This is a genomic window from Dietzia sp. ANT_WB102, from assembly GCF_008369165.1.
Taxonomy (GTDB): domain Bacteria; phylum Actinomycetota; class Actinomycetes; order Mycobacteriales; family Mycobacteriaceae; genus Dietzia.
This window is the reverse complement of record NZ_VOBA01000001.1, coordinates 455,451-683,837: the sequence shown is the minus strand read 5'-3', so window position 1 is coordinate 683,837 and position 228,387 is coordinate 455,451. Positions and strand designations below refer to the sequence as shown.

Sequence of the window (228,387 nt, the reverse complement as noted above, 5' to 3'; positions counted from 1 at the left end):
AACGTCGCGTTCGACCCGGCCGGCGGGTTGTGGGTGTCCACCGACGGCAACGCCCTCGGCTTCAACGACGGCCTCTATTCGGTGGCCACCGAGGGCCCGGACCGCGGAAGGACCACGCTCTTCCTCACCGTCCCGGTCGGGGCCGAGACGTGCGGCCCGCTGGTGTTCGAGAACCGGGTGATCGTCAACGTCCAGCACCCCGGCGAGAAGGACGGTGCGTCGATCGAGAACCCGGCCTCGCACTGGCCCGACGGCGGGACCTCGCAGCCGCGGCCGTCGACGGTGGTCGCGTGGCGGAACGGCTTCTCCGGGGGCACCGGCCCCCTCGGTTCGGGGTCACTCGGCTCCGGCTCCCTGACGACGGGCCGGTTCGGATCCTGACGGCCCGGGGGCCGGGTCGTCAGGCCCGACTCCCGACCCCCGTGTACGCCAGGCCGCGCTCGGCGCAGGCGGCGATCGAGGCCGCGACTCCTTCCGGGTCGTCCGACATCGGGACGTGCCCATCGGCGCTGATCTCCACCCTCGCCTGCGGGAACAGGCGCGTGGCGAGAGCGACCTGCCGCACAGGCAGAACCAGGTCGAACCGTCCCCACCGGATCGTGATCGGCAGGTTCTCGTCAACGGGTGCGGAGAAGAGGAACGCGCGGCGGTCGGCGCGATCGAGCACGGTGTTCGAGACGATCGCCTCACTGTCGATGGCCGCAGCCTCCGCGGGATACCGCCATGGTCGGGCGCAGAACACGGCCATCATCACCGCGCGCCCGGCGGCGCGCTCGGTGAGCACGGGCACGTGCCGACCTAGTCCTCGGGCCGCCCGGCGCAGACTCCGGAAGACGGCGACCGTGTAGCGCCACTCGGCCTGCGAGCGGAAGAACCCGGCGGGCGAGAGCGCGGTCACGCTACTGGCCAACCCACGTGCGCCCAGCTCGAGCGCGAGGAAGCCGCCGAGGGAGTTGCCCGCGATGTGCGGGCGCTCCCCGGCCGGGACGACCTCCTCGAGAAGGGTCACCAATTCCGCGACGACGTGGTCGAGCACGTCGCCGGTATCCGGCAGGTCCGCGGACCTCCCGTGTCCGGGCAGGTCCACGACCACCACTCGGAACCGGTCGGAGAGCAGCGGCACCACCGGGTCCCAGGCGTGCGCCCGGTGGCACACACCGTGGAGCAGCACGATGGTGGGGCCGGTCCCGGTGATCTGGTGATACAAAACCATGCGAGAAGTGTCCACCACCGGCGGAGGTGACGCCCCACAACTTGAGAAGTTGGGCCTAGATTCGGTGCCGCGAGGCCTCCGGGGGGAGGCCGGTGTCAAGGGGGCAGGGGTCATGGAGACGACGACGAGTGATCCGGTGGCACGGGAGAGCGCGCCCGCTCTGGGGCTCGCCGAACAGTTCCGCCCCATCCTGTTGCGCCTTGACCTGCTGGTCCGGCGGCAGAGCACCCAGTACGCGTTGAGCAGGGCACAGACCTCCATCCTGCACACTCTGGCCTGTCACGGGCAGCTGCGGATGTCTGACCTCGCCCGCCTCGAGAACGTCCGGGTGCCGACCACCAGCAACTCGGTGAGCGTTATCGAGGCCATGGGCTATGTCGAGCGTGCACCGGATCCTTCCGACCGCCGTGGGGTCTGTGTCCGCCTCACGGACCTGGGCCGCACCCGCATCGAGCAGGTTCTGGCCGATCGCGACCGCGACTTCGCCGAGCGGATGTCGCACCTGTCCCCCGAGCACCTCGACCTGCTCTCGTCGGCGGTGCCCGCCCTCACCGCCCTGCTCGACGCGTTCGACGGCGACCCGATCGGTCATCCCGTCTAGCCTCGGGGCATGAGCACAGTTCTGATCACGGGCGCCTCCCGCGGGATCGGGGCGGCCACCGCCCGCGCGTTGTCCGCCCACCACGACCTGGTCCTGGTGGGACGGGACGCCGAGGCACTGCGGGCGGTGACCGCTGACTGCGCCTCTGCCCGGGTGGTGGAGGCCGACCTCACCACCGCCGACGGAGTTGCCAGGGCCGCCGACGGAATCGGCCTGCTCGACGGCCTCGTCCACTGTGCCGGGGTCGCCGACCTCGGCCGGATCGACCAGTCCGACGCGGGGCAATGGCGCCGCGCGTTCGAGGTCAACGTGCTGGCCGTGGTCGAGCTGACCCGGGCACTGCTCCCGGCACTTCGCGCGGCGCGAGGCCACGTCGTCGTCGTCAACTCCGGCGCGGGGACCACCGCCAAGCCCGGCTGGGGGTCCTACAGCGCCTCGAAGTTCGCACTCCGCGCCGTGACCGACACACTCCGCGGCGAGGAACCCGAACTGCGCGTCACCTCGATCCACCCCGGCCGCGTCGACACCGACATGCAGCGCGCGATCGTCGCCGACGAGGGCGGGACCTACGACCCGACCGCCTTCCTCCGCCCCGAATCAGTGGCGACCGCCGTCCGGCACGCGCTGGACTCCACCCCGGATTCGCACCCCACGGAGGTCGTCCTGCGGCCGCGCCCGCACTGATAGACCCAATCGGCTGAGAGGAACCGCGATCCGCGCGCCGTATCGCCGAGCGTGTCGTAACGTCGATCACATTATGGCCAGCCCGGATCCCCCCCTGCGCATCACCGTGATCGGTGCGGGCGTGGTCGGCTGCTATCTGGGCGGCCGGCTCGCCAGTCACGCCGACGTGACCCTGGTCGGGCGCGACCAGGTCATCGACCCGATCCGGTCGGTCGGCCTGACCGTGGAATCCGGCGACGGCGAGCGGGATCGCCTCCACATCCCCGCCGACGCCCTCACCCTGGCCACCTCCCCCCACGCGGTCCGCCGGTCAGACGTCGTGCTGGTATGCACCAAAGCCGGCCAGACCGCTGCCGCCACCGCCGAGTTCAGACCGTATCTGCGCCCTGACACTCTGGTCGTGGGCCTGCAGAACGGCCTGCACTCGGCCGACCTCATCCGCGAGTTGCTCGACACGACCACGGTGATCCCCGGCGTCGTCCCGTTCAACGTCGCCCGTACCGGACCGGCCACCTACCGGCGCACGTCCACCGGGGTGATCCGGCTGGCCGAAAACCCGCTGGCGATCCCGCTCATCCGTGCCATGACGGCGGCCGGGTTGCAGGTGCGGTCGACGGACGACATTCAGGCCGTCCTGCACGGCAAGGTACTGCTCAACCTCAACAACGCCGTCCAGGCGCTGTCCGGTTTGCCGCTGCGGGCCGAACTGCTGGACCGGGACCTGCGGCGTTGCGTAGCCCTGTGTCAGACCGAGGCCAACCGGGTGTTCACCGCGGCCGGGGTGGTGCCGCGGGTTCCGCTCGCCGTGCCCCCCACCGCGTTACCGGTGGTGATGCGCCTGCCCACCCCACTGTTCCGCCGCCTCGCCCGCGCCGTGATACGGGTCGACGCCGACGGCACGTCGTCCATGAACGACGACCTCATGCGCGGCCGGCCCACCGAGATCGACGTCCTGCAGGGCAAGGTCGTGAAGATGGCCCGCCTGCTCGGACAGGAGGCTCCCGCCTGCGCCAGGATCGTCGAGCTCGTGCACGAAGCCGAGGAGGCGGGCGAGGACCGCCGGTTGTGGACGGGTCGAGAGCTACTCACGGAGCTGAAGCGGGCCCGGCGCCGAGCCCGCCGGCTGGCCAGGTTGCAGTAGATCACCGGCCAACCGACCTGACAATCAGTCCTCGTAACCAATCGAGAACGCGGCCTCGAGGTCGTGCTTGGACTGCGTCCGGAACGCGATGTGGGTCTCGGTGTCCAGCACCCCGGGGACCTTGTTGAGACGGTCGGAGACGATGTCGGCGATTTCCTCGTTGCGCCGGGCACGCACCAGCACGATGAGGTCGATCGTGCCGGTGACCGAGTACACCTCGGAGACACCGTCGATCTCGGCGATGGCCCCGGCGACCTCCGGGATCCGCGCCGTCTCGGCGTGGACGAAGACGATTGCGGTGATCATGGCCTCAAGGCTAATGGAGCGGGCGAACGGTGCGCGCCCTGATCCCGGGCCAGTTCCTCCACGATGGACCCGATCGACGATCAGCTCATGTTCTCCGGGGTCCAGTAGGCGCGCATCGAGGCGACCTTGCCCTGCTCGTCGTGGGTCATGAGGTCCCACACGTTGATGGTGGCCTTGGCGCCCTCGCCGAAGTGGGTGGTGATCTCGAAGTTGAACAGCAGGTCGTTGCCGCACACGCGCGCTTCGAGCACCTCGCCGTCGATCTTCATCGCCACGACGGAGGAGTAGAACTCGCGGATGGCCGCCTTGCCCTCGTGGACGGTGCCGTTGCCGACCGGGTCCTCGACGGTGGCGTCCTCCGCGTAGAGGGCCATCACGGCCTCGAGGTCGCCGGCGGTCAGTGCCGCGATGTAGGAGTCGGCGGTGGAACGGATCTGTTCGGGTGAGGCGCTCAAGGCGGTGGCCCTTTCGGTGACGACGACGAGGTGCACCCCGAGCCTAGAACGTGTTCTCGTGGTCTGGGTCGGACCGGGCGGAACAATCGCCTCGTTCGTGACTTGCATCACTCGGTTCACATGTTTACGCTCCCTGTCACCACCTGGAGCAGGTGTGACCGGCCCGGAAGCGGGGGTACGCCATGTCCACACAGCAGAGCTCTCCACGACCCTCCGAGGAGGAGTCGTTCCACACTGGCCGGGTGGTGATCATCTCGATGGTCGCCGCACTCGGCGGCTTCCTCTTCGGCTTCGACACCGCAGTCATCAACGGCGCGGTGGACGCCGTCCAGGGGACGTTCGAGATGAACGCCGGCCTGACCGGCTTCGTCGTCTCATCAGCCCTGCTCGGCTGCATCGCGGGCGCGTATCTCGCCGGGCGTCTGGCCGATCGGTGGGGCCGCACCCGCGTGATGATCCTCGCGGCGGTCCTGTTCGCGCTCAGCGCGCTCGGATCCGGGTTCGCGTTCGGCCCCTGGGACCTCATCGTCTGGCGCATCGTCGGCGGTCTCGGGGTGGGGGCCGCCTCCGTGATCGCCCCGGCCTACATCGCCGAGGTCGCCCCGCCCGCTATCCGCGGCCGCCTGGGGTCGCTGCAGCAACTGGCGATCGTCTCCGGCATCTTTGTCGCCCTGCTCTCGGATGCGTGGCTGGCAGGCGTGGCGGGCGGCGCGATCGAGCAGCTGTGGCTGGGAGCGGCGGCGTGGCGGTGGATGTTCTGGGCGGAGGTGATCCCCGCAGCGACCTACGGAGTGCTCGCGCTGACGATCCCCGAATCTCCCCGCTACCTCGTGGGCCAAGGGTTGGTCGACCGGGCACGCGAGGTCCTGCGGTCCATCCAACGGGGCGGGGTCGATAACCGGATCCGCGAGATCAGCGCGACGGTCAGCGCCGACCAAAAGCGGTCATGGCGCGACCTCGTGAAGCCGGGCGGGGTCAACCTGCTGCCCATCGTGTGGATCGGCATCATCCTGTCGGTCTTCCAGCAGGCCGTGGGCATCAACGTGATCTTCTACTACTCCACCTCGCTGTGGCAGTCGGTCGGTTTCACCGAGGCGGACGCGCTCACCCAGACCGTCATCACGTCCATCACGAACATTGTGGTGACGATCGTGGCGATCTCGCTCATCGACCGGATCGGTCGACGCAAGCTTCTCATCACCGGCTCCCTGGGCATGACGATCTCGCTGGCCGTCATGTCCGTGATGTTCAGCACCGCCACCATGGGACCGGGCGCCGACGGCGAGCTCGCCCCGCAGCTCGGTGACACTCAGGGGCTGACTGCGCTCATCGCCGCCAACGCCTTCGTCGTGTTCTTCGGCATGTCCTGGGGCCCGGCGGTGTGGGTGCTGCTCGGCGAGATGTTCAACAACCGCATCCGTTCCGCGGCGCTGGGACTCGCTGCGGCCGCGCAGTGGCTGGCGAACTTCGTCGTGTCCACGGCGTTCCCGCCGATGGCCGAATTCAGCTTGACGTTCACCTACGGCTTCTACGCCGTCTCCGCACTGCTGTCCCTACTGTTCGTGGCCAAGTTCATCCCGGAGACGACCGGACGCTCGCTCGAGGACATGTAGGTGGCGGGGTCGTCGTGAGCACCGGACAGCCCGAGACGGTCACCCAGTGCGCCACCTGCGGTGTCGAGCGCGCGGAGCCACTGCCACAGGTGTGCCCGATCTGCTCCGACGAACGCCAGTTCGTGCCTGCGGGCGGCCAGCGCTGGACCACTCCCGAGCAGGCCCGGGAGCAGGGCGCGTGGATTGAGTTCGACGAGCGCGAGACGGGTGTCATCAGCCTGGTTCACAGGCACTGTCCGGGGATCGGACAACGGCCCGCTCTCCTCCGCACCGACCACGGAAATGTGCTGGTCGAGGCACCCAATTACATCAGCGAGGACGCGGTCGCCGCGGTGCGCGGGTGGGGCGGGATCGCCGCCATCATCGCCTCACACCCGCACATGTACGGTGTGCAGTCCCTGTGGTCGGAGGCGTTCGACGACTGCCCGGTCTACGTCTCCGCTCCGGACGAGCACTGGCTGGGTCTGCGCCCTCGCCACACAGTGGTGTGGGGCGGGGGGCATGGCGGCGACGGAGTGGAGATCGTGCCCGGGGTGCACGCATCGCAGCCCGGTGGACACTTCCCCGGCAGTGCGGTCGTCCACTGGACAGCCCCGGACGGCAAGGGGGTGCTCTTCACCGGCGACACCATCGGGACCGTCGCCGCCGAGGGGTGGGTGACGTTCATGCGGTCCTTCCCCAACTGGATGCCACTGTCGGGGGCGGTGGTCCGCCGGATCGCGGCCCACGTGGCGCGCTACGACTTCGATCGTCTCTACGGCAACTTCGGCGGGTGCGTCCCCCGTGACGCGCGAGCCGCCGTCGAGCGCTCGGCGACGCGGTACGCGGACTGGGTCGAGGGCAGGCACGACCACCTGACCTGAGTGGACCGCGACCTCGGGCGGTCACCCGCCCGAGGTCGCCATCGTCATCCGAGTGCGGCGTATCAGTGGGCCGCGTTCACGAGCGAGTACTTGCGGCCACGCTCCTCGCGTTCCCACCTCACCCCGTCGGCACCCTTGGCCTTGAGCTCCCGCTTGAGGACCTTGTTGGTGGCGGTGCGGGGCATCGTGTCCACCACGTTGACGTAACGAGGCCACTGCTTGGTGCCCAGGTCGGGCTGCGCCTCGAGGAACTCCCCGAACGCGTCCGGGTCGAGCGGACCGTGCAGGACCAGCGCGACCGCCACCTGATCGCCGGCGGACTTGTCGGGAACCGCGTAGACCGCGGCCTCCGCGATGGCCGGGTTGCGCAGCAGAATGCGCTCGATCGGCGCAGCGGCGATGTTCTCCCCGTCCACCCGCAGCCAGTCGGAGGTCCGTCCGGCGAAGTAGACGAAGCCCTTGGAATCGCGGTAGGCGAGGTCTCCGCTCCAGTACTTCCCGTCGCGCATCCGCTCCTGCTCCGCTTCGGGGTTCTTGTAGTACCCGACGAACGAGCCCGCACCGGTGATGTTGGCGAACTCGCCGATCGCCTCGTCCGGGTTGAGCAGGGCGCCGGTCTCGTCGAACTCGGCGTCCGGCGTCTCCTCCCCGGTCGCGGGGTTGAGGACCTTGGTGTCGTCGAACGGCAGTCCGAGGCTTCCCTTGGGCATGTCGGGGACGCGCGAGACGATAACAGCCCCCTCCGTGGAGGAGTAGGTGTCCACGACGTCGCATCCGAACCGCTCGGCGAACAGGTCGATGTCCTTGTCGTTCGCCTCGTTGCCGAACACCAGCTTCAGCGGGTTGTCCGCGTCGTCCGGCTGCTGCGGTGTGGACATGACATAGGACAGCGGCTTGCCCACGTAGTTCGCGTAGGTTGCGCCGTACTTGCGGACGTCGGCCAGGAACCGGGACGCGCTGAACCGGTTGGCCAGCGCCATCGTGCCGCCGATCGCCAGCATCGGCGCCCAGCCCGCCATGATCCCGTTGGAGTGGAACATCGGCATCGAGAGGTATCCGATGGTCTCAGCGGTGAGACCAAACCGGGTCGTGAGGTAGACCGACGGGCCGGCGACCTTCTCGTGGGTGACCTTCACGGCCTTGGGGGCGCCGGTGGTTCCGGAGGTAAAGATCAGCATGAACAGCGAGTCGCCGGTGACCGACACGTCGGGGACCTCAGCCGACTTCTCTGCCTCGAGCGCATTACGCCACGTGTCACCCGAGCTACGCAGCGCGGTCACCGAGGTTCCCGTCTCCGCGAGCTGGTCCGCGTACGCATCGTCGACCAGGACCACCTGGCAGTCGCTGTGCTCGATATCGGCGCGCAGGGAATCACCACGGCGGGTGGGGTTGAGCCCCACGATCACCTTGCCCGACAGCGCCGCGGCGCCGAGGAGGAACACATACTCCGGCGTGTTCTCCATGAGCACCCCGATGTGAGGGGGCTTGTCGGCGTCCATATAGGCGTCCAGTGCGGCGGAGCGAGTCACCGACTCCCTGAACACCTCCGCCCAGGTCCATCGGCGATCGCCGGCGAGAACCGCGGTCGAGTTGTCGTCGGCGCGGGCCAACATGAGGTCGCGCAGGGTCAGTACGGATTCGAGTCGGCTCGTCTCCATGGGGGCTTCATACGCCATCGTTTTTCTCCTTCTAGTGGTTAGGCAGGGCGGTCGCCGTGCCGGTTCGTTATGTCCGCGTTCGGTGCCGGTCCGGCGTCCGCCCCTGGCTCAGCCGCGGTCGGAAGCCGGCCGGTACCGCAGGAGGGTGATGTCGCGGTCGGGATAGTCGCAGAAGACAGGCTCAACCCGCATGCCGATGCTCAGATCCTCTGGGTCCACGTCGACCATCTCGGTGCTCAGGCGTGGGCCTTCATCCCACTCGACGACGGCCAGGATCTGCGGCAGCGAATCGGCCCACGGTGGAGCGGTGGGTCGCTCGGCGACCGTGTAGGTGTAGAGCGTTCCCTTGCCCTCGATCTCGCGCCACTCGAGGTCATCCGCCAGCGTGCCCGGTGCGAGCACCCGCGGGTAGAAGACATACTGCTCCGACGACGGGGAGTACTGGATGCGGATCCGGTGCTCACGCAGGCTGTCCCAGAACGGCGCGGTGACCGGGGTGGGCTCGGGGAACGGCTTGTCCATGGTGCTCATGTTCACTCTCCCTGCAGGATCAAGGCGACCTGCTCGCTCATGATGCCGCCGTTGCCGGTGACGAACGCCGTATTGCAGTCCTTGACCTGCGCCTCGCCCGCTCGACCCATCAACTGCCGGGCGCCGTCGACCACGTGGTGCATGCCGCCGGCCATTCCGGCCTGGCCGTAGGACAGCTGGCCGCCCGCGGTGTTGAGCGGGAAGTCGCCGCGGTACGTCAGGTCCCGCTGTTTGACCCACTCCATGCCGGTGCCCTTCTCGCAGAAGCCGGCATCCTCCAGGCTCATGAGCACGGTGATGGTGTAGCAGTCGTAGATCGACGCCATGTCGATGTCGGAGCGCTCCACGCCGGCCATCTCGAAGGCCGTGTCGGCGGCCTGCTTGATGGGCGTACGCACCATGTCCTCGGCGTAGGTCGGGGTCTTGAACGAGATCCGCTCGCCGAAGCCCTTCACCCACACCGGGCGGTTCTTGGACTTGCGGGCTACGTCGGCGTTGGCGACGATCACGCCCGCTCCGCCCTGCACCCGCATGACCACGTCGAGCATCCGGATGGGGTCGGCGATCATCGGACTGTTCATCACGTCGTCGAGCGTGATCGGCTTACCGTGGAAAACCGCGCCCGGGGTGGCCAGCGCGTTGGTCCGCTGGTCCACGGCGATCTTCGCGGTGGATTCCGGGTCGTAGCCGAACTCGGCGGCATAGCGCCGGGCGATCTGGGCGTACGGGGCGTTCTGCCCAAGGTTGCCGTAGGGGATCTCGAACTCGGCCTGGGGGGAGCCGAAGTTGTTGCTCGAGGCGCCGAAGTAGCCCGGGTCCTTGGGCGGGCGCTGCTGCGAGCGGGGCAGCATGTACGACCCGGGGACGATCACGAGCACCGCGTCAGCGATTCCGAGTTCCACCGCGGCGGCTGCGCGCCAGACCATGCCGGCCGCGGTGGCGCCGCCGAGATCCACGCGCTCACCGAAGTTGAGCGGCACGCCCAGGTACTCCGCGAGGGTGGCCGGGACGAACATGTCAGATTCGGCCAGTCCGTGCGCGACGAGTCCGTCGATCTGCGACGCGTCGATGCCGGCGTCGTCGATCGCCATCTTGGACAGCGTCGCCCACTGCTCGATCGTGAACTGTTCCGGGCGCGTCTGCTTGCGCTGCGAGGGCAGCTCGCAGAATCCGATGATTGCGGCGTCACCGCGCAGGCCGCTCACTCCTGGGCCTCCGTCCGACGCGGCAGGGCGACCGTCGCGGTACCCGGCATGAGCAGTTCTCCCTCGCGCTCTCCGCGGATCTCGAGGTCCACCAGCGCCTGGCCGTCCTCCTCGCGGGTACCGGTGACGGTGCCGACGAAGTCGAGCTGGTCACCAGCAAAGGCGACCGCCCGGTTCTGGGCCGAGTAGGTGACGAGCCTGCCGGAGCCGCCCATCCAGTCGGTCACCGCACGCGCGAGTAGCGCTGCCTGCAGTGGGCCCTGGACCAGCGGTCCCTGGTAGCCCTCGACGTCGACCGCCCAGGTCTTGTCGTAGTGGATCCGGTGCGCGTTGTACGTGGCGGCGCTGAACAGGAACATCTGCGTCTCGTCTACGGACGTTCTCAACGGGGTGATCGTGTCACCGACGTTGACGTCCTCGAAGTACACCTGGTTCGCCATCGCGTTCTCCCTCAACTCGTGTCCTTCCGTCATGGCCGCGCGATCATCGACGTGGTCGCCTCGGCGACCAGTTCACGACGCTGGTTGATGTATTCCGTCTTCCAGGTGACGAGGACGAAGCGACCCGAACGACCCTGCTTCTCGACGATCGACTCGACCCGCCGCTCGGAGGTGATCACGTCGCCGTCGTAACACGGGCGCAGAAAGGTCGTGCTCTCCCCGCCCGCCATCCGCTTGGGCGCGTCCGGGAACTGCAGGTTCCCCGACGCCGCGCCCGAGGATCCGTCCTCGCGCAGGGTGTCCAGGGGTGTCACCCCGAGGATCGCGTACTGCACGTAGAGCGGCGGGCAGATCACGTCCGCGTAGCCGTGCTCACGGGCGTAGTCGGCGTCGAAGTACAACGGGTTGTCCTCGCGAACCGACACGGCCCACCGTTGCCAGTCGCGCTTCACCACAGCGCCGGTCGCGGTGGCCACGACGGTTCCTATCGTCGCCTTGGCCTCATCTGGGATGAGTGAACCCTCTTGTTCTGACATCGAATGTCCGCCTTACTGTCTCGTCATCATTGTCGTTACACCGACCGGGATTTCCCGGCTGATCACGCGATCTGGTGGTCGGTGACCAGACCGCGTTGGACCAGGTCGTCGTACTTCTGCTCGGAATAACCGAGCACCTGTCGGTACACGTACTCGTTGTCTTCACCGAAGCCCGGCAGCGGTCGGCCGAACGCGAGGTCGAAGCCCTCGGCGCGCCACGGGTGACCGGGGTAGCGATGCGTCCCCACCGAAGGGTGGCTGCGCTCGCGGAACCAGCCCCGGGCGGCGAGGTGTGGGTCGGACAGTAGCCTGTCCTCGCTCATCACCTCACCGGCCGGAACACCGATTCCCTGGAACTCTCGGACGGCCTGCTCGGCCGGGCGGGCCAGGCACCAGCCGGCGAGCACCGCCCGGATGGCGGCGGAGTTCTCGGCGCGCAGGGCGGCCGTCTCCCCCATCCCCGCCAGCCCGTCGGGATCAACCAGGTCGGCCAGGGTGGCCCAGTCCCGGTCGTCGCGGACCGAGAGCGCCAGCCAGCGGTCGGTGTCCGCGGTCAGGAAGACGTCCTGGAGCATGTGCGGGTCGGTGTTTCCCCGCACCTCCGGATTCCGCTGGTTCATCTGGTAGTCGAGGATGAATTCACCGATCTCCGCCATCACGGCCTCGGCCTGCGGGAATTCGATGAGACCCCCGGCACCGGTGCGTTCGCGGTCCCGCAGGGCGGCCATGACGGCGAACGCGACTCCGGCCGGGGCCGCCTCGTCCATATGGTAGTTCTCGCCAGCCGAATCCGGGTCCTCGCCCTCGTAGCCGTCCATTGCGGCGATCCCGACGAGCGAGTTGAAGTTCGGGCCGTACCCGAGGTAGTTGCTCATCGGGCCGCTCATCCCCATGGGTGGCATCCGGACCACGATCAGCCGCGGGTTGAGCTCCAGCAGCTCCTCGTGGCCCAGTCCCAGCTTCTCCAGGGTTCCGTTGGCGTTGTTCTCCACCAGCACGTCGCTCTCGGCGAGCAGCGCGAGCGCCGCGGCCCGGCCCTCCGGGGTCTCCAGGTTGGCGCACGCCGCGAGCTTGTTCCGGGAGTGCCAGTTGAACAGCGCGGTGCGGTCGTACGGCCGTTCGCCCGGGTCCTTATCCGGGTAGGTGCCGCCGTGGTACCCGGTGGATTCGATGAGCTCCTTGGTGGTCTTGGCGGAGACCTGCCGGCTCGCACGGTTGTTGCCCTCGAGCCGGATGACCTCTGCGCCGAGGTCACCCAGCAGCGCTGTCGCACCCGGGCCGGACCACACCACGGTGAGGTCGACGACGCGCACGCCCTGGAGCGGATACGTTCCGACCGTCTCACTCTCGGCCCGCCCAACCGTCTCCTCGCCGTGCCCCGTAGGACCCTGGTCGCGGAGTTGCGCGCCGTGCTGGTCCAGCAGCGGCGCGGCCGTGTGCACGGCGTGCCCGTTGCGCATGCGCCACGGTGCGCCGGTATAGGTCAGCGTCCCGACGACGGGGTGCTCCACCTCGGTAAACGCCCCGCGGCCGCGAAAATGCTCGTGCTCCAGCAATTCGGAGACAGTGAGGAACGCGGTCACGGGGATCCGGGCCGCCTCGCAGCGCTCCATCAGGTCGATCTTGGTGCCCGCCAGGCACCAGCCGGCGATGTAGTCCATGAAGTCGTCGCGGTCCTGCCCGGACACGGTCTGGCGGCCGTGGAAACGCGCGTGGAACTCCGGATCGTCGGCGCCAGCAAGGTCGATCAGCCGGTTCCAGAACACCTGGTTGGTCACGTAGATCATCACAAAGCCGTCGCTGGTGCGGAACGGTCCGGTGAACGTCGCCCCGTGCCGGTGCGGGCTGCGCACGCCGCGCGGCGCGACCATCCCGGAGTACGACGCCGACAGCAGGTAGGAGGCGCGCCGGTCCGCGCCCGACAGCAGAACTTCCTGCCCGGACACGTCAATCACGGAGCCGGTCCCGCCGCGGGCGGCGAAGATTCCCGCCATGGTGGCCTCGCCCGCGGTCCGCCCGATCGTGTAGTGCTCGAGCAGTCCGGGCTTGCGAAGTGGGGCGCGATCGGCGGCGCCGGTCGCGTTCATCGGGCCCCCGGCGGCCTGGATCACGATGCCCGTAGCCTCCCGGTCCCGGTTGGGACCGTCCTGCCCGAAGGCGCTGATCCGGGTGATCACCAGGCGCGGATTGCGCTCGTGCAGCACGTCCGGGCCCAACCCGAGCGACTCGAGGTGCCCGGGCCGAAAGGACTCCACCAGCGCGTCCGCGGTCTCGACGAGCCCGAGCAGTACCTCCACGTCAGCGGGGTCCTTGAGGTCCAGCGCGACGGAGCGCTTGTTGGTGTTGAGGTGCAGGAACAACGCGCTCGCCTCGGGGTCGGGCACGTCCCCCGGGAAGGGGCCCCACTGGCGAGTGAGGCTGCCCTCTCCCGGCTTCTCGACCTTGATGACGTCCGCGCCGAAATCCGCGAAGAGTTTGGTGGCGTACTCGCCCGCCGCCCATCGCGCGAGGTCGAGGACCCGCAGGCCCGACAGCGCCTGGGGCTGCGCCTGGGTCCGGGTCGGTGCCTTATCCGACAAGGCCGATCTCCTCTTCCAGCCAGCGTGCGGCCACATCGGCGGTGCCGCCGCGAATCTCAGAGACCTTGGCGCGCTCGGACCACAGGTGCAGGTCCGTCTCGCGAACGTAGCCCATGCCGCCGTGCACCTGGTGCGCGTTGAGGGTGGCCCACTTGTAGGCCTCGCTCGCGTGCATCTTGGCGATCGCGACCTGGCGGCCGGCCCGCTCGCCGCGGGCGAGCCACCACACTGCCGAGGCGGCGGACAGCCGCGCGGCCTCGACCGCGATGTGGATGTCGGCCACGATGTGCTGGACCGCCTGGAAGCTACCGATCGGGCGACCGAACTGGTGCCGGGTGCGCACGTAGTCCACCGTCCGCTCCAGCACCTCGGCGCCGCCGCCGGCCATCTCCATGCACTGCAGGGCGGTGACCACGTCGGCCACCCAGCGCACCTCGTCGAGAGCCAGCCCGGCCTCGTCGGTGCCGGTCAGGACGCGCTCGTCGGGGACGAACACGGCGTCGAGTTCGACGCGACACTGGTGCTCGCCCGCGATCGTCGGCTGCCGGGTGCTGGTCCAGCCCTCGGAACCGGGGGACACGAGCATGCCGAGCACGCGGTCGGGCTCGGCGAAGACCGTGGCCGTGGCAGTGGTGAGCAGGAGCTCGGCCAGGTCCGCGTTCTCGACAAAAGGCAGCACGCCGCTGAGGGTCCAGCCACCGTCGACCCGCGTGGCCGTCAACTTGGGGCGCACGTCATGGGCGTCGGCGGCGTCCCAGAGGGCGACCGTGGCCCGCAGGTCTCCACCGGCGACGCGAGGCAGGTACTGCTTCCGCAGGTCCGGACCAGCGAGACGGTCGAGCGCGATGCCGAACGAGAGGGTGCTGTAGACGATGGACGGGCACAGCGCCCGGCCCGCCTCCGAGTACACGATGCCGAGCTCGTTGAGTGTCGCACCGGAGCCGTCGAACTCCTCGTCGATGGCCATCCCGAGCACTCCGAGCTCGGTCAGTGCGCGCCAGAGCGAGTCCGGGAACGCGGGGGCGGCTCCGTCGGTGCCGGTGGTCTTCCACTGCCTGACCAGTTCCGGGGGGCATTCCTTGGTGAACACCGACCGCAGTACCGATCGCAGTTCGTTCTGCTCCTCCGTGGGAACGAGCCTCATGACTTCCTCCTGTTGGCTTCGTCTGTGTGACCCGGTGCGTCTGTGTGACCCATTGCCTTTAAGTGACCCACGTGTCAGCGTCCTCCGCGCGGCAGTGCGTGCCCGCGCTGGGCGATGGCGTCTCGGAGCACTTCGTTGGCACCGGCACCGAACCGCAGTAGCGGGGCGGCCCGGTACAGGCGTTCGAACTTTCCGGAGAGCGGCGCCCCGTCGGTGCCCACCTCGAGCACACCCGCCATGCCGAGCACCTGGGTGCCGACGTCTGCGATCCGCTGCCGCAGCTCGCTGGAGAAGATCTTCTCGGCGGCGACGAGCACGGACGGGATGGTGCCGTCCTCGAGCAGGGACGAGGCCTCGAAACCCATGAGTCGGGCCGCCTCCACGTCCGCGTCGAGCTGGGCGATCTTGCGACGCAGCGTCGGGTCGTCGATCGGTCGTCGGCCGTCGGGTCGCTCGTCCTTGGCCAGCTCGAGGAGCTCGTCGACCGAGCGTCGCAGGTCGCCGACGTTGGTCAGTGCGCCGCGCTCGAGGTCGAGAGCGCCCGTGATGTAGCGCCAGCCCTGGTTGACCTCGCCGATGAGGTTGGTCGCCGGCACCCTGACGTTGTCGAAGAAGGTCTCGTTGGTGCGGTAGTCCGACCACGCCATGATGGGCCGGATGGTGACGCCCGGCGCATCGATCGGGACGATGATCACCGAGATGCCCTTGTGCTTGGGCGCGTCCTTGTCGGTGCGCACGCACAGCCATTCGTGGGTCACGCGCTGCGCCATGCTGTTCCAGATCTTGGAGCCGTTGATCACCCACTCGTCCCCGTCGAGAACGGCCGTGGTCCGCAGGCTCGCCAGGTCGGTTCCGGCATCCGGCTCCGAGTAACCGACGGCGCAGGTCATCTCGCCGCGCGCGATCGGGGGCAGGAATTCCTGCCTGTTCTGCTCGGTGCCGTGACGCATGATCATCGGCGCGACCGAGGTCACGGTGAGGTCCGGTCCCGGGACCCCCCAGTACTCGAACTCGCTGACCAGCAGGTGCTGGTAGACGGCGCCCAGTCCGAGCCCGCCGAACTCGACTGGCCAGTTGAGACCGAACCAGCCCTTTTCACCGATCTTCTTTCGGAACTTGGTGACCTCGCCCCCGAGGAACTCGATGTCGTGTTCGGCCATCTCGGCCCGAAGCTCTGGGGTGACGTTTTCCCGCAGGAAGTCACGCACCTCTTCCAGCCAGCGCTTCTGGTCTGCATTCAGTTGGAAGTCCATGTCAGGTCGCCTTTGATCAGGGTGTCTGTGTCTGGTGGAGGGGTCCGCCGGTGGGGCCGACCCGCTCGGGGATGCTCAGGGCGTCGCCGACTCCGGGGGTTGGGCGAACGCGCCGACCTTGCGGACGATCGCCCGCCAGCAGCGGTCGAGGGTGTCGTCGGTGATCGCGGCACTGTGCGGCGTGATGACCGCCCCGGGCGCGTCCCACAGTGGGTGGCCGACAGGCAGCGGCTCCGGATCGGTGACGTCCAGAAGCGCGGTCAGTCGACCGGCGGTGAGTTCGGCAAGCAGTGCATCGGTGTCGACCAACGGGCCACGCCCGGCGTTGACGAGCACGGCCCCGTCCTTCATGGCGGCGAGGAAGTCCGCCCCGACGAGGTGTTCGGTGTCGTCCGTGAGGGGGAGGGCGAGCACCACCACGTCGTAGTCGCCGAGGCGGTCGCGGGCCGAGGCGAGGTCCAGGACGTCTGCTCGTGCGGTGCGCGCTGCGGTTGTGACCACAGCGTCGAAGGGTTCGAGCCGGCGGGCGACGTTTCGACCGATGTCACCGGCCCCGAGCACCAGTACGTGCTTGCCGGCGAGCGTCCCGGTCCACCGCCGCTCCCATTGGTGTGCGCGCTGCTTTTCCCGGTAGCCGTACAGGTCGCGGAGGTGGGCGAGCAGGGTCGCGACCACCCACTCCGCGACCGTCCCGCCGTGGATGTCGTCGGCGCCCGAGATTTCGACGCCCTCGGGGGCGAACCCGGCCCAGGCGTCGGTTCCCGCACTGAACAGTTGGATCACCCGCAGCTGCGGTAGCGCCTCGAGTCGGGGCAGGACGGTCGGCGGGTCCATGACCTGGGTGACGAGGACCTGCGCGCGATCGGCGCCGGCCGGAGGGTCGCCCGAGAGGTCCCAGACCAGGGGCTCAACGTTTGTGACACCGTCGAAGGCCTCGAGTCCCCGGGCGTCTGGGACGAGCACGACGACGGGCCGCCGGCTGGCAGACGCGTCCTGCATGCCGCCCGCGTCGTTTGCTCGCCCGATCAGGGCCGCACCATCGGTCACTTGGCCACCGAGGCAATCTTGTTTAGCAGCTCCGGCTCGGCGCGCAGGGCCGCGCGGACGGCGGACTCCCAGAACCCGGTGTACCCGCTGCCGTCGCTGCGGGTCATCTGATCGACCCACCAGTCCGGCAGGGAGGTCTTCTCCGGTCCGTTCGCGACGCGGGTCATCCACGCGTTCTTGCACCGTGTCTCCAGCGAGGCGGCACGCAGGTACACCGCCGGGGCCGAGTTCCCGGTCACGAACACACCGTGTCCACCGAGGATCGCGACCTCCGCGTCACCGAAGGACGCGATGGCGGACTCCGCGGCATCCATCTGGTCGACGCCGCCGTCGTACTCGTCGACGAGGACCAGGTCACCGCCGCCACCCAGGCTTGAGCTCTGGTCGTGCATCGGCGGCACCTCCTTGATGTCCGCCCAGACCGTTCCGTATTCGGAGTGGTTGTGCAGCGCATAGGTGACGTTGGGGCGGGCCTTGTGCAGGGCGAGGTGCAGTGGGATGCCCAGCGGTACAGGCCAGTCGCCTTCGAGGAGGTTGCCCTCGAGATCGATCCGGAGGACGTCTTCGGGGTTGAACTCCTCCCAGGTCAGGTACCAGGGGTTGCAGAGGAGCGTGCCGTCGCCGCAGTTGTAGGTGATGTGCCCTGCCAGGTTGTCGCGGTACCCGCCCTTCCACAGCGCCCGGGCGAGAAGCACGATCTCCTCGCGGGGCGAGAGATCCGGGATCAGCTGGTCCTTGGTCGGGGTGAATGCCATGACAGCTCCTAGTCGGTTCGGTCGGGTCGCCACCGGCTGCGATCCGGCGGGAACCGGTCGAACGAGAAGGGGTGCCGATGAACTGAAGCGGTGTTATCGTCTAGCGATACGGAGTATCACTTTGCTTCAGGCTAGGAGAGATTCACATCACAGTCAAGACGGTTCGGAGCCTGCACCGCGGCCTCCAGGCGCTCGAAGCGATCGCCGAACACCAGCCCATCGGCCTCACGGCGTTGTGTTCGGCGACTGGAGACGACAAGAGCGCGCTCCAGCGAACCCTGGCCACCCTCCATGAGGCCGGGTGGATCCAGCGCGCGGCCACCGCGACGCCCCAATGGGAGCTGGCGACGAAGCCCATCGTCATGCTGAGTCGTGCCCGGCAGTCCTCGTCGGTACAGGCCAGGGCTCGCGAGTTGCTCGGGCCGCTGCGTGACGCAACCGGGGAGACAGTCCACCTCGCCCTGTTGGACGGCACCACGATCGTCGTAGCGGATGTCGCGGAGAGCACGCAGGTGGTCCGAACCGCACTACCCATCGGCCAGATCCACCCCCCGGAGCGGAGTGCGGCGGGCAGGGCGATCATGTCCTATCTGACCCCCGAGGAACGGGCCGCGTGGAGCAGTGCGCCCGAGAATCTGCTGCCCGCGGCGGAGTTCGAAGAGATCCGCGCCCGCGGGTGGGCCGCGAGCGCCGGTGCAGTGCTGGAGGGATCCAACAGCGTCGGCGCCGCGATCCTCGATCCGTCGGGGTCGCCGGTGGGGGCCCTGGTGATCAGCTCTCCTGCGACACGCCTCCCCACGGAGAAATGTGGTGAATTCGGCGACGTGCTCGTCGACGCGATCCGTCGATTGTCCCCGCACGGGTGACCGTCGTGCCGCCACGAGATGCCGCACCCCGGACGGTCGTCACCGTCCCGAACCATGAAACGGAGACATCATGCCACTGCCAGATGAGGTGAAGACCCTGCTCGGCGTCCTCAACGACGGGTTTCCGCGGGTCGAGCAGATGACGGGCGCCGAGGCCCGGGCGGCGGTGCTCGCCCGCAAGCAGGTCGCGGCGGAACCGGAACCGATGGCCAGCGTGGAGGACCTCGAGATCGACGGACCAGGCGGCCCGCTCCCCCTGCGGATCTACCACCCCCTCGAGCCCGACACCGCCGGCCCGCTGCCTGCCGTCGTATTCGCCCACGGCGGAGGCTTTGTCTTCTGCGACCTCGACACCCACGACGAGTTCTGCCGTGCCATCTCCAACGCCGTCGGTGCGGTGGTCATCTCGGTCGACTACCGGTTGGCGCCCGAGCACCCCGCCCCCGCCGCCGCGGAGGATGTGTACGCGGCGCTGGAGTGGGCGTCCGCCAACGCAGCCGAGCTGGGTGTGGATACGGGCCGACTCGTCGTCGCCGGGGACAGCGCCGGCGGCAACCTGGCCGCGGTCACGGCATTGATGTCCCGCGACCGGAACGGACCGGAGATCGCAGGGCAGGTCCTCCTGTACCCGGTCATCGCGGACGACTTCGAGACGGACTCCTACCGGGAGTTCGCCGAGGGCTACTTCAACACGCGCGCCGCGATGCAGTGGTACTGGGAGCAGTACGCGCCGGCGAATGCCCGCGAGGCCGCCGCCCCGCACTACATCTCCCCCGCACAGGCCGACACCCTCTCGGGCCTTCCGCCCGCGATCGTCGTCACCGCTGCGCTCGATCCGCTCGACGACGAGGGCACCGCCTACGCGGAACGCCTGCGCCGGGAGGGTGTGCCCACCACGCATCGTCGATACGAGGACATCTTCCACGGGTTCATGACGATCCCCTCGCTGGCGGTGACCGCGGAGGCCCGCACTCAACTCTGGGGCGATGTACAGGAGCTTCTCGCCTGATCGGTGCCTGCCGACCGCCCACGCCTCTGCGCCACTCCTGAATCCGACGGCGCCATCGTAATGTGACGCAACTCACAGCGGAGCTCTTGGTGGAGCAGCCCCGTTGGCCCCGAGCCCGGCCATGGCGTTCGCTGTGGGCAGCACGACGGCCGGTGTGGGACAGGCGAAATGGTGGCTATGCGGGGCTCGCCTTCATGCTCCGTCTGCGGAGTCGGGTCGCTCAACGTGACCGGAGGGCCAGCATCGCCACCGTTGCCCGAAATCCGGCGATTGATGCTTACCCGGTTCACATTGCCGGAGTCCCTTGTTACGTTGGCGCCTCGCCTTGGCCACCCGGCCAGACCAGTCTGCGGCGCGTCCGCCGACCGGGGCACCCGACCGAAAGGGAACACTGCATGCGTTTCACTCGTTTCTCCACCTTCGCCGCCACCGCCGCCCTCGGCGCCGCCACCGTCCTCGGTGGAGCTGGCATCGCCCAGGCACAGTCGTCGGGCTCGCTGGGCTCGCTCATGCCCAGTTCCTCCGCGCCGGACACCGAGGCCCCCAACGAGGATCCTGTGTCCAAGGTCGGGCTGGAGATCACCGACACCGATCTAACGGGAGGCAAGGGCACTCTCACCAACAACACCGGCAAGAAGACCAGCTGCTGGGTCGTCTTCGGCGAAAAGAGCAACATCGAGACGCTCGCGGATGAGGCTGCTGACGCTGACCTTGCCGAGCTCCGGACTCTCCTGCAGAGCGTCGACGAGCGTGACGACGTCGCCCTCCAGTCGTTCCAGTACGCGGACGAGCTCGCGGACGGCGCCGAAGTCGAGTGGGATGTCACATTCGAAAAGCCTTTCGAAGCTGAGTTCGTCGCCGGCGCGCTCGCGCTCTGCAACGCCAACGATCCGAGCTTTGCCACGGCATACGACGCTGAGGACGACTCGACCGGCTCGCTGAGCAACGTATTCGGGTCGCTCGGCTCCTCCAACGCTGATGGCGACAACGCTGAGGGCGAGGATGCCGGCGACAAGAAGGACACCGGTTCGCTGGGCAGCGTGCTCGGCTCGTCCAACACCGACGACGGTCCCGGGGACGACGCGGTCTGAGACTCCGCGCTCACACCACTGAAGCGGAGCTCGAGGGCGTAGGGCTCTGAATCCCTACACGCACGGCTGCTCGGAAGCGACGCCCCACCACCCATCGAGGTGGTGGGGCGTCGTCGTGTCGTCATGCTCACGCAGGGGCGGCCTTCGCGCACTCAGTACACACTGGGCGAGATCCTCGACGTGAGCGCCCGCTCAGTCGTCGGACTCGACTTCGGCCTGCTGATCGCGGCGCAGTCGGCGCAGCCGCAGCCGCAGGGGCGAGCTGGCCGCGCTCATCGCGCGCTCACCGGAAGCGAGATGCTCCGGGCGGTCGGGCCCCTTCGGCTGGATGCGACCGGGATCAAGAGTGCGCCGGACATCCTCCGCAGTCACTGCGCGCAGCTCACCCGCGGCGTCCACGTACCACTGGCTCAGCTCCGGATCGGTGCTGTCGAACCACGCGCCCGCGCCCTTATTGGCTGCGACCTCACTCGATCCGAATACGAAGTCGTCCCCGTGCTCGGCGATGCCCAGCCGCACGCCCTCGGCGATCGCCAGGCGCCCGTACTTGCGACGCATGATGTACGGATCGGTGGATAGGTCCTTGTACCAGGCGAACATCATCCCGATCACCACAAAGGCGAACGGCAGTGCCGAGACGACCATGATCGACTGCAGTCCGCCCAGTGCGTCCTCGCCCCCGGCCAGCAGCAGTGAGATCGCGGTTCCGCCGAGCATGACACCCCACACGACGGTCACCCAGCTGGAGGGGTCGGGCTTGCCACGCTGGGTGATGGATCCCATGACAATCGACGCTGAGTCGGCGGAGGTGACAAAAAAGACGAGGATGGAGATCAGCGCTGCCACCGAGGTGATGGCCCCGAGGGGCAGATTGTCGAGCATGTCGAACAGCATCGCTTCCGCCGGTCGCGATCCGTCCATGCCCTGGCCGTTGGAGCTCATCCACATGGATGTGCCGCCGAGGATGCCGAACCACACAAGGCACACCGTTGACGGGACCATGATCACCACCGTCACGAACTCTCGCAGCGTCCGGCCGCGGGAGATCTTGGCGATGAACATGCCGACGAACGGGGTCCAGGACACCCACCAGGCCCAGTAGAACGTTGTCCACGCCCCCATGAAATCTGCGGCGTCCTCGCTCTGCGTGGGATTGCGCATGAGCATCGTGCCCAGCTCGCGGACGAAGTCGATCGCACCTGCCGGAATGAAGTTCAAAAGGAAGATCGTCGGCCCGGTGACCAGCACGAACACGGCGAGAAACCCCGCGATGATCATGTTGATATTCGACAGTGCGCGAATCCCCCGCTTGATGCCGGAGACCGCGGAGATAATGAACGCCACCGTGAGTAGCACCATCGCTCCCACGATGAATCCGTTACCCAGAGGTCCCCAGCCGGTGACGATCTCGGTACCCCGTGCGATCTGCAACGCGCCGATACCTAGCGAGATCGCGGTACCGAAGAGCGTGACGAGGATTGCGAAGATGTCGATGGTCGCGCCAAGCGGCCCTTGTGTCCTGGAGCCGAAGATCGGCTCGAAGATGGCGGAGATGAGCGGAGCGCGGCCCCTGCGGTACGCGCTGTAGGCGATCGCCCCTCCCACCAGTGCGTAAAAGGACCAGGCGATCGGTCCCCAGTGGAGTGTGGTCTGCGCGAGAGCGGATTGCATGGCCTCGACCGACGCCGGATCTGCTGTGAAACCCTCGGGGGGATCGAGGAAGTAGACGAGGGGTTCGTACGGCCCGTAGAACAGCAGCCCGATTCCCATCCCTGCGGAGAACAGCATGGCCACCCAGGACACGGTGGTGAACTCAGGAGACTCGTCATCCGCGCCCAGCCTCACCCCGCCCGTCTTTCCATAGCCGACCACCAGCATGAACAGCAGGCAGACGATCGCCAGGACACCGAACATCCACCCGAAGTTGGCCGTGACCCAGGCCAGCGAGGCGTCGCCTACCGTGGGGACACTGTCCGGGCTGATGAGAGCCCAGGCGATGACGCCGATGACAGCCAGGCCGGCGACGACGAACACGGCGATATTGGTGGAGAACACCCGACCGGTGCGGTCGACCCCGATTCCGGGGATCAACGCGGGATGCACCAGCCCGGGGGTCATCACCTCGTCAACGACGCGACGAACCTTGCCCCGCGGACGTGCTGATCCACCACTGTCCGTCGCGGTACGGGGATTTTTCGATTCGTCGCTCACATCTACACCCTCAATCACGAAGACATGCGTAGGACCTGCGTCACTCTACTCCTGCACAGACTGTATCCAGGCCGACCGCGCGGGAGGGCTCTACGTGCAAGAGCGGTACCCACTGGTGATCGTCTACAGTCGACGCCAGACACGGGGTGCCGCCTGACCGGGCGGCTGAGAACACACCCGTCGAACCTGATCTAGGTAGTGCTAGCGAAGGAATGTCGATCAGGCGCCCCGTCAGGCGCCGGCTGGCCGGGAATGCACCCGGTCCAGCGGTCAACGCTTCCTCCTCGCCGGTACCACCGGAAAGCGAGACTCATGCGTATCAACGAGCAGATCGTTCTGGTTACCGGGGGAGCACGCGGGCTGGGCTCCGAAATTGTCCGGGCGTTCGCCCGAGAGGGCGCCCGGATCGTCGTCAACTACCGCCGCAGCGAGGAGGCTGCCTCCAACCTGGTCACGGAGATCGGGGCGGACCGCGCCGTCGCGATCCGCGCTGACGTCACTGACGATGACGACGTCCGGCGGCTCTTCACCGCGGCGCGCGAGCACTTCGGCGCGCCCGTGACCACCGTAATTAACAACGCGCTCGTGGACTTCGAGTTCAACGGCGATGCCCGGCCCACGCCGGAAACCATCCGGTGGGAGCACTTCGACACCCAGTTGCGCGGTGCCGTGAAGGCGACCCTGTCCACCACCCAGGCTGCCCTGTCCGGTATGCGGGAGATCGGCTTCGGGCGCATCGTCACCATCGGCACCAACCTGTTCCAGCACCCCGTCGTCCCGTACCACGACTACACCGCGGCGAAAGCGGCCGCACTGTCACTCACCCGCACCCTCGCCACCGACCTGGGCCCGGACAACATCACGGTCAACATGGTCTCCGGAGGACTCCTGCGCACCACGGACGCGAGTTCCGCCACGCCCGAAGAGGTTTTTGATCTCATCGCCTCCGGCACCCCGCTGCGTCGGGTGACCGAGCCGGCCGAGCTGGCCGACGCCCTCTTGTTCTTCGCCTCCCCCTGGTCCCGGGCGGTGACGGGGCAGAACCTCATCGTCGACGGCGGACTGGTCAAGGGCTGAGCCTGCGATGCTGCACCTCAACGCGTTCCTTTTCGGCTGCGGCCACCACACCGCCGCGTGGCGTCATCCCGATTCCCCGGTCGAACGGCTCGGCGACATCACCTACTACGAGGAGCTCGCCCGCACCGCCGAGCGCGGCTGCCTCGACGCGGTGTTCTTCGCCGACGGCCATTCCGTGCTCGACCCGGCTGGCGGCTCGTGGTGGTTCCTCGAGCCCCTCACCGCGCTGGCCGCCATGGCGCGCGCGACCGATCACGTCGGGCTCGTCACCACCGTGTCGACGACCTTTTACACGCCCTTCCACGCCGCCCGCATGCTCGCCTCGCTCGACCACATCAGCGGCGGCCGCGTCGGATGGAACGTGGTGACCTCGATGTTCGACGCCGAGGCCCGCAACCACGGACTCGAGGCAATGCCCGCGCACGCGGAGCGGTACGCGCGGGCCGACGAGTTCGTCGGCGCGGCCCTCGCCCTGTGGGACTCCTGGGATGCCGACGCCCTCGTGTTCGATCGCGCCGGACTGTGGGCCGATCCCGACAAGGTGCGGCCGATCCACCACCACGGCGAGCACTTTCTCGTCGACGGGCCGCTGACCGTGCCCCGTTCCCCGCAGGGGCGGCCCGTCCTGTTCCAGGCCGGATCTTCCGAACAGGGGCGTGACCTGGCAGCCCGCCGCGCAGAGGGCATCTATGCGGTGGCCTACGACGCGGAGTCGGCGAAGTCTTACGCCTCCGATCTCCGGCAGCGCGCGCGGGCGGCGGGTCGGGACGGTGACGCGATCGTCATCATGCCGGGGCTCGTCACCTATGTGGGCTCGACGATGGAGGAGGCGAAACGGAAGAAGGCCGAACTCGACGCGCTGCTTCCGGTCGAGCAGTCGTTGGCTCAGTTGTCGATGTTCGTCGAACAGGACTGCTCCGACTGGGAACTCGACGCCCCCGTGCCCACGCTGCCACCACTGTCCGAGTTCACGGGCCCGCAGGGGCGGTACGAGACCATCCTGCGCATCATCCAGAAGGACGCGCCTACCGTGCGCGAACTCCTCGGCACGCTTGCCGCCGGCGGCGGGCACTGCACCATGATCGGCACACCCGAGTCGATCGCCGACAAGATCGAACGCTGGCACCGGTCCGGAGCGGCCGACGGATTCAACCTCATGCCACCGATGTATCCCCACGGTTTGGAAGAGTTCGTCGAGCACGTGGTCCCGGTACTGCAGGAGCGCGGACTGTTCCGGCGGTCCTACGAGGGCGCGAGATCGTTGCGGGAGTTGCTCGGGGGTCGATGACGGCCGGTTGTGACGGCCCTGCCCGCGTCCCCTGCCTAGCTTTTCGCTCCCGGCTCGATGAACTCACCGAGCCGGTGCCGCACCACCTTCCCGGTGGCGTTGCGCGGTAGGTCATCCTGGGTCAGCACCCAGCGGCTCGGCACTTTGTAGCGAGCGATGCGCTCCCGCATGAAATCGTCGAGGTCGCTTTCGCTGATGTCACCTGCGGTCACCACCACCGCCGCGACCTCTTGCCCCAGGTCCTCGTGTGGGGCACCCACGACGGCACAGTCGCGCACGTCCGGATGCTCCAACAGCACTGCCTCGACCTCAGCCGGATAGACATTCTCCCCAGCCCGGATGATGAGATCGGAGCGGCGACTGCGGATACGCAGGTGCCCGTCGATCATCACGCCGATATCCCCCGTGCGCAGCCACCCCTCCGCGTCGAGGGCTTTCGCAGTCGCCTCGGGGTCGTTCCAGTAGCCCAGCATCACCAGGGGCCCACGCAGATGAATCTCACCCTCCACCCCATCGGGAACAGGGACACCGTCACGGTCACGGATTTCCACCTGCATCGTCACGACCGGGGTGCCGACGGAGTCCTCGTAGCGCTCCAGGTCCGCAGCGGAGGCGATAGTCGCGGCAGAACTCGACTCCGTGAGTCCGTAGGTGGTGCCCAGGGAGGCGGCCGCAACCGGGAGCATCTCCCGCAGGGCGGCCTTCAGGCCCGGCGAGGACGGCGCCGTCCCCAGGGAGATCGCCGTCAGCGACGAGAGATCGTAGGACGACAGGTCGCCATGCCCGACCAGCCGGGTCGCCATCGTCGGGACCATGCCCCACTGGGTCACCCGCTCCGCCTCGATCAGGCGCAGCGCCCGGTCGATGTCGAACTTTCCGGGGTAGACGATCACCGCGTCGCCGAAAACCAGGCGTGGGACCACGAGGTTGTGCAGCGACATCATGTGGAACAGAGGGGCGATGAGAAGCACGCGGCGCTGCTCGGGTCGGGGGATTCCCATCTCCGCGCTCGCGGCGTCGTTGACGCCAAAGTAGTCCGCCGCAGCGATCACGTTGCGGTGTGAGTGGGTCGCCCCTTTGGGTCGGCCGGTAGTGCCGCTGGTGAAGATGATGACAGCGGGATTGTCCTCGTCAATCTCTGTGTCCGGGGTCTCCGGGTCGGCGACCGCCAGCGACAATCGAGGAATATCCGTCTCGGTGGACAGGACCGGTACACCGGGGGCGTCTAGAAGGGTGCGTCGCTTCTCATCGGCGACGATGAGCGCGGGCGTACAGAGTTCAAGCGCGTACGCGGCCTCCCGGGCCGACCACATCGCGTTCATCCCCACCACGACCGCGCCGATCGAGGTGGCCGCCCAGAAGGTCATCACCCACTCCGCGCTATTCGCCGCGAAAATAGCGATCCGGTCGCCTTTGACCACGCCGTATTCTTCGGTCAGCATCCGGCTCACCGAGGCGACCCGCGTGTGATGCTCGGAAAACGTCAGACGAAGGTCCCCGGATACGAGGTACTCACGATCGCCGAAGTCCGCCGAGTCATTCAGAACCTGCCCCAGGGACCGCCGACGGTGCCGGAACACCTGCATCCGGTGGCCGCGGACCTCCTCCTCCGTCAACTCAAACGGTCGGCCCGGGGCGGTGACGGCCGCGAGCGCCTGTGCGCGTCGGTCCTTCACCGAAGGTCCTGTGGTCATCGAAAGTCCTTTCCGCTGTCAATCACGGCAGGTAACCGGTATGCCGAACCGGTTCGGGCTGGGTGCTTTCGCAGCCCAGAGGACTCATTCTCTATCAACGCAGCACGGGTGTGCTCGCCCGAGGCTCGCCCCGGCCACTCCCACCAATCGTGAAACTCAGCGACAACGTGGCCGCAACATGCGACGCTGAACCGCCCGGTGATCAGGACCAGACAGCCCCAGGAGAGCAACGGCAATGGCCATGTACGCACAAGAACACAACGGCAGGATGTCCGCCGCCGAGCAGCTCCTCGCGGTCGAGGAGATCAAGAAGGTGTTCGCGGGCCGACTGCGCTGTATGGACACCAAGGACTGGGAGCGCTACGCCTCGTTCCATACCGACGACGTCGTCAGCGACTCGTGGAACAGTCCGGGCGCCGCGCGGCCCGCTGAGGATTCGGAATCCGCGGTGAGCACGGCGCGTGGCGGCCCCGTGGTGGGCGGTGCCGCACTGACGGCGGCCATCCGCGCCACCCTCGACGGTGACGTTCCGGTGACCAGCGTGCACCACGGCCACACTCCGGAGATCACGCTCACTTCCGAGACCACGGCGGTCGGCGTGTGGGCGATGGAGGACCGGCTGTGGTTCACCCGGGGCTCGGAAACCGAATGGCTGCACGGGTACGGCTTCTATCACGAGGAGTACCGGAAGGTCGCAGGTCGGTGGCTCATCAGCTACCGCCGTCTAGAACGGCTGAGCGTCGACGCCACTCCCGGATTTTACACCCGCTGAGGTGGGCACGGGTGGTCTGAGCATTCCCGGTGAACGGGAAGTGCGGACCAGGGTCGTCGATGCGGTGGGAAGGTGATCGCATGACCAGTGCGACTGCTGACCACACCCGGGAGCCCGAACTCAGGGAACTGTCGACCGAGCACGGGGTGCTCCGCTACCGCGAGGCCGGCGAGGGACCGCCGCTGGTGATGCTCCACGGGTCCGGGCCCGGGGTCACTGGGTGGCGCAATTTCGCCGGGAACGTACCGGCTTTTGCCGAGCACTTCCGGACGTTCGTCGTGGAACTGCCCGGCTTCGGCGTCAGCGACGACTTCGGGGCCCCGCATCCTATGGTTTCGGCACAGACCGCCGTGCGGGCGTTCCTGGACGGGATGGGGCTCGACCGGGTCCACCTGCTCGGCAACTCGATGGGCGGGTTCGTCGGGATCGACTTCGCGGCGGCGTCCCCCGAGCGGGTCGACAAGATGGTGACGATCGGCGGCGCCGGGGCGTCCTTGTTCGCCCCGTCCCCGGGTGAGGGGATCGTGCGCCTGAGTGAATTCGTGGAGGACCCGACGCGGGAGCGTCTCGTCGACTGGCTGCATTCGATGGTTTTCGACCGCTCTCTGGTCACCGAGGACATGATCGAGCAGCGCTGGGCGCACGCGACCGACGCGGCGACCCTCGCCAGCTCCCGAATGATGTACGGTCGCGCCGCTCTCGAACGCATGGCGGCCGACGCCCGCGACCCGGAGTCGGTGCCGGCGTGGACCCGGCTCCGGGCGGTCCGGGCCCCCACGCTGATCACCTGGGGTCGCGACGACCGCGTGAGCCCGCTCGACATGTCGTTGCTGCCGATGCGCCTGCTCGTCAACGGGGAGATCCACGTGTTCCCGAACTGCGGGCACTGGGTGATGATTGAGCAGAAGGCCGCCTTCGAATCAGCGGTCGTCGCGTTCCTCACCAGGTCGTGACGGTAGGGCACTTGCGAGTGCGGCGCGCTCCGCCCGTCCCGGGCGGATCGCGCGCAGGGCGTTGAGGATCACCACCAGATCCACCACCTCCTGGCTGAGTGCACCCACCACCGCGGGGATCGAGCCCGTCGCGGCGACCAGCATCAATCCGACGGACAGTGCGATGCCGATCCAGATGCTCTGCAGCGCCACGTGCATGGTGCGCTGTCCCACGCGCACCGCGCTGGCCACGCGTCCCAGCTGCTCAGTGAGGATCACGATGTCCGCTGACTCACTGGCCGCGGTCGAGCCCCGGCCGCCCATCGCGATGCCGATGTCGGCGACGGCCAGTGCCGGCGCGTCGTTGACGCCGTCGCCCACCATGATCACCGAGCGGTGGGGGAGCTCGCGGATGAGGCGCACCTTGTCCTGCGGCAGCAGCTCGCCCCATGCCTGATCCAATCCGGCGGCCGTCGCGATGTGGTCCACCGTGGTCTGCGCGTCGCCGCTGAGCACCAGCTGGTCGGTCACGCCCAGGTCGCCAAGCGCGACGACCGTGTCTCTCGCGTCCTCGCGCAGCTGGTCCGCCATGATGACGACACCGGCGAATTCTCGGTCTATCGAGACATACACCGCCAGTTGACCCGGCTCCAGGTGAGCCTCGGGCACGTGCCCGGCGTGCTCGGCCGCGAACAGACGTTTGCCGACGACCACCGCCCGCCCGTCCACCGTGGCGGTGACACCATTGGTGGCCTCCTCCTGCGCGTCCTCGGCGGGTAGCAACTCCAGCCCCCGCTGGCGGGCGGCATCCTGCACCGACGCGGCCACCACGTGTGACGAGTACTGCTCTGCCGAGGCCGTCAGTTGCAACAATTCGAGTTCACCAGCCGTGGTGTCCCACTGCGACCCGGGCGCCGGGTGGACGGCCACCAGCTCGGGGCGACCGTAGGTCATCGTCCCGGTCTTGTCGTAGGCCACGGTCCGCACGTCCGCTAGGCGCTCGAGGGTTCCCGCGTCCTTGACGACCACACCGGTGCGTGCCGCCCGTCCCATCCCCCCGAGGAACGCCACGGGCGCGGCGATTAGTAGTGGGCAGGGGGTGGCCACGACGAGCACTTCGGCGAAGACCACCGGGTCGGACCAATACCACCAGGCTGCGCCCGCGATCGTCAGGGCCAGCACGGTGAACGGGACGGCATAGCGGTCGGCGAGCCGGACCACCGGCGCCCTCGACTCCGAGGCGGCGCGGACCATCTCGACTATCCGCGCGTACTGGCTGTCGGCGGCGCTACTGGTAGCCCGCACCAGGATGGCGCGGGTGCCGTTGACTGAACCGGACAGCAAGTTCTCCCCGCGCTGCCGCGTAACCGGCAGGCTCTCGCCCGTGATCGAGGACTCGTCCAGCTCGGCCTCGTCGTCCTCGAGGTGGCCGTCGACCGGAAGGACCTCGCTCGGCCGCAGCAGCAGCAGCTCCCCCGGTTGCACGTCCTCTGCCGGGACCTCCTCCACGGAGCCGTCGTCGAGCACCCTGCGCGCGGTCCGTGGGGTGCGATCGAGGAGCGCATTCAACTCTCGGCGCGCCCGCCCCGCGGCGTAATCCTCCAACGCCTCGCCACCAGTGAGCATCAGTACCACCACGAGCGCGGCGACGTACTCGCCCACCGCCACGGTCGCGGTCACGGCGGTGACCGCGAGTATGTCGATCCCCCAGTGCCCCGCCATCAGGTCGCGGACCATTCCCCAGGCGACCCACAACGCCACGGCCCCGGCCCATATCGAGCCGATCCACTGCGCCAGCCCGTTCTGTCCAGCGAGCAGCAACCCCAACACCACCGCGAGGACCAGCACCGACGCGATCACCAACGGATAATCACGCACGACGCGGGCGACAGTTCCCCGGTTGTGCGACTCCGAGGTGTCAGCGAGATGCTCCCCGCCTCCGGTCGGCCCACGCTTGTCGACGCGAACGTCTTCCTGGAATCCAGCCATGGGTCCATCTTCCCTCACGCCGACCCCGATCCGGGCCGGGCCCGTCCGTTCAGGAGCCGCGCCCGGTGCCCGCTACCTGCAGGGACTGCACTCGAACCAGGACCACCGGGTCAGACGAGAACGCGCCCTGGAGCGAGGTGCGGACAACGTCCTGGATATCGCGCACGATATGGCGGACCGCCCGGGAGTGGTCCACGCACACCTCCACGACCACGGTGTTCTGGTCTCTGTCCACGTGGAGACCGAAGTGGTGCGCGGCGCCGCCGACGCGTCGGATACGCGCGTCCAGGGTACGCAGCGTGGTCCCGATGCCGGGTTCGATGCCCTGGACGCCCGGAACCGCGGTGACCAGGTCGGCGATGGTGGCGGCGGCGGGCTCAGCTGTCATGGAGATCCTCGATGTGGATGTCGACGACGACGTCGTTCAGGTCGAGATCCTGTGCGCAGGCGGCCTGGACGGAGGTACGAATCCGGTCGGCGAGTGCTGGTAGGTCGGGTGCGGCGGTACTGGCGGAGATGCGGCAGGAAATCCTCTGCGGGGTTCCTCGAGTGCGCCAGTCCGGGCTGGCCGCGTGATCAAACGAGGTCTTCAACGCCACGGCGTCGGGCACCCGGTCCACGGTCGCGCGGACGAGGGTACGTAGTGACAGTTCGGACAGGGTAAAGGGGCCGAGAGCGGTGTTCGGCATGCGCACCTGGGCGCCGTGACGCACATCGGCGCGGACCGACTCGGTGAGACTCACCCGGGCGCGGCGCGACAGCTGGACGCCGACCTCGCCTCGTTCTTCCAACTCGTCCCACTCACTGTGCAGGGCGCGAATCAGCTCGAGATACTGACTGGTCGCGGCGTTCTCGTCCCGTTCTCGGGAGCCGGACGGATCGTCCATGGGGCTCACCTCCATTCCTCCATCTGTTGGATGACTTGTGCCCGGGCACGCGCGAGGCGTCCCCGCGCCGTCGCCTCGGTGATCCCCAAAATCGTGGCGATTTCCCGATAGGTCATTCCCTCGACCTCCCGCAGTGCCCAGCACGAACGTAAACCAGGCTCCAACATCCCCAGCGCCCGGGCGAGTGCCTGCAGCTGCACGTTCACCTGGGTGGTGTGTGCCGGGTCGGATCCGGGTCGCTCGTCCTCGCGGCGCTCCAGGACCTCGGTCGGCTGCGCCTCTGTGGCGCGTCGCTGTCGGCGCCGTGCCACATCGGTCGCGCGTCGGGAGCTGATGCGAGAGAGCCAACTCCGGAATGCGTCGGGGTCGTCCAGCAGGTGCAGCCTCCGCCACGCGAGCAACAGACTCTCCTGGACGATGTCCTCGCTGTCCTGGCGATCTCCCACCGTAAGGTAGGCGATGCGGAACAACCTCCCCTGGTGCCGGTCGACCAGCAGCTCGAATGCGCCGATGTCGCCGTCCTGTGCTCGCAGCACGAGGACGCGGTCACCCACTTCGTCGTCGTCGGCACTCACCGTCATACGGTCTCGGGGGTCCGGGTCCGTGGGGCGCTCGGACGGTTCTCGTGTCGGCGGCCTCCGGGCGCGCGCTCGTGCGCGTCATCGGTACTCAGCCGGGACGGTGCGGCGGTCGAGCGCAGCCGAACGAGCAGGTCGACACGTCTCGGTGCCGAACCCAGGGCGGTGCTCACGTCAGCGGCGAGCAGGCGGCGGGCCTGCCCGATCGTCCATTCCACCTCCGCGCCCTCGGACACCGCGATCTCCGCCTGAACACAGAGGTCGACGGTCGAGCCCGAGACGTGGACCGAGCTGTCGAGGACACCTGGCACATCCGCGACGTGGTCAGCGAGCGCGCGTTCGAGGACCGCGGGCTCGACGGAGGCCAGCACCGTGCGATCCCGGTCGTGAAAACGGAGGACGGTGTTGCCCGGCTGTGACGGGATCTGCCCGATGAGCAGCGCGAGACCGGCAAGAGTGGCGAGCACCGCGACCACCGAAGCAGTCGGCAGGAGCCATCCGCGATGGGTCTGGACTATCGCGTCGACTGTCTGTTCGCCGGGAGCGAGGACACCGTCGAGCGCCCCGACGGTGGAGAAGAGCCCGAAGGCGACCGCGCCGAGCCAGGCCGCGGCCACGAGGGCGAGTACGCCCACCAGCAGGAGCACTAGTCGATTGCGGATTCCGGAGAGCGAACGCATGGTGTGTCTCCTTAGCTTCTGCGGACGATACGGACGCGGGGTGGTGCCGACCGAGCAGGATGCAGTTCCTCGACCGCCTGCTCGACGGCGGCCCTGGCAGCGTGGAGTACCGGTTCGGTGTCGTCGACGACCGTGCGGACGACGACGTCGGTGCGGCGGCGCCCGATCTCCACGTGGGCGCTGTGGACCCCGTCCACCTGCTCGGTGCGGCGACGGATTCGTCGGGCGAGGTCGCGGCGGGAGATTGCGGTCTCACCGGGAACGTCGCCGTCCAGGATCTGGGTGCGTGAGGGTCTCCCCGGGACGAGCGCCGACAGGATCATCAGCAAGCCCAGCAGCGCCAGGGCGACCGCCACCACCTTGGCGGTGATCGAGTCGAGCCGAGTATCGGCGATCGCCGTGACGGCACTGGAGGCCTCGGTCGGGACGGTGCCGTGGAGGAAGTACGCGCCCAGTAGCCACACCCCCAGCGCCCCGCCCACCAGCAGCACAACGGACAGGAGGACGGCGGGGATCGCGCGCGCAGGGTGTCTGACCAGTTTGCGTGGCGTGGTCGTGGCACTCATCGCAATTCTCCTCTCCCCCGGTAGTCGGGGTTGAGCCAAGAGACCTCGACGTCCATCCGGCCGACCTGCAGCCCGGTAAGGGATTCCACCCGTTTGATCACATGCTGCCGCAGTCGGCGACTGGTCGAGGCGAGATCGACTGGGAACGCCATGCCGACGTCGATCCTGAGCACGGCGACCTGGCCGTACAGGTCGCACTCGGCTGAGGGACGCGAGTCGAAATTGCGGCGGGCTCCAACGCCGAGCACCCCGCCGGCGGCTCCGCCGACCCGGGGGACCTCGGACGCCGCCTGTTCCGCGATGCGGGCGACCACGCTCGGCGGGATCGTGGTCGAGCCCCGTTGTTCCGGTGGCGTGATCGTCATCGGTCAGCGCCCCCGACGATCGGTGACGCCCCTGATGTCGATGCGGCCCTCGATGGCCAGCCCGACCACCACTCCGATCACGCCGAACACGACGACGACGAAGAACTGGGCCAACGACCCGAACGCGGCGACCGCGCCGAGAAACAGCCCCACCAGCATAGTGAGATGGGTTGTCTTCATGAGAACTCCTCGTTCAGGGGTGCGGGGGCAGGCCATCAGGCCCGCCCCTGTCGGTGGATGAGCTACCTGAGTTCGCCGGTGCGGGCAGTCTGAGACCCGCCCCGAGCGTCGCCGCCGTCGTCCTCCTGGGGAAGGTGGACGTCCGAGACATGGATGTTGACCTCGACGACCTCGAGGCCTGTGGTGCCCTCCACCTGCTCGATGATGTTCCGACGGATCGCGTCACCGACCTCGACGAGCGAGGCGCCGTACTCCACCACCACAGTGACATCGATGGCGGCCTGGGTATCGCCCTTCTCCACGCTGATGCCGCCGGAGACGTTGGTCTGCGCGTTGGGGATGCGGTCCGTGACCGCGGAGAACGCGCGGCGGGTCGCGCTGCCCATGTCATAGACCCCGGGAACCTCCCGGGCTGCCATCCCCGCGATCTTTGCGACGACGGTCTCGTCCATGGTCGTCACACCTCGCGAGGTCTGTAGCGGCCCCTTGGGGGTGAATTCCTCGACAACGTTGTCCTCGTCCCGGGCCTGGCGAGCAGCAGCCTCCTCCGCACGCTCCTTCTGTAGACCTGTCTGGGGAACCGACGGGTTCGACATATTTCCTCCTCATCCGACGATCGGCCTCCGGCCGACCGTGTGGCGATCACCTACACCCTTAAGACGTCACGACAACCGGATTCCTCACGCGAGCGCCTATACATGCACGGTTCAGGGTCTTCGTGGTCACGCCTCACCCGTCCGAATCGGCCCGGAAGATCCGCTTCCGGCCCTGGTGGTCTCCCAGCGCGCCACCGATGCGCTCCACGGCTCCGAGTGGCAGCAGATACGCGTTGCCGATCCACTGGACCTCGGTCGACCCGGTACAGTGACCTGCATCACACATCTGGGGGGTAGCGTCATGACGGCACTCGACTATGGGCCGCCCCTGCCCCCGCCATCAGCAACAGCGACCGGCTACTCCACGTCTTACCGCGTACGGACCGCGGACGTCGATCCGGAGCGCCACCTCCGCCTCGACAGCATCGCGCGCTATCTCCAGGACATCGCCAACGACGACCTCGAGGCCACCGATCACGCAGACTCAGACCCCTACTGGATCGTGCGCCGCACCGTGATCGACGTCCTCGAGCCGATAACCTGGCCCGCGACGGTGCACCTGCATCGCTGGTGTTCAGCGGTGTCGACTCGGTGGGCGAGCATGCGGGTTCGCCTCACTTCGGAGCCCGAGAGGAACAGGGTCAACCCCCACGAGCGGCCGGCCGGCCTGGTGGAGACCGAGGCATTTTGGATCTCCGTCAACACCGAAGGCACGCCGACGCGCATCAGCCCTTCCGGCTTCGACATGCTCGCGGCGATGACGGAGACACATCGCCTGCGCTGGCACGGCATGACCGCCGCCCTGCCATCGCAGTCCGACGACCCCCAGGCGCCACCAGATCGGCAACACATCCTCCGCAGCACCGACTTCGACCCGCTCCGGCACCTCAACAACGCCGCCTACCTCAGTGCGGTCGAGGACGAACTGCTCGACCATCCGGGCCTGCGCTCCGTACCGCACCGAATGGTGATCGAGTACCTGCGCCCGATACCACCGGGCGCGACTGTGACCGTGCGCCGCCGCCTGCAGGGGGACCAACTACAGATGTGGATGTGCACAGGCGATCAGGTTGCCGCCGCCATCACCGTCACTCCCCTGTAGTGCACGCACGGGCACCGACTGCCCGATGCCGAACATTCCAGGGCCAAGACCATCATCGACCTGGAGTCCGCTTCCCGATCCGGGATGCCGTCAGCGGCGGGCAACTACTCCCGCCGCGCGTCACATGAGCTTGGTCGACTCGAGCTCACGCAACATGTTCTCGTGGACACCCAGCAACGGTCGCCTGAGAACGAATCCCAACAGCAGCATCGGCACGACGAACAGCACGAGCCACGCCAACGATATCCAGTAATCACCTGCGTAGACTCCCGCGATCGCCGAGCGGACCGCGTTGACCGCATGGGTCCCGGGCAAGAACGGGCTGATGTTCTGGAACCACTGCGGGAGCACCTGCAGAGGGTAGGCGCCTCCGGAACCAGCAATCTGGAAGACCAGGAGAAGGACCGAGAGCGCCTTACCCGCATTCCCGAACGCGACCACCAACGTGTAGGTGATGAGCGTGAAGACGAGTGACATGACCCAGGCGGCGAGCACCAGCAACCACGGGTGCGCCGGCTCGATCCGGACGAACAGGATCACGCCGACGCTGACGAGCGTGCTCTGCGCGAACCCGACGAGTGCGAAGATCCCGTACCGTCCGAGATAGGTCTGTTCCGGGGTGAGCGGTTCGACACCGGGCAGCGTGCCCACCGGAACGTCGACGCGGATCGCCACTGACGCCAGCAGCGCGCCCACCCACAACCCGAGCATCATGTACAGCGGGGTCATCGCACTACCGAAGCTCGCCACGGAGAACACTGGGACGCGCTCGAGTTCCACGGGTTTCGATAGCGAGGTGGCCAGCATCCCCGGGTCGCTGCCAATCAGGTCGGTGAGCGCGCGAAGGTCGCCCGTGTCGCTGGCCTCCGCCAACGCCGCGGACAGTTCGTCGAAGCGGCCGGCGGCGTCCACGAGGGAGTCAGAGATCGACGAGGTCGTCGACTCCGCCTCCGAGAGGCGATCGAGTAGCGAGTTCGACCCGCTGGAGAGTGACGTCGTCGCGGACGACACATCGTCACCGACGGCGGTGATCCCGGCATCGATGGACGCCAGAGTGGAGCCGAGGGCCTCCAGCTTGGGTTTCAGGCTGGTGTCGTAGGCAGTCTTGGCGCTCCCGATGGCTGCCCTCGCGTCCGCCACCAGCCCGAGCGCCTGCTGGCGAGCCGCTCCGGTATCCGCGTTGGCGCTCCGCAGTTGCCGCGCTGCGTCCTCGAGGCCGTCCATCAGCGCCTGCTGCCGCGCGATGGCGTTGTCGAGCCGCGAGAGGACGAGGTCGAAGTCGCCCCTGGCGGTGTCGGGGACCACCGGACCGACGGTGGCTGCGGCACTGGCCCGCAGGGCGACGTACTGATCGATCTGGATCTGCACCCTCGTCGCCACCGCATCGATGGCGTCTGCGGTGCTGCCGGATTGCGTGTCGAGTGAGGCGTAAAGGTGTTCGATCCGGTCCGACACCGCCTGATAGCTCTCGTCGCTCGCCGACAGCGCACCTCCGAGCGACCCCGCCGCCGAGGTCAATGCCGAGGTCAGCGACCGCGCGGCGTCGGCGCCGCCGTCAATCGCCTCGGAGGCCTCACTCAGCGCGCGGCCCGACGACGTGGCCAGGTCAGAGGCGCTTCTCACCAGCGGGGTGCTCGAGGCAATCAATGCGGCGAACATGTCCGCGGTGTCCGCTCCCGCACGGAGTTGCGCCGCAACCTGGTTGACGCGTGCCTCGAGACGGGACAGCGCGACCTGGGTGTCGGCGTCGTTCAACTCCTTAGACAGCGAGGAGATGATCCGGAGTCCTACTTCACCCAGTGTCGCGGAGAACTGCTCATTGATGTTCGTCGACACCTCGGTCGCGCCCTGCTCGGTGATGTTGGGCGCGATCGCGTTCTTCTTCTCATTGGTGTAGTACTCGATCGCGGTCCGCTCACCGCCGTCCTCGTAGAACGTCATCATGTCGGCGCTGAACTCCGGCGGCAGCACGAGGGCCGCATAATACTCCCCAGACCTCGTGCCCTCGATCGCATCGTCCCGCGTGGTGATCACCCAGTTCAGGTCATTGTTCGCCCGCAGCGAGGAGAGCGCCTGCTCGCCGATGTTGACCCGCAACGGGATGAGGTCACTCTGATATCCCTGGTCGGTGTTGGCTACAGCGACAGTGAGGTTCTTCGTGTTGCCGAACGGGTCCCAGGTGGCGATCACGTTGAACCACGTGAACAGAGAAGGGATCAAGATCAGCCCGGCAAGGACGACGATCGCCATGACGTTGGTCGTGCTGTGATGCAGGTCGTGGCGAAAGAGTTTCCAGCTGTTCCTCACTCGAGCTCACCTCGTTCGGCGCGCTCGCCCGGGTCCCCGTCCGGCTCCGGGTCGAATTCCGTGTGTGGTTCCCCAGGCTCCGCCGGACCTGACGGATCCGGTGCCATCGCGTCGTGCCCGGTGCCGACACTGACGAGCTCTCGGCGCAGGTCCGAGTCGGACATCGCGCCCAGTTCTGTCGCGAACCCGATGCTCTGCTTGACGTATTCGAGCACCACGAGGACCCCGACGACGAGGAGGGTGAACAGCACCCAGAGTCCGAGGATGACGGCCTTACCGCCGGGGATCAGCCAGCCGAGGAGCCCGAGGGACAGCAGGGCCACGAGGGCGACGGCGAAGGTGGCGCGCAGCAGAATCGGATAGTTCTCCGTGAACCTACGTGCTCTGGCTGCGACGACCCGCCGATATTCTCCCCCGTTCGACAGCGCGTGGATGATCTGCGGCAGCCGGTAGCGGCGCCTGGTGATGTGTACGTCCTCCGTCACCAGAAGCTGCGTGCTGGCGAGCCTGCGGCTGAACAGAAGCGCGAAGTTGCCGAGCCGCTTACGGAGGGTGAGGCCGAGGAGGAACGACAGGACGACAACCACCGCCAAGACTGCCATGTTCTTCCAGTAGTGATTGCCGTAAAAGCCGCTGAGCGTCTCCCGCATGGCGTCGATGCCGTAGGTGAACGGGAGGAAGGGGTACAGCGCCCGGAAGAACCCCGGCATCAGCTCGATCGGGTACAGGCCCGCCGCGCCGGGGATCTGCATGATGATGAGCAGTACGCACAGGCCCTTACCCACATATCCAAAGGTCACCGAGAGTGCGTAGATGATGCTCAAGTACGCAAGACCGATGAGCACGCTGGTCGCCACGAACGCGAGGACACTGGCCGCCTCCACACCGATGACGAGGGTGCCGATGGACAGGATGAGTGCCTGGACGACGTTCATCGCGGCGAGCAGCATCCACCGCCCGAGATAGGCCTGCCTCGTCGTCAGCCCGGTGAACCCCTCTCGGTCGACTTCGAGCTTGAAGATGACGACGAGGACGAATGCGCCGATCCACAGGGAAAGGTTCGCGAACAGGGGTGCCATCGCATCCCCGTAGGCGGCGACAGGGAACACCGGGTGCTCGTCCACCTCGACGGGCGACGCCATGAACTGGGCGATCTCCTCGGCATCGAGGCCCGTCAGCGTACCGAGGGCGTCCCAGGCGTCCGCCGTGCTGAGGGCGACGACGTCGGTGCGCACACTCTCAAGTCCGGACTCCGCACCGGCGAGAGTGCCGTCGAGCGCGGTGAGCGCCGTCGCCGTCTCACCGAGCTGGTCGCCCAGGCCCGTGAGTAGCTTCTGCGCCTGCCCCAGTTGCGTGCGTTGAGAGTCGATCGCAAAGGACAGCGCACCCGCGCTCGCCGACAGCCGCGACATCGCGCCGTTGAGGTCGGGCCCGGTCTGTACCAGGACGTCGCGGACCGATCGTGCCGACGCTCCTGCAGCGTCAGCCGCTGTATCGATCGCGTCCGCCGAGGACCGGATCGCGGTCGTGGCTGCTGCCACGTCCGCGTTGAGCTGCCGCACCCGGGCGAGGACGTTCTGGTCCCCGGTGACAGGGTCCTGCAACGCGCTGACGGCCTCGCTCAACCGGCCGGACAGCGCGGAGTCGGGGGCGGCCGCGGCGAGCAGTGCCTGGACTTCACTGAGGGCCTCGCCGGTCTTGGTGGCGATCGCGTCGGCGTCGTCGAGTCCGGAGCGGACGGCGACGTTCGCGCGCTCAAGTCCCGATGTGCCCCTTGCGACCGAGCCGTTCAGCGTCGACGCCGCGTCGGCCAGCAGTGTGGCTCCCGAGACGTAGGTGGTCGTCAACGAGCCGGTGAGGGTGGCCAGTTCCTGCTGTGCCTCGTCCGCTATCTCCCGCGCCTGGCCGACGGCGGTCTGGACGTCGCCCAGAGTGGCGTCGACTGTGTCGAGTGTGTCCCCTGCCGAGCCGAGGCCGCTCCGGGCGCGCGACAGACCCGCGGTGACATCTCTGATCCGCTCGCGTGCGGACGCGACACTGCCGACCGCACCGTCGAGCGCATCGACGGTGCCGTTCCGTGCCTCCAGCAGCCGGCGTTCGACATTGTCACCGGCGGCGCTCAACTCCTCCGTCACCGCCTTCGCGACGACCGAGACGAACGTGCTGTTGACCTGCGTGTCGAGCGTGGAGGCGCCGACGTCGGTGATCTTTGGGGCGACCGCGTTCGACTTCTCGTTGACGTAGTACGTGAGGGAAGGGGGCGTGAAGGCACCGGAGGTGATGCTGAGGAGATCCCGGGTGAAATCCGGTGGGACGATGATCGCCGCGTAGCTCGTGCCGCTCCTGACCGCCTCCATCGCGTCGTCCTCGTCGAGGAACTGCCACCCGAGCTGATCATTTTTCTCGAGCTGGTCGACCAGCTGACTGCCGACGTCGACTTCACCCGTCGCGGTCGACGATCCGCCCTCGTCCAGGTTCACGACGGCGACGCTGATGTTCTCTGTCCGCGAGTACGGGTCCCAGAAGGCCGTGATGTTGACCCAGGCGTATAGCGAGGGGGTGATCATGACCCCGAGGATGACGATCCACGCTTTACGTACGAGCGCGAGCCGTCTGACGTCTCGCGCGAACACGCTGAAGACAGTGCGCATCCACATCTCCCTGCGGGTCGCCGTCCCGGGGCCGTTCGGAGTTCACCGATGGTCAGAGGAGTCCGCCTGGGCGGGATTGATCCTCTCGAACGTTACACCGCCCGCCTCTGCTCAAGACCACTTCTCGGGCACTTTCAGCGGCCCCCGCGGGTACGTTCGTGGCCATGACTGAGAGTCACGATCTTGCCGATCAGCTGCCCCGCCCGATCGGGTTCGTCCTCGGCGGGGGCGGCAGCCTCGGAGCGGCCCAGGTCGGAATGCTCGAAGCCCTCGCGGAGGTTCCGGTACGTGCCGACCTCGTCGCAGGAACCTCCGTCGGGGCCCTCAACGGTGCCGTCGTCGCCTCGGATCCGGTGGGAGCCGCGCACCGGCTCTCACACATCTGGCACGACCTCGAGACCGACATGATCATGCCGGGGGGCCTCTGGGCACGTGTGACCACGGTGCTGCGTAGTCGCACGAACCTCTACGACAGCCCCCGGATCGGTCGCCTGGTCGCCGAGGAGATCGGTGAGGAGGAGATCGGCCAACTACCGCTCCCGTACCTCGCGATGGCCGTGGACGCGGACACCGCGGAGCCGGTTCAGCTCACCGACGGCCCTCTGCTCAGCGCGATGCTGGCCAGTTCAGCCATCCCGGGGGTGTTCCCGGTGGTCCATCGCGGGGGTCGTGATCTCTACGACGGAGGACTCGCCGTCAACACGCCGGTACTCGAGGCCCTGGCGATGGGTGCCGGGTCGCTGGTGGTCCTCGACTGCAACTACCCCGATCGTCAGATCAAGCGACCCACCACGGTTCCCGAAGCGATCCTTTACGCGGCCACGATCGCGGCCCGGCAGCAGATGGAGCGCGACCTACCGGTTGCAGCGAGGGAGGTCCCCGTCCTGGTATTGCCCGGCCCCGAGTACCTCCCTGGCCTGTCTCCGCTGGACTTCACCGGGTCCACACCGTTGATCGCCTCGGCATATGAGGCCGGCCGTCACTTCCTGTCCACCGTGAAAGTCGACGGCCCGGGCCTCTATCGGTGCTGATCGGAGGCGTGTCGAGGTCCGCCCGGCCTCGTGTCCTCAGGTCACGTCGCGGGTCTTCTGCTTCTGACCGCCGATGCCGGGCCTCGCCGCGATCTGCCTCATCCACGCAGCGACCTGTCGTTCGTCGAGGTCCCCGATCGCCGCTAGTTCGATCCCGCGTGTCGCTCTGCCCATCCCGACGGGCGTCACGGGAGGTACTGGGTCGAGCAACGTTGCTCCGTTGATGAACATGAGCTTCACATGTCCGGCGAATCCGCCGCAGCTGAAGCACCACCCCTCGCCGACTCCGTAGTACGCCATCCCCCACTTGACCGACCGCTGCAGGCTGGGAAGCGTCCGGGCCGCGAGCGCGTCCACTGCCTTGGCGATCTCGCGTTGCGGCTGCGGGAGGCTGGCGATGTAGGCGAAGACCGGCTCGTCTCCGACCGCCGCCTTCGCAGGACTCGCCCTACCGGTCATCTCCACCCTCGATTCGAGGCAGTTACCAGTTACTGGCGAGGGTCAGGCAGAAGGGATGACCGCCCGGATCTATCAGCACGCGCCAGGAGTCCCCGGGCTGCTCATCCGGCACCCGGGCGCCGAGAGCGACCATCGCGTCCTCGGCAGTCGCGAGGTCGTCTACCGCGAGGTCGAAGTGAAACTGCTTGGAGCCGTGCGAGTTGGGCCAGGTTGGTGCCCGGTAGTCGGGCACGAGACCGAATCCCAGTGCACTTGTCGGCCCCGACAGCATCGCGTATTCGTCCTGGGAGTGCGCCACGTCCCAGCCCAGTACGTGAGACCAGAAGGTCGCCGACGCGGGCGGGTCTGCGCAGTCCACGGTGATCATCTTCAGCTCTGCCAGACTCATGATGAGTCCTCTCGTCAAGCGATGGCGCGGTGTAAAAGAGCCAACCAGACGTGTGACGTGGACCACAAGTGCCCTCGGCACATTTCTCCACGCACCTGCGCAATCGGATGAATCTTCGGTCCAGGTACCGCTTCACTCGGGCAACTCTCGCCGTCGGCAGGACCGCCCGACTCGCCGACCGCGCCGAATTCGATCAGGCCTCCGAGTTCATGGCCGCGACGAAGTCCCTCTTCACCGAGCGCCACTGCTCGTCCGACATCCCGCGCCGCCAGTACGGCGAGCACGACATCGTCTCGCGGGAGACCCCCCGCTCGCGGATCACATGGCGCCGCAGTGCCCGTGTCTCCTCTGCTTCACCGTGGATGAAGGCCTGCACGCCTTCTCCGGGAAATGAAGCTGCCTCGACGGCGGCGAGTAATGGTGCGGGATCCGCCTCAGTGCGATGTACCCATCGAAGATCCAGGCGCCCAGGGCTTTCGAGGGGCAGCTCGTGCTCGGGACCGTCGCACACCAGTCGCACCACGACGCGGGCGTGTGCGGGCACTTTCTCCAGCGAGGCGGCGATGGCCGGCAATGCGGATTCGTCACCCGCCATGAAATGCCACTCGACCGTCGGGTCCGGGTGATAGCCGCTACCGGGCCCGTTGAAGACCAGCACGTCGCCCGGCTGGGCAGCCAGAGCCCATGCTCCGGCCGCGCCGGAACCGCCGTGGACCACAAAGTCCAGAGTCAGCTCCCGCGCTGCTGCGTTCCATCTCCGCACCGTGCAGCGCCGACGTGCCGGCCAATGTTCGCGGGGGTGGGTCTCGCGCACCTCGCGAGGGTCGAACACCGGGCCGTAGGTGGCCCCTCGCGGTGGCACAGCCAGGTTCACGTAAGCGTCGGTGTCGTCATCCGGCATCACGAAGTTGTTCAGACCCGGGCCCCCCAGGACGATACGGATGAGGGACGGGGTGAGTCGCTCGGTGGTGCGGACCTCGCCGTGCACAGTCGATCTCCCTTCACGGTGTCGATAGCAGGGAACGACCCTCGCCCCCTAAGGTGAGGCTACCCTAACTTCGGGAGGGAGGTCCTGGGCGCGGCACCTCAGGTAGGCAACTGAGCTCGTGCACTCGTCCGACCAGCGTCCGACTCTCCAGCAGTTCCATATCGAAGTCCACCAGCATGTGAGGCGGGGAATCGCCGACGCACCGCGCGCCGGGCGCGACCGGATTAACCTTCGATCCATGAACCGCTTCACCTCAGCGGCGCTCGCCGTCGCCGTCGGCGCCCTCGTCGGGGTTGCCCCTGTGGCCGTCTCCCCCGCCCCCGCTTCAGCCGACGCAATGCCGTCGCCGTCGTGGTCCGGCCTCGACACCCGGCGGTGGGACGCGCCCGTCCCGGCCCCCGGTGTGCCCGCCGCCATGGTGCCGCTCGACCCGGCACTCTCGCTGCCACAGGCCGGGAGGGCCGTGCGGCAGGCGTACGGGACGATCGACCAGCACGGCCGAAACGCTATCGCCACGTCCGCGGTGTTCCTGCCACACGGCACCCCTCCGGAGGGTGGCTGGCCGGTCGTGGCGTGGGCACATGGCACCACCGGCCTCGGCGACGACTGCGCACCATCGACGCAGCCGCGCTCGGAACGAGACGCCGAATACCTCGGCCACTGGCTAGATCGGGGCTACGCCGTGGTGGCCGCTGACTACGTGGGACTCGGAACTCCCGGCCTGCTCAGCTACCTCAACGGCCAGGTGGCGGCCCGTGGGATCGTCGACTCACTCATCGCCGCCCGCGCGGACGGGCTGCCCTTGTCCGCCACGTGGGGACTCGTCGGCCAGTCCCAGGGTGCCGGAGCCGCGCTCGTCACGGCGACCCGCGCCACCGAACTTGGCGCACGGGCCGGGCTGGACTACCGCGGCGTGGTGGCGACCGGCGCCCCGGCCAACATCGAGCACCTCTTCCAATGGGGCGGACCCGGATTCCCGCCCGTCCAGCTCCCGACGGGGCTCAACGTCTACGCGATGTACATCCTCGCCGGGTTCCGCGACCAGCACCCGGAGGTGGACCTCAATCAGTTCCTCACGCCGCAGGGTCGCGAGATGGTCGACGCCGCTGAGACTCTTTGCTATGGCGCGATGCGCGAGAAGGTGGGCGACTTCCAGGTCTCGCAGACGCTGACCCGGCCACTGAAGGACATCCCCGACGTCTTCGGGCTCCTTCAGCGCTATATGGGCACCCCGGCCATCGGCTACGACCGGCCGGTGTTCCTCGGCCAAGGCCTCCTCGACACGGATGTTCCGGCGCCCTCGGCCCTCTCACTCGCCGCCGAGATGACCCTCAACCAGCAACCACTTGAGCTCCACGTCTATCCGGACCGGGATCACAGCGGGACCGTCTACGCGGCCACCCCGGACGCCACCGCATTCCTCGAGCGGGTGATGCGGTGATTCCGCGCCGTGCGCGCCGGGGGCGGGAAGTGGGCTCTCCGCTACCCCTGTTGCACCGCGCGTCCATATAGGCCGTTTCATAAGTGCACGTTAATCGCATTGGCACCACCGACGCGGGTGTGATCGGCGCCATGATTGTTACCGACTTGTCACCCAGCGGATAATCGAGTTAGAGTCTCGTCATCGCCGCGCGGGGATGTTTCAGGGACTCCCCGCGCGGCTGACTTAATTTCGGACGACGGTGGGATTCCTAGAACGTGTTCTAGTACCGTGGGGGCCATGAGCGCCCTCGACTTCGAGTCCACCAGCAAGACCATCACCGCCGGCCGCTTCGAGCTGCACTACCACGAGGCGGGCGAGCAGAGCCTCGCCGAGCCCGAGAGCGCGGTCCCCGTCCTGTTCCTGCACGGCTCCGGCCCCGGCGTGACCGCGTGGTCCAACTTCGCCGGCAACTTCCCCGTATTCGCCGAGCGTTTCCACACCATCCTGCTGGACATGCCGGGTTTCGGGAAGAGCTCGGACCTGGAGTGGGAGAAGGCGTACCCCCTCATCGCCGCCGAGGCGATCGACGCGTTCTGCGAGGCCAAGGGCATCGAGAAGGTCGACATCATCGGCAACTCGATGGGGGGCAACGTCGCCTGCGAGACCGCGCTCGCCTACCCGCACCGGGTCCGCAAGATGGCGCTGATGGGCCCCGGCGGACTCGCGGCACCCCTGTTCACCCCGGAGCCCAGCGAGGGGTCGCGCCGGCTGTTCGAGTTCCTGGCGAACCCGTCCGACGAGGCCATGGCGGCGTGGGTCGACACGATGGTCGGCAATAAGAAGGTCGTGGACGACGACCTCATCCGCGCCCGCACGGAGGCGGCCACCGCGCCGGGTGCCGTCGAGCGCATGTACTCGGTCTTCGGTTCGATCCTCAAGCCCGAGAACGCGTATACGCCGCTGTACGCCCGCGCCTCCCAGATCCGGCAGGAGACCATGCTCATCTGGGGCCGCGATGACCGGATGCTTCCGTACGAACAGGCCCACTTCGCGTTCCGTCAGCTGCCTCGCGCCGAGCTCCACGCATTCTCCCGCTGTGGTCACTGGGCGATGATCGAGCAGAAGGATAAGTTCGAGCGCCTCGTGATCGACTTCCTGCTCAACTGAGCGGCAGGCGGGGCCGGCCGGGCGGGGACAGGCGTTAGCCTCGGAGCATGACCGAGACGCCACAGCCCGACCAGCCCGCCGTCGATCCGCGGACCGGCGAGGACTTGTCGTGGAAGCAGACACCGGTGGCGATCGTCCTACTCGACCGGCCCGCCCCCGACCACACCGAAGTCGGCGAGTTGCTCGCGGAGATCTTCGAGGGCTCGTACGAGGTCGAGCGGGGATCCCACGACGACCCCGCCACGGCGGTCTACATCGAGGACGCGACCGTCATCGTGTCCTCAGTCGACGCCCCCGTGCCCGAGGCCGTCCAGTACACGCGTGACCTGGCGGCCTGGAACGGGGGCGAGGCCGTGGTGGAATCTCACCGGTCCCAGGTGGTGGTGGCGGCGTTCCGGTGGGGGCCCATCGGGGACGACGGCGAGCCGGGCGAACCCGAGTATCTGGATCCGCGACTCGACACGCTTCGGTGCGAACTGGCGGTGTCGACCGTGACCGCGGCACTGACCGCGCTGCCCGGAGCGGTGGCCGTCACGGTGGGCGGCGCCGCGGCGACCCTGCCAGCTGGCCCATATCGCGACCTCGTCGCGGGCAATCCGGTGCCGGCCCCGGCGCTCGTCGGTGTGCGGGCGGGAATGCAGACCGACACCACGTCGTGCGTCTACACCAGCGGGATGGGCCGATTCGGCCGGATGGATATAGAGAGGCTCGATGTGGACGCGCCACCGTCGGCGGTCTACGCGGAGATGTGCAATCTCGTGGCCTACTCGCTGGCCACAGGGACCATCTTCCAGCCCGGCCAGACCATCGAGGTCGGCGGGCCGCAGCCTCTCGTCGCGAGCGCCGAGCTCTCGCCGTTCACCGGGCAGGAGATTCTCCGGCTCGCGCCCGCCGATCAGCCGTGAGAGCCGGCCCGGCCTCCCCCTACCGCGATCGGGCCGAACCCGAACGATGGCCCGCCTCTAGGGTCGCTGGCGGTTGGTCCGCTCGACCACCAACCGCGTAGTGGCGGCGAGTTGGAACGGCCGGATCACAGGCTCGATGCGGCAGCTCAGTCGCTCCTTCTTCAGTTTGGCGATCACACTGCGCACAAGTTCCGGCAGCGGATTGCCGGCGTGGTCGACGAGCGGGTAGATCCGCACCTCCGGCGCCACGCGCGCCATCTCGACGATCGAGTCGACGTGGTCGGCCAGATCCATGCGGTCGGCATAGGTGAACAGCAAGTGCGAGCACAGCACGAGGTCGGCCGAGTCGCTGGCCAGGGGCAATGATGGCAGGGCGCCGGCCACGTACCGCTCGGGCGCGGCGGAGAGGTCCGCCAGCATCCGGTCTGCAGCCGAGCGGCGGATGACCTCGTGTCCCACGACCCCGCCGCGGACGTCCCAGTCATAGTCGACTTCGTGCCCGAATTTCCGCTCGAGTGACCGCTCGACGTCCGCGAGGATCCGAGAACGGAGTTCATCCGCGCCGAGCGCGTATTGCGGGTCCACCGCGACCGCGTCGCCACCGGCCGCGCAGATCTCGGCCACCGCACTGGCCGCTCCACCGGGGCAGTCGACGATGCGTCCACCCAGGTCGGCCTCCACCAGGCCGAACATGTCGGTGTACTCCTCCAACGACCGTGCACTGACAAGGACGTCCGTGTCCTCGAGCGCGTGGAAGGTGGTGTTGGGACTTGCGGTCACCTGGGGACTCTCCTCAGTCAGGCGGCCCGGTCCTGTTCCGAGCCGTGGGGTCACGAGCGTTGACCCGGGTTGCGTCGCGGACCGCATCGCCTGGCGAAAGTGGCCCACCTGATCCCGGCGGGCCCACGCGTCATCTGTACTACGCCACAACGAAGTGGGCGATGCGGGACCTCGTCGGTCGGCATCGCCAGCACATCAGTACATCTTTCGGCACGGACTCACCGTAACAGCGCGGTCGGACAGCGGCCACCGCGAAGTTCACACCACTCCACCGCAACCGGCGGCGTCAAGGCAGGTTGTGGTGGAACGCCTGCTGCTGGGTGAGGCGGGCGATCCGCCATCCGGCGTCCGTGCGGACGAACTCGAGCGCGTACCAGAGTCCGTAGAAGAACACCTGCTGGTCTTTCTCCTCGACCGGCTTCAGTGCCATCGGGTTGAAGCACATCACCCGCCCGGTGGCCGAGTCGCCGTCGAGGCGCACATCGAGGTTGCCCATGAGGTGCTGGGTGGCGGCGAAGATCGGCAGCATCTCCGCCAGCCAGGCGCGGATCACCGGGTAGTCGTCGTCCGGCCCGCCGGAGGCGGTGTAACTCACGCGGGCGTCCGGGGTGAACACCCGATCCAGACCGTCGAAGTCTCGCGAGTCGATGCAGGTTGCGTACCTGGTGACGAGGTCCTGCAGGTCCCAGCGATCGGATAGTTCGACCAGTGTTCGGCTCATGCCCCCTACGCTAACGTGAGTCCTATGCAGCATGAGGAGATAGTCCGCGCCCGCGAGGCGATCGAACAGCTCAAGTACCGGTACTGGCGGGCCTGCGACGCCAAGGACCCGGAGGGTTTTCGTTCCTGCTTCGTGGCCACCGGCGGGGTGCTGGACTTCGGCCCCCTCGGGCGAACCGACCCCGACACGATGGTCGGGATCTTCCGTCAGATCGCGCTGGCGACGGCCGAGGACGGCGGCCCACGGATCCTCGATATGCACCACGGGTTCATGCCCTCGATCACCGTGGAGGACGGCGGACCGAGCAGCCCGCCACGACGGGCCACCGGAACCTGGACTCTCCACTTCCGACAGGTCGACCGGGACAAGGGCACCGAGACCCTCTCCACGGGTGAGTACTCGGACGTCTACGTGCTTGAGGGCGGCCGCTGGGTGATGGCCGAGTGCCTGTTCACCCCGGGTTGGTCGATCACCAGAAGCCTGGACGACGCGACCGTCACCTTCCCTGATGTCACGGTCGAGCCCGTGGCCGCGACCGCTGGAGCGGACTCATGAGCGCCCGTGTCGCCTTGGTCACCGGCGGCAGCCGCGGCGTCGGTCGCGGGGTGGCCACCGCGCTCGCCGACGCGGGGTGGACCGTCTACGTCACCGGGCGGTCGGCCGAGCGGCTGCAGGGCACCATCGAGGCAGCCTCCGGCGCCCCGGGCCAGATACGCCCACTCGAATGCGACCACTCCCGGGACGAGGAGATCCTCGCCGTCGTCGCCCGGATCGTCTCCGAGACCGGGCGCCTGGACCTGCTGGTCAACAATGTGTGGACCAACCCCAAGGGGTTCATGGGGTTCAACGGCAAGTTCTGGGAGCGCCCGGCCACGGACTGGGACGCCCTCATGGGGGTCGGGCTGCGCGCCCACTACGTCGCCTGCTGCGAGGCCGCCAAGGTGATGGTGCCGCAGGGTTCCGGCCTGATGGTCAACATCTCCTCGTTCGGGTCGCGCGCCCCGTTCCACACCGTGCTCTACGGGATGAGCAAGACAGCCCTGGACAAGATGGCGTCCGACATGGCGCCCGAACTCGCCGGCACCGGGGTGTCGACTCTCTCGCTGTGGCTCGGCCTCATCCGCACCGAGTTGCTGCTGTCGCTGGGGATGGACGACTTCAACGGCTTCCCGCTGGACCGCGCGGAGGACCCGACGTTCGTCGGACGCGTGATCGCCGCACTCGCCGACGACCCCGACCTGGCCCGGATGAGCGGTTCGACCGTCATCACGGCCGAGTACGGTCGCGAGAACGGCATAAGGAACGACGACGGCGAGATGCCTCTCTCGCACCGAGGTGCGTTCGGCGGGGGCCCGCTCTTCCCACCGGTGACCGACGAGCAGTTGGGGATCGAGACAGTAGACGAGGTGGCCGCGGCGGGTGGTCACAACGGATTCGTCGGCGAGTAGGCATCGTGTCGAACGATCACGGGGATATCGACGACCCACTCGAACGCCTCGAGCGCAATGAGCGTCAGGGCGTCCTGGCCTTCCGGTATGTGCTGCTGTCCGTGGTCGCGGTCGTGGCCCTGGCGGCGGTGATCGTGATGATCCAGGGTGGCATCAGCGACGAATGCGCGGACGGCCGGGCCCTGTGCCTCACGGCCGACCGCGTGGAGGTGGTCGTGCTGCCGCTGCTGCTGTCGATCGGCCTGGCCGTGATGTCCGGCGTGACGACCTACCGGCGATGGAACCAGCACATCCGGTGGCGCCCCTGGCTGTACGCGACCTATGCGATGTGGATGGTCACTACGGCATACCTACTCATGTCGTCGTCTGTCGTATTCGTCCGCAGCGCCTGAGCGGCCCGGGCGCCCGTCAGGGCACGATGTTGATCATTTTGCCCGGCACCACGATGACCTTCTTGGGCGCCGCACCACCGAGGTTCTCCTGAACCTTTGCGTCGGCCAGAGCCGCGGCCTCGACGTCCGCGGGAGAAGCGTCGGCGGGGACGGTGATGCGGGAACGCACCTTGCCCTTGATCTGAACCGGGTACTCGACCGAGTCCTCGGTGAGGTAGGCCTCATCGTGTTCGGGGAACGGACCGTGGGCGAGCGAGCCGGTATGCCCGAGCCGGGACCACAGCTCTTCCGCGATGTGCGGGGCGACGGGCGCAACCATGAGCACCAGCGGCTCGACGACCGACCGCGGGGCACCCGGCCCGTCCGTGGGATAGGTCTTGGTCAGGGTGTTGACGTACTCGATGAGTTTGGCGATCGCCGTGTTGTCGCGCAGCTCGGCGAAGTCGTCGCGCACCCCGGCGATAGCCTTGTGCAGCGCCTTGAGCACGTCCTCGTCCGGCTCGCCATCGGTCACGCGGACATCGCCGGTGACCTCGTCGACCACGACGCGCCACAGTCTCTGCAGGAAGCGGTGCGCGCCCACGACGTCCTTGGTGGCCCAGGGCCGTGAGGTGTCGAGGGGCCCCATGGACATCTCGTACACGCGCAGGGTGTCAGCGCCGTAGGAGTCGCAGATCTCATCCGGGGAGACGGAGTTCTTGAGCGACTTGCCCATCTTTCCGTACTCCTGCGACACCTGGGATCCGTCGCCGTCGCCACCGGTCCAGTAGAACGTGCCGTCGCGCTCTTCCACCTCGTCCGCCGGAACGTACACGCCTCGGGCGTCGGTGTAGGCGAAGGCCTGGATGTATCCCTGGTTGTACAGCCGGCGGTAGGGCTCCTCGCTGGTGACGTGCCCCAGGTCGAACAGCACCTTGTGCCAGAACCGCGAGTAAAGCAGGTGCAGCACCGCGTGCTCGACGCCGCCCACGTAGAGGTCTACTCCGCCCGGGTCATCGGGCCCGTGGATCTCAGGCCGGGGCCCGGTCCAGTAGCGCTCGTTCTCCAGCGCGCACAATTGCTCGGAGTTGGTGGGGTCGATGTAGCGCAACTGGTACCAGCTCGAGCCGGCCCAGTTGGGCATGACGTTGGCGTCACGGGTGTAGGTCTGCAGCCCGTCCCCCAGATCCAACTCCACGGTCATCCACTCGGTGGCCTTGGCCAGGGGTGGCGACGGGACCGAGTCGGCATCGTCAGGGTCGAACGAGACAGGCTTGTAGTCCTCGACTTCCGGCAGTTCAACGGGCAGCATCTCGTCGGGCAGAGCGTGGGGCACACCGTCCGCGTCGTACACCACCGGGAACGGCTCGCCCCAGTAGCGCTGGCGGGCGAACAGCCAATCCCGCAGCTTGTACTGGATGGTGCCCTCGCCGGTGCCCTGGCCCTCGAGCCAGTCGATAGTGGCGGTCTTGGCCTCGTCCACGGCGAGCCCGTCGAGCGAGAGACCGCCAGAGTTGGTCGAGTTCACGGCCACGCCGTCACCGGTGTACGCCTCGGACTGCACGTCGATCTGCGAGCCATCGGCGGGGGCCACGACCTGGGTGATCGGCAGCCCGAAGGCGGTGGCGAACTCGTGGTCGCGGGAATCGTGGGCCGGCACGGCCATGATCGCGCCGGTGCCGTACCCCATGAGCACGTAGTCAGCCACGAATACGGGGATCTGCTCGCCGTTGACCGGGTTGACGGCGTGGACGCCGAGAAAAACGCCGGTCTTCTCCTTGTTCTCCTGTCGCTCCAGGTCAGACTTACGTGCCGCACGGCGGCGGTACTCCACCACGGCCTCGGCGGGAGAGGAGTGGCCGCCGGTCCACCGCTCGTCACGCTCGCCGCCGGGAAGCTCAGGCCAGAATGGTCCGGCCAGCTCGTCGACCAGCGGGTGCTCGGGCGACAGCACCATGTAGGTGGCGCCGAAGAGCGTGTCCGGGCGGGTCGTGAAGACCTCGATGGGCTCGTCGGCCACCGAGAAGCGCACGCGGGCGCCCTGCGAGCGCCCAATCCAGTTGCGCTGCATGGACTTGACCTTGTCGGTCCAATCGAGCCTGTCTAGATCATCGACCAGACGGTCGGCGTATGCGGTGATCCGCATCATCCACTGGGAGAAGTTCTTGCGGAAGACGGGGAAGTTGCCGCGCTCGGAGCGTCCCTCGGCGGTGACCTCCTCGTTGGCCAGCACGGTACCGAGTCCCGGGCACCAGTTGACGGTGGAATCGGAGAGGTACACCAGTCGGTGGGCGTCGAGGACCTTCTCCTGCTCTGCGCGCGACAGCTCCGCCCAGTCCCGACCGGCATGTTCACCCGGGAGGGGGCGGGTTCCGGAGGCGAACTGTTCGATGAGCTCGGAGAGGGGCCTGGCGCGGCCAGTCCGTGTGGGGTGCTCGCGTCCGTCTGTGGTGCGGGCAGGGGCCTGGGGGTCGTACCAGGATCCATGGATCTGCAGGAAGATCCATTGGGTCCAGCGGTAGAAATCGGTGTCGGTGGTGGCAAACACGCGGCGGCGGTCGTGTCCCAATCCGAGGCGACCGAGCTGACGCTCCATGTTGGCGATGTTGGACTCGGTCGTCACCCGCGGGTGCTGTCCGGTCTGCACCGCGTACTGCTCTGCAGGCAGGCCGAACGCGTCGTATCCGAGGGTGTGGAGGACGTTAGTGCCCAGCATCCGGTTGAAGCGGGCGAAGACGTCGGTGGCGATGTACCCGAGCGGGTGCCCGACGTGCAGTCCGGCGCCCGAGGGGTACGGGAACATGTCCTGGACGAACAACTTGCTCTCTGGCGGTGCAGCTCCGTCGGGGTCCGCGAGGGGGCCGACCGGGTTCGGGGCCTCGAACGTGCCGCGCGCGGCCCATTCGGTCTGCCAGCGCGACTCGATCTGGCCGGCCAGGGCGGCTCCGTAGCGGTGGGCCGGTCCGGTGTCGGACTGCGAACCGCTGTCGGAATGCACTCCGGTGACGGTCTGGTCGCTGTTGCTCACGGTTGTCTGCTCTCCCTGGTATCGCCGGTGCCCACACGCAGGCGAAGTCCAGCCTAAACCCTGCTCTCAGCCAAGCATCGTGAGGCTCCGAGGGCACGGGGAACGGATCCTCGGGGGGTGCTGTTGCGCTGCTTAGAGTTTTGCCGGCCCGGGTGTCGCCGATACTTGTGCGGTGACCGTCGATCGAGCGGTGCTGTTGCAAAGTGGACGGAGTCACTGGATGAGGGCGGCGTGAACAGCGGCCGGCCACAGCCGGTGGAGTAGTTCCTACAGGTGCTGGAAGGCCTTGGTGACGATGACGGCATCGGGGTTGGGAGCGTCATAGGCGAATAGTCTGCCTTGGCCTTTGCGGAGGGAGTGCATGGCTTCCATGCCTTGCAGGGCTCGGTAAGCGCTGGTCGGGGTCTTGAACCCGGATTTGGGTCCTAAGATGCGTTTCCAGTCGACCGTGGTCGCCTCCGATGACGTTGTTGCAGTACTTTGACCTGCGATGTTCCACTTCTGGTGGCATTTTCCCTCAGCTTTGAGAGCGGTGATCGCTGCTGCCAGTGCCGGATTTTTGTCCGTGCAGATGACCCGAGGTTGCCCATGGTGGCGTGTCGAGCGCAGGGTCTTGGCCAAGAAGCGTTTCGCGGAGGCCGTTGATCGGCGAGTGGACAGGTAGAAGTCCAGGGTGTCGCCTCGTTTAGTGACAGCGCGGTAGAGGTAGCACCACTTTCCGCCGATGCGGATGTAGGTTTCGTCGACGCGCCAGGAGTCTGCTCCCCACCGGGGCGAAGCGTCGGTACCAGCGGGTCTGTGTATCCAGCTCAGGCCCGTACTTCTGGACCCACCGGAAGATCGTCGTGTGGTCCACGGCCACGCCGCGCTGAAGTAAGCATCTCCTCGAGCTCCCTGTAAGAGATGCCGTAACGGCAGTACCAACGCACCGCCCAGAGGATGACCTCACGCGGGTAGTGACGACCGGAGAAGATGCTCATACCCCCGAACCTGCCACCAGGGGGCCCGGCAGCGAGTTGCGGCCGGTCAACTTTGCAACAGCACTCTTTGCCCGTCCAGTGGGATGGTCTTATTCCCGACCCTAAGTTCCGAAATGGCTCCACTCCGTCTCACATCTGACAAAAGTCGAATTTGAGCAGGCGCGAATCAGTATGTCCAGGTAGTTTTCCGAGTCACTGCTGAAGCGCCCGCCAGGGCCGACTGAGGAGCGACGGATGTTCAAGAAGGTCTTGGTCGCCAATCGCGGAGAGATCGCGATTCGAGCGTTTCGTGCGGCTTACGAGTTGGGCGTGAGCACGGTGGCGGTGTTCCCCTTTGAGGACCGCAACTCGGTGCATCGATTGAAGGCGGACGAGTCGTATCAAATCGGTGACTCCGGGCACCCAGTTCGGGCGTACCTGTCGGTGGAGGAGATCGTCCGCGTTGCACAGCACGCTGGCGCGGATGCGGTGCACCCCGGTTATGGGTTCCTATCGGAGAACCCGGACCTCTCGGCAGCATGTGAGGCCGCGGGGATCACCTTCGTTGGCCCACCTACCCGGGTCCTCGAGTTGGTTGGGGACAAGTCCCGGGCAGTGACCGCCGCACGAGAAGCGGGCCTACCGGTACTGCGCTCATCGGCGCCGTCGGCTCATCCCGAGGAGTTGATGGAGGCGGCAGCAGCGATGACATTCCCGCTGTTCGTCAAAGCCGTTGCTGGTGGTGGCGGGCGGGGAATGCGCCGCGTGGAGCGGATCGAGGAGCTCACCGAAGCGCTCGAGGCCGCGTCTCGAGAGGCGGAGTCAGCCTTCGGCGATCCGACCGTCTTCCTCGAGCAGGCGGTGATCAATCCCCGACACATCGAGGTCCAGATCCTCGCCGACAACTTCGGCGATGTCGTCCACCTCTACGAGCGAGACTGCAGCCTGCAGCGCCGACACCAGAAGGTCGTGGAACTGGCGCCAGCCCCGAACTTGCCGACAGAATTGCGTGAACGGATGTGCTCCGACGCCGTTGCGTTTGCCCGTCACATCGGTTATTCCTGCGCCGGAACCGTGGAGTTCCTCCTCGACGAACTCGGCAAGCACGTGTTCATCGAGATGAATCCTCGCATCCAGGTCGAGCACACGGTGACCGAGGAGATCACCGACGTCGACCTGGTTGGTGCACAATTGCGGATCGCCGCCGGGGAGTCACTGGCGGACCTCGGGCTGAGTCAGGAACAGATCACCATCCGCGGGGCCGCGCTGCAGTGTCGCATCACCACGGAGGACCCCAGCAATGGCTTCCGGCCCGACACCGGCCGGATTACTGCCTACCGGACGCCTGGTGGGGCCGGAGTCCGGCTCGACGGTGGGACAACGCTCGGTGCCGAGGTGACCGCTCATTTCGATTCGATGCTGGTCAAGCTCACCTGCCGTGGCCACGACCTCGGCGTCGCGATGTCGCGGGCGAGGCGCGCACTTGCCGAGTTCCGGATCCGTGGTGTGGCAACGAACGTGTCGTTCCTGCAGGCAGTATTGGACGATCCAGACTTTCGCGCAGGCTTGGTGACCACCTCGTTCATCGAGGAGCGTCCGCAATTGTTGAGAGCACGCCCGTCGGCTGATCGGGGCACCCGCATCCTGACCTATCTCGCCGACGTCACAGTGAACAAACCCCACGGTGACCGGCCGACAACGGTGTATCCACGGGACAAGCTCCCTGCTCTGGACAGCGACGCGAGGACATCCCCGCCGGACGGGTCACGGCAGCGACTGCTCGCTCTGGGCCCCCAGGGTTTCGCCGCCGATCTACGGGAACGACCGCAACTCGCCGTAACCGATACAACTTTCCGGGATGCCCATCAGTCACTACTGGCGACTCGTCTTCGCACCAACGACCTTCTCACCGTGGCGCCTCACATTGCAGCACTCACCCCGGAACTCTTGTCGGTGGAATGCTGGGGTGGGGCGACCTACGACGTGGCGCTGCGCTTCCTGAAGGAGGACCCCTGGGAGCGGTTAGGGCAGATGCGCGAGTCCATTCCCAACATCTGTCTGCAGATGTTGCTCCGAGGGGCCAACACGGTCGGATACTCCCCCCAGCCGAAAAAGGTCACGTCAGCGTTTATCGCGGAGGCCACCGACGTCGGTGTCGACATCTTTCGCATTTTCGACGCCCTGAACAACGTCGAGGCGATGCGCCCGGCCATCGACGCGGTCCGCTTGACCGGAACCTCCGTCGCCGAGGTCGCGATGAGCTACACCGGCGACCTCTCCGATCCGGCCGAGGAGCTTTACACCCTCGACTACTACCTGCGGCTGGCCGAGAGCATTGTCGAAGCCGGAGCGCACGTCATCGCTATCAAGGACATGGCGGGACTACTGCGGGCACCAGCTGCAACCCTCCTGATCGGCGCCTTGCGTGCGGAATTCGACCTCCCGATTCATGTGCACACCCACGACACCCCGGGAGGTCAGCTCGCCACCTACATGGCTGCGTGGGAGGCCGGCGCGGATGTAGTAGACGGTGCGAGTGCCGCCCTCGCGGGGACAACGAGCCAGCCCGCGCTGTCGTCGATCGTGGCGGCGACCGCCCACACCACACGCGACACCGGGCTCGACCTCGCTTCGGTATGCGCCTTGGAACCGTACTGGGAGGCGGTGCGCAAGGTGTACGCACCGTTCGAGTCCGGGCTCCCGGCGCCAACCGGTCGCGTCTACACCCACGAGATTCCCGGCGGACAGCTGTCCAATCTCCGACAGCAAGCACAGTCGCTGGGACTGGCCGAGCGATTCGAGGCGATTGAAGACGCTTATGCCGACGCTGACCGGATGCTGGGGCGCCTCATCAAGGTCACCCCGTCGTCTAAGGTGGTCGGCGACCTCGCCCTCACCCTGGTCGGCCGCGGGATCACTGCCGACGACTTCGCAGCAGACCCGGCGGCCTACGACATACCCGACTCTGTAGTTGGCTTCCTCAACGGAGACCTAGGCGACCCCGCCGGTGGATGGCCCGAGCCGTTACGCAGCAACGCACTGAAGGGTCGGCCGATGCCACGGCCGAGTGCGCCGCTCACTGCCGTAGATGACGCCGTTCTGGACGAACCTGGGCGAGACCGGCAGCGGACTCTGAACCGCGTGCTGTTCCCCGACCCGACCATGCATTTCGACACGCACCGAGACTGCTATGGTGACACGTCCCGGCTCTCGTCGAACCAGTTCTTCTACGGACTACGCCGAGGCGACGAGCACCGTGTTGAGCTCGAACCCGGGGTGGAACTCCTCATAGGTCTTGAGGCTATCGGCGAGCCGGACGAGCAGGGAAACCGGACGGTGATGTGCGTCCTCAACGGTCAGCTGCGGCCTGTGCGAGTCCGCGACCGATCCGTCGGCGTCGACGTCCCAGTCGCAGAGAAGGCCGAATCAGGCAACCATCTCCACGTCGCCGCCCCGTTCGCCGGCGTCGTCTCTGCCACGGTGGAAGTCGGAGACCGACTCGAGCCCGGTGCAACGGTCGCGAGTATCGAGGCGATGAAGATGGACGCAGCAGTGACCACCTCCCGCGGCGGCACCGTTGCGCGGATCGCCATCTCCGGAGTTACCCAGGTCGAGGCAGGGGACCTGATCCTCACGCTCAGCGAGTGACCAGAACTGATGAGACAGGCGCCCTGAGGGCAGTCTTCGCGGTTAGGGCGGGCGGACCGGTGATGTCTCGATATGCGACACGACATCGAGGCCGGTGACGGGAACATAGATCCGAGGCCGTGCTCTGACGTCGTACGGTCCGCGTTTTGTTTTCCCGTTCCGAGCGAGGAGTCCTCATGATTTGGATCAACGTGAAATTCACCGTCAAGCCCGAGTCAGTCGACCGCTGGCTCGCCGAGACACGCGAGTACACCGAAGCCACCCGCGCTGAGCCCGGTAACCTCTGGTTCTTCTGGACCAGGTCCGTCGACGAGGGCAACGTCTTTCTCCTGTGCGAGGGTTTTGCCGACGACGGGGCCGAGGCCCACGTCAACTCCGACCACTTCGCCAAGGGCATTGAAGCCATGAAGCCGATGCTCGTCACAACCCCCGACATCATCAGCCGCCAGGTCGACGGCGAGGGTTGGGACAAGATGGGTGAAATACAGATCGGCTGACAAAAACACATGAGCGGCCCGGCATAGAAATGCCGGGCCGCTCAGTGCCCCTACACCCGACCGAGGACGCCAGTAACCGGAAGGATGTAGTGGATCAGCGACAACGTGCCTACTCTCCGCCCTGAACCGCGGGACGCAGGTCGGGGCGGAGAGCTTGTCGGTAGCGGGGCGGTCAGTAGATGTTCGACGGTCGGACCATTCCCTCGGCCAGGTCTCCGAAACCGGGGGCCATTACGGCGCCGGGGTTCGGACCGACCTCTTCGACGATCGCTGTCTCGGTGGTGATGAGCAGTCCAGCGATGGATGCTGCTGCCTCGAACGCGGCGCGCGTCACCTTCAAGGGGTCCACGATGCCGGCTTCGAAGAGGTCGACATACTCTCCCGCCATGGCGTCGAAGCCCTCCTCGGCCGTCATTTTCGTCACCGCCTTGACGACAGCGACGCCGTCGTAACCCGCGTTGTCGGCGATGAGCCTCAACGGCTCAGACACGGCGACGGCCACCACTTCCCGTCCGATGGCTTCGTCTCCGGTGAGTTCAATTAGGCCGAGCGCCTCCCTCGCATGCGCGAGCGCGGCCCCTCCGCCGGCGACGACCCCCTCCTCTAGCGCAGCCCTGGCCGCACAAAGAGCGTCCTCCACCCGCATCAGCCGTTCTTTGAGCTCCACGGATGTAGCACCGCCGACCTTGATCGAGGCGACCGTCCCAGAAAGCCTCGACTGCCGGAGTTGCAGTGAATCCTTATCGTGGTCGATCTTTGCGCGCTCGAGCTGTGATCCGATCTGCTGGATGCGGGCCTCGATCTCAGATGGGTCCCCGTGACCTCCGATGATGGTGGTGATGTCCTCCGTGATGGTGATCCGGTCGCAACCTCCGAAGTGCCGCTCGGTGATTTCGGCGAGTTCCAGACCGGAGTCCTTGGCAACTACCCGGCCGCCCAGTGCATAGGCGAGGTCCTCCAGCTCAGAGATCCGGCGGTGCCCGAAGCCCGGTGCCCGCACGACACAAGATTGGAACGTTCCGTGCACGTTCCCGGAAGTAAGCATCTGCAGCGCGGGACCGTCAACGTCCTCCGCAATCAGAACCAACGGCCGGTCTGATCGACGCGCGGCTTCCACGACGGGCATGAGCTCCTGCACCTGGCTGATCTTCTGGTTGGTGAGCAGGATCGCCGGGTTCTCGAGGACCGCCTCCATGCGTTCGCGATCGGTGACCATGTACGGCGAGATGTAACCGTGATCGAACGAGATGCCGTCGACTACTTCGACGCTGATTCCGGGAGTCTCCGTCTCCTCGACATCGACCACCCCGTTGCGCCCGACGAACTCCATCGCCCGGGCGATCGCGTCGCCGATTGCTTCATCGTCCCCGGCCGCGAGGGTAGCTATGTGTCGGACCTGCTCGGTACCCGAAACCTCTCGCGCCTTTTCCCGGAGCGCTTCGACGAGAACGGGGACTGCCTTGTCCATCCCGCGGCGCACCCTCATCGGGTTGGCGCCGCTGTCGACGGCCTTGAGTCCCGCCGCCACCAGCGCCTGGGCGAGGACAGTCGCGGTGGTGGTGCCGTCGCCCACCTGTCCGTTGGTCTTCATTGCCGCCTCTTTGACGAGCTGGGCCCCCATGTTTGCGAACGGTTCGGAGAAATGAATATCCCTCGCGATCGTGACACCGTCGTTGGTGATAGTCGGCGGACCTGTCATCTTCTCGAGTACCGCGTTGCGCCCCTTCGGTCCAAGCGTCACTTTGATCGCATCGGCGAGCCCGTCGACGCCTGCCTTTAACCTCAAGCGCGCGTCACTGTTGAAGCGAATTTCCTTGGCCATGGCTGTCTCTCCTGTGCTGGGTTCCGGTGTCATCCGACGACACCGGCGAAAGAACATGTGGGGCTCCGTGTCGGCCCGTGAGCCGGCTCCGGAGGAGGGAAAATAACGGGATCAGGGCACGAGAATCGCTCTACCGCGCACCCGGCCCGCGACGAGATCGTCGATCGCCTTCTGAAAGTCGTCGAGCGAGTACTTCTGGGTGTGCAGCGTGACCTTTCCCTGGGCCGTGAGCGCCATCAGTTCCTTCAGGTCGTTGTAGGTGCCGACCAGGTTTCCGATGATGTTGCGTTCTGAGGAGACCAGATCGATGGTCGGGATGACGATGTCCTCGCCGTAGCCGACCACGTGGTACTCCCCGTTGCGCTTGGTCATCGCGAGACCCTGTGAAGTCGAGCCTCCTTCACCGACGAAGTCGATCACGACCTCTGCTCCGGCCCCGCCGGTGAGTTCGAGAACCTTGTCAACCTGCGAGCTGTCCGCCACGACCGTCATGTCCGCCCCGATCTCTTCGGCTAGCTGGAGTGCCTCCGGGTTGCGGTCGATCACCACCAGCCGGGCCGGGGAGAGCGCCTTGAGGCACTGGATACCGATGTGTCCCAGGCCACCGGCGCCGATCATGACGCAGGTGTCGCCCGCGCGGAGCTTCGCGGCAGCCTTCGCGACCACGTGATACGCGGTGAGACCCGCATCAGCTAGCGCGGCGACATCTGCCGGTTCGAGAGAGTCGTCGAGTTTCACACATGACCGAGCACTGGTGAGTAGGTATTCGGCGTACCCGCCGTCAGCGCCGATTCCCGGGAACGTCTGCTCCTCGCAGTGGCAGTCCTGGCCGTCGCGGCACGGGCCGCACAGTCCACAGGTGATCAGCGGGTGGCAGATCACCTTGTCGCCGACGGTGACGTTTGTCACCGCAGCGCCGACAGCGTGTACCCAACCAGCGTTCTCGTGACCGATCGTATAAGGCAACGTGACGCCTGACTTCTCGCGCCACTGCTCCTCGATCACGTGCAGGTCGGTTCGACACACCCCGGCTGCACCGATTCGCACGATCACGTCCAGCGGGCCCGAAATCTCGGGTTCGGGGACGTCGTGCATCTCCATGTTCTGGTGGTATTCGACCACCCGGACGGCCCTCATAGTGCGCTCCTTGAATCGGTGATGCGCGTGCTCATGTCCCCGCCCTCGGCGTCGGAGTAGCGAGTGGCGAGCAGACCGCGGCAGTAGTGCGAGTTGCCATCGATCGAGACGCGTGCCACTCGGGCGAACTTGAGCTTGATGGGGATCTGTTCGTCGGGCACCGGCGTACCGTCTTCGGTCACCATCACCGGGGCGTCATCGCTGGCAGGGAGTCCGATCGCCTCCCGTCGTCGGAGAAGCGCCTCCGTGGTCTTGGTCGGCGGAAGATCTGCGAGCTGAACAGAACCCAGGTCCTCCACCCGCAGATCGGGGTTCGACTTAAGGAGCCGCTGCAGGCTTCGTTCCATCGCCGCCGTATGGGCCTTCTTCTTGAACGTGGCGCGGAGTTCGTCGAGCGACTCCCGCGCCTCCGTTCCGAAGGTGCCCTGATAGCCGGCCTCGGCAGCGAGACCAGCATTGATCTTGGGCGAATCGTGGTGGTCGTCGAGCTCGACCACCACTCTTCCGATCCCTGGGACCTCCTTCAGCGCGTCCTGGGCATCCGAGGCCATGAGGTAGGCGAAGTTCGGCGCGCAGAACGACGTCGGGAGTCTGAGGTGGACGGACACTCCGTGGTCATCGATGTCCACCGAGCGGACGAATCCCAGGTCGGTCACGGGTTCGTCCAGCTCGGGGTCCACGACGGTGTCCAGCGCTGCCCATACCTTATCGGGCAGAGAGGTGATCGTGGCGGTCATCGCGATCAGGCCTCCGCCCCTGCGGCGACTTCCTGCTTCGGCTTGTCCGCATCGGACCCACCGGGCACCTGGAACTCCTCGGGCACCTCGATGTCGTACATTGCCGCAGTGTTGAGACCGAGGATCCGCTTCTTGTTCTCGACCGTGATCTGGCCGTACTCCTCCTGCATGTCCTCCGGGATCTGGAAGTCGAGGAAGGCCTCGATCAGCCACTTCGGCTTCCACAGCGCGTAGTCCGAAGAGAACTGCATTTTCTCGTCGCCGATCCAGTACAGCATCTCCCCGATCATCTCCGCGAAGTAGCGCGGGCGGGTGTGGATGAACGGCATCACGACGGACAGGCCGGCGTGCACGTTCGACTCCTGGGTGGCGATCCAGCAGAACTCGTCCAGACGTGGCAGACCGCAATGTTCCACGATGAAGTTAAGTTCCGTGTAGTCCGAGGCGACCGGGTCAACATCGCGCACGCTGAACGCATCCATGTCCAGCGGCCTGAGCGTCGGCCCCTTATGGATATGAATGTTCTTGATCCCCAGTTCGATGCACTTCTCCAGGTAACGTCGCGACCACGGATCGTCGAGCCGGTATCCGCGGGAGTCTCCGTGCCACTCGGCCGTGTACAGCTTCACGCCCTTGAGGTTGTACTTCTCAGCGTCCTTCTCGAGCTGCGTGAGTCCCGACTCCTCAAAACGCGGATCGTAGGCATGGTTGTACGTCACACGCTCAGGATTGTCCTGGGCGAACTTCCAGTTGACCTCGTTCGGGGAGAACGTGTCGTGGTAGAAATCCGTGAGCATGGTCGTCTGCAGGATCGCGTGATCGACCTGGCCTTCTTCAAAGACATCCCGTTCCACGCCCTCTGGGCCGTAGTAGAGGAAATCGTCGTACGCCCACTTCTCCTCGTCTGGGGAGAGATTTGAGTGATACCCGAAGAACGTGTCGATGAACTGCTTGCCGTGGATGTTCTTATAATTCTCGGGCCGGCCATCCCAGATATGGATATGGCTGTCGACGATGAAGTATTTTTCTCCATTGTGCGTATACATGGCGTCCATAGCTCCTGTTATGAGTGGTGGAAATTCGAGGTGAACAATGCCGGGAGGGGCATGCCCTCCCAGGGCCACGACGCAGGCGCCTCGCGGCCCGGGAGCGGAAAAGTTAGGTCAAGACCTTCACGGGCTCTCCGTCGCAGTGAGGGTGAAGCCGATGTATTCCGCGGCCGCCTCCGGGCTCGCGAAGATCATCGTCTTGTCGTCCAGGTGGACCATCCGGCCGTAGTGGGTCGATGAGATTTCCTCGAAGGTCATCTCGTTGAAGTCCTCACCGAGCGCATCGCTGAGCTCGTCGTAGTCGAACACCAACTTCTCGCCGCCGTCCACGCGGATCATTGACGGATACTCGACCAATTCGACCCCGGGCTTGCCCTTCATCACCTCGGCGACCACCTGGCCGACCGGTGTGTTCATCAGCGTCACTCCGCACATGTTGGAGAATGTCGCTTCCGCACCGAATATCATCTCGCTCATGACTGCAGCTCCTTCGGGATTTCCAACTCGAGCTCTTCGAGCAGAATCGAGAATTTCTGACTGGCCAACTCACAGGACGTCGTGAACGTCACCGGCTTCTCAGCAGGCTGCGACCAGATGGGCTGCAGAGCAGTGGCCGCTGCGACCGCCTTCGGCATCCACTTGGCCAACCACTGGCCGAACAACTCCTTGTTGGCTTCACCGTGGACCTCGTCGCGCACGAGCATGCGAAACAGTGACCGGGTGTACTTGAGGTCTCGGTCGTAATCGTTCTCGCCCGTGCCGACGATGGTCGGCGTGATGTAGTCGCCATTCTGCGCAGCAATCTGCATGACCAGTTCTGAGCGGAACAGAGCTCCGACCAGCTGTTCAAAGACGACGTTCGTCGCGAACAGGAGCTCGCACCAGTCCCCCGTCGCCGTGAGTTCCTCGACGAGCCTGCGGGTCGGCTGCCATTCCGGGGACGACTGCCAGACTTCCTTGTGGATCTCACCGTCGAACTCTTCGAGTTCCTCCGATAGATCCAGGTTGAACAGGGCCAGATCCTGGGCGAAACGCATCTTATGCGCTGCGTTGACCGCGACCGCGGTGTTGATCATGTTGGTCGGCCCTGAGCGCTGGATGGCCGTGAACACATGCAAGGCCAGGCCGTTCTCGGCATGCATCCACGCACCGATGTTGCGTGCGACGAAGGACGTCCACGCGCTGTTCCAGCCCGCATAGGCGTGTGCTCGCTTCGCGTTTTCGAGGCACAACTGCACCTGCCGGACGACCGCCGCGTTGTTGCGGTAGATGGTCTGTTCCCACTCCTGGTTCGGGTCGCGGAAGTCGTGCCAGACTTCGGATTTAGCGGCCGTCCATTCCTTCGGGTAGCCACCGGGACCGTCACCGAAGCCGTAGATCCAACCCTGCGATAGATACCGTTCCGGGTCTGGCTGTACGTCGACGGTGACGTCCTCGTACATCGTCGCCCTGAGCTTGGCGGGCTTGAAGTAGCTGTAGCTACGACTCTTCGAACTAGGGAACTCCAGAGAACCCGCCTGGGCGTCGGTGAAGTGGATCGAGGGGAATCTATCGTCCTGCTTCTTCTCGCCGTTTTCTTCGGCCGTTTCTTCGGCCGTTGCTTCTGTCATGTCGGTCACTTCCGTTTCTGTTCTCAGACGCTCTCGGGCGTCATCGGACTAGTGAACTTGTCGAAAAAGACTTGGTCGCTCGGTACCATTTGGCTTTCGAGCATTTCCGTCGCGGCATCGACCATCGGGGGTGGGCCGCACATGTAGACCTCAGTGGACCGGAGAGTTGGCTCATGACGCTCGGCGACCATGTGAATGAACCCCTCTTCGAGTACCACGTCCTCGTAGCCCCACTCCGCGGGAAGCTCGTCCGACAGCCCCACTACGAATCGAAAGTCCTTAAGCTTCTTTCCGATCTCACGGATCTCGTCGATGTAGAAAAGGTCGTCTATTCTCCGCGCGCCGTAGTAGAAGTGAACGCTGCGGTCGGAGTTTGTCTCGGCGAGGTGCCGGAGAAGTGAGAGGATTGGTGCCATACCCGCACCGCCGGCGATACCGACGATTGGGAGCACCCGACCCTCCTTGATGGTGCAGTTCCCGTACGGGCCATTGAGGTGCAGTTGGGTGCCGGCCGCGATTCCGTCGTCAAGAAGCGAGGAGAACTGTCCGCCCGGGTATTTCTTGATGATGAACTCAAGATGGTCCGCACTAATCGGAGTGGTGGCCATTGAGAAGGACCGCTTCTCGCCGTCCTCTCCTCCCGGAATGAGAACGTCCGTGTACTGCCCGGGCTTGAAGTCGAAGTCGACCCCGCCCAGCGGGCGCATCTTTAGCGACACCATGTCGCCGGTGAGCTCCACCACCGACAGGACCTCGCAATCGACGTCCTGGATGGGCGTCGCGTTGAACAGCTCGTCCTCGTCGAAGTTGAGCAGTTCGATGGTGCAGTCCTCAAACGCGTGCGCTCGACACAGGAGGACGAATCCGTCCTCGACCTCGGAGTCGTTACAAGCAAACGTCGAATACTTGTCCATTTGAATATCGCCGTCGAGAACAAACGACTTACATGCCGAGCACTGACCCTCTCGGCAACCATGCATCAAGTGGACGTTCTGCTTGAAGGCCGCGTCGAGGATCCGTTCGTCCTCCGAGACCTCGATCTCGATGCCGACAGGTTCGAAGTAGATGCGGTGCTTTTCAGACACGGTCTCGCTCCTGGTTGATGACGATTCGATAGTGGAGAAGCAGGGTGAGTGGCGCCGTTCCTCAGTGGGCCAGCGCTACTCCCCTCCAGGGGCCGCCGTCTGTCACCCGGCGACCCCTTCACTTCACTCTGGGATCAGACGCTGACGTTCTTATTCGCGCGGTACGCGGCTATGTGAGCCACCCGCTCGGCGTCGGACATCTGGTTGAGGAGCACGTTCGGACTCTGGAACGTGATGCCCCGGAGATCGTCGGTGGTCCACATCTTCGCCGGGTCGTCCAGATCCAGATGCGGCTGCGGAATGAGTGTCTTTCCGTCATCCCGGATATAACCGAGCTTCTCGACGATGTCGGCCAGGTCCTCGTTGTGGTGAAGGGTCTCCCACTCGCGGTCGCCGGTCAGCCGGCCCATGTTCGGCGTGGGCCGCCCCTCGTACTCGTCTCGGAATGCCACCGCGTCAGTCCAGTAGCAGGTTTCCGAGCAGTAGGTCCGCCATTGTCCGTCGACCTTCTCTACGACCATGTCCTCACGGATCAAGGCCGGGACCATACAGGTCCAGCAGCGGTGCGGATACTCGTAACCAACCTCCTCGAAGGCGATGGGCTTGTTGCGGCCCGGATACTTCATCCGGTTGTAGTTCTCCCACCACTTGCCGAACCGCGAGTACCAACCCGGGTACTTCTCCTCGAACCACTCGAAGTCTGTATCCGTCATCGGATCGATCTTCCAGTAGTTCACCGGCCAACCGGTGGCGAAGAAGCGCGCCACCTCATGGTGATAGAACTTATTCGTGATCCGGTTCCAGGCCTCCTCAACAAGGTCGTGCGGGATAGTGAGCCCGTACTTCTCGAGGGGGAGGAGGTAGGAGCGGTAGTAGTCGTCGTAGATCCACCGACGCCACATCTCGGCGTAGGACTCACGGTTCTTGCGACGGTCCTTGGTGCCGTACTCGATGAACGTGCCGATCGCCGCGTCCACCACACAGTGGTTGTTCCACCAGGCGTAGCGCAGGTCGCGTTCTAGCAGCGGACGGTTCTTCTCGTCTGCCAGGGCCATGAGAAGGATCGAGTAGCCGTTGGAGATGTGTCGCGACTCGTCGGACTGGACCGAGTGGAACACCGTGGGTAGGAGGTAGTCGCCGTTGGCGGCAGCTTCGTCCGGCATCGCAACGAACAGCGTGTTGGTGAACGCTGTTTCCGCGACGACAGTCAGATAGATGTTCGCCGCCGTGATCGCGTCACCGGTGATGAAGCCCTCGCCGAACTGCCTGCCGATGGTGCCCGCGTAGTTGTTCGCGAATCCCTTCGACGAGATGTCGAACCCGGCGGGATCGACATAGTGGTTCATGTAGAGCTTCTTGAGGTTCATCTGGATCGTCGAGTGACGAACCTCGTCGATCATCTGCACCGCGAGTCCGTTATGAATCTCCGGATTCGGTACGGCGTCGATGGCCATAGGCATTGCGCGTGCTGCGGAGATCTCCGGGAACGGGATGATCGACAGGAACAGCTTCTGCCATTCCAGCCAGCGCGGCTGGACCTGGCGGAACATGTTGCCGCGGATCGCGCCGTCCATCGCGCCGTACACCCGATTGTCCTTCTCTTCCTCCATTGGGAAGTAGGACCGCATGATCTGCTTCAGCGGGTCCTTCTTGGGTGCCTTCTCGAAGGTGTAGTCCGTACCGAAGCGTGTCGCCGGAGTCGCGAAAGTCGGCTCCCACGTCAGCTCACTGATCTTGTTGTGCGCCTTGGTCAGGCTCTGTCTGCTCATTGCCGTTCGCCTCCTGGTGGGTTGGCATCTGGAGTGGTGCGGCCGGGCCGGGGCGTCCAATCGGTTCGACCATTCCGGGCGTGAGCGCTGCCCGTGGCTCTGAGTAGACCCCCCCGACTGTGTGACTTATGTCTCACACTGAGAATGTCAAGTGCCGGCCCCGTAGCGCATAGGCAGATGTGTCTCATTTCGAGAAAGCGTCCCGAAAGCGGCTCTAGCTGCAGTTTTTTCCGGAAAGTGACGCTCTTCTTACGCATGGCACGGGGTAAAGTCAACGACGTACACCCCGTTGGAATCGAACACCGCAGAGCGGCCGACGTGCCGGTTGCGGCGAGCAGCAGCGAGGGACGCCGTGAGAGTGCGGTCGGCGAGGAGCATCGATGGCAGGAACCCTGAGGGGCCAGGCCGAGGATCCGTGGTTGGGACGTGCAGAGAATGATCTGCGTTCCGGGACCTCCGGTCCGGAAGAGCAGTTCCCACTCGTGCGGCCACCCATCGCGGACTCCTGGCGCAGGAGTCAACTATTGGGCGTCGACCGCACTGAAATCGAACCCCGGTCATCCGGCATCGTCCCCCACGACGACGACGTCCTCCGGTGTGTCAATGCGGTTCTCGCCCGCAACGCCCAACGCATGGCAAACGAGCCCGTCACCATCGTTTTTGCGGCGGCCGATGGTTCGATCGTCCAGCGTTACTGTGGCGATTCCAGCATGGCTCGCCTGCTGGATTCGGTCCACCTGGCCCCAGGAAGCGGATACGACGAGGAGACGGTGGGCACCAACGGCATCGGAACCGCAGTGACGACCGCGGGCCCGGTATTGGTCCATGGCCCAGAGCACTACAACGACAAGTTATCGATCTTTACCTGCGCCGGACAGCCCATCTTCCATCCACTTACCGGATCGCTGGTCGGGGTTGTCGACATCACCTGCTACGCGGAAGACGCCACCGGCCTACTTATGACCACTACAGGAGCGCTCGCCGACCAAATCGAGCAATCTTTGCTGGACACAGTCAGCCCCGGTGAAACACAGCTGCTGCGCGAGTACCTCAGTGCATGTCGGCGCACTTCCAACCCCGTGATCGCCCAGAGCGACGATGTTGTGATGTTTAACCGGCACGCTCAGCAGCTGCTCTCACCTGAGGATCGGGCGTCCCTGTTAATCCACTCCGCCGACTTCACCGGAGACTCACTCCAGGAGTCCGCGGTTGCGGATCTCCCCAGTGGCCTCTCGGCACGACTCACTTACAGTCCCTCCACGCTGAACGGCAGAGTGGTAGGCGGAATCGTCCGCGTCCGCTTGGGCCAGCGGAGCTCAAGCGCATCAACGACAGCTCGCCACCGACCACTCAACGGGCTGATCGGAACGTCGCCGGAGTGGCTCCGCGCGGCCGATTCGCTCCTCAGTTACGCGCGCCGGGGCACCTCGGTAATCGTGACCGGAGAACCGGGGGTCGGCAGGACGGCGATGACGCGCGCAGCTCACGACACGGTGTTCCCGGGTGAGCGGCTCGCCATCATCGACTGCGCCGACTCGGCCGATGTCGATACCTTCGTCGAAAAACTTGAAGCCGCGCTTAAAGACCGAGGCTCCCTCCTGCTCCGCAAGATCGACAAGCTGGACAGCCGGGCGATCAGCGCAGTGTCGGAACTGCTCGTCGCGCACCGCTTCGCACCTACCGAGACCGGCCCGTCGTGGGTCCTGGCCACGACCGAGAGCGGGAGTGATGACACGGGGATCGATTCCGCCGTACTCCCGAACTTCGACGTCTCTGTCTTTCTTCCCCCGCTTCGCCACCGGTCGGAGGACATCTCCAAACTCGCCGTCCACCTTCTGCACCGATTCGACCGCGAGGGGCGAGTCCGCTTCGATGAGGCCGCGCTACGCCACCTGTCCCGGCTCCCGTGGTACGGAAATATGGCGCAGTTGCAAGGCGTCGTACGGGATTGTGTCCAGAGCAAGCGGTCAGGGCTCATCGGCATAGAAGATCTCCCCGCCGAATGCGACTCTTCCATCCGACGCTCGCTTACTCCGATTGAGGCTATCCAAAGGGACGCGATTGTCGAGGCGCTCCGAATCCATCACGGACACAAGCTCGCCGCCGCGAATTACCTAGGCATCTCTCGGGCGACCATCTACCGAAAGATCCGCGAGTTCGGCATCGCCGTCCGAAACCTTAAATCTAAGACGTAATTACCGCCCCATCGCCAAGCGCACCCGCGACTACTCTCGGAACTCGCGCAGCTCGGCAGATCGCTGTGGAAGCGCCGGGCGGAGATCCTGGCCTACTTCGACACCGGAGCCTTCAACGGCCCCGTCGAGGCCATCAACGGACGCCTCGGGCATCTCCGCGGGATCGCCCTGGGCGGTGCTGTTGCAAAGTGGACGGAGTCACTGGATGAGGGCGGCGTGAACAGCGGCCGGCCACCGCCCGCTGTTCGCGGCGTGCTGTGGAGCTCCTGCCCCTGCCTGCCTGCCTAAAGAGTTCGGCAGGCAGGGGCAGGTTCGACTCACGAGGCGTTTGCTATAGCGGCCCGCCTCGCTATGAATGCCTTACGTGCGGTCAAGGCCAGGTCGACAGCGAGAAACACTGCGAGCGAGGCGCCCAGCAATGGAAGGAACGCTCCGATCGCCAGCGCGGTGACTGCGGCGATGACGTAGGCCTGCCGCTGATGGCCCGTAAGTCCACCCAACGCGGTGGGCAGACTGCCCTGGGTGGGGCGGCGTTTCCACCACATCCGGTAACCGAGCACTGCCAAGGCGACGATCGTCAGTGCTGTGGCAGCGAGGGCGATCTGCAAGGGCAGGCCGAACAAGATGCCCATGTGCAGATGGATGCCCCACGAGGACAACTTCGAATAGAGCGAGAGCTCATCGAATTTCTGCGTGTCGATGATCTGACCTGTGCTGCCGTCAATGGCGATCGCATCGGAGCTAAAGGTCCAGGGAACCCATAGCTCGCTAACCTTCCACGCGGTGTCGGCATCAGCGGGTGGGAACATCCGCACAGGTCCGTCCAAGCCAGCCTGGCGCGCCACGGCTAAGACCTCGGAGGCGTGATTGACCGGAATTCGAGAACCCGTATCGGTCGAGCTATGCCCTTGGTGCCCGGAAGTCTCGCCTGCCGCTGGTGTTTCCGCGACTAGGGAGGTCTGCAAGGGATCGGAGCGCCAGTTCATCTTGTCGACCACGGCGTCAATGTTGGCGCCGGCGTAGGTCGACCAGGTTAGGCCGGTTATCGCGATCCCCAGGATGGCAATTGTGAACCACGTTCCGAGGGTGGCGTGCACGCTCATCGACTTCTGTCGTGTTCCAGGCCGCGCAGGCAGTCCTCGCAGAAAGTGCCGCGGGGTTGAGGACTTGCCGTGGCGTGTGGAGCGCACTTTGCGCCACCACATGATCAGTCCGCTAAGTGCCAGAATGAGCAGCCAGGAAGCGGCGAGTTCGGAATATACCTCTCCGGGCGGGCCGAGGTGGAGGTCCTTGTGCAGGCTTGAGATCCAGCTCCGTACCGGAAGTTCGCCTAGACCGCTGTAGCTGGTCAGGTCGCCTTGTATGGTGCCGGTGGCAGGGTCAACGAAGACGGCCCGTTCGAGTCCGTCCTCGAGGGAGTCGTCGGCGAACAGTATGCGGGTGGCGGTTCCAGATCCGTCAGTGGGCCAGATTTGAGCCACGTCCAGATCGGGGAACTGGGCTTGCGCAGCGTTGACTTGTTGCTCCAGCGGTAGGGCAGTTGACGCCTCGGGTGCGGTGATTTGCTCCTGGTAGACGATCTTTTCCAAGGTCGGAGCGAACGCATACAAGGCTCCGGACAGGGCGGCGACGATCAGAAACGGGGCGACGAACAAGCCGGCATAGAAGTGGACCCGAGTAAGGATCGCGCCAAGTTGAGCGGCCAAAGACCTTGAAGGCTGAGGTGTATCGGAGCGTCCGGGATCGTGGATGTGACGTGCTGTCGGGTGCGTGACAGTCATAGTTGGGAAAGACCTTTCGAGAAGATGGCGACGCGCGTTAGCGGTGCGTCCCACCCGGTGGGGCAGGATGCACCGTTCGAGGCCGTATGTGCAGGCCAGGCCTTGTGATCCGGAAAGTGCCACGACTGGTCGACCGACGGCGCTCACCGAGATCGGGTGCACGGGCAGGCTCAGAACTACTGCTGCCGCTAGACGTCGGTATCTACGGCATGCGAAGTGTCCCGATGGGCCCCTAGCAAGGGCGTCTAAGTGGAACCGTCCGCGCGCTGCACGCGACGGCGACGGCCCGACGCGCGGCCTCACAGCCGCGCGTCAGGGAGCGGAGATGGGTTTACCCGCCGTGGTTCGTGCCTTCGTGGGTGCCACCGATGTACTCCTCTTCGCCGCCTTGGAAGTCCCGGGCGGAGACGGTGATGTCCTGCTCTACGGCGTCGTCGAATAGCAGGGTGATGGTGATCTGCTGGCCGGTAGTGATGGGCTGGTCAAGATCCATCAACATGATGTGGTTTCCGCCCGGCTCCAGCACCAACTCCCCGCCGGCAGGGATGACAAAGCCATCCTCCTTTTCCCGCATCATCGACCCGGAGCCCCCGGGAACAGTCTCGTGCAATTCCGTTGTCCCGCCGACCTCACCGCTGACGCCAGTCAGGTGAAGGTCTGACTCCCCGGGGTTGCGGATGGTGCCGAACACACCGCTCATGTCGGTGTCGGTGGCCTTGGCCCAGCCGTCTTCCAAGACGACGGCGCCCGCGTTGGCGCCCGTAATGGTGTCTGGATCGTTTGTGCTGCAGGCAGTGGTCAATGCCAGAACGAAGGCTCCTGCGGCCACTAGAGCAGTACGGGTGTAGGTGCGCATAGCAAATCCTCAAAATGGGTGTGTGAAGTATCCCGGCAGCGCAGGCGCGCTATCGGGTGCGGAAGATGGGTTCACACAGCTACGGGGGGCGCTCTAGTCCCGCCTCGGGAGAGCAAGTACTGCTTTACCGAGGTATCGGACCGGCCAGTCGCTCGAGTGATGAGGATCGTCGACAGGTGGGCGATTACCGGTGGCGGGAATGCTCGTGCGGAAAGCCAAGCAAGAGCCCCGGCCAGCACAGCAATGACAAGTAGCGCGAAGACAATGGCGGCGATGTGCGCTGCAACCATCACCGGGGACAACAGGGCTGCCGCGGACGCAAGGGGGTCCAGAGCCGCATCATCCATCGCAGTTCGCACGACTGCTGGGTCGACAGTATGAATGCCGACACCATGGGGAGCGCCAGTGGAGTGTGAATGGCCTGAGGACATGGCGAGATGCACAGCGCCCTGACCGCACACCAACCCAACCGCTGCAGTGAAGATCGGGGGGCGGTAGCGGGCCAACGCAGCCGTAACCGCCCCGACGCCAGCGCTAGTAGCAGCAACAGTGAGGAGTTGGCCTGCAGTAACCGGGCCCATGTCTCCTGGCGCAGCCAGCCCGTGAGCACTGATGCCAAACACGCCGCTGACAACCGCCACGACCATGCCCACGACTGCGGTCACTACCGAGGGGAGCTCAGACCGCAGTCGATCCGCCGACATGGACTCATCCTAAGCCAGGCGCCAGACGTCTCATCACTGTTGGACCCCTTCAAACATGACGAAGGTGACGCTAAACGCGGCGTTTCCGACAGTGGCACACGGCCGGCACTCGTCTGGCCGGGAAGCGGGATCGCCCGGCTACGAAAGCTCCGCGAAGTGCTCGGTGTCCCGGACCTTGCCGGAAACGATGATGGTGTCCCCCGCGTGCAAGACCGTATCTGCGTCGGCGTAGGTGAACCCCTCTCCCGGTCGCTTGATAGCCACCACGGTCACACCGAAATCCGTGCGGATCGTCGTCTGCCCCAGGGTGCGGCCGGTCGCAAACGATGGGGCAGTCGTCTTGACCATGGCAAAGCCGTCATCGAACTCGATGTAGTCGATCATCCGCCCGCGCACCAGGTGGGCAACCCGCTTCCCCATGTCATGTTCGGGGCGTACGACGTGGTGGACCCCAATCTGAGTGAGGATCTTGGCGTGCGAGTTACTGATCGCTTTGGCCCACACGTTCGGAACCCCCAGATTGATCAGGGCCGAGGCGGTAAGCAAGCTGGCCTCGAGGTCCGAACCGATCCCGACCACCGCTTTATCGAACTCGTGGACCGACAGCTGACGTAGCGACTCCTCATCCGTGGTGTCGGCCACTACAGCGTGGGTGAGGCGATTTGCGATCTTCTGCACCACCGCGTCACTGGCGTCGATGCCCAGAACTTCCGCCCCCTGCGACATCAACTCCAACGCCAACGATTTACCGAACCGGCCCAGGCCCAGCACGGCAACAACATCGGGTGCTGCTCTTCTAGCCAATGAGAGGCCTTTCTTTCGGAAGGTCGTACCGGCGGCCGCGCTGCCGCGCAGCCAGAGCACTGACCATGGTGATCGGGCCAATCCGGCCCAGGTACATCAGCAGAATCAGTATCCACTGCCCCCAGTGGGGAAGCTGCGCAGTGATGCCGGTGGACAACCCGACCGTGGCGAAGGCCGAGGTCACCTCGAACAGCAGCTGATTGACACTGAACGGTGTCCCCGCGAGTAGCACGATCGTCGAGACCATCACCAGCGCGATACCGATCACGGCCACCGCCAGCGCCTGGCGTTGGACCCTGGCATCGATTCTCCGATCCAGGATCGTGACCGACTGCTCTCCCCGCGCCTCGGCGATGACCACGAACATCAGCAGAGCGAACGTCGTTACCTTGATCCCGCCGGCGGTACCACCGCTGCCCCCACCGATGAACATCAGCACGTCCGTCACCAGCAGGGTCGCCTCGTCCATCTGTCCGTAGTCGACACTGTTGAATCCTGCGGTTCTGGGCATCGTCCCCTGGAACGCGGCCACCAGAACCTTGCCCCCGACGTCGAAGTGCTGCAGTGTACGGGTCCATTCGAGGGCCAGAACCGCCACGAATCCGACCAGGAGCAGGATCGCCGTGCCGGACACGGTCAGTCGCGCGGTCAGGCTCCATCGCGGGCGCATTCGTCGCTCCGAGGCGGACTGTCGAGTGCGCCGCCACACCTCGAACAGCACCGGAAATCCCAGCCCGCCCAGCACCACGGCCACCATGAGCGGGACGCAGATCCACGGGTCGGTGGCGAAACTGATCATGTTGTCGCTGTACAGCGCGAACCCAGCGTTGTTGAACGCCGAAACCGCGTGGAACACGCCCAACCACACCGCCCGCGACACGGGCTCGCCGTACCCGACTGCAAACCGTACGGTCAGGGCTGCCGCGACGACCGCCTCGATGAGCAGGCTCATCCGGACCACCCCGACGACGACGTCGCGGACGTCGCCGAGTTCGGCGGCCCTGGCTTCAGCGGCGGTGTTCAGCCGGGCCCTGAGCCCGAGGCGGTTCGCGAGCACCAGTCCGACCATCGAGGCCATGGTCATGATCCCCAACCCGCCGGCCTGGATCAGGGCGAGGATGACGGCGTGGCCGAACCCGGACCAGTGCACCGGGGTGTCCACAACGATCAGCCCGGTCAGGCACATCGCTGACGTCGAGGTGAACAGCGCCTCCGTGACACCAGTGCGACCGCCCGACGCGACAGAGACCGGGAGCAGCAACAGCATCGCCCCCGCCACGATCGCCGCAGCGAAACTCAACGCCACGACCCGCACAGGGCTCAAAGTCGCCCAGCCAGCGAGCCGACGCATCACAGACGGGGACACCCGCCCATATTCAGTCACGAGAACCGACTGTAGACCTATCGATCCCCCATGCCCTCTACTTGACCACCACTCCTCCTCCACCACAGAAAAGCCGGACTTCAGCAGGAATATGTCGTGTCAACTACTCGGGTAGGCTCAGGACATGGTTGACCGAGTTGTGAAAAACGAAGTGCGATGGCTCAACGATTCCGAGAAGACGCTATGGCGCGACTACCTGGCAATACAAGGCCGCCTGCATGTGGAAATCCAGCGCGACCTCAAGACGTCGTCCAGCCTCACCGAACCAGAGTTCGAAGTGCTCGCGCATCTCAGCGAGGCCGACAGTCCCCTACGGATGACCGCGCTCGCCGACGCCCTGCAGTGGGAGCGCAGCCGCCTGTCTCACCAGGTGACCCGGATGGTCAAGCGCGGCCTCGTGCAACGCACCCGCTGCCCGGACGATGGCCGCGGCGCGTTCGTGACCTGCACCGAGGAAGGCGTACGCGAGATCGAGAAGGCCGCACCTGACCACGTGGAGACGGTCCGGCGGGCCTTCCTCGATCGACTGGGCGAGCGCGACAAGCGCGAGCTCGCCCGGCTGCTCGCCCTGGTCCGCGGTCCTTCCGGGGCTGAAGCGAATCGGAGATCCGGCGCTGCGGGCGTAGCCTCGGGGGCGTGAACGCAGTGCTCGTGGTGGTCGTCGTGTTCCTCGTGGGGCTCGCCCTCGTGCTCGGGGGTACGGGTGTCGCGGCCCTGATCGGAAAATTGCCCGGCAACGGCGTCCTGGGTGTCCGTACGCCGGAGACCCGCCGCTCCCCCGAAGCATGGGAATTGGCCAACCGCGCCGCCGCGCCCTCATTCCTCGGCTCCGGCCTCGTGTTGCTGCTCGGTGCGCTCGCCCTGGGACTGATCGGCGGATGGATCGGTGGGCTCGTCGTCGTCGTGTCCATCGTCTTTGCGCTCGCCCTGCTCAGCGTCGCCGGCCTGGCCGGCGCACGCGCGGCGGCTATGTGGGACGCCACCCAGGATGACCAGAGCGGCTGTGGCTGCGGCCCCGACGGCTGCGGCGGCCACTCCGGCGACTCCGACTCCGGTGGCGCCGTCTGCGCCCCCGCCGCCGACACCCAGCCCGGCGACCCCGCCGCCGACTGCGGCGTGACCGGCGGCTGCGGCTCGTGCGCGCTACAAGGCATGTGCGAGACAGAAAACACCAGCCGCTGAGCCGGCCACCGGCTCCTCCGGTAGCCGAGCCACGCGGCCGCCTCTACGGTCTGAAGTCCATCCAACTCACACCACGAAGGAGCACCTCATGGCCGACACCGCAGCCGCCGGGGATGTCATCGACATCCTCACAGCCGACCACCGCGAGATGGTCGGACTGCTCGAGATGATCGAGGAGACCGCCGACCCGGAGGAGCGCCGCTCGCTAGCGGACTCCGCCATCGCCGAGGTTGTGCGCCACTCCGTGGCCGAGGAACTGTTCGTCTACCCCGTCTACGAGCGCGCGGTACCGAACGGCACCGAGGAGGTCGAGCACGACAAGGAAGAACACCAAGAACTCGAAGAGGTGATGAAGGAGCTCGAGGGCTTGGACGCAGGCAGCGCCGAGTTCGTCGCCACCGTGAAGCGGTTCAAGGAACTCCTCGACCACCACGCGGACGACGAGGAGTCGGACCAGTTCCCCAAGATGCGCGAGCACGTCTCCGCCGAGGACCTGGTCGACCTGGGCCGCAAGGTCGAGGCCGCCAAGCGGATCGCCCCCACCCGGCCGCACCCCGGCTCGCCGCACTCCGAGCTGTTCCACATGACGCTGGGGCCCGGCGTCGGCATGGTCGACCGCCTCCGCGACGCCCTGAGCGGGCGGGCCAAGAACACCTGAGGCCTCCGCCCCGGCCCCAGCGAACACTCGCGCGGAGCCGGGGACGGGTGCACACTGGATGAATAGCGCCCGAAGAGATGGAGCCTGCCATGGCTGCCGCTTACTCGATCTCCCGAACCGACATACTCGACGCCCCCGCGGCGGCGATCTTCGCCCATCTCGAGGATTTCCACGCCTGGGAGAACTGGTCCCCCTGGGAGCAGGTCGACCCGGACATGGAACGCAGGTACAGCGGGGCGGAACGCGGGGTAGGCGCCCGCTACGAATGGTCCGGTGACACCAAGGCCGGGTCCGGATCCATGGAGATAGTCGATGCCGCCGCGGGCCGCCAGGTCGTGATCGATCTGCGCTTCACCAAACCCATCAAGGGAATTAACCCCACCACCTTCACGCTCACCCCGCTGGGGCCGGACTCGACGGAGGTCACGTGGCACATGACAGGCCGCCGAGGGCCGTTCCTGCGCGCTCTGAGCCGGCTGATCAAGATGGACAAAATACTGGGCGAACAGTTCGAGCGGGGCCTCGCCTCGCTTGGCCGCGCCGCTAGGACAGGGCCTGCGCCAGGACAGCCATGAGGCCGCACGCCGCGATGACGATCACCAGGCCCACCAGCCCTGCGTTGTAACTCGCGTGCGTCTGGGTGACTTCACCGGCCCGGACGAACCGGTCCACCCGCTGCTCGTGCCGCCGCTGCACCCGGAGCAACGCGAACAGCGGGACCACTGTCAGAGTCGAGAACGCCGCCGCCCAGAACCAGGACATCTCCCCCACCAGCTTGGCCATGAGGATGATGTTCACCCCCACCACGGCCCAGGTGCGGGCCCAGGCCAGGCTGGTGCGTTCGGCCTGCAGACCCGTGTCGGGTGGGACGGCCTCCCGGTGCACGCCGATCCAGCGCGGCCGCGGGCTCGTCATCCGAAGGTGCCGCTGAGGATCGCGACGACGAGGAGCACCGCACCCGCCGCGATGCCCAGCACGAGGAGGATCGAGGCCTGCGGCATGGGCAGTGGCTGCTGGTGGCGCATCGCGAATTCGATACTGATCCAGCGACGAAACGCGACGATCGCGAGCAGGCCGGCAAGGACCAGCAGTATGCAGGCGAGCGGTGTGCGGATGAGCTCCGGAATCTCGTCGCCGGCGAACGCTTCCAGTGCCACCGCCCCCGCGGTCAGTCCGAGGCTCGTACGGACCCACGCCAAGAACGTGCGCTCGTTAGCCAGCGAGAACCGCGGGTCCGGCTCGGTACCGTCCCGCAGAGACTTCGGCCGCCAGCCTTTCCCGCCACTGTGCGTCATGCACCCGAGCCTATCGTCCGGCCTCCCGAGGCGAGGTGGTGCAATAGACCAATGGGATTGTTCCGTCGACTCCGGATAGACCCGTTCGTCGCATCGATCATGCTGGCCGTCGTGGTCGCGGCCATCCTCCCCGCCGCCGGCGGGGCCGCCGACGGACTGCACTGGGTGACGACGATCGGGATCGCGCTCCTGTTCTTCCTCTACGGCGCGCGACTGGAACGCCACGAACTCGTGGTGGGTATCCGGCACTGGCGGCTGCACTCCCTCGTGCTGGCCTTCACGTTTGTGGTGTTCCCGCTGCTCGGGCTTCTCGGCAAATGGACGCTCGGCCCGCTGCTCGGCGAGTCACTCGCCGCCGGTTTTCTCTACATGACGCTCGTGCCGTCGACTGTCCAGTCGTCGATCACCTTCGTCTCCATCGCTCGGGGACACGTGAGCGCCGCCGTCGTCTCGGCGTCCGTGTCGAACCTGCTCGGCGTCGCCCTCACGCCTCTGCTCGTCGTGGCGCTGATGACGACGAACGGCTCGGTCCACATCTCCACGCAGTCGATCGTGGAGATCGTCGTGATGCTGCTCCTGCCGTTCGTGCTGGGACAGTTGCTCCGCAACTGGGTCCTGCCGATCACCTCGAGAATCAAACGCATCGATCTGTTCGACAAGACCGTGATCGTCCTGGTGGTGTACTCGGCGTTCTCCGAGGGGGTCGTCGACGGGGCCTGGTCGCTGATCGGCATCTCGGAACTGGTGTGGCTGACGATCGCCTGTTGTGTTCTGCTCGCTCTGGTCCTGGGGACGACCGACCTCGCCGGCCGCCTTCTCGGCTTCGAGGACCGCGACAGGCGCGTGGTTCAGTTCTGCGGATCCAAGAAGTCGCTGGCGACGGGCCTGCCCATGGCGGCCGTGCTGTTCGCCGGCCAGCCTGTGGGGCTCCTCGTGCTGCCGCTCATGCTCTTCCATCAGATCCAGTTGATCGTGTGCGCCTGGCTGGCCGCGCGTTACGGTCGGTCCGAAGCGGCTCCGGCCCGACCGGCGGCCTGAATCAGCTCACCTGCACCTGATCACCCCAGGTCGGCGACGATCCGCTGGGCCAACTCCTCAGACGACTGGGGATTCTGACCCGTGTAGACGTTGCGGTCGACCACGACGTGGGAGCTCCACGGCTCGCTCGCCGAGGAGTAGTCGGCGCCTAGCTCGACCAGCTTGTCCTCGAGCAGCCACGGCGCGTTGGCGGCCAGCCCCGCCTGCTCCTCCTCGATGTTGGAGAACCCGGTCATCTTGTACCCCGCGAACGGCGACGTGGACGGGCCGTCCGATGCCGCGAGCACGGCAGCGGGGGCGTGGCACAGTAGCGCGACGGGCTTGTCCGCGCGCATCCGCTCCGCAAGGATCGTGCCGGACGTCTTGTCCACCGCGAGGTCCTCCATCGGACCGTGTCCTCCCGGGTAGACCACGATGTCGAACTCGTCATGGTTCATATCAGCCAAGTCGGCCGGAGAATTGAGGACCGGTGCGAGCCGCTCGAGGGACGCCTTGACCTTCTCGAGGGTCGCCGGGTCGCCAGCCCCTTCGGCGAGGCTGGCCTGGTCGACGGTGGGGGCGCGCCCGCCCGGTGTCGCGAGGGTGACAGACCAACCGGCATCGGTGAACACCTCGTAGGGCGTAACGAACTCCTCGGCCCAGAACCCCGTCGGGTGGGCGGAGCCGTCCTTGAGAGTCCAGTGGTCGGCTGCGGACAGGATCATCAATACATTCGCCATACTGCGACACTACGGATCTCGGGGCGCCTCGCAACCGAGGATCCGCCTCGTCCGGTGAAGCGCCGCCCGCGAGACTTATGTCACTTGTAAACGATTGCTCACGTGGCGTCGATGTCACCACGACTTACTTGCGCAGGGCCGTTACCTGCGCGTTCGATGCCCAACGGGGATTGCCGACATATCAGCAGGTCGAACCGGCAATTCTGGCCAATCGTTGTTAGTGGGCAAAACATTGAAACGCCATGGAGGCACCCTTAGCGTTCACGCGGCATGAGCTGAAGAAGCTGGCAAGCGCCGGGGCGGCCGTCGTCCTGACTCGGACCAAGGGGGGTTCCATGACTGTGACGCGCCGACCATTCGCCCGATCGTTGCCGCTCATTACCCTCGGCGGACTGGCCTTGGTCGGGTTCTCGGCGGGCGCGGGAGCAGCCTGGCTCTCCGAGGGCACGAAGACGTCCACGGTCGTTGATTCGATCGCATCCTCCGTACAACAAGCTGGCCTCACATCGCCAGCGCCCTCTCCCCCGCCGTCGACGTCGCCGTCGTTCACCGCCGCGACCTCAACTGCACCGGTGAGTACCACCCGCCTGCCCTCGTCGGCGTCGCCTGTTCGCCCGGCCGCGGACGCGCCTCCGGTCGCGCCCGGCAGGCCACCAGCAGTGCGAGTGCCAGTTGCACCGGCGCAGCCGACCGTTCCGGCCGCGCACTGGCCTGCACCGGCGCAAGCACCGTCTCCGGCCCCGGTTCCTCCGCCTGCTCCGGCTCTCGTACCAGCGCCGGGCATCACGATCGACCTCGGCGGCCGAGGGAACATCGTTCCCCAGGCTCCAATCCCACCGAAGGAAATCCGCATCGGCTGACGACACACGCCTTCAGCTACCCAAGAGAGAAAGTAGAAGTAATGCTCGCAGCAGCAAGCGCAATCACCGCCTTCATCGTCGGCGTTCTCGCACCACTGGGCGCAGTCGCCGCCCCCGTGCTCGGAGTGATCGGGACGGCCGGCCCGATCGCCACGGCCGGCACAGCCCTCACGGGCCTCGCGGCCACCGGCAGCGCCGCCGGCGGTTCGGCCGCGCTCGGTGGCGGCGCCGCCGCAGTCGCTAGCAATCCCCACGCTACGCAGGGCGTGCAGAACGGCATCATCGACACCATCAACCAGGCCAAGGACGCCGCTGCGGGCTCGATCAACGACCTGAACCTGCCGGGCGTGCCCTCGATCGTGATCAACTGACCCTGTTGGTAAATCATCGTGGTTTGACCGTGCACGCATAGAGACGGTCCGCCCTGTGGCCCGCTCGCTTCCCGCTCCGTCTGGGAAGTGGGCGGGCTTCGGTGCTTGAATAGCACGATGAGCAGCGTGACATTTCTGCAACAGACCTCGGCTTCGCAAGTGAATCCGGCCCGCCCCGCAGACATCACCCTCTCGCGAGTCTTTCCCGCCGAGCCGGGCTTCAATGAGCGCATGTACCGCGAGATCGGTGGTGATTGGAACTGGAGCGACCGTCTGGAATGGTCGGAGGGCCACTGGGCCTCGTACTGCTCCGATCCCTGCGTCAGCACCTTCCGGGCGGTCAAGGACGGAGAAGTCGTCGGTTTCGCCGAACTTCGCATGAGCCCATGCGACGAAACCACCGGCTACGACCCCGAGACCCTCGAGGGCGTCGACGTGGAGATCGTCTACTTCGGCCTACTCTCCCGATTCGCCGGACGGGGCCTGGGCGGTTGGTTCCTCTCCGAGGTCTGCCGAATCGCCTGGAACGTTCCGGGCTGCCGCAGGGTGTGGCTGCACACCTGCGCTGACGACTCCCCCGCCGCGATCCCCAACTACCTCTCCCGCGGGTTCGTCGAGTACCACCGCGCGGACACCGGCTGCGCGGCCTGCACCGCCTGATTAAGCGTCAGGCCTGATTCAACGACCGGCCTGACTCACTGCTCGAGAAGGCGACTCAAAGCCCGCCCGCTCATCCGGGAGACCAGCCTCTCGGACACCGCCCCGAACGCCTGCAGCTCGTCGTCGTCGAATCCTTCGAACAACCAGTCGGCGAGGCCCACACGCGCCGTCACCACCTCATCGACGATCCGGCGCGATTTCTCCGTCAGGCTGACCAGTCGCACCCGACGGTCATCCGGCGGCATCGTGCGCTCGACATGCCCACTCGCCACGAGCCCGTCCACCAGCGCGGTCACCTGGCGCGGCGAACAATCGAGGTAGGTCGCCAGCTCGACCTGCTTGGACTCGCCCTGCAAGCCCAGCACGAACAGCAATTCCAGACGCGGCACGGTTAGTCCGTAGTTCGCCGCCGCGCGCGCGATCGACCCAGACATCTGCTCCGCCAGCATCAAAGCGCGGTCGAGAATCTCGCTCGAAGATAGTGCCACGTGTATATGGTTACCACTATTCACGGTTTCATCCCCGTCGGGTGTCGACGGGCGACCAGTCTCAGGAGACACCATGAACGTGACCATCCCCGCGGGCTTCGACTTCACCGACCCGGACCTGTTCGAGAAGCGACTTCCGCACGACGAGTGGCACCATCTGCGCCGGTCAGAACCCATCCGGCGGGTCGAGAAGAGCCCGGGGGTCGACGGTTTCGACGATGACCACTACTGGCTCGTCACCAAGCACGCCGACGTCAAGGAGATCTCGCGAGTCACCGGCGAGACGTTCTCTGCCGGAGAAAACACCGTGATCCCGAGGTTCGCCAAGGGCATGGACCGCTCGGTAATCGAAGCCCAGCGAGAGATGCTCATCAATGAAGACGGCGAGGTCCACAAGAAGCACCGGCGGATCATCTCCCGCGGCTTCACTCCCCGGGGCGTCGCCGGGATGAGGGATGAGCTTGCCGACCGGGCGCGCAAAATCGTCACCGAGGCGGCTGCGAACAACGCTGACGACTTCGTGACCGCGGTGGCCTCCGAACTGCCGCTGCAGGCGATAGCGGAACTGCTGGGCGTGCCGCAGGAAGACCGTCACAAGATCTTCGAATGGTCCAACACCATGACCAGCTACGACGCCGAGGGTGGGATGGACGCCGCAGCGAACGCGTCCCTGGAGCTCATCGGATACGCCAACACCATGGCCGAGGACCGCGCCGCCAGCCCACAGGACGACATCGTCACCAAGCTGGTCCAGGCCGACATCGATGGCGAGCATCTCTCCCCGGAGGAGTTCGGGTGGTTCGTCACGCTGCTGGCTGTGGCCGGCAATGAGACCACCCGCAACGCCACGACGCACGGGATGGTGGCCATGCTCGAGCACCCCGACCAGTGGGAGCTGTTCAAGCGCGAGCGACCCGACACCGCGTACGACGAGATCCTGCGGTGGGCCACGCCGGTCACGCAGTTCCAGCGGACCGCGATGGAAGACGTCGAAATCGGCGGCGTGACCATTCCCAAGGGCGGTCGAGCCGTGATCTGCTACGGCTCAGCGAACTTTGACGAGGACGTCTTTGAGGATCCGTTCACGTTCAACATCCTCCGCGACCCCAACCCCCACGTGACCTTCGGCGGCCAGGGCCCGCACTACTGCATCGGCGCCAACCTGGCGAAGATGCAGCTCGAACTCATTTTCAACGCGATCGCCGATCACCTGCCGGACCTCACCGCACTCGGCGACCCCAAGCGGCTCCGCTCCGGCTGGCTCAACGGCCTCACCGAGTGGAAGGTCGACCTGGGGGCGTGCCCCGTCGCGAAGTAAGCCGAGCGGGCAACTCGGACACGCTCACGATCCCTGCACACGCGCGCGAAACTTCGTGCGCGTGTGCAGGGATTGCGCGCGCGAGCGGACAGGCTGCTGGGGTATCAGCCCAGCCAGGCCTGCAGAAGCATGTAGGTTGCAGTGCCGAGCACGATGCTCACCGCCGCCCGCCGAAACGCCAGGTGCACGGCCAGGGTGAGCATCAACGCCACTGCGGCGGGTGCCCACGATCCCAGCTCTGTCGTGGTGTCTCGCAGGGTGTAGACGACCAGCACCACCATCACGCCGGCGGGCATCGTGCTGCCCAGGTAGCGGACAACGCCGGAGTCGCGGAGCCGCGTCAGGGCGAGGAACGGGGCGGCGCGCAGTGCCAGGGTCACGAGGAACATCACGCCCAGCCCGGCGAGCAGGTAGGCGGTGCCCGGCACGGTGGCGCTCACGCAGCCTCCCGTGCACGTACGGACCAGGCGTAGCGGAGCAGCAACACGGCAACAAACGCGCTCAGGCCCACGATGAGCATCTGCTCGGGCGCCACCACCGCCGCCACCAAACCACATACCAGGCCGATCACCGGCGCCGGGAGGTCCCCCGAAGAGCGCCACGCGTCAACGGCCAGCACGGCGAACAGGGCGGTCAGCGCGAATTGGAGCCCGTCCAGTCCCTCGGGCAGCGCTGATCCGACGAGCGCGCCGATGATGCCCGGCAGCACCCACAGTGACTGGCAGGTGATCGCGATGGTGAGGGTTCGGGCCCCGGTCATCTCCACGCGCGGCTTGGTGGCGGTGATCGCGTACACCTCGTCGGTGAGCGCGTACACGGCGTACATCCGGCCGAGCCGTGAACGAATTGCCTCGATCGGGAAGCTCAGCCCGTAGAAGACGTGGCGGAAGTTCACCAGGAACGCCGCGGCGGCCAGGGAATACAGCGGCGTGACCGCAGTGAGCAGTCCGATCGCAAGGAACTCCATGGACCCGGCGTAGATGACGATCGAGAACACCGGGGCCCACCACCAGTCGAACCCGGCCTGGGTCATCAGTACCCCGAACGCCAACCCGAGCGGCACCAGGCCCAAGCCGACGGTCGAGCAGTCGGCCAGACCCTGACGGATCTCTGCGCTGGTGGACGGCGTGTTCGGCACGCCGCGCAGTCTAGCCAGCGTGTGCGGCCGCCCACCCCCCGGCGAGGGTCTTCCGTACGCGGCGATATCGGCGCACACTTCGTTCCATGGCCTCGACCACCGCTGCGTTCCCGCCGGGTGTCCGCGGGATGGTCGAGTACGCGGTCACCGAGTCGGCACCGGCTGCTGTCCGACCGCCGCACCGGGGGTTGCCCTCGAGCACGCTGACGCTGGTCTTCGCCACGGACGCCCCGCTGCTGTGCTCATCGACATTCGACGACTGGGCCGAGCGGCGGGGCAATAGCCACGATGTCTGCGTGGGCGGGTTCCACCTGCGGCCGGTCTATCTGGAGAGACCCGACCACCAGGAGGGTGTTCAGGTCGCGGTGCACCCGCTCGCCGCGCGCCGCGTCCTCGGGCTCCCTGCGGCTGAACTCACCGAGCTCACCCAGGAGGGCGAGGCGGTGGTGGGGGCACGGATGCGTGCGCTGTTCTCCCGTGTGGCCTCTGCTGGGCCAGGCGAGCGGGCCACGCTCGTCACCGAGGGGTTGGCCGCGTTAATTGAGCGCAATGACGGTCGCGATGCGGCACGCCGGGAAGTGGTGGCCGCGTGGACACTGCTGGAGCGATCACGCGGGCGCATGAGCGTCACCGAGGTGGCGTCACGGATCGGCGTGAGCAGTCGCCACCTGTCATCACTGGTCACGGCCGAATTGGGGATCGGCACAAAGAACCTCGGCGATCTCCTGCGCTTCGAATCCGCTCACTCGTCCCTGCTCGCTGGCCTCGCCTGCGGGTCCGCCCCTCGCCTCGCGGACCTCGCGCACGCCCACGGCTACGCCGATCACGCGCATCTGGACCAGGCATATCGCCGGTTCACGGGCACCTCGCCCACCCGCTGGATCGCGGACGAGTTCCCGATCGTGAGCCTCCCGACCGTCCGCCGGATCTCTTCCGAAACGTCCAAGCCACCGGCCGCGCCCGAGAGGACACTTCACCTATGAGTACACACACACCAGGCACTCCGCCTGCACCCACCGTCTGGCACTGCCTCCAGTGCACCGACGCCCGCGCCGTCATCGACTGGCTGGTCGACTCTCTGGGCTTCGTGGAGTCCGTCTCGCACGTCGAGGACGGACACGTCGTCCACGCTGAACTGCTCTGGCCCGAGGGCGGCGGCGTCATGCTCGGTGACCGACAGCGCGCCGACGACGACCCTCACGCCACCCCGACAGGCTCGGGCCTGGCGTTCATCGTCACCGCTGACCCGGACGCGGTCCACGCCCGTGCGAAGGCCGCCGGCGCGGAGATCGTCATGGAGATGCACGACACCGACTACGGTGATCGCGGCTTCACCGCCCGCGATCCCGAAGGCAATGTGTGGTCGGTGGGCCAGTACCGCGGCCAGCCCGCGCCCGCCCAGCCCTGACGTCCGGTCCACCGGAAGGCCCGGTCCATCGCCGGCACAGACGCGGGGTTTTCCCGGGCGACCGACTGGGGCGATCAGCCCCGCTGCTGGTCTGCGGCCGGTACCAACGGGATCGCGACCGCCGCGACCACCGCGGCGCCCGCGAACACCGGCCAGTAGCCGAATGCCTCGATCACGGCGGCGACCAGGGGAGTAGACGCCGAGATCGCCACGAACTGCGCGGTGTTCTGCACGCCCAGGGCACGCCCGCTCCACCGTGGGCCGGCGTATTCGGCGACGGCGGTGAACGCCAGGCCGTTGTCAGACACCGACAGCACCGTGGCGACCACCCCGAGGGTGACGGCGATTGCGCCGGGCGCGCCCAGTGCCTCGGCCACGGTGAGGGCCGCCAGGCCAGCGGCGACCGAGATCGCCACTGCGCGAATGGGTCTCATGCGAGATCCGACCCGATCGGAGACCGCCCCGGCCACGATCCTCGCGGCCGCGCCGAGCACCTGACTCGCCGTCACCACGATGCCCGCGGAGACTGCCGTCCAGCCGTGGCCCAACACGAGCCACGCCAGCAGGAACGCCTGCAGCATGCCCTGTGGAAGCACGAGCAGCATTGACACGCCGTGCACCCGGTACAGGTAGCGGGAGCTGCGGTACGGCGACTCGTCCACCGCAGCGCTGGGCGCGGACGTCGCTCTTGACCCCGCGTGTGCCCCCGCCACATCGGCCCGGTCGGGGACCGTCGCGGGCGGTTCCGGCGGGGGAGCTGGCGGGTCGGTGACGACGACAAAGGCCGCCACCGCCGAGACCACCGCCATGGCCAGGGGCATCGCGAAGGCTGCGCCCAGACCGTACGACTGCGCGAGCAGGGGCATGGTCATCGCCGCGACCGCGGATCCGGCCGGCTGTGACATCTGCCGGATGCCCATGGCCAGCCCGCGGCGGTGGGCCGGAAACCAGGCGACGACCAGTCGCCCGCTCGCGGAATTCCCCGAGGCGGTGGCGGCACCGGTGACCAGCAGCAGGATCGCCAACAGCGCGAACGACTCGACGAACTGCGCCGCGGTGAGGGCCAGCGCGGCACCGACCGAGCCGGCGACCAGAACCAGCTTCTCGCCCGCGCGGTCGACGAGCCAGCCCCAGGCGATCAATGCTGTGGCCATACCTATTGTCGGCATCGCGATCAGCACGCCGGCCTGCGAGAGGGACAGCCCACCTGCGGTTGTGAGGTGGGGGAGTAGGAAGCCCACGCCGATGACGAACGTCGAACCCGACGCGGCGACGAACGTGGCCACGACCAGCACGAGCCAGTGCCGCGCCGTCACAGTGTCACCTTCTCGCGCGGGCGCCGTCAGTTGACGTCACCGTCCGGGAGGTAGGTGGCGTAGAGGGGCAGCGGCATCTCCTGTCGGCGCAACACCGCACCCCACACGTCGACCCGGGCGGGCGCCAGGAGGTCGGTGGGCAGGCTGGGGGCGACGTACCAGTCTCCGCGGTCGAGTTCGTCCTGCAGTTGGCCGGGCGCCCAGCCGGTGTAGCCGACGAACACCCGCATGCCTTCCATGTGGTCGCGCAGTAGGTCCGGGTCGCTGTCGAGGTCCACCACGTGCACGCGTCCCTCGATCTGCTGGAGCCCGGCGAACTTTTCGCCGTCGATGCCGGAGTCGAGCACCACCAGTGCGATGCCGGTGTCGGGCTTGACCGGGCCTCCGATGTGGAAGACGGAGGGGGACGCGCAGTACTCGGCCCAGGCGGGCAGTATCGACTCGACCTCTGTCTCGCTGGGGCGGGTGATCACTACGCCCAGCGAGCCCGTGTGGTCGTGTTCGATCATGTAGATGATGGCGCGCTGGAAGTTGGGGTCCGGCATGTCGGGCGCTGCGATGAGCAGTGAGCCGGCGACGGGATCACGTTTGTCCATCGCGGAGTAGAGGCGGTCGCCGAACAGGCCGCCGCCGCTCAGATCGTCCGGTCCGGTGTCCATATCCCCATGATGCCCCCGTCGTCGCCGACCCACACCCGCGTCCCCACGATCGGGTCTCGATACGGTGGCTTCCGTGACCCCACTGTCCACCGAGTCGGCCGACCCCCCTCGTGGACGTCTGTCCGCCGCGCTGCGTGAGTCGGACGGCCTCGGTCGACTGTCCACGGCGCGGTTAGCCGCTCTGCTCAGCGAGGGCATCCACCAGGCCGCGTTGGGCGGAGTCGTGTTGTTCAGCCCTGAGTCCGCGACGACGCCAGCAGCCATTGTCGCCGGATTCGCCGTGATGCTGCTGCCGTACTCGATCGTCGGCCCGTTCGCCGCCGCCGCGCTCGATCGGTGGGATCGACGGGTCGTCGTCGCCGTCGCGGCGCTGGTGAGGACGGTGTCCATCGTCGCGACCATCGCGCTGGTCGCCGGGGGTGCCGTCCACACGGGCCCGGGTCTGGCCGCGCTGTTCGCCCTGTCGCTCGTCGCGATCGGGCTCGGCCGCCTCATCAACACCGGGATGACAGCGGCGATGCCCAAGGTGGTGCCCGACCGGATCCTCGCCGCCACCAACTCGGTGTTGGTCACCGTGGGCTCGATCGTCACGGCCGTCGGGGCGGTCGCAGCGTTCGCCGTGCTGGCCGTACTCGGCGCTGGCGACGCGGCCGTGTCGTGGACCCTCGTGCCGTCCGTGGTCACCGCGCTGGTGGGGGTGTGGGCGATCCTGGCCCTGCCGCGCCGCCACCTGGGCCCCGACGACGGCGAGCTCAGCGCCGCCCCGGGCCGCGGCGTCACCCGGGATGCGCTGGGGCTTTTCGCCGGTGGGCTGACCGAGGGCGTGCGAGCCGCCCGTTCAACGGCTCTCGTGTGGGTGTCGTTGGCCGGCGTGACGCTCGGCCGGGGCGCGTTCGGGATCACGACCATGCTGGCGATCCTGCTACTGCGGGACGCCGAGTCCGCCGGGTCGGGCGGTCCGGTGGTGGCAGGGATGGGCGGATTCGGCCTCATGTCGGCAGCGGTGGCTGCGGGCATGGGTCTGGCAGCCGTCGTCACCCCCTGGGCCATCGCCCGCCGTCGCCGCATCGACGTCGTCGCGGCCGGGGCACTGCTGTCGGGACTCGCCCAACTCACCGTGGGCCCGACCCTCGACTCGACGGCACTGGTCGTGGGCGCGGTAGCGATCGGACTGGGCGCCCAGGTCGTCAAGCTCGTCGCCGACAACGCCATGCAGACCGACGTCCCCGACGCCCGCCGCGGCGGGGTCTTCGCGCTCCAGGACGCCCTGTTCAACTCGGCGTTCGTGGCGGGCATGCTTGCGGTCCTGCCACTGGTCCCGGTAGATGGTCGATCGGTGTCCCTCATGCTGGTCCCCGCCGTACTGTATGCGCTCGCCGCCGTGATCGCGGTGGTGGTGGCCACCGGCTCACGCTCAGGAACCGAGCCCGATCGAGCCCGCGGCGATCGACCCGCCACCGACTGAACCGCCGCCCACCGAGCCGGCGGCCACAGATCCTCCACCCACAGAGCCACCGCCGATGCTCCCCGCACCGACCGACCCGGCGGCAGCCGAACCCGCTGCAGCCGAGCCCGCCGACGCGGACCCGGCGTCGACCGAGCCGCCACCGAGCGCGCCCGCGTCGATGACGCCCACGTCGAGCGCTCCGGCAGCGGAACCCGCGTCGACGTGGGGGAGCTCGATGTCGGGAGGTTCGAAGGGCAGAGCGGCGTCGAGCAGTCCGTCTCCGTTCACGTCGGCCACGGACAGCCACCCGCTGCCCGTGTCGACGGTGATGGAGCCATCCCCTTCGACGATCGGGGCGGCAGGCTCGGGATTCGTCCCGCCCTGAACCGGCGCGGGTTCCGGAGCCGGGGTGTGCACGACCGGCGGAGGCGGCGGCACCGGATCTGGTTCGGTGACCGGGGGAGTGGACCACCTGGCCGAGTCCGTCGCGGCAGCCGAACCGTGGTGGATCGCGCCGATCGCATCGGACAGCAGCGAGCCCCAGTCCGGCAGCGACCCCAGTGCCTCCGAGCCGGCGCCGAGCGCGTCCGTGCCCGCGGCCAGCGACCCGTCCACCAGGGCCCCGTCGGCACCCGCCAGCACCGAACCCGCCGCCAGAGAGCCGGCCCCCACCGATCCCAGGCCCAGCGACCCACTCCCAATCGACCCCGCGCCGACGGACCCCCCACCGACCGATCCGGCACTCACCGAACCACCGCCGACAGACCCACCGCCGATCGAGCCGACACCTGCGGAGCCGACGCCCGCAGAGCCCGCCGTGAGCGCGCCAGCACCTCCGGCGTAGGCGTTCCACACGCCGCGGTCGTCGTGGTCGGCGTAGACGGCCTGGGCGCCCGTGCCCACGTCCGTCACCACGCGATCGGCAATTCCGTCGAGATCCGAGTCCCAGAGGGCGTCGTCGGCGTACCCGTCACCGTCAAAGTCCAGCGACAGTGCGTCCGCGGCACCTGTTCCGAGGGTGAGATCGGGCTCGCCCTGCCACTGCGTCGGGTCTCCGACGCCGTCTCCGAAGAAGTAGTCCATGGCCAGAATCGTGTCCCGACCACCGTGCCCAGACCAGCCCCGGTCCACGATCTGTGAAATCCCCGATCCGCTATCCACAGATCGCGGTCCCGCCTTGACGGGGGCGTTCTCAGCCCCGTGAGGCGGCCCTGACAAGCAGCGCGGGGCGCTCGGGATCTCCCCCCAGGTCGGCGCGTCCGAGGCGGGACGCCCGAAGGCCCGCGACGACGAGGAAGACCGCCGCCCAGATGAGATACGCGTTGCCGACGAGGTGCTCGAGAGGACCCCACCCGACCTCACGGTCGTCGCTGTGCGGCACCCACCACTGTGGCGTGCCCAGGAAGATCACCACGCCACTGCCGGCCAGGGCGAGCCAGCCGCGCTCGTCGTCGTCGCCATCTCGTGCCGAGCGGTCGGCCCACACCAGGGTGAGCACGACCGCCGGCACCGCCCACACCCAGTGGTGCCCCCACGACACGGGCGAGCAGAACAGCGCCACGTGGCCCACCGCGACGGCCGCGGCCACCTCGTGACCGGACCGAAGCAGACGCCACGCCACCCACGCGATCCCCAGGCCGATCGCCGCGGACACCACAAACCACGCGGCCGACGCAGTGGTTCCCTCGAGCCCCAGCCGGTAGACAACACCGTTGACGGACTGGTTGGACGCGTACGCCAGGCCGCCGATCCGCTCGGGGTCGCGGATGGCAGAACTCCAGTAGCGGGCCGAGTCGTTGGGGGTCAGCAGGTGCCCGACCCCGGTGAACGCCAGCGCCGCGACGACTGCCGTACCCAACCCGCGCCAATCGCGGCGCAGCACGAAGTACAGCAGGAACACCGCCGGGGTGAGCTTGATAGCCATGGCGAACCCGGTCAGCGTGCCGCCCCACCACCGACCGCGGCCGCGAATGACATCGACCAGCACCAGCGCCATGAGAAAGACGTTGACCTGCCCGAACCCGATCGTCTCGCGAACCGGACCGGACCACACCGCCACCACCATCACGGCGGCGGTGAGCCACCACAGTTCCCGCTGCGGACGCTCGCACGTGCGTGACAGAACCAGGTGCACCACAAAGGCCAGCACCGCGATGGTCGCCAGCGTGATGAGTATCGAGGCCACCGCTAACGGGACCAGGGTGAAGAGGGAGAAGATCTGCGCCGACAACGGGGGATAGGTGAACGGGAGGTGCCCACCCTGCGCGAGCTGCGGTAGCTCCCCGTAGAGCTCGCCGCCGTCGCGGAACACCTGCCCGCCGACGCGGTACACGTCGAGGTCGATGCGGTACGGCGGGATCTGCTGCAGCCCCGGGATGCCTACGGTCTGCAGGAGCGTGCCGAGGAGGGCCAGGACAACGACGACGACCCTGGCAGCAGCCGAGTCCAGGTAGCGGTCGACCGCTCCGCCGATCATGCCGGGTCGCCGTTCTGACGACCGTTGTCCGGCTGGGCGTCGCCTCCGCCGGTCGGGTTCTGCTCAGCCCACCAGCGCAGTAGCGCGGCCTCCGCCTCGTCACGGTCGAGCGGGCCGCGGTCGAGGCGCAGCTCCTTGAGGTACGCCCACGCCCGGCCGACGTCGGGACCGGGCCCCAGATCCAGCAGCGTCATGATCTCGTTGCCGTCGAGGTCGGGACGGACCCGCGCGAGGTCCTCCTTTTCCTCGATCTCGGCGATCCGCCTCTCCAGCGAGTCGTAGTTGGCCTGCAGCTTGGCCGCGCGCCGCTTGTTGCGGGTCGTGCAGTCGGCCCGGACCAGTCGGTGCAGTCGCGGCAGCAGGTCGCCAGCGTCGGAGACGTAGCGGCGCACCGCCGAATCCGTCCACTGGCCCTCGCCGTACCCGTGGAAGCGCAGGTGGAGGAATACCAGTCCGGAGACGTCCTCGATCATCTGCTTGGAGTACTTGAGCGCGCGCATGCGCTTGCGCACCATCTTCGCGCCCACCACCTCGTGATGGTGGAACGTCACCCCGCCGCCGGGCTTGGGCGCACGGGTGGCGGGCTTGCCCACGTCGTGCAGCAGCGCGGCCCAGCGCAACACCAGATCCGGGCCCTCGGGCTCGAGGTCGATCGCCTGCTTGAGCACCGTGAGCGAGTGCCAGTACACGTCCTTGTGTTGCATATGCTCGTCCCGTTCGAGCTTCATGCCCGGCACCTCGGGGAGCACGCGGTCGGCCAGTCCGGTCTCGCACAGCATGTTGATGCCGTCGATCGGATAGTCACCGAGGATGGTCTTGTCCAGTTCGGTACGCACCCGTTCGACGGTGATGCGGTCGATCTCGGCGGTCATCTCGGTCATGGCCCGAAAGACCCGCGGCGCGAGGGTGAATCCCAACTGGGAAACGAAGCGGCACGCACGCAGCATGCGCAGTGGGTCGTCGGAGAACGACTGCTCGGGGGCCGCCGGGGTGTCCAGGACACCCGCGAGCAGCGCATCCATCCCGTTCAGTGGGTCGATGAACTCGTGTCGCCCGTCCGGGTGCAGCTGCACCGCCATGGCGTTGACCGTGAAATCGCGGCGGATCAGGTCGCCGGAGAGGGTGTCGCCAAAGACCACCTCGGGGTTCCGGGTGACCCCGTCATAGGAGTCGGCCCGGAAGGTGGTGATCTCGATCTGCTGCTCGACCCCACCGCCGTCCCGTCTCACGGCCGACAGCGTGCCGAACTCGATCCCGGTATCCCATACCGCGTCCGCGTACTCGTCGAGGATGGCCCGCACCGTCTCAGGGCGGGCGGCGGTGGTGAAGTCCAGATCCGTGCCCAGTCGGCCGAGCACCGCATCCCGGACGCTGCCACCCACCAGGTAGAGCTCGTGCCCGGCCTCGCCGAACGCCGTCGCGAGCGGGGCAAGCACGTCCGCCAGGTCATTGAGCGTCGTCTGGGCACCCGCGAGGAGCCGGACCCTGCGTGCCTCGATCTCCGCCGGAGCAGGCTTGGCACCCGGTCCGTCCTGCAGACCCGAGAACACCGCGGCGTCGTGTCGGTCGGAAGCGGCTCGCCCGGATGTGGCGCTGCGGTCGGAGGTCGGTCTACGGGCTGTCACGGGGCCGACTTTACCGAGTGATCCCGACAAACCCTGCCCCGCTCACTCCGGCCCGGCAGCACTGGACGCCTCGACTACGGTGCCGCTCTGACTCGCGCGGGGGAAATGTACGCAAAACACGGGGTTGTGCTGCAGGAACGGACCACGGAGGGCGCGCAAGCCGACGCGGCAACACATCTCAAGCCGGGTGCGCCGCCGAATTGCCGGGCTCGACCGTCTTGGACCACAGCGGCTCCACGGCCTCGACCTCCGGCGGACCGCTCAGGAGTGCGCTCGACTCCTCCAGATACCGCAGGTACGCGGGATTGCCGAGAAACTCCTGGGCGGCCGCAGCGTCCCGGTAATGCTGGAACACCACCATCACGTCTGGGTCCACATGGGACGCGCACAGCACGTAGGCCCGGTGCCCGTCATTGGCCTGGACCGCCTCGGGCATGTGCCGACGCCACACCTCGACCAACTGGTCGCGACGGCCCGGCTTGGCCCGGTGTCGGAGGACCAGGGCGTGGGCGGACGGACCTGAGCTCATACAGCGGACTCTAGCCGCGCCCGCCGCCGCTGGCCCGTCGCCCGCAGCTACGGGTCGGACGCCCTGCCCCATGGGATTCCAGAGCACTACAGTGACGGCCGTGTCTCGTCGTCGTCTCCCCCCGCGCTTGTCACCCACCCACCTCGCCGTCACGCTCACGGCCGCGGTAACCCTGACCGGCACGGTCCACCCTCTCGCCGGCGCGCAGTCCGCCGACGGCGTCGACACCTCCACGGCCCTGGGGTTCACCACCTCGCCCCGCCCCACCGCGCCAGCCCCGGCCGACACCTCCCGCCCACAGGTCCTGCGGGTCCAGCCAATCGACGGCCGCAAGGTGCTCGCCGACGTGTGGTCCCCCTCCATGGGTCGGGCGGTACCGACGTTCCTCCTCCTCCCGGCGAGCCCGAGCCCGGCACCGCTGCTGCTCCTGCTCAACGGCGTGGGTGGGGGAGAGGACCACGTCGGCTGGGCCTACCACACCGACTACCAGGACTTCTTCGCCGACAAGCATGTCCTGGTCGCCAGCCCCGAGGGCGGCCGATTCAGCCTCTACTCCGACTGGCAACGCCCCGACCCCATCCTCGGAGTCAACCGCTGGCACACCTTCCTCGACTCCGAACTGCCCGCCGCCCTCGCCGACGCGTACGCGCTCAACGACACGCGGGGCGTGATCGGGGTGTCGATGTCGGGCGGCCCCGCACTGACCCTCGCCGCGACGAGCCGGCACCACTACGCCGCGGCCGCCTCACTGTCCGGGTGCCCCGAGGTCTCCACACCCTTCGGGCGCGCGGCAATGACCGCGATGGTCGCGCGCGGCGGCGGCAACGTCCACAACGCGTGGGGCCCGCCCGACGACCCGGCCTGGCTGGTGAACGACCCCTCGCACGACGTCCAGCGACTCCGCGGCACCACCCTCTACCTGGCATCGGCGCCCGGTAACCCCGGCCCGCATGACGCTCCGGACATCGGGTCCGCGACCTTCGCGATCGGTGCGCCCACTGAGCTCGCGGCTGACCTGGGCACCCGCCACATGGCCCGTGCGCTCCAGGACGGCGGCGTGCCGTTCACCTACGACCGCTACACGAGCGGAGCCCACACCTTCGCCCTATTCAGCCGCGAACTGAGGGACTCCTGGCGAGTCGTCGGGCCGGCACTCGGCGCCTGACCCGCACGACACCGCGCAACGGCGCGCCGTGGATTCCGGTCCACCCACCCCCGGCCGGTAGCATCGATGGGTGTCCGAAGCCGATCGTCCCGCCGAACCGCGCGCCAACGCGTCGCGGCGTCGCCGTGCACGTCGGCCTGCAGGACCCGGCGCCGGTGGACGCGACGCCGCAGGTCAGAAGCGTGATAGCGGCATGTCGAAGGGCGCCGACGGCCAGCGGACCGCGCAGGGCGACAAGCAGAAATCGACGTCCACGAACACGCCCGCCGGGACCGGACAGAAGGCCGGGCAGGGGGGTCAATCGGCCTCATCCGGTGACGGCCAGTCGCGTCAGGGGCGGCGTCGTCGCCGTGGCGGTCGCGGGCGACGCGGCGGTCGGGGACAGGGTCGTGCCCCCGAGGGTCAGAAGCAGTCGAGCACTGACGCCACCCACACGGTGAGATCCGGCGACGGCACCGCCGGCGCCACCTCCCGCCAGGCCCCCCGCCACCCGCGTCAGCCCGGCCGGCCCAAGGCGGGCGGAGGCCAAACCGCTTCGACCAACACCACGCGCACGTCCGCTCCCGCGAAGGCCGGCGGCAGCGCCGGATCGAAAGCCGGACCCAAGTCCGGCGCAAAGGGCGGGTCCAAGACCGCCACCAAGCCCGGAACCCACCAGGGCGGAAAATCCGGCGCCAAGAACGCCCGGGCCGGCCGCGGGGCAGCGCGACATCCCCGCGCCGGCCAGCGGCTCAAGACGGTGCTGGAGACATCGGCCGGCGGCCTCGTGGTCCGCAACCTCGCGCAGGCAGGGGCGGGCCCGGAGCCCGACCTGTCCCGGCTGGAGGTCGCGCTCATCGGCCGGCTGGACCGGCGAAACCGCATGTTGTGGTCCATGCCCAAGGGCCACATCGAACCCGGAGAGACGGTCGAGGAGACCGCCCGGCGCGAGGTGCTCGAGGAGACCGGCGTCGACGGCACCGTCCTGGCCCCGCTGGGGACCATCGACTACTGGTTCGTCGCCGAGGGCCGGCGCATTCACAAGACCGTCCACCACCACCTCATCCGCTACGACCACGGTGAATTGTGTGACGAGGACCCCGAGATCACCGAGGTCGCCTGGTTTGCCTTCGACGACCTGCCCAGGCGACTGGCGTACCCGGACGAGCGACGACTGGTGGAGACCGCGCGCACCCTGCTCCCACAGCTAGCGCGATCCGAACTCGCCGGTGACAACCCCCCGCCGGCCGACGCACAGACCGTCGATCCTTCGCGCCGCGCGGACGGCCCCGAGCCGGTACGCCGAACCGGGGTGCCGGGTGTGGCGCCCCGCGACGACACGCCGGAGGAGTCCGGGCCGTGACCTGGCGGCCGGTTGGGCGCGCAGTCCGGGCGGTCGTCCCGACAGCGTTGTGCGCGGCTCTGGCGCTCGGCCCGCTGTGGGGTGTCCAGCCAGCCGGCGCGATCACCCCCGAGCAGGCCACCGCCGCCGGGTACATCCCCACCCCGGCGCCGGCACTGGCCCGGATCACCATCGACGAGATCTCGCCCCGTGTCCTCGACGGCGCGGGCGGGACCGGCCAGGTCGCGGGCGGGACGGGCCAGGTCGCGGTGGGCACCGAGGCCGGGGTCCCGGTCGTCACGGTGTCCGGGACCATCACGAACGTCGGCGAGCTTCCCCTGGAGTCGGTCGACGTCCGACTCCAGCGCGGGCCACGCACGGCTGACTCGGACTCCGTACGCGACCCGCTGGTCTGGTCGGAGCCGTCGTTCGGGGTCCGCGGCGAGTTCCTCCGAGTGGCCGAGGCGGTGGCACCCGGGGAGTCGGTGCCCTACCGCGTTTCCATGCCCGCCCGTGAGATCCCCGGCGCTCCCGCCCCCGACCTGCAGCTCACGGAGCCCGGCATCTACCCGCTGCTCGTCAACGTCAACGGCACGCCCGAGGGGGGTTCCCCCGCGCGACTCGACGACGCCCGCACCCTGTTACCCGTGCTCGAGGCGCCGAGACCGGCGGCGCTACCGGGGGGCGACGACGGCGAGCTGGGCGCCCCCGAACCGGCGGACGGGCCGGGCCCGGCGCCGGTCCCGCTGACCATGTTGTGGCCGCTGGCCTCAGCTCCTACGCGGATTGCGACGGTGCCCGGTGCCGACGGCCCTGATCCGGTGGTGGCGTTGACCGACGACTCGCTCCTGCGCGAGCTGGCCGAGGACGGCCGGTTGACCGGGCTGGTGCGTGCGGCCGACGATGCGTTCGACGGGGCCGGCGGGCAGGAGCTCCGTCGGGCGGTGTGCCTGGCCGTGGACCCGGACCTACTGGGGACCGTATCCGAGATCGCCGGGGGCCGGTCAACGGTGATCGGTCAAGGCATCGAGCGGGACGACTCCCGCGCCTCGACCGGCCGCCGCGGCGATGACGGTAGCCGGGAGAAGCGCGGTCCCGAGGATCCGGTCGCAGTGGCGGCGGACGCCGAACGCTGGCTGGGGGAGTTGCGGGCGCTGGCCGAGGGCGGGTGCGTGGTGACTCTGCCGGCCGCTCAGTCCGACCTCGAGGCCGTCGCGGCGGTGGGATCCACCGACCTCACCCGGGCTGCACTCGACAGCGCCGATTCCGTCGAGCGGATCCTCGGGACCGCTCCCGTTCCCGACACCCTGGTTCCCGCGTCCGGGACGCTGCTGCCCGGTACCGCCGAGGTGCTGACCGAACCCGGCGCGACCGCCATCGTGGCGGCCCCGTCGACGCGCACTGACACCGGCCTGGTCCCGCCGCCCGGGATCGTCGGGCTGGCAGGCACCGAGGGCGGACGGGCGCTGACCTACTCGGCGGCAGTCGGTTCGGCGCTCGCCGCGACCGGCTCCGCACCGGAGAATCCACGGTATTCCGATCCCGATACCCGGTATTGGCTGACCGCGGACTCGACGGAAGCCCGGCTCCAGGATGCCCGGGCCACCCTGCTTGCCCCGATCGTGGACGCCATAGATTCCGCCGCCAGCCCCGTGCCCGGTGCTCCTCTCGATCCCGCCTCGGATCAGGGGGTGCTGGCCGTCCCACCGCAGGTGTGGACCATCGGCCGTGAGGCGGCCGGTTCGGTCCTGGAGGCCCTCGGCGCCCAGCTCGCGGCGGGGCGGATGCGCGCGGTACCGCTCGCCGAGCGCCTGGCGGGCCCGGTCACCATCCCCGACGGCTACCTGGCAGACGACCCCACAGGCGCCGCCGACCCGGGGGCGATGGAGTTGGCCGGTGCAGACCCGATCGTGGCCGACGCCCTGCGTGGACTCGGCACCCTGCGGTCGCTGGTCGACACCTCCGACCCCACCTCGGCCGGCGCCCAGGACCACCTCGACCCCATCGTCGGCGATGCCCTCCGAGCCCTGTCGGAGACCGGTCGACGGGCCGGGGGGGACGGGACGACGCCCGAGTCGGGCACCGGTGACGACGCCCGGTCCAGGACCGCGGCCCGGCTCGAGCGTCTCGAGCAGACTGTCGCCGAGTCGCTCGACCGGGTGGACCTACTGCCCCCAGGCAGCGTGTTCACCATGGCCAGCCCCAACAGCCCGCTGTTACTGGTGACTCGAAACGCCCTGCCGTTCCCGGTGCGCGTGGGCATCACAGTCACCGCGCCTCCCGACATCCGGGTGGAGCCGGTGGGGGTCGTCCAGATCCCGGCCTCGGGGTCGCGGACACTCCAGGTCCCCACCCAGTCCGATGCCGAGGGTGGCACCCGCCACACCGTCGCGTTCGTCCTCGAAGGTCCGGACGGGCGCCCGCTGTCGGAACCGGTGGAGTTATCCGTCCAGACCGGCGGCTACCCGGTCGCCCAGGCCTTCGCGCTGTTCGCGGCCGCGCTCGCCCTCGCCCTCGGGGGTCGGCGGTACCTGCGCTACCGTCGGGGCATCCTCGACCCCGCGGACGAAGGGCACCGACCGTGAACGACGAGCAGGGGTCCCCCGGACCCGAACTGCGCAGACCGGATCCCGGCCTCCGGGGCCGACGACGTGAGCCGGGCAGCTGTGTGCTGCCCGGCCCGGTGTCGCCGCCACCGGTCGCCGACTCGTTCGTCCCCGACGCGACGCCCGTGTCGCCGATGATGGCGACCCCGCGGCAGGCCACCCCGCCCGGTGGGGGGATCGGGACGCGAACCCGTGACTCCTCCGACGCCTCGGTGATGCGCTCGACCGGATCAATGGCCGTGGCCAACCTCGCCAGCCGCATCACCGGGTTCGTGCGGATGATCCTCATCCTCACGGTGCTCGGCCCCGCCGTCGCGTCCGCCTTCAATACCGCCAACACGCTGCCCAACATGATCACCGAGCTCGTCCTGGGTTCGGTGCTCACCGCCATGTTCATGCCACTGCTGGCCAAGGCCGCGCAGGAGGACGAGGACGGCGGCGTGTCGTTCATCCGGCGCCTGCTCACGGTGACCTCGGCCCTGGCGCTGGGAGCGGCGGTGCTCGCCGTGGCGTGCGCGCCACTTCTCACCGAACTTAACCTGGGAGACGGCGAGGTCAACACCGACCTCGCCACCGCGTTCGCGTTCCTGCTGCTTCCGCAGATCTTCTTCTACGGCGTGTTCTCGGTAATGCTCGCGGTCCTCAATTACAACGGGGTCTTCCGGCCCGGGGCCTGGGCGCCCGTGTGGAACAACCTGGTGGCCATCGCGACGCTCGCACTGTTCGCGGTGGTCGGCAGCAGCATCGACCCCGCCGCGCCCGTGAACCTGCTCAGCGCACCGATTCTGCTGCTGGGCCTGGGCACGACCTTGGGCGTGGTCGTCCAGGCCGCGATGCTAGTGCCGGCCCTGCGCCGCGCCGGAGTGGACCTCCGCCCGCAGTGGGGCCTGGACCCCCGCATCAAGCAGTTCGGCGGTCACGCCGTCGCCGGGGTGACCTACGTGCTCATCTCGCAGGTAGGCCTGGTCATGACCAACCGCATCGGATCGGCCGCGGACGAGGCCGCCATCGCCATCTACCAGACCTACTGGCTACTGCTGCAGGTCCCGTACGGGATCATCGGCGTCACCCTGCTCACCGCCATCAATCCCCGACTGGCAGACAACGGCGTGGCCGGCCGGAACGACGCGGTGGTCCGGGACATCTCGTGGGGCACCCGGCTGTCGCTTTTCGGGCTGCTGCCGATCATCGCGTTCATGACCGCGTTCGGCCCCACAATCGCCACCGGCCTTTTCCGCTACGGCAACTTTGACGCCTCCAGCGCCCGGGTGCTGGGATTGACCCTGGCATTCGGCGCGTTCACGCTGGTGCCCTATGCGGTGGTCCTGCTGCAGCAACGGGTGTTCTACGCCCGCGAGGACTACTGGACACCCACGGTGATGATTCTCGCGATCACCATCGTCCGGGTGATCCTGTCGCTCATCGTCCCGGCTGTCGCCGACGAGCGCTCCCACGTGGTGATCGGCCTGGCGCTGGCCAACGGCATCGGCTGGGTTGTCGGCGCGATCGCCGGGTACGTCCTGCTCCGGGCGAAGCTGGGGTCCCTGCGTGGACGCGAGACCCTCCGGTCGGCGTCGTGGACCCTCGGCGCGTCGATCGCTGGCGCGCTGGTGGCGCTCGCCGTCGACGCGATCCTGCCGATGGACGGCCTCACCGACGCCGTCGGCAGCATCGGTTTCGTCCTCCGGGCCGCAGTGGCGGCCGTCATCACCCTCGCGGTGACGGGTCTGATCTTGTCGCGGTCCCGACTGCCCGAAATCGAGTCGATCACCCCCGTTCTCCGCGGCCTCGTGGGGCGTCTGAGGCGATAACCGATTCCCCGGGCGCGGAACGTACACTCGGGGATCATGAGCGGCGCCTCCCGGTGGGCTGCCGCACCAGGCGAGGAGGGGTTATCGGGTGGGTGAGCAGACTGGAGCCGCGGCACCGGACGCCACCCCGCCGCCACCTCGTCTGACGATCGGTGGACTGGTCTCGGGCGGCAGGTACGAACTTCTCGAACCCTGCGGGGGCGTCGCCGGTCAGTCCTTCTGGAAGGCCCGCGACCGGCGCCTGGGTCGGTACGTCTCACTGACCTTTGTCGACCCCCTGCCCGGTGAGCAACCCCCGGGTTCGGCGACGGGAGTCCTCGATCGCACCGTCGCCCTGACCGTCGTCTACGCGGACGGGTTGGCGCGCGTGCTCGATGTCATCCGCGGCCGTGCGGGCGGCATAGTGGTCTCCGAGTGGATCCCGGGTCGCAGCCTCGCCGCGGCCGTCGCCGAGCCGGACCCCGAGTCCGCCGTGGGCGCGGTGTGGGGGCTTGCCGACGCCGCGACCCGCGCCGAGGAGTCGGGGCTGGCCCTGGGACTGGATTCGCCTGACCGGATCCGTCTCACCGAGGACGGCCGCGCGGTCCTGGCCTTCCCCGGGGTTCACGCTGGCGCCGACAGTCGCGGCGATGTGCAGGGGTTGGGCGCCGTCCTCTACGCGTTGCTCACCGGGGCGTGGCCGCTGCCGCTGCCCGCGGGGTCCGATCTGCACGTGCCGACCGACGGCCGGCCCGTGCCCGCACAGCATGACGACGACGAACTCCGGGATCCCACAGTTGCCGGTCACGGGGTCGCGCCGGAATCCGCCGTTCTGGCCATGCGGTCCCTCGACGGGTCATCGGTCAGCTCGGCGGCCACCGTGAGGGCGATGGTGACCGATCGCGTCGGCGGGCCGGTACGGGCGTCCTCCGAGGTCGCCTACCCGGAAGACGCGGCCGCGACGGAGTGGGCCCCGTCCGATGCGGGGCCGAGCGCGTACGTGGGGCCGGACCCGGAGGTCCAGAAACGACGATGGCAGATCATGGCCGGCACCAGCGCCGCCGCGGTTGTGGTGATCGCCCTGCTGTTTGCGTGGATGGTCGGAGCATTCGGAGGCACCAACAGCAAGACTCCGCTCTCGCAGCAACTTGACGCGATCGAGCGGGCAGCACAGGCCAGCCGCGCCTCCGCGACCGCCGAACCGACAGCCGACGGGGACGGCGCCGCCGAGAAGTCCGAGAAGGACACCCCGTCAACCCCGGTTGCCGTCTCGACCGCCACCGCCTGGCAGCCTCCGACCTCGAACGGCACCGCCGAGAACTCGGCGAGTGCTCCCAACGTGGTCGACGGCGACCTGTCCACGGCATGGTCCAGCGACACCTACCGATCCCAGATCGGGGATGGGCCGTCGGCATATAAGCCGGGTATCGGGTTGATGCTCACGCTCGAGAGTGAGCAGGAGGTCCGCAAGGTCGTACTCCACTCGGGGGATGACGACGTGCGCTTCGAGGTGCGGTCGTCCCCCAGTGCCTCGCCGGCGGCCCTGGACGAGACCACCCGTCTCGGGGCGGGCACCGTGCGCGGCGGTAAAGCCACAGTGACGATCGACGAGCCGGAGAAATCCGAGCACATCCTGGTGTGGATCACCCGTCTGGGAACCTCCGGGGACCAGGCCTACGACGCCTCGATCACCGAGGTCGAACTAACCCGCTGACGGCCCGAGGTGACACCCCCACAGGGTGCGCGGTCGGGTTACCGTGACGGCCGTGAACACTGGTACCGCCGCCCCGACTGCGGCGAGTTCCGGCGCGTCCGTGCCGGCGCAGTCGGCTCTCCGCGCAGACCCGCCATCGCGTGCGGAGCCGTCGTTAAGTGCGGAACCGCCGTTAAGTGCAGAGCCGCTGTCAAGTGCAAAGTCCCAGCTGAGCGACGCCGAGTTGCTCGACGCCCACGTGGCTGGCGACCCGAACGCCTTCTCCGCCCTCGTTCGGCGTCACTACGATTACCTGTGGCGGCTGGCCATCCGTACCTCGTTCAACCGCGATGACGCCGCCGAGGCACTGCAGGAGGCCCTCGTCTCGGCGTACCGGAAGGCGGACACCTTCCTGCACGCCTGCCCGGTACAGGGGTGGCTTTACCGCATCGTTGTCAACGCCTGTCTGGACAAGATGCGGGCGCAGCGGCTTCGCACCCACACCCCACTCACTCCGGCCCTGCACGAACAGGTCACCCTGCGCGACCACTTCCACCAGGACCCGACCTACGCGATCATTGTGGCCGAGGCGCTGGCGGAACTGCCGGGGGATCAGCGGGACGCCGTCGTCGTCGTCGACATGCTCCGGTGCACCGTCGTCGAGGCGAGCCACCTGCTCAACATTCCCCCGGGCACCGTGAAGAGCCGGTGTTCGCGCGGACGCGCGAAACTCGGTGTCCTTCTCGAAGGGGTCACCCTCACAGCCTGAGCTGACCCCGCCAGCCGAGACGATCGGTGCCACAGGTGAGGGTGTTCCCCTCGTCACCAGGGGGCGGGACCGGGAACAAGCCGGACCCCCGGAGTGTTGTGGCCTTCAGAAGGCCTGGCACGGTCGTGCAGGTCCGGTCTATATCCGCAGAGCGCGCGAGGAGCCCCGAGAACTCATGAGTGACACCGTCCACGACGTCATCATCGTCGGATCCGGCCCGGCCGGCTACACCGCCGCCATCTACTCTGCACGGGCCGAGCTCTCACCGGTGGTGTTCGAGGGTTCCCAGTTCGGTGGCGCGCTGATGACCACGACCGACGTCGAGAACTTCCCCGGTTTCGCCGAGGGCATGATGGGCCCGGACCTGATGATGCAGATGCGCGAGCAGGCAGAACGCTTCGGTGCCGACCTCCGAATGGAGGACGTCACCTCAATGGACCTCAGCGGCGACGTCAAGATTATCCGGGTCGGGGAAGAGGAGCACCGTGCCCGCGCCGTGATCCTCGCGATGGGGGCAGCCGCACGCTACCTCGGGATCCCGGGCGAGCAAGAACTTCTCGGCCGCGGCGTCAGCTCGTGCGCAACATGCGACGGCTTCTTCTTCCGCGACAAGCCGATCGTTGTGGTCGGCGGCGGCGACTCAGCGATGGAGGAGGCCACCTTCCTCACCAAGTTCGGCTCTTCGGTCACGATCGTGCACCGCCGCGAGGAGTTCCGCGCCTCCAAGATCATGCTCGAGCGGGCCCGGGAGAACGAGAAGATCTCGTTCGTGCTCAACACGGCCGTGGACGAAGTGCTCGCGAACGAGAACGGGTCGGTCGCGAAGCTGCGCCTACGCAACACCGTCACCGGGGAGACCAGCGAGCTCGAGACGGCGGCAATGTTCGTCGCCATCGGCCACGATCCGCGGTCCGAGCTCATCCGCGACCAGGTCGAGGTGGACGAGGACGGTTACGTCCTCACCGGTCAGACCACCGCCACGTCCCTCCCCGGCGTGTTCGCCTGTGGCGACCTCGTCGACAAGCGCTACCGCCAGGCCATCACCGCCGCAGGCTCCGGCTGCGCTGCGTCGATCGACGCGGAACGCTGGCTCGCCGAACAGGCCTGAACCACGCAGGAACCGTTCTTCCACGTCGAAAGGAGCCAGACTATGGCCGACACCCCCAACATTATCGACGTCACCGAAGCGGACTTCGGTGCCTCCGTACTCGCCGCCAGCGCCTCCAAGCCGGTGCTGGTGGACTTCTGGGCCACGTGGTGCCGCCCGTGCACGATGATGGCGCCGGTCCTCGACGAGCTCGCCGGCTCGGAAGCGGACAAGCTCACAGTGGCGAAGGTCGATGTGGAGGCCAACCAGGAACTGGCAGCTGAATACCAGATCACGGCGATCCCCGCGATGCTGCTTTTCTCGGACGGGCAGCCGGTCAAGCGCATCACCGGAGCAAAGTCAAAGTCGGCGCTTCGCGCCGAGCTGGGGGAGATCCTCGGCACCTGACCCACACGGATACGACCCCCTCCACGGACCCCCGACTCCCGGCGGCAATCGGGCGTGTCCGCGTTCGAGGCGGTAAGTTCATCCGGGTACACATCACGAGAACAGCGGGAGGAGACCCATGGCCTGGAGGCGTGGTGACCGTGGACCCGAGGTGGCCGCAATTCGGGCCACCCTCGCCGGCATGGGTCTGCTGCACAACATCGAGTCGGTCGGCGTCACCGAACCCGAGACCGGGTCGGTCCTCGCTCGCACCGACGCAGTCTTCGACGCGGACCTGGAGACGGCCGTTCTCGCCTTCCAGCAGGCTCGTGGACTGATCTCTGATGGAATCGTGGGTCCGGCAACCCAAGCGGCCCTCCATGACGCCAGCCACGTTCTGGGGACTCGCGACCTGAGCTACATCGTCTCCAAGCCGATGGCCGGGGACGACATCGCCCAATTGCAGCGTCGCCTGGGCGAACTCGGGTTTTATGCCGGACTCGTGGACGGGACCTTCGGGCCCCTGACCCACGGCGCCGTCACCGATTTCCAGCGCGATTGCGCGCTGACCGCGGACGGCGTGGTCGGCGCGGAGACCCTCGACACCCTGAACCGCTTTTCCACCCTGTTCAAGGGCGGAGATGTCGCCTCCCTTGTCGAGAAGGAGCGGGCACGTACGTCTGGGCCCATGCTTTCCGGAAAGCGGATCGTCCTCGATCCGGGGCCCAGCGGATCGGAAAACCCGATCCGGATTGAGACCGCCAACGGCACCATCACCGACGCCGAACTCCTGTGGGACCTCACCAGTCGGCTCTCCGAGCGGATGAACCAGGCAGGCGTGGAAGTTTTCCTCTCCCGGCCCGAGTCGATGATCCCGACAGATCCCGAACGCGCGGAAATCGCCAACGCATTCAACGCTGACCTCGTCATCTCGCTGCGCCTCGATCGCCACCCCAACCCGGTCGGGAACGGCGTGGCGACCTTCTACTTCGGTAACTCCCTCGGTGCGGAATCCATGCTCGGCGAGGCCCTGTCAGGCTTCATCCAGCGTGAAATCGTCAGCCGCACGACCCTACGGGACTGCCGCACTCACGGCCGGAGTTGGTCTCTGCTGCGGATGACCCGTATGCCCTCAGTGCAGATCTACCTCGGCTACGCACACAACGAGCGCGATCTCGCGATCCTCGGCGATCGCGGCGCCCAGGACACCATCATCGACTCGATCTTGGTCGGCGTGAAGCGGTTGTATCTCCTCGACGAGGACAATCACCCGACAGGATCCATGTCCGTCGATGCGCTCATCGACTACGAACAGCGGCAGCGCGACTGAGCAAGGTTACCGACACGCAACCGGGCGACGCTCGGTCAGTATCCCGGCATCCCAACTCTCGCCGATGCTCCCGACATGACTCCCAGCCGGCGGGTGGAGAAACCGTGCTCGGCGAAGAGTTGGTCAAGTGCGCTCTCCACATCCGCTTTCCACATGTGCTCGCTCTCGATGTCGAGACGGAGCCTCGGATGCGTCTCGTGGGGTGCCACCACGCTGAAGCCGTGCTCGACGAGGAAACTCATCGGCGCCACGCAAGACTCCGCCCCACAACCGTCACGTGACGTAACGGAGCTGGGGTCGTTGGACGTGACCCCGAAAGCCTCAATCGCTTTGATTCCGCGGCTGCGCACGTTCACTATCACGGCATCGAGCAACGAAGTCATTACTCCGGCCGGGGCACCGTGCTCCACGCTCATACCCGACAGCAGCACGGCATCCGCGCCGACCGGTGAAGTCGGGAAGCACGCCGCCCGCGGCACCATCCCCGGCGGAGCATAGAAGGCGGCGGCGGTCGATCTGTCCCCGTAGGTTGCGATCTGGCCGCAGACTCCCCACTCGAGTGAGACGTGCGATATCCACGCCTCCTTTTCGAATTCCGGATCTCCGGGAGCGTCTCCGCCGTCGGTCTGCCAATAAACGCAACGCCGAGCGCGAGGACCCAGCTGGTCCACTGCTGACAAGTCCAGCGAGCGGATGGACATCATCGGTGTGTACCGGCCGACCCGCCCTCAAGTAGAGCGAGGACCCGGGCCAGATCATCCGTATCGCCGACGTCGATCGTGATACGTCCCTTGCGTCGTCCCATCGTCACCGAGACAGAGGTCTCGAATCGGTCCGACAATCTCCCCGCTACCGCTTCCAATTCGGGGTTTCGCTGTCGTCCCCGGGGCGGCCGTGTGGGATTGTCACTGGAGTCTTTCGGCTCCCGGTTGGCCAGGGTCACGAGCTCCTCGGTGGCGCGAACCGATATCCCTTCTGCGACGATCCGCGCTGCGAGCTCATCCTGCGCAGACGCACCGGCCTCGAGACCGAGGAGCGCTCGGGCGTGCCCCGCCGAGAGAACACCTGCGGCGACCCGACGTTGGACCGCGGTCGGCAACTGGAGCAAACGAATACTGTTGGTGATCGCGGGACGGGACCGACCGATGCGGGTGGCGAGCTCCGACTGAGTGACATCAAACTCCTCGAGCAGTTGCTGGTACGCAGCTGCCTCCTCGAGGGGGTTGAGCTGCACGCGGTGGATGTTCTCAAGCAACGCGTCCCGCAGTAAGTCCTCGTCGTCGGTCTGACGGACGATGGCGGGGATCGCCTCGAGTTCGGCACGCTGGCTGGCTCGCCAGCGACGTTCACCCATGATGAGCTGATACCGGCCATCAGGCATCTCGCGCACGACGATGGGCTGGAGGAGGCCGAACTCCTTGACAGAGTGGGCGAGTTCGGCCAACGCCTCTTCGTCGAAGTACGTTCGCGGCTGCTTTGGGTTCGGGTCGATGTCTGCGGGCGAAATTTCCCGGTAGACAGCGCCGGGGTCAACCAACTCTGGAGTTTCACGTGAAACATCGCTGCCGATATCGCGTGAGGAGCCGCCGGCTCCGAAATCGTCCGTCCGCTGAACTTCGGATTCTGATGCGGGAGCAGCAGCCCGAGTGGTTCCCGAGTGAGACCGAGAGCGAGGGGGAGTAGTGCGTGGTCCCGAACTTCGGGGCCCGAGGATCAAGTCTGCGGCGTCATTGCCAAGACGTGGTCCGTCCTCGGGTCCAGTAGGAATGAGCGCTGCAAGACCCCGTCCGAGACCGCCCTTACGCTGCTGACTCATCGGTTCTCCTCCGGGCCGTTACCCTTAGCTTCTCCTGCGGAGGCCGTAGACACCAGATGGTCAGGCTCCACCGCCTCGCGTCGCGCGTTGATCTCCCGTGCGGCGTCGAGATACGCGAGTGCGCCTCGCGATCCGGCGTCGTACTGCAGAATGGTCATGCCGAAACCTGGTGCTTCCGAGATCTTCACGCTCCTAGGGATAACAGTCCGGAGGACAGTCTCACCAAAGTGTTTGCGAACCTCTCCGGCAACCTGCTCCGAAAGCTTTGTCCGACCGTCGTACATCGTCAGCATGATGGTCGAAATCTGCAGATCAGTATTCAGATGCTGTTGGATCAGTTCAACGTTGCGCAACAGCTGGCCCACACCCTCGAGGGCGTAATACTCACACTGAATGGGGATCAAAACCTCTCGCGCAGCCACCATTGCGTTGACTGTGAGTAGCCCCAGCGATGGTGGGCAATCGAGAAAGACATAGTCGATGCCCAGCGACTGCAGGTCCTCGGGGATGAGTACCTCCGCAAGGCGGCGTTCCCGCTGGGGCAACCCGACCAGCTCAATCTCCGAACCGGCGAGGTCGATGGTGGCCGGAACACAGAACAGACGGTCTGCATGTGGACTCTTCTGCATGAGGTCCTCAAGAGGCGACTCCCACATCAGGAGCTCGTAGCTCGACGGTGTCCCCTCCCGGTGATCCACACCTAGTGCTGTACTCGCATTCCCCTGCGGGTCCATGTCGATCACGAGAACACCGAGTCCACCAAGGGCCAGCGCCGCAGCGAGATTTACCGTCGACGTGGTTTTTCCAACGCCGCCCTTCTGGTTGGCGATCGTGATGATCCGCGGCGATTCAGGACGGGGGAGCGCGGGGGCATCCCCGTGGAGCACCTCGTTCGCCTGCCTAGCGGCTGCGAAGATCGGGGTCTCGTCGTCGGACATCCGTTACCTTTCGATTTCAATAATGAGCGCGGCGCGCGTCACCGCCGGCCCGCAGCCATTGTTTCACGTGAAACCGAACCCGGACGCATGCTCGTCGGACCTCATCGGGTCCGGCGACCTCCTCCGCGCGAGCGGGACCCACGGACTCCCATCCTAGTGGCCAATGTGCCGATCACCAGTTTCGTCGGCTCGGCGTCCGAGGCCGCCACGGTCTCGATCTCAATATTGGCAAAACCGAGCCTGTGTAGAGCCGAACGATCTCGTTCGACCTCCTCACGTGCGGATTCCCCCTTGAGTGCAACCATGCGGCCGCCGGTTTTCAGCAACGGGGCGGACCACCCTGCGAGCTTCGCTAGCGGGGCAACTGCACGGGATGTCACGACATCCGCCTCGCCGGCCAGTGCGATGACACTCTTTTCCTCAGCCCGGCCGCGAATCACCCGAATATCGATTCCCAGCTCGGAGACGACCTCTTCCAAAAACGTCACACGCCGAAGGAGCGGCTCGACCAGTGTCACCGAGAGGTCGGGGCGTGCCAGCGCCAGCGGGATGCCCGGTAGGCCTGCGCCGCTGCCGATATCCACGACGGACTCGGCCTCTAATAGGTGCGAGGCCGCAGCTGCACTGTTGAGCACATGCCGGTCCCACAACCGTGGGCGCTCGCGGGGACCTATTAATCCCCGAACAAGCCCAGCGGATCCGAGAATCTCGACATAGCGAATAGCGAGCGGGAGCCGATCACCGAACACCTCGACGGCCCCGGGAGGAGGAACTGGCGAGTCCGCATCGTCCACTCTCTGCTTGGACGTCGCGGATGCGACTGGGGCCGCATCAGATTCCACATCACTGTCACGTGACGTTTCGTCGCCAGGGTGTCTGTTCATGGGACTTCATCACTTCCTGCGGCACTTTTGCCGCTGTTTCACGTGAAACAACCGTCAAGAATGACAATGATGTGATTAGTTCGTCGGGGCGACCGCAGGACACTGGCCCTCTGTCCGACCGTCCAAACCCCCACTCACTCCGGAAGAACGACGACCCGACGATGAGGTTCGACGCCAGTGGAATCCGACGCCACCCCCCCGATCCCCGATATGGCGTCATGAATGATCTTGCGTTCGAACGGCGTCATGGGTTCGAGTTCCTCCGGCTGACCGGACTCCAGCACCTGCTGCGCAGCGACGCGACCCAATTCGGTAAGAGCTTCCCGCTTCGCCTCACGCCATCCGGCGATATCGAGCATCAGCCGGCTACGGTCGCCAAGCTCCTGCTGCACCGCGAGACGCGTCAATTCTTGGATCGCGTCCAACACCGCACCGTCCGGGCCGACTAACGTATCCAAGCCATCTCCACCCACGATGCTCACGACGGCACGGTCACCCTCGACGTCCAAGTCAATATCGCCGTCGAAGTCCAGGATGTCGAGGAACTGCTCAAGATAGTCACCCGCCACCTCGCCCTCCTCGACCAATCGTTCTTCGGACACCTCGATGTTCCTCTTGGACATTGACCCGCCTCCGTCGTCACCGCCTATCGCCGAACCCTGAGGGTGCGGCGAATACCTTCCCCAAGTATGGGACAAGGTCCCCGACACCGAGGCATCGGGGACCTTGTCCACTCGCGTTTCCCTACCGGGTCAACGCTTCTTTTTCTTCTTCTTGTTTTTGGGCCGAGAACCTGACCCCTTCTGAGCCGGCCTGCTCCGCTGTGTACCGGGGGAGTGGGGACGTTGACCCGGGCGGGGGGCGCTTCCCGGAGCGACCGCGGGCCCGGAAGCGCTCGCCTCGTCATTGACGTCAGCCGGGGTGCCCGTCTCGACCGTCGGACTCGTGATTGCCGCGGTACCGGCCGCGGACGACCGGTTCTTCTTGGTCGTGCTGGGCTTCATCCCCACTCTCGGAGCCAGTGCCTTCTGCTCCTCACGACGCTGCAAAGCAGCGGCGTCGTCCTCCTTGGCCATCTTCTCGAACAAGAAGTACTGCTGGCCGAGGGTCCACAAGTTATTGGTGACCATGTACACGAGGATCGCCATGGGCCAGAACGCACCGGTGACGAGGATGCCGATCGGGAAGGCCCACAGCATGAGCTGGTTCATGATTCTCGCCTGCGGGTTGGCCGCGGCCTCCGGCGACTGGCGGGACAATGAGACGCGGGCGTTCAAATGCGTGGTGATCGCCGAAACGATCATCATCGGAATGGCGACCACGAGAATGTTCCACCGCGCGAAATCAAGCATCGCCCCCGGCTCGACGAACGCCTGAAATTGTTCGACGGGCTGGGAGATAAACGACGACAGCGGTGCGCCGAACAGACGGGCGTCGAGGAAGCTCTGGACCTCATCGGCGCTGAACACATAGTTGCCGGTGTTGCGGGTCTCTTCCGCAGTCATGCCCAGGGCATTGAACTGAGTGCCCATCCGGTTGAACGAGCGCAGCACGTGGAACAAACCGAGGAAGACGGGAATCTGGATCAACATCGGCAGACAACCAAGTAGGGGATTGAACCCCTCCTGCTTCTGCAGTTTCCGCGTCTCGACTGCGAGCTTCTCGCGATCGTTCTTGTACCGTTTCTGCAGCTCCTTCATCTTCGGCTGCATCTCCTGCATCTTGCGGGAGAACCGAATTTGCTTGGCGGCAGGCCAGAACAGCATCGTCCGCAAGGTAAAGACGAGGAAGATCACCGAAAATGCCCAGATGAGACCGTTTGAATCTGGAGCTTCGACCCAGGGGAGTAGGCCGCCGAGGAACGCGAAGATCTTGTGCCAGAACCAGAGGATCCCGGAGATCGGATAATAGACCAGCGGGTTGGTGATGAACGACATGGGTGGTGGAGTCCTAGCTACGTTCGAGAATTATCGGAGTGCTCATGGTGCTCGCCCGCAGGCGGATCGGGATCAGGGGCACGGGGACGGGGAACCGGATCCCAACCGCCCGGTGTCCACGGTCCGCAGCGGAGTAGACGCCACACCGAGAGCCAGGTCCCGTACCAGGCCCCGTGTACACGCACCGCCTCCACGGCGTAACTACTGCAGGTGGGTTCGAAACGACAACTCGGCGGTGTCCAGGGAGAGATGCCTTTTTGGTAGAAGTCGAGTATCCACAGCAGGACCCGTGCGACCGGGCTCGGCCGTACCGTATTCACGACGAATCCCTAGCGCGTGCCGCGGCAGCCGCGAGTCCGGTCCGCATGTCGCGCACGAGATCTTCATGCGACGCGACCGCCGACGCAGGATTGGCGCGGATGACCACCATGACATCGTCGCCGACCTCGCCAAGCAGGCTGGCCGCGATATGACGAAGCCGCCGGCTGACGCGATGACGAGTCACCGAATCCCCGACGGCTTTGCTGACAACCAGCCCGAAACGCGGACCGCCCACGCGGACGTCCGAGGAGTCCACGTGGGCGTGTACGACCATGGTGCGGCGGCCCTTCCTGGCACCGTTGCGCACCACCGCCGCGAAGTCAGCGGAACGGTGGAGCCGGTGCGACCTGGGGAGCACCCGCCACCCCGGCCGGAATCAGGCCGTCAGCGCGGCGCGGCCCTTGCGCCGGCGGCCGGCGACAATACCGCGGCCGGCGCGGGTACGCATCCGCAGACGGAAACCGTGCACCTTGGCACGACGACGGTTGTTCGGCTGGAAAGTCCGCTTGCCCTTGGCCATGGTTGGCTCCTCACGTGAAGTCGGCGCCGTCACCGGCGCCCGATCGAGTTCGAGACGTCGTCGAATCACCGGAGTCGGCGGCACCACGACGCGCCGAGCGCCCTCGAGCGCACGACAGACTGCTCAAGATTACGCGCCCGAGGCGTCACCCACCAAACTGTGTAATCCCATTCGCCTCACTCATACCACTTTGGTGGCAACAACGACACGCCGACGGCCGCGATGCTTGACATTTTCCCTCGAGCGTACCTTGAGGGTTGCCCCGTGGATCTCCGTGTTGTTACCGTCGTTTCTCAACGAGCCCTACAAGGGCTGCACAACCTGAATACGAACAGCCACCTCCGGCCCCTCCCATCGACGACGCGGTTGTCACCCACGGGAGAGGTCTGCCTTCCCACAGCTGTGGACAACCATGTGGATACCTCAGTGGACCTGGCTCGGAGCCTGTGGATAGAGTGTGGTTCCCGGCGCCGCCGGCCACCCGGACCACCGGCAACGCACGACACTGGATGAGAGGAGACCGCCCACCGTGTCTCCTGAGCTCGAACACGTGTGGAGTGCCGTCCTCGACAGACTGACCGATCCGGAGTTAGCAAGTGACGACAACCCGGCGTTGTCGCGTCAACAACAAGCGTGGCTCCGGCTGGTTCAGCCGATCGCCGTGGTCAACGGTTTCGCGATGCTCGCCGCTCCGTCGGCCTTCGCTCGAGACAACATCGAGTCCGTTCTTCGCGGCCCCATCACCCGTGCGCTCAGCGCGCAGCTCGGCGAGCCGGTCGACCTCGCCGTCAAAGTCGACACGTCACTCGCCGGCGGACAACCGCCGACGGAAGACGACGACCATGCGAGCATGGCCGCGGAAGACCTCCACGGACTGAGGTCCGATGATGAGCACCCACCCGCGACCGCACGCCCGCGACGGATGACCGAAGAGCAGATCGCTGCTGAACGACTGCTGCACGGCAGTGACCGCGACGAAGCATTGTCAGCCGCGACAGCTCCCGGCCTCAACGAGCGCTACACGTTCAGCGCATTCGTCCAGGGAAATTCCAACCGTTTTGCTCGGGCAGCCGCGCTCGCGGTCGCCGAAGCACCGGCCCGTGCATACAACCCACTGTTCATCTGGGGCGAATCCGGGTTGGGCAAGACCCACCTCCTCCACGCCATCGGGCACTACTCGTTGCGTATGTACTCCGAGCAGAAGGTCAAATACGTCTCGACCGAGGAGTTCACGAACGACTTCATCAACTCCGTCCGCGACGGCCGCCAGAATATGTTCAAGAAGCGGTACCGCGAGGCGGACATTCTCCTGGTTGACGACATCCAGTTCCTCATCGGCAAGGAACAGGTCCAGGAGGAGTTCTTCCACACCTTCAACACGATCCACAACGCCCAGAAACAGATCGTGATCTCCTCTGACCGGCCGCCCAAGCAACTGCAGCCACTCGAGGACCGCCTGCGCACCCGCTTCGAGTGGGGTCTGATCACCGACATCCAGCCCCCGGAGCTGGAAACCCGGATCGCCATTCTCGACAAGAAGGCCAAATCCGAGAAGTACGTGGTGCCGCGAGACGTGCTCGAACTCATCGCGACGCGTGTCCAGCGCAATATCCGCGAACTCGAGGGCGCTCTCATCCGAGTGGTGGCGTTCGCCTCTCTCAACGGTCACGAGATCGATGTACCGCTCGCAGAGGTCGTCCTCCGCGACGTGGTCTCCGACGATGACTCACTACAGATCTCGGCGGCGACCATCATGGCGGTAACCGCCGAATTCTTCTCCACGAGCATCGACGAGCTGTGTGGCAGCTCCAAGACCCGGTCCCTGTCGCGGGCGCGCCAGATCGCCATGTATTTGTGCCGCGAACTCACCGACCTGTCCTTGCCGAAGATCGGCGTCACGTTCGGCGGCAAGGACCACACAACCGTGATGTATGCGCAGCGCAAAATTCTCAAAGAAATCAAGGACGACAGGCGCACATACGACCAGATCCAGGAACTCACCGCCCGGATCAAGGAGCGTTCGCGCTCACTCTGAGCCTCCGTGGCTGCGACTTCCTCATCTCACTGACGCGCGTCCCCAAGGTGGCTGGCCGGGGTGCTGTAGTGTCTCCGCATGCCGCTGGGATCCTCGAGCCCGGCGGCGAAATCGGTACTCGACGGGTCACTGAATCTGCTTCCCTCGCTCTCGCCGGCGCAAATGTCACGACCGGCGCGATCGCCTCGCAATGCTCTTGTAACCCCGTGCACACCGTTTGTCACACCTCTCACAGCTGTGGACAACCCTGTGGAGTCTTGTGGACCGACGGTGGACAGAGGGTGGACGAAGTCTTGTGATTCCACCGTGCCTGCAACCAAATCACAAGATCGCACGCGGGAGTCCACACCACGAAATCGCCCCGGACCTGTGATTACACGTCTCGGCTCACAATTTCACAGGACCTACTACTACCTCTTATCTCTTTAGAGAGTTCTTGTTAGAAGTAGGGATGTGGAACGGCGAGCCTGCTTGACCGGGTTACAGGAGTCCGAGTGTCGGCTGTCGGCCCGAGCGGTTACTCTCATGGAGACGTTCCGCCCCGGCGGCGGAAGCGCACAGCACGAACCCGAACCGACCAATCGTCCAGATACCGGCCCCCGGTATCCGCCCCGCCTGAAAGAGGTCATCGATGGAGATCACGGATCCGACGTTCCGCGTCACCCGCGAGGACTTCGCGGACTCCGTGGCCTGGGTGGCTCGCACGCTGCCGTCCCGTCCGTCGGTCCCGATCCTCGGCGGGGTACTACTCGAGGCCGATTCGGGATTGACGATCTCGGGTTTCGACTACGAGACATCGGCGCAGGTCTCCGTTCCGGCTGAGGTGTCTGAGCCCGGAAGCACCCTGGTCTCCGGCCGGCTGCTGGCGGACATCGCGCGAGCCCTGCCCGACCGTCCGGTCGAGGTGGTTGTCACCGCGCAGAAGATGTACATCAGCTGCGGTTCCGCGAAGTTCACCCTCCCGACCATGCCGGTCGAGGACTACCCGCAGCTGCCTGCAATGCCTGAGGTCACCGGATCTGCCGAGGTCGATGCATTTTCTGAGGCTGTGTCCCAGGTCGTCGTCGCGGCGGGCAAGGACGACACGCTGCCCATGCTTACGGGCATCCGCATGGAAATCGAGGGCACCCGGGTGACGCTCATCGCCACCGACCGGTTCCGCCTGGCAATCCGCGAATTCGACTGGGAGCCCGCCCGTGAGGATGTGGCCGTCGAGGTCCTCATCCCCGCCAAGGCGCTGTCAGAGGTCACCCGTTCCGCCGGACATGGTGGTCGTGTGGATCTGAGCCTCGGTGCGGGATCCGACGTGGGTGCCGAGGGGATCCTCGGCGTGTTGGTCTCCGGCCAGCGCACCACAACCCGGCTACTTGACGCGGAGTTCCCCAAGGTCCGTCAGTTGCTCCCGCCCCAACACACCTCCGTTGCTGTCGTGGACGTGGAGCCGCTCGTCCAGGCGATCAAGCGCGTGGCCCTGGTGGCGGACCGTGGCGTCCAGGTCCGCATGGCGTTCTCGGATGGCGAGCTCGCCCTCTCAGCCGGGGGCGACGACGCCGCGCAGGCCAACGAGACGCTCCAGGTGGACTTCGTCGGAGAACCGCTGACCATCGCTTTCAACCCCGGGTACCTGCTCGACGGCCTCGGCAGCGTCCACGCCGCACGCGTCGCGTTCGGTTTCACCCAGCCGAGCCGACCGGCCGTGCTGCGTCCCGCACCCGAGACCCTCCCTGAGCAGGGCGCCGATGGCGCGATCGCCCCCGTGGAGTCCGACCACACCTACCTGCTCATGCCCGTTCGCCTGCCGGGCTGAGGCCGGCCCCCGGAATCGATCCGGTATGCACCTGCGTCACCTGAGGCTCCTCGACTTCCGCTCCTGGCCACTGCTTGAGCTGGATCTCGAGCCCGGGGTCACGACCCTGGTCGGGCGGAACGGACACGGCAAGACCAACGTCCTCGAGGCGATCGGCGTCCTGGCCAGCCTGCGATCCCACCGGGTGGCGTCGGACGCCCCGATGATCAGGACCGGCGCCGATACCGCCCTGGTCGGCGCACTCGCTCATAACGCGGGACGTGAACTGACGGTCGAACTCGCTCTCAACTCCGGTAAGGCCAACCGGGCACGACTCAACACCTCGCCCTGTCGGCGACTGTCAGACATCCTCGGGGTCGTTCAGTCCGTTCTCTTCGCACCCGAGGACCTGGCATTGGTCCGAGGCGAGCCGGCCGAACGTCGCCGACTCCTGGACGAACTGATGGTTCAGCGTCGCCCCACTCTCGGTGGCGACCTCAGCGAGTACTCTTCGGTGCTGCGCCAGCGAACCGCGCTGCTCAAGTCCGCGTCCAGCGCAGTGCGGCGCGGCCGGCCGGAGGACTCCGCCGCAGTCCTGGACACCCTCGACGTGTGGGACGGCCGGCTCGCAGAACTCGGAGCACGATTGGTTGCCGGTCGGATCGAACTCCTCCGACAGTTGCGCCCCCTCGTCGTCGATGCCTATCGCGGCCTCGCCCCCGAGTCCCGCCCCGCCGATCTGAACTACCGATTCCGCGTCGCGGACGCCCCCGACGAATCGGAGTTGGCCGATCCAGAACTCGTAGAGGCGGTGTTGCTCGCCGAGCTCGGCCAACGCAGGCGCGACGAGATCGACCGCGGGATGTCGCTCGTCGGACCCCATCGGGACGACCTCATTCTCAGCCTCGGAGACGAGCCCGCGAAGGGGTTCGCCAGCCACGGTGAGACGTGGTCGTTCGCGCTCGCGCTACGCCTCGGATCGCTGGAGATGTTCCGGGCAGACGGAGTCGAACCGGTCCTGCTCCTCGATGATGTCTTCGCCGAACTCGACCGACACCGGCGCGCCGCGCTGGCCGACGTCGCCGCCGGGGTCGAGCAGGTGCTCATCACCGCCGCGGTGGGCGAGGACGTTCCGGACTCGCTTCGCGGGGTCCGTCATGACGTCGTCATGACGGGTGAGGGGGCGGATCGTCACTCGGCGATGACGGTGTCACGACACCGGGGCGACGGCGTGGCGCGTGGTGGAGATGACGGCGACGACGAAGGCAACACTGGTACCGGAAGTAGGGCAGAACCGTGACGGATCGAACCGGCAGGGATCCCGTAACACCGTCTGACCCGCCACAACGTGGTTATGACATCGCCAAGCAGGCGCTTGAGGAGGCCCGAGCCCGGGCGCGGGCGGAGGGCAAACAAGTGGGCCGGGGGCGCACCGGCCCGGTGGGCGCGGGCAAGCGACTACGAAAGCGCGGGTGGACGGGCGCAGGTGCCGACCCGTGGGACCCGCAGCCCCTGGGAAAGCTCGTGGGGCAGGTCGCCAAGAAGCGGGGTTGGGACGACAAGGTCACCACCGGGCGACTGTTCGCGGAGTGGGACCGCATCGTCGGTGAGGACGTCGCTGCGCATGCCACGCCGGAACGACTGGAGGAGGGGATCCTCTACGTGCGGGCGTCGAGTACGGCCTGGGCCACCCAGCTAAGGCTCGTGGCGGCCGACATTCTCCGGAAAATCGCCGCCGCCATGGGGCCGGGCCACGTCCGCCGTCTCAAGGTGGAGGGTCCCGAGAAACCGAGTTGGCGAAAGGGGCCACTGCACGTGTCCGGCCGGGGACCCCGCGACACGTACGGATGAGCACCGGGCGTGCCCCTGGCCCCCGTGCTGGTTATCGCAGGTAGACTGGCCAGGTCCAGACCCCCGAGACGCGAGGAGTTCGCACGTGGCGGACGCCAAAACCAAGGCCAACAACAACGGGCCCAAGGAATACGGTGCATCTTCGATCACCGTTCTCGAAGGGCTTGAGGCCGTCCGGATGCGGCCGGGTATGTACATCGGCTCCACCGGATTGCGGGGACTGCACCACCTGATCTGGGAGGTCGTCGACAACTCCATCGACGAGGCGATGGCGGGTTATGCGACCGGCGTCAAGGTCACGTTGCTGGAGGACGGCGGCGTAGAGGTCGTCGACGACGGGCGAGGCATCCCCGTGGAGATGCACGAGCAGGGCATGCCCACCGTGCAGGTGGTCATGACCCAGCTGCACGCCGGTGGCAAGTTCGACTCGGACTCCTACGCGGTCTCCGGCGGACTCCACGGTGTCGGCATCTCGGTGGTCAACGCGCTGTCGACCCGGGTCGAGGTGCAGATCAAGCGCGACGGGCGCCTGTGGAAGCAGGACTTCGACATGGCGATCCCCGCGGAACTGGTCGACGCCGGCCCCGCCGAGGGGACCGGCACGAGGGTCCGTTTCTGGGCGGACCCGTCGATCTTCGAGAGCACCGAGTACGACTTCGATGTGGTGGCCCGCCGCCTTCAGGAGATGGCGTTCCTCAACAAGGGGTTGACCATCACGTTGACCGACCGGCGCTCACGGGCCGGGGAGGCTGCGGAGCTGGACGCGATTGCGGACAGCGAGGTCGGAGGCGCGGAAACGGCGCCCGGCTCGGACGAGGGGTCAGACCTGTCGCGCGCCGTGGACGTCGAAGAGGCGTTTGTCGAGGGAGCGCACGAGGCAGAAGTCGCCGTGCCGGCCCCCGCGGAGCCGGCCAAGGTCCGCGAACGCAAGCGCACCTTCCATTACCCGGACGGGCTCAAGGATTACGTCAAGGCGATCAACAAGTCCAAGACCTCGATCCACCCGACGATCCTCTACTTCGAGGGCAAGGGTACCGGCCACGAGGTGGAGGTCGCGATGCAGTGGAACTCCGGCTATTCGGAGTCCGTCCACACCTTCGCCAACACCATCAACACCCACGAGGGCGGCACCCACGAAGAGGGCTTCCGCGCCGCGCTGACTTCGTTGGTCAACAAGTATGCGCGCGAGAAGAAGCTCATCAAGGAGAAGGATTCCAACCTCACGGGTGACGACATCCGCGAGGGCTTGGCGGCCGTCCTGTCGGCCAAGATCTCGAATCCGCAGTTCGAGGGGCAGACCAAGACCAAACTTGGCAACACCGAGGTCAAGGGCTTCATCCAGCGCCAGGTGTCGGAGCACGTCGGGCACTGGTTCGAGGCCAACCCCGCTGAGGCCAAGATCATCGTCAACAAGGCGATCGCGTCGAGTCAGGCCCGGGTCGCCGCCCGTAAGGCTCGTGAGATGGTGCGCCGTAAATCGGCCACCGACATCGGCGGGTTGCCCGGCAAGCTCGCGGACTGCCGGTCCAAGGATCCGGCCAAGTCCGAGTTGTACATCGTGGAGGGCGACTCCGCCGGCGGCTCGGCCAAGTCCGGTCGGGATTCGATGTTCCAGGCAATCCTCCCGCTGCGCGGAAAGATCATCAACGTCGAGAAGGCGCGGATCGACAGGGTCCTCAAGAACGCCGAGGTCCAGACCATCATCACGGCTCTGGGCACCGGCATCCATGAGGAATTCGACATCGACAAGCTGCGGTACCACAAGATCGTGCTGATGGCCGACGCCGACGTCGACGGTCAGCACATCTCGACGCTGCTGCTCACGCTCATCTTCCGGTTCATGAAGCCGCTGGTGGAGAACGGGTACGTCTACCTGGCGCAGCCGCCGCTCTACAAGCTCAAGTGGAACAAGGGCGAGCCGGACTTCGCCTACTCGGATCGTGAACGCGACGAGCTGCTCAAGATCGGCCTGGAGAACAAGCGCAAGATCAACGTCGACGACGGCATTCAGCGCTACAAGGGTCTCGGCGAGATGAACCCCAAGGAGCTCTGGGAGACCACGATGGACCCGTCGGTCCGCACACTCCGTCAGGTCACGCTCGAGGACGCTGCAGCGGCCGACGAGCTGTTCTCGATCCTCATGGGTGAGGACGTGAATGCGCGCCGCAACTTCATCACTCGCAATGCCCGTGACGTGAGGTTCCTCGACGTGTGACGTCGTCGCCAGGCAGGCACGGAAGAAGGGGCGCTCGCCGTGGTCGGCGGGCGCCCCTTCGCATCATGACCGCCCCGGGGGCTCTGTGCCCAGCCCCAGCTGAGTCCCCGTCTCGCCGACGTCCCCGCGCGCCCGTGCCGGTGTTTCTGCAGGACCTATAGACTAGGAAGGTCGAAGCGTGCCCTCGGGGCGTCGTTTCGAGCGCGACAGAAGAGGAGCCCATGACGGACACGACGTTGCCGCCCGAAGCCGGGGGTCACGACCGGATCGAGCCGGTTGATATCCAGGCCGAGATGCAGAGAAGCTACATCGACTACTCGATGAGCGTCATCGTCGGGCGAGCCCTCCCGGACGTGCGGGACGGGCTCAAGCCCGTCCATCGCCGGATCCTCTACGCGATGTGGGACAACGGTTACCGGCCCGAGCGTAGTTACGTGAAGTCGGCCAAACCGGTCGCCGACACGATGGGTAACTACCACCCGCACGGTGACTCGGCCATCTACGACACCCTGGTACGACTGGCCCAGCCGTGGGCGATGCGCTATCCGATGGTCGACGGTCAGGGCAACTTCGGATCGCGTGGCAACGACGGTGCCGCCGCGATGCGTTACACCGAGTGCAAGATGACCCCGCTGGCCATGGAGATGGTCCGGGACATCGACAAGAACACGGTCGATTTCCAGCCGAACTACGACGGCAAGACGTCCGAGCCGGTGGTCCTGCCGTCGCGAGTGCCGAACCTGTTGATCAACGGTTCCAGTGGCATCGCGGTCGGCATGGCCACCAAAATGCCGCCGCACAACTTGCGTGAGGTCGCCGAGGCGATCTACTGGTGCCTGGATCATCCGGATGCCGACGAGGAGGAAACCCTCGCGGCGTGCATGGAACGGATCAAGGGCCCCGACTTCCCCACCCACGGCTTCATCGTGGGCGACCAGGGGATCAAGGACGCCTACACGACCGGGCGCGGTTCGATCCGCATGCGGGGCAAGACTTCCATCGAGGAGGAGGGCAGCCGGACCGTCATCGTCATCACGGAACTGCCCTACGAGGTCAACCCGGACAATATGATCCTGTCGATCGCGGAGCAGCTGCGCGACGGGAAGATCGCCGGCATTTCCAAGATCGACGACGAATCCTCGGACCGCGTGGGCCTGCGGATCGTCATCACGCTCAAGCGCGACGCCGTGGCAAAGGTCGTGCTGAACAACCTCTACAAGCACTCGCAGCTACAGACGTCGTTCGGTGCGAACATGCTCTCGATCGTCGACGGCGTACCGCGGACGCTGGCCCTGAACCACCTCGTGCGGCTGTACGTCACGCACCAGATCGAGGTCATCGTCCGGCGCACCCAGTACCTGCTGGACGAGGCCGAGAAGCGGGCTCACATCCTTCGCGGGCTGGTCAAGGCGCTCGACGCGCTCGACGAGGTCATCGCACTCATCCGGCGTTCCGAGACGGTCGAGGTCGCACGCGAGGGCCTCAAGGAACTTCTCGACATCGACGACGACCAGGCACAAGCCATCCTGGACATGCAGCTCCGCCGCCTCGCGGCCCTGGAGCGGCAGAAGATCGTCGACCAGCTCACCGCGATCGAACTCGAAATCGCCGATTACAAGGACATCCTCGCCAAGCCCGAGCGGCAGCGCGCGATCGTCGCCGACGAGCTCCGCGAGATCGTCGAGAAGTACGGCGACGACCGCCGGACGAGGATCATCCCGGCGGACGGAGATGTCACGGACGAGGACCTCATCGCCCGCGAGGACGTCGTCGTCACCATCACCGAGACCGGATACGCCAAACGGACCCGCACCGATCTCTACCGCGCCCAGAAGCGCGGCGGCAAGGGCGTGCGCGGGGCGGAGCTGAAGCAGGACGATATCGTCCGGCACTTCTTCGTCTCCTCCACCCACGACTGGCTGCTGTTCTTCACCACCAAGGGCCGCGTTTACCGGATCAAGGCCTACGAACTGCCCGAGGCGAACCGCACCGCGCGCGGCCAGCACGTGGCCAACCTCCTGGCCTTCCAGCCCGAGGAACGCATCGCCGGCGTCATCCGGATCAAGAGCTACCAGGACGCGCCCTACCTCGTCCTGGCCACGCGCAACGGTCTGGTCAAGAAGTCCAGGCTGGAGGATTACGACTCGCCGCGCTCGGGCGGCCTCATCGCCGTGAATCTGCGTGACGGGGACGAGCTGGTCGGTGCGGCGCTGGCCGGGCCCGACGACGACCTGCTGCTGGTCTCGGAGAAGGGACAGTCGATCCGCTTCCACGCCAACGACGACACGCTGCGCCCGATGGGCCGCGCGACGTCCGGCGTGATGGGAATGCGGTTCAACGACGGAGACGCCCTGCTGAGCATGTCCGTGGTGCGGGCCGACACGTCGGACCAGGAGAAGTACTTCCTCCTGGTCGCGACCGAACGCGGTTACTCCAAGCGCACCGCGCTGAGCGAGTACACGGCCCAGGGCCGGGGCGGCAAGGGCGTGCTCACGCTCATGTTCGATCCCAAACGCGGCAAGCTCGTCGGCGCAACGATCGTGGAGTTGCAGGACGAGTTGTACGCGATCACCTCTAGCGGGGGAGTCATCCGCACGTTTGCCAAGCAGGTCCGTAAGGCCGGCCGGCAGACCAAGGGCGTGCGACTGATGAACCTCGCCGAGGGCGACTCGTTGCTGGCCATCGCCCGCAACGCCGACGAGCCCGACGACGAGGACCGGTCCGAAGCCGAGTCCGTCGAGGAGGAGTAGGGGATGACCGACCCGACCGACCCGACCGACCCGACCGACCCGGCCACCGACGGGCCCGCACGCGAGGGGTCGACCCCGGCGCCCGGGTACGGCGGGTCGGAGGCAGTCTCAGGCGCGTCGGCCACCACCGCGTTCCCCGCCGCCACCAACCACCGTGCCGAGGGTGTGAGCGGGGGTGTGTCCAGGGCCCACTCGGGGGGCGCGGCCGGGCGCGCCGCGCCTATCGTGCCGCCTACCGAGCGCCGCGGACCGATGGAGTCGGTTCTCGTCCTCCGAAGGATCGACCCATGGTCGGCGTTCACCACGGTGCTGGGCCTGATGCTCGCCCTCTACCTGGTGTGGATGGTCGCCATCGGCGTGACGTACCTGCTGCTGTCCGGTATGGGTGTGTGGGACCGCCTCGGCGGTCTGCTGTCCGGCGTGGCGGGCGACGAGTCCGCTGCAGTAATCGGGCCGTCGACGATCTTCCTCTATAGCGGGGGAGTGGGCCTTCTCAACGTGCTCCTGCTGTCGATCCTGGCGACCCTCGCAGTGTTCATCTACAACCTCGCGGCGGGGCTGACCGGCGGCGGCGTGCAGGTCACCCTCGCTGATCGCCGCTACTGAACGTGCCGGGAGCCGCCACCCGGGTACGCCGATTTGGGTGGCGGCGAGGGAGTCGGGTAGATTGACCTCTCGGTACAAGGGCCTATAGCTCAGGTGGTTAGAGCGCCAAACTGATAATTTGGAGGTCGGAGGTTCAAGTCCTCCTAGGCCCACTCCGTCAGGCAGACGCCGGATCCGCTAGACGCGGTCCGGCGTTTATGCTTGGAGGTACGGGGCCTTAGCTCAGTTGGTAGAGCGCTGCCTTTGCAAGGCAGATGTCAGGGGTTCGAATCCCCTAGGCTCCACTCACCCGCCGGCTGGCACGCTAGCCGGCTGGCACCCTCCCGCTGCGGATAGGGAGACAGTGCACCCCACCCCCCGCTCGTCCCGGGCCCCGTTCGTGCTCATGGCGCTCGTGGTGACCGTAGCCTTGGCCTCCAGCGCCACCCCTTCGCCCCTGTACGTCGACTACCAGCAGGCCTGGGGCGTCGGCGGCACCGCCATCACGGTGGTCTATGCCGTGTACTCGCTCGCGGTCCTGGTTCCGCTGCTGTTCCTCGGCAGGGTCTCCGACGCCATCGGCCGCCGCCCGGTCATCCTGGCGGGCCTGATTCTGCTCGCCCTGAGCATGGGCTTGCTTGCGGCGGCGTCCTCGGTGGCCTGGCTGATCGCGGCCCGCGTCGTCCAGGGCCTGGCGGTCGGTCTGATCACCGGATCGGCCACCGCCGCTCTGATCGAACTCCATCCGACCAGGGATTCCCGGGTCGGCGCCCTGACCAGTAGTTCCACCACCAACTTCGGCATCGCGGGCGGGGTGCTGCTCGCCGGGGCGGTGGCCACCTCGTCGTCGTCGCCCCTCGTCCACCCCTACCTCGTCATCGGCGTCCTCACGGTCGCGCTCACGGTCGGCGTGGCCGCGATCGTCCCCGAGACCGCCGGCGGCTCGGGGAGCCTGCGTGCGGCGCTGCGCATACGTCCGCCGTCCGTGCCCCCGCAGATGAGGTCCGCCTTCACGCTGGCGGCCGTGTGCGTGATCGTGTCGTGGTGCGTCGGCGGTGTGTTCCTCGGTCTCGGCGGGGCGATCGCCCGTGACCTCATCGGCGCGTCCGACTACCTCGTCACCGGCCTGGTCGTGGCGGCCCTGCAGGCGGCGGCCGGAGTCGCGCAGCTGGCGTGGAATCTGCGGTCCGGTCCCTCGCAGTGGCGGCGCGGGGTGGTGATCGGTGTCCTCACCCTGGTCACGGGGCTCGTGACCGCGTCGGTGTCGCTGGAAGCCCGGTCGGTCGTCGGGTTCATCGTCGCCGCGGGGCTCACCGGTCTCGGGATGGGTTTGCTGTTCCTCATGGGCACCACCCTGGTTGCGCAGAGCGCGCCGCCGGCGGTGCGAGGGCAGGCGTTCGCGGCGCTGTTCGTGGTGGCGTACCTCGCGCTCGGCGTGCCGGCGGTCGTCGCGGCGGTGATCGCAGAATCACTCGGCCTGATCCCCGCGTACCACCTGCTGGCGCTGACGGTCGGAGCGATCGCCGGCGGCGCCCTGCTCGCGGTGACCCGGCCGTGGGCAAGGGGCACAGCCCGCAGGCCCGGGCGGCCCGGCTAGCGTCCGACTAGTCGCGACTGCTCAGGGCCTGCGCCGCCGCCGCGAGCCCCAGTGCGGCCAGCCCAGTACGGAGCCGGTCCGTGGCCATCAGTGCCTGGATCCTCGGGCCGGTGACCCGCTCCTGGGCGATCCCCATGTGCAGCGGGAGCACGCCGGCGGTGATCGCCGGGACGGCGACGCCCGTGGCGCACGCGAGCATCGTGGCCGCCAGACCGCCACGTTCGCCCGAGCGCACCGAACCGTACGCCGCCCACGCCACCGCCCCCAGGCTCGTCGCGTACAGAGTGAGGGCCACGGGGGCGATGCGGCGGGCGTGGTCGGCCTGACGTTCGGCGATCCCGTGGGTGGGGCCGTCGAACAACTGGGGATAGACCACCGAGGTGACAATCGACTGGAATCCCAGATGGACCGCGGAGGTCGTCAGCAGCGCGAGACGACCCGCGCGCAGAGTCGGGTCGGCGTCCGCGGGGCGTCGGCGGTTCATACCTGCCACGCTACCTCTCGCGGGACCGTCCCAGCAGTTCCCGGCCCTCGCCGTCGTCGGTCACCGCGCGCGCGGTGCGCAACACGACCCGCCACCCGCGGTCCGGCGCGTCCACCCGGCCGCGCCGCTCCAGCTCCCACCGGCTCGCCGTCACGCGCAGCACCGTGTACCGACCCGGGCGCGACGAGCGCACCACGAGTTGGGTATACCCGGTCGCCACCGCGCGGTCCCCGTCGAGCAGCACCACCGGCAGGCTCGGGACGTGCCCGCAGCCGTGCGCGATGAGCCCCTGGTGGGCGTCTCCGTTCACCATCTCCACGAGGCCGTCGTGCCCGTCGAGCACCCCGGTGTCCACGTCGTAGACGCCGTCCTCGGTCCACAACTCCGCGACGCCCTCGGCGTCCCCCGAGTCGACGCGGGGGGAGTACGAGGCCAGAAGACGGAGGACAGCCAGTTCATCAGCCGCCCGATCAAGTCCGGTCTCGGCTGCGACGAGTCGGGCCTCCAGGGCCTCCAGGCGGGCGTCGACGCCGTCGCGGACTTGTCGGGTGTCAGGTTCGTTGTCCATAAGGCAGACACTAGTGGGCTGCGGTGACGGGGCGCACAGTAGTGTGACCGTCATGACGGACATGGGTACGGACACTCGTCCAGCCGTACGGACGGCGGACGTCATCGTGGTGGGGATGGGCATCGCCGGGGCCTGCGCGGCGATCGAGGCGGCCGAAGCCGGAGCGTCGGTCATCGTGCTGGAGGGCGCTTCCGGGCCGGGGGGCTCGTCGGCGCAGTCAGGCGGCGAGGTGTACCTCGGCGGCGGAACGGCCACACAGCAGGCGGTGGGTATGGCGGACACCGAGGCCGACATGCGCGCGTTCCTCCTGGCCGCACTCGGGCCCAACGCCGACGAGGCCAAAATTGCCGACTACTGCGCGGGCGCCGTGGAGCACCACGACTGGCTGGTCGCCCACGGTGCGGTGTTCCAGCCCAAGTTGTGGGACACGCCCACCTGGATGGCAGGCGACGATTCGGGCCTGATGTGGATGGGTGAGCGGGCCGAGCCGTACGCCTCGATCGCGACCCCGGCTGCACGCGGTCACCGCCCGCCCGCGCCGAACTTCGCCGGCAACGTCCTCATGGATTCGCTCGTCGCGAGCGCCGAGAAGGCCGGCGTGACGCTGGAGTGCGATATCAAGGTTCGCTCACTCATCGTGGACGACGGCCGTGTCGTAGGCGTGCGCGCCACGGAGTTCGGCGAGGAGCGGGAGTTCCGGGCCACCGGCGGCGTGGTGTTGGCCACGGGCGGGTTCGTGGACAACGACAGAATGCTCGAGCAGTGGGCCCCGCAGCAGCTGGGCAAGGACAAGGTCTCCGACGGCCGCGATGACGGCTCGGGCATCGAGATGGGCATGGAGATCGGCGCGGCGGTGCGGCGCATGCACCAGACCGAGACCGCGATGCTCATCATCCCGCGCCTGGTGGTGGGGGCGATGCTCGTCGACGGCGACGGACAGCGCTTTATCAACGAAGAGGTGTACCCGGGCCTGTACTGCCACGCCGCTGTCCACCACCGGCGCCCGCCGGTGTGGGTGATCATCGACGAGAAGGGCATCGAGGACGTCCCCGAGTCCGAACTGTGGGGCATGCAGCCCATGCACGCCGCCGAGACGATCGAAGAGCTCGCCGCCGACTGCGGCCTTCCCGCCGATGCGCTGGCCGACCAACTACGCCGCTACAACGCCGGCGCGGAGCGCGGCGAGGACCCGCAGTTCGGCAAGAACGCCCAGTGGGTGCGCCCCCTCGAGCCACCGTTCGGGGCCTACCCCACGGGCGCGGGCGGCCCGGACAGCTTCAATGGCCTCACCCTCAAGGCGCAGGGCTTCACCCTCGGCGGTCTCCACACGGATCTGCAGTCGCGCGTGCTGGACCGCGCCGGGGAGGCGATCCCGGGTCTGTTCGCCGCCGGCCGCTGCACTCACGGACTGCACGGTGATGGATACATCTCCGGTACGTCCCTCGGCGACGGCTCGTTCTACGGGCGGCGTGCGGGACTGGGCGCGGCCGGGGCGGTGCAGGCGTGACCACACCCGACCAGGCGCCGGCGCGCCGAGACCGTCCCAGAATAGACCTCGGTCCTCTCCGGGCCTCAGGGGCGGGCGGGCTGCCGATCGACCGGATGGACGACGACGAGGCCGGCGTGTTCGCCCTGGTCGATCAGGTTCGAAGGATTCGCGCGCTGACGACCGGGGCGGTCCTGGACACGGACCTCGAACCGTTGACAGAGCGCCTGCGCGATATCGCGGACGAACTCGAGGCCGCGTCGGCGGGTCCGGAGCGCCGACAGGCGGTCACCTGGTCGACGGGTGACTACATCGACAACTGCCCCATCCTCGGACGGGCGAACGTGCTCGCCCCGCCGGTCGAGTTCGACAGGCTTCCCGACGGCACCCTCCGCGGTGAGACCACGCTCGGCCTCGAGTATCAGGGGCCTCCGGCCTGCGTGCACGGTGGCGTGGTGGCCCTGCTCTTCGACGTGGTTCTCGGTCGCGCCAACTTCCATACCGGTCAGACCGGTATGACCGTGTACCTGGACGTCGACTACCGCAGCCCGACACCGATCCTGGAGCCGATCGTGGTGACCGGCCGGCAGGTGCGCGTGGACGGCCGCAAGGTGTGGGCGCAGGGAGCGATCCATGCGGGAGACCGTCTGTGCGCCACCGCTGAAGGACTGTTCGTGATGCCCGGCGACCTGTTGGTCGAGAACCGGCGGCGACTGTCCGGTGGGTGAACAGGGGCGCGGGCGGCCGGACCGGTCGGCCGCCGACGAGCGCACGGTAAGGTCTCCACTCGTGACGACCGACGACACCGACCGTGGTGAGGCCTTTCTCGAGATGCCAGACCACGCTTCGGGTGCCTCCGAACTCACCCGGCAACTACGTCGCCTGCGGGGTCTCGTAGCTGGGTGGGCGTTTGATGATGTCCATTCCGAGGCTGAGGTCATCCGCGAGCTCGCGGACCGCCTGGAGACCATGGGAACCAGGTTCGACCCGGCCGACTTCGGCGACTGGGGGTCACTCGACCACATCGGCACCAACCCCGTGACGGGGAACCGGAACCCCATGGCGCCGCCGCTCGAGACGGTGCTACTTCCTGATGGTGTGGTCCGAGCAGACCTTGTCCTGGGGACCGAGTACCAGGGCCCGCCCGGGTGTGTCCACGGTGGGATCGTGGCGCTGATCTTCGACGAGCTCCTCGGGTTGGCCAACGCTGCCGCGAAGACGGTGGCGATGACAGTCGATCTCCGCATCACCTATCAATCGCCGACTCCTCTCAACACGCCGCTCCTCTTCGAAGCTAAACAGGAGCGCCGCGACGGGCGAAAGATCTGGACGACCGGAACGGTGTCCAGCGGCGAGACGATCTGTGCGATCGCGGAGGGGATGTTCGTGGTACCCAAGGCGATCGCCGACTCCGCGGATGAGTGGTTGGCCCGGGGCTGAACCCACTCGACCGAGCCCGAGACCGCGCCCCCGGCCATTCCGGCAGGTGACCGGAAAGACCAAGGGCGCTGGGGTCGTCTGGTCAGCTGTTGCCGCGCAGTGCCTTCATCCGCTTGTGCGCGCCGGCCACGATCCGACCACGGTTGACGCCGGAGGAGAACTCGACGCCCTGGCGGTTGCTCTCTCCACCACAGACGTGCACGGGCCCGTTACCGATCGAGGCCAGGACCTCCTCGGCGACCTCGGCGGGCTCGCTGACCGTCATGCCGGGCAGGTCCATGTCCAGGCCGGCGCGGATCATGGCGGGCGTGCGGGTGACGCCGAGGATGACCTCGACGACGTCCACCCCGTACTCGCGCATCTCCAGCCAGAGGCCCTCGACGAAGACCCGGCTGAATGCCTTGGCGGCGGAGTACACGCTCATGTCGGCGTGGCCGAGGTAACCGGCCATCGACCCCATCACCACGATGCCGCCGCGTCCGCGGGCCTTGAGTGCGGGACCGAAGTTCCGGATGATCTGCATCGGCGAGGTGATGTTGAGGTCGATGACCTTCTGGACCTGGTCCATGTCCGCCTCGACGAACTCGGAGCCGTAGGTGTTGGCTCCGGCGTTGAGCACGATCAGGCCGAGGTCGAGCCCCTCGCAGACCGAGGCGATGCCCTCGGTGGCGCCGGGCTCGGTGAGGTCGACCGACACGACGCGGCACTCGACGCCCTTGGCGCGCACGGCTTCGGCGGTCTCCTCGAGGGGGCCGGTCTTACGCGCGACGAGCACCGATGACACCCCCTGATCGGCGAGGCGGAACGCGATCTCGGCGCCCACGCCCTCACTTCCGCCCACGACGAGGGCCCACGGGCCATAGGTAGCGGGATCGAACTGCTTCGGATTGACAGGTGTCGACATACGCTAAGACTATGACTAAACACAGCGATAGTCCCGGATTTGGCGGAGTACCCCTCCCGGGGTTGGGTCCGGAGGAGGAGTTCTCCCTCGAGGCGGCGCGTCAACGCCTCGGCGAGTCGTTCGCTCCGGTCCCCGTCCCGGAGTTGGCGCCGGCTGACCCGGAACTCGATCGGGCCGTCGCCGAGCTGCGCAGATTGCGGGAGGCGACGGCAGCGCTGGCGCACTCGGAGGTGGAGCTCGGAGACATCGCCGACCGCCTTGCCGAGGTGGCCGATCTGCTCGAACCGCGGGTGCCGACCCCCGAGCAGCGCCTTGAGATGATGTGGACCGGAGCAGGGACCCGGCGCTCCAACCCGGTCGGGGGTCAGGAGAACCCCATCGCGCCCCCAGTGAAATTCTTCGGGTGCGACGACGGGTCGGTGACCGCGGAAGTGACTCTCGGCCCCGTGTATCAGGGCCCGCCCGGGTGTGTTCACGGGGGGATCAGCGCGCTCATCATCGACCACATGATGGGCTTCGCCAACCACTGGGGCGGTCGCTTCGGGATGACGGCGCACTACGAGATCGACTATCGTTCGCCCACCCCGCTGCTCCAGCCGTTGACTTTCCGCGCGTGGGTGGAGGAGTTCAGTGGCCGGAAGACGTGGACCCACGCCACGATCCACGCCGGGGATCGGCTGTGTGTGCAGGCGCGGGGATTGTTCCTCGAGGCGAGCGTTCCGGTGCCGGGGAAGCCGGGCGCGCGATCGACCATCGCTGACGCGCCCTAGCGCGACGCGGTGCCCCCGGCCCGGCCTACCGCGGTGCCGGGGGGCTCGTGCCGCGTCCGCGAGGCTCAGTGTTGCACGTCGACGTGGACGACCTTCTCCAGGTACGGCGCGATGACCTCGGTGAGGCCGGTGGCGAGCTGCTCGGGGTCGTTGGGCGGCAGCGAGATGAAGCTGATGCCGATCCGGGCGATGATCGACGCCGCGAGTCGCGCCTGCGACTTCTCGATCCGCATCCAGCTGTCCGACAGCGCCGGGGTGAGGACCTCGGTGGCCCGCTCGATCAATGGGCCGGCCTCGGTGGTGATCAGCCGCAGGAGGTCGGGCTTGATGTCCCCGGTGAGCAGTGCGCGGACAAGCGGGTCGCTGCGGCTGGAGAGCAGGAAGCCGTTGATGCCTTCGCGCAGGGCGGTCTCGATCTGTCCTGGGTGGCGGATGATCGAGTCGCGGATCTCCCCGGCAAACGTCTCGGACAGTTGGAGGGCGTAGGCCTGGGCGAGTCCCTGACGGTTTCCGAAGGTGCTGTACAGAGTCTGGCGGCTCAGTCCGGCGGCCTTGGCCACGTCGGACATGGTGACCGATGACCAGTCGCTCGTACCCAGCAGTTCGTGCATGGCTTCGAACACCGTTGACCGCAGTGACCGACGCTCCCCGCGGGTGTCGGTGGAGGAGCGTCGGTCACTTGTCGCACGGTGACGGGGCATGGCGTCCATTGTTCCTGATCCCCTCCGACGTGCGGCGGGGACCTCATCGCCGCCCCCCGTGCACGGGGTCACTTCACGGGCCGGAAATCCATCTTGTCCCGCACGCCACAGTCGGAGCACTGCCAGGTGTCGGGGATGGCCGACCAGGGGGTGCCGGGTGGGAAACCCTCGCGCGGCAGGCCGGCGGCCTCGGAGTAGTGGTTCCCGCAATTGGGGCACACGTATTCACCGGTGGGGGAGACCTGCTCGGTGGCGATGTCGGTGTCGGGGACGATCCTCTCCGTCACCGCCGTGGCGCCGGCCGCAGAAGAGTCGACCCCGTAGCGGGCGAGAAGCTTGCCCCGCTTGGACGGCTGGATGTTCGCGCGGGTGATGTCACCGTCGTAGTGCGCGAGGACTCGCTTGTCCATGACTCTGCGCCACAGCGGCGGGATGTACGCCAGGACGATCATCGAGGCGTAGCCCGACGGCAGCTGCGGGGCCTGCTCGAAGCTGCGAAGGACCTGGTACCGGCGCATGGGGTTGGCGTGGTGGTCCGAGTGACGCTGCAGGTGGTACAGGAAGATGTTGGTCACCAGGTGGTCGGAGTTCCACGAGTGCTCGGGGCGGCAGCGCTGGTAGCGACCGGCGGAGGTCTTTTGCCGGAGCAGTCCGTAATGCTCGAGGTAGTTGACCACCTCAAGCAGGGAGAAGCCGAAGATGGCCTGGACGATCAGCCAGGGCGCGACCTGCCATCCGAAGATCGCGATGAGAGCGCCGAACAGCACCACGGTCATGAGCCATGCGTTGAGGTTGTCGTTGCGGATGGTCCACGGGCCCTTGCCCAGTCGGCCCAGTCGTTCCTTCTCCAGCGACCATGCCGACCGCGCCGAGCCCACGACACTGCGCGGCAAAAACATCCAGAACGACTCGCCGAGCCGCGAACTCGCGGGGTCCTCCGGGGTTGCCACGCGAGCGTGATGACCGCGGTTGTGCTCGATGAAGAAGTGGCCGTAACCGGTGGTGGCGAGGGCGACCTTGGAGAGCCACTTCTCGCTTCCGGCAATCTTGTGGCCCAGTTCGTGGGCGGTGTTGATGCCGATTCCGCCCGTGATAGCTACGGTCCACGCAACACCGATCGAGGCGGCGATGCCCAGCCCGCCGTCGTATCCGAGCCACGATAGGTCGTTGGAGCTCCACAGGTAACATGCCGCGATCAACGAGGCGTACTGGAACGGGATGTAGAGGTAGGTGCACCACCGGTAGAACGGGTCGGCCGCGAGCTTGTCCATCACTTCGTCCGGTGGGTTCTCCCCGTCGGCGCCCACGGCGAGGTCGGCGAGCGGGATCGCAACGTAGACCAGTAACGGCAGCAGGAACCACGCGACCGTGGCGGCTACCTCCCAGCCCAGGGCGTTGAAACCGGCGACAAACGGCATCGACAGGAACAGTCCCATCGCCGGGACCAGGCCGAGTAGCCACAGGTACCGCTTGGCGTCGGACCACGGGTACGGCTCGATGTCCGTGGTGACGTGGTCGTGGTGGGGTGTGTGTGGTGCCCCGTCGGCGGGGCGGATGTATTCGATGCTGGACATCGCAGTCGACCTCCGGATCAACAAGGTGTGGCGACTGCCACAGCGCTACACCTGACATTAGACAAAATCCTTCGTCGTGTCTAGACATGAACCCTAAATTTGTCCATTCACCGGATCGGGGCGACGACGGCGAGACCCGCCTCGGCGGCGGTGGGCCGGAATAGGAGAGCCCCGAGCCGGGTTGTACCGAACGGTCGTCGGGGCCCCTCTCCGACGTGGGAGGAGCTCCACTACGTGACGATGCAACAGGCCGCCATGCGGACCCTCATGCGGGCCGAGAGCAACAACATCGCACTAGATCGCAGTGTCTTCACTCGCGAGAACTTCAACCGGATCGGCCGGTTTGCCCGCCCGCATACCCGCCGGATTCTCTTCTTTCTGGTGCTCTCGGTGTTCGGCGCCACCCTCGCTGTGGCGACCCCGATACTCGCCGGCCGGGTGGTCACAGCGATTGTCGACTCCTCGTCGGTCAAGGTCGTCCTGGGGCTCGCGTTGGCGATCGCTGTGATCGGGATCGTGGAGGCGGCCAACAACATCGTGTCCCGCCTCTGGTCCGCGCGGATCGGCGAGGGGCTCATCTTCGACCTCCGCCGCGCGGTATTCGACCACGTCCAGACCATGCCGGTCGCATTCTTCATGCGTACCCGAACAGGGGCTCTGGTCAGCCGACTCAACAACGACGTGATGGGCGCCCAGCGCGCGTTCTCCGACACCCTGTCCGGGGTCGTGTCCAATCTCGTGCAGCTCGTGCTCACGCTGGCGGTGATGGCCGGCATCAACTGGCAGCTCACGGTGCTGTCGGTCCTGCTGTTGCCGATCTTCCTGTTCCCGGCCCGGTATGTCGGCAAGCGGCTCGCGCGACTGCGTCGCGAGGCCTCGGACCTCAACGCCTCGATGAACGATCAGATGACCGAGCGCTTCAACGCCGGCGGCGCGACCCTGGTCAAGCTCTTCGGCCGACCCGAGACGGAGTCGGCGGAGTTCGCCGCCCGGGCGGGCCGCGTCCGGGGGATCGGCGTCAACACGGCACTGCTGATGAGCGTGTTCATGAACTCGCTGACGCTCGTGTCGACGCTGGCTTTGGCACTGGTCTACGGACTCGGCGGCTGGTTCGCCCTCAACGGTGCGCTGGATGCGGGATCCGTCGTGGCCCTCGCCCTACTGCTCACCCGTCTGTACGGTCCGCTGACGTCGCTCGCCAACGCGCCGATGGACGTCGTCACGGCGATCGTCAGTTTCGAGCGCGTCTTCGAGGTCCTGGACCTGGAGCCCCTGATCGCCGACGCCCCCGACGCCGTCGCCGTTCCCGAGGGTCCGGCGGCAATCGAGTTCGACAATGTCCGGTTCTCCTACCCCTCGGCGGACAAAGTGTCCCTCGCCTCGCTCGAGGAGGTCGCAGTGCTCGACACCCGGGGCGGCCAGGAGGTGCTCCACGGGATCTCCTTCCGCGCCGAGCCGGGTCAGATGATCGCCCTGGTCGGCTCGTCGGGGGCGGGCAAGTCCACCATCGCCTCCTTGCTGCCCCGCCTCTATGACGTCGACTCCGGCGCGGTGCGTGTGGCGGGTCTCGATGTGCGTGAGGTCACCTCGTCGTCGCTCCGTCGGACGGTGGGCATGGTCACCCAGGACGGCCACCTCTTCCACGACACCATCCGCTCGAATCTCACCTTCGCCCGGCCGGAGGTATCTGACGACCTGGTGTGGGACGCGCTGCGGCGGGCCCGGCTCGAGGACCTGGTGCGGTCACTGCCGGACGGTCTCGGCACGGTCATCGGCGACCGCGGATACCGACTCTCGGGTGGTGAACGTCAGCGTCTGACCATCGCGCGACTACTCATCGCGGCGCCGTCCGTGGTGGTGCTCGACGAGGCCACGAGTGCGCTCGACTCCACCAATGAGTCCGCGGTGCAGGAGGCGCTGACCGAGGCGATGGCCGACCGCACGTCACTGGTGATCGCGCACCGGCTGTCCACCGTTCGCGCCGCCGACCGGATCCTGGTGCTCGAGGCGGGCCGGGTGGTGGAGTCAGGAACCCACGCGGAGTTGCTCGCGGCCGGCGGTCGCTACGCGGAGCTCTACGAGACCCAGTTCGCCGACCAGGAGTGACCCGCGTGGCGCCCCCCGCTACGCTTCCCGGTCGGTGGAGTCACTGCGTGCAGAGTTTCCCCAAGACGCGCGCCATCACATCCTGACCTGGTGACTCCAGGCGGGGAGGTGACTCCGATGTCTCCGACTGGACCCGTGGCGGGTCGCACGGTCAGCTCTCCAGGTGCAGGCCCAGTTCGCGGGCTGCGAGCGCGGCGTACTTGGAGGTCTGCTCGAAGGCGCCCGTCAGGGTCTGCGCGTCGGTGAGGTCGGAGATCTCGTTCCAGCGCTCGGCCACGACCTCGGGGGTGCGGGCCTCGTCGGGCAGGTACACCCCACGCGACTCGACCATCTGGGACACCGCGAACACGCCGGCGCCGGCGCCGAGGATGGTCTTGGTGGGGGCGTCGTCGCTGACCATGAACAGGGCGCCGGGAGCGATCGTCTCGGGGCCCATGATGTCCAGCACCCGCTGCGGCAGCAGGTCCTCGGTCATGCGGGTGGCGGCGGTGGGGGCGATCGCGTTGACCTTGATGTTCTTCTTGTCGCCCTCGATGGCGAGGACATTCATCAGCCCCACGAGGCCAGATTTGGCGGCGCCGTAATTGGCCTGGCCGAAGTTTCCGTAGATGCCGGACGTAGAGGTGGTCATGAGGATGCGTCCGTAGCCCGCTTCGGCCATGTGCGGCCACACGGCCTTGGTGCAGTTGACCGAACCCATGAGGTGCACTTCGAGAACCTTGCGGAAGTCGCTCGTCTCCATCTTGGCGAAAGACTTGTCCAGCAGAATCCCGGCGTTGTTGATGAGGATGTCGATGCGGCCCCACTTCTCGATCACCGACGACACGAGTGAGTCGACGGCGGCCTCATCGGTGATGTCGTTGCCGTCGACGATGGCTTCACCACCGGCGGCGGTGATCTCGTCGACGACCTGCTGCGCCATGGAGGGTGTGCCACCTTCGCCGTGGACGTCGCCACCGAGGTCGTTGACGACGACCTTGGCGCCACGCTCGGCCAGGGCCAATGCGTAGGCGCGGCCGAGGCCGCCCCCGGCACCGGTGATGATCGCGACGCGGTCGGTGAAGTCGATGGTCTTGGTCATAAGGGGCTCCTGTGATCGAGGGTGTGGATCGTAGGGGGGTCGGGAAGTGTCAGTCCATCTCGCCGCGGATGAAGGACTCGTACGCCGGGAGGTCGAGGAAGCCGTGTCCGGACAGACCGATCACGATCGACGGGCCGGTGCCGGCGTCGCCGGTGTGCTCGCGGGCCTTGGCCATGGCGCCAGCCAGGGCGTGGGTTGACTCGGGCGCCGGGACGATGCCCTCCGCCTTGGCGAATTCGATGCCCGCGGCGAACGCGACCTTCTGTTCCACCGCCATGGAGTCGAGAAGGCCCAGGTGCTTGACGTGGCTGACCAGCGGCGCCATCCCGTGGTACCGCAGGCCGCCGGAATGGATGGGGTCCGGGACGAAGTCCTGACCGAGGGTGTACATCTTCATCAGTGGGGTCAGGCCGGCGACGTCGCCGTGGTCGTAGCGGAACTCGCCCTCTGTCAGCGACGGGCATGCAGTGGGCTCGACGGCGACGATCTGGGTCTGGGCGCCAGCGAGATTCTCTCGGATGAACGGGAACGCGAGTCCGGCGAGGTTGGAGCCGCCACCGGCGCAGCCGTACACGTAGTCGGGGGCGCCTTCATCGAACATCCCCAACTGCTTGAGGGCCTCCTCGCCGATCACCGTCTGGTGCAGGCACACGTGGTTGAGCACCGACCCCAGCGAGTAGCGGGCCTCGGGGTCGCCAGCAGCCACCTCGACGGCCTCGGAGACCGCCATCCCGAGCGAGCCCGGGGTCTGCGGATCCTTGGCCAGGAATGCGCGGCCCGACTCGGTGAGATCGGAGGGGCTCGGGTGGACCGACGCGCCAAAGGTCTCCATGAGCATCCGGCGGTACGGCTTGGATTCGAACGAGGCCTTGACTTGCCACACCTCGACCTCGATGCCAAAGGCCTGACCGGCGAACGCCAGTGAGGCGCCCCATTGGCCGGCTCCGGTCTCGGTGGTGAGCTTGGTGATGCCCTCCGCGGCGTTGTAGTACGCCTGCGCGACCGCAGTATTCGGCTTGTGGGAACCGACCGGGCTCGTGCCTTCGTACTTGTAGTAGATCCGAGCCGACGTGCCGAGTGCCGCCTCCAGGCGGCGGGCGCGGATCAGCGGCGACGGACGCCAGAGACGGTAGATCTCCTGCACCGCCTCGGGAATCTCGATGTAGCGCTCCGGCGTGACCTCCTGCTCGATGAGGGCCATCGGGAACAGCGGTGCCAGGTCCTCGGGAGCGAGCGGCTCCCTGGTCCCCGGATGCAGATGGGGGGCCATCGGCTCGGGAAGATCGGCTTGGATGTTGTACCAGTGAGTCGGCATTTCGCTCTCCGGGAGGAGAGCCTTGACCAGTGAGCCGGAGGGAGCGTCAGACGTCATGTTTCTCCTCGGAAGAGATCGAAGGGGGTGAGCCGGGTCTCATCCTAGGAGGTCGCGCCGCATGGGCAGATGGGGGATCCGTCCATCGAGGTAGTCGGGGCCGCACCGCACGAATCCGAACTGCTCGTACCACCGCTCCAGGTAGGACTGGGCTCCGATCTCCACCGGCCCGTCGCCGCACAATTCGAGCCCTCGGCGGATCATCCGCGACGCGACGCCCCGCCGCCGCCACGCGGGTGTCGTGCAGACGCGACCGATGTGCATCACCCCTCCGGGTTCTTTCGATCCGAACACCCGCAGTGTCGCAACGAGCCCTCCGTCGGGGGTCCGGGCGAGCAGGTGGGTGGTGCCGGGGTCGGCATCGACGTCGTCGATTTCGGCGTACGAACAGTCCTGCTCTGCGACGAAGACGTCCACGCGCAGTTTGTACAGCGCGTGGACGTCCAGGGGACCCAGTTCGGCGAGGGTCGACGCGACCACATCGAGCGCGGTCCCGTCGAGTGCCGGGTCCGCGTCGATCACGTGGTGGTCGAGGTCCCGTCAGCGGAGGCGTCGCCCCCGGGCTGATCGTCCGAGGGTTGCGGCGCGGAGCCGGCCGCAGGGCCCGGTGTGGCGCTGTCCGCGGCTGGGGAGGTCTCGGCGGACTGGTCGGCGGGGCCCTCGGGATCCGCGGAGTCGATCGTCAGGTCCTCGCCGGTCTTCGAGCCGGCCGAGTCGGCGGTCCCGCTCGTTACGGCGGGACCGTCCTCGGCCGGGGTGGGCGTGTGGGCCGGTGTCGGGGTCGGGGTCGGCGAGGGAGCAGGCGCGGGCGCGGGCGCGGTGGAGCCTTGGTCGCGCAGGAAGTAGGCGGTGGCGCCGGCGACGGCCGCGCCACCGGCGAGACCGACGATCCACAGCGGCGCGAACCGGCGCAGTCCGCCCCGCTTCCGGTCGGGTGAGGCGAGCGCGGAGGTCTGTTCACGCAGTGCCTCGGCGTGCTGCCGGGCGTCTGCCGCCAGATCGTTCAACAACTCCGCCTGCTCGGCGCGACGCTCCCGCAGTACCTGCATTCCGCGGCTGGCGCCGAAGAGGGCGAGTCCGACCGGGCCGCGGGTGGCGGCGACGGCGGCCTCCCCCAGGAAACGGGGATCCTTGAGGTCGAATGCCTTCTGTGCGGCTGTGCGTGCCTTCTTCAGCTCTTTTTCCGCCTGCTTGACTGCCTTACGCTCGGCGGCGCGATCGCTTCGTGTGCTCATGTGACGATGGTGGCACAGGAGCTCCGGCCCCGAGCGCCACCTCGCCGACATCGGTTACGCCTGCGTGGCAGGATGGAGGCGTGAGCATCGCAACGCAGAAGGCAACCATCCACACCAACCGGGGCGACATCGTCATCGAGTTGTACGGCAACCACGCCCCGGAGACCGTGCAGAACTTCGTCGGCCTGGCCGACGGCTCCAAGGAGTACTCCCAGGCCAACGCCAAGGGTGAGAAGTCCGGCCCGTTCTACGACGGCTCGATCTTCCACCGCGTCATCTCCGGCTTCATGGTCCAAGGTGGCGACCCCACCGGCACCGGCCGCGGCGGCCCGGGCTACCAGTTCAAGGACGAATTCCATCCGGAGCTGCAGTTCTCCGAGCCCTACCTGTTGGCCATGGCCAACGCGGGCCCGGGAACCAACGGTTCGCAGTTCTTCATCACCGTCGGCCCCACGCCGCACCTGAACAACCGCCACACCATCTTCGGCAAGGTCGCCGACGAGGACTCGCGCAAGGTCGTCGATGCCATCGCGACCACCCGCACCGGCGCGATGGACCGTCCGACCGAGGACGTCGTCATCGAGTCGATCGAGATCTCCTGACTGACCTTCCCGGTCGGCCGGCGGCGCGGGTTCCGGACTCCCGGACCCGCGCCGCAGGTCTATCGGCAGCACGACTCTATCGGCAGCACGACCGACGCAGCATGAATAGCCGGGAGACATGAGCATCCAGACCCATCGAGGTGGCGCGGTCGCGCGCTTTTTCCGCCTCCAGCCGGTCACGGCGTGGATCATCACCGCCAACCTTGCCGTCTACGCCACGACCGTTGTGCAGGCACGAAGCTTCCTGGCCAACAACGCCTCGCCGTTGTTCGAGTCCACGGCGCTCTTCCCGCCGATGGTGGCGGCCAGGGACGAGTGGTGGCGGCTGCTCACCTCGGCGTTCCAGCACTTCGGCCCGATGCACCTGGTGCTGAACATGTACATGCTGTGGATCCTCGGACTGGGGATCGAGCGCAGTATCGGGCACGCCCGTTTCCTCGCCCTCTACCTGGGCTCGGCGCTCGGCGGGTCGGTGGCTGTGATGTTCTACAGCCAGAACGCGCTCACGGCCGGCGCATCCGGTGCGATCTTCGGCCTGATGGGGGCGTACGCAATCGTGGCGATGTCGATGCGTCTCGACGTCAAGGGGATCGGACTGTTGCTCGTCCTCAACGTGGGCGTGAGCTTCCTCGTACCCGGTATTTCGCTGGCGGCCCATCTCGGCGGGCTCGCGGTCGGTGCCGTTGCTGCCGTCGCGCTGGTGGTGGTGCCGCGCCGGATGCCCCAGCGCGTGGGCCGCGTGGGCCGCGAGACCGTGTCGTGGGTCGGCTTCGTCGTCCTCGTGGGACTGGTCGGTGCCGCTGGCTGGTACGCCGCGGACACCATGACGTTCGGATTCCTCGTCACCCGCTGACGCCCACACACCGCCCGCCCGTACCGCCCGCCCGTGCCGATACCCGTCGGCAGGCGGGCGGCAGCGTCCACGGCCGGGCACTCACGAGGGACGGTCGACCGCCCCGAACCCCAGACGGTGCAACGCCGCGACGACATCTCTCGGATCAGTCCCCAGGTCGAGACGGGTGTACACGTCCAGCTGTTCGCGTCCCCGCTCGTCGGTGTATTCCAGCCGCATCAGTTGCTGTCGCGCACCCCATCGGGCTACCCCAAGCGCACGGACCTCCACTACTGCGGACTTCGGGACGAAGACCACGCGTCCGAGCTTCTTGATCGCCAGCTGGCCGTCCACCACCTCGAGTCGAGGCCGCCGCAGTAGCTGAGATGTGCCCGCGGGGATGAGGAACAGTGCCGCCAGGCCGGTGAGCAGCATGGCGAGAGGGTCCTGCCGCTGTAACCCGACCGCGACCAGCGCTATCCCCGCCGCGATCTGAACGGCCGGCCACAGGGCACCCGGTGACCATGACGCGGCGCGGGCCCCGGCCCCCGATACGGCGTCACCACTCATGCTGCCCATCCTCCCTTATCCACAGGCTCTATCCACACTGTGGATGAATAACACGGGTGGAGTTCGATTGGCGTTCGACTGGGAGCGGGCCCGACCTGCGGCGTCGTCCCCATTGTTGTCACCAAGGGTTTATCCCCAGTGTGGAGGGAGTTGTCCACAGCGTGTGAGGGGTGTGGAACAGCCGGACCAACGCCTGCGCCTCAGTTGCAATGAGGCACTTGACCTGCGCATATGAGGTATGAGGGGAGAAAATGCAGGTCACCCCCCGCGTCGGGCGGGGGGTGACCTGTGGATAACCCTGTGGAAGAGTCGGAAACCGTCTGTGGGAGAGGGGTTAGCGCCAGTTCATGGTCATGAGAAGGCCCACAACCGCGAGCCCGAAACCGATGGCGAAGTTCTGCCACGTCTCGAGGGACTGCATGAACGGGATGCGCTCTCCGGCGATGTAGTAGGTCACCAACCAGAGCAGACCCAGGATCATCAACGCGAACATGACCACCAGGTACCACCGCGCCGTCGGGGTTCCCTTGACCTTGACGGGGGTGCGGCTGACAGCCGCATCGGTGAACTCGGTCTTGGACCGGACCTTTGACTTGGGCATGGAGTCCTCGAACTGGTGGGGGATGTCAGGGCCACTCTACCAAGACCACCCCGGACGTTCACCGGTCCGACCGCAGTACGCTGCGTTTATGCGCATCCTCGTCGTCGACAACTACGACAGCTTCGTCTACAACCTCGTCCAGTACCTGGGCCAGTTGGGCGCGACGTGCGACGTGTGGAGGAACGACGACCCCAGGCTCGCCGGCCCTGACGGCGGCTACGACCCGGTCGGACTGGAACGCGTGGTCAGCGGCTACGACGGCGTCCTGCTCAGCCCCGGTCCGGGAACGCCGGACCGGGCGGGGGCCACGATCCCGCTCATCGGGGTATGTGGGCGCGCAGGCATCCCCGTGCTGGGTGTGTGTCTGGGCCATCAGGCGATCGGCGAGGCGTTCGGCGCGACCGTCGACCGGGCCGCCGAACTCATGCACGGCAAGACCAGCCAGGTCACCCACGACGACTCGGGTGTGCTCGCCGGGATTCCCAGCCCGTTCACGGCTACGCGATATCACTCCCTCACGGTGGTGCCGGAGACGATCCCCGACACCCTGGTGCCCACTGCGTGGACCGGGTCCGGCCTGGTCATGGCTATGCGTCATCGCGATATGCCGATCCATGGCGTGCAATTCCACCCCGAGTCGGTGATGAGCGATGGCGGCCACCGCATGCTCGCCAACTGGCTGGGAATGTGCGGCGAGCGACCGTCGGAGACGCTGGTCGCGCGGTTGGAATCCGACCTCGACCGTGCGCGCGGTGCAGCCCTGGCCTGACGCGCGGAGCGCCGGTCAGCCCGGACCGGGGACGAGTCCGAAGCGGATCACCCGGACCATGACCTGATCATTGACGCCGGCCTCGCCTACCGGCGGTTGTTGCGAGAAAATCCGGCCCACTCGGGTGAGGTCGGGGTCGTTCTGCGGCAGCTCCAGGAGCTGTCCGCGGTCGCCACGCCACCCGGCCCGTTCGAGCTTCTCAAGAGCCCCCTCGACGGTGTCGCCGACGAGGTTGGGCATGTCGAACCGGTTACCGGCCGAGATCTGGAGCGTGATGGTCGCGCCCTTGAGCTGTGTCTGGCCACCGGAGGTGGACTGGTTCACCACCTGGCCCTCCGGCGCGGTGCCGTCCACTCGGAGGGTGTCGACGCGGAAGCCCGCCGCCTCGAGCGCCGCGCGTGCCGGATCAGCGGACTGGCCCACCACGTTGGGCACCGCGATCTGCTCGGGCCCGGAGCCCACCGTCAACCGGACCGGACGGTCTGAGGGCACCTGTGCACCGGGCCCCGGGTCGGTGTCGACGACCTTGTCCTGGTCCTCGGACGTCGACGGGCGCGTCGCGTTCTCTGGGACCACCTGGAATCCGGCCTCCTCCAAGGCCGACCGGGCGTCGCCCGGGGACATCCCCATCACATTGGGGACCGAGAGGATCGGTTTCCCCGTCGAGACCACAAGGGTGATCTCCGAGCCCACCGTCAGGCGCTTGCCGGCGATCGGGTCGGACGAGATCACATGGCCCTCAGGTATCTGGAGGTGCGGCTCCGCGGTCTGCACAGGCTTGAGCCCGATCGAGGTGAGTTCGTCGACGACGTCCGCCACCGGCCGCTGGGCGACCTCGGGGATCGTGACCTCCTGCGCCAGCGCGGTCCCGCCGCCATTGTCGGAGGTCGTCGCCCACATGGACACGGCCGCGATACCGCCCAGCACCAGCAGCGCGGCCAGCGCGATGGCCACCGCCCGCGGCCTGCGCCGACCGTCGCGGCGGGAGGGGTCGCCGCGATGAGAAGTAGGACCGGAGGCGTCCACAGCACCGGCACCCGAGTCGGCGGCGCCGCCGGACAGCGCCGGTAGGGCGTGGGCCTCGGTGAGTGCATCCGACGGGGACCACTGGGATGGGCCGGTTCCGTACCCCGCGCCGGTGAAACCGTGGGGGGCGTCCGGCCTCAGGTCGTCGTCGAGCTCGTCATCGGACATCACCAGGGGCGCCGTAGGGCGACCACCGGTGAGAACGGTGATCAGATCGGTCCGCATCTCCCCGGCGGTGTTGTATCGGTTATGCGGATTCTTGGCCATCGCCTGCATGACCACCGCATCCACGTAGCGGCTCACCTCCGGGTTCACCGACGACGGTGGCGCCGGCGACTCGCGGACGTGTTGATACGCCACAGCGACAGGAGACTCGCCGGTGAAGGGCGGCGCTCCGACGACCATCTCGTAGAGCACACATCCCGCGGAGTACAGGTCGGAACGGGCGTCGACGGTCTCCCCGCGCGCCTGTTCCGGACTGAGGTACTGGGCGGTGCCGAGGACCGACGAGGTGTTGGTGAGGGTCGAGCTGGAATCGCTGATGGCCCGGGCGATGCCGAAGTCCATGACCTTGACCGCACCTTCGCGGGTGATCATGATGTTCGCTGGCTTGACGTCGCGGTGGACGATGCCCTTTTTGTGTGAGAAGTCCAGGGCACCGCACACGTCGGCCATCACACCCAGAGCGCGCTCGACCTCCATGGGGCCGTCCATCTTGACGATGTCGCGAAGGGTGTCGCCCTCGACTAGTTCCATGACGATGTAGGGCAGCGCACCGTCGGCAGTACGTTCCTCGCCCTGGTCGTAGATCGCCACGATCGACGGATGGTTGAGCGACGCCGAGTTCTGCGCTTCCCGGCGGAAGCGCTGGTAGAAGGTCTCGTCTCGCGCCAGTTCCGGACGCATGATCTTGATCGCCACGTCCCGGCCGAGGACAGTGTCGCGTCCCCGACGAACCTCGGACATGCCGCCGTAACCGAGTGGCTCACCGACCTCGTACCGGCCCGCCAGAATCGATGGAGTGGTCATCCGCGGTCACCTCCCCCGCGGGCGGGGACGGTGTCGCCGGCGGGGCCCCACGCCTGCGGTTGGCTCTGACGCTGCGCCTGACCTTGGTTCTGCCCCGGCTGTCCCTGCTGCTCCTGGGGTGGAAGCAGCGAGCTGAACTCTGAGGTGAGCGAGTCCAGCATGTCCTGCAGGTCCGGGGCCGGCGGCGCCGCGGTCGGCGACGGCGACGGCTCGGGTGACGGCGTCGGGGTGGGGGTTGGTTGCGGCGCGGGCGCCGGGGCGGGGGCCTGCGTCGTGATGGTCGTCGCCGGGGTGGTGGGCGGCGTCGGTGTGCTCGTGGTGCGACCGAAGAGCCCGCCCGAGCCGAAGACACCGGCATTGGACAGCGCGATGGCGGCCGCGACCGCCACGATCGCGACCAGCACGAAGACCACCAGGAACCACCCCGCGCAACCGGGTCCCCCACGGCGCCGCGGGGGCCCGGAGGTGACCGGCGGGGCGGGCTGGCGGCGCGTGGTGGCCGGCGCAGGGCCGGGTCGAGTCTGCTGTGGCCGTTGCCCCTGCGTGCGTGGCTGCCCCGGGGTGCCGGGGTGTGCGCGGGTGAAGGCGCGCGTGGGCTCGGGTGCGCCACTCGCCCGGTACACGCCACTCGGGCCGTCCTCAGGCAGAACGGTGGTCGCAGCGGTCGCGCCCGCAGCCGCCGCACCCGCTGCGGCGCCGGCGGCCGCGATGAACGCGGCCGGGGGGCGCGGGTCGCGGCCGGCGCGGATGTCAGCGATCGCTTCCGCGAACGCCTCACCGTCCGGGTACCGCTGCTCGGGGGCCTTGGACATGGCCTCGGTGAGAACTCGGCGGACTGGCTCGGGCACGGCGTCGGGCAGCGGTGGCGGGGTCTCCCGCACGTGCATCATCGCGATGGATACCGGCGAATCGGCGACGAACGGCCGCCTCCCGGCCAGGCACTCATAGCCCACGACGCCCAGCGAATACACGTCGCCGGCGGGGGAGGTCTCGTGACCCATGGCCTGTTCGGGGGCGATGTACTGGGCAGTACCCACGACCATCCCCGTCTGTGTGACGGCGGATGCTCCCATCGATTTGGCGATCCCGAAATCGGTGAGCTTGACCTGCCCCGCGGGCGTGATGAGGATGTTGCCCGGCTTGACGTCCCGGTGGACCAGTCCGATGGCGTGGGCGGCGTTGAGTGCGCGGCCGGTCTGCTCGAGCATGTCCAGCGTGTGCCGCATCGGCAGCGTCCCCTCGCGGGCGAGGACGTCCGAGAGCGGCTCGCCCACCACGAGTTCCATGACCAGGTAGGACAGTGGACTGCCGGAGGCGGGGTCGTCGATCTGTCCGTAGTCGTAGACGGTGGCGATCCCGGGGTGGGAGATCCTCGCGGTGACCTTGGCCTCGGAACGGAAGCGCTCGACGAATTCGGGGTCGGAGGAGTACTCCGCCTTGAGCACTTTCACGGCGACGTGCCGGTCGAGGACCGTGTCGGCGGCCTCCCACACCTGACCCATGCCGCCGGTGGCGATGAGACGCAGCAGGCGGTAACGGTCGGACAGGACCGCGCCGGAAGTCAGACTCACTGTGCTCCCCCCAGCAGCGCGCCCAGGACCTCGCGGCCGATGGGGGCGGCGTAGGTGGCGCCGACGGTACCGCGATCAATGCCGGGACCGGACTCGATCGCGACGGACACCGCGATGTCGCGGCCGGGGACGAACGCGATGTACCAGGTGTAGGGGATGGACTCGGAGGAGTCAACGCCGTGCTCGGCCGTGCCGGTCTTGGAGGCGATGGTGACTCCCGGCAGACCGCCGCCGGCGTGCTGCTCGGCCCCGATCATCATCTCGGTGAGGGTGCCGGCCTGCTCGTCGGTGAGGGCCCGAGCGGCGTCGCGCGGAGTGAAACCCTGGACGACGGAAAGGTCGGGCGCGGTCAGTGACTTGATCAGCTGCGGCTCCATGCGGACGCCGCCGTTGGAGACGGTCGCCGCCACCATGGCGCTTTGCAGGGTAGTCATGCGGACATCGCTCTGGCCGATCGCGCTCATGGCCAGCTGGGCGGCATCCTCCATCTGTCCTAGACCGGACGGTGCGACCGGGATGCCGAAGTCCTTCGGGGCCGTGCCGTCGACGCCGAACTTCTCGGCCATCTCGGTGAACGCCTCGGCGCCGACGTCCTGGCTGAGTTCGACGAACGGCACGTTGCAGGACAGCTCGAGGGCGGTGCGCAGTGTGACCGTCCCGCCGCCACAGGTCTGGCCCGCGTAGTTCTGCAGGTAGGTAGCGGTTCCGGGGAGGAGGGTGCGGTCGGCTCCCGAGACCGGGGTGTCCGGGCCGATGCCCTGCTCGAGCGCGGCTGCGGTGGTGATGATCTTCATGGTGGAGCCGGGCGGCAGCGCCTGTTGGGTGGCGTGGTTGAGCAGTGGCCGGTCCGGACTCTGGTCGATGCGCGCCATCTCCTGCCCGCGGACGTCCGGATCGAGGCTGGACAGTGCGCCCGGGTCGAACGACGGGCTGGAGGCCAGTGCGAGCACTTCGCCGGTCGAAGGGCGCACGGCGGCGACCGAGCCCACGAACGGGCCCTGGTCCGCGCCGCGGAGCAGTGCTTCGTAGGCGACCTGCTGGCCCGTCGGATCCAAGGTGAGTTCCACCGAGCCACCCTGCGGGGTGCGCCCGGAGATCAGTCCGGTGATCCGCTGGGACAGCAGCCTCGGGTCGGAGCCGTTGAGGAACGCGTTCTGAGTCTGCTCGATCCCGGAGGTGGCGAACTGCAGCGAGTAGTACCCGACGGTCGGACCGAACACGGCCGGGTCGGTGGGATAGGTGCGTTCGAACTCGAAGCGCCCGTCGGACGGCAGCGACATGGCCAGTACGCGCCCGCCGGCGGTGATCTGCCCGCGCTGGCGGGAGTACTCGTCCAGCAGCATGCGGGTGTTGCGGGAGTCGGCGCGCAGTTCGTCGGCGCGGAACACCTGGACCCAGGTGAGTTGGAGCAGCAGGGCGACCACCATGACCATGGCGGCGACCGCGACCCGGCGGATGGCGGTATTCACGCGGCGCTCACCCGGTCTTCCGGCCCAGCGACAACCGCGGGGTCCGCATCATGCCGGTGGCGGCGTCGGCCAGCGCGGGCGCCTGGCGTGGAGTGGGTAGCGGGCGGCGAGCGTCGTGGGACAGCCGGAGCAGGATCGCCAACAGTGCGTAGTTGGCGAGGAGGCTGGAGCCTCCGTATGCCATGAACGGGAGGGTCAGACCGGTGAGGGGCACGAGCGTGGACACGCCGCCCACCACGACGAACACCTGGATCGCCATGGTGAACGCGAGCCCCACGGCGACGAGTTTGCCGAAGCTGTCGCGGATGGTCAGCCCCACCCGGATGCCACGCAGGATGAGGAGCAGGTAGACCATCAGGACCGCCGCCAGGCCGATCAGACCCAGCTCTTCGCCGATGGTGGAGGTGATGAAGTCGGTGCCCGCAAACGGCACCTGGTCGGGCCGACCGTTGCCGAGCCCGGTGCCGCCCATGCCGCCGGAGGCGAGGCCAAAGAGGGCCTGCGAGCTCTGGTAGCCGCCGGTGTCGAAGAAGGCGAACGGATCCCGCCAGATCTGGAAGCGCACGCGGACGTGGCCGAACAGTGCGTACGCCAGTACGCCGCCCACGGCCACCAGGACGACGCCGATGAGCAGCCAGCTCACCCGTTCGGTGGCGACGTACAGCATGGTCAGCACGGTGGCGAACAGCAGGAGGCACATGCCGAGGTCGGTGTTGAACACGAGCACACCCAGCGACAGGAACCAGGCCACGATGATGGGCCCGAGGTCGCGGGCGCGCGGCAGGTCCACGCCCAGGACCCGCTTGCCGGCGGTGGTGAACAGCTCGCGCTTCTCCACCAGGATCGAGGCGAAGAACACGATGAGCAGGATCTTCGCGAACTCGCCGGGCTGGATGGTGAAGCCGGGCAGGATGATCCAGTTCTTGGCGCCGTTGATCTCGGAGAACCGGGCGGGCAGTACGGCCGGGATCGCCAGCAGGAGGAGTCCCGCGAAGCCCATCGTGTAGCCGTAGCGGGCCAGCACACGGTGGTCGCGGAGGAAGTACAGGACCGCGCCCATGACGGCGAGGCCGATGAGAGTCCAGAGCAACTGCCGGGTGACGTCCATACCGGGCGGGTCGTTGCCGTTCGCGGCGGCAGTGGCCGCGTACGCCAAGTCGAGCCGGTAGATGAGCACCAGACCCAGTCCGTTGAGCAGCGCGACGCCCGGGAGCAGCACCGGGTCGGCGTAGGGGGCCAGCCAGCGGATGAGCAGGTGGGCACCGCCGGTGAGGCCGAGGAACGCCAGGGTGATCCACAGCAGCGCCAGGGACAGTTCCTGCTCCTGGGCGAGTTGGACCAGGAGCAGCGAGAAGCCGATGATCACCGTGGCCGCGATGAGCAGGACGAGTTCCTTGCCCCGGCGGGGACTGCGGGGGACGGCCTGTCCTCGGGGTTCTGATGCGGGTGAGGTCACGAGTCAGTTCACCACCCGGCAGGTCTCGCCGGGAACCGGCTCGGGGGATGTGGGGGTGGGAGGACTCGCCGCGCGGTCCGATGGGCTGGGAGCGGCCGGTGGTGCGGTCGCCGCCGCGGGTGACGGCCGATCGTCGGGTGACGCGGGGTCGGTGGGCGACGTCGAACCGGTGGGTGACGGCGAGTCCGAGGGGGAGGGCGACGACGACGAGGCTTGACCGCCCTGACGTTCCTGCCGCTCCTCGGGCTCGCATGGCGGCAGGAGGTTGTCCTGCGCGAGCCGGGAGACCTGCGCATTGGCATCGGAGAGACTGCCCGAGGGCATCCCGGCCCGCACGGTCTCCCTCGCGGGTTCGCGGAGGTCGCCCAGGGTGAACACGTCACACCCGGTGGGGATGGCGTCGGGGGAGTGCATGGTGAGGTCGCCCTCGCGGGTGATACACGCCACCTGGCTGACCGAGGCTAGGGAGATGCCGAAGACCTCCCCGGAGATGCCCCGCTTCACCACGACCTGGCTGTCGGATTCGGTGACGAAGTAGTTGCTGCGGACGAGCAGCGCGGACGCGCCGATGATCCCGGCCAGGAGTACGAGTACCCCGACCACGCTCAGGGCGAAACGCCATCTGCTGCCGCGCGGCGGGGCAGGGTCGACCTCGTCGTCGTCGGCTCGGCCCCCACGCCCGGCGCCCGCGGCGTCGCCGCCGGGCGCACCGTCGGCGTCCCCCCGCGAGGCGACCTGCGCGCGGGAGAACGCGGCGGCTTTTCCGGCTGCGGTGTGGGAGTAGGGGTCGGCCGCGGGGTCGATCTGGCCGGGCTCGTCCCCAGATGCGGCGCCCACCACGACGGGGATCGTTGGCGCGTTGCGCGGGGATTCTAGGACGTCGGCCAGGACGACCGTGATGTTGTCCGGCCCGCCCGAGCGCAGTGCCAATTGGACGAGTCGGTCCGCGGCCTCCTCGACGGTCCCGGTGGCGAGAGTTTCGGCGATGGTCTCGGTGCTCACCGGATCGGACAGGCCGTCGGAGCACAACAGGTAGCGGTCGCCGACCCGGGCTTCGCGAATGACGGCGGTCGGTTCCACCGGCTCCCCGGTGAGCGCCTTGAGGATGAGCGAGCGCCGTGGGTGGGTGTGTGCCTCGTCGGCGGAGAGTTCCCCGCGGTCGACGAGGGATTGCACGAAGGTGTCGTCCTTGGTGATCTGGCTCAGCGTGCCGTCACGCAGCAGGTAGGCCCGCGAGTCGCCCACGTGGATCAGACCCATCCGACGACCGTCGAAGAGCAGCGCGGTGGCCGTGCAGCCCATGCCGTCCGTCTCCGGGTGCGCCTCCACGTGGGCGGCGATCGCGTTGTTGCCGACGGTCAGCGCGCGGGTGAGCGCTCCTGTGAGGTCCTGTCCCTGTTCGTCCTCGTCGAGCCTGGCCAGCGCCGCCACCACGAACTGGCTGGCGATCTCGCCCGCCGCGTGCCCGCCCATCCCGTCGGCCAGGGCGAGCAGCCGGGGGCCGGCGTACGCCGAGTCCTCGTTGTTCTCCCGCACCATGCCCAGATGCGAGCGTGCGGTGTAGACGAGCCCGGGGGTCATGTGCGGAGCTCGATCACGGTCTTGCCGATCCGGATCGGCGTACCGGCGTCCACCTTGACCGGGGTCGTCACCCGCGTCCTGTCCAGATAGGTGCCGTTGGTCGAGCCGAGGTCCTCGAGGAACCAGTCGGGGCCGTGCGGGGAGAGCCTCGCGTGCTGGTTGGAGGCGTAATCGTCGTCGATCACCAACGTGCACGAGTCGGCTCGGCCCAGCAGCACAGGTTGTTTGGAGAGGGTGATGCGGGTGCCTGCGAGCGCGCCCTGGGTGACCACGAGGTGCCGGACTGCTTTGGAGGCGCGACCGAACATTCCGCCCCGACGCTCACTGCGGCCTGTCGACCGCATTCCCACGTTGCCGAAGACGTCGGTCTTCAGCGCTCGCAGGGTGAGGTAGATGAACAGCCACAACAGCGCCAGCAACAGGCCGCGCGAGAGCTGCAGAACGAGTCCCTGCACTGGTGCCGTCCTCCCCTCGCCGGTCAGTTCACCTCTAGCAACGTGTCACGGCCCCCGGTGGTTCCGGGGGTCATCCGTGTTGAGGCTAGTCGAAGCGGACGGTGATCTCCGAGTGTCCGACCCGGATCACGTCGCCGTCGGCGAGTTGCCAGTCCTGGACCGGCCCGCCGTTGACCGTGGTGCCGTTGGTCGAGCCGAGATCGGTGAGAAGCGCTTCGCGGCCATCGAATCGGATGTCGGCGTGCTGGCGCGACACGCCCGTGTCGGGGAGGCGGAACGCGGCATCCTGCCCGCGTCCCAGCAGGTTGGAGCCCCGCTGGAGCCGGAACGTGCGCCCGGAACCGTCCTCGAGGTGCAGGCTGACGGTCAGCGAGGACCGGCCCTGCGTGATCTGGGTGGGCGCGTCCGCCGGGCCGCCCCAGCCGGCGCTGCGGGTGCCTGATCCGGTAGAGACCGGATAGTTGGAAGCGGGTGCCTGCATGTTGTTGTTCTCCTTGCTCGCACCCGGCGACGACGGTGCCGGGTGTCCCGGCGCCGGGGCCGGCGCGGCGGCCGAGATGTGGAAGGGGACGGCGTCGGGGTCCACGACCCCGTCGATACGCATCTGTCCGGTGTGGAGGTCGTCGCGCTCCACAAAGGTCAGGGTGACCGGTCCGTAGGTCTCCCAGCCCTGCTCGGAGATGTGATCCGACAGGTGGCGAGAGAAGGTCTTGACGGCCAGCGCCTCGTCCTCGGTGAACGATTCGTAGTCCGACCGGGCCAGGGTGATGGTGTAGCTGTTGGACACCAGCAGGTGCCCGTCGACCACCTTGAGGGAGGCCTCCGCCTGCTTGCGTAGCTGCGCCTCGACCTCGGCCGCCACGACCTTGCCACCGAAGAGACGGGCGAACGCGTCGCCGACGGCGCCCTGGAGCGTGCGTTCGAACTTCCCGACGAATCCCACGCCTCGCCTCCTCTCCATACTGGTTACGTCCGCACTGGCCGTGTTCACGTCTGCGTGGCCCCCACGTATGGGAGCATCCGGTCGATCATAGAGGCGTGGGCCGCTCAAAGCACGCGTCCGGAGCCCGGAACACTGGTCCAGAACACCTTGGAACGGGCGTCTCCCCAGGGTTCCCACTGCCGATTAGTGCGCTCTGGAAGGCGCGTGTTACCGTATTCCAGCGTTACTCGGGCGAGTGGCGGAATGGCAGACGCGCTGGCTTCAGGTGCCAGTGTCCTTCGGGACGTGGGGGTTCAAGTCCCCCTTCGCCCACCACGGGCAGTTTGAGTTTGAAACTGCAGCGGCCTCAGTTGGGATGTACCCGGGTGAGGCCGTTTTAGCGTGCGCTGACGCCTTGAACGTGTGCAATCGTGGACTGAACAGTGTCAGTCGCGCGAAATTCGGCGGTTTATTCTTGCATCGGCGACCTGGTGCGCGCCGGCAGAGGCGCTCCAGCCGGAGGAGTTTTACCTGTTCCCTGGCTGACTGCCTCGAGGACGTCGCGGTGCCGGCTCTCGATGGCGACCCGATCGTCAGCGTTGCGCGTGGCGTCGAGGGCGTCGTCACGAAGCTTGGTGGCATGCCAAGTCAGTACTGCACGACGTTCGGGGTCGTCGAGTACCCGTGCGGCGACGGCGAGCACATCGAGGATCCGGATGCTGACAGACGGAGCACCTGCCCCAAACTGCCGCATCTGGTCGAACATGCAATCAACCAGTCCCTTGAAGTCGGACGTCGCCACGACTAGACGGATCTCGCCCTCCCTCGAATACACACCTGTGGGCCATCGGCGGTTCTCCAGGGTGCACAGTGCGTCCCCGAACCGGTCGATCACGTCAACAGCGGTGAAAGGGTCGTTGGTACCCGGGCTGAGCGCACGAGTGCCGACCTCGACCAGGAGCCGCACCGCGTGCTCGACGTCTTGGTTGCGGGTGCGGGAGTTGCCGACCGTGAGCCGGGAATGGATGCCGTCGGGAAGGCTCGGGAAGGCCTCGGCGATGGGGGAGTTAGGGAAGAGGTAGTCGCCGGGCTTCACCAGGAGTCGGATCGTCGTGTCGGATTCGACGGCGAGGTTGAGGAGACCCTGGTGGTCGACCAACTGCAGGTAGCCGCCGTTATGGGCATAGAGAGTCTCGGCTTCAGCCCAGAACTCCTCGTCGGGTGTCGGCAGCACATTGTGGTCGGGGTCGCTCTGCTCGGTGACTGAGAGCAGGGAGGACCTTAGGTCCGAGGTGAGGAGGTTGACGACGCGCGTCGTGTTGATTGACCTGGTGACGTGATCGATGAAGTAGACGAGCGCGCCGATGCAGCCGAGCGCCATGATGAGTGCCAGGGTGACGTTGTAGTGAGGGACGAAGGGCGGCCCTTCCTCGCCGGCCGTAACCGTGCGCAGGCTGTAGAGGCTGAACGCGAAAGTGGAGATGAAGATGCCAAGCGTGATCTGGTTGCCGCGGTCTTCGGTGAAGTTTTGGAGTAGTCGTGGACCCATCGAGCCCGCGGCATAGGACAGGGCGGCGATCGTGATGGAGAAGACGGTGCCGCCAACGCCTATCGAACTGCTCGCAATCGCCGAGAGCACGCTCCGGGACCCGTCCACCCCACCGTCGTAGAGCCAGCGAGCAACGCCTGCTTCCCCCGTTGTCAATGCGGTGACCGGGTTGTGAGAGAGCCACGTTCCTAAAGCGGCCAGAGCCAGTGCGGTGAGTGTCATGACCGCGGGCAGGAACCAGAAGCGCAAACTGATCTGACGGAGTCGGAATCGAAGCCTGGTCATAGAACCCCTCGTAGTGGTCAATCGGAGCGTATCCGTGAGCTCACTCGATATCTGAGTAAACCCTCGTGTTTCTGTGGGATGTCTCACAAAGCGCGCCGTCGAAGCCATCCGGGATCGTGTGGTGGGTGCAGTGTCCCGTAAAGTCAGCCGGAAGTTCTTCCGGCGGTTCAAGCGGTACCCCCGCCTCTTCGCGGAAGAGACGCCTCAATGGCGGACGATGTACGGGCCACCCTCCTGCCCACTGGTGCATCATGAGCCTCGCTCGTACGAAGGTCGACCGAGGCGCTCGCGACAGAGTGTGTCGCGAGACACAAAAAGTAGATAAGTCTCGCAGACACCACCGTCAGAGCCGATGTGAAGACACCGGCTTTTTTTACAACGCTGCAAAAGGATGCCCTATGGCTTCGAGCCTTGAAGAGATCCCTGATATGAAGCCGGATTCTGATGTCCGGGAGGCCGGTGCCGGGTCGTCGGTGATCGGTATTGTCGCCGAGTCCAACCCGGCGGAGAACCGGGTCGCGGCCACGCCTGAGACGGTGGCGAAGTTGATCGGCCTGGGCTACCGGGTCGTGGTGGAGCACGGCGCCGGTACACGCGCCGAGTTCGCCGATGCCGCCTACTCCGAGGCCGGCGCCGCGCTGGTCGACGGAGATGCCGCCTGGTCGGCGGATGTGGTGATGAAGGTCGCCGTGCCCACCGATGCGGAGGTAGCCCGAGTGCGTTCGGGTGCCACCCTGGTGGGCCTGCTAGCCCCGGCACAGAACGAGCACCTGCTCGGCGTCTTGGCCGAGCGCGGCGTGACCGCGCTGGCGATGGACGCGGTGCCGCGCATCTCGCGGGCCCAGTCGATGGACGTGCTGTCGTCGATGGCCAACATCGCCGGCTACCGCGCCGTGATCGAGGCCGCGCATCACTTCGGCCGCTTTTTCACCGGGCAGGTCACCGCGGCGGGCAAGGTCCCTCCGGCGAAGGTGCTCGTGGCCGGCGCCGGCGTGGCCGGTCTGGCCGCGATCGGAGCCGCCTCCAGCCTGGGTGCGATCGTGCGCGCGACCGACCCCCGCCCCGAGGTGGCCGACCAGGTCAAGTCCATCGGCGGCGAGTATCTCCCGGTGGAGGTGCCGGAGGAGGAGAAGACCGTCTCCACCGACGGCTACGCCAAGGCCACCAGTGAGGCATACGATCGGGCCGCGGCGAAGCTGTACTCCGAGCAGGCCGCCGACGTGGACATCGTCATCACCACCGCACTGATCCCGGGTCGGCCGGCGCCGCGTCTGATCACGGCCGCCGACATCGCGGCGATGAAGCGTGGCTCGGTGATCGTGGACATGGCCGCCGCGCAGGGCGGCAACGTCGAGGGCAGTGTGGCGGACGAGGTCGTGGTCACCGAGAACGGTGTGACGATCATCGGCTACACCGACCTGGCCGGGCGCTTGCCCGCGCAGGCCTCCCAGCTGTACGGCACCAACCTGGTCAACCTGACCAAGCTGGTGACGCCGGAGAAGGACGGGCGCTGGGCGCTCGACATGGACGACGTCGTTCAGCGAGGTGTCACCGTCACTAAGGGCGGCGACCTCATGTGGCCGCCGCCGCCCGTGCAGGTCAGTGCCGCGCCAGCAGCCGCAGCTGTCGCAGCGCCGGCGGAACCGCCGGCTGAGAAGAAGAAGATGTCGGCCGGCGCCAAGATGGCCTTGACCGCGCTCGGCATGGCGCTTCTGGTGCTGCTCGTGGCCGTCGCGCCTGGCGAGATTCCGCAGCACATCACGGTCTTCGTGTTGGCAGTGGTGATCGGCTACTACGTGATCGGCAACGTGCACCATGCGCTGCACACGCCACTGATGTCGGTCACCAACGCGATCTCCGGCGTCATCGTCGTGGGCGCGCTGCTGCAGATCGGGATCGACAACACCCTCGGCCTGGCCCTGGCCGCAATCGCGATCCTCGTCGCGTCCATCAACGTCTTCGGCGGCTTCGCCGTGACCCGTCGCATGCTCGGCATGTTCTCGAAGGGAGCCTGAGACCATGTCATTCCTGACTGCTGCGAATGCGGCGTATGTCGTCGCCGCGCTGCTGTTCATCCTGTCCCTGGCCGGCCTGTCCAAGCACGAGACGGCCCGTCGCGGCCTCAGCTTCGGCATCGCCGGTATGGCCCTGGCGCTCGTCGCCACTGTCGTGTTGGTGATCGATGGAGAGCCCGCCACCCTCGGCATCGTGCTCATGGTGGTGGCCGTGCTCATCGGCGCTGTCATCGGCTTGGCGCGTGCGCGCAGCGTCCAGATGACGGAGATGCCCGAGCTGATCGCCCTGCTGCACTCGTTCGTCGGCCTTGCCGCCGTGCTGGTCGGATGGAACGGATACCTCGAGCCCGAGCTCCACGGTGAGCTCACCGGATCGCTCCTGGGCATCCACTACGCCGAGGTGTTCATCGGCGTGTTTATCGGCGCCGTGACCCTCACCGGGTCGATCGTGGCGTACCTCAAACTGTCGGGGAAGATGAAGTCCGCGCCGCTGGTCCTGCCGGGTAAGAACCTCATCAACCTCGGCATCCTCGTGGCGTTCGTCGCATTGACGGTGTGGTTCGTCATCTCCCCGGCGCTGTGGATGCTCATCGTGGTCACCGCTCTGGCCCTGGCGCTGGGCTGGCACCTGGTCGCCTCCATCGGCGGCGGCGACATGCCCGTCGTCGTGTCGATGCTCAACTCGTACTCCGGCTGGGCCGCCGCGGCCACCGGGTTCCTGCTGGGCAACGACCTCCTCATCGTCACCGGTGCACTGGTTGGTTCCTCGGGTGCCTACCTGTCCTACATCATGTGCAAGGCGATGAACCGTTCGTTCTTCTCCGTCATCATGGGGGGCTTCGGTATCGAAGCCTCCTCGGGCGAGGAGAAGGACCACGGCGAGCACAAGGAGATCGACGTCGCCGGCGCCGCCGAGCTGCTGGGAGGCGCCTCCTCGGTGATCATCGCCCCCGGTTACGGCATGGCCGTCGCCCAGGCGCAGTACCCGGTCGCCGACCTCACGCGCACCCTGCGTGACCGCGGCGTCGATGTGCGATTCGCCGTCCACCCGGTCGCCGGTCGACTGCCCGGACACATGAACGTGCTGCTCGCCGAGGCCAAGGTGCCCTATGACATCGTCCTCGAGCTCGACGAGATCAACGACGACTTCGCCGACACCGACGTGGTGCTGGTCATCGGCGCCAACGACACCGTGAACCCGGACGCCGCGGAGGACCCGGGCAGCCCGATCGCAGGCATGCCTGTGCTTCACGTGTGGGAAGCCGAGAACGTCATCGTGTTCAAGCGGTCGATGGCCGCGGGTTATGCCGGTGTGCAGAACCCGCTGTTCTTCCGCGACAACACACAGATGCTGTTCGGTGACGCCAAGGACCGCGTCGGTGACATCCTCGCCGCCGTCAAGGACCAGCAGGGCGCGAACGCCTGACCCGCAGAATTGCTCCGTCCGGCGACTCAAGAACTGTTTCGTCCCGCGGCGGCTGGTCAGCACACCGGGGGCGGTCCCATCACAGGGGCCGCCCCCGGCCGTCGTTCCGGGCGGCGACAGCCGCGCCGGCGAAGGGCTCCGGTTTCTCGCTTGCGGGCGTCTCTCGCTTGCGGGCGAGTTTCACGTGGAACCGACACGCGCGGGCACCAGCGGTGTGGTCACTTCTCCTTGAGCACGTACACGCACCTCACGCGTAGCTCCTCCAGCACCCGCGCGTGATGCTCGGCCCGCTCGACGAGGTTCTGCAGCGTGGGCGTCGGCAGTCGCGTGTCCCCGATCTCCAGCAACGCCCGGAAGCCCATCTTCTTACCGGTCACCGCCAACGTGAGCGCTTCAAGCTCGATCAGATCGCTCAGTGGCGAACGTTCGGCAAAGCGCCGGTTGGGCTTGAACTGGACGAGCTTCTCAGACGCCTTGGCGGGCAGATCCTTGAGCAGCGACGGAGCGGTCCCGGCCAGCGTCATGAGCTCCTCGAGGACCTTGAGATCCTCGACGGTCTCGTCTCTGATCCGGCCCACAGCGTCGCGGACGTGGGGGTCGCTGTGACTCTCGGCAACGCGCCGGAACAGGTCGAGCCCGGCGGCGGCACCGGCGTGGTGGTCCTGCATGTAGGTGTGCAACATCTCGGTGGCCATGTTCTGACGGTACGAGGCCCGGCAGGAGGAGCAACCGGTCGAGCGGCTCAGCGGGCGAGTAGTCCCTTGGCGATGTGGGTCACTTGGATCTCGTTGCTGCCCGCGTAGATCATGAGCGACTTGGCATCGCGGGCGAGCTGCTCCACCCGGTACTCGGCCATGTAGCCGTTACCGCCGAAGAGCTGCACCGCCTCCATCGCCACCTCGGTGGCGGCCTCGGACGAGTACAGCTTCATCGCGGAGGCCTCCGCGAGCGAGAGCGGCTTGCCGGCCCGCGCGCGCTCGATGGAGTTGAACACCATGTTGCGCACGTTCATGCGCGCCACCTCCATCTTGGCCAGCTTGAGCTGGATGAGTTGGAAGCGCCCGATCTCCTGACCCCACAGGGTGCGCTCGCGGGAATATTCCACGCACAGGCGGTGACACTCCTCGATAATGCCCAACGCCATGGTGGCCACCCCGATCCGCTCGGCGGTGAAACTCGACCGCGCCGACTCGCGACCGTCCCCGCCGCGGCCCTCTTCGGACTCGCCGAGCAGCCGGTCGCGGCCCAGGCGGACATCGTCGAAGAACAGCTCGCCGGTGGGGGAGCTGTGCAGGCCCATCTTCTTGAATGGCGATCCCTGCGTCAGGCCCTCCATGCCCTTGTCGAGGACAAACGTGAGCACCTTCCGGTCGCGCTTCTCGGCGTCCGGGTCCGCGCCCGCTCCACCGGGCCCCTCGTCGAGTTTGGCGTAGACGATCATCACGTCGGCGTAAGGACCATTGGTGATGAACGTCTTGCGGCCGTTGAGGATGTAGTCCTCGCCGTCGCGCCGCACGTAGGTGCGCATCCCGCCGAAGGCGTCTGAGCCGGAGTCCGGCTCGGTGATGGCCCACGCCGCCACCTTCTCCATGGTCACGATGCCGGGCAGCCAGCGTTCCTTCTGCGCCAGCGTTCCGCGGGACATGATGGTGGTGGCGCCCAGTCCGATGCTCACGCCGAGCGCCGACACCAGACCCATGCACGCGCCGGCCAATTCACTGATCACCACGGCCATCATGGAGTCGCGGTTCTCGCTGGCGTCGCCGGAGCCGCCCTCCTTTTCGTCGTCGTCTCGCCCGCGAGCCCCACCGCCGACCGAACTACCGCCCGCGGCGGCGCCGACCGTCTCCTTCGCGCGCGCGGAGGCCAGCATCTTCTCGACCCCGTCGCGCGCCATGGAGTCGATGCCGAACTCGGCGAACAGCTTCCGGATGATCGGGTACGGCAGCGTCTCGCCGCTCTCCAGGGCATCCAGCTGGGGACGGATCTCCTTGGCGATGAAGGCGCGCACGGCGTCGCGAATCATCAGGTCGGTCTCGGACCACTCGTACATCTGCGTCTCGTCTCTTCGGTGCCCGGGCTGTGCCGCGCTTACTACAACACGTGTCAGGTCAGTGTGGCGTGGGGTGGGCGTCGGGCGCGGCCGATTGGAACGAACGGCGGTCGCGGTCGGGCACACTCGGAGCCATGAATGCTCCCCAGGACAACACATCAGGCCGGGACAACCGGGCAGGTCGCGGACAACTGGGCCGGGTCGGACTATGGACCGGGTCGCTCGAGGGGGTGCCGCCGGCGCAGCTCTCGGACGTCCTCGGCGAGCTCGACGACCAAGGCTGGGGGTCGCTGTGGTTCGGCGAGGCGGTGGGCCGCGAAGCGTTCACCGCGGCGCAGCTGTACCTGGGCGCCACGCAGCGGATGGTGATCGGCACCGGCATCGCCAATATTTACGGCCGCGACGCCTCGGCAGCCGGGTCGGCGGCCCGCACGATCGAGGCCGTGCACCCCGGCCGGTTCGTCCTGGGCCTGGGCGTCTCGCACGCCCCGTTGGTCGAGCGTCACCGCGGGCACCACTATGGGCGGCCGCTGTCGGCGATGCGCGAGTACCTCGACGCCCTCGATGGGACCGGGCCGATGGCGGCGGGCGAGAACGCGATGCCGCCGGTCGTGCTCGCTGCGCTCGGGCCGAGGATGCTCGAACTGTCCCGCGACCGGACCGCCGGCGCGCACCCGTACCTGACGCTGCCCGAGCACACCGCGCGAGCCCGGGAGATCCTCGGCGGGACCGCCGACGATGGGCCGGCCCTGATCGTGGAGCACGCCGCGGTGATGGCCCCGGGAGTGGACGACGACGACGACGAGCTGTGGCGGTCGCGGGCCCACGACCACCTCAACGTCTATACCGGCTTGCCGAACTACCGGAACTCGTGGACGCGGCAGGGCTTCGACGAGTCGGACTACGTGCGCGGGGGCAGCGATCGACTCAAGCAGGCGCTCGTCACCCGCGGGCTCGAAGCCACACGGAGGCGCGTGCAGGAGCATCTCGACGCCGGCGCCTCGACGGTACTCGTACAGGTCCTCGGCGAGAACGTGCTTGTGCCGCCGGTGGCGGACTGGCGGTTGGCGGCGGACGCGTTGATCGCGGTGTGACCAGCGTCCACTGCGGGCGCCTCAGCAGGACCGTTGAAACGGGCCAGTCCGGGGGGGAGCGCAGACTAGGGTCGCCTGTGTGAACCGGATCGATCGCAGGACCTTTCTCGGTGGGGTCGGCCTCGGGGTGGCGGGTGTCATCGGCCCGGCGGCTCTCTGGGGGACGTCCTCGACCCGCCCGGGCGCCGGCTTCTGGTCACCAGCCCCGGCGTCCGCCGATGCGATGGCCGGCTCGCCTGCGGGAACGACGCTGGAGCGGGCGGCGACCCCGGCGGGCGGGCCGGGGTACCAACGCCTGGTTGGCGGCCCCGGTTATCCGCTGGTGGCACGCGGTGAGTTGGCCCAGCCGCAGGCGGGCCGGGAGGACCGTCGGCTGGCGCTGACCTCGTTCGTGCAGATGACCGACATGCACGTCCTCGACGCCCAGTCTCCCGTCCGGGTGGAGTTCGTCCACCCGCTGATCGGGTCGGCGTCGCGACCACAGGACACGCTCACCACTCAGGGCCTGGTGGCGTTGGTCGACCGCATCAACCACGTGCGACGGGGGCCGTTCACGGGTCGGGAGTTCGACGCCGTGGTGACCACGGGCGACAACACGGACAACCACGAGCAGGTCGAGCTCGACTGGTACCTCACCGTCCTCAGTGGCGGGTCGCTCGTCCCCAACACCGGCGACCCCCACCGGTACGAGGGCACCCAGGACTCTGGCTTCGACCTGTACTGGAGCCCAGAGAGTACCTACCCGGACTCGTTCAAGAACGCAGGGTTCCCGGTGATCGACGGGTTCCTGTCGGCCGCGATAGCGCCCGTGAGCAGCCCGGGCCTGGACATTCCGTGGTTCGCGGTGTTCGGAAACCACGACGATGCGGTCCAAGGCACCGCCCCCAGTGGGATCGACCCGATCACCGCGCTGTACACCGGCGCGGTCAAGTTCGGCGCGCCGGGATCCGCGAGAGAGGCGGAGATGCTCAACCGGGCTCTCCGCGAGGATCCGGCCGCGGTGCCAGGACTCGTGGGCGGCATGACCAACCCGGCGCGGGTGGTCACCCCGGATGATCGGCGGGCACCGTTCACGCCCCGACAGTTCATGGCCGCCCACTGGGATCCCGCGCGGGTGGGTGCCGGTCCGCGCGGACACGGGTTCGCGCCCGACGCGGCTGAGACGGGGATCGGCTATTACCGTTTCGACATCGCCCCTGGGGTGGTGGGGATCAGCATGGACAGCACGAACCGGGGTGGGTTCATTGACGGCTCCCTGGGCGCCGCCCAACTGCGGTGGATCGAGGAAACCCTGATCGCCGGGAGCAGTCGATACTTCGGTCCTGACGGGCGCGAGATCCGTCAGCAGCGAGACGATGTGCTGTTCGTGTTGTTCAGCCATCACACCAGCGACACCATGAACACTCTGGTCCCGGACCCGGAGAACCCGTTCGAGTCGCGACACTCCGGATGGGAACTGATCGCGCTGCTACACCGGTTCCCTAACGTGTGTGCCTGGGTGAACGGACACACCCACGACAACCGGGTCACCCCGCACGCAGGTCCGAGCCCGCAGCAGGGTTTCTGGGAGATCAATACGGCATCGCATATCGATTTCCCCCAACAGGCCCGCATCATCGAGATCGTGGACAACCGCGACGGCACCCTGTCGTTGATGGCGACGCTCATCGAATCGGACGCACCCTACGAGGTCCCGTACTCCGACCTGTCGCTGAGCGGGCTCGCCTCGCTCTACCGCGAACTGTCGTTCAACGATCTCAATCGTGACCCCGACCGGCTCGGCGGACCGGGGGACCGGAACGTGGAACTCCTCCTCGCCTCGCCGTACTCGTAGACGCGGTACGGATGGTCGCCGAGATGGCCGCGGCAGCGGAAAGCCCCGAGGACTGACCCTCGATCCTGCCCGCCCGCGTCATTCCGGCTCTTGACGGGCGTCAAAATGCGACGCTGTAGTCTCCGTTCGACAGTGGGGACGGTTCGGGAGAGGGAAATGACGGTTGCCTGACAACGCTCGCGGCGCCCGTACCGCCAGACCGGACCATCACGGGTTGGTTTTCGTGCTCGCCTCGGCGGGAATCGTGATGTCACTGTGCCAGTCGCTGGTGATCCCGATCCTCGGACGTCTCCCGGACATCCTCGGCACGTCCCCCAGCAACGCGGCGTGGGTCGTCACCGTCACGCTGCTCTCCGGCGCCGTGACGGGCCCGGTCATGGGCCGGCTCGGAGATATCTACCCCAAGAAGTACGTCCTCATCGGGTGCACCGCCCTCATGGTGGTCGGCTCGGTGGTGTGCGCGTTGGCCACCTCCCTCTGGCCGATGCTGATCGGACGGGCCCTGCAAGGGATGGGCATCGGCGTGATCCCCATCGGCATCGCCACCATGCGCGAAAACCTCCCGCCCGCCCGCCTGGCACCGTCGATCAGCCTGATGAGCTCGTCGCTCGGGGTGGGTGGCGCGCTCGGGCTCCCCGCGGCGGCCGCGCTGGCCGAGTTCGGAGCCTGGCAGTGGATGTTCTGGGGTTCCGCGCTGCTCGGTGTCGTCATCGTGACGATGATGGTCGCTATCCTGCGGCCCACACCGGCCGCCAAACCGGACGGCTCACTCGACGTGCCGGGGGCCCTCGGGTTGGCGACCGCTCTGATCGCGATGCTGCTGGCGGTGTCCAAGGGCGCCGACTGGGGATGGACGAGCGGGCTGACCCTCGGCTTGGGGGCGCTCTCGGTTGTGGTGTTCGCCGGGTGGGGGGCGTGGGTCCTGCGCGCGCGCTCACCATTGGTCGACCTGAGGGTGGCGGCCCGGCCGCCCGTGTTGGTCACCAACATCGCGACCGTCCTGATCGGTGTAGGGATGTACGCCCAACTGCTGATCGTCCCGCAAGTACTGCAATTGCCCGTCGGCACCGGCTACGGGCTCGGGCAGTCGATGATCGCCATGGGACTGTGGATCGCCCCCGGCGGACTGGCGATGATGGCCGTGTCTCCACTCAGTGGCCGACTCATCACCAAACGTGGACCGAAACCGACGCTCGTCCTGGGCGCGCTCGTCATCGCCGCCGGCTATGGATCGGCGCTCCTGCTCATGGGGTCGACCTGGGGACTCATGATCTCCGCGATCATCATGAACGGCGGCGTGGGACTGGCCTACGGTGCCATGCCCTCGCTCATCCTCGACTCCGTCCCCCGGACCGAGATGGGCTCGGCGAACAGTTTCAATTCACTGATGCGGTCGATCGGCACGTCCGTCTCCGCCGCGGTCATCGGCGTGGTGCTCGCCCAGATGTCCGTGGAAAGCCATGGCCTCCTGATCCCCTCCGAAACCGGATTGCGCGTCGCACTGGCCCTGGGTGGCGGTGTCGCTCTGCTGTCTGGGATCGTCGCCAGGTTCATCCCGCCGCCGTGGGCCGAGGAGTAGGGACCGCCGTCCGGGCTCTGACTCACGTCGTCGTCGACCCTCCACCCGCGACGCGGTGACGATCCAGGACATCGCGACGAGTCGTCACCGACGGTGGTTCGGGCGACCAGTGGCGGAAGACCGACCGGGAGAGTAGTACGGGGCTATGCGCGCACTCACGGTGATCCCGGGAACAGCAGACTCGATCTCGCTGGACGACGTCCCCGATCCCGTACCGGGGCCGGGGGACCTCCTGGTCCGCGGCCTCGCGCTCGGGGTGTGCGGGACGGATAAGGAGATCGTCTCGGGCGACTACGGACAGGAACCCGACGGCGCACGACGGCTCATCCTCGGTCACGAGTCACTCGGCCGGGTGGAGAAGGCGCCAGCGGACTCAGGCTTTCACGCAGGCGACCTGGTCGCGGGTGTGGTTCGACGGCCCGACCCGGTGCCGTGTGGAGCATGCGCACACGGGGAGCCCGACATGTGTCGTAACGGGCAGTACACGGAGCGCGGGATCAAACAGCGCGACGGATACGGGAGTCAGTGGTGGACTGTCGAACCCGAGTACGCGGTCCGCCTGGATCCGGATCTCGAACGTGTAGGTGTGCTGATGGAACCGACCAGCGTGGTCGCCAAAGCCTGGGAGCAGATCTACCGGATCGGGCAGCGCAGTTGGTTCGATCCACGAACCGTCCTGGTTACGGGCGCGGGGCCGATCGGCTTGCTGGCGGCGATGATCGGGGTACAGAAGGGCTTGGACGTCCACGTCCTCGATCAGGTCACCGGCGGGCCGAAGCCCGCCCTGGTCGAGAAACTGGGCGCCACCTATCACAGCGAGAACGCGGCCACGGTCACGGGGAAGGTCGATCCGGACATCATCATCGAGGCCACCGGCGCCGGTCAGCTGGTCTTCGACGCGATGCGAGGGACGAACGGGTACGGGATCGTGTGCCTGACCGGCGTGTCGACCCCCGGCTCCTCCGTCGAGGTGGATGCGGGCGCGCTCAACCGTGATCTCGTACTGGAGAACGATGTGGTGGTGGGGTCGGTCAACGCGAACCGTCGTCACTTCGAGGCGGCTGCCGACGCGCTGTCGGCGGCCGACGCGTCCTGGCTGGAGGGGGTCATCAGCAGGCGGGTGCCGCTCGAGGACTACCGGGACGCCTTCACTGCGCAGGACGATGACGTGAAGGTCGTTATAGCGATCGACGAGGGCCAGCAGTGAGCACCCGCGCCGAGGGGCCGCGGCTGATCGAGGACTACGCGCTGATCGGCGACCTGCACTCGGCTGCACTGGTGCACCGTGACGGCAGCATTGACTGGCTGTGCCTTCCGCGGTTCGACTCCCCGGCATTCTTCGCCGCGCTGCTGGGTGACGAGTCGGCGGGACGCTGGCGGATCGCCCCCGAGGGGCGGGACGTCACGACGACCCGTCGCTACCGGGAAGACACACTGGTTCTCGAGTCGGAGTGGCACACGCCTGAGGGCAGCGTCCGGGTGACCGACTTCATGCCACCGCGAGGCGACGCCGCGGACGTCGTGCGGATTGTCGAGGGTCTCAGCGGGCGGGTACCGATGCGGATGGATCTGCGACTTCGCATGGACTACGGACACGTGGTGCCGTGGGTACGCAGCACCGACCGGGGCATCGAGGCGATCGCGGGACCCGATGCCGTCTGGTTGGACACCGACGTCCGACTTCGCGGCGAAGATATGACCACCGTCGCGTCATTCGATGTGGACGCCGGTCAGCGGGTCCACTTCGTGCTGACCTACCGGGCCTCCCACCTGCCGAGACCTCGGAGGGTCGAGGCGCTGCGGGCACTCCGGGACACTGAGAAGTTCTGGAGGTCATGGCTTCATCAATGCGACTACCGGGGCCGGTGGCCGGAGGCCGTGCGCCGTTCCGTGATCACGCTCAAGGCATTGACCTACGCCCCCACCGGCGGCATCCTGGCGGCTGCGACCACATCGTTGCCGGAGGAGATCGGCGGGTCGCGGAATTGGGACTACCGATACTGCTGGCTGCGGGATTCCACGTTCACGCTGCAGGCTCTCCTCGGTACCGGCTACGAGGAGGAGGCCCGCGCGTGGCGCGAGTGGTTGGTCCGAGCCGTCGCAGGCGATCCCTCCAAGCTGCAGATCATGTACGGGATCGACGGCAGTCGGCGCATTCCCGAGAGCGAACTCGACTGGCTCCCGGGTTTCCGCTCCAGTACCCCGGTGCGGATCGGCAACGCCGCGGCCGACCAGTTCCAGCTGGACGTGTGGGGGGAGGTGCTCGACGGACTCCACCTGGTCCGCGAGACCGGCATCGAACCGGTCGAAGACGCATGGGACGTGCAACGAGCGCTGCTGGACTTCCTCGAGGGCAATTGGGATAAGCCGGACAACGGACTGTGGGAGATGCGGGGACCGCAGCGCCACTTCGTGCACTCCAAGGTGATGGCCTGGGCCGGCGTCGACCGTGCCGTCCACACCGTCGAGCAGCACGGGCTCGACGGCCCCGTGGACCGATGGCGCAGACTGCGTCAGCAGATTCACACCGACATCACCACGAACGGTTTCGATTCGGATCGGGGGACATTCACCCAGTTCTACGGATCGCGAGGTCTCGACGCTGCGCTGCTGCTGATGCCGCGCGTGGGTTTCTTGCCGTGGGCTGACGAGAGGATGCGCGGAACGGTGAGGGCCGTCGAGCACGAGTTGATGAGGGACGGCTACCTCATGCGGTACGACCCCACCGCCGACGGCGACGTGGATGGTCTGTCCGGTACAGAGAGCGCGTTCCTCGCGTGCAGTTTCTGGTACGCCGACGCCCTGCACGGACTGGGTGAAGAGGATCGGGCGGAGGAATTGTTCGAGCGATTGCTGGGGCTGCGCAGTGATGTCGGTCTGTTGTCGGAGGAATACGACGTGGAACGGCGCTGCCAGGTGGGCAACACCCCGCAGGCGTTCAGCATGGTGGGGCTGATCAACACGGCGCGGCAGTTATCGGGCAGTCATATCGGTACGGCGGCGAGTCGCCCCGCGCAGCGGGGCTGCAATGCGGAGGCGCCTTCGGCCTCCGGGTAGCGTCCGGCGCCACGTGCGCGCGGCGGTCGCGAGACTGCGGGACGGCCCTGACCGGCGGTTCAGCCCTTCGCGCGGGCGATGATCGCGTCGGCCAACTCCACCGGTCGTTCGTCGGGAATCCAGTGGCTGACGCCGTTCAGTTCGACAAACCGGTAGTCGGCGTCGACATGGTGGCGGGTCCGCTCCGCGCCACCCCGCCCCAGGGCGGGGTCGCCGTCGCTCCAGACATATGTCGTGGGCACGCGGACCGGCGCGGTCGCGCCCCGGGGAGAGGCGAAGGGCAGCGCCCGGTACCAGGCGACCCCGCCGGGAATCGCGCCGGCCGTGACCATCTCGCGCCGATAGCGTTCGATCATCTCCGGCGTCATGCCCGTCCCGGCGAGGGCCTTCTCTGTCCGAGGTCCGGTCGAGGTGAGTAGCAACTCCGGCAGGAACGGCAGCTGGAAGAGCCCGATGTACCAGGATCGCACCAGCTGATCGGAGGTGAGCATCGCTTGGAGGAACGCGGCGGGATGGGGGACCGACACCGCGGTGAGGGTGCGGACCCGGTCGGGGTGCGACCCTGCGACGCCCCAGGCCACGGCGGCGCCCCAGTCGTGGCCCACCACATGTGCGTCAGCGAGACCGGCGGCGTCGAGCAGCGCGATGACATCCCCGACCAGCTCGGACAGGCGGTACGCGCGCCGACCGCGGGGGCGGGCGGATTCGCAATAACCGCGCTGGTCGAGCGCCAGGGTGCGATACCCGGCGGCGTGCAGTAGCGGCACCACAAGGTCCCAGCTGGAGGTTCGCTGCGGGAAGCCGTGGAGCAGCACGATCGCTTCACCGTCATCCGGTCCGGAGTCCACGGCCCGCAGCTCCATGCCGTCTCGGCGGAACCAGAGGTCCGGCCGCTCGTCGTTGCTCATGTTCCCGACGTTACCCGCGGGCGGGAGACGTCAGAGCTCGCCGTGCCGAGGATGCCGATCTGGCGCTCGTCGGTCGGCCACTGCCTGCCGATCTGCGACAGTGCGGGGCTGGTGACGACCTCGGTGTGGAGGGAGGCGGAATCCCAGAAGGTGTCGTGCGCGTGATGATCCTGCCCACGCGCCCCGCAACGCTCGGAACCGACCGCCCTGGACCTGATCCACCACCTGTCACCGATCGCGGGGAGGAGTCTCTCGGCGAGGCCTATCATTGGGCGATGACACTCCGCCCCATCGCGCGCGAGCACCTGCCGTATCCGATCGTGCTCGCGGCGGTGTGGTCGGCGTGCCTGCTCCTCATCGCGGGCGGGGGCTGGATCCTCGGCCAAGTGATCGGTCGGCTGGCGATCATTATCGCGCCGCTGGCGATCGCGGTCCTGCTCGCGGCCATGCTCCGTCCGTTGGTCGACCGCATCCCGAAGCGAGTCCCGCGGGCAGCGGCATCCCTCGTCGTCGTCGTCGGGCTCGTAGTTGTCGTCCTCGCCGCGTTGGCCGCGGTCACGACCCAGGTCGCCACCGGGGTCCCTGAGATGCGGGCCAAACTCGGCGGCGGCACCGACGCCGCCCTGACGTGGCTGAAGGACGGCCCATTGCACCTCACCGCAGACCGGCTGCAGGAGGCCGTCTCCCAGGTGCGCACCTGGGTCGAGACGAACTCCAACTCGGTCGCTGCCGGCGCGGTCCAGGTCGGTCACACCGCGCTCGACGCCGTGGCGGGCGCGCTCATCTGCCTGGTGTCGCTGTTCTTCTTCCTCTACCACGGTGAGAGGCTGTGGGAGTTTTTCGTGCGGTGGCTGCCGCGCGCGAGCCGCGAGCACGTCGACGTCGCCTTCCGCCGCGGCTGGGGCAGCCTGGGCACTTACACCCGAACGCAGCTCACCGTGGCCGCCATCAACGCAGCCGGGGTCGGCACCGGTGCGGCGCTGCTGCGGGTTCCGTTCGTGATCCCAATCATGGTCGTCGTGTTCCTGGCGTCCTTTGTGCCCATCGTCGGCACTCTCGTCGCCGGGGTGATCCCCACGGTGCTGGCGTTGGTCGACCGCGGTCCGGTCATAGCGATCGTGATGCTGGCGATCGTCGTAGTGGTCCACCAGCTCGAGTTGCATGTGCTGCAACCATTTCTCATGGGCCACGCCGTGGCGCTGCATCCGCTCGCTGTGATCGTGGTGGTCGCAGCCGGGACCTATCTCTTCGGCATAGTGGGTGCGCTGTTCGCCGTCCCCGTCACCGCGATGGCCAACACCGTCGTGCGGTCTCTCGCTGCCGGGCGCGACGGTGAGGGGCCCGACGGCGAAGACGACGACGAGGGCCACCAGCGCGGTGACGACCACGAGCGCGCCCCTGCCTGACCGGCCTCGAGAGCCCGTCGTCATACGCGGCTCTGTCGTACTGTGACGTAGGGAACTGCACAAGCGACCTTGAGGGCGCACAATGAAGCGAGGTACTCCCTGCGACGAGATACGCGCGGGAGGCCGTCCCCGAGGGGGAATGACTATGCAGACCACGACACTTCACGGGCGAGAGCTGGCCTACCGCGAGGCGGGTGCCGGCGAGGGCAAGCCGACGATCCTGCTCATCCACGGCATGGCCGGCAGCTCGACCACCTGGCGTGAGATGATTCCGCGCCTGGAATCCCGGTTCCACATCATCGCTCCGGATCTGCCCGGCCACGGGGAGAGTTCACTCGACTTCGACGACTACTCGCTCGGCGCGATGGCGTCGGTCCTGCGCGACCTGCTGGTGGTCAAGGGAATCAAGCGATGCACGGTCGTCGGGCAGTCGCTCGGCGGCGGCGTCGCCATGCAGTTCGTCTACCAGTACCCCGAGTACTGCGAGCGGATCGTGCTGATCGGCAGTGGCGGCCTGGGCAAGGAGGTCAACTGGATCCTCCGGCTGCTGGCCGTGCCCGGAGCCGAGATCCTGCTGACGATCGGTGCGGCCCCGCTCTTCGTGAACACCGGGAATTCGGCACGGCGTTTCTTCAGAGGGATGGGCATCCGGGCCGAGTCGATCGCAGAGTCATGGGCGGCCTACGAGTCCCTGGGCAGACCGGGACACCGCAAGACATTCTTCAAGACACTGCGGGCGGTCGTGGACAACAAGGGCCAGGCCGTCTCCGCCACCAACCGCCTGCACGTGGCCGGCCAGTTACCGTTCCAGCTGATCTGGGGAGACCGCGACCCGATCATCCCGATTTCCCACGGACACTCCACCCACGAGGCGATCCCGGGCAGTCGCCTGGCGGTCATCGACGGCAGCGGCCACTATCCACACGTCGAGGACCCGGCTGCGGTCGAGCAGGTCATTACCGAGTTCATGTCCGATACCGTGCCCGGGCGCATCGACCACGAGAAGCTGGGCGACCTCGCCGCTGCGAATACCGTCGCCGCGGACACCGCGCGGACGGACTGACCCGCCCCTGCGGTAGGCCTTTCCTCGCGTACGGCTCGGCCCCGACTCCCTCGAGGGGAACCGGGGCCGAGCCGGGGAACCGCGCGATGAGCGGCTGCACTCAGCCGCCCGCACTCAGCCGCCCGCACTCAGCCGCCCGCGCGAAGGGGGCTGTCAGGAACCGAGCGCGGCCGGCTCGACGTCTTCGGACTCGCCACCATCGGCGCCCCCGCCGGTCAGTGAGCCCAGGACGGCGGCCGAGCCGTCGGTGGCCTCGTCGTCGTCCGGGATGCCCGCGTCGATGCCACGCAGGATCTCGATGGCCCCACCGATATCCCCGGAGAGGGCGGCGGCGACCGCGGCGTCGGCGTTGGCCTCGCACTCCTCGTCGCTCAGGCCCGGCACCACGCCCTCGGCGGAGCCGAGGAAGTCGTACGCCTCGATGGTGCCGCAGAGCTGGGCGGCGATCTCCGAGACCTCGGCGGGGGTCTCGACCCCGTCGGTATTCCCGTCCTCGGTGCCCTCGTTCTCGGCGTTCTCGTTCTGGGTGGTCTCAGTCTGATCCGGGCCGGTCGTCGTGGGAGCGTCATCGGCAACGGCGAGGCCAGCGCCGGCAAAGGACAGGGCGGCCGCGGAGCCGATCACGGCGAGGGTCTTCTTCATGTATTTCCCACCTTTCTATTGGCAGCCCGGGGATTACCCGGCGGTACGGCGCCCAACCGTAACGGGCAGCCCGGCCACGTGCTGTGAGTGTCGTCACAGGCCCCCATCGGTGCGGCGCGTTCGATGGCCTCACGCAGCAAGAACGGTCGCTTGACGAATTCTTCTTCATACAGCCCCCGGCCCGGTAACTGTTTGCCGGACCGGGAAACTTGGGGGAGTCTTAGCGCATGAGTGGAACCGCCGAGATCTATGACGCCGTCCTCGACCCGGGCAAGCTGGAACTCCTCCGGGCGTGGGTGCGCCACCAGGACTGGTTCGACGGTGACCCCGAGGTCCTCGAGCAGGTGACCGCCTACCGGTTCGTCGACCCCGAAGGCGATGTGGGGATGGAGTCGTTCCTGCTCACCGATGGATCGCGAACCTTCCACGTGCCGGTGACCTACCGGGGTGCCGAGCTCGACGAGGTGGGCGACTTCCTGATCGGGGAGATGGAACATTCCGTACTCGGTCGGCGCTGGGTCTACGACGCCTCCGCCGACCCGGTGTACATCTCCGAGGTCCGTCGGGTGATCAGCCACCGCGACGGCGCCGCCGACCACGTGCAGGTCGAGGACGGCACGGTCACCCCGTCGCCGGTCAACATCCGCGGTGGCGGCGATGCGCTCGCCCAGAGCCCCGATGCGGCCCTGCAGATCATCCGCGTGGTGTCCGAGGAAAACGACGCCGAGGCAGACCGCCCGCTCATCGGATCACCAGGCACGCTCAGCGGGACTTGGCAGGACGCGGATGGTTCGCACACCGCGGTCCTCGCCGTCGTCGTCTCGTAGGTCCGACACGCCCCTGTTGTGCCGGCCTCCGAACGTTGAACACCGCCCCCCACCTGGTTCCAGGTGGGGGGCGGTGTCGTCCAAGGAGGCGGTGCCGGGATCGGCAGGCCGTGCGTCAGGCGCTCTTGACGGCCGAGACCTCGATCTCGAGGGTGACCTTCTCCGAGACCAGTACGCCGCCGGTCTCGAGCGCAGCGTTCCAGGTGAGGCCGAAGTCGCTGCGGTTGATGGTGGTGGTGCCCTCGAAGCCGGCGCGCTGGTTGCCGAACGGGTCGGTGGCGGTGCCCTCGAAGTCGAAGGGGATCGTCACAGACTTGGTGGTGCCCTTGATGGTGAGGTCGCCGGTCACGTCCACGCCGCCCGAACCGTTGGGGGCGATCTTGGTGGACGTGAACGTGATCTGCGGGTGGTCTTCCATGGCGAAGAAGTCGTTGGACTTCAGGTGGCCGTCGCGGTCGGCGTTGCGGGTGTCGATCGACGAGGCGTTGATCGTGACTTCCGCGGTCGCGCCTTCAATGCCCTCGGCTGGCACGGTGACGGTGCCCGTGAAGTCGTTAAACGAGCCGCGCACCTTGGTGACCATCGCGTGGCGGGTGACGAAGCCCAGCCGGGTGTGGGTGTGGTCCAGGGTCCAGGTGCCGGTGAGGTCGTTGAGGTTGGTGGTCATGGTGACTCCTTCAAATGGGGTTCGCCGGCGGGTGAAGCCGGCCAACTACTTGTTGTGTCACCAAATATAGGTCAACGTCTATGACGTGTCAACAATATTGCCATGTGGCCTGGCTCATACGACATGCGCGACCCGGTTCAGCCCACGTGTCGCCGCAGGAAGTGCAGCGCGTGCTCGACCGCCCGGTCGTGGCACGGGCGACCGGCGAAGAGGTCGAAGTGATCGCCCGGGTAGTGGCGGACCTCGGCGCGCGCGGCAAAGGCGGCCGTGGCGGAGGCGTGCGGCGGGGCGCTGCGGTCGAGGTCGGCGATCTGGACCAGAACGGGGACGGCGGCGAGGTCTTCCGCGTGCCGGCCGGGGCGGAACGAGCCCAGCTCGGTGCCGATGGAGGCGCCCACCTCGTTTCGCCAGGTCGGCCCGGCGACGGAGGTGTAGGCCTCCTCGTACCCGTCCAGAGACAGCAGGGCGGCCGACCCGGGCGGGCCGACCAGGGGGAGCAGCGGCTCGGGGCGACCCGCCGCCGTCACCGCCTTGGCGGCAACCGCGGAACCCGTCGCCCGCAGGAGCGAGGCGGGCGTGTGCTGGCGGGCCGCAGCCAGGGCGGCGGCCCGTCCGTCGACCAGGGGGATCATCGCGATGACGGCGGCGACGTCGTCCCGGCCCCGCGCAACCTCCATGACGTGGCCACCCGCGAGCGAGCAGCCCCACAGCACGATGCGCTCCGGGTCGACGTCGGGCCGGGCGGCCGCCGCGGCGATCGCCGCACGGTAGTCGTCCTGCTGGCGCGCGGGGGAGACGACCTGCCGGGGTCCGCCGTCGGACCGGCCGAAGCCGCGGTAGTCGAAGACGAGCGCGTGGTATCCGGAGGCTGCGAACGCCTCGGCGAACGGCATGAGCCCGGAGTCGGCGGTCCCGCCCAGTCCGTGCGCCAGCACCACGCACGGGCGTCGCCCGTCACCATCGTCGCCGGTGGCGCCCGCGCCGGCGGCGGGCAGGAACCACCCGCGGCACTCGGCGGCGTCGGCCCCGGATCCGGAGCGGAAGGCGATGTCGACGGGGCTGGTCATGCGGTTCTCCCTGGGGTTGATGCGGCGTCCACCGCGGGGTCGAGACGGCCGTACAGCGTGCGGACCCACATGTCCGTGGCGACGGTCAGCAGTGGCTCGCGGGGGCCGTCGGTGTCGAAGACCAGTCGCTCGAGCACGGTCTCGTTGATGTGGATGAGCCCCACGGCGAGCGCGTCCGCGTCCACACCGTCCGGTGCTCGACCGGACGCGCGTTCCGCGCGCAGGAACTCGGCGACCGGGGTGGCCATTACCCGGCGGCCCTCGTCCCACAGGGCGCGCGTCTGCGCGTGCTTGCTCCGGGCGGTGAGCAGGGCCCGGTAGATGTGGGCGTTATCCAACACGCGGTCGGTGAGCTTCTCGAGTGCCCCGGAGACGCGCGTGCGAAAATCCCCCTCGCCGCCCACGATCGTCTCGACCGCCGCCCGGGCCTCGTCCTGCACCACGGCCAGCAGGACGCCCACCGCGGCGGCCTTGGAGTCGAAGTAGAAGTAGAACGCGGACCTGGTGATCCCCGCGGACACGGTCAGGTCGGCGACCGAGATGTCGTCCAGTGCGGTGGTGCGCAATCGCTCGTCGAGCGCTGCGAGTAGGGCCTCGCGGCGGCGATCCCCGCGCGGGGAGGTGTTCGCCGACGGTGCGGCTGGCGTCACGTCGTCACCCGGGCCCGCAGGGCGGCGCCGCGTTCGCGGGCGCGCTCGAGGCCGAGGGGGATCTCGCTGGTCCGCAGGTCACGCTCGTAGAGGAAGTAGTCCACCTGCTGCTGGTGGCGAGGCGTGTCCAGCATGTGGCCGATGTACTTCTTCTCGTCCTCCACGATCGTCCGCTCCATCTCTGCCACCGGCGGGGTGCGGTAGAGCCCGGCCGCCCACGCCGCCACCAGGCGGGCTTGGGCCTCGACGAACGGGAACAACGTCGGCGTGGACTGGGCGAAGCCGACAAAGACGAGGTCCTCGATGCCTGGGGTGAACATCCGCTTGTAGAGCGGTACGTGGTTGTTGTCGTCGGCACTGAGGAAGTCCGGGTCGAAGAACGGGAAGGTGGTGTTGTAGCCGGTGGCCTGGATGATCACGTCGAACTCGTCGCTCGTGCCGTCCTCGAAGTGGACGGTGCGGCCGTCCAGTCGCGCGATATCGCCCTTGGCGATCACGTCCCCAGATCCGAGTCGCAAAGGCAGCTCGACCGACTGCGTGGGGTGGGCCTCGAAGAACTTGTGGTTGGGGGTGGGCAGGCCGTAGGACTCCGGCCGCCCCGCCGACATCGGCTGCATCACCTGCATGACCTTGCGCTGCCAGGAGTACGGGATGTACGGGAAGGTCGTGAAGTACTGGTCGGCGGGCTTGCCCGCGATGTACTTGGGAACGATCCACGCACCGGACCGGGTGGACAACGTCACCTCGTTGCGCATGGCCTTGGACGACAGTTCGACGGCGATGTCCGCGGCGCTGTTGCCCAGGCCCACGACGAGGATCTTCTTGTCCATGAGATGCAGCGGATCCCACGGGTCGATGTAGGCGTGCGAGTGGATCATCTCCCCGGTGAACTCGCCGGGGAAGTCGGCGAAGCGCGGGTCCCAGTGGTGCCCGTTGCCCACCACGAGCCCGTCGAAGTAGCGGGTCTCCTGCTCGCCGGCCCGCCCAGTTGACCCGGTGCGGGTCGTGGTCAGTTTCCACCCGCCGTCCGGGAGTCGCTCGGCGTGCAGCACCCGCGTCTCGAACTCGATGGCCGGCAGCAGGTCAAAGGCCTCGGCGTAGTCGTCCAGGTACTGCTTGATCTGGCTGTGGTGGGGGAAGTCCGGGAACTCCTCCGGCATGGGGAAGTCCCGGAAGCTCAACTGGTGCTTGGAGGTGTCGATGTGCAGGGAGCGATACGCGCTCGAGCTCCCGTTGGGGTTGTCGAACGCCCAGTTCCCGCCGATCCGGTCCGACGCCTCGAAGCACACCGCGTCAATCCCGTAGTCGCGGAGCATCTTCAGCGTCGTCAGGCCGCTGATGCCTGCGCCGATCACGGCGATTTGGCAGGTCGATTTCATGCGAACCCCTTCGGCGGATCCCCCGGCGAGGCACACTCGCCGACAAGAGAGCTATGGCTCGCATCACACTAGGGCTCTTGTTGACGGTCGTCAACAGAGTCACTTGTCGGGGTGAGCAACGCGACCGAAGCTCGCCACGATCTACACGGGAGGCCCCCATGGACACTGACCGCCACCACTCGTCGTCTGTCGGCGGTGAGAGCGATTCGGGCGGTGCCGGTGTGGGCGGCCCGGGCCGGTCCGCGGTCGTCGTGGGAGGCGCCTCGGGCATCGGCTGGGCCACCGCCCGGGCCCTCGCCGCCGACGGCTGGCAGGTCACGATCGGCGACCTCGACGCGGACCTCGCCGCCGCCCGGGTAACCGAGCTCGGGTCCCCCCGCGGCGTCGGATCGGCCCATACGGCCCGGGCCGTGGACGTGACCGACGAGGCGGCCGTGGAGGCGCTGTTCGCCGGGGCCGCCCCGGACCTGGTGGTGACCACGGCCGGTATCAGCACGCTGGGTCTGGTCACCGACCACGACGCCGCCGAGTTCCGCCGGGTGGTCGACGTGTGCCTGACCGGCGCGTTCCTGGTGTTCAAGCACGGCGGCCGAGTGGTCCGCGACGGCGGGTCCATGGTCGCGATCGCCTCCCTCAACGCTCGGCAGCCCGGCCGAGGGATGGCGGCCTACTGTGCCGCCAAGGCGGGCCTGGTGATGCTCGCCCAGGTCGCGGCACTCGAGCTGGGCGAGCGCGGGGTCCGGGTCAACACCGTGTCGCCGGGGTTCCTCGTCACGCCGCTCACCGAACTCGTCCTGCAGATCCCGGGCCTCGCCGAGGAGTACGCCGAGAACTCCGCGATCGCCCACCGGGGGACCGCCGAGGACGTCGCCCGCGCGGTGCTCCACCTCGCCGCGGCGGACTGGATGACCGGCGAGGACCTCGCGATCGACGGCGGCGCCCAGCTGCGCCGCTACCCGGACGTGCTCGGGCTGGCGACCAGGGCGTTCTCGTGACCACTCTGCGGGGCCCGCGGCTCGCGGGGGCGTCGGCGATCGTCACCGGCGGCGGATCCGGGATCGGTGCGGCCCTCAGCCGCGCCCTCGTCGCGGCGGGCGCGCACGTGGTGGTGGCCGACATCGATCTCGCCGCCGCGCGTCGCGTCGTCGAGGAGGTGACGACGACGAGGTCCGGCCCCGGCGCCGGGTCGGCGGGGGCCGGGAGTGCGGAACCGGTGCACCTCGACGTCACCGACGCCGCCGCCGTGTCGGCCCTCGTCGAGGAGGTGGTCGCCACTCGCGGCAAGCTGGACCTGATGTTCGCCAACGCTGGCATCACCTGGGGCGGCGACACGGAGAGGCTCACCCTGGAGCAGTGGGACGCGATTATCGACGTCAACATCCGTGGGGTGGTCCACTGCGTGCACGCCGCGTACCCGCACATGATCGACCGCGGCGCAGGCGCGATCGTGCTCACCGCGTCGATGGGCGGACTGTGCCCGGCGGGACTGATCACCAGTTACGTGATGACCAAGCATGCGGTCGTCGGGCTCGGGCTGTCCCTGCGCGCCGAGGCCGCGGGCCACGGTGTGGGCGTGACCGTGGTGTGCCCGGCGGCGGTCGACACCGCGATCCTCGACAAGGGGGAGCTCGACGGCTTCGACGGCCGGTATTTCTATCTCGACGGCCAGGGTGTGCGCCGGCCACTGGACCCGGACGTGTTGGCGGCGAGCGTGCTCGACGGCATCGCACGCAATCGGGCTCTGGTCATTGAACCTGCCCGCGCCCGGGCGACGTGGCGACTGCAGCGGCTCGCGCCGGGAGTGATGGATCGGATGATCGCCCGGTACGTCCGCGTCTCCCGCGCCCGAGGGAGTGGAAATGCGGACGCGCGACGCACCGCCGATAGGTGATGGATCGATTATGTTGCGCGTGAGGATGCCCCGGCGTCTCCACATGTCCCCGCGACGCTCTGCCGACTGTGACGAGAGGTGTCGCCGATCTGCGCGACAGGGGGCGACGGGATTACGGTTGTGCCATGCTATTCGCGTTCTCCGTCGCCCCCACGTCCACCGCGGACGACTCGGCTTCCATGAGCCGCGCCGTTGCCGAAGCGGTTCGCGTGGTCCGCGACTCGGGCCTGCCGCACGAGACCACCTCGATGTTCACCACGATCGAGGGTGAGTGGGACGAAGTCATGCCCGTCATCAGGGCCGCCACCGACGCCGTGCTGGCCGTGTCGCCGCGAGTGAGTCTGGTACTCAAGGCGGACCTGCGACCCGGCCGATCGGGTGAGCTTAGAGGGAAGGTCGAGCGGGTGGAGCGGCACCTCGCGGGGGGCGACCTCAACGGTGGTGACACGGACGAGGGCGAGGCGAGCTCCGCCGCCGGGGTAGTGGCCGACGACGACGAGGAGACCCTCTCGTGACGGCTCCCCGCTCGTCGGACAGCACGTCGGAGGTGGCTCGCGGGGCGATCGAGGCCGTGACGCGGTCGCGGGGTCGCGCGACGGTCGCCTACGTGGCCGCGACAGTGCTCGGCGGTCTGGGGGCGCTGGTGATTGTGGCCGTGCAGCTGCTCTCCGGGCGAGCCGCAGTCCTCGACGTGCTGGTGTGGAGCGCGCTGGCCGTCATGCTGCTTGGTGCGGCAGCGCACCGCTGGTGGCTCGGTGGCCGGAACGAAGAGCGCTCGCGGCGGATCGCCGAGACCATCCGCAGCGAACAGGTCGCCACCGCGGTGCGGGGGTCGTCGGGGGACATCGATGCGGTGCGGCGCCTACGGGTCGCCCACCCGGGTCTCGGTCTGCGTGACGCCTACGAGCTTTACCAGCGCCACGCCTGCGACTCGCACTGACTTTCCGGCCTCGGGGGTTCAGCAACCACCGGCGCCGCCGAGCGCACCGGCGACGAGTGAGTGCGTGCGCCCGTCGACGGCCATTCCGCCGTGCGTGCTCGGCCCGCCTCCGCACGCGTCCTCGGTGATCACCCATCGTGTGCCCGGTCCGGGGACGAAGCTGCGTTCGGGTGGCAGCAGCTCATCGCCACGGGTGGCGATGAGCGTGTAGCCGACGCCAGGCAGGAACGGGGTGCGGTCGAGCCCGTACCAGGCGGCGAGCATCGGACTGCCCGGAGACAGTTCGGCGAGTCCACGCAAGTTAGCAGTCCACAGGCCCAGCCCCGCGACCTCCGGCGGCAACTCGTGGGGGAGGAGGCCGCTGTTGTCGGCGCCCCAGTAACCAGCGACGGAGACCACACGGTTCACGGCGCCCGGCCGCAGGACCTTGGTGGTGTACCCGGCGATCGAAGCACCCTGCGAATAGCCCACCAGGTCCACCTGCGCGGCGCCGGTCACCGCCCGCACGTGGTCGATCACCCCGGCCAGCTGCGGTCCTGAGGCGGCCGCGATCGAATCGAGCCCGCCGCGCGCCGGGTTGCCGGCGTAGGCACCGAGGGTCGGGGCGATCACGCAGAAGCCCTGCCGGCGCAGCGGATCGCCGAGTCGCGGCATGGTGTTGGGGCCGTTGTCGAACGTCCCGTGGACGAGGATGACCGGCCGTGGATGTGCGGGAGTCGGCCGGCAGGTCACCGGAGCGTCGACGGCGGCTGGCGGCCCCGGGTTCCCGATCGGTCCGTTGATTCCGCCCAGGGCCTCGGTGACGTACGGCCCCAACTCGCCGGTGGGGTCGAGGTCGCGGAGATAATCGCCGAGCTGGGCCTGGGCCTGGGCCCGCGGCGTGAACTGGTCCGCGACCTGCCCCGGCACCGAGCCCACCGCCGCGCCGGCGGGTATCGCGAGCGCGAGGACGGCGAGCGCGCCGGCCAGTCGCGATCGGGTCGATCGGCCCGCCGGCGGGCGGCCGGGCGGGCGTGGTGGAGTGCGGGAACCGAGCATTGCAGACCCCCCGAGGCGTGACGGTGAGCCCAGTATGCGAGCTGCGCGGGCCGTTGGGAACCGCTGAGCGTCCACGACATTGTTCGCCGCTCCACCTGGCCTCCCGCCACGCCGCCCCGCGACACACCCGATCTCACGAATCCGCCGCGCGGATCGACTACTCCGTGCGGCCGCAAGATGACCGGCACGCCGCACGGCGCCAGTCCGCGACACCGCGGGGTGCTCGTCCCCGGCACCGACCATGAGGGCAGGATCGACACACATGAGGGCTCCGTTCGACGCCGCGGTGGACCGCCACGGACCCACCGTGCTGCGGGTCTGCCGCGCGGTCCTCGGCCCGGGCCCCGACGCGGACGACGCCTGGTCCGAGACCTTCATCTCCGCCCTGCGGGCATGGCCCGGGCTGCCCGAGGACACCGACGTGGAGGCCTGGCTCGTGCGGGTCGCGCACCGCCGCGCGGTGGACGTGGTCCGACGCTCGGCCCGCGACGCTGTGCCGGGCGGAGCCGCCGACGACATCGCCGTTCTCGACGCCCGCGCGCAGCGTGCCGGCGGCACACAGGTGGCCGAGAGCGACGACGACGTCAGCGACTCGCACGTCTGGGAGGTCGTCGCCGCCCTGCCCACCCGGCAGCGGGTCTGTGTGGCCTACCGGTACCTCGGCGGACTCCGCTACGCCGAGATCGCCGAGCTCACCGGAGGCACCGAAGCGGCGGCCAGGCGCGCAGCCGCAGACGGGATCGCGAGCCTCCGGAGGATGATCACAGCAGGGAACTCAGAGACGGGAAACACGAATGACGTCGCCGCGAACGAAGCGGACTTGAGGGCGAGGAGAAGTGATGACTGACTCGAATCACGGGAAGGTGATCGTGGGATCGCTGCAGGCCGCGCCCGCAGACACCACCCGACTGCGGGAGCGCCTGGCCCGCGACGCCGGGCGCGAAGGTCTGGTCGACGTGATGTACCGGACCGTCGACTCACCGATCGGCGGGCTCCTGCTGGCGGCGAGCCCGGTCGGACTGGTGTACGTGGCGTTCGAGGTGGAGGACACCGGCGAGGTCCTCGAGATGTTGGCCGCCCGGCTCGGCCCCCGCGTCCTGGGCGCCCCGCCGGAGTCCGAGGTGCTGAACGAGGCCGCCGCCCAGATTGACCAGTATCTCGCCGGCCGCCGCCGAGACTTCGACCTGCCCCTCGACACCCGGCTCGCCCGGGGATTCCGCGGGCAGGTCCAACAGCACCTGACCAACGTCACATACGGTCAGACCGCGACGTATCGGCAGCTCGCCACCGAACTCGAGCGGCCCGGCGCGGTGCGGGCGGTGGGGACGGCCTGCGCCACCAACCCGCTGCCGCTGGTGTGGCCGTGTCACCGGATCCTTCGCTCGGACGGCGGGCTCGGCGGGTACCGGGGCGGGCTTGCCGCCAAGCAGCAGCTCCTCGAGATGGAGTCAGCTGCGTGACCGCCGCGCAACTCCTGGGCCTGTTCGGCGTATGGGCGATCGCCGTGATCTCTCCGGGGCCCGACGTCGTCGTCGTTCTCCAACGCGCGCTCGCCGGGCGACGTCAGGGCCTGGCCACAGCGCTGGGGATCGTGACCGGACTCTCCGTGTGGCTCGCGGCCGCGTTCGCCGGCGTCGCCACTCTCGTGCGCGTGTACCCGCAGGTCATGACAGGTCTCCAGGTCGCCGGCGGGATCCTGCTCGCCGCCCTCGGCCTGCTGGGACTACGCGGCTGGTGGGAGTCGCGCGCCGGCCGGGCCGACGACGCCGGACACGCCGCCTCCACCCCGCCGCAGGCCCCGCCACGGGCGGACTTCACCCGCGGCCTGGCCACCAACCTCGCCAACCCCAAGGCCCTGGTCTTCTTCGGCGCGGTGCTCACCCCGTTCCTGCGCGGCGGGAGCCCGGTGGCGGCGTCGGTGGCGATCGTCGCCGGGATGATCGTCGTGGCGCTGGTCTGGTTCGGCGGGCTCGCACTGGTCGCGTCGCATCGAGTGGTCAACGAGCGGATGGGACGCCTACTGCCGTGGATCGACGTCGTCGCCAGTGTGTTGTTCGTCGGTGTGGGGGTGGCGTTCGTCATCGGCGCGCTGGCCCGGGTTGGCGCGGGCTAGGTTCGCCGCATGGATTCTCCCGTCGATCACCGCAGCTGGCTGCGTGCAGCCCTCGCGGTGTTCGCCGTCGGGTGGGGCGCCAACCAGTTCGCGCCGCTGCTGTTCCTCTACCGCACCGAGCAGGGGCTCTCGCAGTCCGACGTCACCGCGATGTTCAGCGTGTACATCGTCGGCCTACTGCCCACTTTGCTGGTCGCCGGGCGATGGTCGGACCGCAACGGGCGCCGGGTGCTCATGCGTCCGGTACTGGTGCTCTCGCTGGCTGCAACCGTCGCGATGCTGCTGGGTCCAGCCGGCCCGTTCTGGTTGTACCTCGGTCGCTTCCTCGCGGGGCTCGCGTCCGGCGCGGCGTTCGGGGCGGGTAGCGCCTGGGTACGCGAACTGTCGGCCGGGAAGCCGCCGGGGACGGGGGCGCGCCGCGCTGCCATCGCATTGACCGGCGGGTTCGGACTCGGAGGCATGGTGGCGGGGCTCGTCGGCCAGTTCGCTCCGGCACCAATGATTTCGGCGTACCTGCCGCATCTCGTGCTCGGCACCGTCGCGCTGGTCGCCGCCTGGAGTGCCGCCGACCCCTACCAGCCAGCTGGTCAGACCGGGCGGGCGCCGCTCATCCCCGCCACTGCGGGTTCGCGCCGCTTCCTGCTGGGTGTGGCGCCCTGGGCGTGGTTGGTGTTCGGCTGCGCCAGCATGTCGTTCGCTGTGCTCGCCGACCTGCTCGGCGGCGATGCCGGCGGACTGCCGACCGCATACGCGGGGATGATGGTCGGCGTGACGTTGGGTTCCGGGGTGCTGATCCAGCCAGCGATCCGCAGGCTGGCCGAGAGTTCCGCCCCGTCTCGTCCGCCGATCGCGGGATTGACCGCGGCGTCGCTCGGCATGGCGGCCGGCGCGATGCTCGCAGCGTCGTCAGGCCTGCCCGGCCGCGCGCTGTGGCTGCTGCCGGTCGCGGTCCTGCTGGGCATCGGCTACGGGACCCTGCTGGTGGCAGGCCTCGTAGAGGTAGAGGTGCAGTCCGGGCCGCGCGACCACGCCGGGCTGGTAGCCGTGTTCTACGTGCTGGCCTACCTGGGGATGGCCACCCCGTATGTGATCGCCGAGCTCTCCCGCTTCGGTGGGCCCGTGCCGTGGATCGCCGGGATCGCCGCGGTGTGTGTGCTGCTTATCCCGCTCACTCACCGTCAACTGCGCTGACCGCCGGGCCTGCCTGCCGGGCCTGCCCCGGTTCTGCTCCCGCTCCCCCTCCCGGGTCCGCCCTCGGTCCTGCTTTCGCTCCCGCTCCCCCTCCCGGGGAAGCGGCGTGGAGTCACTGCGTCAGCGGTTCGGCGGCTTCGTCCTGCGGGTTCGCTGCACGCAGTGACTCAACGCCCGGCGGCGGCCCCGGCCGGGCTGGCGGGGACGGACCGGGCACCGGCAGCTGCCCGGCGGCTGGCTAGCCGGAGTTACGCAGCGCCGTGGCCAAGCCGTTCATCGTCAGCTGGATGCCCATCCGCACGGCCGGGTCCTCGTCTCCGGCGCGGTAGCGGCGCAGCAACTCCACCTGCAGCACGTTCAGCGGTTCGAGGTAGGGGAAGCGGTTGCGCACCGAGCGGGCCAGCGCCGGGTTGTCGTCGAGCAGCGTCCGTTGCCCCGTGATCGCCAGCAGCATCTCGCGGCTCAGCTGGAACTCGTCGGTGAGCACCCCGTGGATCCGCCTGCCCACCTCGGCGTCCGGCACGAGCTCGGCGTACCGGCCGGCCAGACCCATGTCCGCCTTGGCCATCACCTGCGCCATGTTGGACAGCGTCGTCCGCAGGAACGGCCAGTCGTCGTACAGCCGCCGCAGCGTGTCCACCCGTCCCTCGGCCGCCTCCTCGCCCTCAGCGTCAACCCACTGTCGCAGCGCGGTGCCCACGCCGAACCAGCCCGGCAGCATGACCCTCGACTGAGACCAGGACAGCACCCACGGGATGGCCCGCAGGTCCTCGACCGATGAGGTCTGCTTGCGCGAGGACGGGCGGGACCCGATGTTGAGCTCGCCGATCTCCGCGACGGGGGTCGAGGTGGTGAAGTACTCGATGAACCCCGGGTCGGAGTGCACGAGCGACGCGTACGCCTCCCGTCCGAGCTGCGCGAGTTCTGCCATCACCTCGTACGCCTCCTCGGCCCGCTCGCCCAACCCCTCGACGTCGAGCAGCGAGGCCTCGAGCGTCGCGGCCACGAGCGCCTCGAGGTTGCGGCGTGCCCGCCGCGGCTCGGAGTACTTGGCCGAGATGACCTCACCCTGTTCGGTCATCCGCAGTGCGCCCTGCACCGCGCCCGGCGGCTGGGCCAGGATTGCCTCGTACGAGTTTCCGCCGCCTCGGCCGACGGCGCCGCCGCGGCCGTGGAAGTAGCGCAGGTGCACGTCGGCGCGCTCGGCGGCGAGGGCGAGATCGCGTTCTGCCTGGTAAAGCGCCCAGTTGGCGGCCAGGTAGCCGCCGTCCTTGTTGGAGTCCGAGTACCCGAGCATCACCTCCAGTACGTCTCCCTGGGCACGGATGAGCGCCCGGAACTGCGGGATCGCCAACGCCGCGTCGAGGATGTCAGGCCCGGCCGCCAGATCGTCGATCGTCTCCAGCAGCGGGATGAGTCGTACGCTCGAGCGCGGCTCGGCCGGGTCGCCCGAGAACAGCCCGACCTCACGCAGCAGCACCGCCGGCTCCAGTAGGTCCGACACCGTCGCGCACATGGACACGATGTAGTGCGGTACCACCTCCGGTCCGAGCAGATCCACGGCAGCCGCAGCCGCCCGCATCACCCCGAGCTCCTTCTCCGCAAACTCGGACAGCTCCGCACGTGGTCCCAGTAGCGGCCGGTCGTGCGAGAGCTCCCGCAACAGCAGTTCCACGCGGGCGTCCTCGTGCAAGGCCGAGTAGTCCTCGCTGACTCCGGCCAGGGCGAACAGCTCGGTGAGCACCTCCTCGTGCGACTCCGAGTTCTGTCTCATGTCGAGCGCCTGCAGGTGGAATCCGAACGTGCGTACCGCCCAGCGGAGGTCCCGCAGACGCGGGCGGCGCAACAGATCGCCGCTGCAGGCCTCGAGAGCGGCGTCGACGACATCCAGGTCTGCCAGCATCTCTCCCGGAGAGGAGTAGGCCTCGTCGTCGTCGCGACCGATAGCCGGGGACGGCTCCCCGGGTGACGACGACGAGCGCAACCGCGCGGCGAGCCGGCGGCGGATCACACGCACGGCGCGGCGGAAGGGCACGTCCTCGCGCGCGGTGGCCAGTTCCCCGTCGGCCTCCTCCAATGAGTCCGCGAGGTCGCGCAGCCCGCTGGGCACCGCCACGATGCGCTGTGAGAGGGACAGTTCCCGCTCGAGCAGGCGCAGCTGTTCGGCGTAGTGCCGGTGCAGTAGCCCGGCGGCCTGCTCGGTGGCGAAACGAACGACGTCGCCGGTGACGTAGGGGTTGCCGTCGCGGTCCCCGCCGATCCACGAACCGGGGCGCACTACGGGGCGGTCCCCGCAGCCCAGGCGCTCGGCGATCTCAGCGTTGAGCGGCGGGATCACGTCCATGAGCGTGGCCTCGTGGTACTGGAGCCCGCCCAAAACCTCGTCCTCGATTCGGGGGCGCTGGCTGCGGATGATCGCCGTCTGCCACAGTGTGAGCACCTGTCGACGGATGTCGCGCTCGACCTGCTCGAGGTCGGCGTCGGTGACCCGATCCTGCGGCCCGGTGCGCAGGGCGTCCCGGCGACGCATGAGGTCGAGGACGCGCCGGGTGATCTCGAAGACCGTCCGCCGACGGGTCTCGGTGGGGTGCGCGGTGAGAATGGGGGCCACCCGGGCCGTGGCGCGCACGGCGTCCAGCTTCGCTGGGTCCGGTTCGTTCTCGGCCAGTCGTGCCCAGGTGGCCTCGAGGCCCCCGTCCGGCGGCGGCTCGCCCGCGGCGGTGTGGATGCGTCGTCGGCGCTCCTGATGTAGGTCCTCGGCGACGTTGGCCAAGAGTGCGAACAGGGAGAACGCACGGATCACCGGGATCATCTCGGCGGCGGGGACGTCGGTGAACAGAGCTGCCACCTCGTCGCGGTCCGCCTCCGATCGGCGGACGGCGAACGCGGTGCGGCGGGCGGTCTCCACCAGGTCGAAGATCTTCCCGCCCGCCTGGTCGCGAACCGTGTCCCCGAGGAGGGCACCGAGGAAGCGCACATCGTCGCGCAGCGGGCGCACGGCCTCATCGAGCCGATCGGATTCGTCCGGGTCTGGCACGGTTGGGTCGGTCTCGGCGGTCGCTGGCGCGGTCGCGGTCTCGTCGGATCGGGTGGGGTCGGCCATGGCTGCCACAGTAGGCGCGGCGTATGACATTCGCGTGACACCGGGCACCGTCTTCCCGCGACCGACCTCCCCGCGCGAAAGCCGGGGACATTCCTGATGCGCCGCCCCCGCGCGTCGAGGACACTGGGGGGATGACCCAGCAGCCCGGCTATCACCAGTACAGCTATCCCCAGCACGGGCAGCAGCCCCCGGCCATCGGGCCCGACGACCGCACCCTCGCGGCGCTGGCGCATGCGTCCAGTCTCATCGCGATGGCGCTGTCGGCCGGGTGGCTGTCGTTCGTCGGCCCGCTCGTGATGTGGCTGATCTACAAGGACCGCAGCCCCTTCGTCCGCCAGGCCGCAGCGGGGTCGTTCAACTTCAACCTCGGCCTGTGGATCATGAGCATCGTCGGCTGGATCCTCATCCTCACCGTGATCGGCCTGCCCGTCGGCCTGATCCTGCTCGCGGTGTCGTTCCTCGCGCAGATTATCGGTCACGTCATCGGCACACTCCGCGCAGCGAAGGGACGGACGATCGACTACCCGTTCCAGTTGCGCGTCCTGCGCTAGGCGCGCACGGTCAGACGCCCGCGGGCTTGCGCCCGTGCAGCTCGTACTCGGCGAGCAGGGCCTCCCGGTCGGCCTCGGTGAGCTGACGGTACTCGTCGTCGACGTTGCCGGCGCCGCCGCGCAGGTAGACCTCGCCCGGCTCGATCCACGACTCGCGACGCAGGCTGGGCTTGGAGATCTTGCGGGTGGCCGTCACGGGCATCTGTTCCATGATGCGGACGAACCGGGGAGCCCATTTGGTGCCCATGTCGGGTTGGGTGCGGCAGAACTCGGAGAATGCTGCCGGGTCGAACTCGACGCCGGGCTCGAGTTGGATCGCGGCCATGACCTGGTCGCCGGTACGCGGGTCGGGCACGGGGTACACGGCCACCACGAGCACGCCGGGGAGCCGGTCGAGGATGCGCTCGATGGGGCCTGCCGAGAAGTTCTCGCTGTCCACGCGGATCTTGTCACCGGTGCGGCCCGCGAAGTAGAAGTAGCCGTCCGCGTCCTTGTAGCCTAGGTCGCCGGAGTGGTAGACCTCGCCGATGTTGCGCTCGGCAGTGGCGTCCGGGTTGCGGTAATAGCCCTCGAACAGCCGCGCGCCGGTGAGGTTGCAGATCTCCCCGATGGCCTCACTGGCATTGACCAGTCCGCCGTCGGCGTCGAACTCGGCCACCGGGCACTCGTCGCCGTTCTCGTCGAGAATGGCGACGTCCATGTGGGCGCCGGCCACGCCGAGTGCGCCGGGAGGAGTGTCGTCGGTGTGGCTGATCACCACGCCGCCCTCGCTGCTGCCGTAGGACTCCAACGGCGCGAGGCCGAAGCGGCGTTCGAACTCCAGTCGGTCGTGGACCGAGGCCTCGGTGCCGAATACTGTCCGCAGGCGTGTCTGCTTCTCCTCGGGCTGCTCGGGCTGGGCGAGGATGTAGGACAGCGACCGGCCGACGTAGTTGAAGTAGGTGGCGTCGAACCGCAGTACGTCGCTCAGGAATCCGGAGGCGGAGAACTTGCGGCGCATGGCGAACGTGCACCCGACGTAGGCGGAGGGGGCGAAGGCGGCGAACAGGGCATTGCCGTGGAAGAGGGGCATAGCGCTGTACGCGACGTCGTCACGGACGAGGCCGCGGTAGTTGATGGTGCCGAGCATCGCCATGCGGCCGGTCGAGCACATGACGGCCTTGGGCGCGCCCGTTGAGCCGGACGTGAACAACAGGGCCAGCAGGGTGTGCGGGTCGCGGGCGTCCTCGGGGTGCAGCCGGGGCTCGGCACCGGCATGCTCGGTGAGCGAGGAGCGCCACTGTTCGGAGTCGATGTCGAACTGGGCCGAGGCCCCGGTGTCGAGGCCGTCGAGCAGGGCGGTGCCGTCTGAGTCGGTGACGATCACGTCGCAGTCCACGCCCCGGATGTCGGAGGCGAGTTCGGCGCCGCGCCGCGTGGGGTTGATGCCGATGATGGTCACGCCCGCGAGTGCGGCCCCGCTGAGGACGAACAGGTACTCGGGCACGTTCTCCAGCAGGATGCCCACGTGAAGGCGACGGTAGGGGTCGGGCCGGTCCGCGAAGGAGTCGGCGTACTGATCCGCCCAGCTGCGCAGGATTTCCGCGCGGACCGCCGCTTCGGCGACGAATTCCCGCCAGGTCCACGACGAGTCCTCGAACAGCAATCCCGGATGGTCGTCGGTGGAACGCTCGAGCAGCATGTCGCCGAACGTCGCGTGCTGCATGGCGAAGCCGGGATTGAAATCTGTTCTGGTCATGACTTCGCAGATTAGGCGACCGGGCCGCGTTGCACAGGCGAAATGGCCAGCAATTTTGACGGGTGTCAGGACGGCGCTTCCCGGGCCGTCCGCCGAGCGCGCCCGGACGGCGTGGGGTAGGAACGAGGCGTAGTCGCGCCACCTGGGCGCGCGGGTGAGAACAAGGGGCGTGGGATGGGCACCGAAGCTGGCGGGAGCATCGACGTGGACTCGGGTGTCGATCGTGGATTCGACGACGACGAGGTGGTCGTGGACCGGGACGGAGTCGTCGCCGGTGAGATCCGACTCACCAGCGTCCACAATTTCCGGGACGTGGCCGGCCCCGGCTACGCGCTCCATCCGTCGGGCACGATGGCCCGCGGCCAGGTCTACCGGTCCACGCCGCTGACCGTCGGCGACGAGGACCTCGGGATGCTCGAACGACTGGGTATCACCACGGTCGTCGACCTGCGTACCGGCTCGGAAATCGCCCAACAGCCCGATGTCGTCCCTGCGGGGGCCGAGTATCTGCCGATCGATGTGCTGGGTGGACACACCTCAGCGGCGACCCTCACCGCTTCCGTGTTGACCGGGGCCGAGGAGGCCCGCCGTGAGATGTCCGAGACTTACGAGCGTTTCGTGGTGGGCGATTACGAGCGCCGGGCGTTTGGCCGGGCCGTCCGTGCGCTGGCTGTGTCGTCCGGTCCGGCGGTCGTGCACTGTACGGCCGGCAAAGATCGCACGGGGTGGGTTTCGGCGCTATTGCAGTTGCTCGCCGGGGTGCGTGAGGAGGACGTGATCGCCGACTACCTGCTCACGCGGGAGATGTCGGAGGGTTTCGTCTCCGCCATCCGCACATATGTGCAGGCTGAGATGCCCGAGAAACTCGAGGTGATCGAGGTGCTCATCGGAGTCGAGGAGGCCAATCTCCGTCGTTCCCTCGATGCGTTGGCCAGCGAGTTCGGTGACGCGCGCCGGTACCTCGTGGAGGGCGCCGGTGTGGAAGGGGCCGCGGTGGACGATCTTTCGGCCCGGCTCAGGCGAGGATGATCACTGCGCTGACGACACCGCCGAACCCAATTGCCTCGAGGACGACCGCGACTGTCCGCCCGAGTTCGGTGCGGGCTGCTGCGTGGACCCGGGGGCCCGCCAGAGTGAGAGCGAAAAGCATTCCGATGGCCACGACCGCGGTGAGGGAGCCGGCCAGTCGGGAGGCCACCCCGTAGATCGCAGCGAACCCGAGTAGTCCGCCCGCCAGGGCGGCGACGATCGTCGTCAGGGGCGCCGGGAATACGGTGGCGTGGGTGGCACCGGTGGGGGGACCGGGGCTGGTGGTGGTGCTGGTGTTGCTTCCGGCGTCCGAGTTCGCCGTGGCGCGACCGTCCGGCCGACTCTCCCCGAGCATCACTGCGTTACGCATGAGTTCGACCCTACGAACTGGGGCCGGCGCGAACCTCCACTCTTCCTGAGAGTCCGGGGCTCACAGCGTAAGCACTGGTGAGAGGCGCGCGAAGGCGTGGAGAGGTGAGTCACATGCGCCCTGTCGGCAGGCCCTGCCGAGGCAGAGGCCGCGCTTGGGGAGCGCCGCCGTGTCACGCGGATCGTGGATCCTCAGTTGGAGGGTGCTCACGCGTAGGCTTCCGAGGGATCTTGGGGGCGGGCGCGTGGTTCGTCGACAGAAGTGGGGGTAGTCGTGGGCGCTTCGCGCGCTGTTGGTGGATGGTTCGAACCCGGTGACGAGATCGGGCGGGCCTGGGATGAGGCTGAGGCGGTCCTACGGGCCTGCGAGGACCTGGCCGGGGTGATGGCCACCATCCGCGACGCCGATTCTCCGGTCGAGGCGCGTCGGGCACTCAAGGTGGGCTTCGGCTTGACCGGCCGTCAGGCCGCGCTGCTGCTCACTCTGCCGGTGATGGCGTTCACCCGTTCGGAGCGCAGGCGGATGGACGAGGGGCGCCGCGCGCGGATGGAACTGCTGGCCGACGTCACCGGCGTGCTGCCCGCCATCCCCGACGAACGGCTGCTGTCGTCCGTCTCCGATGAGTCGCCGACTACCTTTTCGGCCCCGCCCGTCCCGACGCTCCGGCCTGTGCCGGCCGTCGCGGATGAGGACTGGGGCTCCGGAAACGGGTGGAAAGACGAGTTCGACGGCACACTCGCCCGTATCGGCTCCGCGATGGAGGAGACCCCGGCCGCGACCGACTCAGTGCATGTACCGGGTCCGTCGGCGTTCGATCCGGGGGCTTCCGGCGACCCATCCGGTGCCGGGGTCGTGTCGGGTGGTGGGCGGCGGTCGATGGCGGGACAGGACGACGCCTTGGCGGTGCTCGATGAGCAGATCGGCGAGTTGACCGACGCTATCGCGGCCCTCATCGGGGTGACGTCACACGCAGTCCTGGCCACCCCGACGTCGGGCGACGATCCCCGGCGCTCCGATAGCCGGTCGGGCGCGCTGCTGGACGGGTGCGGCGTCGACGACACCACCGGCATCCGTACGTTGTTGTGGCATCTGAGCAGGTCGGGGCTCGATTCGGTCGAGGGTCTGTTCCCGTTCGCGGAGCCTCTCGTCTCGGCTCGGGGTTTCGATGTGCAGGCGACGCAGTTCGAGCACGCGATGGCAATGGGGACCCTGGGGCCCGAGCCTGGCGGCTTCGCGACGTGGGCGGGCCGGCTGTGGCCGATCGCAGAACGTAGCGGGTACGGCTATGCGGTCTCCTACCGCGCCGGTCGGGACGCCGGCTCGGTTTGGGCGTATGGCGGGGGCCAACCGTTACACCGGATGTGGGATTCCGTAGTGGACCTGCTGGTCGAGCTCTACCAGGCCTTCACAGTGGGTTCGCCGTGCGATTCGGCCCTCGCCGCGGTCGTGAACGGCCGGGTGGTGTGGACGAACCTGGGCTGACTGGGCAGGGAGCCGAGTCGGCCCGGGTCGCCTCCTCAGCCGAGTTCGCGCGCCACCACTGTCGGCCGGACCCCCCGACAGAAGACCAGCTCGATCCGCGACACGGGCCTGTTGGTGGTGCTCCCGAGCAACTCGGCGTACGCGCACAGCTGGAGCAGGTATTCGTCGACGGTGTCAGTGGTGACCGCGACGTCGGTCTTGTAGTCGACGATCGACAATGAGCCGTCGGCCTCCTCCACGACCAGGTCGACGACGCCGTCCACCGCAACGGTGGCGCCGTCTGCCGTGCTGAGCGGTCCGGCCACGGGCAGTTCGGCCCAGTGGGTGTGAGTTGCTGCCCGCCGGACGGGTTCGGAGGTCAGGGCGGTCCGCGCGACGGAGACCATTTCCGCGATGGCCTCCGGGTTCCGGCTCCCCTGCAGGCCGCCGCCCAGTCCCAGGGCCACCAGTTGGTCTGCCGCCCAGCGCTCCCAGTTGCCGATTGCGGACACGGGATCGGCAGACGGTCCGAGCAGACGGCTCAGGTTCGTGTGCTCGGCCAGGTGATGCACGGCGGTACCGACGTCCGGTCCGGATGCGAGGGGGGTGCCCCGCGGCGCGGGCGGCAACTCTTCTGCCCGGGCCGGGGCCGGCGCGAACCGATCCCGCAGTGCAGCGGCAAGCCGCTCCGGCAATGGGCGCGGCTCCACCGCCTCGTCATCGGGTGTGTCGCCGACCGATCCGTCGAGGTCCGCAGCGTGCACGATTCGGGTCGCCGACCACCCCGCGCGCTCGGCCGACCTGACCGAGATCGCGTGGCTGCGCTCAACCCAGTCGGCTTCGTCGGGCACGTCCACGGCGGGCGCGGCGGCGGCCTCGAGGAGGTCTTCGCCGTATTCCACCAGTTGCGGCGCGTCGGGCTCTTCGACTACTGATCCCCACAGTGCACCCCACAGTTTGCGGGGTTCCTTCTTCTGGTTGAGGACGTAACCGTGCCCGGACACCGCGAGGCGGGACTCCGCTCGGGTGGCGGCCACATAGAGCAGGCGAACCCGCTCGGCCAGCGAGTGTGTGTTCTCGCGTTCGGACGCGCGGCTGAACGCGGCGTCCCGCACGATCGTGGAGAGGGAGGCGACAGGACGTGGCGGCTCGTCATCGGTCCACAGAAGCCGGGCACGGTCGCCAGGCAACTGTCGGCTCATCCCGGACACGACGACCATCGGGTACTCCAGCCCCTTGGAGGCGTGGATGGTGGTGATGCGGACCGCGTCGACTCCGATCTCCGGGATGGCAGCCTCGGGCACCCGGGCGTCGTCCGCGGTCAGGGCGAGCGCCCAGTCGGCGTACTCGCGCAGATCGGCGCGCACGGGATCGGCAGCGGACTCCTCCCACTGCCACGCGTGCTCGATCACGAACCGGATCCGCCGCCACAGGTCGCGCCGGCGGGGGGATTCGGCGACGGACTCGAAGACCATGCGGTCGTGGACCAGTCTCTCCATCAGCTCACCGGGACGTCGGGTGTCCCGGGACAGGGCCGAGAGGTACCCCATGGCTTCGGCGACGGGGGATGCCGACAGATCAGCGGGTACAGGCGCGTGGGGTGTCCACGTGCCACCTGCCGCACGCCAGCGCAGGAGGTCGTCGTCACCGCAGCCGAAAAGCGGTGATCGCAGTGCGCCTACGAGTGAGGCCTCGTCGGCGGTGTTGGCTACCGCCCGGACGGTGAGGAGGAGATCGCGGATCTCGGGGGTCCCGTAGACGATCGAGGACGCCTCGGTGCGGAAGTCGATACCGGCGTGGTCGAGGCAGGTTTCGAGCATGGGCAGGGACCCGCGCGAGGGCAGGAGAATCGCGATGTCCCCCAGGCTGAGCGGCGTGTGGTGACCGTCTTTGGACTCGTGGGTCCAGCCCTCCCGGATGGCGGTGGCGATCACCCGGGCGACGTCGGCGGCCTCGGCCCAGTGACGCCGGTGGTCGTCGCTCGCGTCCGGTGGGCAGTGCAGGGGCACGTCGTCGCTACGGAAGACGAACGGGCGGGGTCCGTAGGTCGGGTCGTACGGTGGTCTGCCGGGAGCGGGTTCAAGGTCGCGGTATTCGGGCTGGACGCCGTCGATTGCGAGGAGCACCTCGGAGAACACCTCGTTCACCCAGTCAAGGACCGGGCGTGAACAGCGGAAGTTGGTGCTTAGCCGCTCGATCTCGACGCCGTTCCGCGCTCCGCCCGTGCCGCCCCGAGCACGCAGATAAGTGGCGATGTCGGCACGGCGGAATCTGTAGATGGACTGCTTGGGGTCACCCACGGTGAACAATCGGCCGGGCTCGGGCCCGGAGCCGTCGGCGGCGGACGTGAGCAACTCGGCGATGTCCAGCTGGATGGGGTCGGTGTCCTGGAATTCGTCGATGAGGATCCGCCGGTAGCGAGCCCGGACCCGCTCGCGGACGGTCGGGTTCTGCAGCAGTTCGCGCGCCAGAACGAGCTGGTCGTGGAACTGCAGGGTGCCGTGTCGACGCCGATCTGCAGCGTGCTGGCGGACCACCGGAATGAGGGCGTCGAGGACCACCGCGATGCGTGGCCGCCAATGCGCCTTGAGAATGTCACCGCACAGGCCGGGGAGTTGCTTGATCTCCTCCTTGATGGAGTCGAGTACCTCCTTGCCACCCCAGTTGCCGCCCTTGCCCCCGTTTCCGACGCCGATCGGATTAGCGAGGAGCTCGACCCATGTCGGTGATGCGGTCGGATCAGTGGTGGCAGCGTGGAGGTCGTCTAGCCACGCCTGATGCTTGCCGAGAGTGTCGAAGAACTTGTCCGTCTCGTCCTGGCAAGAGCCCCGCCACCCGACGATCGACCCCACGGCGGCGACGACCTCGGCGAGGTCAGGCGACCCGGGTAGGTCGACGGCGCCTGTGTACAGGGGATCGGTGGGCAGGCGGTCCCAGTCACGATGCAGTGCTTCGACCAGTTCACGGAAGGCGTAGGTGCTCACGCCGGCATCGAGTATGTCGTCGACGGCCCGCGCCAGATTGCCCGACCGGGCAGCGGTCGGACCGCTGCCGAACAGGACGGTGGCGCACTCCTGCCACAGGGCCTCGACGGCGGTGGCTTCGGCAGTGTCCTGCTGGGCGGTGACCCTGGGCGGGATCCCCGCTTCGAGCGGGTTCTCGGAGAGCAGACGCAGTGCGAAGGAGTGCAGAGTGCCGATGGCGGCGGTGTCGAGTCCCGCCAGGGGGGTGTCCGCCCGGCGATCTCCTTCGGCGCGCCGCTCGACCAGGCTGACCCGGAGCCGGTCGCGGAGCTCTGCCGCCGCCTTCTCGGTGAAGGTGATCGCGGCGATCTGCTCGACGGGTACCGCGTCGTCCACCAGCAGTGCGGTGAGACGTTGGACTAGGGCGTAAGTCTTTCCGGTCCCAGCGCCGGCCTCGACGAACAGGGTCGCGGACGTGTCGGATTCGACGCGGGCACGGGCGGACTGGTCAGGCAGATGGCTCACGCGGACGTCTCCGATTCGTTCTCGGTGGGGTCGGCGGCCACGAGGCCGGCGAATGCGGGGTGGGATGCGACCGGGTCCTGCCGCGACAGCTGCTCCCAGGTGCGGTCGAGGTCCGCACCGCCGATGAGGTTCGCCAGGTCGCGGGACGAGCCGCGCCCACCCTTGAGTGGGAACCATCCCTGCTGGAGGGCGTCCACGAGGTGGCCTACGTCCTCCCGCACCCTGTCCATCACGTCGTCGGTGACCTCCAGCGAGACCTGCTCGAACTCCCCTCGCTCGGTGCAATACCAGTACCGGACCTCGCGCACTGGGATGTCGCGAGCGGCCTCGGCGGCCGCAGCGTAGAGCGGTAGTTGGAATCGCGTTCCGGAGAGGGTGGGGTCGTTCTCGGTCGGTCGGTCCTCCGGCTTGGGCGGTTGCCCGGTCTTGTAGTCGGTGACCCGCTGCGTTTTCGCGCGCTCGTCGAGGCGATCGATGGACCCGGCGAGGAGCAGGGACGCCGTGCCGCGGGACGTGGGCACCTCGAACGGGATCTCGACGACGGCGCCGTTGGGGGCATGTCGGCCGAATCCGAGCTCAGTCGCGGCCGGGCGCCAGCCCGCCCCGAAGTCCGCCTCGTCCTCCGAGAACCACCGGTCGAGTTCGGCTGCGAGCAGGGTCTCCCGTCGGCGCCACAGTGAGGCGACGAGGCCGGGGGAGGCCGCGATCGCGGCCTCGCATTCGCTGCGCAATGCGCTCATGAGGAGGTCGCGATCCGGACCGGTCCCGGTCTCGAGTCGATCGGAGACATAGCGTTGGAGGATCGAGTGGACGAGGTCGCCGTAGTCGCGCAGGTCCATCTCGATGTCCGCGGCCGGGTCGTCGAGTGTGCGGACCCGCAGCACTGTGGAGAGGAAGAACAAGTACGGACTCTGAGCCCAGTCCTCCAGCCTCGTGGGTGAGAGCGGATGGTCGAGGACGGTGAGCAGTTTCGCGGCAGACGAGACGTCCCCGGTGAATCTCGTGAACCGGCCTTGCCGACGGTCCCGACGCATCTGGTGGGCGCGGACGAGCAGGTCGGGGGCGTCTGGACGGGCCCGCCAGCCATGCGCGGCAAGCTCGCGGATTCGCAGTTCGGCGCTGGTGGCCGGGTCCGAACCGAGGACGGCTGGCGGGGCCAGTACCCCGTCGACGAACGAGGGGACCGCGGTGACGGCCGGGCATCCTGCCACGTCTTCCTGCCACCGGGTGGCGTGGACAGGCTTCCGGGCGAGCCTGGACAGGGTGGGCAGTAGCCAGCGGGACGGGATCCGGAGTCCGCCTCCTCGCATCGACCCTCGGGGGAACGAACACATGCTGTGCTTCGTTCCGGCGGCCAGCGCCAACTGGAGGACTCGGTACCTCTCGTCCAGCATCTCGGACGGAGACGGCTCGATCGCCCCCTCTGGAAGGAGCGGGTCAGGCTTGTGAAGGACGGGCAGGAGGCCCTCGGCCATCCCCACGACGCAGACGGTGTCCAGGTCCCGACCCACGGCGTCGTCGATCGGCCCGAGGGCCACCCCTGCGCCCTCTTCGCCGACCCGGTCACCGATCGGGTCCAGGCGCGTAGACACCGCTCCCACGACCCGATCGCGCGTGATCGCGGGAGCAATGGAGTCCAGATCAGTGAGAGAGCCGAGCACCGCGAGGACTGCGGCACGGTCCGGGGTCTGGCGGAACAGCGACGCGACGAGGTCGCTCACGGCCTCGGCGGCCTCAGTCCAGGACCGCGCGACGTCAACGGCGACCAGGCCGGACCGGATGACCCTGATCAAGCGCAACAGGGCCTTTGCTGCGGCTTTGTCGGATTCGGTGAGCGCTTCCGCCCCGCCCTGCAGATGCTCGGCCAACCGGTCCCAGTCGCTCGCACCGATCACGGGAAAGCGCGTGCGGGTGAGAATTTCCAGTCGCCGGGACGAGACAGTGGCGCCCTCGTCGTCCAAAGGCACGATCGCACCCTCCGCGACGATTGAGAGGAGTTCGGCGCGAGGCATCCGGTCGGCGTCCAGACTCAGCAGGCGCACGAGGGTACGGCCGGCGGGGGAGTGCCCCAACCCCGTGCTGGAGGGCCCGTAGACAGCGATCCCGGCTTCCGCGAATGCGCGATGGAGTAGCCGCAGATAGGGGTCCGGCGATGGGTAGTAGACACCGATCCGGTGACCTGGGACCCCGTCTGCGATGCGCGCGCGGACGAAGCGGACCACCGCGCGCACCTCGTCGTCGGAATCCGATGCGTGGAGCACATGGGTGCCGGTGATCGCGTTCTCGGCAGCTGGCTCGGCGGCGGAGGCGAGGTGTCCTGATCCGGTTCCCGGTAGGGGGGAGATGCCGCGCTGCTCCAGCGCTGCCCCTAGACGGCGCTCGGCCTGCGTCCCCCGCAGTGGCGCGGCGAGCACTATCCGGCCGAGCTCGTCCAGACGCCCCAACGCCACGGACACGGCCTCGAACTGCGTGTAATAGGCGCCGCCCGTCATCCGGTGGGCGTCCTCGGCCAGCCGGAGCACTTCCGAGTGCAAGCGGGTTTCCGCGGCGACCGTTCCCGGTGCGACGGTCCCTAGTTTCAGGCAGGCCCGGGCCACGGCCTGGCCCGTCACGGGCTCCGAGGCTACGGCCTCAAGATGGCCTGGGTCGCCGTCGAGGGCCTTCTCGACGGCGGCAGCCAGTAGTGGGAACGGGAGCGCAGCCCTCGGTGCCAGCGCGGCCGCCGAGAGTTCGCTGATCACCTGCGAGGCGGTCCGCACCGCCACGTTGACCGCCCCGCCGCTGAGCGCCAATGTGCGGACGAGGTCCCTGGCCGCTCCGAACGAGGGCACGAGGACGGTGATGCGGCCGAGGGGGTCCTCTCCGCGGAGGCGGTGTACCTCGGCGGCGAGGGCGGTGGGACGAGCCTGGGATCCGGTCACACCGCCATGGTGCCCCACGGGTCCGACAATTCCGGGATGGACGGTCTCTTATCGCTGCTGACGGTGTCAGGCAGCGCTGCTACCGTCCTGTCAGACCGGCCCACCCGGGGCAGCGCGAAACGAGGGGACACCGCCTATGTCGTACGGCTGGGACAACCGAGCAGCAGGATCGCAACCACCGCAGCAAGAATGGCAGGGGCCCGGGTATCGATCCGAGCCGCAGCGCGGGAGCTCCGGCCCGGTTCTCGCGCTCATCACCGTTCTGGCAATCCTGGCGATTGCCCTGCTCGGTGCGATCGCCTACCTCTTCCTACGCCCGGGCGGTGTGTCCGGCGGCGAGTCTGGTCAAGCGGGGGCTGCCTCGTCGTCGTCCTCGATGCCGGCGCAGCCCCCGGTGACGGAGACCGCCTACTCCACGGCGCCGGAACGCGAGACCGTCACCGTCACCCGCGAGGCACCTGCGCCCCGCTCTCCCCGGACGGTGGGTTATCCCGCTGGCGCGGACTCCTCCGGATGGGTCGACAATCGTCAGGCGAGGTGTAATGCCGGTGACCCCGCCGCGATGATCGGTCGCACGACTCAGGCGTCGTTCTCGATCTGCATTAACCCGGACAACGGCCGTTATTACTACCGCGGCTCGTCGGGCGGCGCCGGCGTCGAGGTCGACGACCCCGCCGTCTCCGGTGACTCGGCGGTGGTGACCAACAATGACGTGCTTTACTCGATCGACTCATCGGGGATGCGGATCTATCAGGGCGGTGAGCTCATCTCGAGCCAGCCGATGGCGGTCTTCTGGACGGGGTAGAGGACCGTGCCCCGGCGGCTCCAGCCCCCTTACCGGGGCCCGAGTCTCGCGGCGATTCCGTTCCGAGTCGAGGCGAACGTGAACAGGAAATGCTCGAGCGCGGCCTGGGCATGGCGGGGCAGTAGTGGGGCGACCGGCACCGTGGTCCGCCGCAGGACGTGTCGGCCGTCGAGGATCCACGATGTCTGATCGTCATCGCGGTTGAGCCGCGCCACCTCGAGGGCGGCGTCGGATCGGGAGCGGACACCCCGCACGACCCACGCCCATACGCGGGCGTACGGCTCGTCCTCGGGGAACGAGACGGAAATCTGGTGACCGACGTGGTCAAAGGTGAGGCTGCCGCTCTCGTCGACCACACAGGGTCGTCCGGTGACCCTCTCGATGATCGCCTCGACGCGCTCGCGGGCGTCCTCGTGGTCCTCGACCTCGACCGCCACATCGATGGCGTTCGGGTAATCGGCGGGATCATTGCCGACGGGGACGGAGTCGGAGCGCAGCAGCCGTAGCGCCCCGGTGTGGCGACCGACCGTGCCCTGGCATCGCAGGGTGAGCAGTTGCGGATGAGGCAGCCCGAGCCGGTCGCGGCACGCGGTGACGACCGCCCGGGCGATGGGGACGGGAGCGGTGGGAGTGGTCTGCTCGACCATTTCCTCGACGAGGGGGTGCCCGGCGTGACGAACGGTCACCCACGCGGTCCCGCCCTCCGGCGCGAGCTGGACCACGCACCGTCCGCGCCCACCGCACGCGTCGGACGGAGCGCTGAATTCCATCGCTCCGGATGTCTCCGGCCTCCGGAGGTGTCCGGCGAGCGTGTTCTCGAAATCGGCCCAGGGATCTTCCGCCGGGCGCAGCGAAGCGCTGCCCGGTCCGGAGAGCTGGTCGCGCACTGTGTCACCCCACCGGAGCGAGGGCGGCCACGTCGTCCACGGCCCGGCGGAGCTCCCGCGAGGCAGCACAGTCACCGAGTCGTTCGGCCACGGCGTCGGCGATCGCGCGATAGAACCAGAGCTTCTCCTCCGGCCCCGCGTTGAAGATGGCCCACATGTCGTCGCCCAGCTTGTCGTGTGCGGAAACCATCGAGCGGAGGTTGTGGATCTTGTCGGCGGCCGAGATGAGCAGGCAGTCGGGTGAGTCCTCGGCCAGGCGCGCGAGGTAGCCCTCCTTGCGCACCCGCCACGGCGGGGTCTCCTCGCCGGCGGTCTTCTCCTCCGAGACGCCGCGGACAAGTTCGGCGACCCGCTCGCCGAATTCCGCGGTCATATCCGCGGCCGAGTACACGGACGGGGGTACGTCCTCCAAGACGTCGTGGAGCAGCGCCGCGACCGCCACGTCCTCGTCGTCGGTGAAGTCGGAGACAATCAGCGCCACGGCGACCGGGTGGGCGATGTAGGGCGTCGGGTCGTCCTTGCGGGTCTGACCAGCGTGGCAGCGGGCAGCGACCGCGAGCGCGCGGTCGATGGTGGGGGTCCAGGTAAGCGGCATGGTGCACTCCTCGTGGGGAGAGATACCGGTGTCGGGCGACGCCACCGGATCGAGCGGGGGACGGTGTGTAACCGGCCGTCCCTCCACGCCCTGAGTAGACACCACGTGTACGACACGGCGGAACCGATTGGGGTGGGGTGCGCGTCGTACATCGTGAGGGCGGAAGGTGGCGGTCCGGCGATGGGCCGGAATGACGACGAGGAGGGCTCGTGCCCGACGGGACGATCAGAGCAGATGCTGAGAAGATCGCGAGTGCGGTCTCGGTGTTCCGCACTGCCGGGGATCAGGCGGCAGGTGTGACGTTCCCGCACGTCACAACGGAAGTCGGGGCGGCACTTCTAGGTGGGTCGGCAATCGAGCAGGCCCTGGACCGGGCCTGCGGCGCGGCAGCGGTGTTCGCGGCCCGGAGTTCGGGTCGACTGGGCGGGCTGGCGGAGTTCGCCGCCCAGGCCCACCGGTTCCTCGAGGCGCAGGACGAGGACTTCGCGGCGCTGCTCGGGGCGGTGGCCCGGCGGTGAGCTATACAGTCGGCGAAATTCGTCGTTGGGACGTGTCCGCATTGGCGGGCGCTGGCGGCGAGGTCGGGCGTCAGGGCTCGGTGTCGGAGGGCATCCGGAGGTACCTGGTCGACGGGGCGGCGGCGCTGGATGATGGCTGGGACGGGGAAGCTGCTGACGCCGTCCTCGACACCGTGGAACTTGAGAAGTCGCACGTCAGCAAGCTGGCTGACGGACTCGAGGATCTGGCTGATGCTCTCCGAAGTTCGCAGGCTGCGCTGGGGCCAGCAGTTCAGACAGTAAGAAATCGGATCGCCGATGCCGAGGCAGCCGGACTCGAGGTGAGCGAATCGTCGGTGCGTCCATTGTCGAGTCGCGACGACATCGAGCAATCGACAGTCGATGAGCATGCGGAGGCGATCAGCTCCGCGGTCGACACCGTGCGCTCCCTAGATGAGCACTACGGACGGGAGATCGACCAGATCGCCGCCCGGTTCAACGCCGCGATCCCACCTGAGGTCGACCGGTCGCCGATTCCGGGCCCAGACGACGCTTGGCCGGGCCGCGGCGTGGACGCGATGACGGGGGCCGCGTCACGGGGCTACCCGGACGTCGCTGATGACCTCGATCCACTGACGCGGGGGAGGCACAAGCTCAACCCGGCCCCGGACGACTTCGGCAGAGCCGCGGCACCGGGGTTGCGGGGACTCGGTAGATTCGCCGGGCCGCTCGGCAGCGGGCTCACGGTGTACGACGGCGTGAGAGCCCACGCCGAGGGAGAGACCTCGATTGGTGAAGCAGTATGGGAGACCACTGGTGCGCTGGGTGGCGGGATGCTCGGTGGTGCCGCGGCCGGCGCCGTCGCAGGGTCGATGTTCGGGCCGGTGGGCACGTTCATCGGAGCGGGGATAGGCGCTGCCGTGGGGACCTACCTGGGGCAGAAAGCCGGCGACGCAGTGTATGAAGAGCTATTCGATGAACGTTCGGACGGGTGACATGGCGACGCGGGACGATGACGGACAACGTGAATCACTCGGCAACCGGGAGGGCCCGTACGAACACCCGGCTCTCGATCCCGAGACCGGCTATTGGGCGGGTCGATGGCTCGAGTTCAAGCGACTGTTCGCCCGTTCGTGGAACGACGGGTACACCAAGGAGACCGTCATCCTCTGCGCCATCGTCTGGGCGGTGATGGCGTTCGGGATGACGTTCCTCGGCTGGCGTTGACGCCGTTCCCTAGAACGTCTTGGCGTCGATTACGAACCGGTACCGGACGTCCGAGCTCACGACGCGGTCGTATGCCTCATTGATCTTGTCCGCGGAGATGAGCTCGATGTCGGCCGTGATCCCGTGCTCGGCGCAGAAGTCGAGCATCTCCTGGGTCTCGGGGATCCCCCCGATCATGGACCCGGTCAGGATCCTGCGCCCGGCGGCGACGGACCCAGCCCGTACCGACATCGGCTCGGTCGGGATGCCGATGTTGACCAGCGCCCCGCGCGGCTTGAGCGTGGCGAGGAACCGGTCCAGGGGCAGGCTCGCGGAGACGGTGTTGAGGATGACGTCGAAGGTGCCACGGAGCTCGCGGAGTGTGGCTTTGCCCTCGTCGCCGGCGGTCGCGTAGTGCTCGACGGCGCCGTACCGCAGCGAATCGTCCCGCTTGGAGGTGGTCTGCGACAGGACCGTCACCTCGGCGCCCATCGCGACGGCGAGCTTCACCCCGACGTGTCCGAGCCCGCCCATGCCGATCACCGCGACCTTGCTGCCGGGGCCGACGTTCCATTGCCGCAGCGGCGAGAACATGGTGATCCCCGCGCACAGCAGCGGCGCCGCTGCGGCCGGGTCGAGCCCGTCCGGCACCGACACCACCATGGGCTCCTCGACCACGATGTGGGTCGAGTAGCCGCCGTTCGTCACCGGGCCCTCGGGGTCGCCCTCGGGCAGCGGGGAGCCGTAGGTCGCGACCGACCCGCGCTCACACTCCTGTTCCTGGCCGGCCTGGCAGGAGGCGCACTCGTGGCAGGCGCCGACCAGGCACCCGACGCCCACGCGGTCGCCCACCGCGTGCCGGGTGACCTCGGACCCGATCTCGCGGACGATGCCGATGATCTCGTGCCCGGGCGCCACCGGGTAGGTGGTCTGACCCCACTCGCCGCGCACGTGGTGGATGTCGGAGTGACAGATGCCGGCGTACTCGATCTCGATGAGGACATCGGCCGGGCCGGTGTCTCGTCGCCGGATGGTGGTCTTCTCCAGTGGTGCGTCTGGTGCGGTGGCGGCTACGGCGGCGACGTCCATGTGTGGTCTCCCGTGGGTCGAGTCAGGTGTGGTTGATCGGTTCGGGTGATTCAGGTGCTCGCCACAGTAGTGGTGATCGCGTTGCGCCGTCGTGGGGCGGGAGGGGCGTGCGCCCAGATATGACGAGAAGCCGGTGAACTCATGATGTCCGGAGTGACGTGATCGGCCCACCGCATTAACAGACGGGTGTCCGATCACACATCTATGGTGTGGATCACACCCCTCCTCGTGAAGGAATCTGTACATGGCCGACACCGTCCGCGAACAACTCCGCCGCCACGCCGACTCCGATTCCATCGCGATCCGCTACGGCGACACCTCGATCACCTGGCGCGACTACCTCGCCGGCGCCGAGGCACGGGCCGGCGCCGTCACGGGGATGCTGGACCCCGCGCGCCCGCAACACGTGAGCACGCTGCTGGAGAACACCCCGGAGATGCTCTACGCGTTGGCGGCCGGCGCGGCGGGCGGGTACGTCACCGTCGGCCTCAACGCGACCCGACGTGGGGAGGGGCTGGCCCGCGACATCCGCAAGGCGGAGTGCCAGATCATCCTCACCGACGCCGAACTGAGGCCGCTGCTCGACGGATTAGACCTCGGCCAGGTGAGCGTGATCGACACCGACTCCGACGAGTGGGCGGCGATGGTCGCGTCGTCGACGGCGCCCCAGGAACCGCCGGCGGTCGAGGCCATGGACCCGTTCATGCTCATCTTCACCTCGGGCACCTCGGGTGACCCGAAGGCGGTGCAGGTCGGCAACTTCACCGTGACGATGTCCGGCGAGAACCTCGCGCAGAACTTCACCCTGACCGCGGACGACGTGGTGTACCTGTCGATGCCGCTGTTCCACTCCAACGCCATCATGGGTGGCTTCTCCCCGGCCATTGCGGCCGGCGCGACCATGGCGCTGGCCCGCCGATTCAGCGCGACGCGGTTCGGCGACGACATCCGCCGCTACGGCGTGACGTACATGAACTATGTGGGCAAGCCGCTGGCCTACATCCTCGACACCCCGGCCCGCCCGGACGACGCCGAGACCACCCTGCGTGCCGCGTTCGGCAACGAGGCCGCGGCCAAGGACATCCCGGCGTTCGCCGAGCGGTTCGGTTGCCGCGTGTGGGACGCGTACGGCTCCACCGAGCTGGCGATCATCATCATCCGGACCGAGGAGTCGCCGCTCGAGTCGATCGGGGTGCCATTCCCGGGGGTCGCCGTGTACGACCCCGTGACCGGGGAGGAATGCCCGCGCGCGGAGTACGACGACGACGGCGCCGTGGCCAACCTCGCCGAGTGTGTGGGCGAACTCGTCAACACCGAGGGGGCGGGGTTTTTCGCCGGCTATTACAACGACGACACGTCGACATCCGATCGGATGAGGGACGGGATGTACTGGTCGGGTGACCTCGCCTACCGCGACGCGGACGGTTTCATCTACATGGCCGGCCGCAGCGGGGACTGGCTGCGCGTCGACGGCGAGAACATGGCCACCGGCATCGTCGAGGAGATCATTCTTCGCAACCCGGCGGTCTCCCGGGTCGCCGCCTACGGCCTGCCCGATCCGCGCGGGGTGGGGGATCAGCTCGCCGCGGCGATCGTGCCCCGGCACGACTCCGAGCTGGACCCCGCCGGGTTCGAGCAGTTTCTCGCCTCGCAGGGGGACCTGTCGCCCAAGGCGTGGCCGCGCTGGGTCCGCATCGCCGGGGACCTGCCCACCACGGCGACCAACAAGATCCTCAAGCGCGAGCTCATCAAGCAGGGCGTGGGAGCCGCCGGTGCCGACGCCGCCGGGGACTCCTGGTGGGAGCGCGACGAGCGGGGCACCGCGTACACCGAGCTGGGCCTGGGCGTGGGCGTAGTGGGTGCACTCTGATGGTCTACGTTGTCACGCGGTTCGACTTTCGCGCGCCGGGCGCCGGGCCGGGGGAGCGCCGGGACCGCTACCGCGCGGCCCTCGACATGGCCCGGTACGCGGAGGAGACCGGCCACGACGCCGTCAACCTCTCCGAACACCACGCTTCCGAGGACGGATACCTGCCGTCTCCGCTCATCGCCGCATCGGCGGTCGCTGCCGTGACCAGCAGCGTCTCCATCACGGTGTGGGCCTTGATCGCGCCGCTTTACGACCCGGTCCGCCTCGCCGAGGACATCTCCGTGCTCGACCACCTCGCGTCGGGCCGAGTCAGTTTCACCTTCGGGCTCGGTTACCGCCCGGTGGAGTACGCGCTGCACTCACGCGAGTGGAGAACCCGGGGCGCCCGTCTCGACGACCAGCTGGAGACCATCCTGGCCGCCTGGCGGGGCGAGCCGGTCGGCGATGACCCGGAGGACGGATCACCGCGATCCTCACCCACGCCGCGGCCGTTCTCCGATCCCCACCCCCTCATCTTCCTCGGCGGTGGTGGGGCGGCTGCTCGGCGAGCCGGGCGACTCGGCATGCATTTCCAGCCGCAGGTCGACGATCCCGAGCTCACCGCGCTGTACCGCGCGGAATGCCTTGCGCACGGGCATCGGCCCGGCCTCGTCGTCGAACCCGTTTCCGGCCCCGCGACGGTGTTCTGCGCCGAGGATCCCGACGAGTTCTGGGCTCGGCACGGTCATCACCTCCTCGCCGACGCTCTCGGGTACCGCGCCTGGCAGACTGGCGCCGGCCCCGCCGGCGGCACCCGCAACTCCTTCGTGCATTCCGACGCGCGCACGGTCGACGAGCTGCGCGACGAGGGCGTCTACGTGGTGGCGACCCCTGACGAGCTCGTCAGGCTCGTGCGCGACGGCGACCTGGGCCTCATCACAAACCACCCGCTCTGTGGCGGGATGCCGATCGAGGCGGGCTGGCAGTCGCTTCGGCTGCTCGGTGAGCGGGTCCTGCCCGAGGTTCGGTGAGCGCACTGTCGCACCCGTAGGCTCGGCGGGATGAGTAACGTGACCACCCGTGACACCGCCCGCAGAGGCACCTTCGGCCGAGCAGCCCGTTATTGGGCGATGCCCGCCGCCCTCGGCGCGATGGGGACGCTGCATTTTGTCCAACCCCGGCCGTTCGATGGGCTCATCCCGCCGGAACTGCCGGGCAGTCGACGCGCGTGGACCTACGGCTCGGGGGTCGTGGAGCTAGCGGTCGCCGGGCTCCTGGCCTGTCCCAGCACCCGCAAGGTGGGCGGTGCGGCCGCGACCGCGCTGTTCATCGGCGTCTTCCCGGGGAATCTGCAGATGGTTCGCGCATGGCGGCGCAAGCCCGTGTGGCCGTACCAGGTGATCGCCTGGGGCAGGCTCCCGCTCCAGGTGCCGATGATCCTCGCCGCCGACAGCATTCGCCGCGGCGCCTGAAAGCTCGCGGGTTAGACCTCGACCAGGCGGGCCAGCGCGTCGCGCTTGACCTCGGCCGGCGCGAACGAGGACTCGATTGACGCCCGCGCCACCTCGACGAGCACGGCCGCCGAGACGCCCATCCGCTCGTGGGCGTGGACGTACTCGTTGACCACGTCCACGCCGAACAGCAACGGGTCGTCGGCGCCGAGTGAGCAGCGCACCCCGACCTCGAGCAGGTCGGGAAGGGGATGCGCCTCCAGGGACGGGTATACGTCCAGTACGACGTTCGAGGTGGGGCAGACGTCCAGGCAGATTCCGCGCTCGGCAAGCAGGTCCAGAACCCGTGGGTCCTCGACCGCGCGGACGCCGTGCTGGATCCGGTCGACGCCCAGTTCGATCGCGGACCGCACCTCGTCGGGCCCAGCCAGTTCACCGGCGTGGGGCACCACTCCGAGACCGGCGTCGCGGGCGATCGCGAACGCCTTCGCGGCCGCTGCCACCGGACTGTCCCGTTCGTCGGCGACCAGACCCACCGCCACCACCCCGCGGTCGGCGAACCGCGCGGCCAGCCGGGCGGCGTCGAGCGCGTGGTCGGGCCCGGCGCCGCGGTCGATACTGACGATGGCACCGGTCCACACCCCGTGACGGCGCCCGGCGTCGGCGGCCGCCGGCAGTATGAACTCGAGCGCCTCCTCGGCGGACCCGAACGCCACGGACTTCTCGGGGATCGAGGCGAACTCCAGCGCCACGACGCCCTGCGCGGCGGCGTCGGCGATCACCTCGTCCAGCAGTCGCTCGACGCGCGCCGGGGTGCGCAGCAGGCCGATGAGCAGTCCGTATGCGTCGAGGAAGGCCGTGAAATCTACGTAGTCGACGAGCGGAGGCACCTCGATTCCGTCCTCCATGCACCACTGTCGCAGTGTCGCCTCGCGCATTGCCGCCTCAAGGTGCACGTGCAGGTGCGCCTTGGGAAGCCCGGCGAATTGCCGGTAGGCGTCGGCACGCCGGGCCGCCCCGATGTCGCCGCTGATCATTCCTCGGCCTTGACCTCGCGGGCGTTGTCGGCGACGTGCTGGTGCGTGATGGGATCGCTGCCGTCCCAGGCCGTGACGTTCTTGGCCTGCGGTAGATCATCACTGTGGAACACCGGGTTGTGCCCCTGGGCCTTCTGCTGCAGGTAGTGCCCGAGCAACGCCACGGCGAGTCCGCCGAGCGGGATGATCGCGATGAGGTTGATGGTGGCCATGAAGCCCATGAACAGGTCCGCAAGCCCCCACACGAGGTCCACGGAGCCGAGCGCGCCGCCGACTACCGCGACCAGCACGAGGGCGCGGAACACGTTGATCGATTTGGGGCTCTCGCGGAGGAAGTTGATGTTCGCCTCGCCGTAGTACGAGTTGCCGAGGATCGAGGAGAAGGCCAGGAAGAAGATGACCACCATGAGGAACGGCACGCCCCAGTCGCCCACCTGCGAGGCAAGCGAGTCCTGGGTGAGGGTAATGCCCTCCCTTTCTCCGCCGAACTCAGGATTGGACAGCAGGATGATGAATGCGGTGGCCGAGCACACGACGAGGGTGTCGAAGTAGACGCCGAGCGCTTGGACTAGGCCCTGCTTGACGGGGTGGGAGACCGAGGCGGTGGCGGCGGCGTTGGGGACGGAACCCATGCCGGCCTCGTTGGAGAACAGTCCGCGGCGCATGCCCTGCATGATCGCGGCGCCGATCGCCGCTCCCGCGACCTCGCGGAAGCCGAGGGCGTGGCCGATGATGAGGGAGATCATCTCCGGCACCTCGGTGATGTTGATGGCCACGACGATGAGAGCGACGACGACGTATGCGGCGGCCATGACCGGGACGAGGATCTCGGTGACCGCGGACAGGCGTCGAATGCCGCCGAAGATGACGAGGCCCGTCACGATCGCGAGCCCCACGCCGATCGCGAGTCCCGCGCCGGTGCCCTGGAGGTCGAACTGATTGCGCACGGATTGGGAGATGGAATTGGCCTGGACTGCGTTGAACACGAAGCCGTAGGTCACGGTGATGATCACGGCGAAGGCCACGGCCATCTTCTTCCATCCGAGGCCGTCGCGGATGTAGTAGGCGGGGCCGCCAATGTAAGAGTCCTTGCCCCTGACCTTGTATAGCTGCGCGAGGGTGGACTCGACGAACGCGGTGGCTCCGCCGATGATCGCGATGAGCCACATCCAGAACACCGCCCCCGGCCCGCCGACGGTGATGGCGATCGCCACCCCAGCGATGTTCCCCGTGCCCACCCTGGACGCGGCGGAGATGGTGAACGCCCGGAAGGCGGAGATGCCTTTCTTGTCCGGCTCGATGTCGGACGGCTTCTCCACGATCGTCCGCAGCATCTCCGGAAACATCCGGACCTGGACGATCAGGGTCGTGATGGAGAAGTACAGGCCGGCTATGAGAAGCAGTGCGATGACGCCGTACCAGTAGACGTCATTGACACTGGCGACGAGTTCGGTGAGTTGGGTCACGTGTCGACAGTAGTAATGGATGCGCGGGCATGCCACCAAAGCTCCTAGGGTGGGGGTGTGACGGATACGAGATCGAGTGGCGCTCAGGGCGCGGCGCAGGCGGATGTGCGGTCGGCGGAGCTGGTGCCGACCGCGCCGGACGTCGCCCTGCTGTTCGAGGGCGGTGGGATGCGGGCGGTGCACACTGCCGGTGTCGTGGAGACCTTGATCGAGGCGGGCATCCACACCGGTCTGGTCGCCGGGATCTCGGCGGGCGCGTCCCACCTCGCTAACTATGTTTCTCGCGACGCCGTGCGGGCGCGGAAGAGCTTTGTGGAGATGGCGGGGGATCCGAACTTCGGCGACTGGCGCAGTTTTGCTCGCGGCAAGGGGCTTTTCAACGCCGAGTACATCTACGAGCAGGCCGGACTCCCGGACCAGGTGCTTCCATATGACTTCGAGACGTTTGACGCCAGCGGTACCGCTGCGCGGATCGGAACGTTCCGGTGTTCGGACGGCGAGACCGTCTTCTGGACGGAGGATGATGTCGCCTCGATGGGCGACCTCATGCGGATGGTGCGGTCGTCGTCGACGATGCCGGTGTGGATGCCGCCCGTGTTGATCGACGGCGAGTACTACGTGGACGGGGCCCTGGGCCGTGACGGGGGGATCCCGCTGTCGGCGGCTCGTGAGGCGGGATTCGAGAAGTTTCTCGTAGTGCTGACCCAGCCTGAGGGGTACCGGAAGATCCCGCCCCGTCGCCTTACCCCGTTCTATCGTTCCTACTTCCGCCGTTTTCCTGCGGTGGGGGAGGCACTCCAGCACCGGTGGGCGCTCTACAACGAGACTCTCGACGAGATCGAGGCGTTGGAGCAGTCGGGGGATGCGTTGGTCTTCCGGCCGGAGCGGGTGATGATCAGGAGTTACGAGCGGCGGGTCGACCGGCTCGCCGAGGCGTATGTCCTGGGGCGCGAGCAGGCCCGGCGCGAAGTCGACACCTGGCTGGACTTCTGCGGGCTCTGACCTTGGCTAGGCGCGAAGCACCGCGGTCGCCTGGAGTGCGCGACCGCGGCGTTCCGTGTAGTCGAGTCGGATCAGGAGCCGAAGAGCGCTGCGCCACCGCTCAGGGTTCCGAGAATGTATGCCGGGAGCCTCAACAGGCCGTCGATTGCGGCTGAGCCGAAGGGGCCGGGTGCAAGATTGGCCGATCCGATTGCTAAGCCTTCCCAGAAGTCAGAGAACATAGTGAGTTCCTTTCGACAGTGCTGGCCACACGCTGTGACCTACGTCTCACAAGCTACGGCGGGGGGCTGGGATTTACTACCGCAGGCCAACTTCGAGAGGTCACTTAAGCCATTTACTAAGCCATTCTCTGCAGATTCGTCCGTTGGTGAAAAGCCACCAATTTGTGAGTTTTCCCGTCTCCGCGCGTGAGGTGACGCCGTCGGGCGGCTGCGGCGTGAATGGCGAGCGGTGCAATCGGCAGTCGTCAAATCGAACCGTGTGGTTGCCCGGTTTTGACCCTTGCCTGCTCGAATGTGTGTGCGTAATGTAGAACACAAGTTCGATACTGATTCGCCACCGAGAGGTGAAGGGGTGGGGGCGCATGGGCGGCAACGCAGACCGCGCGGCAGGGGGCCCGCCTTCGTCCGGTGACGGCGCCGACTCCTCGTCGCCCAGTTTGTTGGCCGGGGTGCGTGCGGGGTGGATGGCGGAGAATCGGGCGGCGGCGCAGCGGTTGGTGGCCTGTTACGAGTTGTTTCGTCAGTGTCAGCGTCAGGAGGAGTCCGGGGTGGGGGCGGGTGAGTGTCGGCCCGGGCATGCGGTGGTCGATCCGGTCGAGGTGGCGGTCGGGTATGTGGTGGCGGTGATGGCGGTCTCGACTAGGCGGGCCGAGGCGATGATCACCTTCGCGTTCGATCTGCATACCCGGTATCCGGCGGTGCTGGCCGCGCTGTCGGCGGGGCGGCTCGATCAGCGTGCCGCGCAGGTGTTGGCCTCGCAGATGGCCACCGTCCACGTCGACGTGCTGGAGTTGGTGCAGCAGCAGGTCGTGGAGGATTACCTCGCCGCGATCGAGGGCGGGATCCGGTTGGGGGAGAAAGCGGTCCGCGGCAACGTTGATGCGATCATCGCCCGCTACGACGCCGACGGTCTGCGCCTGCGCCGCCGGGAGGCCGCGCGCACCCGGGGCGTGCGGTTCCACAAAGGCATCGACGGGATGTCGAGTGTGTCGGCGACACTGGCCACCGAAGAGGCCGCCGTGCTGGCCGAGGCGCTGGACCACCGCGTGGCCGACCACAAGTACGCCGACGCCCAAGCCCGGGCCAACACCGCCGCCAACGTTGATGCGGCCACCGCCGGCGACGACGGCGCCGCCCGCGACAAGGACGAGGACTATTCCCTGGCCGAGCGTCGCGCGGATGCGCTGATGTCCCTGCTCTGTGGCGATACCGGCCTCACCGGTCCCCCCAGTGCTGCCGGTCGACCCGGCGCCGGCGGTGCTGCTGGTGTGGGATTGGTGCCGTTGCGGCCGCAGGTCACCGTCATCGCCACCGGCAATGATGCCCGCGATGAGGGTGGGGTGCGGGTGGAGTTCACCCGCACCGGTCAGGCCGCCCTGCAGGCGTTGCTGGACCTGCTCGCCGCCAGCGACGGCGCCAGCCTCGAGCGCCTCGATCCCGGTATCGGCGCCGCCGACGATGCCCGGGCCGCCCTGACCTACCGGCCCGGCGCCGCGCTGGCCCGCCGGATCCGGTTGCGCGATGGCACCTGCCGCCATCCCGGCTGCGCGGTGCCGGCCGACCACTGCGACCTCGACCATGCCGCCCCGTTCAACCACGCCGACCCCGACCGTGGTGGTCACACCGTCGAAGGCAACCTGGTGTGCCTGTGCCGGCGCCATCACCGGTTCAAAACATTCTCCGACTGGAGCTACACCCTCGCGCCCGACGGCACCCTGCACGTGACCACCCCGGACGGCTCCACCATGCGCACCCGCCCCTGCGGGCCGCTGGCGCAGTACCGGCGCGAGCAGGCCGATGCCGAGACCCAGGCATGGCAACGCCAACAACCCCGCAACCCCGACCCCACCGACACCGACCCCACCGACGCCGAGCCGACCTTCTGGTCCCGCCGCGCCACCCGCCACCGCACCGAACGCGCCCGCACCGAACACGCCCGCACCGCACCCGCGCCCACTTCAGGCACGAGCAACAACGACCCCGCAGCCAACCAGACCAGCCCCAACACCGTCAGTCGCTGGTGGGCCCGCAACACACCCCACCACAGCGAAATAGAAAAGGGCATCCGAACCCTCCTCCACGACCACCTCGACGAACTCATCGACCCACCACCGTTCTAGGTTGACTGGCGGTCTGACGGTCGGCCTGTGGCCGCGATGGGCTCAGCTGCGAGCATTAGGAGACCCTGTGTAGACAGACCAGTCTGTACGAACTATCGTCTGCGGCATGACCGACACGGCAGCCGCCCCCAGTCCCGCCCGCCCCGTGCGCGCACCCAAGCCCAAGGGCCAGTGGAAGATTGACGGCAAGCTCGAGCTGAATCACAACGAGGTGTTCAAGGCCGAGGACGACGCGCTAAACGTCAAGCAGCGCATCATCGACGTCTATTCTCGCGAGGGCTTCGCATCGATCCCAGCCGACGATCTCAGTGGACGGTTCCGCTGGATGGGCCTGTATACCCAGCGTAAGCAGGGAATTGATGGCGCTCGTACCTCGAAGCTCGAGGCCGACGAGTTGCAGGACGAGTACTTTATGATGCGCGTACGGATCGACGGTGGCGCGTTGAGCACCGAGCAGCTGCGAGTGGTGGCCGGGGTGTCGACCGAATTCGCCCGCAACTCGGCCGACGTCTCTGACCGGCAGAACATCCAGTACCACTGGATCCGGATCGAGGACGTCCCGGAGATCTGGCGACGTTTTGACGAGGTCGGGCTGACCACGATGGAGGCGTGCGGCGACTGCCCGCGAGTCGTCCTGGGAAGCCCCGTCGCGGGCATCTCGGCCGACGAGATCGTGGACCCGAGCCCCGCGATCGCCGAGATCAAGGACAGGTACATCGGCAGCCCCGAGTTCTCCAACCTGCCGCGCAAGTACAAGACCGCGTTCACCGGGCATCCGAGCCTGGATGTGGTGCACGAGATCAACGACATCGCGTTCGTCGGCGTCGTCCACCCCGAACTCGGCGCAGGATACGACCTGTGGGTCGGCGGCGGACTGTCCACGAACCCCCATCTGGCGTTGCGTCTCGGCACCTTCGTCCGCCCCGACGAGGCTGTCCATGTCTGGCACGGCGTGACGAGCCTCTTCCGCGACTACGGTTATCGCGCCCAGCGCACCCGCAACCGCCTCAAGTTCCTCGTCAAGGACTGGGGCGTGGAGAAGTTCCGCCAGGTCCTGCAGGACGAGTATCTGGGACGCGAACTGCCGGATGGCCCGGCGCCCGCCAAGGCCACAAAGCCCGGAGACCACATCGGCGTCTTCGAGCAGAAGGACGGCCGATACTACGTGGGCGCCACCACGACAGTCGGCCGGGCCGGCGGAGACGTGCTGGCCAAGGTCGCCGATCTCGCCGAGGCCGCCGGCTCGCAGCGCATCCGCTTCACCCCCCACCAGGGCGTCCTCGTGCTCGACGTCGAAGAGGACCGGGTCGACGCGCTGGTCGAGGGCCTCGCCGCGGTCGGACTTCATGCCAAGCCGAGCTCCTTCCGCCGCTGGACCATGGCATGCACCGGGATCGAGTACTGCAAGCTCGCCTTTGTCGACACCAAGGACTCGGCCGCCTCGCTAGTCGACGAGCTGGAAAAGCGATTCGCCGACGACGCTCCGCTCGACACCCCCGTGTCGATCCACCTCAACGGTTGCCCCAACAGCTGCGCTCGGATCCAGACTGCCGACATCGGACTCAAGGGTCAGCTGCTCGACGGCGACACCCCCGGCTTCCAGGTCCACCTGGGCGGCGGGCTCGCGTCGACACACCGCGATGAAGGCGGCCTGGGTCGGACGGTCCGAGGACTGCGCGTGCCCACCGCGGAACTCGCCGACTACGTCGAGCGAGTGATCCGCCGCTACGTCGACGACCGCAGCGCCGGCGAGACTTTCGCAGCGTGGGCTCACCGAGCAGACGAGGAGGTGCTCGTGTGACCGCCATCGGACTCGAATTGCTGCCGCGCAGCACCGTCCTGACCCCCGGCCCCGGCCGGCGCCGCACCACCGAAGAGCTCAAGGCCATCGCTGAGGAAGCGGGACGTCGCTTCGATGACCGTGGCCTCTACGGCAATCACTCCGAGATCGATCCGGCCGAGGTCCTGGCCTGGGCCGGGGAGACCTTCGGCGACGCACTCGCGGTGGCCTGCTCCATGGCCAACACGGTCGTGCCCGAGATGACCGCACCCCACGCCCCCGGCGTGGACGTGCTGTTCCTGGACACCAGCTACCACTTCTCCGAGACCGTCGGGGTCCGTGACGCACTCGCGGCGACGCCCGGCCTCAACGTCGTGGACGTGCGCAGCCCGGCAAGCCGCTCCGAGCATGAGGCCGCCCTCGGCCCGCGCCCCTACGACACCGACCCCGAGCTGTGCTGCCGCCTCCGCAAAGTGGAGCCGCTCGACGCCGCCCTGTCCGGGTACGAGGCGTGGATCACCGGCCTGCGCCGTGTGGACACCGACCACCGGGCGGGCGCGGCCATGGTCGAGTGGGACGAGAAGCACGCCATGGTCAAGATCAATCCGCTGGTCGCGTGGACACTCCAGCGCGTCCACGACTACGCGGCCGAGCACGGCTGCCTGCTCAACCCACTGCTTGACGACGGCTACCCGTCGATCGGCTGCGAGCCCTGCACGCGCCGCGTGGAGGCCGGGGCGGACCCGCGCTCGGGTCGCTGGGCGGGCTCGTCCAAGACCGAGTGCGGAATCCACTTGTGACCGCCGCACTCTCGGCGGCGTCCGCCGGCCCCGCTCCGGCCCCCGCGCTGGACGGGCTTCCGCTCACCGTGGGGCTGGCGGGCCGCGAGGTACTGCTCGTCGGGGCCGGGCCAGTCTCGGCCCGCCGGGCGGTGACCTTTCTCGAGGCCGGTGCGAACCTGCGTGTCGTGGCGCCGCACGTCGACCCGGCCATGGCCGATCTTGCTGAGCGGGCCGGCGATCGGCTCGTCGTCGTGGTCAGGCCGTTCACCACCGCGGACTTGGACACTCCCTGGATGGTGCACGTCGCCACCGGCGACCGCCGGGTTGACGCGCAGGTAGCCGCGCTGTGCGACGAACGCCGGATCTGGTGCGTCACGGCCGGGGACTCCGCTCTGGGCTCCGTGCGGGTGCCCGCGCGCACGGCGGTGGCGACCCCCGCCGGCCTGGTGCGCATCGCCGTCGACTCGGGCGACCCCCGGCGGTCCGTGCGCGTCGGGCGGCACGTGGCACGTTCGCTGGCCACCGCTCCCGCGGGCCTGCGCGCGCGGCGTCGGCCGGCCACCGGGTGGGTGGCGTTGGTGGGGGGCACCGGTGACGGTGACCTGCTCACCGTGCGTGCGCGACGACTCGTCCACGCCGCGGACGTCCTGGTCGTGGACGGTGCGGCCGATCGCGGGCTCGTGGCTGAGCTCGACGACGACGTCGAGGTGCTCGAGACCGGACCCGACCTGCCCGCCGCTCGCGTAGCCGAACTGGTGGCAGCGCGATTCGCCGCGGGGCTCGGGGTCGTGCGTATCGCGGCGGCGGCCTCCCTGGCTGCGCGGGCCCGCGAACTCGAGGCTGTCGGGGTGGAGTTCGACGTCGTTCCCGGGGTGGTCTGACCGGCGGCTGGCTCCTCGCCCGGATCAGGTGGCCCTATCCGCTATCCGGTTCCACGCGTCCAGGCGTCGGTGAGAGCGTGCTCGATACCGTCCCGGACCGCGTGCCGCACTTCGTCGATCGTGGGCGGGGGCCCGGAGTCCCACAGCACGGGAGTCCCGACGGCGGCGACGGCGTGACGCGGCGGGAGTGTGGCGCGCTCGCGCCCGTGATAGACGAGCCCCACCGGCAGGACCGCCACCCTGGCTCCCGCCTCCCGGGCGCCGCTGACCATCATCCCGATCCCCTTCTTCACGGAGTCGAGTCGCAGGGTGCGCAGATCGTCGGCGGAGGAATTGGTGCCCTCGACGAAGGTCAACACCACGCCGCCGTCGACGAGTCGGTTCACGCACACGTCGATGAGGCGGGCGGCTGCAGCATCGTGAATCTCCGAGGCCGTGCCCTGGTAGTTCTTCGCGCGGAAGACCGGCACGGTGCCCGTGTACTCAAATACCGGCCGGAGGGGGCCGCGGAAGAGCGGATCCTTGGTCAGGCCCATGCCGCCGGAGAGGAACCGGACCCGCTTGTCGAACAGTACCGACGCCAGCACCGTCGGATCATGCGCGGACGGGTGATTGGCCCCCACAACGATCCCGACTCCGTCATCGTGGAGCCGGTGCAACTCGGTGACGATCTCGGGCGAGATCCGCAGCCGGGGCCGATAGATCGCGTCGACCAGGGTGAGCAGCGGATTGGTGAAGCCGTCCCGTCGCCGTCCGGCCCCGTAGAAGTCGTACACGGCCTCCCAGTTGGCGACGGTCACCTCAGGGCGCCCTCCCGATATGTTCATCCGCCCTGTGTTCATGCACCAAGTGTCGCCGAGCGGATGCCTGACCGCACGCGGATTGCGGCATGCTCGGAAGGGTGAGCACACTCGGGATGTCGCGGAGTCGGACCACCACGCAGAACCCCCGCCTACTGATGGTTGCGCACGGCACCCGGTCCGCCACCGGCCGCCGGGTCCTGGGACGGGTCCTACTCGAGGCGCGCAAGCAACTGCCAGAGGTGGACTGCCGGCTCGCCTGGGTGGACGTGCAGTCGCCCGGTCCGGCCCGCGTCCTCGCGGACGGCGCACCGACGGTCGTGGTCCCGGCTTTCCTCGCGCGCGGGTTCCACGTCATTCACGACGTCGGGCAGGCCTGCCGAGACGCCCCCGGGCCGGTCGCACAGACGCCGCACCTGGGCGCCGCACCGGAGGTCGTGCGGGCGCTGATGCAGCGGCTCGCCGAGTCCGGCGCGGTGGGTGCATTCGGCGCCGATGCCGTGGTGCTGGGCGCCGCGGGGAGTAAGGACGAGTCGTCGCTCGCGGAGACCAGGACACTGGCCGAGGAACTCTCCGCCCTGCTCAGCGTGCCGGTGACCTCGGGTTTCGCATCCGCCGCGAGCCCGACCGTCGCCGAGGCGGTCGAGCGGTTCCGCGCGGACGGGCGGCGGCGAATAGCGGTGGCGACCCACCTGCTCGCCCCGGGATTCTTCGCGGACCGGATGGCGGCGGCGGGCGGAGATATCACCTCGCCTCCGCTCGGCGCGCACCCGGAAATCGTTGATCTGGTTGTTCGCAGATATCGCGAGAATTCCCGTTCAATCGTTTATTGACACCTGTGAGACATATCGAAAGGTCAGCAGCGGAAACATTCACGAGAGCTTTTCAGCTATATATGTATGTGCATATGTCGAGTTGTTTGTGCATAATGACTACCACTAGCGAAATGGGTCGGTCTAGGGAGAAGAAAACATGGCTCAACAGTTCCAGGTGCAGTACATCGACGACCTTGACGGAACGGATCTGGGAAGCGTAGCCAATACGATTTCGTTCGCGTTTGACGGCAAGGAATACACGATCGACCTCAGCGATGAGAATGCTGAGAAGTTCCGCGAGGTGATGGCGCCTTACGTCGAGAACGGTCATCGGGTGTCCAGCAGCAAGGCAAAACCCGCACGTCGGGCGTCGGCCCGGTCGTCGTCGCCCTCGGGTGATACCAAGGCGATTCGCGAATGGGCCCGTAACAATGGCTACGAGGTCTCCGACCGCGGCCGAATTCCGGGCGACATCATGGACGCCTACGCTGCTGCCAACTGAGGTCGGCGTGTACTGGGCGCGGCGTGTACTGAGAGCAGCGGAGTAGAGCTCAGGAGAACCGCGCGCTGAAAGGCCCGCATTCCCGGCCAGGGGATGCGGGCCTTTCCTATTGCCGGGAGTCCGGGTGCGGACGCAGCCGCCCCGGTTCAGAGCCGATCGATGGGCTCGTCCAGGTGAGGCAGGATTCCCGCGACGAGCCCCGCGCGGATTCCTGCGTAGTTCGTGCCGCGCAGGGGGGCCAGTTCTGCCGCAATCGTCACGGCCCGGTCAACCACCGTGTCGGCGTCAGCGGCCTCGTGCACGATCCCGGCGGATACCGCGTCGGCGGCGGTGTACCGGCGGGACGTGAGCATCGCAGTGGCCGCCACCGGGGCACTGAGCCGACCGGTGATGAGCGCGTTCATCCCTGCCGGGAACGGCATCCCCAGCTTCGCCTCGGGCAGGTTCCAGAAGCCGCGGTCCGCGCGCATCAGACGGTGGTCATGGCTCACTGCGAGCATCGCCCCGGCGCCGAATGCGTGCCCGTTGACCGCGGCGACCGTCGGCAGATCGAGCCGCAGCACGCGGGCGAGGACCCGCTGAACGCGGGAGACGTACGCCGGCAGCCCCTCGGGATCCGAACCGACGATCCCCAGATCGAGTCCGTTGGAGTAGAACTTCCCAGCCCCCGTGGTGACGAGCGCAGCCGGCCCCTCGGCCGCCTCGACCTCGTCGAGCGCGGCGCCGAGCGCGTCGAGGAACTCGGGCGAGAAGGTGTTGTCGGGCGCCTCGGCCGGATCCTCCGGGTCGGAGAAGCGGAGGACGAAGACGGACTCGTGGCGGCTCAGGGAGGGCAGGTTCTGTGACGTCATGGGTTCACAGTAACCGCGGAGAGTCGCGGTGTTCACCCGCCCGGAACACCGTCACAGGAGATGGGACACCGTTACCACGGCGTGTGCAGTGCACCGCGCCGGTGCGGGTCCGAAGGCGTCATTGCGGGGTCGCGACGTCGGTATCACGGTGTCTGCCACGACACGCCACGCCGCTATGACGCTGATGTCGTCGTCGACGTCGTACCCTGCCGGGGTGACCCCAACCTCGCCGCGCGCGGCCACCCGCGCCCCTCACCACGCCCAGTACGACGAGACGCTGCGCCGGGGGATCCTCGACGAGGCCACGCGACGGCTCCGGGACGCGGCACCGGAGACGCTGGGCCTGCGGCCGCTCGCGGCCTCCCAGGGCACGTCCACGACAGCCATCTACACGATGTTCGGCGGCAAGACCGGACTCCTCGCGGCCGTCGCGGTCGAGGCCGACCAGCAGCTCGCCGCGGCGCTGCGCGACTCCCTTCGCTACGACAGCGTCGAGAGTGATATGCGGTCACTGTGCCGGACGTACCGGCGGTGGGCGCTGGAGAACGAGGGGCTGTACGGGCTGGTCGTGGGGGAGCCCGTCCGTACGCCGCGGGCCGGTACCGTCGACGCGCTGTGGCGGGAACCGCTGCTCGAGGTGGTCGACGCAGCTGTGGACGAGGGCGTGTTCCGGTCCGGCGACGTGCACGAGACCGCCACGACAATCTGGGCGTCGTTGCACGGGGTGGTGTCGCTGGAGTTGAGCGTGTGGCGATCCTCGCCCAGCGCCGAGCAATACTTCGAGACGCAGCTCGCGGCGATTCTGCGGTCGTGGGCGGCCGGGTCGGCGGGCGGCGCCGCGCGGCACGGTGCCACTGGCACGGACGGGGTGGCCCGATGAGCGAACGCGCCTTCTTCACCGTCGACGACACCGGGGCCTACGTCCCCACCATCTTCGCGCGCAGCGCCTGGTCAGACAGCATGGTCAACGGCCCGGCCGTGGTGGCGGCGGCCGCACGGGCTCTCGAGGCCGAGCACGGCGCAGAGGGTTTCCAACCCGCCCGCCTCACGGTGGACCTGTTCGCCCCGGTGCGCAACGAACCGCTGGTGGCGCACACCGAGGAAGTCCGCGCCGGGAACCGCATCCGGGTGGCCGACGTCCAGCTGAGCCAGGGTGGGAAGGCGGTCGCCCGGGCGACCCTCGTGCAGTTACGCCGCGGCGAGCAGCCACCAGGCCGGATCTGGCGGTCGGGCCGGCGAGTTCATCCGCCGGCGGGGGCCGGCACCTCGGCGGATGGGCCCGGGTCCAACGTCCACTTCGGTAGCGGTGACGACCCGGACTCGTGGGACCGGGAGATGGGCCTACACCAGAACGACCAGCGCAAACGGTTCTGGCAGCAACCCCTCGACGTGATCGTGGGCGAGAGCTCGACGCCGTTCCAGCGCGCAGCGACGCTGGCGGAGTCCACGAGCCTCATGGCGCACTGGGGCGACGAGGGGATCGGCTTCATCAACGCAGACCTCACCGTCGCGCTGGCCCGACTGCCCCAGTCGCGTGACCTGGGTATCGAAGCCGACGAGCACATCAGCGTGGACGGCGTCGCCGTCGGCACCGCCTCGCTGTTCGACCGCGAGGGCGTGTTCGCGACCGGCACCGTGGTGGCCGTCTCCAACGCCGGGCGCCAGATCGACTTCACCCGGCGCGGCCCGGGCGGGGACTCCCAGAAGGCCACCCGCGTATGACCGCCCGGCTCGGCCACGCCAGAATGCTCGACGCCCTCGAGGCGCAGGTCGGGCTGGTGCGGTTCGCGCTGGGCGGGGGCGCGGACCTCACCGCCCCGGTGACCTCGTGCCCGGGCTGGACCATCCGCGACCTGGTGGTCCACCTCGGCACCGTCAACTGGTGGAGCGGGGCCACCGTCCGCGAGGCCACGCCCGACGAGCGGACCCGCGGGATGAGTGCGGTGACACGGTCCGCGCCACCCGCGTCCGAGGGCATCGCCGCACTCACCGACTGGTACGCGGGTCTCGCTGCCGAGATGCTCGGGACGTTCACCGACACCGACCCCGGCGATCCCGCCTGGACCTTCTCCGGCCCGGGCCGCGCCGACTTTTGGCTGCGGCGCCAGCTGCACGAGACCCTGGTCCACCGCTGGGACATCGAGAACTCCCTCCACGGTCCCGCCGCGACCACGCCGGTGTCGGAGGACGTCGCGGTCGACACCGTCGACGAGTTCTGCACCGTCATGCGCCCGCACATGGCAGACCACGTGCCGCCGCTCGCGGTGACGATCCGCCTGCGCGGCATCCCCCATGCCCCGGAGGGATCGGCTGCGGTCGGTCTCGCCGCCGGCGCCGAGCCGGTTGGCGCGACAGCCCTCGGCGGGCTGGAATGGCAGCTTCCCGGTTCGGACGGGACCGATGGGGTCGAGGTTGCAGGACCTCCGGAGACACTTGCCCTGCTGCTGTGGGGCCGCGTCGGCACCGACGCCGCGGGCCTGGAGATCACCGGCGACCGCGATGGGCTCGTCGCCGCACTGGAGGCCGGACTGTCGACGTGAGGTTCCCCGCCGCCGTCGCCCTGGTCGCCCTCGGTGGGGCCGCCGGGACCTACGCGCGCGTCGTGGTGTCCCTGGTCGTCCCCGATCCGGCGCTCGCCTCGACCCTGGCCGTCAACATTGTGGGGGCGTTCGCGCTCGGGTACCTGTCGACTCGGCTCGCCGATGGTGGAAACGGTTCTGGTAGACGACGACGAGGGCTGCGACTGCTGTTCGGCACCGGATTCTGCGGCGGGTTCACCACCTACTCGCTCATCGCGCTGCAGGCCGCCACGCTCCTGCAGCAAGGCGAAGTCCCCGTCGCGGTTGCGTACGGTGCCATCACGCTGGCAGCGGGCGCCGTGGCCACGCTGCTCGGGATCGTGCTGGCGTCCCGGCGGCGACCGAGCGGGGTGCGGGCGGTCGCGCGATCATGACCTTCGCACCCGTGGGTTGGGATGACGTCCTGCTGGCCGGGTGGATCGCACTCGGGGGCGGCGCCGGCGCGGCGCTGCGGTACGCGGTGGACGTGGCGGTGTCGTCGCGCTGGCGGCGCACGTTCCCCCTGGCGACGTTCCTCATCAACGTGTCGGGCTCCCTTGCCCTCGCGCTGCTCATCGGGTGGGTGTACGCGGGCGGCGAGGCCGAGGGGCAGTCGCTGCCCGTCACCATGATCGGCACCGGCCTCCTCGGCGGCTACACAACCTTCTCCACCGCCAGCTATGACACCCTGCGCCTGTCCCGGGACGGGCGGGTCGGCATGGCACTGGCCTATGCGGTGGGCACGATGGTCTCTACGGTTGCCGTCGCCACTGTGGGCTTGTGGCTCGGCGCGTGGTGGGCCACGGTGGGGTGATGGGACACCGGATGTTCGTTGCGGTGATACCGCCGGAGAACGTACGCGAGGAGATGGAGCGGTTCCTCGAGCCGCGACCTGGTCTGGCGTGGACCAACCCCGCCCAGTGGCACCTCACGCTGACGTTTTGCCCCGATGTGGACGACTGGCGCATTGACGAGCTGACCGAGCGGCTGGAGGCGGTCGCCCGCAAGCACGAACCGTTCGGGCTGCGACTCGCCGGTGCCGGGGCGTTCCCGTCGGTCGAGCGGGCCAAGGTGCTGTGGGCGGGGGTCGACCAGTCTGACCAGCGGCCACTCAACGCCCTCGCCGCGGGCGCACGGTCTGCCGCGAATGCCTCGGGCTGCGTCCCGGACGGTGCCCGGTTTCGTCCGCATCTCACCCTCGCCCGATTGTCCGGCCGTGACGACGCCACCGCATGGCTGCGGGTGCTCGACACGTTCTCGAGCAGCAACTGGGAGGTCTCTGAGATCGCGCTCGTCGACTCGTTCCTCGGGGAGGGGCCCCGCGGCCGGGCCCGCCACGAGGTGGTGGCCCGGCTTCCGCTGGGCGCGCACGAGCGACGCTGGTGGGTCCCGCCCACCGGCTGATCTGCGGGTTATCGCGCGCCCGCTACCGTATGGCGCGTGGAACTCATCGGAACCGTGGATCCTGCTCACCCGCTCGTCGTCGTCGCACTGGAGCAGGAGGCGCGGCACTTCGTCACCGACTTCCCGGTCCTCGTCACCGGCGTGGGCAAGGTGCGCGCGGCCGTGGCCGTCGCGCACGCCCTCGGCGGCGGAGTGCGCCCCCGCGAGCTGGTCAACGTGGGCACCGCCGGCGGGCTGCACCCGGGCATGGAGGGCACGCACGAGATCGCGACCGTGTTCCAGCACGACTTCGACGACCCCGCCCTGCACGCTGTCACCGGTCGGCACGACGGCCCGCCGCTGGCCCTGTCCGCCACGCGGGCGGTGACCCCCGAGCCCGCCGCCGCGCCGTCGAGGCCCGGCGGATCGGCTGCGCCCGTGCTCGCGACCGGGGACAGCTTCGTCGCTGGCGGCCCGGTACGAAACCGCCTGGCCGGCATCGCGGACCTGGTGGACATGGAGGGGTACGCGGTGGCCGCGGCGGGAGCGATGCTGGGGGTCCCCACACGGCTGGTCAAGCACGTCTCGGATTCCGCCGACGAGTCCGCGGGTACCACGTGGGTAGAGGGTGTCGACGCCTGCGCGCGGATCCTGGCGGAGTGGGTGGGCACCCGGCTGGGCTGATCGGGACCGGCTGGGCCGATCGCGGGTGCTGCCCTGGTGTGTAGTCACCCTGTCAGCGGGTCCGGCCACCTCTGCTGGGAGAACGCTGCGCGGAGTGACTCAACGGGCTCTGATGGAGCGAGCAGGGAAGGAGGTAGCGCGGCGGCGGTCAGCAGTCACCGACGCCCACCCATTCGGAGACGCCGTCGGTAAACCGTTGCCGCTTCCAGATGGGCACCCCGTGCTTGAGACGCTCGATGAGCTCCGAACACGCCGCGAACGCCTCGGCCCGGTGCGGCGCCACGGCGACCACGACCACCGCGACCTCGCCCACCGGCAGCACGCCCACGCGGTGGACGGCGGAGACGCGGACCGTGCGCCGGGGATCGGCGGGTTCGCCGTCGGCCGTAGCGGGGGACGTGTGCTCGGCCGCAACCTGGTCACACAGTCGGGCGAGCGTGTCGCGGGCCGTGGGATGGGCCGAGTACTCGATGTCAAGGACCTCGCGGCCGCCGTCGTGGTCGCGCACCACGCCGGAGAACGTCACCATCGCCCCGTCGGCGCTGGTCCACACGGCCTTCTCGACCTCGCGTGGGTCGATCACCCGGTCGGTGATGTCCACGAGTGGACTGGAGACGGTCATGGTGCGTTCCTCTCGGATGGGGCTCCGGCTAGTGGCTCCCGCCGTGTGCGTGGACGTCGAGCAGGTGCTCGAGCAGGTCGTCGAGGACCGCCAACCCGTCGCGGACCCCGCCCGTCGAGCCCGGCAGGTTCGCCACCAGCGTACGTCCGGCGAAGCCCGCGAGGCCGCGACTCATCGCTGCCGTCGGCGTGGCCGCCAGCCCTCGGGCGCGCATGGCCTCTGCGACACCCGGCAACGCGAGCTCCAGGTGCGGGGCCGTGGCCTCGGGGGTGCGGTCGTCGGCGGCGACACCGGTGCCGCCGGTGGTGAGCAACACCGCAGGGGAGCGGCGCACGTGCTCGGTGATCGCGCTGGCGATGTCAGCGTCGGCCACCACATGCACCTCGACCGGAGAGAAGCCGCGCTCGAGGAGCCATGACTCGATGGCGGGCCCGGTCGTGTCCTCCCGCTCGCCGCGGGCAGCGGCCGTGGACGAGACGACGACGACGCCACTTCGGTCAGAATCGAGCGCGGCGTGGTCGGACGGGAGGTCGGTCGTCTCGTCGTCGGAATCCCGGGTCCAGTCACCCCGCTTGCCGCCCGTCTTGGCGGCGAGGCGGACCCCGTCCATGGTGGCGAGCGGGTCGACCGCCTTGACCATGTCGTGCAGAGTCAGCCCGGCCACCGAGACGGCCGTGAGCGCCTCCATCTCGACGCCCGTCCTGCCCGTCGTCTTTGCGGTGGCCTGCACGTGGATCTCGCCGGCCTCATCGTCGAGGTCGAAATGCACCTTGACCGAATTCAGTGGAATCTGGTGGCACAGCGGGATGAGTTCGGACGTCCTCTTGGCGGCGCCGATCCCGGCTAGGCGAGCGGTGGCCAGGACGTCGGCTTTGCCCAGTGCGTCGCCGGCGACCATCGTCACGACCTCGGGGCGGGTGCGGAAGGTCCCCTCGGCCGTGGCAGTGCGGGTGGTGACGGCCTTGTCCCCGACATCGACCATGCGGACGCGGCCCTCGGAGTCGAGGTGCGTGAGCTGCGGCTCGGTGGTCTGGTGCTGTCCGGTGGGCGCGTCAGTCATGCCGCCCACGGTAGTCGGCCCATCGCCGACGGCCCCGGTCAAGGTTTAATCGCAGGCATGGCGATGCTCTTCGAACCGATCCGTATCCGCGACCTCGAGATCCGGAACCGGGCCTGGCTCTCGCCGATGTGCCAGTACTCGTGCGAGGACCGCGACGGCGTGCCGACGCCGTGGCATCTCGTGCACCTGGGTGCCCGGGCGCAGGGCGGGTTCGGGCTGATCCTCGCCGAGGCGTCGGCCGTGGTTCCGGAGGGCCGGATCAGCCCGGAGGACGCCGGGTTGTGGAACGACACGCAGCGCGACGCGTGGGCTCCGATCGTGGATTTCGTGCACTCACAGGGGTCGGTGATCGGCATCCAGCTGGCGCACGCGGGGAGGAAGGCATCCGCCTACCGGGCGTGGCCCGGTTATCCCGACGGCTCGATGCCGGTCGAGGAGGGCGGCTGGCCCACGGTCGCGCCCTCGGCGATCCCGTTCGGCGACATGGCTACCCCGGAGGCGCTGACCCTCGACGGGATCCGTGACGTGGTGGCCGCCTTCGCCGACGCCGCGCGCCGCGCCGACCAGGCCGGATTCGACGTGGTGGAGATCCACGCCGCCCACGGCTACCTCATCCACGAGTTCTACTCGCCGCTGTCCAACGAGCGCACCGACGAGTACGGCGGCTCGCGGGAGAACCGGGTGCGGCTGCTGCTGGACATCTGCGACGCCGTGCGGCAGGTGTGGCCGGAGGGCAAACCGCTGTTCGTCCGCATCTCGGCGACGGACTGGGTGCCCGGCGGCTGGACGCCGGAGGATTCGAGCTGGCTGGCCGGGCGGCTCGCCGAACACGGGGTCGACCTGGTGGACGTCTCCTCCTCCGCCAACACGCCCGATCGGCCACCGGTCGAGCTGGAGCAGGGTTACCAGGTGCCGCTGACCGAGGCGGTGAGATCGTCCGGCGCCGTGCTGGCTGGCGCGGTGGGCCTGATCAGCGACCCGCAGTACGCCGAGCAGCTGTTGGTGGACGAGCGCGCCGACGTGGTATTTCTCGGCCGGGTCGCGCTGCGTGAGCCCGCCTGGCCACTGCGTGCGGCCGCCGAACTCGGCCTCGACTGGCGGCAGGCGCCGTACCCGCCGCAGTACACCCGCGGAAAGTGGTCCTGATTCGCCTGGTCGAGACGCTCGAGTTCCGCTGCCGGTGCGCGCCCTGATCCCGCCCGCTCACGTCCCCAGGCCCGCTTAGAACAACTGCCGCAGATTGGCTCTGGCCAAGTCCAGGAGTTCGTCCCCGCGTCCGGACAGGACGGTCCGCAGCGAGTAGAGGGTGAATCCCTTGGCCTGCGCTGCACTGATGGTGGGTGGGATTGTCAGCTCTTGCCGTTCGACGACCACGTCGAGCAGTGCCGGCCCGTCGTGGGAGAGAAATTCTTGGACGGCCCGGGGCAGGTCCTCGGACTGCTCAACCCGGATCCCCCTGATGCCGACGGCGTCGGCGACCCGGGAGAAGTCGGGGTTGGTCAGGTCGGTGCCGAAGTTGACGAACCCGTCCGACTTCATCTCCACCTCGACGAAGTTGTACGAGGAGTTGTTGAAGACCACGATCTTGATCGGCAATTCGTGCTGGACCACGGTGAGTAGCTCACCCATCAGCATGGCGAGGCCACCGTCGCCGCACAGGGCGATCACCTGCCTGCCGGGTGCGGCCATCTGTGCGCCGATGCCCTGTGAGAGGGCGTTGGCCATGGATCCGTGGGTGAACGAGCCGATGATCCGCCGCCGCCCGTTCATGGTCAGGTATCGAGCGGCCCAGATCACCGGACTCCCGACGTCGGGCAGGAACACCGCGTCCTCGCTCGCGCCCTCGTCGAGGAGTCGCGTGAGGTATTGCGGGTGAATGGTCCGCTTCGAGGGTGTGGCGAGGTCGTCGAGCCTGCGCCGAGTGGAGGCGTAGTGCTTGACGGCGTCGTCGAGGTGAGATCGGTGCTCGTGGGTTCGGAGCATCGGCAGGAGCGCGCGGACGGTCTCGGCGACCCCGCCGACAAGGGGGACGTCCACGTGGGTGCGGCGGCCGATCTGTTCGCCACGGATGTCTACTTGTATGACCGTGGCGTCCGGATAAAACTGCTGGTAGGGCAGGTCCGATCCGAGTACCAGCAGGGTCTCGGCGGACATCATGGCGCGGTACCCGGAGGCGTACCCGAGCAATCCGGTCATGCCGACGTCGTAGGGATTGTCGAACGCGACCCATTCCTTTCCGCGCATCGCGTGGACGATCGGTGCCTTGAGCACTTCGGCGATCCCCACCAGTTCGGCATGGGCGCCGGCACACCCGGCACCGGCGAGGATCGTCACGTCCTCGCATTCGTCGAGCACGGCGACGGCGCGACGAAGTTCCTCATCGGTCGGGATCACCGTGCTGGACGTGGGCGTGATCGCAGCCACCTCGGCAGTGATCTCCTCGAGCGCCACATCGCCGGGGAGCACGAGCACGGCGACGCCGCGCTGCTCGACGGCCGCACGCATCGCGATCCGCAGCATCCGGGGCATCTGCGCGGGGGAGGAGACGTGCTCGACGTAGACGCTGCACTCGCGGAAGAGGTCCTGCGGATGCGTCTCCTGGAAGTAGCCGGAACCGATCTCCTCCGTGGGGATGTGGGCGGCGATGGCCAGGACGGGCACTCTCGAGCGCTGGGCATCGAAGAGGCCGTTGATGAGGTGGAGATTTCCCGGACCGCAGGAGCCGGCGCACACCGCGAGCTCGCCGGTCAGCGCCGCCTCCGCCGTGGCGGCGAAGGCGGCCGCCTCCTCGTGACGGGTGACGACCCAGTCCAGGCCAGCGTTCTGCATGATGGCGTCGGTGACGCCGTTGAGCGAATCCCCGGGTACGCCGTAGATGCGGCTGACCCCGGACTCGGCGAGGGTGTCGATGATATGTCGCGCGACAGTGGTGGTCCGGGCGGGCATGACGCCTCCGCGTTCTAGGGGAGTACTCGTCCCCGACGGACCGGGCCGGCCCGCCGGCACCGCGAGCTTATCGCCCCTGACCGGGGAGTGTCACCGGTTCGGGCCGGGTCCGGTGGCTGTCAACGGACAGCGGCGAGCTCCCCGACGGAGGCGTCCGACGGAGCCTCGACCTCGGCACTCGCCGGGGTACGCGGGATGAGCAGTACCACCAGCGCGCCGGCGACCGCTGCTCCGGCGCCCAGGAGGAAGCACAGTTGGAACATCTCCTCGGCGGGAACCTTCACGTCGCCGCCCAGGTCGGCGAGACGACTGGTCAGCACCAGCGCCATGACCGCCCCTGCGATGGTGGTGCCCATCGAGCGCATCAGCGCGTTGACG

216 protein-coding genes, 3 tRNA genes, 1 pseudogene and 1 riboswitch (2 of these 221 running past the window's edge) are annotated in these 228,387 nt (G+C 67.9%); of the genes and pseudogenes, 107 read left to right on the top strand and 113 right to left on the bottom strand.

From position 1 onward, the window contains the following. On the top strand, positions 1-381 hold the end of the coding sequence (locus FQ137_RS03115) for a PhoX family phosphatase (RefSeq protein ID WP_149291086.1). Its footprint begins 1,749 nt before the window's first position; 381 of the gene's 2,130 nt are visible here — the last part of the coding sequence; its start codon lies off the left edge, out of view; it ends in the stop codon at positions 379-381. A 19-nt stretch (positions 382-400) separates the two neighbouring features. Here FQ137_RS03115 and FQ137_RS03110 read toward each other — a convergent pair whose 3' ends face one another. Continuing rightward, a complete protein-coding gene (locus FQ137_RS03110; RefSeq protein WP_149291085.1) occupies positions 401-1,213 on the bottom strand; it encodes an alpha/beta fold hydrolase in 813 nt (270 codons plus the stop codon). Between the two features lie 112 nt (positions 1,214-1,325). Here FQ137_RS03110 and FQ137_RS03105 point away from each other — a divergent pair, with 112 nt between their 5' ends. The 3 genes from FQ137_RS03105 (at position 1,326) to FQ137_RS03095 (ending at position 3,639) form a co-directional block, all read left to right on the top strand. Then, positions 1,326-1,814 (top strand): MarR family winged helix-turn-helix transcriptional regulator, encoded by a 489-nt coding sequence (locus tag FQ137_RS03105; RefSeq protein WP_149291084.1) that lies wholly within the window; start codon positions 1,326-1,328, stop codon positions 1,812-1,814. Positions 1,815-1,823: 9 nt separating this feature from the next. After that, entirely contained in the window at positions 1,824-2,498 is a 675-nt protein-coding gene (locus FQ137_RS03100; protein ID WP_149291083.1) for an SDR family oxidoreductase, read from the top strand. 73 nt (positions 2,499-2,571) lie between these two features. Further along, positions 2,572-3,639 carry a 2-dehydropantoate 2-reductase gene (locus tag FQ137_RS03095; RefSeq protein ID WP_149291082.1) on the top strand — a complete coding sequence of 356 codons (1,068 nt, stop codon included), beginning with the start codon at positions 2,572-2,574 and terminating at the stop codon, positions 3,637-3,639. A 24-nt stretch (positions 3,640-3,663) separates the two neighbouring features. Here FQ137_RS03095 and FQ137_RS03090 read toward each other — a convergent pair whose 3' ends face one another. Continuing rightward, positions 3,664-3,945, bottom strand: coding sequence for an Lrp/AsnC family transcriptional regulator (locus FQ137_RS03090; protein WP_149291081.1), 282 nt, complete (start codon positions 3,943-3,945; stop codon positions 3,664-3,666). 80 nt (positions 3,946-4,025) lie between these two features. Beyond that, on the bottom strand, positions 4,026-4,400 hold the full coding sequence (locus FQ137_RS03085; protein ID WP_149291080.1) for an SgcJ/EcaC family oxidoreductase: 375 nt from the start codon (positions 4,398-4,400) through the stop codon (positions 4,026-4,028). A gap of 182 nt (positions 4,401-4,582) precedes the next feature. On the opposite strand from FQ137_RS03085, the gene FQ137_RS03080 reads away from it, so the two are divergent. Then, a complete protein-coding gene (locus FQ137_RS03080; RefSeq protein WP_149291079.1) occupies positions 4,583-6,013 on the top strand; it encodes a sugar porter family MFS transporter in 1,431 nt (476 codons plus the stop codon). A 14-nt stretch (positions 6,014-6,027) separates the two neighbouring features. Continuing rightward, complete coding sequence (locus tag FQ137_RS03075; RefSeq protein WP_149291078.1) at positions 6,028-6,876, top strand: hydrolase; 849 nt, start codon at positions 6,028-6,030, stop codon at positions 6,874-6,876. A 62-nt stretch (positions 6,877-6,938) separates the two neighbouring features. On the opposite strand, the gene FQ137_RS03070 is transcribed toward FQ137_RS03075, so the two are convergent. The 10 genes from FQ137_RS03070 to FQ137_RS03025 all read right to left on the bottom strand — a co-directional run bounded on the left by FQ137_RS03070 (position 6,939) and on the right by FQ137_RS03025 (position 18,024). Next, positions 6,939-8,552, bottom strand: a complete 1,614-nt coding sequence (locus tag FQ137_RS03070; protein WP_255583496.1) for a long-chain-fatty-acid--CoA ligase — start codon at positions 8,550-8,552, stop codon at positions 6,939-6,941. Positions 8,553-8,642: 90 nt separating this feature from the next. Continuing rightward, a complete protein-coding gene (locus FQ137_RS03065; protein WP_149291077.1) occupies positions 8,643-9,065 on the bottom strand; it encodes a Zn-ribbon domain-containing OB-fold protein in 423 nt (140 codons plus the stop codon). A gap of 2 nt (positions 9,066-9,067) precedes the next feature. Continuing rightward, positions 9,068-10,270: a thiolase family protein gene (locus tag FQ137_RS03060; RefSeq protein ID WP_149291076.1), complete on the bottom strand. Its 1,203-nt coding sequence runs from the start codon at positions 10,268-10,270 to the stop codon at positions 9,068-9,070. Continuing rightward, positions 10,267-10,710: a MaoC/PaaZ C-terminal domain-containing protein gene (locus FQ137_RS03055; RefSeq protein ID WP_149292614.1), complete on the bottom strand. Its 444-nt coding sequence runs from the start codon at positions 10,708-10,710 to the stop codon at positions 10,267-10,269. Before FQ137_RS03055 ends, FQ137_RS03060 begins: the two co-directional genes overlap by 4 nt. A 29-nt stretch (positions 10,711-10,739) precedes the next feature. Next, the gene (locus FQ137_RS03050) at positions 10,740-11,246 is read right to left on the bottom strand and encodes a MaoC family dehydratase N-terminal domain-containing protein (protein WP_149291075.1); all 507 of its coding nucleotides are present in this window, start codon (positions 11,244-11,246) and stop codon (positions 10,740-10,742) included. Between the two features lie 62 nt (positions 11,247-11,308). Then, positions 11,309-13,825 carry a CaiB/BaiF CoA-transferase family protein gene (locus tag FQ137_RS03045; protein WP_188064745.1) on the bottom strand — a complete coding sequence of 839 codons (2,517 nt, stop codon included), beginning with the start codon at positions 13,823-13,825 and terminating at the stop codon, positions 11,309-11,311. Beyond that, positions 13,815-14,969 (bottom strand): acyl-CoA dehydrogenase family protein, encoded by a 1,155-nt coding sequence (locus tag FQ137_RS03040; protein ID WP_149291073.1) that lies wholly within the window; start codon positions 14,967-14,969, stop codon positions 13,815-13,817. The genes FQ137_RS03045 and FQ137_RS03040 overlap by 11 nt, the downstream gene beginning before the upstream one ends. Positions 14,970-15,043: 74 nt before the next feature. Continuing rightward, a complete protein-coding gene (locus tag FQ137_RS03035) occupies positions 15,044-16,222 on the bottom strand; it encodes an acyl-CoA dehydrogenase family protein (RefSeq protein WP_149291072.1) in 1,179 nt (392 codons plus the stop codon). A 75-nt stretch (positions 16,223-16,297) separates the two neighbouring features. Continuing rightward, positions 16,298-17,269 (bottom strand): NAD(P)-dependent oxidoreductase, encoded by a 972-nt coding sequence (locus FQ137_RS03030; RefSeq protein WP_255583495.1) that lies wholly within the window; start codon positions 17,267-17,269, stop codon positions 16,298-16,300. Next, positions 17,266-18,024, bottom strand: coding sequence for a class II aldolase/adducin family protein (locus tag FQ137_RS03025; RefSeq protein WP_149291071.1), 759 nt, complete (start codon positions 18,022-18,024; stop codon positions 17,266-17,268). Before FQ137_RS03025 ends, FQ137_RS03030 begins: the two co-directional genes overlap by 4 nt. 140 nt (positions 18,025-18,164) lie before the next feature. Here FQ137_RS03025 and FQ137_RS03020 point away from each other — a divergent pair, with 140 nt between their 5' ends. The 3 genes from FQ137_RS03020 (at position 18,165) to FQ137_RS03010 (ending at position 20,990) form a co-directional block, all read left to right on the top strand. After that, positions 18,165-18,890 carry an IclR family transcriptional regulator gene (locus FQ137_RS03020; protein ID WP_149291070.1) on the top strand — a complete coding sequence of 242 codons (726 nt, stop codon included), beginning with the start codon at positions 18,165-18,167 and terminating at the stop codon, positions 18,888-18,890. Between the two features lie 70 nt (positions 18,891-18,960). Next, positions 18,961-19,899 carry an alpha/beta hydrolase gene (locus FQ137_RS03015; protein ID WP_149291069.1) on the top strand — a complete coding sequence of 313 codons (939 nt, stop codon included), beginning with the start codon at positions 18,961-18,963 and terminating at the stop codon, positions 19,897-19,899. 395 nt (positions 19,900-20,294) lie between these two features. Continuing rightward, positions 20,295-20,990 carry a hypothetical protein gene (locus tag FQ137_RS03010; protein WP_149291068.1) on the top strand — a complete coding sequence of 232 codons (696 nt, stop codon included), beginning with the start codon at positions 20,295-20,297 and terminating at the stop codon, positions 20,988-20,990. Positions 20,991-21,182: 192 nt separating this feature from the next. On the opposite strand, the gene FQ137_RS03005 is transcribed toward FQ137_RS03010, so the two are convergent. Next, complete coding sequence (locus FQ137_RS03005) at positions 21,183-23,201, bottom strand: BCCT family transporter (protein ID WP_149291067.1); 2,019 nt, start codon at positions 23,199-23,201, stop codon at positions 21,183-21,185. Positions 23,202-23,333: 132 nt separating this feature from the next. Continuing rightward, positions 23,334-23,431: riboswitch (TPP riboswitch) on the top strand. A gap of 82 nt (positions 23,432-23,513) precedes the next feature. Between FQ137_RS03005 and FQ137_RS03000 the strand changes: the two genes are divergently transcribed. Together FQ137_RS03000 and FQ137_RS02995 are read left to right on the top strand one after the other, a co-directional pair. Beyond that, complete coding sequence (locus FQ137_RS03000; protein ID WP_149291066.1) at positions 23,514-24,278, top strand: 3-oxoacyl-ACP reductase; 765 nt, start codon at positions 23,514-23,516, stop codon at positions 24,276-24,278. A 7-nt stretch (positions 24,279-24,285) separates the two neighbouring features. Beyond that, positions 24,286-25,566, top strand: a complete 1,281-nt coding sequence (locus FQ137_RS02995) for an LLM class flavin-dependent oxidoreductase (RefSeq protein WP_149291065.1) — start codon at positions 24,286-24,288, stop codon at positions 25,564-25,566. 35 nt (positions 25,567-25,601) lie between these two features. On the opposite strand, the gene FQ137_RS02990 is transcribed toward FQ137_RS02995, so the two are convergent. Further along, positions 25,602-27,260: a class I adenylate-forming enzyme family protein gene (locus FQ137_RS02990; RefSeq protein WP_149291064.1), complete on the bottom strand. Its 1,659-nt coding sequence runs from the start codon at positions 27,258-27,260 to the stop codon at positions 25,602-25,604. A gap of 235 nt (positions 27,261-27,495) precedes the next feature. Here FQ137_RS02990 and FQ137_RS02985 point away from each other — a divergent pair, with 235 nt between their 5' ends. After that, entirely contained in the window at positions 27,496-28,032 is a 537-nt protein-coding gene (locus tag FQ137_RS02985; protein WP_255583494.1) for a nuclear transport factor 2 family protein, read from the top strand. Positions 28,033-28,112: 80 nt separating this feature from the next. Then, positions 28,113-28,985, top strand: a complete 873-nt coding sequence (locus tag FQ137_RS02980; RefSeq protein WP_149291063.1) for an alpha/beta fold hydrolase — start codon at positions 28,113-28,115, stop codon at positions 28,983-28,985. Here the strand turns inward: FQ137_RS02980 and FQ137_RS02975 are convergent. The 10 genes from FQ137_RS02975 to FQ137_RS15305 all read right to left on the bottom strand — a co-directional run bounded on the left by FQ137_RS02975 (position 28,953) and on the right by FQ137_RS15305 (position 35,091). Next, a complete protein-coding gene (locus FQ137_RS02975; protein ID WP_255583493.1) occupies positions 28,953-30,953 on the bottom strand; it encodes a heavy metal translocating P-type ATPase in 2,001 nt (666 codons plus the stop codon). The genes FQ137_RS02980 and FQ137_RS02975 overlap by 33 nt on opposite strands. Positions 30,954-31,002: 49 nt before the next feature. Continuing rightward, positions 31,003-31,341 (bottom strand): hypothetical protein, encoded by a 339-nt coding sequence (locus FQ137_RS02970; RefSeq protein WP_149291062.1) that lies wholly within the window; start codon positions 31,339-31,341, stop codon positions 31,003-31,005. Then, entirely contained in the window at positions 31,331-31,840 is a 510-nt protein-coding gene (locus FQ137_RS02965; RefSeq protein WP_255583492.1) for a hypothetical protein, read from the bottom strand. Before FQ137_RS02965 ends, FQ137_RS02970 begins: the two co-directional genes overlap by 11 nt. A gap of 5 nt (positions 31,841-31,845) precedes the next feature. Then, a complete protein-coding gene (locus FQ137_RS02960; protein WP_255583491.1) occupies positions 31,846-32,415 on the bottom strand; it encodes an RNA polymerase sigma factor in 570 nt (189 codons plus the stop codon). Between the two features lie 2 nt (positions 32,416-32,417). Continuing rightward, positions 32,418-33,098: a hypothetical protein gene (locus FQ137_RS02955; RefSeq protein WP_149291060.1), complete on the bottom strand. Its 681-nt coding sequence runs from the start codon at positions 33,096-33,098 to the stop codon at positions 32,418-32,420. Positions 33,099-33,109: 11 nt separating this feature from the next. Next, positions 33,110-33,664, bottom strand: coding sequence for a DUF6286 domain-containing protein (locus tag FQ137_RS02950; protein WP_149291059.1), 555 nt, complete (start codon positions 33,662-33,664; stop codon positions 33,110-33,112). Beyond that, entirely contained in the window at positions 33,661-34,029 is a 369-nt protein-coding gene (locus FQ137_RS02945; RefSeq protein ID WP_149291058.1) for an Asp23/Gls24 family envelope stress response protein, read from the bottom strand. Before FQ137_RS02945 ends, FQ137_RS02950 begins: the two co-directional genes overlap by 4 nt. Before the next feature lie 3 nt (positions 34,030-34,032). Next, entirely contained in the window at positions 34,033-34,209 is a 177-nt protein-coding gene (locus FQ137_RS15310) for a hypothetical protein (RefSeq protein ID WP_188064741.1), read from the bottom strand. A 62-nt stretch (positions 34,210-34,271) separates the two neighbouring features. Continuing rightward, positions 34,272-34,805: an Asp23/Gls24 family envelope stress response protein gene (locus FQ137_RS02940; protein ID WP_149291057.1), complete on the bottom strand. Its 534-nt coding sequence runs from the start codon at positions 34,803-34,805 to the stop codon at positions 34,272-34,274. Positions 34,806-34,938: 133 nt separating this feature from the next. Beyond that, a complete protein-coding gene (locus FQ137_RS15305) occupies positions 34,939-35,091 on the bottom strand; it encodes a hypothetical protein (RefSeq protein WP_188064739.1) in 153 nt (50 codons plus the stop codon). Positions 35,092-35,106: 15 nt separating this feature from the next. Between FQ137_RS15305 and FQ137_RS02930 the strand changes: the two genes are divergently transcribed. Continuing rightward, a complete protein-coding gene (locus FQ137_RS02930) occupies positions 35,107-35,907 on the top strand; it encodes an acyl-[acyl-carrier-protein] thioesterase (RefSeq protein WP_149291056.1) in 801 nt (266 codons plus the stop codon). A gap of 120 nt (positions 35,908-36,027) precedes the next feature. Here FQ137_RS02930 and FQ137_RS02925 read toward each other — a convergent pair whose 3' ends face one another. Both FQ137_RS02925 and FQ137_RS02920 read right to left on the bottom strand, forming a co-directional pair. Further along, entirely contained in the window at positions 36,028-38,214 is a 2,187-nt protein-coding gene (locus FQ137_RS02925; RefSeq protein ID WP_149291055.1) for a YhgE/Pip domain-containing protein, read from the bottom strand. Continuing rightward, positions 38,211-40,865, bottom strand: a complete 2,655-nt coding sequence (locus tag FQ137_RS02920) for a YhgE/Pip domain-containing protein (RefSeq protein WP_149291054.1) — start codon at positions 40,863-40,865, stop codon at positions 38,211-38,213. Before FQ137_RS02920 ends, FQ137_RS02925 begins: the two co-directional genes overlap by 4 nt. Positions 40,866-41,029: 164 nt before the next feature. Here FQ137_RS02920 and FQ137_RS02915 point away from each other — a divergent pair, with 164 nt between their 5' ends. Further along, complete coding sequence (locus FQ137_RS02915; protein WP_149291053.1) at positions 41,030-41,896, top strand: patatin-like phospholipase family protein; 867 nt, start codon at positions 41,030-41,032, stop codon at positions 41,894-41,896. 36 nt (positions 41,897-41,932) lie between these two features. Here FQ137_RS02915 and FQ137_RS02910 read toward each other — a convergent pair whose 3' ends face one another. The 3 genes from FQ137_RS02910 to FQ137_RS02900 all read right to left on the bottom strand — a co-directional run bounded on the left by FQ137_RS02910 (position 41,933) and on the right by FQ137_RS02900 (position 43,731). Further along, a complete protein-coding gene (locus tag FQ137_RS02910; protein WP_149291052.1) occupies positions 41,933-42,355 on the bottom strand; it encodes a DUF1801 domain-containing protein in 423 nt (140 codons plus the stop codon). Between the two features lie 22 nt (positions 42,356-42,377). Continuing rightward, entirely contained in the window at positions 42,378-42,743 is a 366-nt protein-coding gene (locus tag FQ137_RS02905) for a VOC family protein (protein ID WP_149291051.1), read from the bottom strand. Between the two features lie 193 nt (positions 42,744-42,936). After that, on the bottom strand, positions 42,937-43,731 hold the full coding sequence (locus tag FQ137_RS02900) for a siderophore-interacting protein (RefSeq protein ID WP_149291050.1): 795 nt from the start codon (positions 43,729-43,731) through the stop codon (positions 42,937-42,939). A 238-nt stretch (positions 43,732-43,969) separates the two neighbouring features. Here FQ137_RS02900 and FQ137_RS02895 point away from each other — a divergent pair, with 238 nt between their 5' ends. From FQ137_RS02895 to FQ137_RS02885, 3 genes are all read left to right on the top strand, one after another. After that, positions 43,970-45,172, top strand: coding sequence for a prolyl oligopeptidase family serine peptidase (locus tag FQ137_RS02895; protein WP_149291049.1), 1,203 nt, complete (start codon positions 43,970-43,972; stop codon positions 45,170-45,172). 279 nt (positions 45,173-45,451) lie between these two features. Next, positions 45,452-46,321: an alpha/beta fold hydrolase gene (locus FQ137_RS02890; protein ID WP_149291048.1), complete on the top strand. Its 870-nt coding sequence runs from the start codon at positions 45,452-45,454 to the stop codon at positions 46,319-46,321. A 47-nt stretch (positions 46,322-46,368) separates the two neighbouring features. Beyond that, a complete protein-coding gene (locus FQ137_RS02885; protein WP_149291047.1) occupies positions 46,369-47,226 on the top strand; it encodes a DUF4261 domain-containing protein in 858 nt (285 codons plus the stop codon). 57 nt (positions 47,227-47,283) lie between these two features. Here FQ137_RS02885 and FQ137_RS02880 read toward each other — a convergent pair whose 3' ends face one another. Both FQ137_RS02880 and FQ137_RS02875 read right to left on the bottom strand, forming a co-directional pair. Continuing rightward, positions 47,284-48,006, bottom strand: a complete 723-nt coding sequence (locus FQ137_RS02880) for a hypothetical protein (RefSeq protein WP_149291046.1) — start codon at positions 48,004-48,006, stop codon at positions 47,284-47,286. Between the two features lie 286 nt (positions 48,007-48,292). Beyond that, complete coding sequence (locus FQ137_RS02875; RefSeq protein WP_149291045.1) at positions 48,293-48,727, bottom strand: nuclear transport factor 2 family protein; 435 nt, start codon at positions 48,725-48,727, stop codon at positions 48,293-48,295. A 24-nt stretch (positions 48,728-48,751) separates the two neighbouring features. Between FQ137_RS02875 and FQ137_RS02870 the strand changes: the two genes are divergently transcribed. The 3 genes from FQ137_RS02870 to FQ137_RS02860 are packed head-to-tail and all read left to right on the top strand — an operon-like array spanning position 48,752 to position 50,567. Beyond that, complete coding sequence (locus tag FQ137_RS02870) at positions 48,752-49,282, top strand: nuclear transport factor 2 family protein (RefSeq protein ID WP_149291044.1); 531 nt, start codon at positions 48,752-48,754, stop codon at positions 49,280-49,282. Continuing rightward, complete coding sequence (locus tag FQ137_RS02865) at positions 49,279-50,175, top strand: SDR family NAD(P)-dependent oxidoreductase (RefSeq protein ID WP_149291043.1); 897 nt, start codon at positions 49,279-49,281, stop codon at positions 50,173-50,175. Before FQ137_RS02870 ends, FQ137_RS02865 begins: the two co-directional genes overlap by 4 nt. Before the next feature lie 5 nt (positions 50,176-50,180). Beyond that, entirely contained in the window at positions 50,181-50,567 is a 387-nt protein-coding gene (locus FQ137_RS02860) for a hypothetical protein (protein WP_255583487.1), read from the top strand. A gap of 16 nt (positions 50,568-50,583) precedes the next feature. Here FQ137_RS02860 and leuS read toward each other — a convergent pair whose 3' ends face one another. Both leuS and FQ137_RS02850 read right to left on the bottom strand, forming a co-directional pair. Beyond that, positions 50,584-53,574: a leucine--tRNA ligase gene (leuS, locus tag FQ137_RS02855; RefSeq protein ID WP_188064737.1), complete on the bottom strand. Its 2,991-nt coding sequence runs from the start codon at positions 53,572-53,574 to the stop codon at positions 50,584-50,586. A gap of 267 nt (positions 53,575-53,841) precedes the next feature. Beyond that, positions 53,842-54,498, bottom strand: a complete 657-nt coding sequence (locus tag FQ137_RS02850) for an IS6 family transposase (RefSeq protein ID WP_188064735.1) — start codon at positions 54,496-54,498, stop codon at positions 53,842-53,844. A gap of 290 nt (positions 54,499-54,788) precedes the next feature. On the opposite strand from FQ137_RS02850, the gene FQ137_RS02845 reads away from it, so the two are divergent. Together FQ137_RS02845 and FQ137_RS02840 are read left to right on the top strand one after the other, a co-directional pair. Further along, the gene (locus FQ137_RS02845) at positions 54,789-58,181 is read left to right on the top strand and encodes a pyruvate carboxylase (protein ID WP_149291041.1); all 3,393 of its coding nucleotides are present in this window, start codon (positions 54,789-54,791) and stop codon (positions 58,179-58,181) included. A gap of 176 nt (positions 58,182-58,357) precedes the next feature. After that, on the top strand, positions 58,358-58,678 hold the full coding sequence (locus FQ137_RS02840) for a putative quinol monooxygenase (RefSeq protein WP_149291040.1): 321 nt from the start codon (positions 58,358-58,360) through the stop codon (positions 58,676-58,678). Positions 58,679-58,850: 172 nt separating this feature from the next. Here the strand turns inward: FQ137_RS02840 and groL are convergent, their stop codons facing one another. The 8 genes from groL to FQ137_RS02800 form a co-directional block, all read right to left on the bottom strand. Then, positions 58,851-60,500: a chaperonin GroEL gene (gene groL, locus FQ137_RS02835; protein WP_149291039.1), complete on the bottom strand. Its 1,650-nt coding sequence runs from the start codon at positions 60,498-60,500 to the stop codon at positions 58,851-58,853. Positions 60,501-60,611: 111 nt separating this feature from the next. Beyond that, on the bottom strand, positions 60,612-61,637 hold the full coding sequence (locus FQ137_RS02830; protein WP_149291038.1) for an NAD(P)-dependent alcohol dehydrogenase: 1,026 nt from the start codon (positions 61,635-61,637) through the stop codon (positions 60,612-60,614). Then, positions 61,634-62,374: a metal-sulfur cluster assembly factor gene (locus tag FQ137_RS02825; protein ID WP_149291037.1), complete on the bottom strand. Its 741-nt coding sequence runs from the start codon at positions 62,372-62,374 to the stop codon at positions 61,634-61,636. Before FQ137_RS02825 ends, FQ137_RS02830 begins: the two co-directional genes overlap by 4 nt. 5 nt (positions 62,375-62,379) lie before the next feature. Continuing rightward, the gene (locus FQ137_RS02820; protein ID WP_149291036.1) at positions 62,380-63,420 is read right to left on the bottom strand and encodes an amidohydrolase family protein; all 1,041 of its coding nucleotides are present in this window, start codon (positions 63,418-63,420) and stop codon (positions 62,380-62,382) included. A gap of 126 nt (positions 63,421-63,546) precedes the next feature. Then, the gene (mimD, locus tag FQ137_RS02815; protein WP_149291035.1) at positions 63,547-63,900 is read right to left on the bottom strand and encodes a propane 2-monooxygenase effector subunit MimD; all 354 of its coding nucleotides are present in this window, start codon (positions 63,898-63,900) and stop codon (positions 63,547-63,549) included. Continuing rightward, entirely contained in the window at positions 63,897-65,033 is a 1,137-nt protein-coding gene (locus FQ137_RS02810; protein ID WP_149292607.1) for an aromatic/alkene monooxygenase hydroxylase subunit beta, read from the bottom strand. The genes mimD and FQ137_RS02810 overlap by 4 nt, the downstream gene beginning before the upstream one ends. A 23-nt stretch (positions 65,034-65,056) precedes the next feature. Further along, positions 65,057-66,118, bottom strand: a complete 1,062-nt coding sequence (locus FQ137_RS02805) for a 2Fe-2S iron-sulfur cluster binding domain-containing protein (RefSeq protein WP_149291034.1) — start codon at positions 66,116-66,118, stop codon at positions 65,057-65,059. A 134-nt stretch (positions 66,119-66,252) separates the two neighbouring features. Continuing rightward, positions 66,253-67,887, bottom strand: coding sequence for a methane monooxygenase (locus tag FQ137_RS02800; RefSeq protein ID WP_149291033.1), 1,635 nt, complete (start codon positions 67,885-67,887; stop codon positions 66,253-66,255). 380 nt (positions 67,888-68,267) lie between these two features. Here FQ137_RS02800 and FQ137_RS02795 point away from each other — a divergent pair, with 380 nt between their 5' ends. Next, complete coding sequence (locus FQ137_RS02795) at positions 68,268-70,082, top strand: sigma-54-dependent Fis family transcriptional regulator (protein WP_149291032.1); 1,815 nt, start codon at positions 68,268-68,270, stop codon at positions 70,080-70,082. Positions 70,083-70,106: 24 nt separating this feature from the next. Next, a pseudogene (locus FQ137_RS02790) lies at positions 70,107-70,256 on the top strand (transposase); the annotation flags it as partial. Between the two features lie 143 nt (positions 70,257-70,399). On the opposite strand, the gene FQ137_RS02785 reads toward FQ137_RS02790, so the two are convergent. From FQ137_RS02785 to FQ137_RS02765, 4 genes are all read right to left on the bottom strand, one after another. Next, positions 70,400-71,863: a PepSY domain-containing protein gene (locus FQ137_RS02785; RefSeq protein WP_149291031.1), complete on the bottom strand. Its 1,464-nt coding sequence runs from the start codon at positions 71,861-71,863 to the stop codon at positions 70,400-70,402. 331 nt (positions 71,864-72,194) lie between these two features. Next, positions 72,195-72,719, bottom strand: a complete 525-nt coding sequence (locus tag FQ137_RS02780) for a copper chaperone PCu(A)C (RefSeq protein WP_149291030.1) — start codon at positions 72,717-72,719, stop codon at positions 72,195-72,197. A gap of 842 nt (positions 72,720-73,561) precedes the next feature. Then, complete coding sequence (locus FQ137_RS02770; RefSeq protein ID WP_149291028.1) at positions 73,562-74,227, bottom strand: TrkA family potassium uptake protein; 666 nt, start codon at positions 74,225-74,227, stop codon at positions 73,562-73,564. Continuing rightward, complete coding sequence (locus FQ137_RS02765; RefSeq protein ID WP_149292606.1) at positions 74,220-75,578, bottom strand: TrkH family potassium uptake protein; 1,359 nt, start codon at positions 75,576-75,578, stop codon at positions 74,220-74,222. The genes FQ137_RS02770 and FQ137_RS02765 overlap by 8 nt, the downstream gene beginning before the upstream one ends. A gap of 157 nt (positions 75,579-75,735) precedes the next feature. On the opposite strand from FQ137_RS02765, the gene FQ137_RS02760 reads away from it, so the two are divergent. From FQ137_RS02760 to FQ137_RS02745, 4 genes are all read left to right on the top strand, one after another. Further along, the gene (locus tag FQ137_RS02760) at positions 75,736-76,251 is read left to right on the top strand and encodes a MarR family winged helix-turn-helix transcriptional regulator (protein WP_149291027.1); all 516 of its coding nucleotides are present in this window, start codon (positions 75,736-75,738) and stop codon (positions 76,249-76,251) included. Further along, entirely contained in the window at positions 76,248-76,793 is a 546-nt protein-coding gene (locus FQ137_RS02755; protein WP_149291026.1) for an SdpI family protein, read from the top strand. The genes FQ137_RS02760 and FQ137_RS02755 overlap by 4 nt, the downstream gene beginning before the upstream one ends. Before the next feature lie 88 nt (positions 76,794-76,881). Further along, positions 76,882-77,451, top strand: coding sequence for a hemerythrin domain-containing protein (locus FQ137_RS02750; RefSeq protein ID WP_149291025.1), 570 nt, complete (start codon positions 76,882-76,884; stop codon positions 77,449-77,451). Positions 77,452-77,540: 89 nt separating this feature from the next. Next, on the top strand, positions 77,541-78,026 hold the full coding sequence (locus FQ137_RS02745; protein WP_149291024.1) for an SRPBCC family protein: 486 nt from the start codon (positions 77,541-77,543) through the stop codon (positions 78,024-78,026). On the opposite strand, the gene FQ137_RS02740 is transcribed toward FQ137_RS02745, so the two are convergent. After that, on the bottom strand, positions 77,995-78,366 hold the full coding sequence (locus FQ137_RS02740) for a hypothetical protein (RefSeq protein WP_149291023.1): 372 nt from the start codon (positions 78,364-78,366) through the stop codon (positions 77,995-77,997). The genes FQ137_RS02745 and FQ137_RS02740 overlap by 32 nt on opposite strands. Continuing rightward, positions 78,363-78,746: a YidH family protein gene (locus tag FQ137_RS02735; RefSeq protein WP_149291022.1), complete on the bottom strand. Its 384-nt coding sequence runs from the start codon at positions 78,744-78,746 to the stop codon at positions 78,363-78,365. The genes FQ137_RS02740 and FQ137_RS02735 overlap by 4 nt, the downstream gene beginning before the upstream one ends. 51 nt (positions 78,747-78,797) lie before the next feature. Here FQ137_RS02735 and FQ137_RS02730 point away from each other — a divergent pair, with 51 nt between their 5' ends. Next, positions 78,798-79,784, top strand: a complete 987-nt coding sequence (locus tag FQ137_RS02730; protein WP_149291021.1) for a bile acid:sodium symporter family protein — start codon at positions 78,798-78,800, stop codon at positions 79,782-79,784. A gap of 20 nt (positions 79,785-79,804) precedes the next feature. On the opposite strand, the gene FQ137_RS02725 is transcribed toward FQ137_RS02730, so the two are convergent. After that, entirely contained in the window at positions 79,805-80,503 is a 699-nt protein-coding gene (locus tag FQ137_RS02725) for a type 1 glutamine amidotransferase domain-containing protein (RefSeq protein WP_149291020.1), read from the bottom strand. A 901-nt stretch (positions 80,504-81,404) separates the two neighbouring features. On the opposite strand from FQ137_RS02725, the gene FQ137_RS02715 reads away from it, so the two are divergent. Both FQ137_RS02715 and FQ137_RS02710 read left to right on the top strand, forming a co-directional pair. Further along, positions 81,405-81,734 carry a hypothetical protein gene (locus tag FQ137_RS02715; protein WP_149291018.1) on the top strand — a complete coding sequence of 110 codons (330 nt, stop codon included), beginning with the start codon at positions 81,405-81,407 and terminating at the stop codon, positions 81,732-81,734. A gap of 117 nt (positions 81,735-81,851) precedes the next feature. Beyond that, positions 81,852-82,394, top strand: coding sequence for a GNAT family N-acetyltransferase (locus FQ137_RS02710; protein ID WP_149291017.1), 543 nt, complete (start codon positions 81,852-81,854; stop codon positions 82,392-82,394). 35 nt (positions 82,395-82,429) lie between these two features. On the opposite strand, the gene FQ137_RS02705 is transcribed toward FQ137_RS02710, so the two are convergent. Then, the gene (locus tag FQ137_RS02705; protein ID WP_255583481.1) at positions 82,430-82,882 is read right to left on the bottom strand and encodes a MarR family winged helix-turn-helix transcriptional regulator; all 453 of its coding nucleotides are present in this window, start codon (positions 82,880-82,882) and stop codon (positions 82,430-82,432) included. A gap of 73 nt (positions 82,883-82,955) precedes the next feature. On the opposite strand from FQ137_RS02705, the gene FQ137_RS02700 reads away from it, so the two are divergent. Further along, entirely contained in the window at positions 82,956-84,200 is a 1,245-nt protein-coding gene (locus FQ137_RS02700; protein ID WP_149291016.1) for a cytochrome P450, read from the top strand. Positions 84,201-84,304: 104 nt separating this feature from the next. Here the strand turns inward: FQ137_RS02700 and FQ137_RS02695 are convergent, their stop codons facing one another. Continuing rightward, positions 84,305-84,640, bottom strand: coding sequence for a branched-chain amino acid transporter permease (locus FQ137_RS02695; RefSeq protein WP_149291015.1), 336 nt, complete (start codon positions 84,638-84,640; stop codon positions 84,305-84,307). Next, on the bottom strand, positions 84,637-85,338 hold the full coding sequence (locus FQ137_RS02690; protein WP_149291014.1) for an AzlC family ABC transporter permease: 702 nt from the start codon (positions 85,336-85,338) through the stop codon (positions 84,637-84,639). The genes FQ137_RS02695 and FQ137_RS02690 overlap by 4 nt, the downstream gene beginning before the upstream one ends. A gap of 86 nt (positions 85,339-85,424) precedes the next feature. Here FQ137_RS02690 and FQ137_RS02685 point away from each other — a divergent pair, with 86 nt between their 5' ends. Together FQ137_RS02685 and FQ137_RS02680 are read left to right on the top strand one after the other, a co-directional pair. After that, the gene (locus FQ137_RS02685; RefSeq protein WP_149291013.1) at positions 85,425-86,321 is read left to right on the top strand and encodes an AraC family transcriptional regulator; all 897 of its coding nucleotides are present in this window, start codon (positions 85,425-85,427) and stop codon (positions 86,319-86,321) included. After that, positions 86,318-86,746: a VOC family protein gene (locus FQ137_RS02680; protein ID WP_149291012.1), complete on the top strand. Its 429-nt coding sequence runs from the start codon at positions 86,318-86,320 to the stop codon at positions 86,744-86,746. Before FQ137_RS02685 ends, FQ137_RS02680 begins: the two co-directional genes overlap by 4 nt. Positions 86,747-86,820: 74 nt before the next feature. On the opposite strand, the gene FQ137_RS02675 is transcribed toward FQ137_RS02680, so the two are convergent. Together FQ137_RS02675 and FQ137_RS02670 are read right to left on the bottom strand one after the other, a co-directional pair. After that, complete coding sequence (locus tag FQ137_RS02675; RefSeq protein WP_149291011.1) at positions 86,821-88,062, bottom strand: MFS transporter; 1,242 nt, start codon at positions 88,060-88,062, stop codon at positions 86,821-86,823. Between the two features lie 26 nt (positions 88,063-88,088). Continuing rightward, positions 88,089-88,721 carry a YqgE/AlgH family protein gene (locus FQ137_RS02670; RefSeq protein WP_149291010.1) on the bottom strand — a complete coding sequence of 211 codons (633 nt, stop codon included), beginning with the start codon at positions 88,719-88,721 and terminating at the stop codon, positions 88,089-88,091. A gap of 73 nt (positions 88,722-88,794) precedes the next feature. Here FQ137_RS02670 and FQ137_RS02665 point away from each other — a divergent pair, with 73 nt between their 5' ends. Continuing rightward, positions 88,795-90,186 carry a hypothetical protein gene (locus FQ137_RS02665; RefSeq protein ID WP_255583479.1) on the top strand — a complete coding sequence of 464 codons (1,392 nt, stop codon included), beginning with the start codon at positions 88,795-88,797 and terminating at the stop codon, positions 90,184-90,186. Here the strand turns inward: FQ137_RS02665 and FQ137_RS15630 are convergent. The 4 genes from FQ137_RS15630 to FQ137_RS02645 all read right to left on the bottom strand — a co-directional run bounded on the left by FQ137_RS15630 (position 90,136) and on the right by FQ137_RS02645 (position 94,798). Continuing rightward, on the bottom strand, positions 90,136-91,251 hold the full coding sequence (locus FQ137_RS15630) for a hypothetical protein (RefSeq protein WP_149291009.1): 1,116 nt from the start codon (positions 91,249-91,251) through the stop codon (positions 90,136-90,138). The two genes, FQ137_RS02665 and FQ137_RS15630, sit on opposite strands and share 51 nt — an antisense overlap. 109 nt (positions 91,252-91,360) lie before the next feature. Continuing rightward, positions 91,361-92,644, bottom strand: coding sequence for a glycosyltransferase 87 family protein (locus FQ137_RS02655; protein ID WP_149291008.1), 1,284 nt, complete (start codon positions 92,642-92,644; stop codon positions 91,361-91,363). Beyond that, the gene (locus FQ137_RS02650; RefSeq protein ID WP_188064936.1) at positions 92,641-94,194 is read right to left on the bottom strand and encodes a CCA tRNA nucleotidyltransferase; all 1,554 of its coding nucleotides are present in this window, start codon (positions 94,192-94,194) and stop codon (positions 92,641-92,643) included. The genes FQ137_RS02655 and FQ137_RS02650 overlap by 4 nt, the downstream gene beginning before the upstream one ends. 253 nt (positions 94,195-94,447) lie before the next feature. Next, positions 94,448-94,798: a putative quinol monooxygenase gene (locus FQ137_RS02645; protein ID WP_149291007.1), complete on the bottom strand. Its 351-nt coding sequence runs from the start codon at positions 94,796-94,798 to the stop codon at positions 94,448-94,450. Positions 94,799-94,898: 100 nt separating this feature from the next. Between FQ137_RS02645 and FQ137_RS02640 the strand changes: the two genes are divergently transcribed. From FQ137_RS02640 to FQ137_RS02600, 9 genes are all read left to right on the top strand, one after another. Beyond that, complete coding sequence (locus FQ137_RS02640; protein WP_188064733.1) at positions 94,899-95,963, top strand: alpha/beta hydrolase family protein; 1,065 nt, start codon at positions 94,899-94,901, stop codon at positions 95,961-95,963. Positions 95,964-96,033: 70 nt separating this feature from the next. Continuing rightward, positions 96,034-97,305, top strand: coding sequence for an NUDIX hydrolase (locus FQ137_RS15490; protein ID WP_255583476.1), 1,272 nt, complete (start codon positions 96,034-96,036; stop codon positions 97,303-97,305). Then, positions 97,302-99,869, top strand: a complete 2,568-nt coding sequence (locus tag FQ137_RS02630; protein WP_149291005.1) for a hypothetical protein — start codon at positions 97,302-97,304, stop codon at positions 99,867-99,869. The genes FQ137_RS15490 and FQ137_RS02630 overlap by 4 nt, the downstream gene beginning before the upstream one ends. Beyond that, the gene (murJ, locus tag FQ137_RS02625) at positions 99,866-101,701 is read left to right on the top strand and encodes a murein biosynthesis integral membrane protein MurJ (protein WP_149291004.1); all 1,836 of its coding nucleotides are present in this window, start codon (positions 99,866-99,868) and stop codon (positions 101,699-101,701) included. The genes FQ137_RS02630 and murJ overlap by 4 nt, the downstream gene beginning before the upstream one ends. 88 nt (positions 101,702-101,789) lie before the next feature. Continuing rightward, the gene (locus FQ137_RS02620; RefSeq protein ID WP_149291003.1) at positions 101,790-103,394 is read left to right on the top strand and encodes a protein kinase family protein; all 1,605 of its coding nucleotides are present in this window, start codon (positions 101,790-101,792) and stop codon (positions 103,392-103,394) included. Positions 103,395-103,446: 52 nt separating this feature from the next. Further along, positions 103,447-104,142: an RNA polymerase sigma factor SigM gene (sigM, locus tag FQ137_RS02615; protein WP_255583475.1), complete on the top strand. Its 696-nt coding sequence runs from the start codon at positions 103,447-103,449 to the stop codon at positions 104,140-104,142. Positions 104,143-104,317: 175 nt separating this feature from the next. Continuing rightward, positions 104,318-105,250: a thioredoxin-disulfide reductase gene (trxB, locus tag FQ137_RS02610; RefSeq protein ID WP_149291002.1), complete on the top strand. Its 933-nt coding sequence runs from the start codon at positions 104,318-104,320 to the stop codon at positions 105,248-105,250. A 42-nt stretch (positions 105,251-105,292) separates the two neighbouring features. Continuing rightward, positions 105,293-105,637, top strand: a complete 345-nt coding sequence (trxA, locus tag FQ137_RS15485) for a thioredoxin (protein WP_149291001.1) — start codon at positions 105,293-105,295, stop codon at positions 105,635-105,637. A 118-nt stretch (positions 105,638-105,755) separates the two neighbouring features. After that, positions 105,756-106,946 (top strand): N-acetylmuramoyl-L-alanine amidase, encoded by a 1,191-nt coding sequence (locus FQ137_RS02600; protein ID WP_149291000.1) that lies wholly within the window; start codon positions 105,756-105,758, stop codon positions 106,944-106,946. Between the two features lie 35 nt (positions 106,947-106,981). On the opposite strand, the gene FQ137_RS02595 is transcribed toward FQ137_RS02600, so the two are convergent. The 9 genes from FQ137_RS02595 to rpmH form a co-directional block, all read right to left on the bottom strand. After that, entirely contained in the window at positions 106,982-107,650 is a 669-nt protein-coding gene (locus tag FQ137_RS02595) for a hypothetical protein (RefSeq protein WP_149290999.1), read from the bottom strand. Beyond that, on the bottom strand, positions 107,647-108,762 hold the full coding sequence (locus FQ137_RS02590) for a ParB/RepB/Spo0J family partition protein (protein WP_149290998.1): 1,116 nt from the start codon (positions 108,760-108,762) through the stop codon (positions 107,647-107,649). Before FQ137_RS02590 ends, FQ137_RS02595 begins: the two co-directional genes overlap by 4 nt. Further along, positions 108,759-109,700, bottom strand: a complete 942-nt coding sequence (locus FQ137_RS02585) for a ParA family protein (protein ID WP_255583437.1) — start codon at positions 109,698-109,700, stop codon at positions 108,759-108,761. Before FQ137_RS02585 ends, FQ137_RS02590 begins: the two co-directional genes overlap by 4 nt. Before the next feature lie 101 nt (positions 109,701-109,801). Next, positions 109,802-110,584: a 16S rRNA (guanine(527)-N(7))-methyltransferase RsmG gene (rsmG, locus tag FQ137_RS02580; protein WP_149290997.1), complete on the bottom strand. Its 783-nt coding sequence runs from the start codon at positions 110,582-110,584 to the stop codon at positions 109,802-109,804. Between the two features lie 134 nt (positions 110,585-110,718). Further along, the gene (locus FQ137_RS02575; RefSeq protein WP_149290996.1) at positions 110,719-111,207 is read right to left on the bottom strand and encodes a R3H domain-containing nucleic acid-binding protein; all 489 of its coding nucleotides are present in this window, start codon (positions 111,205-111,207) and stop codon (positions 110,719-110,721) included. A 129-nt stretch (positions 111,208-111,336) separates the two neighbouring features. Then, on the bottom strand, positions 111,337-112,521 hold the full coding sequence (gene yidC / locus FQ137_RS02570; protein ID WP_149290995.1) for a membrane protein insertase YidC: 1,185 nt from the start codon (positions 112,519-112,521) through the stop codon (positions 111,337-111,339). Between the two features lie 17 nt (positions 112,522-112,538). After that, positions 112,539-112,841, bottom strand: coding sequence for a membrane protein insertion efficiency factor YidD (yidD, locus tag FQ137_RS02565; protein WP_149290994.1), 303 nt, complete (start codon positions 112,839-112,841; stop codon positions 112,539-112,541). After that, complete coding sequence (gene rnpA, locus FQ137_RS02560; RefSeq protein ID WP_149290993.1) at positions 112,838-113,200, bottom strand: ribonuclease P protein component; 363 nt, start codon at positions 113,198-113,200, stop codon at positions 112,838-112,840. The genes yidD and rnpA overlap by 4 nt, the downstream gene beginning before the upstream one ends. 18 nt (positions 113,201-113,218) lie before the next feature. After that, on the bottom strand, positions 113,219-113,362 hold the full coding sequence (rpmH, locus tag FQ137_RS02555; protein WP_149290992.1) for a 50S ribosomal protein L34: 144 nt from the start codon (positions 113,360-113,362) through the stop codon (positions 113,219-113,221). 529 nt (positions 113,363-113,891) lie between these two features. Here rpmH and dnaA point away from each other — a divergent pair. From dnaA to FQ137_RS02505, 10 genes are all read left to right on the top strand, one after another. Then, complete coding sequence (dnaA, locus tag FQ137_RS02550; protein WP_149290991.1) at positions 113,892-115,397, top strand: chromosomal replication initiator protein DnaA; 1,506 nt, start codon at positions 113,892-113,894, stop codon at positions 115,395-115,397. Between the two features lie 631 nt (positions 115,398-116,028). Continuing rightward, positions 116,029-117,204 (top strand): DNA polymerase III subunit beta, encoded by a 1,176-nt coding sequence (gene dnaN, locus FQ137_RS02545; RefSeq protein ID WP_149290990.1) that lies wholly within the window; start codon positions 116,029-116,031, stop codon positions 117,202-117,204. Between the two features lie 25 nt (positions 117,205-117,229). Further along, entirely contained in the window at positions 117,230-118,483 is a 1,254-nt protein-coding gene (gene recF / locus FQ137_RS02540) for a DNA replication/repair protein RecF (RefSeq protein ID WP_149290989.1), read from the top strand. Beyond that, positions 118,480-119,034, top strand: a complete 555-nt coding sequence (locus FQ137_RS02535; protein WP_149290988.1) for a DciA family protein — start codon at positions 118,480-118,482, stop codon at positions 119,032-119,034. The genes recF and FQ137_RS02535 overlap by 4 nt, the downstream gene beginning before the upstream one ends. Before the next feature lie 85 nt (positions 119,035-119,119). Then, positions 119,120-121,249: a DNA topoisomerase (ATP-hydrolyzing) subunit B gene (gyrB, locus tag FQ137_RS02530; RefSeq protein WP_149290987.1), complete on the top strand. Its 2,130-nt coding sequence runs from the start codon at positions 119,120-119,122 to the stop codon at positions 121,247-121,249. A gap of 221 nt (positions 121,250-121,470) precedes the next feature. Beyond that, positions 121,471-123,999: a DNA gyrase subunit A gene (gene gyrA / locus FQ137_RS02525; protein WP_149290986.1), complete on the top strand. Its 2,529-nt coding sequence runs from the start codon at positions 121,471-121,473 to the stop codon at positions 123,997-123,999. A 3-nt stretch (positions 124,000-124,002) separates the two neighbouring features. Further along, a complete protein-coding gene (locus tag FQ137_RS02520) occupies positions 124,003-124,605 on the top strand; it encodes a DUF3566 domain-containing protein (RefSeq protein WP_149290985.1) in 603 nt (200 codons plus the stop codon). Positions 124,606-124,683: 78 nt separating this feature from the next. Beyond that, positions 124,684-124,757, top strand: a tRNA-Ile gene (locus tag FQ137_RS02515). A gap of 59 nt (positions 124,758-124,816) precedes the next feature. Continuing rightward, a tRNA-Ala gene (locus FQ137_RS02510) sits at positions 124,817-124,889 on the top strand. 59 nt (positions 124,890-124,948) lie between these two features. After that, complete coding sequence (locus tag FQ137_RS02505) at positions 124,949-126,181, top strand: MFS transporter (protein WP_149290984.1); 1,233 nt, start codon at positions 124,949-124,951, stop codon at positions 126,179-126,181. Between the two features lie 7 nt (positions 126,182-126,188). Here the strand turns inward: FQ137_RS02505 and FQ137_RS02500 are convergent, their stop codons facing one another. Together FQ137_RS02500 and FQ137_RS02495 are read right to left on the bottom strand one after the other, a co-directional pair. Beyond that, positions 126,189-126,665, bottom strand: a complete 477-nt coding sequence (locus tag FQ137_RS02500) for a hypothetical protein (RefSeq protein ID WP_149290983.1) — start codon at positions 126,663-126,665, stop codon at positions 126,189-126,191. A gap of 10 nt (positions 126,666-126,675) precedes the next feature. Beyond that, positions 126,676-127,233: a nuclear transport factor 2 family protein gene (locus FQ137_RS02495; protein WP_149290982.1), complete on the bottom strand. Its 558-nt coding sequence runs from the start codon at positions 127,231-127,233 to the stop codon at positions 126,676-126,678. A 52-nt stretch (positions 127,234-127,285) separates the two neighbouring features. Here FQ137_RS02495 and FQ137_RS02490 point away from each other — a divergent pair, with 52 nt between their 5' ends. The 3 genes from FQ137_RS02490 to FQ137_RS02480 all read left to right on the top strand — a co-directional run bounded on the left by FQ137_RS02490 (position 127,286) and on the right by FQ137_RS02480 (position 130,159). Then, on the top strand, positions 127,286-128,740 hold the full coding sequence (locus tag FQ137_RS02490) for an FAD-dependent oxidoreductase (RefSeq protein WP_149290981.1): 1,455 nt from the start codon (positions 127,286-127,288) through the stop codon (positions 128,738-128,740). After that, positions 128,737-129,447, top strand: a complete 711-nt coding sequence (locus FQ137_RS02485) for a PaaI family thioesterase (protein ID WP_223146486.1) — start codon at positions 128,737-128,739, stop codon at positions 129,445-129,447. Before FQ137_RS02490 ends, FQ137_RS02485 begins: the two co-directional genes overlap by 4 nt. Positions 129,448-129,508: 61 nt before the next feature. Then, complete coding sequence (locus FQ137_RS02480; protein WP_149290980.1) at positions 129,509-130,159, top strand: PaaI family thioesterase; 651 nt, start codon at positions 129,509-129,511, stop codon at positions 130,157-130,159. A gap of 82 nt (positions 130,160-130,241) precedes the next feature. On the opposite strand, the gene FQ137_RS02475 is transcribed toward FQ137_RS02480, so the two are convergent. Beyond that, positions 130,242-131,063: an SDR family oxidoreductase gene (locus FQ137_RS02475; RefSeq protein ID WP_149290979.1), complete on the bottom strand. Its 822-nt coding sequence runs from the start codon at positions 131,061-131,063 to the stop codon at positions 130,242-130,244. An 11-nt stretch (positions 131,064-131,074) separates the two neighbouring features. On the opposite strand from FQ137_RS02475, the gene FQ137_RS02470 reads away from it, so the two are divergent. Continuing rightward, on the top strand, positions 131,075-131,833 hold the full coding sequence (locus tag FQ137_RS02470) for a PaaI family thioesterase (protein ID WP_149290978.1): 759 nt from the start codon (positions 131,075-131,077) through the stop codon (positions 131,831-131,833). A 65-nt stretch (positions 131,834-131,898) separates the two neighbouring features. On the opposite strand, the gene FQ137_RS02465 is transcribed toward FQ137_RS02470, so the two are convergent. Beyond that, positions 131,899-132,534, bottom strand: a complete 636-nt coding sequence (locus tag FQ137_RS02465) for a TetR/AcrR family transcriptional regulator (protein WP_255583430.1) — start codon at positions 132,532-132,534, stop codon at positions 131,899-131,901. A gap of 68 nt (positions 132,535-132,602) precedes the next feature. Beyond that, positions 132,603-134,108, bottom strand: a complete 1,506-nt coding sequence (locus tag FQ137_RS15625) for a fatty acid desaturase (RefSeq protein WP_149290976.1) — start codon at positions 134,106-134,108, stop codon at positions 132,603-132,605. 240 nt (positions 134,109-134,348) lie between these two features. Between FQ137_RS15625 and FQ137_RS02455 the strand changes: the two genes are divergently transcribed. Then, complete coding sequence (locus tag FQ137_RS02455; RefSeq protein ID WP_149292599.1) at positions 134,349-136,214, top strand: ABC transporter ATP-binding protein; 1,866 nt, start codon at positions 134,349-134,351, stop codon at positions 136,212-136,214. Positions 136,215-136,365: 151 nt separating this feature from the next. Here the strand turns inward: FQ137_RS02455 and FQ137_RS02450 are convergent, their stop codons facing one another. Genes FQ137_RS02450 through FQ137_RS02435 form a run of 4 tightly spaced genes read right to left on the bottom strand, consistent with a single transcriptional unit; the run spans position 136,366 to position 139,902 of the window. Then, a complete protein-coding gene (locus FQ137_RS02450) occupies positions 136,366-137,295 on the bottom strand; it encodes an SDR family oxidoreductase (protein WP_149290975.1) in 930 nt (309 codons plus the stop codon). Positions 137,296-137,344: 49 nt separating this feature from the next. Further along, the gene (locus FQ137_RS02445; RefSeq protein WP_149290974.1) at positions 137,345-138,667 is read right to left on the bottom strand and encodes a TrpB-like pyridoxal phosphate-dependent enzyme; all 1,323 of its coding nucleotides are present in this window, start codon (positions 138,665-138,667) and stop codon (positions 137,345-137,347) included. Between the two features lie 39 nt (positions 138,668-138,706). Continuing rightward, a complete protein-coding gene (locus FQ137_RS02440) occupies positions 138,707-139,189 on the bottom strand; it encodes a GNAT family N-acetyltransferase (protein WP_149290973.1) in 483 nt (160 codons plus the stop codon). After that, positions 139,186-139,902 carry a hypothetical protein gene (locus tag FQ137_RS02435; protein WP_149290972.1) on the bottom strand — a complete coding sequence of 239 codons (717 nt, stop codon included), beginning with the start codon at positions 139,900-139,902 and terminating at the stop codon, positions 139,186-139,188. Before FQ137_RS02435 ends, FQ137_RS02440 begins: the two co-directional genes overlap by 4 nt. Positions 139,903-139,982: 80 nt before the next feature. Between FQ137_RS02435 and FQ137_RS02430 the strand changes: the two genes are divergently transcribed. After that, positions 139,983-140,504: a peptidylprolyl isomerase gene (locus tag FQ137_RS02430; RefSeq protein WP_149290971.1), complete on the top strand. Its 522-nt coding sequence runs from the start codon at positions 139,983-139,985 to the stop codon at positions 140,502-140,504. A 118-nt stretch (positions 140,505-140,622) separates the two neighbouring features. Beyond that, entirely contained in the window at positions 140,623-141,357 is a 735-nt protein-coding gene (locus FQ137_RS02425) for a rhomboid family intramembrane serine protease (protein ID WP_149290970.1), read from the top strand. A gap of 81 nt (positions 141,358-141,438) precedes the next feature. On the opposite strand, the gene FQ137_RS02420 is transcribed toward FQ137_RS02425, so the two are convergent. After that, positions 141,439-141,906, bottom strand: coding sequence for a PH domain-containing protein (locus FQ137_RS02420; RefSeq protein WP_149290969.1), 468 nt, complete (start codon positions 141,904-141,906; stop codon positions 141,439-141,441). 334 nt (positions 141,907-142,240) lie between these two features. Beyond that, positions 142,241-142,507 (bottom strand): cell division protein CrgA, encoded by a 267-nt coding sequence (gene crgA, locus FQ137_RS02415; RefSeq protein WP_149290968.1) that lies wholly within the window; start codon positions 142,505-142,507, stop codon positions 142,241-142,243. An 88-nt stretch (positions 142,508-142,595) separates the two neighbouring features. Here crgA and FQ137_RS02410 point away from each other — a divergent pair, with 88 nt between their 5' ends. After that, the gene (locus tag FQ137_RS02410) at positions 142,596-143,276 is read left to right on the top strand and encodes an aminodeoxychorismate/anthranilate synthase component II (RefSeq protein WP_149290967.1); all 681 of its coding nucleotides are present in this window, start codon (positions 142,596-142,598) and stop codon (positions 143,274-143,276) included. Between the two features lie 15 nt (positions 143,277-143,291). Here FQ137_RS02410 and pknB read toward each other — a convergent pair whose 3' ends face one another. The 7 genes from pknB to FQ137_RS02375 all read right to left on the bottom strand — a co-directional run bounded on the left by pknB (position 143,292) and on the right by FQ137_RS02375 (position 152,806). Further along, positions 143,292-145,331: a Stk1 family PASTA domain-containing Ser/Thr kinase gene (gene pknB / locus FQ137_RS02405; protein WP_149290966.1), complete on the bottom strand. Its 2,040-nt coding sequence runs from the start codon at positions 145,329-145,331 to the stop codon at positions 143,292-143,294. Then, positions 145,328-146,902, bottom strand: coding sequence for a serine/threonine-protein kinase (locus FQ137_RS02400; protein ID WP_149290965.1), 1,575 nt, complete (start codon positions 146,900-146,902; stop codon positions 145,328-145,330). The genes pknB and FQ137_RS02400 overlap by 4 nt, the downstream gene beginning before the upstream one ends. Further along, positions 146,899-148,371, bottom strand: coding sequence for a penicillin-binding transpeptidase domain-containing protein (locus tag FQ137_RS02395; protein ID WP_149290964.1), 1,473 nt, complete (start codon positions 148,369-148,371; stop codon positions 146,899-146,901). Before FQ137_RS02395 ends, FQ137_RS02400 begins: the two co-directional genes overlap by 4 nt. A 7-nt stretch (positions 148,372-148,378) precedes the next feature. Continuing rightward, positions 148,379-149,827 carry an FtsW/RodA/SpoVE family cell cycle protein gene (locus FQ137_RS02390; protein ID WP_149290963.1) on the bottom strand — a complete coding sequence of 483 codons (1,449 nt, stop codon included), beginning with the start codon at positions 149,825-149,827 and terminating at the stop codon, positions 148,379-148,381. A 3-nt stretch (positions 149,828-149,830) separates the two neighbouring features. Beyond that, on the bottom strand, positions 149,831-151,408 hold the full coding sequence (locus FQ137_RS02385) for a PP2C family serine/threonine-protein phosphatase (protein WP_149290962.1): 1,578 nt from the start codon (positions 151,406-151,408) through the stop codon (positions 149,831-149,833). After that, positions 151,405-151,863: an FHA domain-containing protein gene (locus tag FQ137_RS02380; RefSeq protein ID WP_149290961.1), complete on the bottom strand. Its 459-nt coding sequence runs from the start codon at positions 151,861-151,863 to the stop codon at positions 151,405-151,407. Before FQ137_RS02380 ends, FQ137_RS02385 begins: the two co-directional genes overlap by 4 nt. Positions 151,864-151,948: 85 nt before the next feature. Continuing rightward, entirely contained in the window at positions 151,949-152,806 is an 858-nt protein-coding gene (locus FQ137_RS02375) for a DUF3662 and FHA domain-containing protein (RefSeq protein ID WP_149290960.1), read from the bottom strand. A 229-nt stretch (positions 152,807-153,035) separates the two neighbouring features. Here FQ137_RS02375 and FQ137_RS02370 point away from each other — a divergent pair. Beyond that, a tRNA-Leu gene (locus FQ137_RS02370) sits at positions 153,036-153,121 on the top strand. 133 nt (positions 153,122-153,254) lie between these two features. Here the strand turns inward: FQ137_RS02370 and FQ137_RS02365 are convergent. Beyond that, on the bottom strand, positions 153,255-154,619 hold the full coding sequence (locus FQ137_RS02365; RefSeq protein WP_149290959.1) for a DUF2254 domain-containing protein: 1,365 nt from the start codon (positions 154,617-154,619) through the stop codon (positions 153,255-153,257). A gap of 428 nt (positions 154,620-155,047) precedes the next feature. Here FQ137_RS02365 and FQ137_RS02360 point away from each other — a divergent pair, with 428 nt between their 5' ends. Both FQ137_RS02360 and pntB read left to right on the top strand, forming a co-directional pair. Then, positions 155,048-156,634 (top strand): Re/Si-specific NAD(P)(+) transhydrogenase subunit alpha, encoded by a 1,587-nt coding sequence (locus tag FQ137_RS02360; RefSeq protein ID WP_149292598.1) that lies wholly within the window; start codon positions 155,048-155,050, stop codon positions 156,632-156,634. A 4-nt stretch (positions 156,635-156,638) separates the two neighbouring features. Further along, complete coding sequence (gene pntB / locus FQ137_RS02355; RefSeq protein ID WP_149290958.1) at positions 156,639-158,060, top strand: Re/Si-specific NAD(P)(+) transhydrogenase subunit beta; 1,422 nt, start codon at positions 156,639-156,641, stop codon at positions 158,058-158,060. Positions 158,061-158,278: 218 nt separating this feature from the next. Here the strand turns inward: pntB and FQ137_RS02350 are convergent, their stop codons facing one another. Beyond that, positions 158,279-158,755, bottom strand: coding sequence for a hypothetical protein (locus tag FQ137_RS02350; RefSeq protein ID WP_149290957.1), 477 nt, complete (start codon positions 158,753-158,755; stop codon positions 158,279-158,281). A 47-nt stretch (positions 158,756-158,802) separates the two neighbouring features. Beyond that, complete coding sequence (locus tag FQ137_RS02345) at positions 158,803-160,113, bottom strand: acyl-CoA dehydrogenase family protein (RefSeq protein WP_149290956.1); 1,311 nt, start codon at positions 160,111-160,113, stop codon at positions 158,803-158,805. Positions 160,114-160,247: 134 nt separating this feature from the next. On the opposite strand from FQ137_RS02345, the gene FQ137_RS02340 reads away from it, so the two are divergent. From FQ137_RS02340 to FQ137_RS02320, 5 genes are all read left to right on the top strand, one after another. Further along, the gene (locus tag FQ137_RS02340) at positions 160,248-161,207 is read left to right on the top strand and encodes a TIGR03620 family F420-dependent LLM class oxidoreductase (protein WP_149290955.1); all 960 of its coding nucleotides are present in this window, start codon (positions 160,248-160,250) and stop codon (positions 161,205-161,207) included. 79 nt (positions 161,208-161,286) lie between these two features. Next, positions 161,287-163,041 carry a TIGR03767 family metallophosphoesterase gene (locus FQ137_RS02335; protein ID WP_149290954.1) on the top strand — a complete coding sequence of 585 codons (1,755 nt, stop codon included), beginning with the start codon at positions 161,287-161,289 and terminating at the stop codon, positions 163,039-163,041. A 163-nt stretch (positions 163,042-163,204) separates the two neighbouring features. Then, a complete protein-coding gene (locus FQ137_RS02330) occupies positions 163,205-164,620 on the top strand; it encodes an MFS transporter (RefSeq protein ID WP_149290953.1) in 1,416 nt (471 codons plus the stop codon). 145 nt (positions 164,621-164,765) lie between these two features. After that, positions 164,766-165,827 carry a glucose 1-dehydrogenase gene (locus FQ137_RS02325; RefSeq protein WP_149290952.1) on the top strand — a complete coding sequence of 354 codons (1,062 nt, stop codon included), beginning with the start codon at positions 164,766-164,768 and terminating at the stop codon, positions 165,825-165,827. Beyond that, on the top strand, positions 165,824-167,677 hold the full coding sequence (locus tag FQ137_RS02320) for a glycoside hydrolase family 15 protein (RefSeq protein ID WP_223146485.1): 1,854 nt from the start codon (positions 165,824-165,826) through the stop codon (positions 167,675-167,677). Before FQ137_RS02325 ends, FQ137_RS02320 begins: the two co-directional genes overlap by 4 nt. Positions 167,678-167,736: 59 nt before the next feature. Here the strand turns inward: FQ137_RS02320 and FQ137_RS02315 are convergent, their stop codons facing one another. Next, positions 167,737-168,585: an alpha/beta fold hydrolase gene (locus FQ137_RS02315; RefSeq protein ID WP_149290951.1), complete on the bottom strand. Its 849-nt coding sequence runs from the start codon at positions 168,583-168,585 to the stop codon at positions 167,737-167,739. Beyond that, a complete protein-coding gene (locus FQ137_RS02310; protein WP_149290950.1) occupies positions 168,582-168,854 on the bottom strand; it encodes a hypothetical protein in 273 nt (90 codons plus the stop codon). The genes FQ137_RS02315 and FQ137_RS02310 overlap by 4 nt, the downstream gene beginning before the upstream one ends. 6 nt (positions 168,855-168,860) lie before the next feature. Here FQ137_RS02310 and FQ137_RS02305 point away from each other — a divergent pair, with 6 nt between their 5' ends. Further along, a complete protein-coding gene (locus tag FQ137_RS02305) occupies positions 168,861-169,991 on the top strand; it encodes an AI-2E family transporter (RefSeq protein WP_149290949.1) in 1,131 nt (376 codons plus the stop codon). Positions 169,992-170,136: 145 nt separating this feature from the next. Beyond that, positions 170,137-171,054, top strand: a complete 918-nt coding sequence (locus FQ137_RS02300) for an alpha/beta fold hydrolase (RefSeq protein WP_149292596.1) — start codon at positions 170,137-170,139, stop codon at positions 171,052-171,054. 153 nt (positions 171,055-171,207) lie between these two features. On the opposite strand, the gene FQ137_RS02295 is transcribed toward FQ137_RS02300, so the two are convergent. Then, positions 171,208-171,696 carry a hypothetical protein gene (locus FQ137_RS02295; protein WP_149290948.1) on the bottom strand — a complete coding sequence of 163 codons (489 nt, stop codon included), beginning with the start codon at positions 171,694-171,696 and terminating at the stop codon, positions 171,208-171,210. Between the two features lie 227 nt (positions 171,697-171,923). Between FQ137_RS02295 and FQ137_RS02290 the strand changes: the two genes are divergently transcribed. Then, positions 171,924-172,523, top strand: a complete 600-nt coding sequence (locus FQ137_RS02290; protein ID WP_149290947.1) for a hypothetical protein — start codon at positions 171,924-171,926, stop codon at positions 172,521-172,523. 115 nt (positions 172,524-172,638) lie between these two features. On the opposite strand, the gene FQ137_RS02285 is transcribed toward FQ137_RS02290, so the two are convergent. The 4 genes from FQ137_RS02285 to FQ137_RS02270 form a co-directional block, all read right to left on the bottom strand. Then, positions 172,639-173,190: a YceI family protein gene (locus FQ137_RS02285; protein WP_149290946.1), complete on the bottom strand. Its 552-nt coding sequence runs from the start codon at positions 173,188-173,190 to the stop codon at positions 172,639-172,641. Between the two features lie 137 nt (positions 173,191-173,327). Next, entirely contained in the window at positions 173,328-174,257 is a 930-nt protein-coding gene (locus FQ137_RS02280) for an alpha/beta hydrolase (protein WP_149290945.1), read from the bottom strand. Next, positions 174,254-174,907, bottom strand: a complete 654-nt coding sequence (locus tag FQ137_RS02275; protein WP_149290944.1) for a TetR/AcrR family transcriptional regulator — start codon at positions 174,905-174,907, stop codon at positions 174,254-174,256. The genes FQ137_RS02280 and FQ137_RS02275 overlap by 4 nt, the downstream gene beginning before the upstream one ends. After that, entirely contained in the window at positions 174,904-176,286 is a 1,383-nt protein-coding gene (locus FQ137_RS02270; RefSeq protein ID WP_149290943.1) for an NAD(P)/FAD-dependent oxidoreductase, read from the bottom strand. Before FQ137_RS02270 ends, FQ137_RS02275 begins: the two co-directional genes overlap by 4 nt. A 158-nt stretch (positions 176,287-176,444) precedes the next feature. Here FQ137_RS02270 and FQ137_RS02265 point away from each other — a divergent pair, with 158 nt between their 5' ends. The 4 genes from FQ137_RS02265 to FQ137_RS02250 all read left to right on the top strand — a co-directional run bounded on the left by FQ137_RS02265 (position 176,445) and on the right by FQ137_RS02250 (position 179,117). Further along, positions 176,445-177,281 (top strand): SDR family NAD(P)-dependent oxidoreductase, encoded by an 837-nt coding sequence (locus tag FQ137_RS02265; RefSeq protein WP_149290942.1) that lies wholly within the window; start codon positions 176,445-176,447, stop codon positions 177,279-177,281. Next, positions 177,278-178,177: an SDR family oxidoreductase gene (locus FQ137_RS02260; RefSeq protein WP_255583422.1), complete on the top strand. Its 900-nt coding sequence runs from the start codon at positions 177,278-177,280 to the stop codon at positions 178,175-178,177. The genes FQ137_RS02265 and FQ137_RS02260 overlap by 4 nt, the downstream gene beginning before the upstream one ends. Before the next feature lie 125 nt (positions 178,178-178,302). Then, on the top strand, positions 178,303-178,692 hold the full coding sequence (locus tag FQ137_RS02255; protein ID WP_149290941.1) for an MTH1187 family thiamine-binding protein: 390 nt from the start codon (positions 178,303-178,305) through the stop codon (positions 178,690-178,692). Beyond that, entirely contained in the window at positions 178,689-179,117 is a 429-nt protein-coding gene (locus FQ137_RS02250; protein WP_149290940.1) for a hypothetical protein, read from the top strand. Before FQ137_RS02255 ends, FQ137_RS02250 begins: the two co-directional genes overlap by 4 nt. An 18-nt stretch (positions 179,118-179,135) precedes the next feature. Here FQ137_RS02250 and FQ137_RS02245 read toward each other — a convergent pair whose 3' ends face one another. Next, positions 179,136-180,155 carry a triacylglycerol lipase gene (locus tag FQ137_RS02245; protein WP_255583419.1) on the bottom strand — a complete coding sequence of 340 codons (1,020 nt, stop codon included), beginning with the start codon at positions 180,153-180,155 and terminating at the stop codon, positions 179,136-179,138. A 262-nt stretch (positions 180,156-180,417) separates the two neighbouring features. Here FQ137_RS02245 and FQ137_RS02240 point away from each other — a divergent pair, with 262 nt between their 5' ends. The 4 genes from FQ137_RS02240 to FQ137_RS02225 are packed head-to-tail and all read left to right on the top strand — an operon-like array spanning position 180,418 to position 183,459. Beyond that, positions 180,418-181,002 (top strand): RNA polymerase sigma factor, encoded by a 585-nt coding sequence (locus FQ137_RS02240; RefSeq protein WP_149290939.1) that lies wholly within the window; start codon positions 180,418-180,420, stop codon positions 181,000-181,002. After that, positions 180,995-181,615: a methylated-DNA--[protein]-cysteine S-methyltransferase gene (locus tag FQ137_RS02235; protein ID WP_149290938.1), complete on the top strand. Its 621-nt coding sequence runs from the start codon at positions 180,995-180,997 to the stop codon at positions 181,613-181,615. The genes FQ137_RS02240 and FQ137_RS02235 overlap by 8 nt, the downstream gene beginning before the upstream one ends. Continuing rightward, the gene (locus FQ137_RS02230; protein WP_149290937.1) at positions 181,612-182,268 is read left to right on the top strand and encodes a LysE family translocator; all 657 of its coding nucleotides are present in this window, start codon (positions 181,612-181,614) and stop codon (positions 182,266-182,268) included. The genes FQ137_RS02235 and FQ137_RS02230 overlap by 4 nt, the downstream gene beginning before the upstream one ends. 9 nt (positions 182,269-182,277) lie before the next feature. Next, positions 182,278-183,459, top strand: coding sequence for an MFS transporter (locus FQ137_RS02225; RefSeq protein ID WP_149290936.1), 1,182 nt, complete (start codon positions 182,278-182,280; stop codon positions 183,457-183,459). A 238-nt stretch (positions 183,460-183,697) separates the two neighbouring features. On the opposite strand, the gene ppc is transcribed toward FQ137_RS02225, so the two are convergent. Beyond that, a complete protein-coding gene (ppc, locus tag FQ137_RS02220) occupies positions 183,698-186,562 on the bottom strand; it encodes a phosphoenolpyruvate carboxylase (protein ID WP_149290935.1) in 2,865 nt (954 codons plus the stop codon). Positions 186,563-186,693: 131 nt separating this feature from the next. Between ppc and FQ137_RS02215 the strand changes: the two genes are divergently transcribed. Continuing rightward, positions 186,694-187,113, top strand: a complete 420-nt coding sequence (locus tag FQ137_RS02215) for a DUF4870 domain-containing protein (RefSeq protein ID WP_149290934.1) — start codon at positions 186,694-186,696, stop codon at positions 187,111-187,113. Positions 187,114-187,123: 10 nt separating this feature from the next. Here FQ137_RS02215 and FQ137_RS02210 read toward each other — a convergent pair whose 3' ends face one another. Next, the gene (locus tag FQ137_RS02210) at positions 187,124-188,851 is read right to left on the bottom strand and encodes an AMP-binding protein (RefSeq protein ID WP_223146484.1); all 1,728 of its coding nucleotides are present in this window, start codon (positions 188,849-188,851) and stop codon (positions 187,124-187,126) included. 174 nt (positions 188,852-189,025) lie between these two features. Between FQ137_RS02210 and FQ137_RS02205 the strand changes: the two genes are divergently transcribed. Next, a complete protein-coding gene (locus FQ137_RS02205; RefSeq protein WP_149290933.1) occupies positions 189,026-189,880 on the top strand; it encodes a tyrosine-protein phosphatase in 855 nt (284 codons plus the stop codon). Here the strand turns inward: FQ137_RS02205 and FQ137_RS02200 are convergent. After that, entirely contained in the window at positions 189,867-190,250 is a 384-nt protein-coding gene (locus tag FQ137_RS02200; RefSeq protein ID WP_149290932.1) for a hypothetical protein, read from the bottom strand. The genes FQ137_RS02205 and FQ137_RS02200 overlap by 14 nt on opposite strands. 273 nt (positions 190,251-190,523) lie before the next feature. On the opposite strand from FQ137_RS02200, the gene FQ137_RS02195 reads away from it, so the two are divergent. Continuing rightward, positions 190,524-191,732, top strand: coding sequence for a DNA gyrase subunit A (locus FQ137_RS02195; RefSeq protein ID WP_149290931.1), 1,209 nt, complete (start codon positions 190,524-190,526; stop codon positions 191,730-191,732). Positions 191,733-191,767: 35 nt separating this feature from the next. Here FQ137_RS02195 and FQ137_RS02190 read toward each other — a convergent pair whose 3' ends face one another. Next, on the bottom strand, positions 191,768-195,199 hold the full coding sequence (locus tag FQ137_RS02190; RefSeq protein ID WP_149290930.1) for an exodeoxyribonuclease V subunit beta: 3,432 nt from the start codon (positions 195,197-195,199) through the stop codon (positions 191,768-191,770). Next, positions 195,196-198,120, bottom strand: a complete 2,925-nt coding sequence (locus tag FQ137_RS02185) for a PD-(D/E)XK nuclease family protein (protein ID WP_255583412.1) — start codon at positions 198,118-198,120, stop codon at positions 195,196-195,198. The genes FQ137_RS02190 and FQ137_RS02185 overlap by 4 nt, the downstream gene beginning before the upstream one ends. 136 nt (positions 198,121-198,256) lie before the next feature. Here FQ137_RS02185 and FQ137_RS02180 point away from each other — a divergent pair, with 136 nt between their 5' ends. After that, entirely contained in the window at positions 198,257-198,925 is a 669-nt protein-coding gene (locus FQ137_RS02180; RefSeq protein WP_255583410.1) for a transmembrane domain-containing protein, read from the top strand. 29 nt (positions 198,926-198,954) lie between these two features. Here the strand turns inward: FQ137_RS02180 and FQ137_RS02175 are convergent, their stop codons facing one another. Together FQ137_RS02175 and FQ137_RS02170 are read right to left on the bottom strand one after the other, a co-directional pair. Beyond that, complete coding sequence (locus FQ137_RS02175) at positions 198,955-199,695, bottom strand: hypothetical protein (RefSeq protein ID WP_255583408.1); 741 nt, start codon at positions 199,693-199,695, stop codon at positions 198,955-198,957. 121 nt (positions 199,696-199,816) lie between these two features. After that, positions 199,817-200,407 (bottom strand): HD domain-containing protein, encoded by a 591-nt coding sequence (locus FQ137_RS02170; RefSeq protein WP_149290927.1) that lies wholly within the window; start codon positions 200,405-200,407, stop codon positions 199,817-199,819. A gap of 209 nt (positions 200,408-200,616) precedes the next feature. Here FQ137_RS02170 and FQ137_RS02165 point away from each other — a divergent pair, with 209 nt between their 5' ends. The 3 genes from FQ137_RS02165 to FQ137_RS02155 are packed head-to-tail and all read left to right on the top strand — an operon-like array spanning position 200,617 to position 202,131. Then, complete coding sequence (locus FQ137_RS02165; protein ID WP_149290926.1) at positions 200,617-200,925, top strand: hypothetical protein; 309 nt, start codon at positions 200,617-200,619, stop codon at positions 200,923-200,925. Next, positions 200,922-201,899: a WXG100 family type VII secretion target gene (locus tag FQ137_RS02160; protein ID WP_255583404.1), complete on the top strand. Its 978-nt coding sequence runs from the start codon at positions 200,922-200,924 to the stop codon at positions 201,897-201,899. The genes FQ137_RS02165 and FQ137_RS02160 overlap by 4 nt, the downstream gene beginning before the upstream one ends. Beyond that, complete coding sequence (locus FQ137_RS02155) at positions 201,880-202,131, top strand: hypothetical protein (protein WP_149290925.1); 252 nt, start codon at positions 201,880-201,882, stop codon at positions 202,129-202,131. The genes FQ137_RS02160 and FQ137_RS02155 overlap by 20 nt, the downstream gene beginning before the upstream one ends. A gap of 9 nt (positions 202,132-202,140) precedes the next feature. Here the strand turns inward: FQ137_RS02155 and FQ137_RS02150 are convergent, their stop codons facing one another. Next, positions 202,141-203,199, bottom strand: coding sequence for an NAD(P)-dependent alcohol dehydrogenase (locus tag FQ137_RS02150; RefSeq protein ID WP_149290924.1), 1,059 nt, complete (start codon positions 203,197-203,199; stop codon positions 202,141-202,143). A gap of 244 nt (positions 203,200-203,443) precedes the next feature. Here FQ137_RS02150 and FQ137_RS02145 point away from each other — a divergent pair, with 244 nt between their 5' ends. The 3 genes from FQ137_RS02145 to FQ137_RS02135 are packed head-to-tail and all read left to right on the top strand — an operon-like array spanning position 203,444 to position 206,520. Continuing rightward, positions 203,444-205,069, top strand: a complete 1,626-nt coding sequence (locus tag FQ137_RS02145; RefSeq protein ID WP_149290923.1) for an AMP-binding protein — start codon at positions 203,444-203,446, stop codon at positions 205,067-205,069. Continuing rightward, a complete protein-coding gene (locus tag FQ137_RS02140) occupies positions 205,069-206,079 on the top strand; it encodes an LLM class flavin-dependent oxidoreductase (protein ID WP_149290922.1) in 1,011 nt (336 codons plus the stop codon). Before FQ137_RS02145 ends, FQ137_RS02140 begins: the two co-directional genes overlap by 1 nt. A 39-nt stretch (positions 206,080-206,118) precedes the next feature. Then, a complete protein-coding gene (locus tag FQ137_RS02135) occupies positions 206,119-206,520 on the top strand; it encodes a hypothetical protein (protein ID WP_370452373.1) in 402 nt (133 codons plus the stop codon). A gap of 11 nt (positions 206,521-206,531) precedes the next feature. On the opposite strand, the gene add is transcribed toward FQ137_RS02135, so the two are convergent. Further along, the gene (add, locus tag FQ137_RS02130; protein WP_149290921.1) at positions 206,532-207,536 is read right to left on the bottom strand and encodes an adenosine deaminase; all 1,005 of its coding nucleotides are present in this window, start codon (positions 207,534-207,536) and stop codon (positions 206,532-206,534) included. Beyond that, a complete protein-coding gene (locus tag FQ137_RS02125; protein WP_149290920.1) occupies positions 207,533-209,002 on the bottom strand; it encodes a sodium:alanine symporter family protein in 1,470 nt (489 codons plus the stop codon). The genes add and FQ137_RS02125 overlap by 4 nt, the downstream gene beginning before the upstream one ends. 57 nt (positions 209,003-209,059) lie before the next feature. Between FQ137_RS02125 and FQ137_RS02120 the strand changes: the two genes are divergently transcribed. Beyond that, the gene (locus tag FQ137_RS02120) at positions 209,060-210,004 is read left to right on the top strand and encodes a patatin family protein (protein ID WP_255583402.1); all 945 of its coding nucleotides are present in this window, start codon (positions 209,060-209,062) and stop codon (positions 210,002-210,004) included. Positions 210,005-210,075: 71 nt separating this feature from the next. Here the strand turns inward: FQ137_RS02120 and FQ137_RS15300 are convergent, their stop codons facing one another. Continuing rightward, positions 210,076-210,225, bottom strand: coding sequence for a hypothetical protein (locus FQ137_RS15300; RefSeq protein ID WP_188064729.1), 150 nt, complete (start codon positions 210,223-210,225; stop codon positions 210,076-210,078). A gap of 362 nt (positions 210,226-210,587) precedes the next feature. On the opposite strand from FQ137_RS15300, the gene FQ137_RS02115 reads away from it, so the two are divergent. The 4 genes from FQ137_RS02115 (at position 210,588) to FQ137_RS02100 (ending at position 215,788) form a co-directional block, all read left to right on the top strand. Beyond that, positions 210,588-212,345 (top strand): HNH endonuclease signature motif containing protein, encoded by a 1,758-nt coding sequence (locus FQ137_RS02115; RefSeq protein WP_149290919.1) that lies wholly within the window; start codon positions 210,588-210,590, stop codon positions 212,343-212,345. Between the two features lie 106 nt (positions 212,346-212,451). After that, positions 212,452-214,146 carry a nitrite/sulfite reductase gene (locus FQ137_RS02110; RefSeq protein ID WP_149290918.1) on the top strand — a complete coding sequence of 565 codons (1,695 nt, stop codon included), beginning with the start codon at positions 212,452-212,454 and terminating at the stop codon, positions 214,144-214,146. Further along, entirely contained in the window at positions 214,143-214,925 is a 783-nt protein-coding gene (locus FQ137_RS02105) for a phosphoadenylyl-sulfate reductase (RefSeq protein ID WP_149290917.1), read from the top strand. Before FQ137_RS02110 ends, FQ137_RS02105 begins: the two co-directional genes overlap by 4 nt. Beyond that, entirely contained in the window at positions 214,922-215,788 is an 867-nt protein-coding gene (locus FQ137_RS02100) for an NAD(P)-dependent oxidoreductase (protein WP_149290916.1), read from the top strand. The genes FQ137_RS02105 and FQ137_RS02100 overlap by 4 nt, the downstream gene beginning before the upstream one ends. A gap of 41 nt (positions 215,789-215,829) precedes the next feature. On the opposite strand, the gene FQ137_RS02095 is transcribed toward FQ137_RS02100, so the two are convergent. After that, positions 215,830-216,615 (bottom strand): 1-acyl-sn-glycerol-3-phosphate acyltransferase, encoded by a 786-nt coding sequence (locus tag FQ137_RS02095; protein WP_255583401.1) that lies wholly within the window; start codon positions 216,613-216,615, stop codon positions 215,830-215,832. Positions 216,616-216,689: 74 nt separating this feature from the next. Here FQ137_RS02095 and FQ137_RS02090 point away from each other — a divergent pair, with 74 nt between their 5' ends. Further along, entirely contained in the window at positions 216,690-217,421 is a 732-nt protein-coding gene (locus FQ137_RS02090; RefSeq protein ID WP_255583400.1) for a sirohydrochlorin chelatase, read from the top strand. A gap of 139 nt (positions 217,422-217,560) precedes the next feature. Then, positions 217,561-217,905, top strand: coding sequence for an Lsr2 family protein (locus FQ137_RS02085; protein WP_149290915.1), 345 nt, complete (start codon positions 217,561-217,563; stop codon positions 217,903-217,905). Positions 217,906-218,051: 146 nt separating this feature from the next. Here FQ137_RS02085 and FQ137_RS02080 read toward each other — a convergent pair whose 3' ends face one another. Next, on the bottom strand, positions 218,052-218,756 hold the full coding sequence (locus FQ137_RS02080) for an enoyl-CoA hydratase/isomerase family protein (RefSeq protein WP_255583399.1): 705 nt from the start codon (positions 218,754-218,756) through the stop codon (positions 218,052-218,054). Positions 218,757-218,970: 214 nt separating this feature from the next. On the opposite strand from FQ137_RS02080, the gene FQ137_RS02075 reads away from it, so the two are divergent. From FQ137_RS02075 to FQ137_RS02045, 7 genes are read left to right on the top strand one after another with little or no spacing between them, the layout of a single operon-like run. Continuing rightward, the gene (locus FQ137_RS02075; protein WP_255583398.1) at positions 218,971-219,636 is read left to right on the top strand and encodes a TetR/AcrR family transcriptional regulator; all 666 of its coding nucleotides are present in this window, start codon (positions 218,971-218,973) and stop codon (positions 219,634-219,636) included. Continuing rightward, the gene (locus tag FQ137_RS02070) at positions 219,633-220,478 is read left to right on the top strand and encodes an acyl-CoA thioesterase domain-containing protein (RefSeq protein WP_149290914.1); all 846 of its coding nucleotides are present in this window, start codon (positions 219,633-219,635) and stop codon (positions 220,476-220,478) included. Before FQ137_RS02075 ends, FQ137_RS02070 begins: the two co-directional genes overlap by 4 nt. Beyond that, a complete protein-coding gene (locus FQ137_RS02065; protein ID WP_149290913.1) occupies positions 220,475-221,296 on the top strand; it encodes a maleylpyruvate isomerase family mycothiol-dependent enzyme in 822 nt (273 codons plus the stop codon). The genes FQ137_RS02070 and FQ137_RS02065 overlap by 4 nt, the downstream gene beginning before the upstream one ends. Then, positions 221,293-221,709, top strand: coding sequence for a CrcB family protein (locus FQ137_RS02060; protein WP_149290912.1), 417 nt, complete (start codon positions 221,293-221,295; stop codon positions 221,707-221,709). Before FQ137_RS02065 ends, FQ137_RS02060 begins: the two co-directional genes overlap by 4 nt. Next, entirely contained in the window at positions 221,706-222,128 is a 423-nt protein-coding gene (locus FQ137_RS02055) for a CrcB family protein (RefSeq protein ID WP_149290911.1), read from the top strand. The genes FQ137_RS02060 and FQ137_RS02055 overlap by 4 nt, the downstream gene beginning before the upstream one ends. Then, a complete protein-coding gene (gene thpR / locus FQ137_RS02050; protein WP_149290910.1) occupies positions 222,128-222,718 on the top strand; it encodes an RNA 2',3'-cyclic phosphodiesterase in 591 nt (196 codons plus the stop codon). Before FQ137_RS02055 ends, thpR begins: the two co-directional genes overlap by 1 nt. Positions 222,719-222,754: 36 nt before the next feature. After that, positions 222,755-223,381, top strand: coding sequence for a nucleosidase (locus FQ137_RS02045; protein ID WP_149290909.1), 627 nt, complete (start codon positions 222,755-222,757; stop codon positions 223,379-223,381). A gap of 148 nt (positions 223,382-223,529) precedes the next feature. Here the strand turns inward: FQ137_RS02045 and FQ137_RS02040 are convergent, their stop codons facing one another. Together FQ137_RS02040 and moaCB are read right to left on the bottom strand one after the other, a co-directional pair. Next, positions 223,530-224,003 (bottom strand): molybdenum cofactor biosynthesis protein MoaE, encoded by a 474-nt coding sequence (locus FQ137_RS02040; RefSeq protein ID WP_149290908.1) that lies wholly within the window; start codon positions 224,001-224,003, stop codon positions 223,530-223,532. A gap of 28 nt (positions 224,004-224,031) precedes the next feature. Beyond that, complete coding sequence (moaCB, locus tag FQ137_RS02035; protein ID WP_149290907.1) at positions 224,032-225,063, bottom strand: bifunctional molybdenum cofactor biosynthesis protein MoaC/MoaB; 1,032 nt, start codon at positions 225,061-225,063, stop codon at positions 224,032-224,034. 57 nt (positions 225,064-225,120) lie between these two features. On the opposite strand from moaCB, the gene FQ137_RS02030 reads away from it, so the two are divergent. Beyond that, complete coding sequence (locus FQ137_RS02030; protein ID WP_149290906.1) at positions 225,121-226,209, top strand: NADH:flavin oxidoreductase/NADH oxidase; 1,089 nt, start codon at positions 225,121-225,123, stop codon at positions 226,207-226,209. Between the two features lie 75 nt (positions 226,210-226,284). Here FQ137_RS02030 and poxB read toward each other — a convergent pair whose 3' ends face one another. Further along, the gene (gene poxB, locus FQ137_RS02025; RefSeq protein WP_149290905.1) at positions 226,285-228,009 is read right to left on the bottom strand and encodes a ubiquinone-dependent pyruvate dehydrogenase; all 1,725 of its coding nucleotides are present in this window, start codon (positions 228,007-228,009) and stop codon (positions 226,285-226,287) included. A 119-nt stretch (positions 228,010-228,128) separates the two neighbouring features. Beyond that, a protein-coding gene (locus tag FQ137_RS02020; RefSeq protein ID WP_149290904.1) for an MFS transporter crosses the window boundary here: on the bottom strand, positions 228,129-228,387 show its 3' end. The gene runs 1,205 nt beyond the window's last position; 259 of the gene's 1,464 nt are visible here — the last part of the coding sequence; its start codon lies beyond the right edge, outside the window; its stop codon occupies positions 228,129-228,131.

Excerpts from the sequence above, each read along its gene's own strand:
- FQ137_RS03110 (WP_149291085.1), bottom strand. The coding sequence starts at position 1,213 with ATGGTTTTGTATCACCAGATCACCGGGACCGGCCCCACCATCGTGCTG.
- FQ137_RS03105 (WP_149291084.1), top strand. The coding sequence starts at position 1,326 with ATGGAGACGACGACGAGTGATCCGGTGGCACGGGAGAGCGCGCCCGCT.
- FQ137_RS03100 (WP_149291083.1), top strand. The coding sequence starts at position 1,824 with ATGAGCACAGTTCTGATCACGGGCGCCTCCCGCGGGATCGGGGCGGCC.
- FQ137_RS03095 (WP_149291082.1), top strand. The coding sequence starts at position 2,572 with ATGGCCAGCCCGGATCCCCCCCTGCGCATCACCGTGATCGGTGCGGGC.
- FQ137_RS03090 (WP_149291081.1), bottom strand. The coding sequence starts at position 3,945 with ATGATCACCGCAATCGTCTTCGTCCACGCCGAGACGGCGCGGATCCCG.
- FQ137_RS03080 (WP_149291079.1), top strand. The coding sequence starts at position 4,583 with ATGTCCACACAGCAGAGCTCTCCACGACCCTCCGAGGAGGAGTCGTTC.
- FQ137_RS03070 (WP_255583496.1), bottom strand. The coding sequence starts at position 8,552 with ATGGCGTATGAAGCCCCCATGGAGACGAGCCGACTCGAATCCGTACTG.
- FQ137_RS03065 (WP_149291077.1), bottom strand. The coding sequence starts at position 9,065 with ATGAGCACCATGGACAAGCCGTTCCCCGAGCCCACCCCGGTCACCGCG.
- FQ137_RS03055 (WP_149292614.1), bottom strand. The coding sequence starts at position 10,710 with ATGGCGAACCAGGTGTACTTCGAGGACGTCAACGTCGGTGACACGATC.
- FQ137_RS03050 (WP_149291075.1), bottom strand. The coding sequence starts at position 11,246 with ATGTCAGAACAAGAGGGTTCACTCATCCCAGATGAGGCCAAGGCGACG.
- FQ137_RS03040 (WP_149291073.1), bottom strand. The coding sequence starts at position 14,969 with ATGAGGCTCGTTCCCACGGAGGAGCAGAACGAACTGCGATCGGTACTG.
- FQ137_RS03035 (WP_149291072.1), bottom strand. The coding sequence starts at position 16,222 with ATGGACTTCCAACTGAATGCAGACCAGAAGCGCTGGCTGGAAGAGGTG.
- FQ137_RS03025 (WP_149291071.1), bottom strand. The coding sequence starts at position 18,024 with ATGGCATTCACCCCGACCAAGGACCAGCTGATCCCGGATCTCTCGCCC.
- FQ137_RS03015 (WP_149291069.1), top strand. The coding sequence starts at position 18,961 with ATGCCACTGCCAGATGAGGTGAAGACCCTGCTCGGCGTCCTCAACGAC.
- FQ137_RS03010 (WP_149291068.1), top strand. The coding sequence starts at position 20,295 with ATGCGTTTCACTCGTTTCTCCACCTTCGCCGCCACCGCCGCCCTCGGC.
- FQ137_RS03000 (WP_149291066.1), top strand. The coding sequence starts at position 23,514 with ATGCGTATCAACGAGCAGATCGTTCTGGTTACCGGGGGAGCACGCGGG.
- FQ137_RS02995 (WP_149291065.1), top strand. The coding sequence starts at position 24,286 with ATGCTGCACCTCAACGCGTTCCTTTTCGGCTGCGGCCACCACACCGCC.
- FQ137_RS02990 (WP_149291064.1), bottom strand. The coding sequence starts at position 27,260 with ATGACCACAGGACCTTCGGTGAAGGACCGACGCGCACAGGCGCTCGCG.
- FQ137_RS02985 (WP_255583494.1), top strand. The coding sequence starts at position 27,496 with ATGGCCATGTACGCACAAGAACACAACGGCAGGATGTCCGCCGCCGAG.
- FQ137_RS02980 (WP_149291063.1), top strand. The coding sequence starts at position 28,113 with ATGACCAGTGCGACTGCTGACCACACCCGGGAGCCCGAACTCAGGGAA.
- FQ137_RS02975 (WP_255583493.1), bottom strand. The coding sequence starts at position 30,953 with ATGGCTGGATTCCAGGAAGACGTTCGCGTCGACAAGCGTGGGCCGACC.
- FQ137_RS02970 (WP_149291062.1), bottom strand. The coding sequence starts at position 31,341 with ATGACAGCTGAGCCCGCCGCCGCCACCATCGCCGACCTGGTCACCGCG.
- FQ137_RS02965 (WP_255583492.1), bottom strand. The coding sequence starts at position 31,840 with ATGGACGATCCGTCCGGCTCCCGAGAACGGGACGAGAACGCCGCGACC.
- FQ137_RS02955 (WP_149291060.1), bottom strand. The coding sequence starts at position 33,098 with ATGCGTTCGCTCTCCGGAATCCGCAATCGACTAGTGCTCCTGCTGGTG.
- FQ137_RS02950 (WP_149291059.1), bottom strand. The coding sequence starts at position 33,664 with ATGAGTGCCACGACCACGCCACGCAAACTGGTCAGACACCCTGCGCGC.
- FQ137_RS02945 (WP_149291058.1), bottom strand. The coding sequence starts at position 34,029 with ATGACGATCACGCCACCGGAACAACGGGGCTCGACCACGATCCCGCCG.
- FQ137_RS15310 (WP_188064741.1), bottom strand. The coding sequence starts at position 34,209 with ATGAAGACAACCCATCTCACTATGCTGGTGGGGCTGTTTCTCGGCGCG.
- FQ137_RS02940 (WP_149291057.1), bottom strand. The coding sequence starts at position 34,805 with ATGTCGAACCCGTCGGTTCCCCAGACAGGTCTACAGAAGGAGCGTGCG.
- FQ137_RS15305 (WP_188064739.1), bottom strand. The coding sequence starts at position 35,091 with ATGTGTGATGCAGGTCACTGTACCGGGTCGACCGAGGTCCAGTGGATC.
- FQ137_RS02930 (WP_149291056.1), top strand. The coding sequence starts at position 35,107 with ATGACGGCACTCGACTATGGGCCGCCCCTGCCCCCGCCATCAGCAACA.
- FQ137_RS02920 (WP_149291054.1), bottom strand. The coding sequence starts at position 40,865 with ATGCGCACTGTCTTCAGCGTGTTCGCGCGAGACGTCAGACGGCTCGCG.
- FQ137_RS02915 (WP_149291053.1), top strand. The coding sequence starts at position 41,030 with ATGACTGAGAGTCACGATCTTGCCGATCAGCTGCCCCGCCCGATCGGG.
- FQ137_RS02910 (WP_149291052.1), bottom strand. The coding sequence starts at position 42,355 with ATGACCGGTAGGGCGAGTCCTGCGAAGGCGGCGGTCGGAGACGAGCCG.
- FQ137_RS02905 (WP_149291051.1), bottom strand. The coding sequence starts at position 42,743 with ATGAGTCTGGCAGAGCTGAAGATGATCACCGTGGACTGCGCAGACCCG.
- FQ137_RS02895 (WP_149291049.1), top strand. The coding sequence starts at position 43,970 with ATGAACCGCTTCACCTCAGCGGCGCTCGCCGTCGCCGTCGGCGCCCTC.
- FQ137_RS02890 (WP_149291048.1), top strand. The coding sequence starts at position 45,452 with ATGAGCGCCCTCGACTTCGAGTCCACCAGCAAGACCATCACCGCCGGC.
- FQ137_RS02885 (WP_149291047.1), top strand. The coding sequence starts at position 46,369 with ATGACCGAGACGCCACAGCCCGACCAGCCCGCCGTCGATCCGCGGACC.
- FQ137_RS02875 (WP_149291045.1), bottom strand. The coding sequence starts at position 48,727 with ATGAGCCGAACACTGGTCGAACTATCCGATCGCTGGGACCTGCAGGAC.
- FQ137_RS02870 (WP_149291044.1), top strand. The coding sequence starts at position 48,752 with ATGCAGCATGAGGAGATAGTCCGCGCCCGCGAGGCGATCGAACAGCTC.
- FQ137_RS02865 (WP_149291043.1), top strand. The coding sequence starts at position 49,279 with ATGAGCGCCCGTGTCGCCTTGGTCACCGGCGGCAGCCGCGGCGTCGGT.
- FQ137_RS02845 (WP_149291041.1), top strand. The coding sequence starts at position 54,789 with ATGTTCAAGAAGGTCTTGGTCGCCAATCGCGGAGAGATCGCGATTCGA.
- FQ137_RS02840 (WP_149291040.1), top strand. The coding sequence starts at position 58,358 with ATGATTTGGATCAACGTGAAATTCACCGTCAAGCCCGAGTCAGTCGAC.
- groL (WP_149291039.1), bottom strand. The coding sequence starts at position 60,500 with ATGGCCAAGGAAATTCGCTTCAACAGTGACGCGCGCTTGAGGTTAAAG.
- FQ137_RS02830 (WP_149291038.1), bottom strand. The coding sequence starts at position 61,637 with ATGAGGGCCGTCCGGGTGGTCGAATACCACCAGAACATGGAGATGCAC.
- FQ137_RS02825 (WP_149291037.1), bottom strand. The coding sequence starts at position 62,374 with ATGACCGCCACGATCACCTCTCTGCCCGATAAGGTATGGGCAGCGCTG.
- FQ137_RS02820 (WP_149291036.1), bottom strand. The coding sequence starts at position 63,420 with ATGTATACGCACAATGGAGAAAAATACTTCATCGTCGACAGCCATATC.
- mimD (WP_149291035.1), bottom strand. The coding sequence starts at position 63,900 with ATGAGCGAGATGATATTCGGTGCGGAAGCGACATTCTCCAACATGTGC.
- FQ137_RS02810 (WP_149292607.1), bottom strand. The coding sequence starts at position 65,033 with ATGACAGAAGCAACGGCCGAAGAAACGGCCGAAGAAAACGGCGAGAAG.
- FQ137_RS02800 (WP_149291033.1), bottom strand. The coding sequence starts at position 67,887 with ATGAGCAGACAGAGCCTGACCAAGGCGCACAACAAGATCAGTGAGCTG.
- FQ137_RS02795 (WP_149291032.1), top strand. The coding sequence starts at position 68,268 with ATGGCAGGAACCCTGAGGGGCCAGGCCGAGGATCCGTGGTTGGGACGT.
- FQ137_RS02785 (WP_149291031.1), bottom strand. The coding sequence starts at position 71,863 with ATGACTGTCACGCACCCGACAGCACGTCACATCCACGATCCCGGACGC.
- FQ137_RS02780 (WP_149291030.1), bottom strand. The coding sequence starts at position 72,719 with ATGCGCACCTACACCCGTACTGCTCTAGTGGCCGCAGGAGCCTTCGTT.
- FQ137_RS02765 (WP_149292606.1), bottom strand. The coding sequence starts at position 75,578 with ATGCGTCGGCTCGCTGGCTGGGCGACTTTGAGCCCTGTGCGGGTCGTG.
- FQ137_RS02760 (WP_149291027.1), top strand. The coding sequence starts at position 75,736 with ATGGTTGACCGAGTTGTGAAAAACGAAGTGCGATGGCTCAACGATTCC.
- FQ137_RS02750 (WP_149291025.1), top strand. The coding sequence starts at position 76,882 with ATGGCCGACACCGCAGCCGCCGGGGATGTCATCGACATCCTCACAGCC.
- FQ137_RS02745 (WP_149291024.1), top strand. The coding sequence starts at position 77,541 with ATGGCTGCCGCTTACTCGATCTCCCGAACCGACATACTCGACGCCCCC.
- FQ137_RS02740 (WP_149291023.1), bottom strand. The coding sequence starts at position 78,366 with ATGACGAGCCCGCGGCCGCGCTGGATCGGCGTGCACCGGGAGGCCGTC.
- FQ137_RS02735 (WP_149291022.1), bottom strand. The coding sequence starts at position 78,746 with ATGACGCACAGTGGCGGGAAAGGCTGGCGGCCGAAGTCTCTGCGGGAC.
- FQ137_RS02730 (WP_149291021.1), top strand. The coding sequence starts at position 78,798 with ATGGGATTGTTCCGTCGACTCCGGATAGACCCGTTCGTCGCATCGATC.
- FQ137_RS02725 (WP_149291020.1), bottom strand. The coding sequence starts at position 80,503 with ATGGCGAATGTATTGATGATCCTGTCCGCAGCCGACCACTGGACTCTC.
- FQ137_RS02715 (WP_149291018.1), top strand. The coding sequence starts at position 81,405 with ATGCTCGCAGCAGCAAGCGCAATCACCGCCTTCATCGTCGGCGTTCTC.
- FQ137_RS02710 (WP_149291017.1), top strand. The coding sequence starts at position 81,852 with ATGAGCAGCGTGACATTTCTGCAACAGACCTCGGCTTCGCAAGTGAAT.
- FQ137_RS02700 (WP_149291016.1), top strand. The coding sequence starts at position 82,956 with ATGAACGTGACCATCCCCGCGGGCTTCGACTTCACCGACCCGGACCTG.
- FQ137_RS02685 (WP_149291013.1), top strand. The coding sequence starts at position 85,425 with ATGGCCTCGACCACCGCTGCGTTCCCGCCGGGTGTCCGCGGGATGGTC.
- FQ137_RS02680 (WP_149291012.1), top strand. The coding sequence starts at position 86,318 with ATGAGTACACACACACCAGGCACTCCGCCTGCACCCACCGTCTGGCAC.
- FQ137_RS02670 (WP_149291010.1), bottom strand. The coding sequence starts at position 88,721 with ATGGACACCGGACCGGACGATCTGAGCGGCGGCGGCCTGTTCGGCGAC.
- FQ137_RS15630 (WP_149291009.1), bottom strand. The coding sequence starts at position 91,251 with ATGGACTACTTCTTCGGAGACGGCGTCGGAGACCCGACGCAGTGGCAG.
- FQ137_RS02655 (WP_149291008.1), bottom strand. The coding sequence starts at position 92,644 with ATGATCGGCGGAGCGGTCGACCGCTACCTGGACTCGGCTGCTGCCAGG.
- FQ137_RS02645 (WP_149291007.1), bottom strand. The coding sequence starts at position 94,798 with ATGAGCTCAGGTCCGTCCGCCCACGCCCTGGTCCTCCGACACCGGGCC.
- trxB (WP_149291002.1), top strand. The coding sequence starts at position 104,318 with ATGAGTGACACCGTCCACGACGTCATCATCGTCGGATCCGGCCCGGCC.
- trxA (WP_149291001.1), top strand. The coding sequence starts at position 105,293 with ATGGCCGACACCCCCAACATTATCGACGTCACCGAAGCGGACTTCGGT.
- FQ137_RS02600 (WP_149291000.1), top strand. The coding sequence starts at position 105,756 with ATGGCCTGGAGGCGTGGTGACCGTGGACCCGAGGTGGCCGCAATTCGG.
- FQ137_RS02595 (WP_149290999.1), bottom strand. The coding sequence starts at position 107,650 with ATGATGTCCATCCGCTCGCTGGACTTGTCAGCAGTGGACCAGCTGGGT.
- FQ137_RS02590 (WP_149290998.1), bottom strand. The coding sequence starts at position 108,762 with ATGAGTCAGCAGCGTAAGGGCGGTCTCGGACGGGGTCTTGCAGCGCTC.
- FQ137_RS02585 (WP_255583437.1), bottom strand. The coding sequence starts at position 109,700 with ATGTCCGACGACGAGACCCCGATCTTCGCAGCCGCTAGGCAGGCGAAC.
- rsmG (WP_149290997.1), bottom strand. The coding sequence starts at position 110,584 with ATGAACAGACACCCTGGCGACGAAACGTCACGTGACAGTGATGTGGAA.
- FQ137_RS02575 (WP_149290996.1), bottom strand. The coding sequence starts at position 111,207 with ATGTCCAAGAGGAACATCGAGGTGTCCGAAGAACGATTGGTCGAGGAG.
- yidC (WP_149290995.1), bottom strand. The coding sequence starts at position 112,521 with ATGTCGTTCATCACCAACCCGCTGGTCTATTATCCGATCTCCGGGATC.
- rpmH (WP_149290992.1), bottom strand. The coding sequence starts at position 113,362 with ATGGCCAAGGGCAAGCGGACTTTCCAGCCGAACAACCGTCGTCGTGCC.
- dnaN (WP_149290990.1), top strand. The coding sequence starts at position 116,029 with ATGGAGATCACGGATCCGACGTTCCGCGTCACCCGCGAGGACTTCGCG.
- recF (WP_149290989.1), top strand. The coding sequence starts at position 117,230 with ATGCACCTGCGTCACCTGAGGCTCCTCGACTTCCGCTCCTGGCCACTG.
- gyrA (WP_149290986.1), top strand. The coding sequence starts at position 121,471 with ATGACGGACACGACGTTGCCGCCCGAAGCCGGGGGTCACGACCGGATC.
- FQ137_RS02520 (WP_149290985.1), top strand. The coding sequence starts at position 124,003 with ATGACCGACCCGACCGACCCGACCGACCCGACCGACCCGGCCACCGAC.
- FQ137_RS02500 (WP_149290983.1), bottom strand. The coding sequence starts at position 126,665 with ATGAACCGCCGACGCCCCGCGGACGCCGACCCGACTCTGCGCGCGGGT.
- FQ137_RS02495 (WP_149290982.1), bottom strand. The coding sequence starts at position 127,233 with ATGGACAACGAACCTGACACCCGACAAGTCCGCGACGGCGTCGACGCC.
- FQ137_RS02490 (WP_149290981.1), top strand. The coding sequence starts at position 127,286 with ATGACGGACATGGGTACGGACACTCGTCCAGCCGTACGGACGGCGGAC.
- FQ137_RS02475 (WP_149290979.1), bottom strand. The coding sequence starts at position 131,063 with ATGTCGACACCTGTCAATCCGAAGCAGTTCGATCCCGCTACCTATGGC.
- FQ137_RS02470 (WP_149290978.1), top strand. The coding sequence starts at position 131,075 with ATGACTAAACACAGCGATAGTCCCGGATTTGGCGGAGTACCCCTCCCG.
- FQ137_RS02465 (WP_255583430.1), bottom strand. The coding sequence starts at position 132,534 with ATGCCCCGTCACCGTGCGACAAGTGACCGACGCTCCTCCACCGACACC.
- FQ137_RS15625 (WP_149290976.1), bottom strand. The coding sequence starts at position 134,108 with ATGTCCAGCATCGAATACATCCGCCCCGCCGACGGGGCACCACACACA.
- FQ137_RS02455 (WP_149292599.1), top strand. The coding sequence starts at position 134,349 with ATGCAACAGGCCGCCATGCGGACCCTCATGCGGGCCGAGAGCAACAAC.
- FQ137_RS02450 (WP_149290975.1), bottom strand. The coding sequence starts at position 137,295 with ATGACCAAGACCATCGACTTCACCGACCGCGTCGCGATCATCACCGGT.
- FQ137_RS02445 (WP_149290974.1), bottom strand. The coding sequence starts at position 138,667 with ATGACGTCTGACGCTCCCTCCGGCTCACTGGTCAAGGCTCTCCTCCCG.
- FQ137_RS02435 (WP_149290972.1), bottom strand. The coding sequence starts at position 139,902 with ATGAGCACACGAAGCGATCGCGCCGCCGAGCGTAAGGCAGTCAAGCAG.
- FQ137_RS02425 (WP_149290970.1), top strand. The coding sequence starts at position 140,623 with ATGAGCATCCAGACCCATCGAGGTGGCGCGGTCGCGCGCTTTTTCCGC.
- FQ137_RS02420 (WP_149290969.1), bottom strand. The coding sequence starts at position 141,906 with ATGAGTGGTGACGCCGTATCGGGGGCCGGGGCCCGCGCCGCGTCATGG.
- crgA (WP_149290968.1), bottom strand. The coding sequence starts at position 142,507 with ATGCCCAAGTCAAAGGTCCGGTCCAAGACCGAGTTCACCGATGCGGCT.
- FQ137_RS02410 (WP_149290967.1), top strand. The coding sequence starts at position 142,596 with ATGCGCATCCTCGTCGTCGACAACTACGACAGCTTCGTCTACAACCTC.
- pknB (WP_149290966.1), bottom strand. The coding sequence starts at position 145,331 with ATGACCACTCCATCGATTCTGGCGGGCCGGTACGAGGTCGGTGAGCCA.
- FQ137_RS02385 (WP_149290962.1), bottom strand. The coding sequence starts at position 151,408 with ATGACCCCCGGGCTCGTCTACACCGCACGCTCGCATCTGGGCATGGTG.
- FQ137_RS02365 (WP_149290959.1), bottom strand. The coding sequence starts at position 154,619 with ATGACCAGGCTTCGATTCCGACTCCGTCAGATCAGTTTGCGCTTCTGG.
- FQ137_RS02360 (WP_149292598.1), top strand. The coding sequence starts at position 155,048 with ATGAAGCCGGATTCTGATGTCCGGGAGGCCGGTGCCGGGTCGTCGGTG.
- pntB (WP_149290958.1), top strand. The coding sequence starts at position 156,639 with ATGTCATTCCTGACTGCTGCGAATGCGGCGTATGTCGTCGCCGCGCTG.
- FQ137_RS02350 (WP_149290957.1), bottom strand. The coding sequence starts at position 158,755 with ATGGCCACCGAGATGTTGCACACCTACATGCAGGACCACCACGCCGGT.
- FQ137_RS02345 (WP_149290956.1), bottom strand. The coding sequence starts at position 160,113 with ATGTACGAGTGGTCCGAGACCGACCTGATGATTCGCGACGCCGTGCGC.
- FQ137_RS02340 (WP_149290955.1), top strand. The coding sequence starts at position 160,248 with ATGAATGCTCCCCAGGACAACACATCAGGCCGGGACAACCGGGCAGGT.
- FQ137_RS02325 (WP_149290952.1), top strand. The coding sequence starts at position 164,766 with ATGCGCGCACTCACGGTGATCCCGGGAACAGCAGACTCGATCTCGCTG.
- FQ137_RS02315 (WP_149290951.1), bottom strand. The coding sequence starts at position 168,585 with ATGAGCAACGACGAGCGGCCGGACCTCTGGTTCCGCCGAGACGGCATG.
- FQ137_RS02310 (WP_149290950.1), bottom strand. The coding sequence starts at position 168,854 with ATGATAGGCCTCGCCGAGAGACTCCTCCCCGCGATCGGTGACAGGTGG.
- FQ137_RS02305 (WP_149290949.1), top strand. The coding sequence starts at position 168,861 with ATGACACTCCGCCCCATCGCGCGCGAGCACCTGCCGTATCCGATCGTG.
- FQ137_RS02300 (WP_149292596.1), top strand. The coding sequence starts at position 170,137 with ATGCAGACCACGACACTTCACGGGCGAGAGCTGGCCTACCGCGAGGCG.
- FQ137_RS02295 (WP_149290948.1), bottom strand. The coding sequence starts at position 171,696 with ATGAAGAAGACCCTCGCCGTGATCGGCTCCGCGGCCGCCCTGTCCTTT.
- FQ137_RS02290 (WP_149290947.1), top strand. The coding sequence starts at position 171,924 with ATGAGTGGAACCGCCGAGATCTATGACGCCGTCCTCGACCCGGGCAAG.
- FQ137_RS02285 (WP_149290946.1), bottom strand. The coding sequence starts at position 173,190 with ATGACCACCAACCTCAACGACCTCACCGGCACCTGGACCCTGGACCAC.
- FQ137_RS02280 (WP_149290945.1), bottom strand. The coding sequence starts at position 174,257 with ATGACCAGCCCCGTCGACATCGCCTTCCGCTCCGGATCCGGGGCCGAC.
- FQ137_RS02270 (WP_149290943.1), bottom strand. The coding sequence starts at position 176,286 with ATGAAATCGACCTGCCAAATCGCCGTGATCGGCGCAGGCATCAGCGGC.
- FQ137_RS02265 (WP_149290942.1), top strand. The coding sequence starts at position 176,445 with ATGGACACTGACCGCCACCACTCGTCGTCTGTCGGCGGTGAGAGCGAT.
- FQ137_RS02255 (WP_149290941.1), top strand. The coding sequence starts at position 178,303 with ATGCTATTCGCGTTCTCCGTCGCCCCCACGTCCACCGCGGACGACTCG.
- FQ137_RS02245 (WP_255583419.1), bottom strand. The coding sequence starts at position 180,155 with ATGCTCGGTTCCCGCACTCCACCACGCCCGCCCGGCCGCCCGCCGGCG.
- FQ137_RS02240 (WP_149290939.1), top strand. The coding sequence starts at position 180,418 with ATGAGGGCTCCGTTCGACGCCGCGGTGGACCGCCACGGACCCACCGTG.
- FQ137_RS02235 (WP_149290938.1), top strand. The coding sequence starts at position 180,995 with ATGACTGACTCGAATCACGGGAAGGTGATCGTGGGATCGCTGCAGGCC.
- FQ137_RS02225 (WP_149290936.1), top strand. The coding sequence starts at position 182,278 with ATGGATTCTCCCGTCGATCACCGCAGCTGGCTGCGTGCAGCCCTCGCG.
- ppc (WP_149290935.1), bottom strand. The coding sequence starts at position 186,562 with ATGGCCGACCCCACCCGATCCGACGAGACCGCGACCGCGCCAGCGACC.
- FQ137_RS02215 (WP_149290934.1), top strand. The coding sequence starts at position 186,694 with ATGACCCAGCAGCCCGGCTATCACCAGTACAGCTATCCCCAGCACGGG.
- FQ137_RS02210 (WP_223146484.1), bottom strand. The coding sequence starts at position 188,851 with ATGACCAGAACAGATTTCAATCCCGGCTTCGCCATGCAGCACGCGACG.
- FQ137_RS02205 (WP_149290933.1), top strand. The coding sequence starts at position 189,026 with ATGGGCACCGAAGCTGGCGGGAGCATCGACGTGGACTCGGGTGTCGAT.
- FQ137_RS02200 (WP_149290932.1), bottom strand. The coding sequence starts at position 190,250 with ATGCGTAACGCAGTGATGCTCGGGGAGAGTCGGCCGGACGGTCGCGCC.
- FQ137_RS02180 (WP_255583410.1), top strand. The coding sequence starts at position 198,257 with ATGTCGTACGGCTGGGACAACCGAGCAGCAGGATCGCAACCACCGCAG.
- FQ137_RS02175 (WP_255583408.1), bottom strand. The coding sequence starts at position 199,695 with ATGGAATTCAGCGCTCCGTCCGACGCGTGCGGTGGGCGCGGACGGTGC.
- FQ137_RS02170 (WP_149290927.1), bottom strand. The coding sequence starts at position 200,407 with ATGCCGCTTACCTGGACCCCCACCATCGACCGCGCGCTCGCGGTCGCT.
- FQ137_RS02155 (WP_149290925.1), top strand. The coding sequence starts at position 201,880 with ATGAACGTTCGGACGGGTGACATGGCGACGCGGGACGATGACGGACAA.
- FQ137_RS02150 (WP_149290924.1), bottom strand. The coding sequence starts at position 203,199 with ATGGACGTCGCCGCCGTAGCCGCCACCGCACCAGACGCACCACTGGAG.
- FQ137_RS02145 (WP_149290923.1), top strand. The coding sequence starts at position 203,444 with ATGGCCGACACCGTCCGCGAACAACTCCGCCGCCACGCCGACTCCGAT.
- FQ137_RS02140 (WP_149290922.1), top strand. The coding sequence starts at position 205,069 with ATGGTCTACGTTGTCACGCGGTTCGACTTTCGCGCGCCGGGCGCCGGG.
- add (WP_149290921.1), bottom strand. The coding sequence starts at position 207,536 with ATGATCAGCGGCGACATCGGGGCGGCCCGGCGTGCCGACGCCTACCGG.
- FQ137_RS15300 (WP_188064729.1), bottom strand. The coding sequence starts at position 210,225 with ATGTTCTCTGACTTCTGGGAAGGCTTAGCAATCGGATCGGCCAATCTT.
- FQ137_RS02115 (WP_149290919.1), top strand. The coding sequence starts at position 210,588 with ATGGGCGGCAACGCAGACCGCGCGGCAGGGGGCCCGCCTTCGTCCGGT.
- FQ137_RS02110 (WP_149290918.1), top strand. The coding sequence starts at position 212,452 with ATGACCGACACGGCAGCCGCCCCCAGTCCCGCCCGCCCCGTGCGCGCA.
- FQ137_RS02095 (WP_255583401.1), bottom strand. The coding sequence starts at position 216,615 with ATGAACATATCGGGAGGGCGCCCTGAGGTGACCGTCGCCAACTGGGAG.
- FQ137_RS02085 (WP_149290915.1), top strand. The coding sequence starts at position 217,561 with ATGGCTCAACAGTTCCAGGTGCAGTACATCGACGACCTTGACGGAACG.
- FQ137_RS02080 (WP_255583399.1), bottom strand. The coding sequence starts at position 218,756 with ATGACGTCACAGAACCTGCCCTCCCTGAGCCGCCACGAGTCCGTCTTC.
- FQ137_RS02070 (WP_149290914.1), top strand. The coding sequence starts at position 219,633 with ATGAGCGAACGCGCCTTCTTCACCGTCGACGACACCGGGGCCTACGTC.
- FQ137_RS02065 (WP_149290913.1), top strand. The coding sequence starts at position 220,475 with ATGACCGCCCGGCTCGGCCACGCCAGAATGCTCGACGCCCTCGAGGCG.
- FQ137_RS02055 (WP_149290911.1), top strand. The coding sequence starts at position 221,706 with ATGACCTTCGCACCCGTGGGTTGGGATGACGTCCTGCTGGCCGGGTGG.
- thpR (WP_149290910.1), top strand. The coding sequence starts at position 222,128 with ATGGGACACCGGATGTTCGTTGCGGTGATACCGCCGGAGAACGTACGC.
- FQ137_RS02040 (WP_149290908.1), bottom strand. The coding sequence starts at position 224,003 with ATGACCGTCTCCAGTCCACTCGTGGACATCACCGACCGGGTGATCGAC.
- moaCB (WP_149290907.1), bottom strand. The coding sequence starts at position 225,063 with ATGACTGACGCGCCCACCGGACAGCACCAGACCACCGAGCCGCAGCTC.
- FQ137_RS02030 (WP_149290906.1), top strand. The coding sequence starts at position 225,121 with ATGGCGATGCTCTTCGAACCGATCCGTATCCGCGACCTCGAGATCCGG.
- poxB (WP_149290905.1), bottom strand. The coding sequence starts at position 228,009 with ATGCCCGCCCGGACCACCACTGTCGCGCGACATATCATCGACACCCTC.